This is a genomic window from Streptomyces sp. NPDC051214, from assembly GCF_040682375.1.
GTDB lineage: Bacteria > Actinomycetota > Actinomycetes > Streptomycetales > Streptomycetaceae > Streptomyces.
In genome coordinates this window covers 1-230686 of sequence record NZ_JBFBAT010000013.1, presented here as the reverse complement: position 1 = coordinate 230686, position 230686 = coordinate 1, and the positions used below count along the sequence as shown (strand labels likewise).

Sequence of the window (230686 nt, the reverse complement as noted above, 5' to 3'; positions counted from 1 at the left end):
CCGAGCGTGACCGGCACGATGATCGCCGAAGCGGAGCTCCAGACGTCACCGAGGATGAGCTCGCCGAGCCGGTCCGGCATCAGGAGCAGCACCGAGCCCCACAGCAGCGCGCCGATGGCCTGGCCGACGCCGAGGTAGAGGCAGAACCTGCCGAGCCGGTCCGGGGCCTGGCGCAGCATCCGCGCCGCCTCCGCGACGGTGACCAGCGTCAGCCCCATCAGTACGGCGAGGAACGGGCCGAGGAGCAGCTCGGCGCCCCGGATCACCCCCACCGCGCTGACCGCGACGATCACGCCGAGCCCGTACGCCCGCAGTTGGCTGGCGCCGCTGACGCCGACGTTCTCGATCAGGTACCGGTAGCTGAGGTCGCGGTGCTCGTGGAGCCACTCGCGTCCTTGGGTGAGCCGGGGCCGGATGCCGGACTGGAGACAGCCGTACACCGCGGCCACCGTCGCGGACGCGCCCCAGGCGAGCACGAAGGCGGTCACGGTGCCCACGCGGGCCGCCACCACCATGGCCGGCACGAGCGCGATGCCCCACACGACGTCGTTGACGAACGCCTTGCGGCCGTTGCCGGCGGCGAAGAACGAGTACCGCCAGGCGTCCTGCAACAGCAGCCCCGGCAGCATGATGCCGAGGCCCGCGAACGCCGGCCCCACATCGCCGCCGAGAGCGAGGCCCACCGCCAGGCACACCGCGCCGATGACGGCACCGACACCGACCGCGGTACCCGAGGACCGGGCCACCGCCCCGCGCCAGGACGCGTCCGACACACCGCTGAAGCGGACCACGAGCGGGTCGGTGGCCAGTCCGCGGGAGACGCTGAGGACCACTCCGTAGGTCACCCAGGCCAGGCTGAACACGCCGAACGCGTTCAGCCCGAGCGAGCGGGCCACGTAGATCCCCACCGCGAAGTTGGACAGGCTGGAGGCCGCCTGGTCGGCCAGGCCCCAGGACAGCCGGCCGAGGATGGCCCGCCTGGCGGTGGGCCGGGCCGTCTTCTCCTCCCCGGTGGTCATCGGCGTCACGCTTTGATCAGCCCGGCGGCGTGCAGGGCGTCGGCCGCGACGGCGACGGCGTCGAAGGCCAGCCCGGACCGCTCGGCGACATCGAGCAGACTGTGCTCGCCGTCGGAGAGGTTGAGCACCCAGAGCATGGCCATCTGGGCCTGCTTGGTGTCGCTGCGGCCGCCGAGCGCGTCGTAGAGCCCGCGCCGGCCCAACTGTGGTTCGCCGTACGGGCTGAGATTCAGATAGCGCCGGTTGCGGTCGAGCACCGCGAACGCCTCGCGGCAGACGGCGAGCGTGTCGGCCATCGCCTCCGGGAGCACGAAGTCCGGGTTGTCCGCCGACGTGTGGTACTCCGGGTACTGCGAGTACGGGGTCCTGCTGAGCGAGCCCACGCCGAGGTTGAACCCGGGGGAGCAGTACTGCCGCTCGTCGTAGCCGTAGGGAGTGAACTCGGTGACGCTGTGCGGGCGTTCGGATGCGGTCAGGACGTGCTGCAGCACCCGGTCGATCTCGGCGTCGCCGCGCCTGCTCTGCTTGTAGGTGAGCTGGCCCGAGTCACCGGCGCAGGCCAGCACCAGGCCGTGCTTGATCTGCTCCACCCGCTCCTGGTTGCGGGCCAGCCAGGTGATGGCCCCCACGGTCCCAGGCGCGAAGATGAACCGGTAGGTGTAATACGGGTTCGTATCGGCGAGCGCCCTGGCCAGGAACGTCGCCACCGCGATGCCGGCCAGGTTGTCGTTGGCCAGCGACGGATGGCAGACATGGCAGGAGACGATCACCTCGTCGGGCACCTGTCCGGGGACCACGTGCTCGGCGTAGGTGAGGTGCCCGTCCGCGAGCGTGGAGTCGACACACACCTCGTACTCGCCGTCCGGCAGCGCGTCCAGGGTCTCCTGGGCCAGGCAGAAACCCCATTCCGGCTTGTAGTAACTGGTGCGGTACGGCACCCAGCTCGGCTGCTCCGGCAGGGTGTGCAGGTGCCCGCGCAGCTCCTCCAGCGGCATGGTCGTCGGGGGCACCGGCACGCTGTAGCCGAGCACGTGCAGGCTGGACGCGGCGAAGTCGACGACCCGGTTGCCCGCGCTGTCGGCGACGTACGCGTCCCGGATGTTCCACTCCTGGGGCACCGTCCAGTCGAGCACCTGCGTCCCGGTCGGCACCTCGTGCACCTGCAGCGGGATGTACTCGCCGACGATGTCCAGGGTGGCGCGCACACCGTCGCCGGTGATGCTCCGGCAGAGCGGGTACAACCGCTCCACCAGAGCGTGCATCTCCTCGCCGGCCTGGGTCATCGGCGCCACCGCAGGGTGTCGTCGACGGTGCCGGCCTCGGACGCCGCGCTCAGCACGGCGAGGCGGGTGAAGCGACGCTCGAAGTCCTCCCGCGTCAGCCCGAACTTCCGGTAGGCGTCGGCGAGTTCGAGCGCGCCCTGCTTCACCGTCCACTCGCAGTCGAAGCCGGGAATCGCGGCGCGGAACCGGGAGAAGTCCACCCGGTAGGACCGCGGGTCGGCGCCGTTCTCGCCGGTGATCCGCACCTTGGCGCCGGACACCGCCTCGGCGACCTGCTCGGCGATCTCGGCGACCGTGACGTTGTTGACCTCGCTGCCGATGTTGAACGCCCGGTCGTGCACCGCTTCCCGGGGCGCGTCAAGGGCGGCCGTGAAGGCCCGCGCGATGTCGGCGGCGTGCACCAACGGGCGCCAGGGAGTGCCGTCGGAGAGGACGAGCACCTCGCCCGACAGGAGGGCGTGGCCCACCAGGTTGTTCAGCACGATGTCGGCGCGCAGCCTGGGGGAGTAGCCGAAGGCGGTGGCGTTGCGCATGAAGACCGGGCTGAAGTCGCCGTCGGCCAGCGCGTGCAGGTCGTCCTCCACCCGCACCTTGGACTCCGCGTACGGCGTCACCGGCCGCAGCGGGGCGTCCTCGCCCACCAGGTCCCCGCCGCCCGCGGCGCCGTACACCGAGCACGTGGACGCGTACAGGAAGCGCCGCACCCCGGCCTCGCGGGCCAGCCGCGCCAGGTGCACGGACGCGTGGTGGTTGATGTCGTAGGTGAGCTGTGGCGCGAGGGATCCCAGCGGGTCGTTGGAGAGCGCGGCCAGGTGGATCACGGCGTCCACCCCGGCCACGTGTTCGGCCGTGACGTCACGCAGGTCCGCCCGGTGGCCCCGCGGGTCCGCGGGCGGCGGGCCGAGCACACAGTCGGCGAACAGACCGGCGTCGAGGCCGACGACTTCGTGTCCGGCGGCCGTGAGGACCGGGGCCATCACGGTGCCCAAGTAGCCCTGGTGTCCGGTGAGCAGTACGCGCAAGGTTCATTCCCCCTGGTCGAAAGTGCCGAGATCGAGCGTGAGTTTGGTGACGGCGAACGCCTCGGCGTACCGCGCGTGGCATTCGATGCCCCGGATGCGTGCGAGACCGAGGAAGGCCTCCCGGTCGTACCAGGGCCGGTGCCGCTGCGAGGGGTAGTGCTCCTGCAGCAGCCGCACCTTCTGTTCGGCGATCTCCGGCGACAGCGGCTGGTATGCCGTCATGCGGCCGAGATCGCCGTCCCACTTGACGATTTCGTAGGACAGCACGAGATGGTCGCGGAACGCGGTGGTCATGAGCTGGGCCAGACCGCGGTGGTCCTGGTGCGCGTCGTCGGTGCGCGGGGCGAGGACGAGATCCGGCTCGGTCCGCTCACGCAGGTCCTCGACGGCCGCCTTGGCCTCGTCCCACTGCGCGGGCAGCCGGCCGTCGGCCAGCTTGAGCACGGTCAGGCGCAGATCGGCGCCGGGACAGAACGCGGCGAGCGCGGCCTGTTCCTCCTGCTCCCGCTCGCCGCCACCGCCGGTGAGCACCAGCGCGTCGACGCGGGCACCCGGCCGTGCCCGGCACAGCGCGAGCAGCGTGCCGCCCGCGCCGATGGCGATGTCGTCGCAGTGCGCGCCCACCGCGACGATCCGGTCCAGGTGCCCGGACCCGAGCCGGATCACGCGCCCACTCCGGCGCTGTCCCGCTCCCACACGGCCCACGGCCGGTCGCCCCGTGCGTAGGCGTCGTCGAGGGCGGCCCGCTCCTTGACGGTGTCGGTCGGCTTCCAGAAGCCGCGGTGCTGGTGCGCGGCAAGGCGTCCCTGCTTGGCCAGTTGGGCGCATCCGTCGGCGACCAGGTCGCCGTTCTCCGGTATGTGGTCGAAGACCTCCTGGCGGAGCACGAAGTAGCCGCCGTTCTCCCACATCGGCAGTTCGCTCACCGGGGTGATGCCCCCCACCAGGCCGTCCGCGCCCAGCTCCACGCAGTGGAAGGAGGACTGCGGCGGCACCACCATCATCGACGCGCCCGCGTCACGCTGCGCGAACCGGTCGATCATCTCGGGCAGCGGGGCGTCGGTGAGCACGTCGGCGTAGTTGGCGAGGAACATCTCGTCGCCGTTCAGGTGGTGGCGCACCCGGCGCAGCCGCTCTCCGATCGGGGACTCGATGCCGGTCTGCGCGAACGTGATCGTCCAGTCCGAGATGTCGGTGGAGAGCAGTTCGGTCCGGCCGCCTCGCAGCACGAAGTCGTTGGACGTCGTCTCCTCGTAGTTGAGGAAGAAGTTCTTGATGTGGTGGGCGCCGTATCCCAGGCACAGGATGAACTCGGTGTGCCCGAAGTGCGCGTAGTAGCGCATGACATGCCAGATCAGCGGCCGTGGGCCGACCATCGCCATCGGCTTGGGCACGTCGTCGTCGGCGCCGCTGCGCATGCGCATCCCATAACCGCCGCAGAAGAGTACGACCTTCATGCTGTGCCCCCCGAGGCGCCCTCGACAATGCTCAGTTCCGGAATGGGAAAGACAAGGCGGCCGCCCCACTCGTGCACGTAGGACAGCTGCTCGACCAGCTCGGCCCGCAGGTTCCACGGGAGGATGAGGACGTAGTCGGGCTTGTCGGCGGCTATCTGCTCGGGCGGCAGGATCGGGATACGGGTGCCCGGGGTGTACCTGCCGTGCTTGTACGGGTTGCGGTCGACCGTGTAGGCGAGCAGGTCGGGCCGGATGCCGCAGTGGTTGAGCAGGGTGTTGCCCTTGCCCGGGGCGCCGTAGCCGACGACCGTCTTGCCCTCCTCGGCCGCCGTGATGAGGAACTTCAGGAGGTCGCGGCGCACCTTGGCCACCCGGGCGGAGAACTCCGTGTACCCGGAGAGATCCTGCAGCCCGGCGGCCTTCTCCCGGTCGAGCACCTCGGCCACCCGCTGGGACGGCTCGCCGGCCGCCTCGGTGGGGCGGGCCCACAGCCGGATGGACCCGCCGTGCGTGGGCAGCAGCTCGACGTCCACCAGGGCGAGTCCGCCGCTGGCCAGCGCGCGGATCGCGGAGGCGACCGTGTAGTACTGGAAGTGCTCGTGGTAGATCGTGTCGTACTGGTTCTCCTCGATCAGGGTCAGCAGGTGCTGCACCTCGATGGAGACCCAGCCGTCGTCGGCGACCAGGGCGCGCAGCCCCTCGGTGAACCCGACCACGTCGGGGATGTGCGCGTACACGTTGTTGGCCACGACCAGGTCCGCCGGGCCGTGTTCGGCGCGGACGGCCGCGCCGGTGGCCGGGCTCAGGAACTCCGTGAGCGTGGGCACACCCGCGTCGCGCGCCGCGGCGCCGACGTTCACCGACGGCTCGATGCCCAGGCAGCGGATCCCCCGGTCCACCACGTGCTTCAGCAGGTATCCGTCGTTGCTCGCGACCTCGACCACGAAGGCGTCGGAGCTGTCGGCGCCGAGTCCCACACGCTGGACGGCGTCGGCGACGAACGTACGCGCGTGCTCCACCCAGGAGGTCGAGAAGGACGAGAAGTACGCGTACTCGCTGAACGTGTCCTCCGGCGTGATCAGCGGAGGGATCTGCGCGAGCCAGCAGTCGGTGCAGACCCGCAGATGCAGCGGATACGCCGGTTCAGCTTGTTCCAACTGGTCCGCGGCGAGGAAACTCTCGCACGGCGGAGTCGCCCCCAGATCGACGACGCTTGCCGTCGCGTCCGAGCCGCAGAGTCGGCATCGAGACATCTACTTCCCCCCATTTCTGCTCGCGGCGGTGCCCCCGCCGCGAGTCAGTGCTGACCGCCCCGCGATCGCGGCGCGGTACCCCTCCACCAGGCGTTCGAGACCGACGGCCGGGCTGAAACCCTGCTCGTATCGGTGTCGGCCCGCCTGGCCCATCTCCTGGTTCCGCGCCGGATCGGCCGTGATCCGGCGCAGACAGGACGCGAGTGAGCCGGCCTCACCGGGTCGGTGAAGCAGCCCCGTCACCCCGTCCTCGACGAGTTCGACGAAAGCGCCGTGACCGGCGGCGACCATCGGGACCCCCGCCGCCATCGCCTCCACGACCACCAGGCCGAACGCCTCCAGCCACGTCGAGGGAGCCACCACGGCCACCGACCGTGCGATGGCCTGCCGGCACTGGGCAGGGTCGTACAGGCCGACGTAGCGCACGTCGTCCCGGCCAGCGGCCCAGGTGGTCACCTCGTCCTGAAGCGGTCCCGTGCCGGCGATGACGAGCGGCACGCCCACCCCACCGGCCGCGGCGATCGCGTCCCACGCGGCCATGAGCAGCCGCACGCCCTTGGTCTCCGCGAGGCGGCCGAGATAGAGCACGTGCTCGCCGGCGCCCGAGCGGCGGGCGTCCGGGTCGGGCACGAAGTTGTGCTTCACCACCAGACGCTCGGCCGGCATGCCGGCCCGCACCAGGACGTCGCGCTGCGCCGCGGAGATGCAGAAGAACCGGTCCACGCCGGACCACCAGCGCCGCCGGTTGACGACCAGGCTGACCGCGAGCGGCACCGTCGCAAGCCGGGAGTCGCGGTAGCAGCCGTGCCGGACGGCGGGCAGCGGCGTTCCCCCGACGCACTCGGTGCACGGCCGGCCGTCGCGCTGCAGTGTGCCCGGCGGGCAGATCTGGGTGTAGTTGTGCAGCGTGGCCACGACGGGCACGTCCACGTCGGCGCAGGCGGCGATGACCGCGGGCGACAGGAGCGGGAAGACGTTGTGCACGTGCACCACGTCGGGGCGTGTGGCGCGCAGCCGGGCGGCGAGCTCCGTGCGGACCGCCGGGTTCCACGGCACGGTCAGCGGCACTGCGGCCTTGGCGGGCAGGGACTTGGCGCCGATGGAGTCGCTGCGCCGCTCGAACACCTCGACCCGGTGGCCTGCCGCGCGCAGCACTTCCGTCTCCTGGTCGACGACGTTGTTCTCGCCGCTCGGCTGCGCCGAGGAATAGCGGTTGTGCACCACGAGGACGTGCATGCTCACAGTCGCCTCCGATCCTGGGCCCAGCGCGGGATACGGCGTCGGGGAACTGCGGGCTTGGCGAGGGGCGCGGCTGCCGGCGGAGCCGCCAAGAGCGAGGCGGCCAGGGCCAGATGCAGCAGATACGGCGAGGCGTCTCCGAGACCGGCCTCGGTGTACGACGCGATCGCGCAGTAGCTGATGAGGAAGATCGCGCAGGCCCTCGCCAGCGACGGCGGCCGCAGCAACGCGACGCCGCCGAGGATGACGATGAGCGCCGCCACGAGGGTGATGCCGGTCCAGCCCTGCTCGTGGTAGACGGCCAGCCAGCTGTTGTCGATCGGCAGTCCGCCGAACGACTTGTCGCCCAGGCCCATGCCGAACAACTTCTCTCCCGTCGTGCGGGGTGCGGCAAGGAGGGCGTCCCAGACCTTGGCCCGCCCGGTCAGGCTGGTGAGGTACTCCTGGCTCTGGCCGCGCAGGAACCACGCCCGCAGCAGGGGAGCGAAGCCCACCGCGGCCACCGTGGTGACGACCACCGCCCAGGTGAAGAACCGGCGGGCGGCGGCGCTGGTCAGGACGAGCGAACCGATGGCGAGGGCGAGCCCGATGAGCATGCCGAGCGTGGCCGTGCGGGTGTGGGTCAACGCGAGCAGGACGAGCGAGGGCACGATGATGACCGCCGCGCTGACCCGGTCGGTCCGGCGCCCCAGGAGGAGCAGCACGGTGAGCCCGATGATCACCGCGGCGTACTGGCCGATCTGGGGCGGCGTGAGCGGCCACAGCGCTCCGACGAGCCGCCCGCCGTAGACGTCGGGCATGGCCGCGCCCGGGGAGATGACCGCGCCGGCGATGACCGACCCGAGCACCGCGAAGTAGATGCGGATGTGGTGCCGGACGAACGTCTCGCTGCCGTCCCACCAGCGGCTGAGCAGCCACAGCGTGCCGATGAAGAGAGCGAAGCGGGTGCAGCGGAACAGGGCGCCGAATCCGGACACCAGTTGCAGGCTGGAGATCACGCTCGGCACGAGCAGCAGGGTGAGCAGCAGCAGGAAGGCGCTGGCGTGGATGCGCAACCGCCAGTTGAGCGCGAGTGCCAGCGTGAACGCGAGGACCAGCGCGCCCATGGTGACCAGCTGGATGAGGGAACGGGGCAGCGGGATGACGGTCTCCGCCCCGGCGGAGCCGAGCGTGTTGAGGATCAGCAGCCCCCACACGGTCCCGACGAGCTTCGGCGTGCCGGTGCGCGGTTCGACGCCGGGCCGCGCGCCCGTCGTGTCCGTCTCGCCCGGCAGCCCGTTCTGCCGCAGGTCCTGGCTCATCTCAATCACCGTCCGGTACGCGTACACGCAGGGTGCTGCTCACGTCCTGCTCGTACGGCGTGTTCTGCCACTGCCCGAAGTCGAGCACCTGGCTGGGGTCGTGGGCGACGAACTTCCACGGCCCGATGTAGACGTTGTCGCGCCAGCGGTTGCCCTGCTTGTGGGTGATCGCGTCGGCCACCCGGTCGCCCTTGTACGGCGACCACTTCGGGTAGGTGCCGTAGTTGGCCAGGACCGCCATGCGGTCGCACATCGCCGCGCACTTGACGACGGACTTGTTCAGCACGAAGCGGTTGTCGTGGATGTCCACCCGCTGGGTCTTCCAGCGGCAGTCGGCGTAGAGCGGCTTGGTGGCGATCTTCGGCTGTGCGCAGCGGTCGGTGTTCTTCTCCAGCAACGTGCAGTCACCGGAGGAGGTGTTGGCGGGGCTGTTGCAGAACCGGTCGGCGTTCTCCCACAGGGTGATGCCGGACCAGTTGTCCTCCATCAGGTTCCGGTAGACCTCGATCTTGTCCGTGCGGGCCCGGACCCGTGGTTCGCCGCCGGACTCCGACAGGTAGAGGGTGGCGAAGGGAAACTTGTCGCCGCCGGAGGCTCCTCTGCGGCCCTCGACCCAGTTGTTGCGCCGCATGGTGTTCTTCCGGATGACCGCGTTGTAGCTGGTCTCGTAGATGAGCGCGGCACCGTCGTTGGCCTCCAGGACGTTGTCCTCGATGCGGAAGTCGTTGTTGTTGGTGTCCGCCCACAGCCCGGTCCCGCGGTTGTCGTGCACCCAGTTGCCACGGATGTCGGCGCCGTCGACGGCCCAGAACTTGACGCCTCCGGTGCAGCCGCAGCCTTCCCGGCGCTTCTCCCAGTCGCCGGTGTTGTTGCCCACGATCTCGTTGCCCTCCACCACCAGATCGCGCAGAGGGCCGGTGCCCTTGTAGGCGTTCATGCCGTACTGCCCGTTCTCGCGCAGGCAGTTGCCGCGGACCTGCTGGCGGGCGCCGGCCATGAGACCTGCGCCGGAGTTGTGCTGGATGGTCGAGTGCTCGATCACCCACCCGTCGGCTGAGTCATGGTTGACCACGCCCTGGTCGTGCGGCGCGACGAAACCCTGCACGGTCAGATGGCGGATGGTGACGTCGCGGGCGTCGCCGCCGAACGCGTACTGATTCTTCTTCCGGCCGTCGAGCACCGCGCCCGGCGCGCCGAGGTAACGGTTCCCCTTCTTGGGGATGATCTGGGCGTGGCGGTCCGGTTCGAGCCGGTGCTTGCCCGGCCGAAGCCAGAACGTGGTGCCCGCGGGGCTGCTCTTGGTCTTCGCGGCCAGGTCGTTGAGCACCTTGGGGTCGACGGTCACCGCGCCCGCCGGTGCTTTCGCCGGCCCGGCCTGGGGCTTGGCGCACACCTTGGCCACGGCTCGCGCCCCGGACTTGGCCGGCGCGGAGGTCTGCTCCGTCCGGTCGCCCGGCGAGCCGTCGCAGCCGGTCGCCACCAGGACGGCCAGCGCCGCCGCCGGTAACGCCCAGTTCCGCCACTTCATCCCCACAGTCCTCTCTCCCCCTAGCCCCGGAACCTGAGCACGGTCGTGAACCCCTGTGTGCCATCGGCGAAACCGGTGCCGATCAGTGTCGTGGCGGGTTCCTTGCGCCCGAATCCGGCGGAGTACCAGCCAAGGGGCGGTTCGCTCTCGCCGTGATGCGCGCGCCATGACAGTTGCTCGGGCAGGTCGAGCACCGCGAAGCGGTCCTCGCCCTCGCGGGTCCAGGTCAGCACCGCCCAGTTCCCCACCAGGTCCGCGGCGATCGCCGGCCCGAGGTGGAAGGCCAGCCGTACCGCCGCCCGGCGCGGGCCGCGTACCTCGTCGACCACCCGCAGCTCGTGGCTGGCGGCATTGAGTTCCACGCGGCGGCGATGTGTGGAGCGCCCGTATCCGTCGTGCTCGGCACTCCAGCGGGTCACCCCCTCGTCGGAGGTGTCTGTGACGTCCGCGGTCAGGACGCGGGTGCGGGCGTGCCGGGTCCAGAGGAACGGGCCGCCGGAGACGGACTGGTCGGCGCCGTCCAACTGCAGCGTGTTGTGGCCGAGGGTCGAGCGGAAGTACTGCCGCCACTCGGGCTGCCCGTGGTAACAGAACGTCCCCGGGTCGGCGAGCACGTCGACCCCGTCGTGACGGACCTCCACGGACAGCGCGTCCGCGTGGGCGTGCGCGGCGATCGACAGGAAGCCGTGCGGGCCGCCGTCGCAGCGGCACCAGATCTCCTCCGGGCCACGCAGGATGGTCATGCCCGCGTCGGCGAAATGGCCGGGCCTGCTCGCGGGCCGGGACACGGCCGGTGAGCTTCCCTCCTTCGCGCTTCCCTTTTTCGCGTACGGCCGGATCAGCGCGGCGAGCAGCGGGGTGCGCACATCGCTGCCGCTCACCGCGGGCCACCAGGGGAGCCGTCCGAACACGGCGTCCCCGGTGGCGAGCAGCGAGGCCCAGCGGTCGGTGCCCGCGCCGTCCACGACCAGACCGTGCCCGTCGTCCGCATCCCCCTGGCGCGGCGGGCGCAGGCGGTTGTCCACGATCGCCGCGAGCGCGTCGGTCATCCGCAGCAGCACCAGGCGCACCGTTGTGGGGACCGGCACGCAGGCGGCATCCGCCTCGGCCACGGCGGCCAGGCCGAGCTCGAGGACCAGGCCGTGATATTCGGTGGCCAGCTCGCGGTTGAGGCCGGAGTGGTAGGTGTTGGCGCGCAGGTGTCGTTCCAGGGACCGCAGCGCCTCGTCCCGCCACCGCGCCGAGGAGGGGAACCAGCCGAAGGCGCAGGCCGCGGCGAACTGCCCTGCGGCCTCGGCGATGATGTGGTTGTTCGCCGAGGAACCCCGGCTGGGGAAGGCGGCCAGCCAGCGCTGATGGTGCCAGATCTGGTGCAGCGCCACCGGGTTGGCCTCGAAGAGACCGGCCGCCCCCGACCACCCGTCGAGCAGCCTGCGGACCCACACCCAGGAGAGCAGCCGGATGCCCAGTTCGATGCCGCTGATCCAGTGCACGCCGCGAAGCGGTGGGTTGGCCGCCCACCACGAGCGCAAGTGCTCGGCCACACGCTCGGCGTACCGCTCGTCCCCGGTGACCGCGTAGGCGGCGGCCAGCACGGTGAGGTACTGATGCCGGGACAGCTCCCAGATCTGCTTGATGTCCCCGACCGCGTCTTCGTTGCGGTAGGGCACGTCGAAGGCGTAGCCCCACGGAGCCCGGCGCCCGGTCTTCGGGTCGTGCCACCAGTCGGGGTCGGCCAGGTCGTCGCGGACCACGCCGAAGAACTCGACGTGCCCGGCCATCAGCCGGTCCGCCTCGGCGACGAGACGTTTCGCGGCCTCCGGCGGCACGGCGCCGATCGTCCCCGCGGGCAGCACCGCGGTGAACCGGGCGCCGGTCACGGTCGGGCAGGTGGGCCGCGCCGCACGCCACCGCCGCCTGCGCACCGTGTCGCCCACCCGGCCGCCGACCTCCCGCGGCCCCATCCGGGAGAGCCGCCGCAGGTACCAGCCCGCGCTCGAGGTCATCACGCCCTCGCCAACATCACCGGCGCACCGCCGGCCAGGCCGGCCGGCACGGCCAGGGTGGCGGCCGTGGTGGCGACGAGGGACTCCAGTGGCACCGGCATCGGCCCGCCGGACCGCACGGCCTTGACGAACGAGGCCAGCTGGGCTTCCTGGCCCTTGTCCCGGGCCTTGGGCAGCCGCGAACTGACCCACCGCTTGCGCCCGGCCGTGCCGTCGAAGTACACCGAGGCACGCACGAAGTCGTCGAGCCGCAGCGCCCGCCCGTCGGCGACCAGGTCCAGCGTCTCCTTGGGGAAGCCGGACGGGCCGGTGGTCACGTAGCTGATGGTGGCGGTGGACCCGTCCGGGTAGCGCAGCACGACCTGAAGGTCGTCGTTGCCGGACGAGGCGACCGTGTACACCGACTCCGGGTCGGCCCCGAGCAGCCAGCTCGTCGTGTCGATGAAGTGGCCGCCCTCGCCGATGAACCGCGAGCCCTCGGTGCCCTGTTGGAGGTACCAGCTGCCGTGCCCAAGGCGGCCTGCGTTGACCAGATAGCGCAGGTTCGCCGGGCCGGTGCGGGCGCCGAACTGCTTCTTGGCCTCCTGCAGCAGCGGCGCGAAGCGCCGGTTGAAGCCCACCTGCAGCCGGTCGTTGCCGGACTCCTCCACCGCCGCGAGTACGCCGGCGAGCTCGTCCTCGGTCAGTGCCAGCGGCTTCTCCACGAACACGGCCTTGCCGGCAAGGAGGGCCTTGCGGGTCAGTTCGGCGTGCGAGCTGTGCCGGGTGACCACGAACACCGCGTCGATGGACGCGTCCCCGAGCACCGCGTCGAGATCGGTGGTCGCCTCGGCGAAGCCGAACTTGCGCTGCGCGTTGGCTCCGGACAGCGCCGTCGTGGTGACGACGGTCGACAGCCGTACGCCGTCGCGCTGTGCCAGGTGCGGCAGCAGCATCGACGTCGCGTAGTTGCCCGCGCCGACGAACGCCAGGCGCACCGGCGTGGCGGCCCGGCCCGGCGTGGACACGCGGCCGCCGGTCCGCTTCACCGCGGGCACGGCCACCGACGGGGCCACTGCTTCCGGCGCGGCTTCCGTGTCGCCGGGGTAGCGGAACAGCACGGCCACGGCCTTCAGGTCGCCGTCCTTCAGGCTCTGGTACGTCTCGACGGCGTCGTCGAAGTCGGCTATGTGGGAGATCAGGGGCTCCACGTCGACGCGGCCGCGGGCGACGAGATCCAGGAAGCACGCCAGGTTGCGGCGCTCAGTCCAGCGCACGTAGCCGATCGGGTAGTCGCGCCCCTCCAGCTCGTACTCCGGGTCATAGCGCCCGGGGCCGTAGGAGCGGGAGAACCGGACGTCGAGTTCCTTCTCGTAGTAGGCGTTCCACGGCAGGTCGAGGCGGCACTTGCCGATGTCGACGACCCGGCCTCGGTCCCGGCAGAGCCGGGCGGCCAGCTCGACGGGCTGATTGCTGGCGCCGCCGGCCGCCAGGTACACCTGGTCCACGCCGTGCCCGCCGGTCAGCTCGGCGACCGCGCTCTCCACGGCCGCGGAGGACGGATCGCCGCAGGCCGCGGCCCCCACGCGCTCGGCGAGCTCACAGCGCACCGGGTCGGGGTCGACGCCGACGACGCGGACTCCCGACGCGGTGAGCAGCTGCACCACCAGCTGTCCGATGAGACCCAGGCCGATGACCAGGGCCACTTCGCCGAGCTGCGGCTCACCCTGGCGGACGCCCTGCATCGCGATGGACCCGACGGTGCCGAAGGCCGCGTGCCGCGGCGCGAGGCCGTCGGGCACCGGGGTGTAGAGGTTCCTGGGCACCCAGTTCAGCTCGGCGTGCAGCGCGTGCTCGTTGCCGGCGCAGGCGACGAGGTCACCGACCTTCACGTCATCGATCCCGGCGCCGACCTGCTCGACCACCCCGCACAGCGAGTAGCCCAGAGGCGTGTAGGAGTCCAGCTTGCCCATCACCTTGCGGTAGGTGGCGGGCACCCCGTTGGTGGCCACGCTCTGCATGACCTTGGCCACCTGGTCCGGCCGGGAGCGGGCCTTGCCCACCATCGACATGCCGGCCTCGGACACCTTCATGAGCTCGGTTCCGGTGGAGATGAGCGAGTAGGCGCTCCGCACCAGCACGCCGCCCGGCTTGCACCCCGGCACCGGCACGTCGAGCAGCGCCAGTTCGCCACTCTTGTAGTTCTGAACGACCTGTTTCACCCGAGCTCCTCTTATTTCTGCGTTCAACGTCGTCAGGCCGCTTGGCTCTGGCCGGAACCAGAGGTCGCGCCGCGATACCAGTACTCGAGGGTCAGCACATGCCACAGATGCTTGGAGAAGTCCCGCTGCCCCGCGGCGTCCTCGGCCACCATCCGCGCCAGCGCGTCGCGGCGCAGGAGACCGGAGTTGACGAGCACACCGTCGTTCACCACCTCGCGCACCAGCGGGGCCAGATCCCGGCTCATCCAGGCGCGCAGCGGCGCGCTGAACAGACCCTTGGGCCGGTACACGATCTCCCGGGGGAGTACGGAGGTGGCCGCCTCCTTGAGGACGGCCTTGCCCTGCCGGCCGACGATCTTGCGGTCGCCGGGCACGGCGAACGCCGCCTTGACCACCTCCACGTCCACGTACGGCACCCGTACCTCGGTCGAGGCGGCCATGCTCGACCGGTCGGTGTAGGCGAGGTTCAGGCCCGGCAGGAACATCCGGGCGTCACCCAGGCACATGCGGTTGACGAAGTCGTCCAGGTCGTTGTCCTGGTAGATGTCCGCGTGCTCGGTCACCACGTCCTCGACCGTCCCGGCCAGGTCCGGGTCGACCAGGGCGAGCAACTCGTCCTGGTCGTACATGGTGTAGCTGCGCCGGAAGGCGGTCTCCTCCGGCAGGTCGGCGAAGGACAGGAACCGCTTGGCGAAGCGCACCGACCGGTAGCCACGGCGGGCCGTGGCTACCGGCATCCGGTCCACGGCCGCGGACAGGCCGCGCCGCAGGGGCCGCGGGACGCGCTGGTAGCGCAGCGCGAGCAGGTTGGCCAGGTGCTTGCGGTAACCGGCGAACAGCTCGTCGGCCCCCATCCCCGACAGCATCACCTTGACCCCAGCCTCCCGGGCGGCCGAGCAGATCAGGTAGGTGTTGATCGCCGCGGGGTCGCCGATCGGCTCGTCCAGGTGGTAGGTCATCTGCGGCAGCAGCTCGAGGACGTTCGGGGCGATCTCGATCTCGTGCAGGTCGACGCCGAACTGCTCGGCCACCTGCCGGGCATAGCGCAGGTCGTCGGGCATCGCCTCGAACTTGGCGTCCTCGGCGCGGAACCCGATGGTGTACGCGGAGATCCCGGGCCGGTCGCGGGCGGCGAGCGCGGTCAGGTAGCTGGAGTCGAGGCCGCCGGAGAGGAAGGTCGCCACGGGCACGTCGGAGAGCAGGTGGCGCCGGGTCGACTCCTCGACGATGGCGGCCAGATCGGGCTGCTCACCGCTGAGGGCGCGCTCCCGGCCCTCGGCGGCGACGTCCTTCAGGTGCCAGTACCGGCCGCGCTCCACCCGGCCGTCGGGCCGCACCCGCAGCCAGCTCCCCGGGGGCAGCTTCTCCGCCTCGCGGAACGCGCAGCGCGAGTCCGGCACCCAGTAGTACAGCAGGGATGCCACCATCGCCGCAGGGTCCACCTCGAGGGAACCGCCGGTCACGGCGGCGAGCGCCTTGAGTTCGGAGGCGAACACCAGACCCTGGCCGCGCCGGAGCAGGAACAGCGGTTTGATGCCGAGCTGGTCGCGGGCGAGCACCAGTTCACCGGTGCGCTCGTCGAAGATCCCGAACGCGAACATGCCGCGTAACCGGGGAAGGCAGTCGGTGCCCCAGCGCCGCCATGCCTCAAGCAGCACCTCGGTGTCGGAGGTGCCGCGAAAGCGCACTCCGGCGGCCGTCAACTCGGCCCGCAGCTCGGGCGCGTTGTACAGCTCGCCGTTGTACGTGAGCGACAGGCCGTTCGAGACCATCGGCTGGGCGCCGGTCTCGGACAGGTCGATGATGGCCAACCGGCGGTGCCCGAGATGTACTTCGCCGTCACCGACGGAGTGGCTGTAGCGGCCGGCCCCGTCCGGACCGCGGTGGGCGAGGGTGTCGGTGAGCCGGTCGGCCACGACCTTCCCGCCCGGCCACCGGTATGTGCCTGCGATGCCACACATGTATTACCGCGCCTCCTGGTCGCTGTCGGGGACTCGTACTGCCCATGACGGCCGCTCCGTCAGCTGCCGGCCTGCCGCGTTCTGCCGGGCAAGACGTTCGTTGTGGCCCCGCAGCGCGGTGTGCTGGCCATCCCACAGGGTGCCGTCGGTGCGGTCCCGCGGATCGGGGTCGATCAGCACCACGCCGATCACCGGGATGAGAAGGTCCGCGAGCTGCCGCGCCACGGTGTGCAGCCATGCGGTGCTGCCGTGCCCGGCACGCACGACGAGCACGGTCTGGGAACCGAGGTCCTGCAGGCCGGTCCACGCGGTACCGGGCGCGACCGAGCCGACGCCGAGCCTGCGCATCTGCGGCGGCACGTCCGCGGCACGATCGCCGCTGACGATGGCCGGGCCGCCCGGCTCCTGATGGCGGGCGGCGCGCTGCAGGGCCGGCAGATCGTCGATGATCACCACCGGGCTGTCCGCCGCCAGGGCCCCCGCGAGGTCCAGGGCGAGCACGCTCGTGGTGTGCGCGCAGCCCAGTTCGAGAAGGGACACCGATTCCCCGGAGTCCCGCACGGTGCGGGCCAGGGTCGCGATGAGCCGCTCGCGCTGTGCGCGGGTGCGTCGGCGCTGCCACAGTGTGACCGGCCGCCGGGGCACGCGGCGCAGCTCGGCGATGACCGAGGCTCCCAGGTTCGCCGCGATCTCCCGGCGCAGGACCGGACGGTCCGCCACCACCGAACCGACCGCGGCCACCGCGAGCCCGAGGACGAGCCCCAGAGCGAAGCCGATGCCGCCGTTGGTGACGGCGGCCATGGGCACCGAGTGCCGCACCGCGCGCGGGTCGTCCACGATCTGCGTGCCGGAGATGATCCGGGGGGTGCCCACGCGCGCGTCCTCGGCGCGCTGGTCGAAGTCGGCGATCCGAGAGGTGAGCTCGGCCCGGCGGGCGAAGAGCGACTCCATGCTCGCCGAGGACTCCGGGTCGGTCTCCGGCGTCCTGCCCCCGATCGACTCGTTGACCCGGGCGAGTTCCTTGCGCATCCGGTCGCGCTGGTCGCGCAGGGCCTTGGCCTCGGCCTTCGCGGTTTCCTGCATCCGCCGCACATGATCCGCGATGAACGCGTCCGCCAACGCCTTGGCGCGGGCCACCGCTTCCGCGTCGCTGTCGCCCGTCACGTCGATCTGCAGCAGGTTGTTGGTCAGGCCGGTGCCCCGGTAGTCCTGCAAGAAGTCTTCCGGCTTCACCGAGGACTTGAGGGACTTCAGGGCCTTGTCGGCGATCCGCGTGGTCTGCAGCACCTCGACGTCGGTGCGGATCAGCGTCCCGGTGTCGTTCGGCTGATCGTCCTGGTGCGCGACGAGCACCTTGGCCATGGCGGCCGGCGGCGGCGGTCGCAGGACGGCCACGGCGGCGCCGATGAGCAGCCCGATCAGGGCCAGGGAGCACCAGAGGCGACGGCGCCTGCGCACCGACACCACCAACGCCTGCAGGTTCAGCAGCGGAGCGGCTGTCGACGACTCCGAGGTCGTGTTCGTCGTCATGCCGAACCTCCCGTCGCCTGGCCGCGAGCGGCGAGCGCCGGAGCGGCCTGCTCCGCAGGGTGTTCGACCGACCGCGTGGGACGGGTCCGGACCGTGCCGGCGACGACGACGCCGACGACCTCGTGCCTGCCGTCCGCGCACGCCTCGGCGATGCCGGTGAGCTCACTCGCGGTCCAACTGCCCGCGCTGAGGACGACCAGGGCGCCGGACTCGGTGTCCCGGTCCGGCACCGTCGGCCGGGCCACCGAGACGTCCACCATCCGCAGCTGCGGATCGCTCTTGGCCTCGGCGACGAGCTGCCCGGCGGCCTGACGGCCGATCTCGTCGCCGTCCGGGACGACCAGCAACAGCCTGCGCGAGCCGGGCACTTGGATACGGATGCGGGCGCACACCCGCCGGTAACGGAGCTGTCTGCCGGCCTCGTCGCCGGTCGCCACCGGGGTCGGCATGTCCCAGCGGGAGTCGACGCCGAGGAAACGGCGGACCCAGGCCCACGGGCCCTGGCCCTGCGACCGGTAAGCGGTCCGTCCACCGGGCACATCGACGGTGCCGATCACCGTCGAGCGCAGCGCCGCGGCGATCTCCGCCTCGGTGCGCAGCCGCCGATTCGACCGTGCCGCGGTGAGGTGGGCGATGACCGAGACCAGAAGGAACAGCAATGCCCCGCCGGCCATGAGCTGCGTCCTTGTCGGCGGTGCCTCGCCGGTCGGCAGGGCCGCCGGGCCCATGACGACCATGCCGGCCTTGCCGGTCGCCGGATCGGCCTCCTCGAGCTTTTGCATGGCCTCCTCCAGAGAACTGCGCAGCTTCTCCAGCGAGGTGCGGGCCTGCACGCTCTCCACGGTCTGTCCGGGGTCCGCCGCCTTGGCCAGTTCGGTGATGCGTCGGTTGGTCTCCTCGACCTTCTTGCGCAGCGCCTCGGGCCGTGAGGCCCTTGCCGGGTCGGTGCTGCCGCCCGCGACGCGCGTGGCGAAGGTGACGAACTCCTTGGCGACCTGGTCGGCCAACTCCTGTGCGTGCTCCGGGGTTTCGGCCGTACCCGAGATCTTGACGATGTTGCCCTCGGCGGCCTTGGCGCTCACCTGGTCGATGAGCTCGCTGCCGTCGCCGCCGGTCCAGTCGAGCGTGTCGGCCACCCGGTCGACCACCGACGAGCTGGTCGCGACGTTCACCTGGGTCACCAGCTCGCGTTCTTCCCAGGCCCCCGGCAGCAGTACCGATGCCGACGCCGTGTAGCGCGGCGGGAAGACCGCCACCGAGGCGCCGTAGCCGACGAGCGCGCCCAGCAGGGCGACGGCGGCGAGCAACCGCCAACGCGCACGGAAGATCCGCCCGATCGTGACCAGACGTATCGTGTCTTCGCTCAACGTCGCCGCCTCCTCCCCATCCGGCTCGGGGCGCCACCGACACGGGTGCGTCCGTGGCAGGCGGCGGCGTAGGCGGCGAGCAGCGATCTCTGGGAGTTCTGCCAGGAAAGTTCTCCGCCGACCCGCTCCTGGCCGAGCTTGCCCATCCGGGCGCGCTTCTCGGGATCGTCGAGCAGCACCGCGATGTGCTCGGCGAACTGGGCCTCGTCGTTGGCGGGCGCGTAGACGGCGGCGTCGCCGGCGGAGACGCGCGCCTCCTTGAGGTCGAAGGAGACGATCGGCTTGCCCATCGCCATGTACTCCATGACCTTGTTCATGGTCGACACGTCGTTGAGCGGATTACGCGGGTCGGGGGAGAGGCACACGTCCGCGGTGGACAGATAGCGCACCAGCTCGGCGTCCGGGATGCGCCCGGTGAACTGCACCTGCTCGGAGAGTCCCAGTCGCCGGGACAGCTCCACCATCGCGTCGAAGGCGTCGCCGGCGCCGACGAACACCGCGTGCCAGTCGGTACGCCCGAGGTTGTCGCGCAGCTTCGCCAAGGACCGCAAAGCGTAGTCGACGCCGTCCTGCGGGCCCATGACGCCCAGGTAGCACAGCAGATGCTGCTTGCCGTGCTTCAACTCCGGTTCGGGCGGCACCGGTTGGAACCGCTCGATCACGGGCGCGCTGCGCACCACGAAGACGTCCTCGGGCCGCTTGCCGCCGCGGCGTACCGCGACCTCGCGGTAGCTCTCGTTCGTGGCGAGGACGATGTCCGCGGCCCGGTAGGTCATCCGCTCCAGGGCGCACACGGCGCGGTAGAGCAGGTCCTCGCCGCGGTCGAACCGGGAGAGGTACAGCTCGGGCACCAGGTCGTGCTGGTCGAAGACGAATCGCGCGCCGAGCCGCTTGAGCCGCAGCGCGGGCAGGAACAGCAGGTCGGGCGGGTTGCAGGCGTGGACCACGTGGACCGGGCCGACCTTGCGGGCAAGGCGGGCCGTGTGCCACAACGCCGATCCGTACTCCCGCAGATAGCCGGCGGGGCCACCGGTGGCCGCGCGCAACGGGTAGCGGTGGATCCGCACCCCGTCGATCTCCGCTTCCGGCTCGGTGTCCCGCTTCTCCCCCCGCGGGCAGATGACGTGCACCTTCCAGCCCGCGTCGCGCAGCGTCGTGCACTCCTGCCACACCCGCCGGTCGAACGGCACCGACAGGTTCTCCACCAGGATCAGCGCCCGACGGCCCGTCCCGTCGCCGCCGGTCGTGTCGCCAAAAGCTGTGTCACCAAAAGCTGTGTTACCAAGCAAGGCCTATGTACCCCGGTTCTGTCCGGCGCGCGTCGGCGTCGGGAAGGCGGATGAGATCGACGATCACCGGTCCGTCGCCATGGGGCAGCGCCGAGAGAACGTCCGGGTCCTTGGTTCCGACCAGGCACACTTCCGCGTGCTCGAGCACCTCGTCGACGGAGTCGGCCATCAGTTGGGCGAGGTGCGGCAGCCGGGTCTCGATGTATTCGCGGTTCGCGCCGATCAGCCGGGAGAGGCTCACGTTGGCGTCGTAGATCCGCAAGGAGTAGCCCTTGCCGTGGAGTCTCTCCGCCAGTTCGACGAGCGGGCTCTCGCGCAGATCGTCGGTGCCGGGCTTGAAGGAGAGACCGAACAGACCCACCTGGCGCTTGCCGGTGCGCTCGACCAGCTCCACCGCGCGCTGCAGGTGATCGGAGTTGGAGGGCAGCACATGGGAGAGGATCGGCACCGAGACATCGGCCCGCTGCGCCGCGTGGACCAGGCTGCGCAGGTCCTTGGGCAGGCAGGAGCCGCCGAAGGCGAAACCGGGCCGCAGATAGGCCGGGCTGATGTTCAGCTTCCGGTCGGCCAGGAACACGTCCATCACCTGGTGCGAGTCGACCCCGAGCGCCTGGCACACCGCTCCGAGCTCGTTCGCGAAGCCGATCTTGAGGCCGTGGAAGGCGTTGTCCGCGTACTTGATGGCCTCGGCCGTCGGGACCGGTACCCGGAACACCTCGCCGGGCAGCCCCTCGTACAGCGATGCCACCACGTCGCCGCTGGCCGCGTCGAGTTCGCCGATGACGGTCTTGGGCGGATCGAAGAAGTCCCGCACGCTGGTGCCCTCGCGCAGGAACTCCGGGTTGACCGCGACCCCGACGTCCACGCCGGCCGTGCCGCCGACGGACTTCTCCAGGATCGGCACCAGCAGATTCAGGCAGGTGCCGGGGAGCATGGTGCTGCGGAACACGACGGTGTGCCGCCCGCCCCGCTCGGCCAGGGCGGCGCCGATCTGCTCGGTGACCCGCTCCAAGTACGTGGTGCACAGGCTGCCGTTGGGCTCCGACGGCGTACCCACGCAGACCAGCGACACATCGCTGCCCATGATCGCTTCGCGGACGTCGGTGGTGGCGCGCAACGCTCCGCTTCGCACGGCGTCGGCGACGAGGTCGCCGATCCGCTCCTCGACCACCGGGGCCTTGCCGTCGTTGACCAGGTCGACCTTCACCTGGTTGACGTCCACCCCGATGACCTCGTGACCCATGCCTGCCAGGCACGCGGCCGACACACAGCCCACATAACCGAGCCCTAAGACGCTGACCCTCATATTCCGTTCCTCCCCCCAGGCGCGGCCTTCCGGCCCGCCTTCCGTACGCCGGCCGGACCACGGTCCCCGCGCGTCAGTTGCATGCGTCGCATCAGTAGGCCCCTTGTCCCCGCAGCACCGCCCGCAGGGTCTTCCACAAGATCACTGTGTCCAGGGCGAGCGACCAGTCCTCCACATACCGCAGGTCGAGGCGGACCGCCTCCTCCCATGGCAGGTCGCTGCGCCCGCTGATCTGCCACAGGCCGGTGAGACCCGGCTTGACGAGCAGCCGGCGCCGGATGTCCGGGCCGTACGCGGCGGACTCCTCCGGCAGCGGAGGCCGCGGTCCGACGAGCGACATCGAGCCGGTGAGCACGTTGAAGAGCTGTGGGAGCTCGTCGAGCGAGTACCGGCGCAGCACCGTTCCCACACGGGTCACGCGCGGATCCCGGCGGAGCTTGAACAACAGCCCCGCGCCCTCGTTGCGGTCGGCCAGTTCGGCGCGTGCCCGGTCGGCCCCCACCACCATGGTGCGGAACTTGAAGATGGTGAACTCGCGGCCGTCCTTGCCGACTCTGCGCTGGCGATACACCGCCCCGCCCCGGCTGTCGATCATCACGAGCAGCGCGACGAGCACCATCAGCGGCGCGAACAGCAGCAGCAGAACCGTCGCGCCCAGCCGGTCCACGATCCCCTTGACCACCCGGCGCCCGCCGGTGAAGGTCGGCATGCTGACCCGGAGCAGCGGTATCCCGAGCACCGCGTCGACATGCAGCCGAGGACCTGCCACTTCCATCAGTACGGGGGCCACGACCATCTCGGCGTCGCTGCCCTCCAGGTTCCAGGCCAGTCGTTGCAGCCCGTCCGGTGACCAGTGCGGGTCCGGTGTGACCGCGACGACGCGGTAGCCGTCGCGACGGACATGGCTGGCGACGTCCGAGAGCCGGCCGACGACCGGCACGCCGTCCAGATGGTCGCCGTCGAGTCCATAACCGTCCGACGTGCACACCGCCTCGACCCGCCAGCCCAGATGCGGGAACTTCCGGGTCCGGGCGATCAGGTCGCTTACGGTGGCCAGGCTCCCGGCGGCGAGCACCGGGCGCAGGCACCGCCCTTCTTTGCGGTGTGCGTGCAGCCAGAGGCGCAGCAGATATCGCTCGGTCATGATGACGAGCGCGATCGCCGGGATGGCGACGAATATCCAGAGCTTGATGTTGCGCGAGGTGAGCGCGATCCCACCGAGCGCCAGTACGACGGCTGCCGTGAACAGCGAGCGTCCGAGCCGGCGGAACTCCTCCGCGCCCTGGCCGAGTACGGCCGGAGCCCAAGATCTGCTCGCCGCGAGCGCTCCCAGCACAAGGAGCTCGGTGCCGAAGGCGAGGATGCGCCACTTCTCGTGCCAGTTGGCGGCGTCCCGGACTCCGAAGAATCCGCCGATCGCCGCCACCACGAAGGCGGTGACCACGGCGTCGCTGGTGATCACGGCACGGCGGTAGCGCTGTTCCCAGTCAATCGGTGGTCGGCTGATGGCCCCGTTCCCCGGACGCCCGTGCGCCGGTGGAAACGGGCTGACTAATTCCCCCTGCTGCACAGACCCCCCCAGGTCGCCAGTGGGCTCGACGTGTTCGCTCCACACGGTTCCTCCCCCCGGGAGGCCCCCGCCCCCCGCACTGTGTCCTCCCCTCGGGAGGCCCCCGCCCCCCGTGCCACGCCACGCTGTTCCTCCCCCCGGGAGGCCTTCGCCCCCAGCAACCGACATCCCGGCTCATGCAGCGTTACTTGAGCACCCCACCCAAGCGGCAGCGGACTTGCATGCGCTGCCAGACTCCCAACGCGCGCAAAAGCCCGTCGAAACCCCGGGTGTTCCCCACACCCCGGGCTTCTTCCGGGCACCACGAATTGATCACCCCCAAGCCTGGCGCCGGGGTACACAAACTACTGGTCGTCCGTGGCGCCGGACTTATAGATCATCTTTTGTCGCCTCGTGTCCGCATGTGAAGCACGGTCAATCTAGACCATTGGCGCCGGTCTGAAGAGGGGATGTGTGTAATTTGTGGTCAACCTTTGAAGCTTGTTCAACTCTCCGGTGATCACTTGGGTTGCTTTGGTAGGGCACGTACATCCTGTGACCTGTGAGAATGGCACTTTTGAGGGGCCGTTGGAACCACCAACTCCACCGCCTGCGGGGCCTGTTGGCTCAAGACCGTCGCCGCCGGAGCCCCCTCTTCCGCGGAGATCGCCTGGCGCCGAGGGGATCTTGCGTGGCGGAACGACCGCGAGGGGTGCCCCTGAGGCTGCGGCGATCGCCGAAGGGGTGGGCGGCGCCGGGCGCACGTTACGGCGCGTCGGCTGAATTCGTGGGGTGAGTGCCGCATGTGGGTGAAGCCGCAACCACTCATCGAATTGAGCCTCGACCTCAGGTTTAGAGTGAGGCCGGAATGTCGAGCCTGCGCGGTGCGACCTATCAGGGGAACCGACACATGGCCGAATCCGGCCGGGGCAATTGGAAGATTGGTCCCGCGCCGACGGTGAATGGGCGGTACGGGCTTCGCCGCTCCAAGGAGGCCGCGTGTTCGAAGGATTCGAGACAGCGCAGATCGATGTCGGCGAGGCTTCCGTCTTCGTCCGCTACGGGGGACACGGCCCGCCGGTGGTGCTGCTGCACGGGCACCCCCGTACATCGGCGACATGGCACCGGGTCGCTCCGCTGCTCGTTCGAGCCGGACACACGGTGGTGTGTCCGGACCTGAGGGGGTACGGGCGCTCCAGGGGGCCACGCTTCACCGAGGATCACGCCGGCTACTCCAAGCGCGCGGTGGCCGAGGACGTGGTCGCCGTGATGCGCCGCCTCGGGCATCAAAGCTTCTCCCTCGTCGGGCACGACCGCGGGGGCGCCGTGGCGCTGCGCCTCGCGCTCGACCACCCCAAGAGTGTCTCCCGGGTGGTGTTCGCGGACTGCCTGCCGCTGACGGAGCATCTGTCGCGGATCACCGCCGAGTTCGCCACGCAGTGGTGGCACTGGTTCTTCTTCGCGCAACCGGGCATCCCCGAGCGTGTCATCACCGCTGATCCCGACAGCTGGTACCACGGGGACCCGCAGACGATGGGGGAGGGAAACCACGAGGAGTGGCGGCAGGCCGTACGTGATCCCGATGTGGTGCGAGCGATGCTCGAGGACTACCGCGCCGGACTCACCGTCGACCGGCGGCACGAGGAAATCGATCGCGCGGCCGGCAGGCGCATCGCCTGCCCGACGCTGGTCCTGTGGTCTCTGCGAGACGACCTGGAGGACCTGTACGGGGACCCTCGCGCGATCTGGCGCCGATGGGCCACCGACGTCCAAGGTCACGGCATCGACGCAGGCCACCACGTCGCGGAACAGGCCCCCGAAGACTTGGCCGCCGCACTGACGGACTTCCTGCGGCCGATCCCGGATGCCGGGTAGCGGCTGCGCACGGAGCGTCCCCCGCGCGGTCCGGCCCGCGATGGTGTCGCCGGCAGCTCAGGGGCGCCAGGGCTGGCGGTAGCCCTCGAGCAGTGGCCCGCCGAGCAGATCGAGGGCCTGCTTCACCGCGGCGGCCAATGGCAGGGGATCGGCGTGCTCGGCCACGGCCAGATGGCCGTCCAGCAGCGCTGTGCCGAGCGCGGGGTCGGCGCTGAGCAGCCGGCGAGGAAGCCATGTGCCGATTCCTGTCCAGGCCCCGTGGTGCGCGGTGACCAGGTCCGCTGCCAGGCGCAGCACCTGATCGGCGAGGGAAAGCTGTTCGTGCCGATTGCGCGCAGCGGTGTCGAGCAGGTCGTCCAGGAAGCAGGTGAGCGCGTAGCGGCCGTGTTCCCACTCCGCCGTGGTGAGCGCAGGAGGGCCGGAGGCCAGCATCTCCTGGGCCCGTTGGCGCGTGCGGGCCACGTGCCCGTGCGGATCCGTCAGCGGCAGGCCTTGGTCGTAGACGAACAGGACGGTGGCGCGACGCCGGGCCCGGTCCCAGGCGAAGAACTCCGGTATGTCGGCGAGGGTGTTGAGGAACAACTCGACTGTCCGGCCCTCGTGGCGCCGCACCTCCCGCCGGCTGATGTCCGAGTCCGGAAGGAGTACGGCCACATCGAGGTCGCTGGCCGCCGTCGCGTGTCCTTGAGCGGCGGAGCCTCCGAGCAAGGCGCCCAGGGCGTCGGGAAAGAGTTCGGTGACCACGCGGAGGGCGTGGGCTTTCGCGGCTTCTTGACCATCCATGGGCGCTCATCGTGCCAGGTGCCGGGGGAGCGGTACTGATGACCCCAAACCGGGGAACGATCCCCGCTTCGTGTTACGGTCACCGCTGTCAGATAAGCGGGGAGTAATCCCCACTTCCTTTCGGGAGCCGTCGATGCGCACGCAACACCCCACCCTCCAACTCGCCGACCTCACCCAGGACTTCACGGCCGACCCCTACTCCGCCTTCGCCGCACTGCGCTCCCGCGGGCCCGTCCACCACGTGCGCTTCCCCACCGGCGACGAGTCGTGGCTGGTGGTCGGGCACGAGGAAGTGCGCGCCGCGTTCGCGGACCCCCGGTTCCGCAACGACGTACGGCACTCTGCCGACTTCGAGGACGACGGGCTGTACGCCGTGGGCCGCAACATGCTGCAGGTCGACCCGCCCGACCACACCCGCCTGCGGACGCTGGTGGCCCGCGAGTTCACCGCCCGACGCGTCCAGGCGCTGCGGCCCCGCGTCCAGGAGGCCGCCGACGCGCTCCTGGACGCCGTGGAGGCCGACGGCCGCGCCGACCTCGTGGCCGCCTACGCCTATCCGCTGCCGCTCACCATCATCTGCGAGCTGCTCGGCGTGCCGGAAGCGGACCGGGCCGCCTTCCGTGCGTGGTCCACCAAAGTCGTCGCCCTCGACGAACCGGAGCAGTCCGCCCTCGCCTCGCAGGAGATGGCGGTCTACCTCGCGGGCCTTGCGGAGGAGAAGCGCCGCCTGCCGGACGCGGCGGAGAGCGATCTGCTGCACGCGCTGATCCGCACCCACGACGGAGACGGAGCCGACCGGCTCACGCCGGAGGAACTGCTCGGCATGGCCTTCCTGCTGCTGGTCGCAGGACACGAGACCACCGTCAACCTCATCGCCAACTCCGTCCACCTGCTGCTCCGGCATCCCGAGCAGCTCGCAGCACTCCGCGCCGACCCCGAGTTGCTCGCCGGCGCGGTGGAGGAAACCCTCCGCTTCGAGTCGCCCGCGCCCGCGGGTACCTATCGCTACACCGCGGAACCCGTCACCCTCGGCGGTGCCGACATACCGGCGGGCGCGCGGGTCGTGCTCTCCATCGCCGCCGCGAACCGTGACCCCGCGCGCTTCCCGGCCCCCGAGCGGTTCGACATCCACCGCGACCCGGCCGCGACCCGCGCCCACCTCGCCTTCGGACACGGCCTGCACCACTGCCTGGGCGCTCCGCTGGCCCGCCTGGAGGCGACCCTGGCCCTGCGCACCCTCCTCGACCGCTTCCCCCGCCTGGCCTTCGACGGCGACGGCGCCCCGCAGTGGAGGCCCAGCCTCATGCGGAGCCTGCGAGAGGTGCCGGTGCGCTGGTAGACAACAGAGCCTTGTCGACAGCAGAGCCGCCGTTTTCCTCCGAGTTGCCCGGATGTGCGCATCCTGGTGGCCCTCGTGATCGTTCAAGTGGGCATGAAGAACACGAAGCGCGTTGTCGTCGCCCTGTCCGCTGCCGCTGCTGCATTCGCCGTGGCCGCACCCGCTCACGCCGACGAGAGCCCCCGCGAGGGCAGCATCAACCTTCCCGACGACCCCCGTCAGGTCATCGACGGAGTGCGTACGGGTCTTGAGGTGACGTCCATGGGCCTGGAGGCGGCGCAGGCCCGATGAGTGCCTGAGCTTTGCGAGTCGAGTGGGGGGCGCGCCCGTTGCCGGGCGGGCCCCCTGCTTTTGGGCGAGGGGGAGCGGTGAAGCGGCTGGCGGAGGGGCCGGTAAGGTAGCGCTCTTCGGGCGGCTCGGCCCCTGGAGTCCCAGAGGCGATCGCCCATGAATTTGCGCCGCATATCTGCTCGTTCCAGTGCCGCGACACGTTACGTGTGGCGGCTTCCCCTTGCTGACGCCGCCCGGGGGTTCCGGGCCCTGTGGTGGAGCGTGGGGCCTGCCGGGGAGCTCGCGGTCCTGCTGGTCCACCGACGCCACCTGGAGCGGGGCAGCTACTCGCCCAAGGGATGGATAGGGCTGAGGCCGTCGCTCCCGTTCAGCGGTGTGCTGCTCACTCTCACGGGATCGGGGGAGCGGCGCACCCCGGTGAAGGACATCGCGATGTGGCCCTGCCACCTCGCCCTCCTCCCCGACTCCCGATTCCTGCTGGTGAACGGTCGTACGCTCCTGAACAAGGCCGAAGGCTTCTGGAAGCCCAACGCCGTGGTGTTCTCCGCCTCCGGCACACCTGAAGCCGAGTTCTGCGTCGGAGATGACATTCCCGCTCTGGTCACCGACGCCCACGGAGGCATCTGGACGGCTTACGGAGACGAGGGCATCTACGGCGGCCACCCCGAGTCCGGGGCGGGCCTGGCAGGTTGGGACACCCAGGGGCAGCCGACCTGGACTCCGAGAGGACGACTGCCCGACCACCCGCTGGAAGGCTGCACCGCAGCGACCGAGAACGAACGGGTATGGCTCGTCTGGTACGCGGGCGGCAGAAGCGGCACCTTCCTGACGCGCATCACCCCGTCCACCGGCGACGTCGTCAGCTACCCCAGCCCCGTCCGCGACCCGGACGGATTCGCGGTCCGGGGCGACCGGGCTATCCTCACCCGCCGGGTTCACAACAAGCGGTCCGTGGAACTGACCCGCGCCGAACTCAGCGGCGGGGCCTGGACAGTCACCGGCCGGGAACACATCCGGGTGCCGGGCCGCGTCGTGCTGCGCTGCGGTCAGGGCCGCGACGGCTTCCTCTGGCTCCGCGCGGGCGACACCTGGCTGCGCATAGAGGCGTAAGACGTCAGTCGCCCCGCGCTTCCACGGGTTGCCGCAGGATCGTCTTGAGTCTGGCGGGGTCGGTCTTGCGTGGGTCGCTGAGGTAGATCTCGTGATGCAGCCCTGTCTCGCGCAGGTTGTTGGCGGGCAGGTACTCCTGGTGCAGCCGGGTCAGGATCGGTGTCTCGTCGTCGTACGAGCCGATGTGCAGGACCTGGGCGCAGGTGCCCTCGCGCAAGGTCTCCGACCGGACGTCCGCGATGGACGGAAGGTTCTTCTTGGAGAGGGCCGTGCGCTTGGCGTCATCGATCACGTCGTCGCTGATCCAGTCGGGGACGTTGATCAGCAGCCGCCATCGCCAGTTGTCCTTGCGCCTGGCGAGGAAGTCGTCCATGTCGTCCGCCCACCACAGGCCTTCGAGCGGGCCCACGACGAAGTCCTTTCCGAGGTCGCCCTTGCTCGCGAATTTGACGGTGTAGGCGACCGGGTAGAGCGCCTCGACCGCGCGGCGGTACGCGTCGCTGGTGTTCGGATTCCCGTGTCCGTCGATGGCGAGGAAGCGCAGCTCGGGGATGTCGAGGAGCTCCCAGTCGGTGTTCTTGGGCGCGTAGCACCTCTTGAGCTCGCGTTTGACGTCGTACTTGGCGGTCATGCCGGGGCGCCTTCCTGGTGAGGGAAAGCCCAGACAAGCACAAGCCCGCAATGACGAGGCAGAGCTTCGCAAATCGCCGGTTCAGACTCCCGGGTCCGCTTCGACGGGGCCCGGCTGCAGGGCACGGGCCGCCTCGAGCTGCGCGGCGAAGGCCAGGCCCAGGAAGAGGGCGATCGAGGTCAGGTAGGCCCAGAGCAGCAAGGACATGAAGGCGCTGAGCGGACCGTAGACGGTGTCGAAGGAACCGCTGAGGGAGAGGTACAGGCTCAGCAGACCGGTCAGAGCGGTCCACAGGAGGAGGTAGACCGCCGCGCCGAACGCCAGCCAGGTGTAACCAGGTTGGCGCCGCCGCGGCGAGAGCCTGAAGATGATGCTCGCCGCCACCAGCGCCAGCACGAAGCCCACCGGCCAGCGCGCCACCCCGAACACGGAGGTCACCCAGGACCCAGTACCGAAGACCGACACCGCCGCGGCCGCCAGGTCACGCCCCGCCACCATGACGACGAAGCCGAGCCCCAGGGGCAGGCCCGCGGTCAGGGCCATGACCAGGCCGCGCAGATACTTGCGGTGGAAGGGCCGGTCGCGCTCGTTGCCGTAGATCCGGTTGGCGCCGCGTTCTATCTGACACATCGCCGTGGTGACGTTGCTCAGGGAGAACACGAGCCCGAACCAGAGAGCGACCTGCGTTCCACCGTCCGCGGTGCGACGGCTCCGGGCCAGCGCCTCGTCGACGACATCGGCGCTCGGTCCCTGTGCCAGACGATGGATGACCACTTCGGCGAACCGGCCGATGCCCTGCGTGTGCAGCACGCTCGACAGGCCGACGAAGACGATCGCGAGCGGGACGACCGCGAGGACCGTCTGCAGCGCCAGCGCCCGGGAGTGACTGAACCCGTCGGCGTAGCGGAACCGCACGAAGGCGTCGTGCAGCAGCCGCCAGCCCCCGTAGTGACGCAGCGCCACGAAAGCCTCGTCGCCGGAGAGCTCATCACCCTCCATGTCCCGCGTCTGTGGAACCGTCGTCGCCGTGCCCATGCCCTGCCCCGTTCGTCCGGTGTACGTCGTCTGTACGTCGTCGGCAGGACGTTCCTGCGCGCCAGTGCCCGGTGCCCAGGTGCTGACGCCGTAATCCGGCATCGTCGCGATCCGCGGGCATGGCCGCGTATGCACCGGGACCAGCGCCTGAGGGTACGCGCCGCGACGATCGGCTGTGGCGCCGAGAACTCGCGTGACAGCGCTGAGGGCCCTTGGCACGATGGCCCTTCGCCCTGACCGACTGAGCCTCGGAGGAACGCCACGGCCATCAACGACGACCTCGCCCCGGCCGGATTGCCGTGGTCGGCCGCCGACCCTGACCTGAACGCTTTCGCGTGGAGCGACGAAGAGCATTCCCGGCTCGCCGACACGATCGCCTCGATGGTGCCTCCCACCGACGCCGGGTGGGAGGCAAGGCACCGGTTCGTCCAGGAGGTCACGGAGCTCGTGGCTGCCCGGTACGGCCGGTGGGCCTGTGGATGGCACTGGGCGCTGGGTGAGGGCGGTGGAGGCGGAGTGGTCGCCAGTTGGTGCTGTGACTCTCATTCCGTGGGTGAGCCTGCTGCCACGGCTGCCAAGGTGGTGGCCTCGCTGCTGGAGTGGCGCGACTGGCTCGAGGAACTGGCGGACAGATTCGAGCAGTTGGCACCACCCGTCGCCGAGGACCGAAGCTGGCATCTGGACCGGGCTGCCACCCGCCTGGTGTCGGTGGTCGTCGACCGCACGGGCGCCGAATGCGGCTGGTACGGACTCTGCCACACGGTCCTGACATGGTTCCTTTCGTCCACCGGCATGGGGCCGGAGGCTGCGAGAGCGGCCGTGAAGAGGGCGATCGGCGGACGCTTCGAGAGCTGGACGCAACCGTCGTCCGTCCTGGTCGATTCCGTGGGAGAGGATCTTGCCGTGGGCGTGACCGGAGAGCGGCCGTATCGTGACTGCTGACGCCTTGGCCGCCTGGGACAGGGTCAGAGCCCAGGTCGACTGGACCTCGGCGGCCGCCGCGACGCCTGCGCCAGTCGACGCGAGCGTGGACGGTCTGGCCACGTGGTGCGCTGCGCAGGCTCGTCCCAACGACCCCACTCGCGGCGACCGGCTGCTTGCGGCGCTGATCCGATCACGCACGGACGCATCGCACGGACGCGCTCTCAGCAGCGCGCTTCTGGCCCGCTGGCAGCGCACTGTCCTCGGCGTGCCACACGTTGCCTTCCGGCAAGGCGATGCCTACGCCAAAGGCGGCCGGGAACGCTACGCACTGACCCCAGACACCCGGGCGGACTTCGAGCGTTGCCTGCGCGAGAGCGCCGACGCGAACGTGCCTCTGGCTTCCCGTGCGGCCCGCGCCTACCTGGACGTGGCGTTCTTCCACCCCTTCCCCGACGGCAATGCCCGCCTCGCCATGCTCACCCTTGGCCACGTACTGGAACGGGAAGAAGTCCGCCTGGATCAGACCGGCCCCTTGCAGACCACCCGCTACGCGGATGACGCGGCCGGCGCAGCGGACCTGGCGGCTCTGGTGGGTGTCCTCATCCGATCGACCCATCGCCGCGCCATGACGTCGGTCGGGGCGCGTGAAGCGCGTCCTCATGCAGCTCACCTGCCCCCGGCGTCTACCCTGTTCTCATGAGCCGTTGGGAAGAATTGACTGGTGGGACGTCCGGAGAGGACTATGCCGCCCGGTTCGCGGCCCTGGCCGGCAGCGGCAAGGACATGCACGGCGAGGCAGGGCTGTGTGCCGCGCTGGTGCCCGCCGGGGCGCGGGTGCTGGACGCGGGGTGCGGTACCGGCCGGGTCGCGATCCGGTTGGCGGAGCTCGGGTACGACTGTGTCGGAGTCGATCTCGACGCCTCCATGCTCGCCGTGGCGCGCAGGCAGGCGCCCGAACTTCCCTGGGTCCAGGCTGATTTGGCCACATTCGACCCGGCCGAGCTTCAGGTGGGGGCGGGCTTCGACCTCGTGGTCGCTGCCGGCAACATCTTCCCGCTCCTTGCCGCCGGGACCGAGGCCAAGGTGGTCGCCCGCCTGGCCGCAGCCCTGCGCCCCGGGGGCCTCCTGGTCGCGGGATTCGGCCTGGACGAGGCCCACCTGCCGGTATCGCCCACCATCACCCTGCCCGAGTACGACGCCTACTGCGCCGCGGCACACCTCACCCTCGTCAACCGCTTCGCGACATGGGACGCCCACCCCTACGAGGGCGGCGGCTATGCCGTCAGTGTCCACCGGGTGCAGCGTGACTGAAGGAACCGGGGATCGTACGTGAGCGCCGCCAACTTCCTCACGGCGACGCGTAACGCGTGACATCGGTGACCCGACATGTCACTGTCCCCGTTGCCTCCCGCGTACCGGTGGCCGTCTCGTTCGCCACGCGGTCCGGGGCCAAGTTGTTGGTCGCGGCGAAGCCCTCGGAGATCCGCTCGCCTTTCGCGTCGAGGAACTCGACGTCGACCCCGTAGTTCGACGTCTTCGAACTGTGATTGGTGATCCGAATCTCGGCCGTCGGCCAACGCACCGCGTCCAGGACCGAACACTTCGTGATCTCGACATCAGCACGAGGTCCGGTCAGGGTCGGCGAGGTCTGCTCCTGTTTCGGGGACTGCCCGGGACCAGGGTCCTGGTCGCTTGTGCCGCCCGCCATGAGGGCGATCGCGGTCACCACGACGACGAGCGCGACGGCCCCGAGCACCCCGTACATCACAGCGCGCCCGCACCCGCGCCTCTGCGGCGGCGGCCGCTGCCCCCACGAGGATCGGCCGGGTGATGAACCCCAGCCCCGGGGAGGTGGCGGCGGGTTCTGCGTGGGCATTCGGACCCCAGGTGGCGCGTGGAGCTGATGCCTCAATCATCGCGCCGTGATCCCGTCGTCGCATGTCGGTGTCCGTGCGTTGCGATGAGTCTGAAGGCGCCCGGCGGTCATAGTGTCGAAGCGTGAGCCGACCCATGAGGCGGGCCTCCAGGCGTCGACTCGCGAGTCGACTCGTCAACGAGGAGGACGCGTGATGCGCAGCGTTACCTATTCCATGAATGTCTCGCTCGACGGGTACATCGTCGGGCCTGACGGCGACTTCGCCTGGACGGACGCCGACGAGGAGCTTCTCCGCTTCGTCACCGACGAGATCCGAGCGACCGGCGTCTATCTGATGGGGCGGCGGTTGTACGAGACGATGCTGTACTGGGAGACCGCCGACCAGATTTCCCCGCTCGACGACGCCCAGCGTGAGTGGGCCGCGCAGTGGAACCCGCTCCCCAAGGTCGTGTTCACCACCACCCTGTCGCAACTGCAGGGCAACGCCCGCCTGGCCTCGGGCAGCGTGGCGGAGGAGATCGGGCGGTTGCGGGCCGAGCCGGGGGAGGGCGACATCGCGATCGGCGGCGCGACTCTGGCAGCCCAGGCGGCCGCGTCGGGTCTGATCGACGAGTATCGGGTCAGGCTCTGCCCGGTGCTGGTCGGCGGTGGCATCCCGTTCTTCGACCGGCACGAGCGCCGGGTGAACCTTGATCTCGTCGAGACCCACACCTTCAAGTCGAAGGTCGTCTTCCTCCACTATCGCGTGCTGCGCTAGGCGAATCACTCCCAGCAGGGAATTGTCGGTCCTGTCCCCAGTAGCGGCAGCGAGCCGACTCCTAAGATCACTCCATGAATGAACCGCCTCTCTCCGAGGCCGAGATAATCGAGGCCGAGCGCGAGCTGGGTGTGCTCCTCCCCGAGGAGTACCGCACCTACCTGCGCGAAGTCAGCGCGGGCGGAGCACTGGCCCGGCTGATGCGGTCCGACCGCGGCTGGTGGTGGGCCGGGAACGACGAAGAGCGGCGTGCACTCCTGGCCGTGCCGTTTCCGCATCCCGACTCCTACGAGCAGGCCGACGACGAGTTGATGGATCGCGAGCCGCGGGCCGAGTCCTTCGAGACCGAGAGCGCGTACCGGAGCGCCTGGCGCCACTGGGACGACGAGGTAGGAAGGTTCGAGGACTGGAAGACGGCGGGCGCCGTCGTCCTACAGGAACACGGCTGTGGATTCGCCACGCTGCTGGTGCTGACGGGCCCGCTGGCAGGCACGGTGTGGTGGGACGGGCGGGCGACGTGCGAAAGGATCGTCCCGCTCTCCCTTGATCACGTCGGCGGTGCCGGGCCGATCCGTTTCGGGCAGTGGCTGCGGCATGGCTCGTGGGCCCTGTTGCCCTCGGACTGGGGGCCGCCGCTTCCGTCGGCCCCGGTGATCGTCCGCTGAAGTGACCGGTTGCGTCAGGCAGTTGAGCCTTCCGGTGCGTGCAGTGTGCGGCGTACGGCGTCGCGGAGCCATCGGTGGGCTCCGTCGGCGTCCTGGCGGGGGTGCCAGGCCATGCCGAGGGTCAGGGGCGGCAGGGGCAGGGGGATGTCGAGGAGGTGCAGGCCGAGAGCGGTGGCGTCGGCGGTGAGGGGTGAACCGGCCGCGCCGGGGAGTGCCGCGGGGACCAGGCAGACGACGTCGCTGCGGGCGGCCAGGGCCATCGCGGCCAGGTGACTGGGGAGGACGACGGTGACCCGCCGGCGCAGGTCGTGTGCGGCCAGGGCGGTGTCGAGGGGGCCCGTGAACCTGCCGCGGCGGCTGACCGCGACATGGTCGGCGGCGGCGAGCAGGGCCGGCGTCAGGGGTTGTTCGGTCAGGGGGTGGCCGGTCCGGACGGCCGCCACCATCCGCAGCGTGAGCAGGTTTTCGACCCGGGTCTCGGGATCGACGTGGTCGATGGAGCCCACCTCCAGGTCAATTCGACCGTCGCGCAGGGCAGGCCCGGCCTCCAACTCCTCGGCCCTGAACCGCAAGGAGATCCCGGGCGCCTCTTGCCGGGTCAGTCGCAGCAGGCCGAAGGCCAGTGCCGCGCCGACCAGATCGGCGGCCTGGAGGGTGAAGGTGCTGCGCAGGGTGGCGGGGTCGACGGCGGTGCCGGGGGAGAGCAGCGCGCCCAGGCCGCGTACGACGGCGGCGGCTTCCTCGCGCAGGGCCTGGGCGCGCGGGGTGGGGACCATGCGCTGCCCTGCCCGGACAAGGAGCGGGTCCTGGAGAGTGCGGCGCAGGCGGGCCAGGGTGCGGCTCATGGCTGCCGGGGAGGTGTGCAGGCGGGCGGCGGCACGCGTGACGCTCTGCTCGCTCAGCAAGGCGTCGAGCGCGACGGCGAGTTGGGCGTCGATGACCGGATCAGAGCTGTTCACCAGGGTAATTCCATTTCAGGCAATGATTGCGTGCCGAGATTCCCATTGTGGCATCACCGTGCTCCTCCGCAGGATGAGGGACGTACCGATCCGGCACGACCCACGAGGTTTTCATGATCGTCATCACTGCTCCCACGGGAAACATCGGCCGCCACCTGCTGCCCCTGCTCGTCCGGGCCGCCCCCGCCCACGGCGAGGAACTGCGCGTGATCGCACGCGATCCGGCCCGGCTGCCCGACGAAGTACGCGACCACGTCGAGGTGGTCGTCGGCTCGCACGGTGACACCGAGGTCGTCGACCGGGCCTTCGAGGGTGCGGACGCCGTCTTCTGGCTCGTCCCCCCGGACGCCTCCCTATCCCCGGCCGATGCCTACTGCGGCTTCACCCGCCCCGCGGCGAAGGCGCTCACCGCCCACGGCGTCGGACACGTCGTCGGCGTCTCGGCGCTCGGCCGCGGCACTCCGCTCGCCGACCGCGCCGGGCTCGTCACCGCATCCCTCGCCATGGACGACCTCATCGCGACCTCCGGCGCCGCCTACCGGGCCCTGGCCAACCCCTCCTTCTTCGAGAACCTCCTGGAGGAGGCCGACTCGATCCGCGAGAAGGGTGTCTTCACGGACGCCGCCGACGCCGACCGCAAGGCCCCCCTCGTCGCCGTCGCCGACATCGCCGCCGTCGCGGCACGCCTGCTGCTCGACCGCTCCTGGACCGGCACCGACGACGTCCCGGTTCTGGGGCCCCAGGACCTTTCCCCCAACGACCTGGCCCGCATCATGACCGAGCAGCTGGGCCACCCCGTGCGCTACGAGCGCCAGTCGCTGGAAGATCTGCGCACCACCCTCCTCGGCTACGGCCTCCACGAAGCGTTCGTACAAGGCATCGCCGACATGAAGCAGGCCAAGGACGACGGCCTCGACGCGGGCGTCACCCGCACCGCGGACACCGCATCCCCCACCACCTTCGAGCAGTGGTGCGCCCAGACCCTCAAGCCGGCCGTCCTGGCCTGACCCAGGCCCGTTCCACCGCACCACCGAGTCGAGTCGGTGGTGCCCACCACACCGCATCCCTGCACCAGTTGGAAGGACCCCCTCATGCCCACCAAGGAAGCCGAAGCAACGGTGACCGCCTTCATCCTCGTCAAGACCAGCCCCGAGTGGCTCGCGATGACCGTCCAGGAACGGGTGGACGCCTTCGCCACCGAGGTCGTCCCCGTCATCGAGGCCAGGACCACCGGGGTCCGCTCACGCTTCTACGACACCGAGTTCTACTCGTCCCGCGTCACCGACGTCTGGGTCTGGGAAGCGGACAGTCATCACTCCTACCAGCTCCTCATCGACGCACTGCGGGAAACTCCCTTCTGGGACCGCTACTTCGAGGTCGTGGACCTGCTCGTCGGCGCCGAGAACGGCTACGCCCGCACCTACGGTCTCGATCCCGTGGCCACCATCACCACCTGAGGCATCCTCGGCCTACGCCGCCTCCACCGCCGGCCTCCGCCCGTTCAGGTGTCGTTGTGCGCACAACCATCCGCGGTTTCCGTGAGTCTCGAAGGTGAATCACATCTGCGCGCACGTGTCTCGACGTCGCTCGCGCTCAAGGAGGAACCGTGGGCATTCGCCGACCTGCCATATCGACCGCCGTGGCCGCCGCCCTGATCGGATCGCTCGGCGTGCCGATCGTCGCGGGCGGCGCCTTCGCGGCGGACGGCGCCGCGACCGTGCGCGAGGACTTCGACGGCGACGGCTACCAGGACGTAGCCGTCGCCGCCCCCGGCGCGAAGGTCGGCGGCCACGAGCGGGCCGGCCACATCACGGTCAGCTACGGTTCGGCGCGGGGTCTCGACCCCGCCCGCACCACCGTCATCACCCAGGACACCACCGGTGTGCCCGGCGCCTCCGGCGACAATCAGGTCTTCGGCTACGCGATGATCTCCCGGGACCTCGACGGCGACGGCCTGACCGACCTGGCGGTGGTCGCCCGCGACTACCGGCCCGACGACAACGTCAACGGCTCGGTGACCGTGCTGTGGGGCCGGGAGACCGGAATCTCCGGCCAGGGCGCCGTCCGCATCGGCGCACCGGCCAACGCCGAGGTCGGCGACGACCTCACCGCGGGCGATTTCGACGCCGACGGGCACACGGATCTGTTCCTGCGCAACGGCACGGACTACGACTACCACGACGTGCTCTACGGCCCCTTCAACCGGAGCGGCGCCCCCGCCCGTGAGCAGCAGGTCAAGGTCTACAGCACCGACAACTCCATCAACTCGACGGCCACGGGCGACTTCAACGGCGACGGCATCGAGGACCTCGCGACTTTCTACGTCTACGAGAACCACGCCGAGGGCGGCAAGTTGTGGCTCGGCACCAAGACCGGCCTGTCCACCGTCCCGCAGCGCCTGAACTCTTCCGCCTCCACGGCTGTCGCCGACTTCGACCACGACGGCTACGCCGACCTCGCCACCCGGATCTTCCCGAACGGCGACACGGAGGGCACCGAGGAGGACCCCGGCACCGTCAAGATCTACTACGGCTCGCCGACCGGCCCCAGCCAGACCCGCACGCAGACGATCACCCAGAGCACGGCGGGCGTCCCCGGGGCGAGCGAGAAGGGTGACCAGTTCGGCGGACGGCTGGCCACCGGCGACGCGAACGCCGACGGCTACCCCGACCTGGCCGTCGGGGTACCCGGCGAGGCGATCGGCTCGAAGGCCAAGGCGGGCGCCGTCGTGCTGCTCAAGGGCGGCAAGAACGGGCTGACCGGCACGGGAGCGCAGGCGTTCCACCAGGACACGGAGGGTGTGCCGGGAGTCGCGGAGTCCGGTGACCTGTTCGGCGGGTCGCTGCGCGTGCTCGACATGACGGGCGACGGCAAGGCGGACCTGATCACGGGAGCCCCGGGCGAGAACCTGGGCAGCGTCGTGAACGGCGGCGCGGTGTGGCTGCTGCGTGGCTCCGCCTCAGGGGCCACGGCCTCGCAGTCGGTCGCGTACAACCCGGTGGACATCGGCGCACCGGCGGCGCAGGCGCTGTTCGGCGCGAACCTGAGCAACGACAACGGCTCGGGAACGGTGATCCCCTAAAGCGTGCGCCGGTGGCTTCCGTGTCACTCATTGAGGTGCAGTACGGCCGCGTCACGCAGGTCTTCGGGCAGCCGTTTGTTTCTGTACATCCTGTTATGGGATGAACGGAAGGTGCCCTGGTGCAGAGCACGTCGGTGCTGCACCACCTGTGGGCCCAGAAGATCAGCTGCCCTGTCGGCAGCTGATCGCTCTGACGTCCCGCCGCGCTCACGCCTCAGGAGTCTTTCCGTGCCAGCTCCCAGCTTTCCGCAGGTCCGCCTCCCCCTGGTCGCTCTCCTGGCCGCGGCCTGCACGGCGGGCCTGGTGCAGGCCCCGGCCCACGCCGCGGACGTGCCCGCGGGCGACGACCGCACGCTGCAACGGCAGTTGCGGGAACTGACCACCGCACCCGGCGGGCCGCCCGGAGCCATCGCCGTCCTCAAGCGCGGACACCGCACCGAGGTCTACCGGGCCGGGGTTGCCAAGACCGGCACCGACCGCCCGATCAGGGCCACCGACCACATGCGCATCGCCAGTACGGCCAAGGCGTACAGCGGCGCCGTCGCCCTGCACCTCGTCGACTGCGGGAAGCTGCGCCTGAACGACACCATCGGCAAGGTGCTTCCCCGGCTGCCGCGCGCATGGCACCGGGTCACGCTGCGCCAGCTCCTGAACCACACCAGCGGGCTGCCGGACTTCAGCGCGAACCCGAGGTTCCTGGAGCTGGTGACCGAGAACCCGCGCCGTCATTTCGACTCCCGCCGGCTGCTGGACTTCGTCGCCCAAGAGCCGTTGGTGTTCCGCCCCGGGGCCCGGTACACCTACTCCAACTCCGACAACATCGCCGTGGCGCTGATGGCCGAGGCGGTGACGGACCGCCCCTACGAGGAACTGCTCGCCGAGTTCGTCTACCGCCCGCTGGGCCTGCGCAGCACCAGCCTGCCGCAGGGTTACCGGATGCCGAGGCCGTACATGCACGGCTACGACGTCACCCCGTCGAACCCGCCCGAGGACCTCAGCGAGGTGCTGAGTGCGTCAGGCGTGTGGGCATCGGGCGGGATCATCTCCACGCCGAAGGACATGACGGCGTTCATCCGCGGTTACGCGGGCGGAAAGCTGATCTCCGACCGGACACGCCGGCAGCAGCTGAAATGGGTGAATGGCGCATCCGAACCCGCGGGCCCCGGCAAGAACAAAGCCGGCCTGGCCCTCTTCCGGTACACCACCCGCTGCGGCGTCGTGTACGGCCACACGGGCAACTTCCCCGGTTACACGCAACTGATCGCGGCCTCCCCGAACGGCAAGCGGTCCCTGACCCTCTCCCTCACCACGCAGATCAACAAGACGAACAAGCCGGATCTCCTGAAGCGGCTGCGGACCGTGGAGGAGAACCTCGTCTGCGCGCTGTTGCGCAAGCGGTAGGCAGGAGACGGACTCAGCTCTCTGCCGCTCCCTCGGGATCGGTCCGCTCGCTGGGGTCGATGTCGCTGTGCAGGCGGAAGCGGTCGACCGTGTCGTCCTGTGTGGGGTGCACGTGCACCGAGACCGGGCCGGGGAAGGTGTAGCCCTGTTCAGCCGCGTGCCGACAGACCTGCGCGCCGAGCTGACGCTGCACCTGCGCCTTGCTCGCGGCCAGCTTCCTGTGCGCGTCCGCGGGCAGCTCGAGCGTGTAGGTGTTGGGTGCCACGATGCGTTGCCGGTCGATGATGATCGTGTTCTCGTCGCACTCCTGACGGAGTTCGGCCAGGACTTCCGGCTGGTCGTGCTGTCCGGGCAGCAGACGTGTCCACAGCGGGTCGACCCACTTCTCCAGAGTGTTCTCCACATTGCTGATGATTCCCATGACGTCACGGGTTCCCGATCGGAGGGCGTGCACGCACGGGCGGTCAATTCGATGCTGACGTCCCGCTGCCTGCCCTGACCGTGATGTCATTGTCCGTACGCATCCATACGGTGCGCTGGGCGTAGGGGATGTCGATGCCCGCTTCGTCCAGGGCTTCCTTGACGCGACGGCGCAGTTCGCGCGTGACGGCCCACTGCTGCATGGGGAGAGTCTTGACGGCCACACGCACCACGACGCCATCGGTGTCCAGGGACTGAACCCCCCAGACGGCGAGGTCCTCCAGCATGACCGAGGCGAACTGCGCCTCTTGGCGCATAACGTGACCGGTGCGTTCCAGGGCGCTGTAGACGGTGTCGAGATTCGAGTCGTACGCCACCGAGACGTCCAGGACGGCGCGGGCCCACTCCTGACTGTCGTTGCGCACGCGAAGGATCTCGCCGTTGCGGATGTGCCACAGGCCGCCGTTGAGATCGCGGACCTGCGTGAGCCGCAGGCCCACGTGCTCCACCTCGCCGACGGCTTCGCCGAGGTCCACGGAGTCGCCGACGCCGTACTGGTCCTCGAGCATGATGAGCATGCCGGAGAGGTAGTCCGCGACGAGGCTCTGGGCGCCGAAGCCGATGGCCAGGCCCACCACGCCGGCGCTGGCGAGCAGCGGTCCGAGGGCGATGCCGATCTGGTCGAGGAGCATGGCCAGGGCCATGACGCCGACCACGACGGTGACGATGCTGCTGAGCACCGAGCCGATGGTGCGGGCGCGCTGTTCCCGGCGCTCCTTGGCCCGGCTGCGGTCGCGGTGCAGCACGGCCGGGCCGCGGCCGGTGCGGCGAGGCTGGTTCTGTTCCTCCGACGGCTGCAGGATGCGCTGCACGACGCGGGTGATGGCCTTCTTGGCCAGACCTCGTACGATCATCGCTCCCACGACGATGAGCGCGATGCGCAGCGGGACGCCTATCAGCGTCACCGCGTGGTCCCGCAGCCAGCCCGGGGCTGACATCGCTTGGTGTGACACGGGATTCTGCTCCACTCGGTCGACTTGCAAGATCGCAGCGGGGACCGTAGCGACCGTTGCTGATGCCGGTCAAAGAGTGTGCAGGACGTGTGTGAGGAGCGTGACTCGGGCATGGAAAGGCGCGCCCCGGCGTTTGGCCGGGGCCGGCCGGAGCACGCTCTCCAGCGGTCTGGCGTCGGCGCGGATGCCCGGTTCAGAGGGCTTGTACGTCGCCGTGCGTCGAGGAGGCGACCGTGTCCCGGTGGGCGAAGTCGCCCGGGGGGATGCCGGGGTGGTGGCTGGGCGTCTGCTCCGCTGCGGTGGCGGCCGGGCCGAGGGTGAGCCGGGAGACGATGCGGTAGCGGTCGCCCCGATAGAGCGAGTGGACGTACTCGACCGGGCAGCCGGAATGGTCCGAGGTGAGCCGCTCGACCAGCAGGGCGGGGGAGAGCTCGGGCACTTCGAGCACCTCGGCCTCGGCCCGGGTCACCACCGTCGGCTCGATGGTCTGGGTCGCTTCGCGGACATGAACGTCGTGGTGTTCGCTCAGATGCTCGTACAGATCGCCGCTCTCCAGTTCCTGCGCGGAGAGGCCGGGCACCAGATCGGCGCGGATGTGCAGGTGCTCGATGGCCATCGGGGCGCCGTCGACGAGCCGCAGCCTGGCCACGTACACGATCCGGGCGGCGGGGGAGAGGCGCAGCTTGCGGCCGACGCGGGCGCCGGCCTGGATGGTGGTGAACTCCAGGAGGCGGCTGGACCAGGCGCCCCCCGCGCGCGGCACCTTAAGCCCGTGCGCGGGTGAGATCAGTTCCTGGGTGATCTTCTCCGGTGCGACGAACATGCCGCGGCCGTGTTCGCGGACCAGAACGCCCGCAGCGACCAGTTCGTCGACGGCCGCGCGCAGGGTGGGGCGCGAGACACCCAGGTCCGCGCAGAGCGCGCGTTCGGAGGGGATGGGGTCGCCGGGGCGCTGTGACTCGATGAGTTGCAGGAGGTGGTCACGGACTCGCTCCCGCTTGAGCACCGCTCCCGAGGGGCGCCGTCCGACCCCTGCTTTCGCCGTCCCGCCCGCGTCGTTCGCGTCGGTGGTCACCGTCCGCCCCCTCTTGCCGTACAACCAGCTGTCTGACCAGTTGACCACGAAAGCCAGGAGATCGACAACCAAATCATTAACTCCCGTGCGTGCGACGGGGGTTGACGCAGCCATTGGTCTATGCCAGCTTTCTCCCTCACCAGAGGTCACCTGACCAGTTAGATGCTGGTTAGGTCCGGCACCCCAGAGGTGAACCGTGAAGTTCCGTTTCCTTGCCGGTGTGTCCGCGCTCGTCGCGGTCGCCGGGCTCAGCGCCTGCTCGTCCGGCTCCGGTGACGGGGATTCGGCCGGCGGCGGGAAGACAGCGATCGATGTGTGGCTGATGCGCGACAGCGTCTCGGCCGCCTTCCAGAAGGACTTCGAGAAGGGCTTCGAGGCCGCGCACCCGGACATCGACGCACGCATTCAGATCCAGGAGTGGGACGGCATCGGCGAGAAGGTCACCGCCGCGCTGGCCAGCAACGACGCCCCCGATGTCATCGAGACGGGCAACACCCAGGTCGCCCAGTTCGCCCAGAGCGGCGGCCTGAAGGACCTGAGCGACAAGGTCGACGACCTCGGCGGCGACGCCTGGCTCAAGGGGCTCGCCGAGCCGGGCGCCTGGGAGGGCAAGCAGTACGGCATCCCGTACTACGCGGCGAACCGCGTCGTCATCTACCGCAAGGACCTCTTCGAGAAGGCCGGCATCGACGCCGCCGCCATCAAGACCCGTGACCAGTGGGTGGCCGCGACGAAGAAGCTCAACAAGGGCTCCCAACAGGGCATTTACCTGCCCGGGCAGAACTGGTACACCTACGCCGGCTTCGTCTGGGACGAGGGCGGCGACCTCGCCGTCGAGTCGGGCGACACCTGGAAGGGCACCCTGGACAGCCCCGAGGCGCTGCGCGCGATGGCCTTCTACGAGAAGCTGCAGGCCCTCGGCAAGGGACCCAAGGACTCCGACGAGGCACAGCCGCCGCAGGCCGAGGTGATGGCCAAGGGCCAGGTCGCGCAGGTCATCAGCACGCCGGGCGGCGCCAACGTCGTCGCCCAGAACAATCCGAAGCTCAAGGACAAGCTGGGCTTCTTCCCGATCCCGGGCAAGACGGCCGACACCCCGGGCGCGGTCTTCACCGGCGGCTCCGACCTGGTGATCCCCACGGTGTCGCAGCATCACGACGCCGCGTACACCTTCGTCAAGGAGCTGACCGGCGACAAGTGGCAGAAGAAGCTCGCCGTCGCCATGAGCTACGTCCCCAACAAGACCACGCTCGCCGGCGCGGTCGCCGACGATCCGGGCGCCTCCGCCATGGCGGTCGGAGCGGCCGTCGGGCACGCGACGCCCAACACGCCGGGCTGGGCGGCCGTCGAGGCCAAGAACCCCATCAAGGACTATCTGACCGCCGTCCTGACCGGCGGCGACCCGAAGAAGAAGGCCGCCGAGGCCTCCGACGCCATCACCACCGCCATGAAGTCCGGCTCCTGACCCGCCCCTTGGCCACCCGCGTCACGACCCCGCACCGAAACCCCGCACCGCGAACCCACACCGAAAGGAGTGCGCCGTGACGATCGTCCGCGACCCGGTGGTGTCCCGACCGCCTCGGCGTCCACCCCTGACCACCACCCGCCGCTCCACGATGTCCGGGATCTGGCCCTACCTGCTCGTGGCGCCCACGCTCCTCGGGATGCTCTACCTGCTCGCCTACCCGCTGGCGCGGGCCGTCCTGATCTCCTTCCAGGACTTCGGCCTGCGCCAACTCATCATGGGAGAGGCGCACTTCACCGGCCTCGACAACTACACGGAACTGCTGTCCGACCCGCGGTTCTGGGAAGTGGTGCGCCGCACGTTCCTCTTCATGGCCGTCAACGTCGCACTCATCATGGTCCTGTCGACACTCGTGGCGCTGATGGTGGAACGGCTCGGGCGCTTCGGCCGCACGGCCGTGCTCAGCGCACTCGTCCTCACCTGGGCGATGCCCGTGGTCGCGGCGACCACCGTGTTCCAGTGGCTCTTCCACTCCGAGTTCGGGATCGTCAACCACGCCCTCACCGGCCTCGGCTTCAGCTCCTTCGAGGGCTATCCCTGGCTGGCCCACGGGCCGGCGGCGTTCGCCATCCTGGTCACCCTGGTCGTGTGGCAGTCGGTGCCGTTCGCGGCGATCACCCTGTACTCGGCGCTGACCACCGTGCCCGCCGAGCTTTATGAGGCCGCGCGCATCGACGGCGCATCGGGATTCCGGATCTTCCACTCCGTCACCCTGCCGATCGTCCGGCCGATCTTCATGCTCGTGCTCTCCCTCGAAGTCATCTGGACGTTCAAGGCGTTCGTGCAGATCTGGGTGATGACCCGCGGCGGACCGGGCGACGCCACGACGATCCTGCCGGTCTACGCCGTGCAGACCGCACTGGCCCAGCAGCGCTACGACCTCGGATCGGCCGCGTCGATGCTGACCGTGCTGCTCATGTCCGGCGTGCTCGTCGCCTACTTCCGCCAGATGTTCCGACAGGAGACCGAGCTGTGACGACCTCGCGCACACTGCGCCGCCTGCCGCTCAACATCGCCGCCACCGTGACGGTCGTCGTCTGCCTCTTCCCCGTCTACTGGATGGTCACCACCGCCTTCAAGCCGTCCCGCGACATCCAGTCCGACAGCCCTCAACTGCTGCCGCAGAGCTGGACGCTCGACCACTTCCGGCGAGCCGTCGACGCCGACGGATTCGCCCTGTTCTGGCGCAACAGCGTGCTCGTCACCCTGGCCGCCGTCGCCCTGGCCCTGATCGTCGCGCTCGGCGCCTCGTTCGCGGTGGCCCGGATGCGCTGGCACGGGCGACGCCAGTTCATGCTCATGGTGTTCATCGCGCAGATGGCGCCGTGGGAGTCCCTGATCATCCCCGTCTACATCATCTCCCGGGACACCGGGATGCTCGACCGGCTGCCGACGCTGACCCTCATCTACTTCATGATGACGCTGCCCTTCACCGTCGTCGTGCTGCGCGGCTTCATCGCCACGATCCCGGCGGAGCTCGAGGAATCGGCCCAGGTCGACGGCTGCACCCGCTTCGGCGCGTTCCGCCATGTGGCGTTCCCGCTGCTCGCGCCGGGACTGATGGCGACCTCGCTGTTCGGCTACATCACGGCGTGGAACGAGTTCGCCTACGCCAACTTCCTGATCATCAAACAGCAGGACCACCGGACCCTGCCGGTATGGCTGTCCTCGTTCCACAACACCTTCGGCACCGACTGGGGCGCCACCATGGCCGCCTCGACCCTGTTCGCATTGCCCGCCCTTGCGATCTTCCTGCTGCTGCAGCGACACGTGACATCCGGGTTCGCCTCCGGCGCCGTCAAGGGCTGACCCGCACCGCACCTGTCCCGCATCTCCCCACGCCCGCACCGGAGGTCCGCCGTGCCCGCGTCCCGCCCCACACTCGTGCCCGCACCCACCCAACTGACCCTGAGACCCGGCCACTTCACCCTCGATGCGGCAACCACACTCCGCGTCACACCGGGCGCGGAACCCGCCGCCGCCCTGCTGCGCACCCTCATCGCGCCCGCCACCGGACTCCCGCTCCCCGCAGCCCCCGACGCGCCCTTCGTCCTCGCCCACGACCCAGGACTGAGCGGACTCGGCACGGAAGGCTACGGCCTGACCGTCTCACCCGACGCCGTGCTGCTGCGGGCCGCCCACCCCACCGGCCTGCTGCGCGGCATCCAGACCATCCGGCAACTGCTCCCCGTCGAAGCCCTGTCCGGCCGCGCACGGCCGGGAGTGCCCTGGCGCCTTCCCTGCGCCGAGATCACCGACGTACCGCGGCGCGCCTGGCGCGGGTTCATGCTCGACGTGGCACGCCACTTCCAGCCCGTGTCGTTCCTGCGCCGCTACGTCGATCTGCTGGCCCTGCACAAACTGAACGTGCTGCACCTGCACCTCACCGACGACCAGGGCTGGCGCCTGCCGGTCGCCGACTACCCGCTGCTGACCGAGGTGGGCGCACGGCGCGCACAGTCCATGGTGGGTCCCGACGGATCCGATATCTTCGATGGAACCCCGCACGAAGGCGCCTACACGGAACGGGAACTGCGCGACCTGGTCGCCTACGCCGCCGACCGCGGCGTCACCCTCGTGCCCGAGGTGGAGATGCCCGGCCACACCCGCGCCGCCCTGGCCGCCTACCCCGAACTGGGCAACGTCCCGGGCCGCCGGCTCGACGTGTGGACCCGCTGGGGCGTGTGCGACACGGTCCTGGGCGTCCACGACCCCGCCCTCGACTTCTGCCGCACCGTCCTCGACACCGCCCTGGACATCTTCCCCTCCCCGCACGTGCACGTCGGCGGTGACGAATGCCCCACGACCGAGTGGGCCACCAGCCCCGCCGCACGCGAACGCATCAAAGCCGAAGGGCTGTCGGGGCCGGGCGAGTTGCGCGGCTGGTTCCTCGGCCGGATCGGCGACCACCTCCTCGAGCGCGGCCGCATCCCCACCGCGTGGGTCGAGACAGGGGAGGGGCTGCCACCCGAGTTCACCGTCATGACCTGGCGCGATCCCGAGCACACCCGCGTCGCCCTCAAACGCGGACACGCCGTGGTCAGCAGCCACTACAGCGCCACCTACCTCGACTACGCCCAGTCCGCGTCCCCGGACGAACCACCCGCCCAGCCCGGCGCCGTGGTCGACTTGCGCACCGTCCACGACCACGACCCACCCGACGACCACACCGCGGACGGCGAACTGCTCGGCGTCCAGGCCCAGTTGTGGACCGAACTCGCCCCCACCGCCGGCCACGTCGACTACCTGGTCTTCCCCCGGCTCGCCGCGCTCGCCGACCGAGCCTGGCACGGCGCCTCGCCCTGGCCCCTGGCCCGCGCCCGCCTGGTCGCACACGGCGCCAGGCTCGCCGCACTCGGCGTGCGGCACGGACCGTTCGACCCGTACGTCCCCGTCCCCCACCGTTTCGGAGAGGAATCGAGATGAGTCCTGCACGAAGGCCCTCCCGCACCGCGCTCACGAGATCGGCACGCTGCGCTCTCGTCGCCCTGATGGGCTGCACCACTCTCGCCGCGCTGCCCGCCACCGAGGCCGGTGCCGCCGCGGGCGCCGTGTCGGTGCAGTACCACACCGGCTCCACCGGCAGTGACCAGGCCGAACCCTGGCTGAAGGTGAAGAACACCGGCTCCTCCCCGGTGGCCCTCAGCGGCGTGAAGCTGCGCTACTACTTCAAGGCCGACTCCGCGAGCGCCACCTACCGCTTCGCCTGCTCGTGGGCCGTGAAGGGCTGCGGCAACATCACCGGCACCTTCGGTACGCTCGCCCACCCGACCGCCACCGCCGACCGCTATCTGGAGATCGGCTTCACCCCGGGCGCCGGTTCCCTGGCCGCCGGAGCCGACAGCGGCGACCTTCAGCTGCGCTTCCACCGCTCCGACTGGCAGTCGCTGAACCAGCGCGACGACTACTCCTTCGGCGCCACGCAGAGCTCCTACGCGAACTGGACGAAGGTCACCGCACAAGTGGACGGGGCGACGGTCTGGGGCACCGCCCCCGAGGGCAACGACCCGACCGACCCCACGGATCCGACCGACCCCACCGACCCGCCCGGCTCCGGAGCGAGCCTCTTCGACGACTTCAACTACACGAAGCACGACGACCCGGCCATCTCGGCGCACGGCTGGAACGTGCGCTCCAACTCGGGCGGCCCCGGGGTGCCGGGAGCGACCTGGGCACCGCAGAACGTCACGTTCTCCGCCTCCGGCGGCAACTCGGTGATGAACCTGGAGACGTCGACGGCCGGCACGGGCGAGAGCACCAAGCAGACCGAAGTGCTCACCAAGGCGACGAAGTTCAAGAACGGGACCTACGCGGCGCGCGTGAAGTTCAGCGACGCGCCCAAGAGCGGTCCGGACGGCGACCACCTGGTGCAGACGTTCTTCACCATCAACGACCTCAAGGCACCGATGGCGGACGACTACGCCGAGTACGACTTCGAGTACCTGCCCAACGGCGGCTGGGGCGAGCCGTCGAACATCCTCTACACGACGTCCTGGGAGACCTACAACCCCGACCCCTGGCAGGCCGTCAACCAGCACACCGAGAGCCGGCAGAGCTACGCCGGCTGGCACGACCTCGTCGTCACCATCGACAACAGCTCCATCAAGTACTACGTCGACGGGCAGCCGTTCGGCACGCACGACGCCGCGTATCTGCCGGAGCGGCCCATGTCCATCAACTTCAACCAGTGGCTGATCGACCTCGCCGGGCAGACCAGCACCAGCCCGCGCGCGTACGACCAGCAGGTCGACTACGTACTGCACGTCAAGGACCAGGTCCTGAGCCCCGCACAGGTGGCCGCCAAGGTGGCCGCTTACCGCACTGCGGGGACCGCCTTCGAGGACACGGTGCCCTCCGCGTGACATGAGAGAGGACCACACACTGCTGCAGAAAGGCGTCGGGGTGGAGAGAGCTCGGCTCTCTCCACCCCGACGCCCGAAGTGGTTGGTTGTATGAGACAGCAGTCAGAGACGGCCATGCGTCAGTCGCGTCAACGGTCCGCCCTGGATCTTCGCTGTCTTGCGCCCGGCGGTGAAGGAAAGGCCGACCACGCTGACCAGACCTGCGGCAGCACCCGCGGCTATGGCCTTGCGGTTCTTCACCAGGGTCCAGCCCGCGACCGCCGTCGAAGTGACCTTGCCGGTGGCTGCCGCCACCGTCTTGCCGCCGCTCTCGAGTCCGGCGGCTGCCGCCTGCTTCGCGCGCTGCGTCGCGAGACCGAACGACTGCGCACCGGAACCGGCGGCGTCGGCCGCCTCCCCGGCGGAACCCTTCGCCTTCTCGGCGGCCTCAGCCGATTCCTGCTTCGCCTTCTGTGCCGTGGTGTTCACCTTGCGCGCCCCTGTACTCGCGGTGGACCGCCCCTTGGCGGCTGCTGTCTTCGCGCTCTGCCGAGTGTTTCCGGCGTTGTCATCAGAGTTTCTTCTCTCGTCAGCCATGCGGACCGTGTTGCCACTCAACGGCTCATGAAACGTCTGTCGTTCGCGGTTCCGCGGCGGCGCGTCGATGGGCTGCGACGCGTTCGCGGGTCGCGCATCGGCGGGAGCAGTAGCGGCGCTCCGGGCCGCTGCCCTGGGTGATGAAGACGTTGTGGCAGCTGGGGGAGGCGCAGATTCCGCCGGGCGGGCGCTGGCGGTCCCAGACGAGGACGGCCAGGGCCATGCAGGAGGAGGCGAGAAGCCACTGGTCCCAGGGCGCGTCGTCGTCGTGGTCGAGGTGCGGATGCCAGGGGGTGCCGCCGTCGTGCGAGGTCAGGCGGAGCGCTCCGGTGTGGTCCCGCAGAAGACGGTTGAGGGTGGCTGCGGCGCCGTCGACGTGCTCGGCGGCGAAGACCTGCCGCAGCAGAGCGGCGGCTGCCCGCATCCCGGCGACCTCGCGGGGAGTGAGATCGACGGGGTCGGGCTCACCGTATGCACGGAGCACATCGGCGACCTCGTTCGGATCAGGGTGCTCGTCGGCAAGGGCGTTGAGCAGGGCGGCGGTTCGCCGAGCCGTGGTCAGCACGGAGTGCCGGGTGGACCAGTCGTCGCTACGTGGGGACACTCGGGGAATGTAACGCATCTTGCCGAGTTTTGAGTTACCTCCGTACCGTCTGGCCGATGAGAAAGCGTGGCTCACTCCACCTCCACCTCCACCTCTATCTCGCCGGAGCGGTGGCGGCTCGTGCGGGGGACGAGATGACAGGACCGGCGTTGATGCTGGCGGGATACGCCGTGGCCGGCTCGACCGTCGAGGCGTCGTCGCTGCTCGCGGGCATCACGATCTCCGCAGTGGTGGGCGGGCCGGTGCTCGGGGCCCTCCTGGACAGAGCGCAACGACCGGGGCGCCTGCTGGCCGGGGCCCTGCTCATGTACGCGACGGGGCTGGCCGTGCTGCTCGTGAGCCTCGGCCGCATACCGTTCACCGTCACCCTCCTGATCGCCGTGGTGACAGGACTCCTTGGACCGGCACTGTCGGGCGGATGGACGGCCCAACTGCCGCGCGTGGCGCTCGGCGACCATCTGCCCCGGGCGAACGCACTCGACGCCATGACCTTCAACGTGGCGAGTCTGGCCGGCCCGGCTCTCGCCGGCGGCGTCGCGGAAGCATGGGGAGCTCCGTCGGCCGTGGTGGCCTCGGTGGCACTGATCGGCTTGGCGTTACCGGCTGCATGGGTGCTGCCTGCTCGCCCTGCGGGTCCTGCCCGTGTGGTTCGGGCGCGGGGCGGGCACGCGACGTCGGCGACCTCGGTGATCACCGACCTGGCCGCCGGCATGCGGACCATCGTCAGCAAGCCGGCCCTGGCCCGAGCGACCCTTGGCTCCGTCGTCTCCTGTGTCGCCACGGGGATGCTCATGGCGTGCATCCCGCTCCTGGGGGAGCGCGTCCTGGGCGGAGCAGGCCGCGGCGCGATGCTGCTTGCCTGCGCGGCCGTCTCCGCCTTGGCGGCCAATGCCGCACTCGTACGGTTTCCGCGTTCCGTCACCCCCGACACGAGCATGTGGGCCGGCATCCTGCTCCAGGCCGGCGGGTTGGCTCTGGCGGCCACGGGGTCATCGGGGTCACCCACGGTGCTCATCGCGGGCGTCCTCATGACGGGGATGGGTGAAGGCCCGCAACTGACCGCGTTGTTCGCCATCCGCCACCGGGAATCCCCAGAGCACCTGCGCGGCCAGATCTTCACCACCGGCGCCAGCCTGAAGATCACCGGCTTCGCGCTGGGGACGGCGGCCGCAGGCCCCCTCGTGACGTGGTCCCTCCCGGGCACCCTGGCACTCGCCGCGAGCGTGGCCGCCTGCGCGGCACTGGCCTGTTTGGCGATGAAGAGCGGGGAGCTCCCTCGGCCCTGCGGGCAGCATAGAGGGCAGCAGCCGCCTACTTGACGTTCACGTAGAAGCGGTCATTGCTTTGAGGCGGGTTGATGCCGGGCCTTGCCTTCTGAGCTCTTCAGGCCTTGGTGTGCTGCTGTCGTCGATGCCTTCGGTTGGCAATCAGGAGGCTGGCGAACGCCACGCATATGAGGGCGGTGATGGCGATCTCTCCCGCTGTGTCGCCGTCCACGATTCGCCACACCAGGACGGTGGTGCTCAGGCAGAGCATCGGCCAGTAGAACCAGGGCACCCAGCGTGCTCCCGGCCGGGCCCAGGCCGGAGCTTCGGATCGTCTCGTCACCGTGCACCTCCCGCCGACCCGTATGCCCGTAGGACCTCGCCACAACCGCTACCGGTGGCTGGTATCGAGGGAGTCCGTCTGCTCGCTCTTTCGTGACCAGATGGGCGGTCCTGGCGTTGGCAGCGCAAAGCTTTTTCCATCGCCCAGGTCAGGACAGCTTGTGAACGCGCAGATCATTTACCTTGCCGACGACATTGAGAGCGAAAGTGGCGGCGTGATGGCCCTCGACCAGAGGACCGGTGCCGTCGCCTGGGGGCCCACCCGTGCCGAAGCGGAATCCCGGGTCCGTGAGAGTCAGCACGCGGAGCGCCCCGGCAGCTGAGGACGGGCTGCCCGAGGGCGCAGACCGCTGATCGGCGGCTCTCTGCCGGTCGCAGCATGACGCGATGTCAGAGCGGCGCGCCACACTGGTCACCAGTCGATCAGTAAGGGGGCCGGTGTGGCGTTCAGGGCGGTGCACGCGCAGTGGGGGACCGTGTTCGCTCATCTGCCCGATCTCGGATGTGGGCAGAGCTGGGAGGCAGTGTGGAAGGTACGCCCGCCCGCACCGATCACCTGTGACGAGTGCCGGCACCCGATGTACGCGAAGACCTCCCGCAGCGGCCTGCGCTTCTTCGCGCATGCTCCGGGCGCCCCCACCTGCGCGCTCGGACTGGAGTCCGTCGCCCATCACCTGCTCAAGCTCGAACTTGCCACCGCTGCCCGCGATGCGGGCGCGCACGCTGAGCTCGAGTTCCCCGGCCCCGGAGGTGCCTGGCGGGCCGACGTGCTGGCCAGTGATCCCGTGGGCGGCTGGAGGATCGCGCTCGAGGCCCAGCTGTCCCCGATCACCGGCGGCGAGATAGTGACCCGGACCGAACGCATGGGCGCCGACGGTGTCTCCTCGATCTGGTTCAGCGACCGGCGCCGGCCTCCCTGGCTGGGCACCGTGCCGTCTATACGCCTGGAGAGGATGGATGGCGAAAGTGACCTGACCGTCGCCGAGGGCCTGGTGAAGTTCTCCGACGGAGGCTGGTCGGCGGTCTCCGCCTCTCTGCCCGACTTTCTGGACTGGGCGTTCACGCGTCGCATCGTCGCGCACGCCCCGCGCCTTCCCTTGCGGCCCCCGCAGCGTGCCATCGCCACGGTGTGGACGGCACCGAAGTATGTCGGAGCTGAGACCGCCCAACTCCCGCCCGTTTTCGACGTCCCCGTCTGCACCTGCGCTGCCCCGCAGTTGGTCGCGCGTTTTCAGAACGCCCTGTACGCCGCGCAACCCAGCGACCGGATGGGTCCCGGCGCCGCACATCTCCGCGCGTACTGCCAGATATGTGAGGGGAGGTATGAGAAGCCATGGTGCCGCACCGGCAGCGAACCCATGCCGCTGGTGTGACTCGGAAGCGCGAGCGCTGGGTCGTCTCCGCAAATTCACTGCCGCGGTTCCGACTTTGAAGGTCGTTGGCCCACCGGAAAGGACGTCATGTCAGCCGTAGTTGTTGTCGGTGCGGGAATCGTCGGCTCCTCAGTGGCCTACCACCTCGCACGTCGCGGCGTCCCGGTCACCCTGCTCGAGCAAGGACCTGCACCGGCAGCCGGGGTCACCGGAAACTCCTTCGCCTGGATCAGAGGCGCGGGAGGCCATTGGCCCGGTGGTGCCCGGGATCTTCGTGAGTACGTCCTGGCGGACTACCGACGCCTGGAGGAGGAACTGACCCAACTACCCGACCTGCCCCATGTTGCTGTCCGCCGGACCGGTTCGCTGTCCTGGGGCGACCCACCGGATGAGGAATCGCGGCTGGGGCCAGGCCAGTTCCGCATAGGGCGGGACGACATTGAGGTGCTGGAGCCCAACCTCCTGCACCCACCTGACCGAGCCATCCACACTCCGAGCGATGCGGGCGTCGACCCGGCAGCCTTGACCCATGCCCTCGTGGCAGCCGCCATCACACGCGGGGCGACCGTGCTCCACGACACCGCGGTCACGTCCTTGCAGGTGACCAACGGACGCGTCGAGGGCGTGCTGTCGGCGACAGGTCTCCACACCGCCGAGACCGTGATCCTCACGGCCGGAATCAATGTCCCCAAGCTCTGCAAGCCGCTGCCAGCCGACTTGCCCATCGCGGCCTCCCCGGCCACCCTCGCGCGGGTCACCGCACCACCCGGGATGGTCAAAACCATCGTAGCCAGAACTGACTTCGAGGTCCGAGAGGTTCGGGACGGGGAGCTCTTGATGGTCCTGCCGCACGGTGAAGGGGCGGCTACGGTCTCGGAGCAGGCTGCGCACCACACGCTCCAGCGACTCAAGGAAACCTTTCGGGGGAGCGACCGGTGCCGCCTGCTGGGCTACCGCACCGGCATGCGCCCCATGCCTGCGCACGGGCCCGTCATCGGATACGCGACACGCGATCGATCCGTGTACGTCGCTGTCATGCATTCCGCCATCAGCCTGGCGCCCACCGCCGGACGGCTCATCGCGGACGAAATCGTGACGGGCAGTCCGCCTCCTGACCTACGGCACTGTCGCCCGCCGACCGGCCCCGCCTCGTAAGGGCAGAGGGCAGACACGCACCATGCCGAACCGACGCCCGCCCGGCGTCCTCGCACCGGTTCACCGCACTGGTTCACCGTGCCAGTGCGTCCTCCAACTGACTCCGTTCCGCTGCGGTCAGGTCAAGCTCGGTCGCCTCGGCGGAGTCTCGAATCGATGCCGGACGGCTGGCGCCCGGTACGGGGATCACCGCCGGGGAACGGGACAACAGCCAGGCCAGGGCGATCTGTTGGGGGCTGACACCGCGCTCGGCTGCGATGCGGTGGAAGGCGGTTTCGGCCCCGGTCGGCCCGGAGGGGCCGTCCAGAGAGCTTCGCGAGATGCCGCCCAGGGGGCTCCAGGGCAGGAAGGCCAGGCCCAGTTGGGTGCTCAGCTGCAGCTCGGGCTCGCTGTCGCGGACAGCGGGTGAGTACTGGTTCTGTACGGAGACCAGGCCCGAGCCCAGGATGGTGTGCGCCTCGCGGATCTGATCGGTGGTGACGTTGGAGATCCCGGCGGATCGGACGGTGCCGGCGTCGAGCAGTTCGCGCAGTGCGCCCACGGAGTCCGCCCAGGGGACGGCAGGGTCGGGCTTGTGCAGCTGGTACAGGCCGATGGCTTCCCCGCCCAAGCGTCGGAGGGAGGCTTCGGCGGCGTGCTTGAGGTGGGAGGGGGTGGCGTTGATGGTCCAGCTGCCGTCGCCGGGGCGGCCCCGGCCGCCCTTGGTGGCGATCAGCAGGTGGGAGGTGTCGCCGCCGTAGAGGGCCAGGGCGCGGGCGATGAGCAGCTCGTTGTGGCCGGCTTCGTCGGCGTGCCAGTGGTAGCTGTCGGCGGTGTCGATGAGCGTGACCCCGGAGTCCAGGGCCGCGTGGATGGTGGCGATGGCCCGCTGCTCGTCCGGGCGGTGCTCGATGGACAGCGGCATGGCGCCCAGGCCGACGGCGCTCACGGCGGTATCCCCGATGGTGCGGTAGCGCATGGTGTCTGCTCCTCAGGTTGCGGTGGTGGCAGCGTTGGCGGCGGCGGTACGGGCGGAGGCGGGCGGTGCGTTGAGGGTTTCGACGACGGCTTCAGCGACGGCCGCAGGGGTGGCTTCGGCGACGGCTTCGGGGAGCCAACGTGCGGTGTGGGAGAAGTGGAAGCCCAGTTCCTTCGCGCGGGCGTTGCTCATGGCGTAGTGGCGGTCGAAGGAGAACGGCGAGGCCGGCTCGCCCGCCCCGACGCTGCGGAAAACGGCTTCCGTGCCGGTCTGTGCGGCGATCACAGCACTCAGGGCGCGGACATCGAGCGGGCCGTCGGAGCATGCGTTGAGGGGGCCCGTGAAGTCGGTGGCCGTGGCCGCCCACAGCAGCAGGTCGGCCAGCTCCCGGTAATGGATGAAGACCGTGGGCAGCGCCTGGGCGTGCACGGTGATCTGCGTGCCCTGGGTGATGTGCTCAATGTAGTGCGCCAGCCGGCCCGTGAACTCCTGCGGGCCGCCGCCCAGGACGTGGGCGCTGCGCACGGAGGCGAAGTCGAACCCGCGATGCTGTGCGAAGACAGCCTCCGCCTGACGCTTCCCCTCGGCGTAGTGAGCCTCCAAGTACGCCGTGTCGTGCCAGGGCAGGTCCAACTGCACCCGCCACGCGCCCGGATCGACCGTCTGCTCAGGGATCGGAGTCCGGGCCGCGACGACGGGCAGTGCAGCGGTCGCCGGATCGTAGACCTCGATCGTGGAGGTCATGACGTAACGCTGGGCGCGGCCGTTGAAGACGCGGGCGGCGATTGCGGCCTGTATCGGTGTGTAGCAGACCTGGTCCACGACGACGTCGAAGCTGCGCTCGCCCAGTGCGGCGGTCAGGGCAGCTTCGTCATCGCGGTCGGCAACAAGGTGCTCGACCCCTGCCGGTGGCGGGATGGAACCGCGGTTGACCACGCTGACCTGATGGCCTGCCGCGTGCAGGAGCTGGACCAAGAGCTTGCCGAAGTAGCGGCTTCCGCCGATGACGCAGATTCTTTGCATGCCCCTCATCCTGAACACCTAAGGTCGTCAGTAGAAGTGCCTGCTTACTGGCTACGTATTAAGGAATACTGTTGATCGATGTGCAGCGGCTCCGAGTCCTGCGGACGGTGGCCGAACACGGCAGCTTCAACCAGGCGGCGGCAGCCCTCCACCTCACCCCTTCCGCCGTCTCCCAGCACATCGCCGCACTCGAACGCAGCCTCGGCGCCCAGGTTGTGGCGCGCAGCACCCGCGGAGTCACCCTCACCCCGGCCGGGCGGATCATGGTGGGGGCCGCCGAGTCGGTCGCGGCGGAACTCGTCCACGCCAAGCAGCAGGTCGACCAACTCGGCGGCGGTCGCTCCCAGATCACCATCGCCACCTTCACCAGCGGAGGCAGACTCCTGCTGCCCGGCGCGCTCGCCGGCCTGGCCACCGCCCACCCCGACACCGTGGTCCACGTCAGGGAAGCCGAGCCCGAAGACAGCCTTCCGCTGGTGCGCCAGGGCGCCGTTGACGTCGCCCTCGCCTACCACTTCGACGGCCCGCTGCCCGGCCGGCTCGGCCCAAGCTCTAGCCTGGCGTGGACGGCGCTCATGGAAGATCCGCTGCATGTCGTCCTGCCCGAGGCCCATCGGCTGGCCGACCGCGCCTCACTCGACATCGCCGAACTGGCCGCCGAACCCTGGGTACTCGGTTGCCTCAAGACCGAGGCGTACTTGCGCCGCTACGCCGAACGCGCAGGCTTCGACCCGGACGTGCGCAGCACGACGACCGACTACTTCTTCGCCCGCTCGCTGGTCGCCGCGGGCGTGGGAGTCTCACTGATCCCCTCCATCGCTCTGACCCCCCAGACGGCAGGAGTACGCACCATCCCCATCGCACCGCCGACTCCGACCCGCCACATCGGAGTTGCCACGATCGTCCGCCGCCGCCATCCGCGGGTCATGACCCTGATACAGGCACTCCAGGAACAGGTAGAGACGGTGGATGAGGCCTGACCCACAGAGTGTGGGCGATGGCTTCCTCGGGTGGGCGCTCGGGCAGGCGCTGCCGCCACCCCTGCCAACGTAAGGCGCGCTCGCTCTGGTCTACCGGAGCACAGGCAAGCGCTCATGTCGTCATGCCCTGGCGACCAGGTGACGTACGGCAGTCAGCGCGGCTTCCCACGGGTAGCCTTTCGGTGCACCGGATCCGGGCGGATTCGGCGTGAACCCCCCTTCGCCGTACAGCACCGTGACGCCCTGTTCGCGCAGTTCGGTGATGCTGCGGTCGAGCTGCCGGTGTTTGGCATACGCGGCGTTCACGCACGGCATCGTGACGGTGGGAACGCCCTTTCCAATCCCCTCGGCTACCACGCCCACCACAAAGGTGGAGGTGATGCCGAGCGCCCACGAGTTGAGGGAGTTGAACGTGGCTGGGGCAAAGAGCATCACATCGGCCTGTGGCCATACGTCAGGTTCGCCGGGAAGTTTGTACTCGCTGCGGACCGGGTGCCCGGTGAGTGTGGCCAGGTGGTCGAGGCTCTCGTCCAGCCAGCGGGCAGCTGTCGGCGTAAGCCCCAGGCACACCTCCCACCCCTCAGCCTGCGCCCTCTCGATGACGTGCTCTAGTTCAAATGCAGGGGGTGCGGCCGAAGCGAACAGGTACAACATTCTTGAGGTCATGCCGCTCATCCCATCCCGCGCCGAGGGGCATCTGCAACTGCCTCTGACCCAGGTGGGTCAGGGCTACGCACCCGCTCAACATCGCCCAGCGCGAGTACTGTTCAGATGGCGAGTCAGGAACGGAGTTCCGATATGCCCAGAGACGACCATCCAGGCGCGCGGATCGCGACCCAGCGGAAGCTTGCCGGGCTTACGCAGCGTGGCCTGGCCTTGAAGATCGGTTACTCGTATAGCCTGTTGCATCAGGTTGAAGGCGGATACAAGGCGGCGAGTCCGGACTTCACCGCGGCATGTGCTCGGGCGCTGCACGTTGGTGTCACGGTCCTGACAGGGCAGCCGTACATGACCGAGCTGCAACAGGATCGACTCGCCGAGTTGATACGTCCGATTCGTGAAGCGCTCGATCTGTATGACCTCGGCGCGGATCCAGATTTGGTGCCCCGGGAATCCTCCGCACTCGTCGAGGCCGCTGATGCCCTGTGCCGGCAGGTGAGAGCAACGCAGCTCAACAAAGCAGCGCAGACGCTGCCCCGGTTGATCACCGAACTGACGACGGCCGCATACCGCACGCCGTCCACCGATCTGTGGGCAGCTCTCGGCTCCATCTACCGCACCGCCCACGACGTCACCGTGAAGCTTGGGTTCTACGACCTGTCCACGATCGCCCTGGACCGGATGGAGTGGGCAGCGCAACGCGGTTCCGATCCTGTGCTCTCCGCCGTACGTCAGTACATGCGTGGACTCGTCTACCACCGGGAGGGCGAGCACACGATCGGCCTGCGTCTGGTTGGCGCCGGCCATCGTCTGCTTCTCCAGGGGGAGAAATGCGCTGGGACCCTCGCCGTGACGGGACAGCTCCACCTCGGCGCCACCGTCATCGCGGCGCGGGCCCGTGACGGCGGCACCGTTCAAACGCACCTGACCCAGGCGAGAGAGATCGCTGACCGGATCGGCGAGATGGGGCACGTTCACTGGCTGTCGTTCGGACCCACGAACCTCGCCGCACACGAGCTCTCTGCGCTCACCGAGATGGGGGAGTACGGCAAGGCCGTCGAGATGGCGAAGGTACTCAAGATGCCCCCCTCGTGGCCTGCATCACGGCGCGCCCATGTATGGATCGATCGCGGGCGGTCGGAGATGGAGACGGGCCGCAACGAAGCCGCCCTGCGCTCCATCGCTGAGGCCCGCAAGCTGGCCCCGCAACAGACCCGCTATCACCCTGCAGTTCGGGCGACCGTCGAAGGATTGCTACATCAGCAGCGCCGAACTCCTGACGCGCTGGGCCATATCTCGTCATGGCTTGGCCTGTGACTCCTGCTGTCACTGACGAGTGACACTTGATGCCCCCGCATGTCGTCACCCTTGTTCAGCAGCTGATCGGCAATGACGGCAGGGGAAGACCGTGGATCCGCAACAGGGAGAGAGCGAGATCGCCGAGTGGCTTGCTCGCGCTCAGCAGAATCCCGCGCAGGCTTGGCGTGAGTGGTCTGAGGGTGGGGTGGCTCTCCTGCCGCTTGGCAGCCGCTTCGTCGCATCCCGCCTGTCTGAGGAGTTGGTGCATGCCGCCGCGGGAAGGTCCGAGCCGCAGCCCGTCGCTGCATGCCTTGAGCAACTCCTCGACGGGCCGGTCATCTACGACAATCGGACCATGGGCGGCACCTACTACCCGCTCATGCGTTGTCAGAGCAGGACATCGTGGAAGTACCAGCACATCGCGCCGCTTCTGGCGGTGGGTACCTATCTGGGCGTGCCCCGCCTGGGTCGGCTGAGGCCGCCGGGCACGTTCTGGGTGGTGCCGCCGCGCGAGGTCGGCGATGTATGCGAGCCTGCCGCCGTGGGGGACCTGATCACGCTTGCCTGCACCACGGTCAGGGACGCAGAGCGGTGAGGTCCATTCCCGCGAATGCTGACCGCGTCGTACAGGCGGCCTATCAGCTGTACCTGGCACACGTGGAATCATGCCCGCGCTGTCGCACGCAGGCGTCGTGTGAACAGGGCCGTCGGTTCCGGAGGGCTTTGCGGGCGGCCCGTCTCGCAGCCACGAACGCCTGACCTCCCGTCGCGGCAAGGCCAGGCCGTGGGGCAATGCCCGTCCGGTGAGTTAAGCTGCGCGGCGATGACTACCGGGACGGCCTCGCGCCATACACAGACTGGTTACCCGGTGCTCTCCTGAGCGCCGAACGGGCCGGAGTGGGCCCGTTGTTCGACCCACGGTCTCGCCCTGCCGCGCGGGCCCCGCCTCCGTCGTGTTGATCTCAGGTTCTACACATCAACCACGACAGGAGAACTCATGCCTACCAAGACGTTGCAGATTCCCACCGCGGACGGCCAGGCCGACGCTTTCGCTGCCTTCCCCGATGACGGCGAGCGGCACCCGGGGGTGCTGCTGTACGCGGATGCCTTCGGCATGCGGCCCGTGCTGGCGGAGATGGCCCGGGAATTGGCCGAGCGCGGGTACTACGTGCTGGTGCCCAACTATTTCTACCGGCACGGCCCGGCACCGCTGGTCGAACTTCCCGCATACATCGGAGCAGAGGCACGGCCCGCGATCCTTGCTCAGCTGATGCCTTTGATCGAGGAGCACATCGCCGGCGAACGTGTCGCGCGCGACGCGGACGCCTACCTCAGGTTCCTCACCGCGCAACCCGAGGTGGCCGCCGGACCGGTGGCCGTGACCGGCTACTGCATCGGCGGTCTCCTCGCGCTGCGCACCGCTTCGGCCCACCCCGACCGGGTGGCCGCCGTAGCCGGATTCCACTGCCCTGTGGTCGCTGATGGGCCCGACGGCCTGCACGGCCTCCTCTCCAAGATCACCGCACAGGTGCACCTCGGACACGCCGAGACCGACCTGACGCCCGAGGCCCTCGGCGAGCTCAACCGGGCTCTGGACACCGCAGGTGTCCACTACACCTCCGAGATCTACCCCGGCACCGTCCACGGCTTCACCATGGCCGACACCGACGCCTTCAACGCCGCTGGACTGAAGCGCCATTGGGAGCGCCTGCTCGATCTCCTGGACCAGGCCCTGGCCAACGGCTGAGACCTCCACCTCCACTCGCCAAGCGGCTTGGTCCTCACTCGTCGTCTGGTGGGCGGCATCCCTCCTGTGGTCCGGCGGGCCACAGGAGGGATGCTGGGTCGGTTGTTCACGTGGCCGTGATGGCACCGAGTCAGGTCTCGAAGTCGGCTCTCGCGCGGGTCGGCTGCGCCCGTTCTCGAGGCGTTACCGCCCTTTGGGCATCGGCAGGACCGCCAGTGCGGTGTCTGCAACCTTCCGCACCGTCTCCGGGTCCAGGCCGGCCTTGCCCACGGCCTCGATGCCGCGGACCACCGTCAGCAGCAGTGCCGCCAACCGCTCAGGATCCGCAGCGTCATCGATGTCGCCGTGGCGCTGGGCGGCGCTGATCTCCGTCCGCAGCAGGGTCAGCAGCGCCGTCATGGTCTCGGCCGACCGCTTGGCGATCGTCGGATCGTGCTGGGCCAGCTCCGCCACGCCTTTGGCCATCAGGCACCCGCGGCGCTCGGTGTCGGAGGCGGTGTTCTCCGCCATCAGGTGCACGTATGCCGACAGCCGGGCCAAGGCCTCTGCGTCCGGTCCACCCGTCAGACGCCCGTCGGCCACCTCCACGACTGCGGTGCACCAGTCGCCGAACACACGGTGGAACAGCTTGCCCTTGTCGCCGAACGCGCCGTACAGGCTGCCCTTGCCCAGGCCGGTCGCCTGGGCGATGTCGTCCATCCGGGTTCCCGCATAGCCGGTCGCCCAGAACTGTTCCCGGGCCCGCTCCAGGACTTGGCGTTCGTCGAATGCGCGTGGTCTCGGCATGACTCCAGCGTAGCCATTCTTGACTCGATCGTCCATTACTGCCTACGTTATGGACGATCGATTCCATAACTGAAGGGGTTCGACATGCCAGGCGTACTGCAGGAGAAGGTGGCCGTGATCACCGGAGGGACGAGCGGGATCGGGTTGGCCATCGCTCACCGCTTCATCCGGGAGGGCGCGCGGGTCTTCGTGACCGGCCGGGACGTCGACCGCCTCGAGGCGGCAGTCAAGGAGTTGGGTCCAGCGGCCACCGGCGTACGATCCGACGTCTCGGTCCTGGCCGACCTGGACGCGCTCTACGCGCGAGTCCGCGAGGACGCCGGTCGCATCGACGTGCTGGTCGCCAACGCGGGAATCGTCGCGGACGCCGCGCTCGGTGCCCACACCGAGGCGAACGTCGACCTGACGCTCGCCGTCAACGTCAAGGGCCCACTGTTCACCGTTCAGAAGGCGCTTCCGCTGCTTGCGGAGAACGCCTCCATCGTGGTCGTCGGCTCGAGCAACAGCGTGCGGCCCAATGAGCAACTCGAGGTCTACAGTGCCTCCAAGGCGGCGCTGAGCAACCTCGTGCACAACTGGTCCCGGCAGTCGCGGGAGCGCCGCTTCCGGGTCAACGTGCTCAGCCCGGGACCGACGCGGACCCCTGGCCTGCTGGGCGCCGCGGGGCCGGGCGTCGACCAGTTCGCCGAGGCCGTCGTACCCCTGGGTCGGCTGGCCGACGCCGAGGAAATCGCCGAGGCCGCCCTTTTCCTGGCTTCGGACGCCTCGTCGTTCGTCACCGGCGCGGAACTCTTCGCGGACGGCGGCTACACCCGGGCGTGAAACGGCGGCCGGTGGTGCGCGTCCGGTTCCCATCGAGGTGAGGGGGCGCACTCCGGTCGCGTACGGCGTCGTACGGGGACCGGAGGGGCGGGGCCGGAACGGCGCAGTTCGCTGAGTACCAACGGGCACCCTTACCAGGCGACCCTTTCCAATTGAGCCATGTGCAGGGGTCGATCCGGCCCCCATTGGCTCCTTCGTGGTAAGCCGCTTTCCGTCAACACCCCCCACCCCTATGGTGATAAGGAGACGAAAGCGTGCCTGGGGGGTGAGACCGATGGCCTTGACCGAGATCGCCGTAGCTGTGATTACGACCGGACCTGCCTATATCGCGGTCTGGCTGACCGTACGCAAGGCCCAAGCCGGGACGGCGCAGCCGCAGACGTGCGCGCGTGCCGCCCTCTGTCAGCAGTGCGAGGGTCGAACCCCGCCGGACAGCATGCAGGGCATCCGTGAGGTTTGGGCTCTCGCGGTCTGACCTGTCTTCGTCGCCGTATTCCGGCGGGCCCACTGCTCCGCAACAACAGAGCGAATGAGTACATCAGGGCTGGGCGGGGTAGCTCCAATTCGGCGCCCAGACATCGCTCTTGGGGCGGCCGGGATACGCGGCGGTGAGATGACGGCGCAGCGCGTCCAGGGAGGGGTGTGGATTGTGCGTGCGCCAGATCAGCGAGTGGGGATAGACCGGAGTCGGATCTTTGAGGGGAATGCGGCGCAGGGTGTGGCCGACGGGCCACACCAGAGGGGTCTGTTCGCTGACGAAGGTGGCCAGTTTGGTGGAGCCGGCGATGGTGTCGAGCAGAGCCTCGATGCCGAAGTCCGGCCCCACTGAGTCGATGATGATGCCGAAGTCGGCGGCGAGTTCGGCGTAGTAGGCGTCCCATTCGGTGCCGGGCAGATTGCCGGGCATCCAGATGTGCCGCCCGGCGAGTTGGGCTGGCGTGAGCGTGGCGGCGTCGGCGAACTCATGCCCTGCTCCGGTGAACAGGTGCAGGGGTTCATCGAAGACGGGAGTGGCTTCCACGCCTTGGGGCAGTTGCCGGCCCGGCATGCTCACGGCGCGGAACGTCGCGTCGATGGTCCCGTCCCGCACCGCCGTGATGGCCGCATCGGAGTCGAACAGCGTCACGACGTCCAACTCGACCTCGGGGTGGGCGTGATGGAAGCCGCGCAACAGCCCTGCCAGAGAGAGCTGGCGGCCGATCACGTCGACGCGCAGGGCCCGATGCCCCGGCCGCACGGACGCGACAGCGCGCTCCGCTGAGTCGAGAAAGGAGCGGGCGTGAGGGAGGAACGCCTGCCCGTCGATGGTGAGCCGTGCCCCGCGGGCGTCGCGGGTGAAGAGCTGGACACCGAGTTCCTTCTCCAGTGCGGCAACGCGCTTGGACACGGCTTGCGGCGTGATCCGCAGATCGGCGGCAGCCTCCTGGAATTGTCCCGCGTCCGCTACGGCGACGAAGGTGCGCATGGCCATGACGTCCATGCGCCGCAGTCTAGTCAGACAACCAATGGTTGTTGATGCCGGTAGTGATCGTTGTTTGATTCCAACGTGGGCCGGTCGCTTTGATGATTCGGGTCGACCTCCGGTCAACGTCTGGTTGCTCAACTGGCGTGACCGGCAGGTGTCATTCAACGGCTGTGCGCCCGCGGGCGCCCCATCGCGAGGACCTTTCATGCCTGATCTGAACCGTCTCTACGTCCGCACTCCCGAGTGGGCGCGGGTAGCCGAGCGGATCGAGCACGTGACCACGCTCACCTCTCGGCTCAACGTCCTGCCCTTCGACGACAAGGTCACCCGCGCGGCCCTGCTCTCCGAGATCATCGGCAAGCCGGTCCCCGAGTCCGTCACCGTCTATCCGCCCTTCTACACCGATCACGGGCTCCGCATCGAGTTCGGGGAGCACGTCTTCGTCAACCAGAGCTGCACCTTCCTGGACCAGGGCGGCATCTACCTGGGCGACGGCGTCCTGATCGGCCCGAAGACCAACCTCATCTCCTCCGACCACCCCCTCACGATGCCGGAACGCAGCGATTTCATCACGCGTGCGCCCATCACGATCGGGGCCAACGCATGGCTCGGCGCGGACGTGACGGTCCTCCCCGGCGTCACGATCGGACACGGTGCCGTGGTCGGCGCCGGATCCGTCGTCACGAAGGATGTCCCCCCGAACACCTTGGTGACCGGCCCGGCCGCGCGCACGCGCAAGCATTGGAACGATTGAGCGCGCGGGGACGAGAAGTCGGGGCGGAAAGCGTCGGAACAGCCCTGACGGTCACAGCCCCGACGGATGCCTGGAAAGCCAGTCGGCATGGCGATCGCGCATGCGGTCTCGTTCCTCGGAGGTAGGGAGGAAGACGTCGGCGCCACCGTCGTAGGGATGGTGGATGCGCTGCATGCGAGTGTCGGCGATGAGGACTCCCGCCACTTCTTCGTCGGCGACGTCCCGCAGCAACGCGTCGATGCAGCCATGCCGCCAGGGGCGGCGGACGGTGAACAGGTGGGAGTACGTGCGGAACTCAGGATCGGGATCGTCCCTCACCAGCAGGCTCTGCCAGTAGTCCGCGCCGGGTGGGCACGGCGGAACCTCGGCTTCGGTCGTCCAAAGCGGAGTGATCACGTATACGTCCGCACCAGCGAACAACTCATCAAGGACGGTGTTGTAACGCTCCAGAACAATCGTGTACTCGCTCTCATCCGCCGCGTACCGCTTCGACTCCGGCAAGCTGTGAAAGCGAACCCAGACATCCCGATACGGATCACGCAGCTGGTACCCCACCGGAGGGCAACTGGGCCACCGCTGCTGCCACAGCTTCGTCAGCCCTTCCTGCCCGCCTTCAAGCATCTGCCGCTCACTTCCTGTGAACGCCGACGACGGCGATATCGCCGAAGGACGCGGCGAGTGCCTGCGTAATCAGGTCGGGCAGTCTTGTCTGGCCGTTGTCCTGCGCCCAGCGGGTGAGTGCCGTGTGCATCGCGGCCAGGCAGGCGCTGGTGGCCGCGTGGGCGCTGAACGCGGCGTCGGCGTCGGTCGTGTCGTCCGTGTCGTGCCCTAGGGCTTCGACGATGGCCTGCTGAAGCGCGTACTGGCTGTCGAGGTGCCTGGCCCGCAGTGCGGGCGTCGCGACCATGAGCCGCAGGCTGTCCAGCAGAAACCGTTCATCCGCGTCCGGCGAGTCCGGTGGGGCGCCGTCGTCGGAGGTCAGCGCCGTGGCGGCCTCGATGAGGGCGCCGCCGACGCGGCGCACCAAGGGGTGCGTGGCCTGCGACGCGGCGACCCGCTCGGCGATGAGCCGGCCCGGCTGCTCGATGAGGACGAGGTCTTCCTTGGTGGGGAAGTGCCGGTAGACGGTCATGGCCGAGACGCCGGAGGCCGCGGCGACGTCGGCCACGGTCACGGCGTCGTACCCGCGGTCGGTGAAGAGCCCTACCGCGTGCGTCTGAATGACGCGCCGTGTCTCGGATCGTTGTCGCTCCCGCAGGGTCGGTTCTCGCTCACTCATGTGGTAGACACTACCGCAATGTTAGTGACTAACATGAGGGTGGGGTGGGCGACATGAGTGATCTTGTCGGCAGGACGGCATTGGTGACGGGCGCGTCGCGTGGCATCGGGCAGGCGATCGCGTCCCGGCTGGCAGCCGAAGGAGCCATGGTCATCGTGCACTTCGGCACGGACGAGAGCGGGGCTGCGGCGACGGTCGAGGCGATAGAAAGCGCCGGTGGGAGCGCCTGCGCCGTTCGGGCCGAGTTGGGCGTGGACGACGACGTCGAGACGCTTTTCGCCGGCGTGCAGGCCGCGTTGGCCGACCGTCCGCTCGACATTCTCGTCAACAATGCCGCGGCCCCGCCGGCCGGCCCGCTGGGCGTGACGACCCGGGCGCAGTTCGACCACCTGTTCGCGGTGAACGTGAGAGCTCCGTACTTCATCATCGAGCGCGCGCTGCCCCTGCTGCGCGATGGCGGCCGTATCCTCACGATCTCGTCGGTGGCGACCCGTATGGCCAACCCGACGCAGACCTCCTTCGCGATGACGAAGGGCGCGGTCGAGACCATGAGCAAGACCTTGGCCAACCAGCTCGGGGCCCGGGGGATCACGGTGAACGCGGTCGCCCCCGGAGCGACCAGGACGCCGACCAACGGAGACGTCTTCGACCTGCCCGGCCTCACCGAACAGATCACCGGCATGACAGCGCTCGACCGGCTGGGCGGGCCCGGCGACGTCGCCGACGTGGTCGCCTTCCTCGCCTCGGACGCCGCCCGCTGGATCACCGGCCAGGTCATCGACGCAAGCGGCGGCCTGTTCCTGGGGCCACGGGTCTGAGCGGCAAGCGGTGAGAAGACGCGGCGGTCTCGACCTGGCGGCGCTCAATGGATGGCGAAGGACTTGCCTCTACGTCCGCATCCGCAAGGCCAATTGCGTGCGTGAGGTCAGGGAGAGCTTGCGGTAGATGCGGCTCAGGTGGGCCTCGACCGTCTTGACGGAGATGAAGAGTGTGTTGGCCACCTCCCGGTTGGATGCCCCGGAGGCGACCTGTCGGGCTATGTCCGCCTCGACCTGCGTCAGGTCCTGCCCCGGGCCGGTCGGCGTGGTGCGGTCGAGTCGGTGGAGGAGGTGGTGGGTGCGCTCGGCGCGGTAGGTCGCCTGGGCCTGCGTGTAGAGGTCGTGGGCGTGTTCCCGGTGGCGCCGTGCGGCCGCTGCCCGGCGCCGTTTCTGCTCTGCCTGCCCCAGCAGGACCAGGGTGTGTGCGTGCTCAAGAGGCAGGTGTGACGCGTCGAAGGCGAGGGCCGCTTCGGTCAGACGGTCGGCGGCCTGGTCGGTCCGGTGGTGGTGGAGGTCGATCCGCGCCCGGCTGCGGAGCAGGGCCGCGGTGACAACCGGGGCCGGTTGTGGGTGCTCCGCGGCGAGCTCGGTAAGGAAGTGCTCGGCCTGGTCCGGGCGGTCGGCCAGGGTGAGTGCGTCGGCGTACAGATGGTGCCATTTGAAGGCTGCGAGATCGGCCGTGTGTTGTTGTTGCTCAAGGTCGGCCACCTCGCTCAAAGCGGCCGCTGCCGCCTCGAATTGGTGGAGACACAGCAGTGCGTGGGCCAGGGCGTACAGGTTGCGCGCCGTGAAGATGCTGTCCTCTTCCTCCTTGGACTGCTGCAGCCCCCATCGGGCCGTGGCGGCGGCGGGGCCGGCACCGTCCCTCTCGACCTGTACGAGGGCATGCGTGGCGCAGGCGGGACCGGGGGAGAGGTGCAGCGTACGGGCGAGATGCAGGGCGCGTCGGCTCCAGCCTTCGGCGGCGGCGACGTGGCCCCGGCGCAGGTCGCTCTCGGCGAGACTGCGCCAGATCTCCTGGAGGTCCTCGGCGCTGCCCGTGGCCTCGGCGTGCCCGAGCAGATGGTGCAGGCCGCTCTGCGCTGTCGGGTGGTCGTCGTCGTAGAGCGCGTGGCGGAGCCGCAAGTAGTGCGGGCTGTAGCGGAGTTGGCCGGACGGAAGGCCGGGGCTGACCGTGAGTGCCCGGGTGAGGGTGGCCTTGGCGTCACCGCACCGGATGAGGCGTTCGATGCGGGCCTGCATGGTCAGGGCGGCTGCCTCGATGTCCGGCCGTGCGCAGGACCGCGCGTCCCGCGCTGCCTGCTCGGCCGCGGCCAGGGACTCCTGGGGGCGGCCCGCGATGTTGTGCCGGATGGCCGCGCAGAGCCCGAGCCGGGCGCGCAGCGAGGGATGGGAACGGGTCAGGGCCGCCAGGCGGGCCAGGGTCGCGCTCTGGTTCTCCAGCCCTTGGCCGTGCGCCTCAAGGAGCGCCAGCAGTGCTTCGGCCTCGGCGTCGGGGGCGCGCAGCCGGGTCAGTGCGGCGACGACACGTGAGGCGAGGTCCCCGTCTCCGGCGTCGGCCGCGTCCCGACACGCCTGGAGCCAGCGTTCCAAGAGGAGAGGCCGGTCGCCGGCGGCGGTGCGGCGCGCTGCCAGGTGCATGAGCTCGGCGGCCAGGCCCGGCTCGGCGCAGCTTCGGGCCGTGCGGGCCGCGGCCACACCGTCCTGGGCGGTTTGTTCGTCGGGACCGGCCGTGGCCAGCAGGCGATGCCGGGCTGCCGCGAGTGGGTCCGGCGTGGCGGCGGCCAGAGCGTGGTGGAGGGTTGCCCGCTCGGTGGGGCTGATCGCGAACTCGGCCTGCTGGCGGAGTAGTTCGGAGGCGAAGGTGACTGTCCCTGACGGGCCGCGGGTGATGAGACCCGCCCTGTCCGCTCGATCCACGTCGCGTTCGGCGTCGGCGTACCCGCAGGCACAGAACAGTGCGGCATCGGCCGACCGGGTCAGTGACAGCGCGGTGAGGGTGCCCCGCCAAGAGGAGGGGACCGACTGCCACCATGCCTGCGCAAGGCGGGCGGGCTCGGTGGTGGGCCCGCGCTCCGTGCTCAGGGAACTCGCCGCAGCGCGGGCCAGCAGCGGATGGCCGCCGCTGTCACGGTGTACGGACGCGGCGTGCCCGGCGGAGATGCCCTGGGTCACCAACGCCGCGGCGACTTCGGCCTCAGTCAGCATCCGGAGCTCGACCCAGGGGGCATGGCCCCCGCCGAGCGCGGCATTCTGCTCACCCGAGACGCAGTGGGCGGACGGAAGGGTGAAAGCCACCCGCAGGCGGGAGGCGGGAAGCGTACGGCAGCAGAAGTCCATTACGCCCAGGCTCAGGTGGTCGGCCAGGTGTGCGTCGTCGATCAGGATCGTCCAGCCTTCGGCGCCGTCGTCGAGACACAACTGCCGTAGAGCCCTGGCCGCGTGGGCGACCGCCGGTGGGTTCGCCTCGCGCAGCTCCGGGCGCAGGTCAACCAGCGGCGCGGCTTCCAGCGACGCCGGCAACATCCCGACCAACTGCGCCAGGAGTCCGTATGGTTCGCGTTCCAGCTGCCTGCTCCCCGCCAGCGGCAGACACCGGATGCCCTCCGCGGCGCCGGTGCGCCGGGCCAACGCGCGCACCACGTACGACTTTCCCGTGCCCCAGGGCCCACTCACCACGACGCGGCCCAGCGCACGCAGGGCGGCCTCCGCGTCCCGCACCACCCGGTCCTGTTCCGGCCACCACACGGCGTCCGCGTCGCCCGGCTCCCGCACCTCGGTCACGTCCGTGAGCCTAGGTTCTGCGGCGCAGCCGATCCAGCACGGATCTCGTGTGCAAGGGAAAACCCTGAGGCCCCTGTCGGAGTCGGCGACCCGGCGATCGGGGGTCGGTACCCCGCCATCCTAAGGTCACCGAACGAACACCCCGCCACATGGCAGGTGGGGCCCGCCCGAGGCCGGCTGATCCGCGGCGGTGAATGCGGTCGGCTCGCCTGTCCTGGCTCAGGGCGTGACGCCAGGGACTTCTCTGATGGTGGCTGATGGCTGGCGCCGCGAGGCTGCACGGCTATCGGTCCACGTCGCACCGCGACCGCCACGGCCGAGTCGCACTGCGGCAGCCACAGCGCCGTCGCACCGCGACAGTCACAGCGCAGTCGGACCGCGGCAGCCACAGCGCTGTCGCACCACGACAGTCACAGCAGAAAGGCCCCCACCGTGCCCAAGCCCAACGCCCCTCGCAGCAGCCCTCGCAGCACCCCCCGCAGCACCCCTCCCAGCGCCACGCTACGTGCTGCCCTCGCCGGCACCCTCGCGTGCCTCACCCTCGCCGCGCTTCCCCAACTCGCCTCTGCACAAGAGGATTCCGCTCCCCGGCCCCCGGCTCCTGGCCTCCTGTCCGCCCTCCAGCGCGACTTGAACCTGACGCCGGAGCAGGCCCGTACCCGCATCGCCGACGAGAGAGCGGCCAGTGGGGTGGCCACCCGACTCGCCTCCACCCTCGGCGACCGGGTCGTCGGCCTGTGGTTCGACGGAGCGTCGGGACGGTTGCACGCCAGTCTCAACAGCTCCGCCGACGCGGCCACCGCCGAACGACTCGGAGCCATCGCCCACCGCACCACCCACACGCCACGCCAGCTGACCGAGACCCTCGCCGTGGTCCGCGGACAGGTCCGCGGCGTCCCTGGAGTCGTCTCCTGGGGCGTCGACCCGCGCGCAGGCCGCATCGCCGTCGTCACCGCCGCCGACCGGCACACCAAGGAAACCGGGCGGCTCATCGAGCGGCTGCGCAGCCTGGGAGACATCGTCAGCCACTCCACGATCACCGACGCGCCGCGTCAGCAGCAGGGCAGCGTCGTCGGCGGCGAGAAGTGGATACCCGGCAGCGAGAGCCCCTGCTCCGTCGGCTTCTCGGTGACCGCCTCCGGGGTCACGAAGGGCTTCCTTACCGCCGGACACTGCACCAACGACGCCAACCAACCCGCCTACGGCAAGGACGGCAGCCGCCTGGGCACCTCCAACCAAGGCGGAAGCCACAGCATCAACGCACGCGAAGGCGACTTCGGCCTGGTGGCCGTCGACCAGGCCGGATGGGACCTGTCACCGAAGGTGGCCGGCCACGGGCAGGGCGGCGTCACTGTCACCGGCTCCGCCGAGGGCGTCGTCGGACAGAGCGTGTGCCGCTCCGGCCAGACCAGTGGCTGGCGCTGCGGAGAGATCACCAAGGTCAACCAGAGCGTCGACTACGGCAACGTCGTCATCGACGGCCTCTCCTGGACGGACGCCTGCTCCTCCGGCGGAGATTCCGGGGGTTCCTACGTCACGGCCGCCGGTGGCAAGGCCGTAGGGCTGCACTCGGGTGGCGGCAGCGCCACCTGCGGAAGCTCCGGCGCGACCAACACCATCTTCCAGCCGGTCAACGAAGCCCTGCAGAAGTGGAACCTGACCCTGGCCACCGGCAACCCGGAGCCCGGTGAGGTCACCGTCGGCGCCGTGAGCGACCAGAGCGGCACGGTCGGGCAGAGCGCCACGCTGAACAACACCGCTCAGGGCGGCACGGCCCCGTACAAGTGGAGCGCCTCGGGGCTGCCCGCGGGCCTGCGGATCGACGCGGGTACCGGAACCGTCACCGGGACACCCACCACGGCAGGGACCAGCACAGTGACCCTCACGGCCACCGATGCCGCCGGGAAGACCGGCAGCACCACGTTCGCCTGGACCATCAGCGCGCCCGGCGGCGGCACCCTCACCCTGGCGCATCCCGGCAACCAGACCGTCTACACCGGGCGCCCCTTCTCCCTGCCCCTGACCGCAGGCGGCGGAACCGGAGCCCGCACCTTCACCGCCACCGGCCTGCCCGCGGGTCTGGCCATCAACGCCACCACGGGCACGATCTCGGGGACCCCCACGGCCTGGGGCATCCACACCAGCCGGATCACCGTCAAGGACGGCGCGGGGAAGACCGCGGCCATCACTCTCAGCTGGTACGTCTTCAACTAGGCAACGCACAGCCCGCGTCCACCCGCAGCCCGCGTCCACCCGCAGACTGGAGGCTCCTCACATGGGTGCCTCCAGCCTGCGCGCGGCGTCCGCCCGCGCCGAGCCCGTACGCCGCGGCGCTGACGCCGATGTCGGCCTCGATGCCCCGCACGCTGTTCACCGGCCTCGGCTCGCTCGGCGTCCTCGGCAACTCCGTACCGCAGGGCCGGGGTTGTGGCGAGTCATGGGTGGGAGTCGTGAAGAATTCGCGCACCATTCTGGGGATTCGGTCACGGGAGCGAAAAGATCGGGGAGCTCACTCGGCGCTTTCGAACAAGTCGGAAGCGCCGACCGTGCGATGGGAGACCGATCAACGATGTTCACTCAGGTACGGAGCAGAGCGCGCACCGCCGCGCTCGCTCTCTCGGCCGTCGCGGCCCTCGCCTTCGGCGCGACCGCCACAACCGGTGCGGCAGCGGCCCCCGCGCCCGCCCCGGCTCCTGCTCCCGCATCAGCGAAACAGGGACCGACCTCGGTGGCGTACGTCGAGGTGAACAACAACAGCATGCTCAACGTCGGCAAGTACAAGCTCGCCGACGGCGGAGACAACGTCTTCGACGTCGCCGTGATCTTCGCGGCGAACATCAACTACGACACGAGCAAGAAGGCCGCCTACCTGCACTTCAACGAGAACGTGCAGCGTGTCCTCGACAACGCCGACACGCAGATACGGCCGCTGCAGGCGAAGGGCATCAAGGTCGTCCTCTCCGTCCTCGGCAACCACCAGGGCGCAGGGTTCGCCAACTTCCCGTCCCAGCAGGCCGCTTCGTCCTTCGCCAAGCAGATGTCGGACACCGTGACCAAGTACGGTCTCGACGGCATCGACTTCGACGACGAGTACGCCGAGTACGGCAACAACGGCACCGGCCAGCCCAACGCCAGCTCGTTCGTCCACCTGGTGTCGGCACTGCGCGCGAACATGCCCGACAAGATCATCAGCCTCTACAACATCGGCCCGGCCGCATCCCGCCTGTCCTACGGCGGCGTCGACATCTCCTCCAAGTTCGACTACGCCTGGAACCCGTACTACGGCACCTGGCAGGTCCCCGCCATCGCCCTGCCCAAGTCGAAGCTGTCCCCGGCGGCCGTCGAGATCGGCCGTACCTCGCAGAGCGCGGCCGCCGACCTGGCCCGCCGCACCGTCAGCGGGGGATACGGCGTCTATCTGACGTACAACCTCGACGGCACCGATCGCAGCGCCGACGTCTCGGCGTTCACCAGGGAGCTGTACGGCAGTGATGCCGTCTACACGCCGTAGGGCGAGCGCCCGCTGCGGCGCGCGGTGCAACCCAGGGGCCTGCCTCGTCCCCTGAAGCTGCAACGATCCGCTCAGGCCGCGCCCTCGACAACGATGTCGAGGGCGCGGTCGCTCTGCCCGCCCGTGAACACCTCAGTGTCGCGATTCGGTTCCGCACGACCGCAATTGAGCCCCGGTGAGGGATGATCGACCGCAGTCGGCACATCAAGGTGCCGACCACTGGGGATTCTTCGGCTGCCGTTAGGGACAGCGGTCGACTTTGGGGGAGTCATGACGAGCTATTCGATCTCGGTGCGCTTGCAGCGCACGACGCTGGAGGAGGCTTACGTCTCCGTCCCGGTCACCGAGGCTCTGATGCGGGAGGAGCCCGGCGAAGACGGATCGTACGGCCTCGACACGGATAAGTTCGTCGCCGCGGCGATCGAGCTTCAGGGCGGAGCTGATTGGGTGCCGGAGGAGCAGCGGGTCACACTGCACCCCATCCAGCAGGCTCCCGACACCGCATAGCCGGAAAGGCCGACGCCATCCGACACCATCCGACACCGCCGGCCCGCCCCGTCAGCAGTCACTGCCTTCGCGACAGCCGTCGCGCACTCAGTGGCTGCTCAGCGGCTTGCCGTACTTGTGCGCCGTCGTGAGGTACGGGAGGGCGAGCGTGCGGGGCGAGAAGGCTGCCGAGCCGTTGGCCGCGCCCTTGGGGAAGAGCCATGCGGCGCCCAGCGATGAGTTCTCGCCCGGGGATCCGACCGTGACGTCCGGTGCACCGTCGGCGTTGTAGTCGCCCGCGGCGACCGCCGCGCCGAAGGCGTCACCCGCTTCGGCGACGCCCGGGACACCGGAGGTGTCCTGGTTCCAGGTAAGGGAACTGGCAGCGCCCTTGGCGTCGAGGAGGCCCTGCGCACCGCCGCGCAGCAGCCACGCGGCGCCCGCTCCCGCTTCGTTCCCGATGGCTTCACCGGGAGCGCCCGCGATCAAATCCTCCCGGCCGTCACGGTTGACGTCGGAGACGGCGAGGGCGGCACCGAAGCGGTCACCGTCCTCGGCCGCCCCCGGCACGCCTTCGGTGTCCTGGTTGAGGGTCTGGTCACGGGTGCCGAACGAGCCGCTCGCGGGGCTTCCGTAGTGCACGTGGATGGCGCCGCCCTTGGCGAGACCCTCGGGGCCGCACGGGTCGTCGATGTTCTCGTCGGCGATCTCACGGCACTCACCGAGCGCCAGGTCCTCGTGGCCAGGTCCGCCGTGCCGTCGCTGTCGAAGTCGCCGGTGGCCAGGACAGGCGCGCGGCCGCCCATGGGGGCGGCGACGACGGTGGTGACCATGCTGTCCTCGCCGACGATGACACGAGCGACGACCTTGTCCGTGCCGCCGACCACGATCGCCTTGTTGTCGCCGCCGGTCAGGTTGGCCGCAGCGATCGACTTGCCGTAGGCGGCCGACGGTGACGGCCCGGTCAGGACCGTCGACCCCGGCCCAGGCCCGGTCTTCGAGCCGCCCACGGCGATGACCATGCCCGCGTCCGTACCGCGCTCGGTGACGTCCTCGCCGGGGGCACCGGCGAGCAGTTCGGCGATGCCGTCGCCGTTGAGGTCGGTCAGCGTCACGGACGCCCCGAAGCGGTCGCCTGCCTCCGGGGAGCCGGGAACCTCGGGCGTGGCCTGGGTGACACGGATGCTTCCATGGGCGCCGACGCCCTTCGGGCCGCCCCAGACGACGTTCACATACCCGGCCTTGGCCTGATCGGCCACGGTTCCGTCCGGGACGCCGACGGCCAGGTCCGCGTAACCGTCGCCGTTGAAGTCACTCGTGACGGTGCCGGGTGCGGCAGCGGTGGCACCGGGCGGGAACACGAACCCGGCGGTGGCCGCAGTGGCGGCCGCGATGGCGTACGTCAGAAGGCGGCGGCGGTGTGGCACGGTGGCTCCCACTCGGTCGACGGGGCTTGGGTCTGTATTGGTGTGACCGTCGAAGGGCGGGGCTGGTTGTACGGAGTTCACCGGTGGTTGGCGCCAGGTTCAGGGCGCCACTGTCCACGTGAACGGCGCCGCCACCGGACTGGACACGTGACGGTACGAACGGTGCCTTCCGCACCACGCCCGACGGGAGGGGAAGGCCTCAGCCCGGGTGTCGTGTCACGAACGTACCGACGATTGCGGTCACGAGTTTGCTGACGGCCGCGGTGGACGGCGGGCCGGCGTCTCGGTCTGCGAACAGGAGATGTCCGCCACCGACCAGGGAGAGGGTGAGCGAGTCGATGTCCGCGTCGGCCGCGATGCGGCCCCGTTCACGCTCGTCGCCCAGGTAGTCGGAGACCGCCGTCGTGGCTTGGGCGAGGATCGCGATGCCGCCGCCGGGCCTGGCTTGTCGCAGCCGGGCGCGCAGCTCGTCGCGGAAGGTGATGAGCGGGATGATCGCCACCGGAATCGGCCCGAACAGGGTGGTCAGTGCGGCAGTGAGGTTGTCGGCCACCGTGCCGCTGCCGGCGGACTCGCGCAGCGCGGTCGCCCGCGCCTCGAGCTGCGCGGCCCGGTCGAGCACCAGGTCGGCGAGGAAGGCATCGAAATCGGTGAAGTGCCGGTGCAGGACGCCTTTGGCGTAGCCCGCCTCGTCGGTGACGGCCCGGCTGGTCAGCCCGTTCGGCCCGTCTCGCAGGAGCACGCGTTCGGCAGCCTCGAACAGCTGCTGCCGGGCGTCGCGAAGGTGCACCCCAGTCGGCACTCAACGATCCTCTCGTTTCGTCTGCCCGTCGGGCGACCATTGCCTAGTGGGCAAGCGCCCACTAGAGTGGGCACATGCCCACTTTACCTCGAGAGCAGCCGGGGTCGTCTCCGGTGGAACCCCATGAAGCCCGGCGGATGGCCCAGTCGTTCGGCGCCGACGCGCAGCGCTACGACCAGGTGCGGCCCCGCTACCCCGATGCGCTGGTGGAGCGCATCCTCGCCGGGAGCACCCGTTCCGACACGCTCAACGAACTCGACGTGCTCGATGTCGGCTGCGGCACCGGCATCGCAGCCCGCCAGTTCCAGGCCGCCGGCTGCACTGTGCTCGGCGTCGAGCCCGATGCGCGGATGGCCGACTTCGCGCGAGCACAGGGCCTTCGGGTCGAGGTGGCCACCTTCGAAGCCTGGCAGCCGGCCGGCCGGACGTTCGATGCGGTCATCGCCGCCCAGTCATGGCACTGGATGGATCCGGTCGCCGGGGCGGAGAAGGCCGCGCGGGTGCTGCGTCCAGGGGGCCGTCTGGCGATCTTCGGCCACGTGTACGAGCCGCCGATCGAGGTGGCGGAAGCGTTTGCCGCTGCCTACCGCCGGGTGGCACCCGACTCCCCGCTCAACGGCCGGCCGGCCCAGTCGGCCCGTCGTCCGCTCGACGTCTATCAGGCGGGATACGCGCGGTTCGCCGACAAGATTCGTGAGACCGAGCAGTTCACCGAGCCCGAACAGTGGCGCTTCGACTGGGAGCAGTCCTACACGCGCGACCAGTGGCTGGACCTGCTGCCCACCACCGGCGGCCTCACCCAACTCCCTCCCGCTCAGCTGACCGAGGTACTGGACGCGGTCGGGGACGCAATCGACGTACTGGGTGGACGTTTCCTGATGACCTACACCACCCTGGCGACCACGGCGGTACGCACCGGCACGTGAGTGGTGGACGCTCCGCAGTGCGACGAAGCGTTCTGCAGTGAGCGGTCGGATTCGCGTCGCGGCCGGTGAACCATGGGGAGAATGCTGCGAGTTGACCGGCAGGCGCACCCCCGTAGGCCGGGTGCGCCCACCGGGGGGTTCAGATGCCGCAGCTCGACGCCGACCAGAAGCGGCTGGGGCGGTGATCGAGGTGAGTGTGGTCGCCGTGGCCCGGATAGCCGGGGCCGAGAATCCCGTTGAAGCCATGGTTGCGGGCCTGCTGGGCGAGTCGGCACAACGTGTGCGGGCCCGAGCCGAGGTCGGCCGCATCACCGTACAGATGGCGGCTGCCGGCTGCTCCGCCGACCGCGTCGTTGCAGGCATGTGAGCGGAAGCCGCTGGTCACGCGAATGGGCTGGTCGCCCAGCGCGTGCCGCAGTGCCTCGAGTTTCCACATGGTGCGCAGCGCGTTCGACTTCGCGGTGCTCGCGCTCACCGCTCCGCCCGCCCAGGTGGAGTTGCAGGTGTTGAGTTCGGCGTAAGTGAAGTGGATCGGCGTGCAGTCGTTGTCCTGGAGGGCGTAGATCTTGCTGAATGTCGCCGGACCGGCGACCCCGTCCGCGGCCAGTCCGTAAGCCGACTGGAAGCGTTTGACCGCGGCGGTCGTCGCCGGTCCGTAGGCGCCGTCGATGGCGAGCACGCCGCCGTTGCCGGCATGACCCGCCACCCGGATCTGCAACTGCGTCACGTCGGCACCCGAGGCCCCTTGGGACAAGGAGCGCGACCACGTGTAGCAGCCGTCGGCCTGAGCAGTTCCGGTGGCAGCGACAACACCGCCCAAAGTTGCGGCAATGAGCATGACAAGCGAGAGAATGAGTCGTGTGGTGCGTCTGGTCATCAGGCCACTCCATGGGGGGGCGGAGGAGGGAAGGTACGCACGTGCCTTCCGAGCGTGGCGGGATGGACGGCGCACGTCAACGGGACGTCAACGTCCGTCATTTGTCGGCCCATTGGCGGTGCCGACGCTTCTGCCGCGCCGCGGGTGGGGGAGAGGGGACGGGGCGCAACCCACGCCGAACTCACGCGTGGCGCATGGGCGATTCACGCGGGTTTTCGGGGGCATCCGGCAACGTATGACGACTCATGATGAGCATCGTGGATCGCCTGACATGGGCGAAATGGAACGAGGTACGTCGCAGCGTCTCGCGGCGCGCAACCAGATGTGGACGCTCGCCTGGACCGCCTTGTGTGTCCTCCTCTCGATCTGGTCGATCGCCTGGGCCGTCGGCGCGGCCCGGGGCAGCACCAACGCATGGGCCTACTGTTTCGCCGGCCTGGTGCTGCTGGCCTGCGCACTGTGGGCTCGCCGCTCGGCCATCCGCAATAGTCCGCCACGCCGTCTGTGAATCGGGGGGTGGAATCAGGAGGCCGAATCGGGAGGACTCTTCGCGAATCGGAAGGCTCGTCGGAGCCCGGCGAATGACAGGGGCGAGGGCCTTTGGCGGGCAACGGCGCGCCGTCACCCGGCTGCGTTCACCGACCTGCGGCCAGCACTGCTGCGAGTCCCTCTTGCAGATCCTTGACGAAGAACTCGGGGACCTCCAGCGACGGGAAATGCCCGCCGGTTTCGGGCGACCTCCACCGGACGATCCGCCGGAACCGCTCCTGTGCCCAGGGGCGCGGGCACTTCTCGATGTCGCGGGGATACACGCTGATTGCTGACGGAACGTCGACCCGAAGTTCGGGGTCGAGCGAGTCATGGCTTTCGTAGTAGATACGGGCCGCCGACGCTCCTGTCCGCGTCAGCCAGTACAAGGTGACGTCATCGAGAAGGCGATCCATGGAGATCGTCTCGAACGGGCTGTCCTCGGTATCCGTCCACTCGGCGAACTTGTCGAGGATCCAGGCGAGAAGCCCGACCGGTGAGTCGACGAGCGAGTAGCCGATGGTCTGCGGCCGGGCCGCCTGCTGCTTCGCGTACGCCGCGCGGGGGCCGCCCCAGAAAGCGCGGGTTTCCTCGGTCCATGTGCGTTCGGCCGCCGTCAGCATGTCCGTCGACAACCCGGGCGGTGCCTGCGGGGTCGTGGTGTGGATGCCGAGAACATGCGCCGGGAACCTGCCGCCGAGAACCGTGGTGATCACACCTCCCCAGTCGCCGCCATGGGCCAGAAACTTGCTGTAGCCGAGCCTTCCCATCAGTTCCACCCACGCGGCCGCGATCTCCTCGATGCCCCACCCGGAGGTGGCCGGCTTGTCGCTGTAGCCGAAGCCCGGCAACGACGGGGCCACGACGTGGAATGCCGGCGCCTCCGCGTCCTTCGGATCTGCCAGCTCGTCCACCACGTCGATGAACTCGGCAATGCTGCCCGGCCACCCGTGGGTCATGACCAGAGGAGTGGCGTCCGGGCGCGCGGATCGGCGGTGCAGGAAGTGAATTCCCACGTCGTCAATGGTCGTGCGGAACTGTCCGATCTGGTGGAGGCGCGCTTCGAACGACCGCCAGTCGTACCCGGTGCGCCAGTAGTTCACGACGTCGACGAGGTCGGCGAGAGGAACGCCCTGCGCCCATCGGCGAGGGCCGGGCGCGGCGTGATGGACCGTCTCGGTCTCCGGCAGTCGTGCCGCGCCTAGTCGCGCGCGCAGATCGTCGAGGTCGGCGTCCGCCGCGTGGGCCTCAAACGCCTGCACTTCGCTGGTCGGACGGTTCATGAGACCTCCTGGACGTGGCGGATCCGGTGACATCTGGAGTGAACCGGCGTATGAACCGGCTTAGACGGTTCTAGCAGTCCGTAAGGTTTGCGCGCAACCTGCTAAGGTGGTTCCATGCGCGCCGAGTTCCCTGATTTCCGCCTCGGTAGGGTCCTGGCGACGAGCTTCACCGCGACTCTGACCGAGCGTCGTGGCGACGCCGTGGAGCGGATTCCCACACCACACCGACTCGTCGACTGGCTGGCAGTGAGCGGCCTTGCGGTGAACTCCTGCACCACAGCCCAGCTCGAACTCGCCAAGAAACTGAGGGAGTCGATTCACGCCGTCGCGACAGCCGCCGCGCTCCAGGACCCTCTGCCCGCATCCGCCGTCCAGGTCATCAACGACTGCAGCGCTCAGGGGCGGGCCGCGGCCATCTTGACGTCCGAGGGCAAGCGGCGATGGCAGCTCAGCTCGGCTTCACGCGTGGAGGACGCCCTCAGCGTGATCGCCGCCGACGCGATCAGCATCATCGCGGGCGAACGAGACGGGAAACTGGCCCTGTGTGCATCACCGACCTGCCAGGCCGCCTTCTTCGACACCAGTCAGAGCCGCACCCGCAGATGGTGTGACATGAACACGTGCGGGAATCGCCAGAAGAAGGCGCGCTTCAATGCGAAGGAGCGCAAGAGCGCCAAGCCGACGGAGTGATTGATGGCTCCCCACTTCCACGTGGGCTGCTGCCTGAGCCCTGATCGCGGCCGCCACTGACCGCTGGAATGCTCAGGACGCGTCGTCGATCAACCCGAAGCCCTCCGGGAACCGGCCGCAGGTGCTCGCAGAAGGCCCGGCCGACGCTGGGCGGCGCAAAAAATTGGTGTGCGGGGCCGCCGGAACCGGGTAACGTCTAGGTCATGTTCTTCCAGACGCCGATTTACGAGTGAGAGCGTGATGGGCCCCTGCTGACGTCCCTCGACGTCGCCGCGCCCGTCCCCCACCGATGAATCTCCGTAGATCACTTCACATCACCCGGGAGAACCCGTGAGCAAGAACATCAATAACCCCGTGGGCATGGGCGGCGGCAAGCGCAAGAAGCTGTCCCGCGCCGAACGGCAGAACAACGGTCCGCACCGCAACCTCGACCGCAAGGGTGCCGCCGACCAGAAGGCGGAGCTGGTGCGCAAGATGCGTGAGAAGACCCAGGCTGCCGAGGGCGCCGGTCAGACGGACGACGAGACCGCACAGAGCTGACGCACCGCCGCCGCAGGGCGGCACAGCACGGGGGCAGGGCCCGGACCGCGACGCGCGGTCCGGGCCCTGCCGCTTCTGCTTCCGCGCAGCGCGGTGCTACGGGAAAGGCTTATGCGCCTGCATCTGTGGCGCTCTCGGCTGTCGCCCGTTCCAGGATGCCGGCGACCACCTCGGACTTGGCGTCCGCGTAGTTCTGCACGTACTCCCACTTCTGCTGGGACAGGGAGCGCTTGGTGTCGGCGTACAGCGTGCGGTCGCCGCTGTGCTTGCGCAGGTGATCACGAAAGAGCAGCATGCGGTCGGCCTCAGGGCAGCCCGCCGACAGGACGTGCAGGTTGGCCGTGGCAGCACTCGGATCGAGGTCGTACTTGCGCAAGACCCGGTGCTCGTACCAATCGGGCTCGCGGATGACGAGCTCGAAACCGAGAGCCTCCAGGGCAGGCACATACGAGGCGTCAGCGGAGGAATCCGGGACGATCAAGAGCATGTCGATGACCGGCTTGGCGGGCAGGCCCGGCACGGAAGTGGAGCCGACGTGCTCGATCCGGTGCTCGGGCTGGCTGAGACGTTCACGTATCCGCGCGGCCTCTCGTTCGAAGACCAGAGGCCAGCGGGGGTCGTAGTCGCGCAGGGTGACCTGGCCGTTGAGCTTGGGCGGGGAGTCGAGGTGGACTGCTTCGATCTCCTCGGCGGACATGGAGGCGCGCGGGGTCTGCTCGGACATGGGGGCTCCCGTCCTAGAGGCCAAGGGGTACGTGGCGCTGGTGTGCTGAATGGATCCGGGCCTGAGCTGATGCATCGTAAACGCCCCGGAAGACGCCTGAGGGGGCTCGAGGGCGCTCGCAAGCCTCTGCAAGCAGTGGTGGGCCATCGAAACGGTAACGGGACGCGACCTTAAGGTGGTTGGGCTCGATGCGGTCTCCGGCACCCCGGTCATTGATCTGAAGCCGACGATGGCGGAGTTTCGCCCGGTGGACGTCAAGCAGCCGGAATGGGTCAGCCAGTTGATGTCGGAGTACTTCCAGCCGTGAACGGTGGACGGTAAACGGTGAACGGGGGCCCCAGCCTCAGGCGGGCGGCGAGCAAGTCCTCGTGGCCAGCCCGCAGCGCGGCTTCGACGTGTGCGATGAGGAGGGAGGCGAGGCCGTAAGAAAGCGATTGACGCTGCGGTGTCGTTCGTGAAGCATTCCGGACCGTGACGACGAACATCGATCATGACCACCCTGGCTACGGACAGGACGCTGCGGCGGACCGCCCGCTCGCTCTGATCACCGGGGTGGGCCGCACCGTCGGTATCGGTGCGGGTATCGCCCGTCGGCTGGCCGCGTCGGGCTGGGACATCGCCTTTACCTACTGGACTCCGTATGACGCCCGCATGAGTTGGGGCAGCGAGCCAGGAGCGACCGAGGAGATCAGGCAAACCCTGGCCGAGCATGGCGCGTCCACCACCGCGATCGAGGCGGATCTCGCCGACCCGGACACCCCGGCACGCGTCTTCGACGAGGTCGAGCAGCGGATGGGCAAGGTCACCGCGCTGGTGATGAGTCACTGCGAGTCCGTCGACTCCGGGTTGCTCGACACCAGCGTCGAGAGTTTCGACCGGCACTTCGCCGTCAACGCGCGTGCCCCCTGGCTGCTCATCCGCGAGTTCGGGCGCCGCTTCGCCGCAGAACGGGGAACCGGCCGGATCATCAGCCTCACCAGCGATCACACCGTCGGCAACCTTCCCTACGGGGCGAGCAAGGGCGCCCTGGACCGCATCACGCTGGCCGCCGCCCACGAACTCGCCCACCTCGGTGTGACGGCCAACGCGGTCAATCCAGGGCCGATCGACACCGGGTGGATGCCCGAGGAAGTGCGGGAGCACTGCGTGCGCAGCGCCCCGCTCGGCCGCCTGGGCACCCCGCAGGACACCGCACACCTGGTGGACTTCCTGTGCTCACGGGAAGGCGAATGGATCAACGGCCAGCTGCTGATGAGCAACGGCGGCCTCGCGTAGTGGCTCCTATGAACCAGAGCGCAACCCAAGAACACTGTGCTGCACCACACCCGAGGAAATATCGGCCTTGCCTGAAGCCCGGGCAGCCAACTCCACCAGAGCGGACCGGAGATCGGCAGCCGGCTCGCCAAGGATGATCGCGCTGATGATCAGCTCCAGCATCAGACAGTCGTACGCGTCGCTCTTGCTCCGGTAGCGCTCCCGGTCGGCCTCCACGACAGCGGAGGCGATGCGCCTTCCCCCGGTCGTGGGGGCAAAGGTCGCTTCATAGACCCTGTGACCGGTCCAACTCCGGTGCATGAAAAGGACGTTGTCCTCAGCGAAGATGTTCCACTTCTGATCCATGTCCTGGGCTCGGTATCCGCGCCGGATCCGGTCCCATTCCTCGTCAGTCCAGACCCGATCCGGCAACTGGGTCACCGGCCGGGGCATGCTGATCGGATGGACGCGCCGGAACGACTCGCGGGTGAGCGGGGCATCTGCAGTCATGACGTGATCTTACGGAGGCACCACTCCGACAGGGCAGTGCATTTTCTTCGAGGACAGAGCCGGCGGTTCCTGGCAGAGCTGGTGGAACCCTCCAAGCTCGGCCGGGCATCGTTGTGCCGGTCAAGATCACCGTGCTCCGCAGCACGGCCCCAGACTTGCAGGACGCGGCGGCCAGGTGGCAGCCGCGACCTTGTCCGTGACGAGACCTGGGGGACCACACCGTGAGCGAACGCGTCATCGCGCCCAAGAGCCGGGGCTTCCTGTTCCTCGATTCCCACCCTGGCGGCTGCCGGCAACTGGTGGACGAGATGTGGCAGGCCGTCCCCGCCCCGGCCCCCGCCGGGGACGAAGGGCCGGTGGCCCTGGTCATCGGCTCGTCCGCCGGGTACGGCCTGGCGGCCACGGTCGCGGGCCTGGCCCACGTCGGAATCCGTGGCATCGGCGTATGCCTGGAGAAGGCACCCGGGCGGCGCACCGGCACCGCGGGCTGGTATCGCACCGCCGCGACCGCCCGGCTGGCCCAAGAGCACGGGCGGGACATGGTCTTCGTCAACGGCGACGCGTTCAGCGACGCGGTGAAGGAGCAGGTGGCTGACCTCCTCGCGGAGCGGTTCGGGGGACGGCTCGACTTCCTGATCTACTCGGTGGCCGCGCCTCGCCGCACCGACCCCGACACCGGCGACACCTACGCCTCTGTCCTCAAGCCGATCGGTTCGCCGCACACCACCAAGACCCTCGTCTTCGACGAAAACGGCGTCCCGGAGGTGAATGAGGTCAGCACCGCACCGGCCGAGGGCGACGACGTCGAACAGACCGTGGCGGTGATGGGCGGCGCCGACTGGGAACGGTGGATCACCTTCCTGGCCGGCCGGTCCCTGCTCGCCGACGGCTTCACCACCGCCGCCCTGTCCTACATCGGCTCGCCCCTCACCGCGGCGATCTACCGGCAGGGCACCATCGGCGCCGCGAAGTCCCATCTGGAGGCCACCGCACGTACGTTGGACGAGCGCCTCGGCAAGACGCTTGGCGGCCGGGCCGTGACCTCGGTCAATGCCGCTGCGGTCACTCAGTCCTCGACCGCCATCCCCGGCATTGCCCTGTACGTCGGCCTGCTGCGGGGGGTCCTGGGGGAGGCCATGGTGGCGCCGATCGGTCAACTGGTGGAGCTGTGGGACCAGTTGACCGGGACCCGCCCCCTCGACCTGGATGACGAGGGCCGGGTCCGCCTGGACACCTGGGAGCTCGACCCCGCCGTGCAGCGTGAAGTCGCAGCACGCTGGAGCGCCGCCACCAGCGACACCATCACCGCGCTAGCCGACCTCGACTGGTTCAGCGACGAGGTCCGCCGCCTCTACGGCTTCTCCGTCCCTGGCATCGACTACACCGCCGCCGTCGAAACCGACGCACCCTGGCCCACGGTCATCCACTGACCGTGGAACCGTGGAGTGGCCGGGGTGGTGGTAGCTGCTACCACTGCCCACCGACCGTGGTCGGCCCTGGCGGGGGAGTGGTAGATGTCGACCACGGTGTCGGTGGTCGACATCTACCACCGCCAAGAGGCTGGACGCGTGGGACATCGGGGCCTGGCGGCCAGGCGGGTCAGCGCAGGCCGGCGAAGAGATCGTTCTCGGGAACGGCGGCGCCGGTGGTGTCCTTGACGCGGACGAAGGTCTCCATGCCCATCAGCTCGCCGAACTTCTCCTTGCCCATCTTGAGGAAGAAGATGTTCTCGCCCTGACTGGCGTGCGCCGCCAGCGCATCGAACTTCTGACCGCTGAACGCGGTGGTGTCCACCCACGTGGTGATCTCATCGTCGGGGAGGCCGATCTCGGCCATCGCGGCGGCCTCGGCGGGGTCGGGCTCGGGCATGTCCTCGCCGAGCTCGCGCAGGGTCTCCCCGAACCGCTGCATCGCCGAGCGGGGCATCGTCGTCCAGTACACCTTCGGCGTCAGCGTGATCATCTCCAGCGCCGCCATCGTGATGCGGTGCGCCTGGATGTGGTCGGGGTGGCCGTAGAAGCCGTTCTCGTCATAGGTGACGACCACGTCGGGACGGTAGTGCCGCATGAGTTCCGCGAGCCGGGCCGCCCCTTCCTCCACGGCGGTCTGCCAGAAGGATCCGGGGGCGTCGTTGCTCGGCCAGCCCACCATCCCGGAGTCGGCGTAGTCCAGCATCTCCAGATCGCTGATCTTCAGGACGTCACAGCTCTCCTCGAGCTCCTTGCGGCGCATCCGGGCGACGGCCGCCGGGTCGTGCCCGGGATCGCCCGGCTTGACACCTCCCGGTCCATCACCGCAACCGCCGTCGGTACAGGTCACGAGGACCGTCCTGATGCCCTCTGCCGCGTACCGGGCGAGGATTCCTCCGGTTCCGGTGGCCTCGTCGTCGGGGTGGGCGTGTACTGCCATGAGCGTCAGGGGCCGGTCAGTCATGAAGGAGTCCTTCGGTAGAAATACGTACTGATTTATAGGAATGCGTAGTCGATGCAACCGTGCCGACCGGACTGGATGTTCCCGGCGCGGCTAATCACCTCGACCTCCACCTCAGGCGGAACGTGTGGCCATGGGACGTGTGGCCATGACGACTACGCCCGGCCCGGTCTCCTCGTCCGCGGGAAGGCGAAGTTCGGCGACGGGCCGCAGCCCGGCCTGGACGATCAGGTCGATGAGCTGTTCCGGACGCCACTGGTGTGTGGTCCAGCGAACGGGCACCCCTCCGTAGGCCTCCGTGCGCACCGCATCCTGGTCGCCGACGTGGGTGGCGGTGATGAAGTGTCCGCCCGGCTTCAGGGCGCGTGCGAACAGGGCCAGGACCTGCGGGAGGACCGCACGGGGGAGATTGAACAGAGACCACCATCCGAGTACACCGCCCAGGGATGCCTCGTCGAGGTCGAGCTCGGTGGCGGAGGCGACGCTGAAGCGGCAGTGCGGATACAGCCGGCGCGCGTTTTCGATCATGCGAGGGGAGAGGTCCACCCCGGAGACGTCGAGTCCGCGCTCGGCGAGGTAACCGGTCACCGTGCCGGGACCGCAGCCGACGTCCAGGACGGGCCTGAGATCGCCGACGGTGTCGGCGAAGGCGTCGATCGATGCCTTGAGCCAGGGGTGGCGGCGGATGTCGCCCATGCCTGTCGTTGCCACCATGTGCGCGTAGTTGTCGGCCACCTGGTCATAGGACTCCCGGACGACGTCGAGATCGGCGGGGCGGTCGATATGGCGTGCGTGCATCAGCCAAGAGTAGGGCGGCCGTCCTGAAGCCTGCCCCGCCGCATGACTCGGGCGCGCCTTGCGGTGGAACTCGCCCTGCAGCACGGCGTGTTCACCGCGTCGCAACCTTCGCACAACCCTTCGTACGCCTCGTGAGTCACACTCCCGCAAGCCCTTCCCCCGCATTTCCCCTTTGACCAACGGAGTTCCACCGTGCGTGTACGTACCCTGGCCGCCACCGCCGTCGTGGCGGCGCTCACCGCCACCGGTCTGACCCTGCCGCTCGCCGGGAGCGCCGTGGCGGACACGACGACGCCGCGGTTCGACTTCAACGGTGACGGATACGCGGACATCGCGGTCGGCATGCCCGACGCCACGGTGGACGGCAAGGCCAAGGCCGGCTACGTCAGCGTGATCTACGGCGGGCCGCAGAGCCCGAGCCAGTCCACCGGCGTCATCAGCCAGGCCGAGGCCGGCATACCCGGCACGCCCGAGGCGGGCGACCGCTTCGGCTCCTCCGTGGCACCCGTCGACGTGAACGGCGACGGCGTGTTCGAGCTCGTCGTCGGCGCGAGCGGCGAGTCCCTCACCTCCGAGCAGTTCCAGGACGAGGGCACCATCACCGTGCTCGACAACTCGGAGTTCAACATCAAGGGCACCACCGTGGCCAGGGGCACGTCCGAGTGGAGCAGTATCGGCGACACCATCGCCACGGGCGACTACGACGGCGACGGTGACACCGACCTCGCGTACAACAGCGGTGGCGAGGAGCGCGGTTCGCTCCGGTTCAGGCCGGGCCCGCTCACCGCCGACCCGGTGACCCACACCACCTTGCGCACCTACAGCATGGGCGGCCGCACCCTCGACCTGGCCACCGGTGACTTCGACGGTGACGGCCGGGACGACCTCGCCACCACCTGGAAGGCCATGGAGGACTCCGGCACCTTCATCACGCGCTGGAACGAGCAGGCCGAGCCGGCCCAGTGGTGGGCCGACGCCGACCGGGGCAGCGCGCTGGCGGCCGCCGACTTCGACCGGGACGGCACGGACGACCTGGCGGTCGGCCTCGTACAGCCCAACCCCGAGACGGAGACCACGCATTGCGAGAACCGGCTCGGCGGTGCGGTGCTCCTGCTCAAGGGCTCCAAGACCGCGGAGTTCGGCACCGAGAACGAGTGCATCACGCAGGACAACCCCGAGGTCGGCGGCACCGCCGAGGAGGGCGACGACTTCGGCGCCGCGCTGTCCGCAGGCGACCTCAACGGCGACAGCCGTCCGGAGCTGGTGGTCGGCGTGCCCGGCGAGGACGTGGGCACCGTGAAGGACGCGGGCGGATACGTCACCATGAACGGCACGGAGCACGGCCTCCACGGGGGTCTGGCCCGCAGCCAGAGCACCGTGAACATGCCTGGCACGGCCGAGGCCGGCGACCGCTTCGGCGCCCAGGTGGCCGTCGGTGACTACAACCGTGACGGACTGTGGGACACCGCGGTCAGCGCGCCCGGGGAGAACGCCGGTGAGCCCAGGTCGGGTGGTGTCTGGTTCGCGCCGAGCAGCACCGAGGAGACGTACCCGGTGGGCAAGTCGCTGACCCCGTTCGGCTTCGCGCTGCCCCACGGCGCGATCAAGTACGGCGAGGTGCTTGGGCAGTAGGTCCGCTTGCCGTCGTAGCACGTGAACTGACCTTCTCACCTCGCGATGTGGAGTACCTGTGCGCAGTAAGAGACTCTCGGCTGCCCTGCTCGGCGCCGCCACCGTCCTCGTGTCGGCGGGGCTCGCCCCCACGGCGGGCGCGGCGCCCGCGGCGGCCGTCCAGGGGCCCGACTTCAACGGTGACGGGTACGCGGACTCCGTGGTCGGCGTCTCTCGAGGGGACATCGACGGTCAGAAGTCCGCCGGCTACCTGCACGTGCTCTTCGGCGGAACGAGCGGGGCCGGCACGTCCACCGCCTCCGTCAGCCAGGACAGCCCGGGCGTCCCCGGGACCAGCGAGAAGAACGACCGCTTCGGCAGTGCCGTCGAGACGGCCGACGTGGACGGCGACGGCCTCACCGACGTCGTCGTCGGGGTGTCGGGTGAGGACGTCGGCAGCGACCCGGCGGTGACGGGCCACGGCTCGGTGGTCGTCCTGTACGGCTCCTCCGGCGGGGCCTTCGAGCGCGGCCGGACGATCGCGCAGGGTTCGGCGGGCGGCGGCGCCGGGGCCTCGCTCGCCGTGGGTGACTTCACCCAGGACGGTGCCGTGGACGTCGCGGTGGGTCTGCCCCACGGGGAATTCGGCGAGGTCGCGCTGCGGCCGGGTCCGCTCACCGAGGACAAGCCGCTGACGTCCTTGCTCCGCACCGGCTTCGGGGGCACATCCGGCACGCTGGCGGCCGGGGACTTCGACGGGAACGGCAAGACCGACCTGGCGATCTCCGCGTACTCCAACGACTACTCGCGCACCGCGCTGTGGCGCTGGAACGGCTCGGCGCTCCAGGAGTACTGGAAGTCGCCGGCCACCGGCTACGGCATCGCCGCGGGCGACTTCGACGGCGACGGTGTGGACGACCTGGCGCTCGGGCACTGCCTGATCACCGCCGAGGCCGACCGGCCCACCGGAGCCTGCGGCCCCGACGAGCTCGCCAAGGGCGGCAAGGTGCGGGTGTTCTACGGAGGCGGGGGCGCCGAGGGCTTCGGCGCCCGCAACCACACCGTGAGCCAGGACACTCCGGGCGTCGCGGGCACGGCGGAGGACGCGGACAACTTCGGCATCGATCTGGCCGCGGGCGATCTCAACGGGGACGGCCGGGACGACCTGGTGGCGGGCACGCCCGCCGAGGCCATCGGGACGGCGGACCGGGCCGGTTCGGCGACCGTGCTGACCTCGGGTCCGGACGGTCTGCTCGACGCCTCGGGCACCGCGAAGTCGACGGCCTGGCACCAGGATTCCGCCGGCGTCCCGGGGGCGGCGGAGGTCAACGACGAGTTCGGCTCGGCGCTCGCGGTCGGGGACTACGACGGCGACGGGGACGGCGATGTCACGGTCGGCGTCTACAACGAGAACAGCGCGCAGTACGACGAGAACCTCAGCACGGGCGGCGTCTGGACCCTGCCCAACGGCGCGGGGGCCGGCTCCAAGGCACTGACACCACGGCTGTTCGGGCTGCGGGGGGCGCTGTACTACGGGCACCTACTCGGGCGTTGAGACCGTGGTGAGACGGGCGGCGCGCTGCTGATACGGGCGGCGCTCCGCCCCGTTGCGTGCGAGGCCACCTCTGCGGGTGGCGCTGCGGGAGGCCGACTGCGATTGCTCTACGCCGCGGGCACCGAGAAGCGGAAGAGTTTCCCGGACCACGTGGCGTACAGGTTGTCGCCGATGGCTTGGGCGGACCAGGAGCCGGAGCTGCCGGTTGCCCGGTGGTGCCAGATGCGCTCGCCGGTGTCGGCGTGGAAGGCGTACAGACCCTTGGTGCCCGCGGCGACGAAGAGGCCGCGCAAGGCACCCAGCAGGTCGAGGTCGCCCAGGCCCGCTCCCGCGGTCCAGCGTTCGGCGCCGGTCTTGGCGTCGAGGCCGTGCAGGACCTTCTTGTCCAGGTAGCAGACGGTCGCCCCGGCGCGCGCGTAGCCGCGGTTGCCGCGGGCGGCGGTCTGTACCGACCACAGGGTCTTGCCCGACGTCGGGTCGAAGGCGGTGAGCAGGCCACGGGTCGAGCCGCTGAAGCCGGTGCTCGGGTAGCAGAACAGGGTGCCTCCGAGCAGACTCAGGGATCCGGAGAAGCCGAGGATCTCGCTGTTGGTCGGCGGGAGTTCGGTGGCTTTGCTCCAGAGCGTCCGGCCGTCGTCGGGGTCCAGGGCCAGCAGCTTCATGTCGGCGTCGATCCCGTAGAGCACCTTGCTCTTGTCCGGCGGGTAGAGCGTGACGAGGTCCTTCGTCCACACCCGCTCACCCGTCGTGCGGTCGAGGGCGGTGTAGCCCCGGAGCATCGCGGCCGGATTGATTTTCGACGCGCCGCCCCAGGCCAGCAGCGCGCCCGCCGGAGTGGCGCCGATGATCATGCTGATGTCCTTCACGTCACGTGAGGTCCACCGCACCTCACCGCTGGACGCCTCCAGGGCCCGGAAGCGCCCGCCGCTGGTGGTCATCAGCAACTCGCCGTCGCAGAAGTCCAGCTTGGCCGTGTCGTCCCCGGCCGGGGGTGCGTCCCACAGCTTCTTGCCGGAGCGGCCGTCGAACGCGTGCACCTTGCCGTCCGTACGCACGGTGTAGACGCGCTTGTCGTCCGGGAGGGCGTCGGTGTTCTGGCCGCCGAGATCCTTCCACAGGGGCTTGCCGGTGCTCCGGTCGAAACAGGCACCGGTGGCCTTCTCGGTGCACAGCAGCGTGGAGCGGGTCACCGCGCGCAGCGACATGCCGGGCTGAGGGAGCTCCTTGGTCCACTCGAGTGCGGGGGCCCTGACCGCGCCCTCGCCGTTCTCGTCGCCGGCGCGAAGGAACCAGGCGGTGCCGCCCGCCGCCGCGGTCACGGCGAGTACGGCGCCCCCGGTCAGCAGCCGGCGGCGGCCGAGCAGCGGGGCGCGCAGTGCGCCCTGCAGCATGCGCTGGTCCTCGGTCACCTGCGCCTCGACCGCGCCGAGCCAGCCGGCGGTGGTTTCCGGGCGCAGCCAGGCCTGGAGTTGCTCGACGGTGGGGCGGCGGGCGGGGGCTTTGTCGAGGCACGCGGTGACGATGCCGAGCAGGGTGCGGGGCACGCCGTTCAGCTGCGGTTCTTCGTAGGCGGCCCGGTAGAGCAGCGCGTGGGCCGCGCCGGTACCGAAGGGCGGAATGCCGGTGGCGGCGTAGGCGAGCACGGAGCCGAAGGCGAACACATCGCTCGCGGGCGTGAGTTGGCCCCCTCGCGATTGTTCGGGCGACATGAAGCCGGGCGAGCCGGCGACCTGCCCCTCGGCGGTGAGCACCGTTCCGTCGACGGCCCGGCTGATGCCGAAGTCGATGACCCGGGGGCCGTCCCGGGTGAGCAGGATGTTGGACGGCTTGAGATCGCGGTGGATGAGCCCGGCGCGGTGGATGGCGGCCAGCGCCTCGGCCAGGCCGCCGCCGAGGACCCGCAGGGTGGGCTCCGGCATGGGGCCATGGGCGTCCAGGGCGTCGGTGAGCGAGGGGCCGGGGATGTACGCGGTGGCCAGCCACGGTTGCGGCCCCTCGGGGTCGGCGTCGATGACCGGTGCGGTGAAGGCGCCGGACACCGCGCGGGCGGCGTCGACCTCGGTCTTGAAGCGGCGGCGGAAATCGGGGTCGGCGGCCAGTTCGGGACGTACGACCTTGACGGCCACCGCACGGCCGCTGCGCGACGCGGCGAGGTGGACGCGTCCCATGCCGCCCGCGCCGAGCTCTCGGATCACCCGGTAGGGGCCGATGTACGTGGCGGGGGCGGGGGAGGCTGCTTGCGGGGGTGGCGTCGGCCGCGACGGCACCGGTGCGGAGGGCGGTATGGGAGGTGTGGGCGGCATGGTCATGGCGCGTCGCTCCGGAAGGCGTGGAGGGTGGTCTCGGATGCGGCGAAGAGCGTGCTGCCGGAGATCTGCAGCAGCCAGTTGCTCTTGCCTTCGGTCTTGCCCCCGGCCTCTTCGCCGGCTTTGTCACCGGGTTTTTCACCGGTCTTGCCGCCTGAGGGCTGGTGCGCCCACAGCGGTTTGCCGTCGGAGGCGCCAAGGACGATGAACCCCGGGACGTCGCCGGTGGCCCAGGTGGCGATGGCCAGCACGGATGAGGAGACGGCGGGCCCCTGGTCCTGTGCGCCGCCGGTGGTCGTCAGGTGCACCGGGCTCGCGGTGTGCCACACCTGCTCACCGCTGCGCATGTCCAGGGCGAACACGGTGCCTTGGCCGTCGTAGAGGTAGGCCCGCTTGCCACGGACCTTGGCTGCGCTGATGGTGGTGGTCTCGTTGACGGCCGTCCACAGCTTCTCGCCGTCGGCGGCGCCAAAGGCCTGCACCTTGGTGCTGGTGACGAGCAGGGTCTTGCCGTCGGTGGACAGGTGGGGATAGGCGCCGGGTTTGATGACGTCGCGCACCTTCCACCGCTCGGTGCCCGAGCGCAGGTCAAGGCCACGGAGCGTGCCGTTGTCCTGGAGGAAGCAGCGGCTGCCTTCTGCGTACGCCTGGAAATCGCTGCCCTTGACCTTGCGCGACCACAGCACCTCGCCCGAGCCGACATCGACCGCGCACACCCCGTACCCCTCGTGACCACTGGTGCCCACGACCGCCACCGAACCGGCGACGGACAGGACGCTCTCGACGAAGTCGGCGGACTGGGCGCCGTCGCCCTGCTCGGTGACGGTGTGGGTGAACTTCTGCTTGCCTGTGGCGTCGACGCCGAAGAGGTAGCCGCGCTCGCCGCTCCAGGCCGAGGCGAACAGCGTCGGCCCGCGCACGCCCATCCACTTCGGGTCCCCCGAGACGCCGGCGGGCTGGCGCAGCGACCCCGCCCAGCGCTCCTTGCCCGTGGTGATGTCATACGCGGTCGCGCGTCTCTGCTCCCAGTGCACCACCATATCGCCGTGCAGGTGGAGTTGTCCGCTCGACAGCTTCTTCAGCGGGACCGACCACCTTGGCTTCGGGCCGGCCGGGACCTTGGGCCGGGGTCGGCCGGTGGTGCCCGCGTCGGCGCGGGCCGGGGTGGTGCCGGGCTGGGAGCGCCACCCGGCCAGCGCAGCGGCCCCTCCGCCCGCCGCGACGGTGGTGCCGGCCGCGGCGATCCACAGGAACCTGCGGCGACTGGGCCTTCGGGAGTTGGTGGCGAAGGGGGCGTCGGGCGGCGTGAGGGACGTCAGGGGTACGGGCGGCGCGGACACCAGCACGGCTGCGTGTGCTTCCCGCCGCGCCAGGTCCTGCCGCAGGCCCTGCGTCAGGAGCGCGGCAGGATCGGCGCTCCCCAGCTCGGCCAGCACCGAAGCGGCGCTCGGCCTGCGGGCGGGGTCCTTGTCCAGGCAGGCACCGACCAGCGGCCTCAAGGCCGTGGGCAGGCCGTCCAGTTGGGGCTGGTGATGGACGACCCGGTAGAGGACCTCGGTCGCCCCTCCGGGACCGAAGGGGCCCTGCCCGGTGGCCGCGAAGACCAGCACGCAGCCCAGGGAGAAGATGTCGGCCGCCGGCCCGGCCTCGCGGCTCGACATGATCTGCTCGGGTGCCATGAACCCCGGCGTCCCCATCACGGCGCCGGTCCGTGTCACCTGGGTGGCGTCCACCGCTCTGCTGATGCCGAAGTCGATGACCCGGGGCCCGTCCTCGGCGATCAGTACGTTGCCGGGCTTGAGGTCACGGTGGACGATGCCGGCGGCATGAATGGCAAGCAGCGCCTCCGCTAGGCCGGTGCCCAGGGCTCGCAGACCGGCCTCGGAGAGCACGCCGAAGCCGCGCACGGCGTCGTGCAGCGACGGCGCGGGCACGTAGGCCGTGGCCAGCCAGGGCTGCGGTGCGTCGGCGTCCGCGTCGAGCACCGGCGGGGTGAAGAAGCCGCTCACGCGGCGAGCGGATTCGGCCTCGCGCCGGAAACGACCGCGGAAGTCGGGCGCCTCGGCGTACTCGGGCCTGATGACCTTCAGGGCGACCAGCCGCGAGCCCGGCGATCGGGCCAGGAACACCCGGCCCATGCCGCCCTCGCCGAGGAGTTGGAAGACCTCGTAGGGGCCGATCCGGGCGGGGTGCAGCTGGCGAGGGACCTGGGCGGCCGGATGCGGGAGGCCGGTGACCGGCCGGGTCGGCGTGGCCGGAGGCCGGGGCACGGTGGTGTGCGCGGGCTGTTCGACCTGTGCGGACTGTTCAGCCTGTGCGGGCTGTGCGGGCTGTGCGGGCTGTGCGACTCTCGGGTCGCTGCCCTGGTGGGGGTGTGTGGGCACGTCGTCGCCGCGGCGGTCAGCTCAGCGAGCCGAGCACATCACGGGCGGCGGTGATGGCGGCATCCTCGGCCTGCTTCTGCGTGGTGTCGGTGGAGTCCCGGCTGTAGACGAAGTCCACGCTGAGCGCGGCATTACCTTCCAGGACGAGCACCTCTGCCTGGGCCAGCGTCCCGTCGTGGGCATCGACGGTGTTGACGACGACAGCCTCTTCGCCGAGCCCGCTCACCGACCGCGAACCCTCCACCTTGCGCACGCCCTTGAGGTCGCTGAGCGCGGTCTTCTTCTTCATGTCGTACTGGCCCTTGACGCTCGCGCCGACGGTAAGGCTGACACCCAGGCTCTGGTAGACGCCGTAGTCGTCCGGCTGCCACTCCGGCATCCTGGTGATCATCGAGGGCAAATCCTTCTCGTCCATCAGGCCCGGCGTGCACTTGCCCCCGGGCGCGATCTTCTCGATGGTCGACGCCTTGATCAGCTCGCACCCCTTGGGCACCTTGGTGAACGCCTTGCCCCCCGACGGCTCCTTCGGCTTGGCGACACCTCCCGGCACGCCCGAGGGCTTGCCCGACGCCGTGTCCTTCTTGTCGTCCCCAGATGTGGCGACGACCACCCCGATGACCACGGCCACGGCGAGCGCCGCGGCGCCACCGATCAGCCAGACGCGAGAGAGGCCGCCGCGCGGGCCCGAGCCTCCGGGACCTCCAGGGCCGCCCGGCGGAACCGGCTGCGACCAGGCCGAGGGCGCGCCCGGCGCCTGCGGCGGGACGGGCGGCGGCGCCTGGTGGGGCATCGGGGGCGGCGTCTGCCCGGGCCCCTGGGGGCTTTCGCCGAAGCCCTGCCGGGGGTCCACCTGCGGGTTCTCACTCACTGAACGGCTCGCTTTCCTACGGTTCATGCCCCTGGGGCAGGCAGGAACCCGTCCCAGGGGAGAGGCCGGAACGGATCGACCGGGACCGGACACGACGCGCCGAACCCTCTCGCGAGACACTGCAATGCCGATGAAATTCTGCTGAAGCAGAGGATTGGGCTGCCGCAGGGGAAAACGGGGAGCTGCGGTGAAGGGCGCCATGCACGGGGGAGTGCGAAGTGGACAGGAACACAACAGGCACAGCGGACACGGCAGGCGGGGACGGGACGGCAGGCGCCGGCACGAACGGCGCGGAGGCCACGGCCGACCGGCTGCGCCTCGCCCTGCTCGGCCCGGTCGGCGCCCACCGCGGCGAGGTGCCGCTCGACCTGGGACCCGTACGACGGCAGGCGGTGCTGGCCGCACTCATCCTGCGCGAGAAGACGCTCGTCACCCACCAACAACTCCTGGACGACGTATGGGGACTTGAACCACCGGGCACAGGCCGCCGGGTCCTGCCCAGTTACGTCTACCCCCTGCGCAAGGCCCTGGACGCGCCCGGCACCGGCCCCACCGCATCCGTGATCCGCGGTGAGCGCGGCGGATACCGCTTCGTACCCGGCGAGGCCCGCACGGACATCGGTGAGTTGAACCGACAAGCCGCAGCCGTACGCGGGGCGAGAGCCGAGGGCGACCTCACCGCCGCCCTCGACGGCTGTACCCGGGCGCTGCACCTGTTCCGCGGGGAGCCGTTGGCCGGCCTGCCCGGCCCGCTCGCCGACGCCGAGCGGCAGCGTCTTGCCCGGCAGCGGCGCGCCCTGCACCAGGAGCGAGTGGAGTGCCTGGTGCTCCTGGGCCGTAATGCGGAGGCCCTGGACGAGTTGCTGGCCGCGCCGATGGCGCAGCCGTACGACGAACCGCTCGCCGCGCTGCGCATGCGCGCGTTGTACGGCAGCGGCCGACAGGCCGAAGCACTCGCCGTCTACCGGGAAACCCGCACCCGGCTGCGCGACGAACTCGGCGTGGAGCCGGGCGAGGAACTGCGCCGCGTACACCAGGGCGTGCTGCGCCGGGATGATCCGCTGCTGCTCGGCCGGGTCTCGTCGCCCCGCGCCACATCCTCCCCGCAATCGCCGCCCTCGGCAGCCGCAACTCCACCGGTACCCGAGCGTTCCCCGTCCTCGCCCTTGCCTGCGCCCACGCCCCGACCCCGCCGCAACGAACTTCCTGGTGACACCGCCTGTCTCGTCGGGCGGGAGCCGGAACTCGCCCTGCTCACCGCGCCGGTGCCGGCTGGCTCGGTGTCCGTGGCCGTCGTGGACGGCACGGCAGGCGTCGGCAAGACCGCACTGCTGGTCCGCGCCGCCTGGACGCTGCAGGACCAGTACCCCGACGGCTGCCTATTCGTGGACCTGCACACGCACGGCGCCCCCCACGAGAGCCTGCGTCCGCAGCGCGCACTGCACCAGCTGCTCCGCGCCGTCAACGGCGCCGACGACGAACTCCCCGACGGGCTGAGCGAGTTGGTCACCGCCTGGCGGGCGGCCACCAGCTCCTTGCGGCTGCTCGTGGTCGTGGACGACGCCGGCAGCGCGGAACAGGTGCGCCCGTTGCTGCCCGCGGGGCCGGGCAGCCGGGTCCTTGTGGCCGGCCGCCGGCGCCTGCCCGGCCTCGATGCCGAACAGCGCCTCACCGTGGAGCCGCTGGACACGGGCGAAGCGGTCACCCTGCTGACGCGCCTGCTCGGCGAGGGGCGCGCCGGACAGGAACCGCAGGCCGCGCAGGAACTCGCCCACCGCTGCGGCGGACTCCCGCTGGCGCTGCGGATCGCCGGTGCCCGGCTGCAGAACCGCCCGACCTGGACCCTGGCCCACCTGGTCGGCCGCATGTCCGACGACCAACGCCGCCTGGGCGAGCTCAAGGCGGAGGACCGCAGCGTCGAAACCGCCTTCCGGATGTCCTACGACCTGCTCGCCCCCGAACTGCGCCGCGCCTTCCGCGCGTTGAGCCAGGCCCCCACAGCCGAGTTCGACGGATTCACCCCCGCCGTCATGCTGGGCCGCTCGCTCCAGGACACCGAGGACCTCCTGGAGCGCCTGGTCGACGCGAGCCTGTTGCACCAGCCGCGGCCCAGCCGCTACCGGCTGCACGATCTCGTACGCGACCACACGCGCCGTCTCGCAGCCGCCGCACCCGAAGAGGCTGCCGCGGACCGCACCGCCGTGCTGCACCTCTATACGGCCGCCGGACGCATCGCCAGCGACTGGGGACCGGAGGGCTACCCGACCGGCCCCGATGTCTCCCACGCGCCCTTCTCGGACTGGCGGGAAGCCGACGCATGGCTGGAGGCCGCGGGCGGCCAACTGCTCGACGTGGTCGCCTTCGCGGCGGCCACCGGGCAGCTCGACCACGCCTGCTGGATCGCCGAGTCCCTGGTGGATCCGCTGGTCCGCCAGGGCCGCTTCCACGAGTGCCGCTCCGCCCTGGAGCTCGCGCTGCCCGGCGCCGACCTGGCCGACGACCGGCGGATGCCCTCATCCCTGCGAAACTGCCTGGCCATCGCGGACATCTACCAGGGGCGCTTCGAGCAGGCGCACGCCTGGTGCACCGATGCGCTGCGCCTCGCCAGCCACCGGGGTGACCTGCGCGAACAGGCTCGGGCGACCGCCGTCATGGGCGCCGCGGAGCGCGCGCTGGGCCGCTTCCCGGAGGCGGCCGCCCACCTGAGCGAGGTCATGGGGCAGGCGGCCCGGCTCGACGACGACTGGCTGGCAGGGATGTCGAGCTGCAACCTCGGTGCACTCCACGACCAGCAGGGACGCCATGAGGAAGCGCTCACGTACTACGCCACCTCCCTCACCTTCGCCGAGAAGATCGGCCGCCCCAGAATGATCAGCAAGACCCTGTGCTTCACCGCCGAGGCCCACCTGGCACTCGGCCGGCACACCGAGGTCAAGGACCTTGCGCGGCGTGCGGCGGACCTGGCCCAGGAGGTCGGCGACCTGCAACTGCGCGCGACAAGCCTGTCCCTGCTCGGCGCCGCCGAACACGGCCACGGAGACCTGCCGTTGGGCATCGCGCTCCAGCAAGAAGCACTGGCCACGCTCACCGAACACACCAGCAGACCCCTGGAGATGGAGGTCCGCCGCCGCCTCGGACACACCTACGCGGCAGCGGGCCACCCGGCCGAGGCCGAGCGGCAGTTCCACCTCGCGCGGTCCCTGGCCGGCGCGATGTAGCGCCAATGGCCCTGTGGGGCGGCCATGGGGCCTTTCCCCGGGTGTTGTGCGGCGGGAGCGTGTACTTTTCGGGCGGCGTCCCGGAGTCTGTTGTGGTGGACTCACCGTTGACCACTTATCTGCTTCCCGTCGTCCTCGCCGTGATCATGTTTGGTCTCGGACTCGGCCTGGCCGTCGCTGACTTCCGTAGGATCGCGGCGTTTCCACGGCCGGTGGCCTGCGCGCTGTTCTGCCAGCTCGTGCTGCTGCCCGCCACTTGCCTGGGTTTGGTGTTGGCCTTCGATCTGGGCCCGGCGCTGGCGGTCGGCATGATGCTGCTCGCGGCCTCGCCCGGCGGCACGATGGCCAACATCTTCAGCCACCTCTTCGGCGGTGACGTCGCCCTGAACGTGACGCTGACCGCCATCAACTCGGTGATCGCGGTCGTGACGCTGCCGATCGTGGTGAATCTGTCCCTGAACCACTTCATGAGCGGCACGGACGAGGCGCTGGGTCTGCGTTTCGACAAAACGCTGCAGGTGTTCCTGGTCGTCCTGGTGCCGGTGGCGGCCGGGATGCTGGTGCGACACCGCCGACCGGATTTCGCCGAGCGCTCCACCAAGGTGGTGAAGGTGACGGCGGTGGCCGCGCTCGTCGGGATCATCATCGCGGCGCTAGCCGCCGAGCGGAAGAACGTGCTGGGCTACCTCGCCGACGTCGGCCTGGTGACCTTCCTCTTCGGCGTCATCTCCCTGAGCGTCGGCTACGGTGCGACCCGGCTGGTCCGCGGCGATCACCGGCAGTCCGTTGCCACCTGCTTCGAGATCGGCATGCACAACACCACGCTGTCGATGGCGATCGCCCTGAGCCCCTCGCTCCTGGACAGCACCCGCATGGCGATCCCCTCGGCGGTGTACGCGGTGCTGATGTTCGCCATGGCCCTGGCCACCGGTTTCCTCCTGCGCCGCATGGCTCCGAAAGGCGCCCCCCACGCCTCCGCCGCGCCCCCGACGCCGCAAAAACCGGTCGGCCCGTAGTAACGACAACTCCGTCTCGCCTGCCCGGCTGCCAACTTCCGCAACACGCCTTAGTCTGCCCGAATGACCTCAGACGCGATATCAACTGCGGCTACGGACGCGGCTGCGAACGCGAGCAAGGCTGCGAGAAAGGCTGCGAGCGCGGCGGGGAAGGCCACCTCTCCGGTGATCCTGCCCGGACGCCGCCGCGGTTCTGTGACCCGGCTGCATCAGGGCGTTCTGATCGTGCAGTCACGTGCTTCCGAGAGGCGCATACCGGTCGCGGCGATCGAGCGGGTGGAGGTCAAGGGGCCCAAGGGGCGCAGACTTGTGGTCGTACTCACCGCGCCGGAGGCGGGTGACCGGGAGTCCTTGACGGTCTACAGCCGCAGTGCTCCTGGCGTGCTCGCCTTGGCCCATACGCTGAGGCAGTCCCTGCCAATTCGCGACGAGACCCAACCCCGGGCCGACGGAGCCCTGTTGGTGACGCGGGTACCGGTGGCGAAGCCGGCCACCGACTGGCGCCGCGTGGCCTTGCGTTGCTCGGTGTCGCTCTACCTGCTGGCAGCCGCGGCGATGCTGATCAGGGGTGTTTCTGGTGCGGCTGAGTGGTACGTGGCCCTGGCGTGCTGGTTGATCGGCATTGTCGCGGTCCCGCTCCGCCACGGCGTGCGCGCGGGCTGGGAGATGGCCCGAGAGACGTGGCGGCTCCGCACCTGCGGGGTCCTCGTCGAGGGGCGCAAGCTGTACTCCGGTACCTACGAGTTCACGGACATCGAGGGGCGGGCCCGTCAACTCACGGACGCCTACGAGTCCGCGGAGCAGGTGCAGATCCTCTACGATCCGACGGCTGCCGAACAAGTGGCCCAGGTGGGCCCCCGAACTGCCGGCACGCTGGCCTTCGCCGCCCTCGTCTGCCTCCTTTCCCTCGCCGCGACCGTGACGCTGGCAGCCATCGGGGTGGCGGGACCGCTGGCCGTACTCGACGTCCTCCCGGTCGGCTTGTAGGGAGTGGAGTCCGGGCAGGGGAAGCAGAGGGTGGGACCACCAGCGTCCTGCCCCTGCTGGAGCGCAAGTCCGGGGTGACGTGGTGGACAGTGCGTCGGGTGTTGGACGTGACTACCGCCATCGACCAGGCATGCCGCATGCTGCATGATCGAGCGATGCTGGTCGAACTGGTGAAGGTCGCAAAGTTTCCCTCGAGTCCCTGGCTGGCACATGTCCGGACGCCGTTCGGCGAAACAGCGGTGCGCTGGTGCGGTGACCAGGCCGCGAAGCCGGGCAAGTACCACGTTGAGTGGACGGTCCATGAGTGCATCGTCTGGGGGTGGAACGCGAAGCCGGCTGTCGGCGTCGGGCCGGGAGTCCGACCTGGCGGGCACTGCGTTGTCCTGCGCGGACGGCTGGACCTCACCGTGGACGGCGCGGCCGTGCTGGACTTCGACGGCTCGCAGATTCTGCTGGACCTTGCCGAGGAGCTGCCCGAAGGTGTTGCCGGCACGTGGGTCGAGCTCTTCATAGAGCGCAGGAAGATCGCTCTCCATCCGTACGAACTTTGACCAGAGGTCACTCCCTGACCGTCGTACTCTCACAGCCACCGGGAGGCTGGTCAGCAGGTCGACCTGGCGCCATGCTCTGGGCAGTCTCCCCACCAGGAGGGCCCATGAAGGCCATCGCCCAAGACTCCTACGGCACCGTCGACCGCCTGGAGCTGCGCGACGTCGAGCGCCCCGTTCCCAAGGACAACGAAGTGCTGGTCCAGGTGCATGCCGCCGGGGTGGACCCGAGCATCCTGCACCTCATGACCGGCAAGCCCTACATCGCCCGCCTCGCTCTGGGCCCGCGCAAGCCCAAGAACCCGGTCCGCGGCTGGGACCTTTCCGGAGTGATCGAGACGGTCGGTGCGAAGGTGACGCGCTTCGAGCCGGGGCAGGAGGTCTTCGGCAGCGGCGACGGCTCGTTGGCCCAGTACGCCTGCGCCAAGGCCGACAAGCTGGCGCCCAAGCCCGACAACCTCACCTTCGAACAGGCCGCGGCTCTCCCCGTCTCCGGCGTCACCGCCTACCAGGCCCTCAGCGGCAAGGCCCGCCCCGAACCAGGCCAGAAGATTCTGGTCATCGGCGCCTCCGGCGGCGTCGGCTCCTATGCCGTACAGCTTGCCGTCGCGCAGAAAGCTGAGGTCACCGCCGTCTGCGGCCCAGCCGGTGCGGACTTCGTGCGGGCCCTGGGCGCCACCCACGTCATCGACTACACCACCGGGGAGATCACCGACTCCAAGCAGCTGTTCGACATCATCCTGGACACCGCAGGCAACCGCCCGCTGTCTCTGCTGCGCCGCGCTCTGGCCCCCAAAGGCGTCCTGGTGATGGTCGGGGGCGAAGGCGGCGGTGACTGGGTGGGCGGAATGGGGCGCCAGCTCGGCGGCTACGTACTTTCGCCCTGCCTCGGCCAGACGCTGAGCAGCGTGATCGCGAGGGTGCGCCACGAGGACCTGCTGGCCCTCAAGGAGCTCGCCGAGAACGGCACGATCACACCGGCCATCGACCGCACCTACCCGCTCGATGAAGCCGTCACGGCGATCAAGCACCTGGAGACGGGCCACCCCCGGGGCAAGATCGTCGTGACCGTATGAGCTGAGGGAGATCGCGGCACCAGCCGCACCCGCTACGACCGACAGCAGAAGGGAGGGCGACAGCCCCGGCCGGTGTCACCCGCCTTCCGCTTCCACTTCCTCTTACTTCCCGTCACTTCCCGCGGCCTCGCAAGAGGCTCACTGCGAAGAACACGGCTACGACGACCGCCACGACGGCGAAAGTGATGCCAAGCCACGGGGGACCGTCGGGCCCGCCGCCGGGGGCTGCCAAGACTCCTGCGTACATCTCTCTCGTCCTCTCCGCTACCAGCTCTCTTCTGTCCTGTTCGATGGGGGGTGAACGTTTTTGCGGTGAACTTTTTCTGCACTTGGCCGACGCTTCGGCGCGTGCCCGCAGACCGCGTCCGGAAGCGGTGAAGGCTGCCTGGGTGATCAAAAACGTTGCCCGCGGCTTGACCGCGCTCACGCTGTCCCTCGTCCCGCTCCTCGCCCCGTCCGTCACGCCGACTCCGGCGCGGGCGCAGCCCGTTGACGCCCAGACCACGACCCTGGCCGACGCCGTGCACCGCCTCCCGGTCTCCGACGAGCGCCGGCATGGCTATGCCCGCGCCGCGTTCAAGCACTGGAACGCCGGGGCGGAGAAGGGCGACGGCTGCGACACCCGTGCCGAGGTGCTGATCGCCGAGGCCGCCGAGGCGCCGTCCGTCGGTGCGGGCTGCGAACTCTCCGGCGGTGAGTGGCTGTCTTACTACGATTCCCAGGAAGTCGAGGATGTCGACAAGATCGCCGTCGATCACCTGGTCCCCCTTGCCGAGGCATGGGATTCCGGTGCGTCCCAGTGGAGTGAGGGCCACCGCGAGGCCTACGCCAACGACCTGGGAGCCCCGGCCTCCCTAGTCGCGGTCACCACCCGTACGCACCACGCCAAGGCCGGCCAGGACCCTGCCCAGTGGCTGCCGCCGTCGCCGTCCGCGCACTGCCGCTATGTCGCGGAGTGGGTGGGCACCAAGCTGCGCTGGGACCTGGCCGCGGATCCGGCCGAGCTTGACGCCATCGCCGTCTTCGCGTCCGGCCAGTGCAAGGACACCGCGGTCACCTACACCGCGGCGTCCTAGCCCGGCAGCGGGGAGGGGCTGAAACGGTCAGTCAGCCACGCCGCGCCTTCGGTTGGCCCCGCTCCGCCCAGGCTTGGGCGAACCGTTCGTGAACGGGGATCGGGACGGCGAGGGCTGCGGGGCCGTCCGTCGGGGTGGGGGGTGCCGGGCGGGGGGCCTTGGCGGCGGTGAGTTCCTTGCGGACGGCGCGGTGGTGGTCCAGGGTCCAGGTGTTCCAGCGGCGGACGGTGCGGTCGGCCGGCCGGTCGAGGGCGTGCAGTTGGAGGTGGAGGGCCGCCGCGTCGCGGCCCACGCCGAGGGCTGCCGCTGCCTCGTCCACCAGGGCCGGGACGCTGAACAGCGGGTTGGTCTCGTACTGGCCCGGGGGGACCGGGGTGTCGGCGGACCGGTCCGCCAGTCGGCGCAGGGCGGCACGGAGGTCGGCGGGGGCGTCCGTGAGGTGGTCGATGAGGGCGCGGGCGCCCGCCGCGGCCGGGTCGCCGATCGGGCGTTCGGTGAGCGCCCAGGTGATGGCGGTTACCGCGGCCCGCACCCCTTCGGTGTCCAGGAACTCCGGGGCGTGGCCGGTGAGCAGGGCGGTAGCCCAGGTTTCGGGAAGGCCACGGTCTGCGGCGAGGGCGGCGGCATGGCTGCCGTCGTCGGTGTACGGGGCGGCATCGAGGAGTCCGTTCCAAGCGGCGGCCATCCGGTCCGCGGCGGCGGTCATACCGCCGATTGCCCACAGTTGGGCCGGATCCGCGGGCAGGGCCGCCGCGAGCACGATGCGCCGGCCGGCCGGACCGAGCTGTCCCCGCAATGCGTCGTACGCCCAGACGGTCTTCTGGTCGGCCTTGTACGGCTTGGTACGCAGCAGCTTGCGGTGCTCGTCGTAGTTGTCTCTGCTGGCGAACCCGTCGAGGACCAGGGCGGCGATCTGGCGCGGGACGCCGGTGCGCCAGCGGAACAGGTCCACCGCCTCCTCGGGCATCGGCAACGGCCCGTGCCCGGCGAGCAGGGCCAGCAGGCGCGGCAGCCGCGTGGTGTCGTCGCCGGTGATGGCGTGGGTCTCGCACTCCTCGGCGTCGGCGGGCGCGGGGTCGGCGGCGCGTTGGAGGAAGGCGGCGAGGCCGCTGCGGACGGGGCCGGAGGCGATCAGGGCACCGGCGGCGCGGAGTTCGGCGATCCGCTGCTCGGGGGCGCGGCCCACCCGCCAGGCGCTGTCGGCCTCGGCGAACGGCTGCCGACTCCACACGCCGAGCAGCGCGGTGAGGGCCTGCCGTTCCTCGTCGGGGGTGGCGGCGGTGGCGGCGCGCCAGGCAACCGCGTCGATCCGGCCGGTCAGCACTGCCCACTCGGGCGGGGTGGCAGGCAGGGCGAGCACCCGGACCTCGTCCTCGATCTCACCACGCAGGTACCTGCCGTCGGCGGCGACCGACGTGAGGAGCGCGGGCTGCGGCTGCGGCGGATGCTCCTCGAAGCCCCGCAGTTGGGGCAGCAGGTCGCGCAGGGCGGGGACGAGACGGGTGTCGAGTGCCGGGTCGGGCAGGACGACGACCGGCCCCGACCGCATGACGGCGACCCGGTGGGACAGTTCCCGGCGGCGGCGCAGAACATCGGCGGCGAGTCGGGCGGCGCGGTCGACGCCGGCCCTCATCCGCGGGTCGGTCACGCCGGGCAGGGGGTGAGGTGCATGGTCGCCGCTCCCGGGTTGCAGTAGCCGGCGTATGTCGGTGTCGGTGACGGTCCGCAGGGCTGTGGAGGATGCCTCGTCACGGGGGACGAGGAAGTGCCAGTAGGCGGGTGGCGGCATCGGTCCGGCCTGCTCGCCGAGGGTGGCGCGTACGGGGGAGCGGTCACGGCTGCCGGGGAAGCCCCGGACCTGCCAGAGAAGGGAGTTGTCCTCGGCGGCGTGGCTGCGGATGGTGATGCTGCCGGTCACGACGGCGTCCTCCCCGCCGAGCGGCAGGGCGAGAATGCCCCAGGGGCGGCGCCCCCAGGTGCGGCTGCGGTAGGAGGCGGTGCGGCCGTCGATGCTTTCCAGCACGAATTCGCGGGGCGAGGGCCCGGCGTACGGCGTGCGGTAGCGGACCCGGCAGCCGGTGAGCCGCCCGTCCTGGCCCAGCGGAGAGGGCGGCGCGCCTGGCGGCAGCGCGGCGAGGATCCGGTGGTCGGGGAAGGGCTCGGTGCCGGGCGGGGTTTCGGCGGGGCGGTGGAATGCGGGCAGGGTGTGGTCGTCGGTGCGGGTACCTGTGTCCACGTCGCAGCGGGCCCAGCCGTTCCGGCGTTCGCCGAACACCTCGGAACTCCACAAGGCGTGGCCGTCGTACATCTGGTAGTCGCGGTGGCCGATGCCCTCGTGGCCGCCGGGGCGCAGGACGCGTTCGCCGTCGAAGCGCCCGTCGCCGTCAGGGGTTTCGAAGTGATAGCCGAGGCCGCCCTGGATGCTGCCGCCGTAGGGGGCAAGACCGTATGTCTCCTCCGGTTCGAAGGTCTCGTCGGGACGGTCGGACCAGTAGGCGTTGCCGGGCCGCCAGTCGCCCTCGTTCTCATTCCACGCGACGAGGAACTGTCCGCCCACCCAGTGCACGGTGTGGCTACGGGAGGCGTCGGTCAGCTTCAGGGTGTGCTCGCCGCGACGACCGGCGTGGTCGACGGCGACGGCGCGCGTTTCCCCATACACGGTGAGCACCGGCCAGGTGCAGGTGACGTGCACGGTCTCGTCCGGCCGGAACTCGGACAGGGCCTGTTCCAGCGCGGGCCAGCCCAGCTCCTCGGGCAGTCCGGCGCGCAGGCTGCGGGCCAGCGGGCCGGTGAGGTCGAGGGCGTCGAGGGCTTCCTCGATGCCGTCCAGGGCGATGGCGGTGGGCCGGTCGAGGAGTTCGCGCAGTTCGTCGACGGCTTCGTCGGCTGCGGCGAGGCCGCCGCCGCGCAGGGCGTCGAGCAGCTTCTCGACCCGGGTGTGCACCTCGGCGGCAACGCCTGGGTTGTGCGGGAGTCTGCTGATGGCGGTGCCGGTGCGGGGCCCGACGCTGCCACCGCTGCTGGTACGGGGCCCGGCGTGCACGGTGCCCTCCAGGCGGGGCCCGAACACCGGGTCGGCGGCGAGTGCCTTGAGGTCCCGCTGCGAGCGCTCGCCCCAGAACTCCAAGCGGGTGGCGGCGCCGGGGTCCTCGACGGGCACGCCCTCGGCGAGGCACTGGTCGAGCAGGTCCGCGTCCAGGTGCGGCCACCGGTAGCGGTCCTCGTGCAGCGTTACCGGGGTGCCGGCCGCCCGGAGCAGCGGTGCGAATCGGCTTACCAGGTCGAGGAGTTCGGCCGGCATGGGCTGGCTGGTCACGCCGCCGCCGGCGACACGGCGGTGCGAGTAGCCGGCCGAGTAGCGGCGCAGCCAGTCGCCGAGGCCGCCCTCGGGGGTGATGCGTCCGGTGGCCGCGGCGTCGGCGGCACCGCAGCGGATGAGCAGCCGCAGCCAGGCAGCCGCGTCGTTCTTCGACTCGGGGAACAGGTCGAGCAGCGCGGTGGCTTGGTCGTCGGTCGGCGGGTGGGCGCTGAGCGGTCCGGCGGCGGCGTCGAGCAGCCGGTCGGGTACGGCCTTGCCCCGAGCTCCCGCCAGCAGTTCGCCCAGCACCTGTGCCTCCTCCTCGGTGCCGAGACCGGCGGCGCGGGCCGAGTCGCGGACCCGGCGGGCCAGGTCGGCGGGGAGCTCGCCGGGCGACGCCGCCCAGGTCGTCAGGAGGCGGACGAACTCGCTGTGTGCGTCGCCCGGTTCGAGGATTTCGGCCAGCCAGGTGTGGTGACCACTGAGTTCGACGGTGGGCAGGGCGCCGAACCGGGCGAACAGCAGCACATTCGCCCGTCGCCATGCGGGGTCGACCGGCAGCCGGTGCGCGCGTTCGGCGGCCCGCGCCTGGCCGTAGGCGCGGGCCGCCGAACGTCGGTGCGTCTCCAACAGCCAATGGCCGATGGTGTCCCAGAACCAGGGCAGATGGGCCTCCGGCAGACCCCGGGCCAACCTCTCCATGTCGTCCACGAACCGGCCGGGCTTCTCCCAGGCCCGCCCCCGCTTCCGGTCGGCCTGGTCGAGTACGGCGCGCGCGGTGGGCTCGGTGCCCGGCTCTTGTGTGCGCGCCCAGTCGGCGTAGGTCTCGGAGACGCGGTGGTTGGCCGGGAGTGGGACGGGAGTGTCGGTGTGGCTGGTCATGGCTCTGATCGTGCCAGTTGGCACTGACAAGGCGGACATGGCCCCGGCTTTGCATGCCCGGCCTTCCGGCCGGTTTTGCCGGGCCCATGCGCCAAGTTGGTCTGAGCCCGCCGAGGCTCAGCGTCGGCCTCCGCGTCTCCGTGTGGACCAGCCCGACCCCACGCCACCCACGTGCAACGCGAGAAGGGTCAGCCCGACGAGCATGAGACTGGTCGGGCTGAAGATTGCCTCCGTCGACGTCTCGGTCGCCTGGATGAGGAAGGCGATGAAGAACAGTACGGCCGCCCCGAGTGCCAGCATGTGTTTTCTCCTGTCGATGAACGGCGAACCACAGGCGATTCCGGTGGCCCCGCCGCTCCTCGCCGAGTGCCCCGCGCATTGCTGATCACGCTTGCTGCGTGACTCGTCCTCGACACGTGCCGAGGACGAGTCACGAACCCCCGTGGCGTACGCCCACTGCCGGGCGACGCACCAGATAGGTGCCGGCGGCAGCGGCGAGCAGCACCATGACACCGATGAAGACCAGCCCGGCCTCCTCAAGGCCGAGTGGCTCGGAGAGCACGCCGATGCCGATGACGGGGATCGAGATGCCCGTGTACGCGACCACGAAGAGCGATGAGATGACGCCTGCCCGATGTGCCTCAGGGGCGGCGGCCGCGACGCCTGCCACCGCGGCCCGCAGGGCAAGTCCCTGACCCGCACCGCCCACCAGCGCGCTGAGTACCACCAACGGGAGTTTCTCCCAGGCCAACGCGCCCGCCAACAGACCCAGGCCGGCGATCAGCAGGAGGCAGCCGAGGGGCAGCGCCCGTGCCACGCCGAGCCTGCTGACCAGGAGTTGGCCGATGGTGGATGCGAAGAACGCCAAAAAGACGATGAGCCCGACGAGGGCGAGGTTCGTGACGTCGAGCGTGTGCGTCAGGAAGGCGGGGGACACCGAGGTGAACACCCCTAGCAGGGAGAAGCCGACGAAGGCCGCGAGTGCGGCGGGTACGAAGACTTTGCGGACCTCGGGCGGCAGGCTGGGCCCCTGCGGTCGTGCCGTGTGCAGGGCCTTCGGCGCGCGCACGGTCTCGGCCAGCGACCAGATCATGGCGAACGCGAGCCCCACCAGGACAAGATGCACCACGAACGGCAGGGACAGCGGCATCGGCGCGTACTGGGCCAGCAGCCCCGCGAGCAGCGGGCCGCAGCCGAGGCCTCCCATGTTGGCCGCGGTCGAGGCGAAGGCGGCCCGACCCTCCTTGCCGGGCGGGGCGCACTCCATCACGTACGCGGTCGCCGCGCCGGTGAACAGACCGGCGGACAGTCCCGACAGGAGCCGCCCGAGGTAGAGGAGCGGCAGACCGCCCTCCAGCAGGAAGCACACCGCACTGAGCGCGGCGAGCCCCAACCCGCAGAGCAGGACCGGTCTGCGGCCGACAGTGTCCGAGACGTTGCCCGCGAGCAGCAGGACACCGATCACGCCGAATGCGTAGACGGCGAAGACGACCGTCACGATCAGCTCGGAGAAGCCGAGCTCGTCCTGGTACAGGCCGTAGAGCGGGGTGGGGAGAGTGGTGCCGGCCATACACACGGCGAAGGCGCCGGCGGCCCGGAGATAGCCACCCCGTTGACGGTCCGGCACGGCGTTCTGACGATCAGTCACAACCGGAACCGTAGTCGCCGCCTGGAGGCGGCGGGCGTTTTGCGGTGCTGGCGTGGTGTCGTGCGCGCATGGCGGACGCGCGATCAACGAGACGTGACGCGAGGCGAGGCGAGGCGACGGAACATCGAGGTCAGGGCGTGCGCCGACTCAGGTCCGTGGTGTCTGGCTCGCCTGGCTCGCGGTGAAGTCCGCGAGGAGCACCTCGAGCCGCCGCGTCCTGAAGGCGCGGTACTCGACCGGACCAGCCGCGCCACTGACCCCAGGGGAGCGCCACCTGTGTACCGCCCGGCGCGGACGCTGCCCTGCCCGCACGGCCCCGACGCGCCCCGCTGCCGCCCGCCCATCCCTGCCAGGCCCGGCCGTTACCGCCAGGCACCTGCGCCGACGATGGCCGAAGCATGCACGCTTCCGCAGCGAATCGCAGCCGCAACGGAGCTTTCGCCTGCCGTGACGTGTCCTTCAACAGCCGGTGCGAGGCCCCGTCTCCCTTCGCAGCCACGTCCCCGCAGGCAGCTACCTGCTGTCGCCATCTCGGAACCAACCGGCGATAAAAGTGATCAACACCCATACAACCTGAATGGTCCAATGCTGTTCTCGAACGGGAGATCTGAGTTGCAGTTCACGGTTCGCCACCCGCTGTCCGGTAGACCCGCCATAGCTCTGCTGGCGCTCGCCGGAATCACTGCAGGCGTACTGATCGGCCGGCCAGGACTTCGCGCCGTGGGGGGCTGCGGCGCCGCCGACGACCCCTACCCCTCGCAGAGCGCAGCGGACTGGAAGGCCGGCGCGGACCACGTGGTCGTGGCGCTGCCGACTGCCGAGCGCGACAGCAAGCGGCACGACCTCGCCAAGGGGCCGGTGCGGTACACGATCGAGCGCGCACTGACGCTCCGCAAGGAGAAAGTGCTCTGGTCTGCCGCCACCCCTCGGCATGAGCTGGGAAGCACGTTCGACATGACCGCGCCAGGCTGGTCGGTGTACCGGAGCGGCAAACGAATCAAGCGCACGGCTCCGGAGGCACCCCGGCTCGAGACCGGTCACACATATGTCCTTGCCCTGCGCTGGGACGCAGGCCACTGGGTGGTTCTCGGAGAGGGCGCCGCCGTGCCGTTCGACGACCGTGTGGCGGGGCGAGGGGAGTGGTGCGGCCAGGTGCTGAGCGAGGACGACTTCGCCAAGGGCGAGCGGTTCTCCCAGCGCGGCGGCCACGGCCTGGAAGAGACCGTACGGGGACGAGACGAAACGGCCATCCTGCGGGAACTCGAAAAGGCGAGCGCCAAGCGGCCGTAACGCGGTGCAATGCCCGGCCTTCGTCCGCCCCGCGTGGCGGCACGTCAGCTCCCGTATCTGTTCAACGAACGTGCGATGCGAGCACGCGGCGTTCTCGCATCTGTACCGACGTGCTCGCAGCGCAGCCGGATTTGCATGCCTCGTCTAAAGGCTGTCCCGTACTTACGGCCAGTAGGTGGCCACGAGCAACACCCGGTCTTCCAGCGGCAATCGCCACGGCCGGCCCCGCTGCACATCGCTGCCACGACGTCGCACCAGCGCGACCAGCCGGTTGAACCGTGCCGGCCTCAGCCCGGTGAACGGCTCGATGCTACGAGGGGGCTGGGGCGCCCGGGTGTGTGGGGTCGGTTTCGGGGTCCTGGGGTGGGTCGCTGAGTTGTTCGCGCACGTAGTTCCAGATCACCGCGATCAGGGCGGTCGCTGGTACGGCCAGGAGGCTTCCCACGACCCCGGCGAGGTTGGAGCCCAGGGTGACGGCAAGCAGGATCACGCCTGCGTGCAGGCCGAGCCCGCGGCTTTGGATGATCGGTTGGAAGACGTTGCCCTCGAGTTGCTGGACCACGACGATGATGGCGAGCACGATCAGCGCGTCGGTCAGGCCGTTGAAGACCAGGGCGATGAGCACGGCTACCGCGCCGGCGAACAGGGCGCCCACGATGGGCACGAAGGCCGTGATGAAGGTCAGTACGGCCAGCGGGAGGACGAGGGGCACGCCCAGGATCCACAGACCCAGGCCGATGAAGACCGCGTCGAGCAGGCCGACGAGTGCCTGGGAGCGTACGAAGGAGCCCAGGGTGTCCCAGCTGCGGGCGGCCACGGTGGGGATGTCGGTGGCGAGCCGGCCGGGGAGCTGACGGGTGAGCCAGGGAAGGAAGCGGGGGCCGTCCTTCAGGAAGAAGAACATCAAGAAGAGCGCCAGGATCGCGGTGACCAGGCCGTTCAGCACGGTGCTCACTCCGGTGAACAGCGTGCTGACCATGCTGCCGACGCTGTCCTTGATCCGGTCGGTCACCGAGTCGACTCCTCCCGAGATCTGGGCGTCGTCGATGTTGAGGGGCGGCCCGGCGGCCCACTGGCGCAACTTCTCGATGCCTTCGACCACGCCGTCGCTCAGTTCGCCGGCCTCGGAGGCCACCGGCACCGCGATCAGCGCCACGACGCCCGCGGCGGCCACGAGGAACAGCACGGTCACCACTGAGGCGGCCAAGGCCGGGGGCCACCCGCGCCGGCGGAGGAAGTGAGCCAGGGGCCAGGTCAGCGTGGTGAGCAACAGGCCCACTATGAGCGGCCAGATCACCGACCACATCCGGCCCACGACCCACAGGGCCGCCGTCGCGGCCAGAACGACCAGCAGCAACTCGGCGGAGACCCGCGCCGAGCGGCGGAGCGCGGCAGCGGTTTTCGTGGAACTCAGCGTGGCAGGCATGGGGGACACCCTATGGAAACTTCCGTCCCACGGGTGCACTGCAGCCCCGTGGATGCACTGCTTTCAGGGATCCGCCGTGTGCCGCATACCAGTAGACCCGTTCAGGCGCCGGGAGTTGTGGATGTGGAGAGGATGCCTTCGACGCCGTCCAGGAACGTTTCACAGATCAGCGTCGGGTCGTAGAGACAGCCGGCCGCCATGGCTCCGTCGCGCAGCATGACGAAGTGGCGCCCCGCCGCGTCGGCGGGCGTGCAGCCGGCCTGGGCCAGAACGCGCGTGACGGTTTCCAGAAACCATTGCCGGTGTGCCAGAACGGCTTGGTGCACGGGGTGTTCCGCGTCGGGGTATTCGGCTGCCGCGTTCAAGAAGGCACACCCGCGAAAGCCGGAGTACTGGATGCCCTCGGCGATGCTCCGGGCGATAGCCCGAGCGTTGTCGGCCGCCGGCCCGTCCTGCGCCTGGGCGGCCGCGACCTGCGCGCGAATGCCGTGGTCGGCCTGTTGGAGGTAGGCAAGGATCAGTTCGTCCTTGCCCTTGAAGTGCCGGTACAGGGTGGCGCGAGTGACCTGAGCTTCTGCGGTGATGCGGTCCACGCCCACGGAGTGGATGCCCTCCGCGTAGAAGATCCGGGTCGCGGTGTCGAGCAGGCGCGAGCGCGCCGGGGATGTGCTCTCGCCGTCGGTACCGCCTTGTGTGCGCACGCTCATGGCGGCAACCGTATCAGCCGGTGAGGGAGAACGTTCGGTCTTGACAGCGGGACGGCGACGCCCTTGAATCGAGAAAGAGACCGAACGTTCTCCCTCATTGGTCGTCGGGGGCGGCACGGTCAGTCATGAGCAGGCCGCCATGAGCACGCCACATGGCTCCGGTATGTCGATCCGTCGATCCGGCCTCATCTCCTGCTGTCTTCCACCGGAAGGAACCCCAATGGACACGACCCTCGTCACGCCGGCCCCTGTTGCTGCGCGTGGCTCCACGGCGCTGCGCCAGCTGTATCTCGCGCGCTTCACGTTCGCCGCCGTGTGGGCCGTCCTGCTCTTCACCTCCGCGCGCACCCTGAGTCCTCTCAGCGTGACGCTGCTGGTGGTCTATCCCCTGTTCGACGTGGGGTGCGCCCTCATCGACGCCAGGGCCACCAAACCGCAGGGCGGACCGGCGCGCGCTCTGTACGCGAACATCGCGCTGAGCGCTCTGGCCACTGCGGGCCTGGCCGCCGCGGCAGCTTCCGGAATCCCGGCCGTCCTGCGCGTCTGGGGGCTCTGGGCAATCACCGCGGGACTCGTCCAACTGATCGTCGGCGTCCTGCGACGCGGCATGACGGGCCAGTGGCCGATGATCGTCAGCGGCGCTCTGTCCACCCTCGCCGGAGGTTCCTTCATCGCGCAGGCCGGCAAGGACAACGCCTCGCTGAGCGCGCTGGCCGGCTATGCATTGCTCGGCGGGATCTTCTTCCTCCTCTCCGCCTTCCGCCTGCGTCGGACCACCACGCAGTGACCGGATGTCCCGGTCGCGGGCGGGTCAGCGGGTGACGAACGGCTCGGTCAGGTGCGGCGTCGCGAGGTGCAGGGTGACGGCCGGGCTGTGGAGCACCTGTTCCCTCGAGGACCTTGCCTGTTGCGGGTCCATCTCGTGGGCGTAGGCGAGTTCGGGGTGCAGCAGCTGGATCGCGTGCACGAGGAGGTCACCGGTGACGGCGACCTGCTCCCGTCCCGCTGTGACGAGGACGCTCTGGTGGCCGGGTGTGTGGCCGGGTGTGGCGACGATGCGTTCGCCGCTGGGCAGCGGAACGTCGCCGTCCAGGAGGCGTAGCTGGTCGGTTTTCTGAAGTGGGTCGATCACGTGGGACTGCAGTTGAGGGTTGATCTCTTCGAGCGCGTCGAGTTCGGCCTGCTGCAGGAGGTATTGGGCGTTGGGGAAGAACGGCTGCCTGCCGCCGAGGACGGCCCAGCCCACGTGGTCGGTGTGCAGGTGGGTGAGGACCACGGTGTCGACGTCGGATGGTTCGATGCCCGCGGCGGCCAGCGAAGCCGGAAGCGCCCCGGGCACGGGCGCCCAGGAGGCCGCCGGGCTGTCGGCCGGGCCGATCCCCGCATCGACCAACGTCACACCCTGGTCGCTGCGGATCGCGAACGCGCGGAACTGCAGCCGCCAGCGCCCCTCGACATCCACTGCGCCGGGATCGAACTGGTCGGCAGCCGCCCACTGCTGGGTGGTGGCGGCAGGGAACGCCTGCGACCTGGGGGAGAAGAAGGGGCCCTCGCCGTCGACCAGCGCGATGACGGTATAGGGGCCGACCTGCAGGGAAGGGGGCATGTGGCCGATGGTGCCACTGGCGGGGTTCCCAAGGCCAGGCGTATTCCCCCGAGTTGAGCTCGACTCGGGGCCCGAGATGGGGCGCCGACGCAGGGGCGATGCAGCCCGCGCGACCCTCTGCTATTCGTCTCGGCGTTGGTCTCCGGCCGGCAGGTTGAGGCCGGTGAGTTTGTACCGGGCGCTCACCGCGGTGTCGGTGCTCCATCTCTATCAGGCGCCTACTGCTGATGAGGGCCGGGCGAGGCCCCGGGGAGGGGGCCTTGCCCGGCCCGGTGTGCGCGGAGTTGCCGTCGGCGGGGCGTTACTCGAGCAGCTCCGCGTACGAACCCATGGCGAGCGCGATGTCCGCCTGGGCCCAGAATCGGTGGTACGTGAACGTCGGCGCCGCTCCGCCCGCCAAGTAGGCCTCGACCTTGGACCAGTTGGGGTCGTCCTTGTAGAAGGAGCGCAGGGAGGTGAAGGTCGACGAGGAGTCGATCTTGTCGCCGTTGGGCATCGTGCCCGTCCAGCCGCTCGGCACGTAGACCGGGTCGTCGAACCGGCTGTAGTCGGCCCGGGTCTCGGGCACGGCGATGCCGAGCGTGTCCTGGTTGTGTTCCCACATGCCGTCGAGCAGCGCCTTCGCCGTGGTCTTCGCCCGTGTGTCACCGGACTTGGCGGCGTAGTACGTCAGGGTCTTCGCGTACGCCGCCGCGACACCGACGTCGTTGGTGTAGTCGGCGACCGTGACGTGAAGTCCCGTATTGGCACCGGGGCTTGAGGCGTTCCAGGTGTCGGGCTTGCCCGACCACTGGAGCGTGGAGGGGATGCGGAACGTGCCGTCGGGGTTGATGGTCGTCTTGGACAGGGCCCAGTCGACCCACTTGTCCAGGACCGCCTTGGCGTCGGCGTCGCCAGATTGCTGGTAGTACTCGGCGACGCGCTCCATCGACCACGCCTGGAAGCCGAACCACTGGTTCGACGGCGGGTCGTGGTAGACCGGCGCCTCGTCGTAGTACATGCCGTAGAACGTCGGCGTGCCCGACGGCGGGGTGCCGTAGCTGCCGCCCCAGCTGTTCGTCGCGCCGCCCGCGATGGCGCCTTCGTCCGACTGCAGCCAGCGGTAGAACTCCAGCTGCCGGTCCAGCGACTTGGCCCAGTCCGCCTGTCCTGTGGCCGACTTGGGTTTCAGGTCGGCGGCCGAGGAGAGCGCGTAGGCGGCGAGCGGGTTCTGGTAGCCGCCGTGCGTGTGGCTGGAGCCGATGCGCCAGGACCAGCCCGCCGAGGTGTCGGTCGCGCCGCCCCAGGCGTAGTACCAGGACATCAGGTAGTGCGAGGCGTCCTTGCCGGTGCCGGCCGGGCAGGTCGTCGGCCCGGTGCAGCTCCCGACCTTCTTGAAGTACTTGTCGTACATCGAGTACCGCAGGTAGTCACCCATCTTGGCGGCCTTGCCGACGGTCGCCGAGACGTCGGAGGCCTTGCCCTGCTGCTTGGCCCACAGGTTCGCCCAGTAGGCGGCCTGCACGGCCCGCGCGTCGGCGTCCGGGGCGTTGGTGAACTTCCACTGCTTGGCGTAGGACGAGTCGCCGGTGAACAGGTCCAAGTACCCGTTCTTGCCGCCGTACTTGAAGGCGTCGCAGGTGGGCTGCGGCACCGTCTCCCACACCGACTCCTGCGCACCGCGCTGGAAGGTGTTGATGTAGGAGGGTCCGGTGGCGCTCGGCCCTGCCTCGCACTTGCCGGGTTCGTTGCCGTAGCCGTAGACGTTGTCGACGTCCTGCAGCCAGTGCATGCCGTAGATGTCGTCCGTGCCGTAGGCGCTCTTGAGCTCTGCGGCGATCGGGTCGCTGCCGACAGAGACCGACGGGTCGAGCTTCGCCGGGTACTGGGACGGCAGGGCGTGTTCCGGCGCGTACGTCGCGGGCTTGGAGGCGTTGTAGGAGGAGTTCGTCGGCTGGTCCGCGTGGGTGGGGATCATGTACTTCTCCATGAGGCCCCACGCCCCGTTGAACTTCGACCAGTCGCCGCTGACCTTGCCGTACATCGCCTGCAGCCACAGGAGGTAGCTGTAGGCCTCCGACGTCGTCTCGTGGCCGTGGTCAGGCGCCTCGACGATCAGCGTCTCGACCGAGTGGTAGGGGACGCCCTCCGGCGAGAAGTAGCCGTTCGCCGGGTTGGTGATCTTCCCGTAGAGGTCGAGGAAGCGGGCATCGTACGTCTTGGACGCGGCGAGCTGCGTGACCGTGACCGTGGCCTTGGTGTGGCCCGGGGCCGTTACGCCGAAGGTGGCCGCGCCCGTGCCGGAGGCGTCGGCCGCGATGGTCACCTTCTGCGCCGTGTTCCAGTTCGACGGCGTGAAGGTCAGGCTCGCTCCGGAGGAGACGGACAGGCCGGAGTTGCCGCCCGTGCGGGCCGTCGTGACCTTGATGTCGGACGCCGGCTGCGTCGACAGCTTCACGTCGAAGGTGCCCGACTTGCCCTGCTGGACGCCGAGTTGGGCGGGCGTGGCGACCAGGGCGGGGCCCGTCGCGACGGTGATGCCGACCGGTGTCGATTCGCCGGAGGCGCCCTGACTGTCGTGGGCCTTCGCGTACAGGGAGTGGGTTCCGGCCGCCAGGGTGTCGGTGCTGAGCTCGTAGGGCGCGGTGGTGTCCGTGCCGAGCAGGGTCGTGTCGTCGTAGAACTCGACCTTGTCGACGCTTGCTCCGTCGGCTGCCGCGGCGGTGGCGGCGAGCGGGACGGCGTCGCCGGCCGAGTAGACCGCGCCGGCCTTCGGACTGGTGAGCACCGTGATCGGCGGTTGATGGGCGCCCGCACACGTGGTGCCGTTGACCGCGAAATCGGTGGGCGCCGCATTCGAGCCGCTGTAGGTGAATTGCGCGCCTGCCGAGGCGGCGGCACCGGGCGCGATCTTCGCGTTGTACGAAAGGCTTTTCGCGGTGATCGCTTTACCGGACTGCGACCAGGTCGCATTCCAGCCGTTGGCCAATTTCTGGTTGCCGCTGTAGGTGTAGGTGAGGTTCCAGCCGTCGATCGCCGTCGAGCCGCGATTAGTGATCGTCAGATCGGCGGTGAAACCGGATCCCCAGTCGTTGGTCTTGTAGTCGACGCTGCATGCGACTGCCGCAGCGTCGGCGGTGGTGGGGAGAGCGGTGAGCGTGGCGAGCGGTAGTGCCAGGGTGGCCGCGACAGCGGTCCACAGCCGCCGGGCCCGTCTTTGTGGCATGCCTTGGTGCCTCCTTGCGGTTCGAGGAGCGAGGGGTGGCGTTGTGATGTGGGTGTCACAACCTGTGAACCAGTGGGAGCGCTCCCAAGAATGGGGACCGGGGAAATAAGGGTCAAGAGGCTTGAAGAGTCGAATTAATTCGACAGCAGGGAATTCCCAACGCCTCTGTTGCTTGACGGCAGTTCATTCTCTACAGTCCACCAGCAACCAGTGGGAGCGGTTCCATCAGTCGACGCGACGGCCCTGAGCCGGTCGCGCCCGAGCTGCAAGGAGTCGCTCATGCGCCACCCCCCGCGTCACGCGTTCCACGCAATCCTGCTCACGTGCGTCGTCTCGGCGGCCACGCTCGTCCCCCTGACCGACGCCGCGACCGCGGCCGCCCCCGCCTGCACGGTGGAGTACTCCGTCACCGGCCAGTGGGACAGCGGCTTCCAGGCCGCCGTGAAGGTCACCAACCACGGTGCGGCCAAGGACGGGTGGAACCTGTCCTTCGCCTTCGCCGACGGACAGAAGGTCACCCAGGGCTGGGCCGCGAAGTGGTCCCAGGCAGGGACGGCCGTGACCGCCACCAACGAGTCCTGGAACGGCGCGCTTCCCTCCGGCGGCAGCGTCTCGGCCGGGTTCATCGGATCGCGGTCAGGCGCCAACACCGTACCGAAGGCCTTCAAGCTGAACGGCACGACCTGCAACACCGACATCACCGATCCGACCGACCCGACCGATCCCACCGACCCGACCGATCCGGGCGGCGAGGGCGAGGCCCCGGCCCTGAAGGTCTCCGGGAACAAACTCGTCGACGCCTCCGGTGCCACCCGCCGGATCCTCGGCGTGAACCGCTCCGGCGCCGAGTTCATGTGCGTACAGGGCCACGGAATCTTCGACGGACCCGTCGACGACGCATCCGTGGCGGCCATCGCCGACTGGAAGGCCAACGCCGTCCGGATCCCGCTCAACGAGGAGTGCTGGCTCGGCCTCGACAACATCAAACCCGAATACGCGGGCGCCCACTACCAGTCCGCCATCAAGGAGTTGGTCACCAAGGTCAAGGCCCACGGCATGACGCCGATCCTGGAGATGCACTGGTCCTACGGCCAGTACACCGGGAACTCGGCCGGCTGCGCCGACGTCCACGCCACCTGCCAGAAGCCGATGCCGGACGCCCGCTACGCACCCGGCTTCTGGACGTCGGTCGCGAACACCTACAAGGACGATCCGACGGTCGTCTTCGACCTCTTCAACGAGCCGTACCCGGACCGCGCCACCTCCAGCATCAACGATGCGTGGGCCTGCTGGAAGGACGGCGGCACCTGCCCCGGCATCGGCTACGAAGTCGCCGGCATGCAGGACCTCGTCGACTCCGTCCGCGCCACGGGCGCCAAGAACGTGATCCTCGCGGGCGGCCTGGCCTACTCCAACGACCTCAGCCAGTGGCTCGCCCACCGGCCCTCCGACCCGGCCGGCAATCTCGCCGCGGCCTGGCACGTCTACAACTTCAACACCTGCTCCACCGAGAGCTGCTGGGACTCCACGCTGGGGCCCGTCGCCGCCCAAGTGCCGCTGGTGGCAGGGGAGATCGGCGAGAACACCTGCTCCCACGCGTTCATCGACCGCGTCATGAAGTGGTTCGACGATCGCAAGCAGTCCTACCTCGGCTGGACCTGGAACACCTGGAACTGCTCCTCCGGGCCGTCCCTCATCAGCTCCTACGACGGCACACCCACCGCATTCGGGGTCGGCCTGCGCGATCACCTGCGCACCGTCAACGGATGACCACCCCACACCGTACGAGCGCCACCCCGCCCCGCCCCGCACCCGTACCCGTACCGATCTCCTCATCTCTGAAGGGACACCGCACACCATGAGCCGTATCAGATCGAGAGCCGGCACCGCCGTGCTCACCGCCCTCGCCCTCACAGGCGCCGCCTGCGCGGGCACCGCCGTCGCACAGCCCGACGTCGGGGCGGCGGCTCCGGCCTGCACCGTCGACTACAAGGTGCAGAACCAGTGGGACAGCGGCTTCACCACCGCCGTCACCGTCACCAACAACGGCGCCGCGGTCAACGCCTGGAACCTCACCTGGTCCTACGCGGGCAACCAGAAGGTCACCAACAGCTGGAACTCCGACATCACCCAGGCCGGAGCCGCCGTCACCGCCAAGAACGCCTCCTACAACGGCAACCTGGCCACCGGCGCCTCAGCCTCCTTCGGCTTCAACGCCTCCTACAGCGGCAGCAACGCCCTGCCCGCCACCTTCAAGCTGAACGGCGTCACCTGTAACGGGGACACCGACCCCACGGACCCGACCGACCCCACCGATCCGACCGAGCCCGGAGACCGCGTCGACAACCCGTACGCCGGAGCCAAGGTGTACGTGAACCCGGAGTGGTCCGCGAAGGCCAAGGCCGAAGCCGGCGGTTCCCGCATCGCCAACCAGCCCACCGGCGTCTGGCTCGACCGCATCGCCGCCATCAACGGCGTGGGCGACGGCATGGGCCTGCGCGACCACCTCGACGCGGCGCTCGCCCAGAAGGGCAGCGGCGAACAAGTCGTCCAGCTCGTCGTGTACGACCTGCCGGGCCGAGACTGCGCCGCCCTGGCCTCCAACGGCGAGCTCGGCCCCACGGAGATCGACAAGTACAAGACGGACTTCATCGACCCCATCGCCGCGATCCTCGGCGACGCCAAGTACAAGGATCTGCGCATCGTCACCACGATCGAGATCGACTCCCTGCCCAACCTCGTCACCAACGTCTCCGGCCGGCCCACGGCCACGCCCAACTGTGACGTGATGAAGGCCAACGGCAATTACCAGAAGGGCGTCGGCTACGCCCTCGACAAGCTCGGTGACATCAAGAACGTCTACAACTACATCGACGCGGGCCACCACGGCTGGCTCGGCTGGGACGACAACTTCGGCCCCTCCGCCGAACTGTTCAAGACGACCGCCTCCAGCAACGGCGCGAAGCTGTCCGACGTCCACGGCTTCATCGTGAACACGGCCAACTACAGCGCACTCAAGGAGGACAACTTCGCCATCGGCGACAACGTCGCGGGCAAGTCGGTGCGCGAGTCCAAGTGGGTCGACTGGAACCGCTACACCGATGAGCTGTCGTACGCCCAGGCCATGCGCACCAAGCTGGTCTCGCTCGGCTTCGACCAGAACCTCGGCATGCTGATCGACACTTCACGCAACGGCTGGGGCGGCACCGCCCGACCCACCGGCCCCGGCGCCACCACGAGCGTCGACACGTACGTGGACGGCGGGCGCTACGACCGCCGCATCCACCTCGGCAACTGGTGCAACCAGTCCGGCGCCGGTCTCGGCGAGCGGCCGCAGGCCAACCCGGCCACCGGGATCGACGCCTACGTGTGGATGAAGCCGCCGGGCGAGTCCGACGGCTCGAGCAAGGCCATCGACAACGACGAGGGCAAGGGCTTCGACCGCATGTGCGACCCCACGTACACCGGTAACCCGCGCAACAACAACCACATGTCCGGGGCGCTGCCGAACGCACCGGTGTCCGGCCACTGGTTCTCCGCCCAGTTCCAGGAGCTCATGAAGAACGCCTACCCCGCGCTGTAGGCACACGGCACAAGGCACTCCGCATATCGCATTCCGCCGGGGCCCGGGAGCATACGGCCCCGAGCTCCGGCGGACACGGTTGCTCGTCAGCGTCTGCTCGCTCTGCCGATGGGATCAGTCCGTGGTCGTACGCCCGCGGGCTCATGCGATCGGCGTGGAAGTGATCGACGGGCCGATGCCGCGGGGGAGGGGCACGTGACAGCGTCGTCCTGTGTCCGCGGGTTGGCCGCGGGGCACGGTTGACGCCTCGTCACCAGGGGAGGGCCCATGACCACCACGCCGTTCATCACCGGGAGAGGTTTGACGCGCCGCCACATGATGGGGGTTGCTCTGGCCGCCGGAGCGGCCGTGCCGCTCGCCGGCGTTTCCGGCACCGCGTGGGCCGCCCCGGGCGCGCGGCGGTTGGTGCTGCCGGAGCCGAGGGGGCCGTACTCGGTGGGCGCGATCCCACTGCACCTCATCGACCGCTCGCGTCCGGACGCCATCGCGGGCCCCGGCCACTTCCGCGAGCTGATGGCCACGGTCTGGTATCCGGCGCGCGATGCCACGCGCTACCCGGTGGCGCCCTGGATGCCGGCAGGCGCCCTGCAGGCGTTCCTCGCCGACGCCGGGTTCAGCGATCTGGCCCCGCTGGGGCCGATGACGTCCGGCCGGGTGGGGGCTCCGGTGCGCCGCACGGGCGGGCGGCTGCCCGTTGTCGTGTTTTCCCACGGCGCGCACAGCCACCAGGGCGACCACACCGTCATGGTCCAGGAGCTCGCCAGCCACGGGTACGCGGTGGTGACGGTGGCCCACCAGTACGACACCTACACCGAATTCCCCGACGGCCGCGTCGCCGTCCCGCTCGATGACAGGGACGCGCCGACGATGCCCGGGGATTTCGCCGCTGACCTGCGCTTCGTCCTGGACTGTGTCGAGCAGCTCGCCGCCGGGGGCAATCCCGACGCCGGCCGCAGAAAGCTGCCGGCGGGACTGCGAGGCTCCCTCGACGTGCGACGCATGGGCGTGTTCGGCTGGTCCAAGGGCGGGACGGCCACCGCCTGCGCCATGCTCGCGGACCAGCGGATCCGGGCTGGGCTGGGCCTGGACGGCCCGATGCAGATGAAGCCGCCGCTGGCCGGTGACCTGCACCGACCGTTCATGATGATGTCTGCCGATTTCACCCGGGCCACGGCCCCCGAAGCCGCGGCGTTCTGGTCGCTCCTGCGGGGCTGGCGGCTGGACATTCAGGCGCGGGGCGCCAACCACATCTCCTACGGCGACAACGAAGCGCTCTTCCCCCAGGTGGCGAAGCTGTACGGATGGAGCAGGCAACAGCTCCAGGACATGATCGGCACCCTCGATCCCGAGCAGGCGGTGAAGATCCAGCAGGCGTATCCGCTCGCGTTCTTCGACAAGCACCTGCGCCGACGCCCGGCGCACTTGCTCGACGGGCCGTCGCCGGCCTTTCCGGCCGTGACGTTCCTTCCGTGAGGCACGTTCGGACACCTTGGTGAGGTGGCGCACCCCTAGAAGTTCATGTGGGCTCGGGGTGCTCCGGCCAATCGCCCAAGGCGGCGGCCAAGGAGTCACGCAGGGCCGGATCGCCGACTGCGGCCGCCAGCCGGTAGGCGATCGGCCCCACCTGCCAGCCGGCGTGATGGTCGAAGGGCGGCGGTGGTCCAGCCGCGTTGTGGGCGAGCTTGGCCACCACTTCCGCGAGCCGGAAGTACAGGATCTCTGCGGTAGGGGAGGGCTGGTCCGGTGCGAGTCCGCAGCGGCGGATCCTGTCGAACACGGCACGGCCCGTCGCCCATTGCGTGCGGTCCGCCGCGAGCGCCACCGCGGCCTCGATCTCCGGGGTCCTGCCCAGGTGCACCGCGGCAGACTCCAGAACCGTGCCCGCCCACTCGACGGGTGCCCGCTGCCGCTCGAAGAGCGAGCGCCCCCACCGGGCCAACCAGTCCACGCCTCCGCTCATCTCGCGATCATGCCAACACCCGGAGCAGCCGACAACCAAGAGGGCGCGGTCGTGTCCGGAATCAGGCGTCCAACCGTTCCTCCAGGCGAATGGTCACGGAGTCGCCTTCTTCCTTGCCGATCGCCTTTCGTACGTCCGCCTTCACGGGCAGTTTGTGCGTGCCGTTCCCCAGAGCCATGAACGAACTCTGGAACGGATGACCGTCGACCGTGCCCCGGACCTTCACCAGGCCGCGAGTGCCGAAGTACTCGGCCGACTGGGGCCACACGACATAGGTCCAGCCACCCTTGTTCGGACTCTTCTGCAGGGTCGCGGTGAATTGCTTGTCCATCTCGGATACCACCTGTTCGGAAGTACGCCGGCCTTGGCGTTCACCAGATAGGACAGAGGCAGGAGGCGAAACTCATCGCTGGCGCACGAAGAGGCCGCTGGGTTACATACTTCGAGACGCGCCGAGCGCCGATGCGCCGCGTGGGGCAGGAGCAGCGGTCCGTCACGCACCGGGCCGACGGGTGGAACCGGTGCGCTGTGTCTCCTTCCGGGACCCGCCCCCGGTCATGTCACCGATCAGCTCGGGCAGACCTGGACGCTGGGCGGGGCCCCCTTCAAGGTCGAGCCGGTTGCAGGCTTCGGCGAACCGCAGGTAGGTGTCGACGCTGGCGATGACGATCCTCACGTCGATCTTGATGAGCTCGATGCCGATGACCGAGATGCGAATCTCGGCATCGATGACGAGTCCTCGCTCGAGGATGAGCTCCAGGACGTCGTACAGTCCGCTGGTTCCCCTGGTTCCCCGTGAGGAGCCACCCTGCTGTGCCGGGAACATCGCAGCTACCTCCGTATGCCGTCCGAACCGAGGGATTCGGGTTCTCGCGCGTGGTTCCGGGCCTCGCTCCCCGGCGTGTGTGACCGTGTCGACGGGGGCTTCGCCACCGTGGTCACGTCATCGCCTTGGGCATGTCCGCGTCTCCCCACTGCTCTTCTGCCGAGCAAAGTCTTCGCACCTCGCCGGGTGCTGCCTTTGCCGGTTGCCCTGCGGGTAGAGCGGGAAACAAGTTCAGGCCTTCGCGCGCTGAGAGGGGACGCCGTCCGCGCGGAGCGGGAGAGCGGGATGCGTGGCCTTCGCGGACGGTGTCGTCGACGTTGACCACGCGGGCTGCCCCTGCCGGAATCCGGATGGTCATGAGGTCGGCAGGGGCTCGTGCCGGATCGTTCGCGGTCAGGCGCTCTTCTTGAAGACAAGCACCTCGGTGGAGGCGACGCCCATGGGGGCCAGGAATCCGGCCTCCAGGCTGCAGCCGAGGGTCGCGAAGAGGTCCACGCATGTCTGGCGGGGCATGGTGGCTGGGTAGGAGCCGTGCCCCGCGCCGCCCTTCGTCGCCCAGGTGCGCATCGTTGCCGGGTCCAGGCAGTTCTCCGTCATCACGTCGAAGATGATGCGGCCGCCGGGGCGCGTGACGCGTGCCATCTCGAAGTAGTAGCGGGAGGCACAGAGGAAGGTCACCGTGTTGAAGACCTTGTGGGCCTGAACGAGGTCGATGCTGGCGTCGGGTGTCGGGGCGAGACTGCTCCCTTCGGTCGGTCGGGCGACCACCTTGTACGTGTCCACGAGGTGGTCGGCCCAGGGGCGGGCCGTCTCGTAGATCTCGTACCGGTCGGGTGAGCACTCCTTCAGTGTTTTCTCCAGGTATCGCCCGGAGCCGGGGCCGATCTCCAACACCGTGCCGGGGTTGGCAGCGAAGACGCCAAGGGCGCGTAATTCATCGATGGTGGACTGGGTGGCGCCGGGCGTGCCGTTCATGACCTCATCGACGTAGTCGCCGACCGACAGACCGGCCGCCCGTGCGGCCCGCATCGTGGCCTCGAACGGAATGAAGTCGTCCACTCCGCCACGGCTGTTGGTGCTCCGAACGATGTCGAAGCCGGCACGTCCCAGGAGTCGCTTGACCCCTGTCTTTAACACTGACTTTGCAGACCCTGCTGTGCTCATCGAGCATGACCCCCCAGGTCGTAAGATCGCGAACGCAGACGCGCAGCTATGACAGCGACAAACGCCACGCGCGGCTACCTACCCGTGCGATCCGTGCCCGTACACCTAAAAGCACCTCAGCTGCCGAACCTCCCTCTACCGGCATCGCGCCGCCCACTTCGTGGAACGGGAGGGTGATCTGATCGCCTCGGCGACGTCAACGGCGAGTGCGGAGACGGGCTTGAACTGGCAACGGGAAGGCACAATCGTGGTTTGTATGAGGGGAGGCCGCCCTGCTCTCTCCGCGGACTGCCATATCGCCGCTGCCGTGAGCGACGGGGATAGCTCACTCAAGACGAGTGCAACCACCTTGACGAATTATGCAACCCGGCCTCGCACCTGCGACGAGAAGGAATCCAGGATGGTCATACACACCCCGCGGACCACGAAGGAGATCAGAGCGAAGAACTGGGCGTGGAGTAGCTTCTCCATCGCGATTCTTTTAAATCTGCTCGGGACCTTCTTCGATCTTGGTGGTCTGTTGTGGTTCGCGCTCCGGACCTTCGTTCTGATCATGTTCACCGCCGCCCTACTGACTTACCTGGTCCTACGGGCGCAGCGCGCACGAATCAGTCGACCGGGCGGGGGTGGCTGAGATGAAGAACAACAGGTGCACACCGAATCAAGGGCTGTCCCGCAATTGATCTTTCGGAGCAGGGGCGGGAGAGGCTGCCCGGGCTGGCGACTGCATGTTTCGGTTGCTGGCTGATGCCCCCTCTCATGTCAACGAGAGTTGACGCGCCGGTTCTGTCAACATAGGTTGACGGGATGGGTGACCAATCGCTGCTTGCCTGCGGGATGGCCGCTGGCCCTCTCTTCACCGTCGCGTACCTACTGGAGGGCGCTCGCCGTGTGGACTACAAGCCGTTCCGTCATCCCGTCAGTTCGCTGGCCCTCGGGCGCGCCGGGTGGTCACAGACCGTCAACTTCCTTTTCACGGGCTTGTTGTCACTGAGCTTCGCCGTGGGCTTGTGGCGCGCTGGGCCGTCGCACTCGGGCGCTTTACTGATCGGCGTCTGGGCGGTCGGTCTGCTGGGCGCAGGTGCTTGCCGCACGGATCCGGTGAGTGGTTACCCTGTTGGAACCCCTGATCAGCTCCAGCGCCCCACCCGCGCAGGGGCTCTGCATGATCTGTGCTCCCTCATCGGATTCCTTGCCCTTGCTGCGGCCTGTTTCGTCTTCGCCCTGTCCAACTCGCCGGGATGGGCTCTCTACTCGATCGCCAGCGGTGTGCTCTTCGCGGCCACGATGGCATTGGCCAGCGCCGCGTTCAGCCAGCATCAACGCTGGGTGGGGCACGGCGGACTGATCCAGCGCGTCTCACTCACGATCGGCTGGACCTGGCAGACGCTGCTCGCCGTGCGCCTTCTGCACAGCTGACGGTTGCCCTCTGACGGGTGCCGCCCCGTACTCGCTGGTCACGGCTGCCGATCCGTCGGGCCGGCCGTACCGGGGACCGGGAATTGGCGCCTGAACTTCGGTGCAGGGCCTCGAAGCGGGGCGAGACGCGGTCTGCCGGCAGTGGCACGGGATAAATCCTGTGACGTCGACGCGCATCTCCGGATACTGGTGGCCATGGATGAGGTCAACGTCATCGTCGCCCATCACGAACGCGCGACGCTGCGGGTCGGCGACGTGTTCCTGAAGATCGACGCCGATGCGGCGCGTACCGATGTCGAGGTCGAAGCGATGGCGCTGGCGCCCATTCCGACCCCGGAGGTGTTGTGGCGCAAGCCGCCCGTGCTCGCGATCGCCGCGGTCCCGGGGACGGCGCTCGGTCGCCTGGGTGAGCCGTCGACCTCGTCCCCGGCGGCGTGGGCGGCGGCGGGCGCCGCCCTACGGACCCTGCACGATGCGCCGCTGCCTCCCCGGCCAGGCAGGGCCGGCCGCGACCTCGAAGAGCTGACGGCGGAACTCGACTCCGAGTGCGAGTGGCTCGTAGCAAACGATGTCCTGCCCACCGACCTGATCACCCGCAACCGTGAGGTCGCCGATGCCGCGCTCCGTCCGTGGACCGCGGCGTTCACACACGGCGACCTGCAGATCGCTCACGTCTTCGTCGACGGCGACGAGATCACGGGCATCATCGACTGGTCCGAGGCGGGCCAGGGTGATGCTCTGTACGACATCGCCACCTTGACGCTCGGACACCAAGAACACCTCGACGACCTCCTCGCCGGCTACGGCAGTGACGTCGACCTCGAAGTGATCCGCGCGTGGGGGTCGTTGCGAAGCCTGCTGGGGGTTCGCTGGCTGGTCGAGCACGGCTTCGACCCGTCCGCGCCGGGCTGCGAGGTCGACGTGCTGAAATCCCGGATGTGAGGATCAAGGGCCTGACTATTGCAGGGTGATGGGCGACCCCGCGGCGCCCGCTGAGCGTAGAAGGGCGGTGACGTGCGCGCGGTCACCGCCCTTCGTGCGGGTGAGTGGCCTGTCAGGCGGCGCTTCCGTCGCCCACCACGCCCGTGAAGCCGAGCTTGTCGACGGCCTGGTAGTACGTCCAGGCCGTCCCGTTGCAGGTGCTCTTCGTCGCGCCGCTGTACCTGGCACACACTCTTTTCAGGTCCTCGTAGAAGGCGCTGTCGACGCGGGCCTTGTTCGCGTTGAAGGTGCCCGCTTCCTTGTAGTTGCGGTATCCGAAGTCGTGGCGCGCGCAGGCCGTCTTGAAGGGGAAGCCGAGGGGGTTGTCGGGGGAGCTGGAGCAGTAGTCGGTGGACCAGTTGAACTGGTACGCGCTCCAGGCTCCTTGGTTGCCGTTGGCCGAGACCCAGGCGTTGTAGCTGCCCGCGTCGGTCTGGGTCCACTGGCTGAGGATCTGCGCCTTGTCGGCCGGCACGGCCGATGCGGGGGGAGGCGGCTACGCCTACGGCCAGGGTAAGGGAAGCGGTGCTTACGGCGAGAGCGGTGAGTCGACGGGGCATGGGGCCTCCTGTGGGGGATGACACTTCCGTCTCAACAAGCCGTGTCATTCCCACAGTTGGTACTTCAACAAACAAGGCGCACGCGTGAACTCTGGGAGGCGGGCGGGGTCGGAGACCCGGAAAGGCCGGGAGGTGCCCCGCTGAGAGAACCTTCAGCGGGGCACCTCCCGGCCGGGGTGGCCGTGTCAACGGCTGCTTGCGGATACTCCATTGGTGGCGGAGGCCCTGTCGGGATCGGTGGGGTGTTGTGGCGTGGCGATGTCGTTCGCGGGCGTGGACCTTGTCAGCCACAGGCCGGTGAAGACGGCGGTGGCCAGGGTGATGGCGCCGGCTGCGAGGAAGGCGCTGTTGAGGCCGGTTTCGAAGGAGGCGCCGCCGGTTTGCCGGGTGCGGACGATGGCTCCGAGGACCGCTACGCCGAGCACCGCGCCGATCTGCCGCGTGGTGCTGATGATGCCCGAGGCAAGGCCGCCTTCGTGCGCACTGACTGCTTGGATGGCGGCGCCCGTCAGCGGGGACAGAGTCAGGGCGAAACCGATGCCGATGACTCCCAGCCGCCACCACACACTCCCGTACCCGGTGTCGGCGTGCACCGTGCCCAGTGCCAGCAGCCCTCCTCCGGCCAAGGCCAGGCCGGTGGTGACCACGACGCGGAAGCCGTACCGGGCGGCGAGCCGGCCCGCGTAGGGGCTGACGATCACCATGGCGAGGGAGAGGGGGAGGGTCTGTAGGCCGGCGCGCATGATCGAGCTGCCCTGGACGTACACGAAGAACTGGGAGAAGAAGAACGACGAACCCATGAGGGCGAACCCCGCCACGACCATGGCGGTGTTGGACACGGTGAACAGCCGCTGCCGGAAGAGCCGCAGCGGCAGCATCGGAGCAGTGCGACGCGCTTCGAGGGCGACGAACGCGGCGAGGAGGATCACGGCGGCTGCGAAGCTGCCCAGGATCACCGGAGCCGTCCAGCCGCGGGCACCACCCTCGATCAGCCCGTACGTCAGCGCTCCCACCGCCAGAATGGACAGCACCGTCCCGGGAACGTCGATCGCGGGGGCGCTCGGATTGCGGGACTCGCCGAGGTGGCGCAGGCCGAGCAGCAGCAGGATTGCGCCGATGGGCAGATTGACCAGGAAAATGGCGGGCCAGCCGAAGGCTTCCGTCAGTACACCGCCGGCCACGGGGCCCGCGGCCAGACCGATTCCGCTGAATCCGGCCCACAGTCCGATCGCCTTGACCCTTTCTTGCGGCTGGGGATAGGCGGAGGCGAGCAGGGCCAGTGAGGCGGGGGACAGCGCCGCGGCCCCGATGCCCTGCAGCACCCGGCCGGCGACCAGCCAGCCGACCGAGGGCGCGAGGCTGCACAGCACCGACGCGACGGTGAACACCACCACGCCGCTCAAGTACACCCGCTTGCGGCCGAACCGGTCGGCGAAGATGCCGCCGGACAGCAGCAGCATGGCGACCAGCAGTACGTACGCGTCGACGATCCACTGCAGACCGGTCAGCTGGGTGTGCAGCCGGTGCTGCATGTCGGGCAGCGCCGCTCCCACAATCGTGTTGTCGAGCAGGACCATGAACTGGCCGAGGCAGGTCACCGTGAGCAGCACGGCCCTGTTCGAACGACTGCCTACGGCCGCAAGCGATGCAGTGATGAGGAGTCCTCTCCATCGTTGGTGCACCCGCCCCGCCCGCCCCGCGCACGGTCGACGCGGGTGGGGCAGGTGCACTTGAACGCCTTAACGCAGTCCGCGACTGCGTTAGGGGACTGTAGAGGGGTCGCCTCGCAAACGCAAGTCCTGACTGCGTTAAGGTGGGTGCATGAACGAGCGACAGCGAGCCCGACGGCCCGGCGGGCGCAGCGCCCGCGTGGGCGCGGAGGTGCACCAGGCCGTCACCGACCTGATCAGCGAGCGCGGTTACGGCAACTTCACCGTCGGCGAGGTCGCAGCCCGCGCGGGCGTAGCCGACAGCAGCATCTACCGCCGGTGGGGCAACCTGGAAAGCCTGCTCACCGATGTGGCGCTCACCCGCCTCAACGCGCAGTCACCGATGCCCGATACCGGGAGCCTGGACGGTGACCTGCGCACGTACGCGGCCCAAGTGGCCCGCGAGATCACCGGACCTGACGGTCTTGCGGTGGTGCGCCTGGCGGTCGCCCTGTCCAGCAGCGGTCAGCAGGGCGTGCAGGCGCGGGATGACCTCCGCGCCGAACGCACCCGGCAATTGGAGTCCATGCTCGATCGCGCCCGCGAACGGGGCGAGGACGCGCCCGACGCGCTCGATGTGCTGGACCATATTCTGGCCCCGATGTACATCCGCATCTTGTTCGGCATGGGCCCGCTCACGCCGGACTACATCGACGGCTTGGTCGACCGATTGCTGTGACGGCAACCGGGTCCCGCATCCCGGGTCGCGCGGGAGAGAGCGTGATGCTCAGCCGAAGGGGCCCTCGCTGGTGAAGGCGTGGGCGGCGAAGCGTTTGCCCATGCGCCGGTAGGCGGGTGCGGTGGGGTGCAGTCCGTCGGCGAGATCGTCGGTTTCGTCCGGGCCGAGCAGGTCTCGGCCATCGAGGTAGTGCAGGTGGGGGTCGCGTTTCCGGCGTAGCGTCACGATCCGTTCGAGCTCGGCCCGGACCACCGCCAGCGACAGGGCGCCCGCGGCCACCTCGGCCGGGTCAGCGGTGGCAGTGATCTTCCCGTCCGGGTCCATCGTGGTGGGCCCTGGAGTGTCCTCGAGTGCCGGACAGCTGATGGGGGAGACCAGCAGCAGCGGGGTGTCGGGGTGGCCGTCCCTGATGGTGTCCAGGAATCCGTGGACGGCCGGGCCGAATGTCCGTAGCCGGAAGGCGGCGAGGCTGACGATGTTGATGCCCACCTTGAGGCTGATCAGGTCGGCGGGCATGTCGCGGATGGTCCGGGCGACATAGGGGTCCAGCAGCGCATTGCCCGCCTGGCTGAGGTTGATCACCTCAACCCCGCCGAGTGCGGCCGCCACCACCGGCCAGGTGCCGGTCGGACCATCAGCCTCGAGGCAGTGGCTGATGGAACTGCCGTGGTGCACCCAACGGCGCCGGCCGTCAGCTCGCGGCGCCAGCACCTCGCCGTCGGCGCGCAAAGCCACCAGTTCCGTGGGGGTCTGCTGAGGCAGCCACAGTTCGATGTCCTTCATGCCGGCCGAGAGGCCGGAAAACCGCACCGTCCGCGGCTCGCCCGGTATCAGGCGCTGTTCGCCGCCGGGGCCCGCCATGCGCACCACGTGGCCCACCGGCGCTTGCCGGCGCTCCACTACCGTGCCGTCCACCAGCAGTTCCAGCATCCCGGTCGGGCGCGGCTCGGGGTCGCTGTCGAGCTGTCCTGTATAGGTGAGCACCTCAAACTCCAGCACGCGGGCGTCGGTGCGGAACACCAGCCGCACGCCCGACGGCATCACGCTCACCCCATGGACCGACGGATCTTGATACTGCTCCTTGGCCCACGCGGGCAACCGGCTCGGCATCACTCCCGCCGACGTGGTCTCCACATCCAGCGCACCGCGGAACTCCACCGGCCCGCCCGTCAGCGCAACCGCCCGCATCGCCACCGTCACCGCTCCTACCCACGATCAATTTACGGCGGAACAACGCGAACGCGCCCACCGGTGCCCGCTGTCCCGTGACCTGCAAGCGCTTGGCGCCATGGGGGCCAACGTAGCCCAGAGCGACGGACGGGAGCGCCGCAACCCATGCGGAATCCCGGTACGAGCGATCATGCGCGGGCCATCGTAAAGTACGTCGGAATGCACAAGATCAAGCGTCCCCTTCGGGCCCGACGTGGCGAAGGACTGTTGCGTGCTCGCCCGCGGCGACGAGCCCGTCGATGACCTTGACCATGGCCGGCACACCCGCGTCGCGGACGATGAGGCCGTCCCAGCACCACCAGTAGTCGCCTTCTGGTTCGCCTGCCTGCCGCTGTCGGTCCATGCTGCGGTGCACCTCATCGAGCGTGACCACGGTTGCGGACCAGCGATCGCCGTCTTCGCGGATGACCCACACGTCCACATTGCAGACCTCATCAAGGTCCTCTTCCGCACCGGGTACGAAGCAGATCTCGTATCCATCACGCCTGACGCGGTAAAAAGGGCCGTCCCACATGCCTTGCTCCATAGCGCTCTGTCGCATACCGGCCTCAGCAAGGCTATGGCGTGTGGGGTGATCCGGTGGTCGGCCGGCCCTCGGTGCTCCGGGAAAACGACAGGTCCAGAGCACACTCCTTCGGGATCTCAGCGGCGGAAGTGGCGCACTCGGGGCGGTTGTCCGGGCTTGGTCCGTCGGTCGTTGTGGGCGCCGCCGCCCGGCGCTTGCCCGTCGTGATGCTGCCCTCGACGTCGTCCGCGGACGCAGGGTTGGTGGTGCGACCGGTGGGCGCTTTCGTGTTTCCTGCATCCGTCGTGGACGAGCAGGCTGTTGTGCCGGTCGTGGCGCACAGGATGAGAACGGCGGTGGCGGTGACAGCACGAAGACGCATGGAGATCCCCCTACACGGACGCTTGGCATCCGAATCATCAGTTGATCCACAATGCCACGATGCGTGGCGGCATGGGGCCCGAGCACGCCCCTCGACGCGTCGACAGTGGCGTCGCTCAGTGCAACTTCCCGTGTGTTCGGGAGTCTTACTCCCCGGGGTGCACATGACGAGCGAACATCAGGTTGCCTTCTTCTTGAGGGAGCTGAAGACGGGCGACACCTGGCGACGGGCAGCAGCGGCGAAGGGACTTGGCAAACTCGGCGAGCCCGAGCACGCCGCGGTGCTCGTACGGGCAGCGACCGACCCCGCGCCCGAGGTGCGGGAAGGCGCTGCGGTGGGCCTGGGCTGGCTGGGGGTAGCCGCGGCCGGGTCGCAGGCTCTGCCCGCGCTGATGGACGACGACGATCCGTGGGTGCGCAGGAAGGCCTCTCTGGCCTCCATCCGGCTCGGGTTGCGCGATCGAGAGGTCGTGGAGGCCTACGGGCGACTGCTCGGGGATCCGGACTATCACCTGCGGATCAATGCCTTGGAGGCGTTGTGGGAGCTGGGCGTTCCCGGTGATGTCCCCGCGCTCGTCCGGCTGATGGGTGATCCGTTGCACGCGGTGTGGGGTCGGGCGCGGGCCATGGTCTACATGTTCGAGAAGGACCCGGACGTCGAGGCGGAGATCGTCCGTACGGCCCAGTGGGGTGAGGACGCCGCCCGCGTGTGCGCCGTGTTGATGCTGTCGGACCTGCACACCGACCGGCTGCTGCCATCGCTGCTGAGAGAACTGGCTGACGGCACTTCCAGCGAGGTGCGCTGCGCCGTGGTTTTTCGACTGGCGCGCGTGAAACGCCCAGAGGTACGGGACGCGCTGTTCGCTGCCCTGGCAGCGGAGCGAGACCCGGAGGTGGCGGTACAACTGCTGTTCCTGTTGGGGCGATCGGGTGAGGAACGGTTGCTGGGTCCGGCCTCGCACTGGCTGAGGCACGAGCGGGTGGCGCCCTCGGCCGCGTCTGCCCTGGGGGCTGTCGGCGGCAAAACCGCCACAAGGCTGCTGCGAGCCCTGCTCACCGACCCGACAACGCCCGCCCCCACACTCGCGGCAGCAGCAATGGCCTACGGCGACATGGGCAGATGGGACGCCGTGTGGCTGCTGCTTCCCCTGCTGGACCATGCCGCGCCCGGGGTGTACGAAGGCGCGTTGCGGGGCTTGGACGCGATGGCGGACACCGGGTTCCGGCCGTGGGAACGCGCGGCGGTCGCCCGGGCGCTGGTGACCCGTCTCGGCATCGACGCCACCCTGGTGGGGGTGGCAGAGCGGGTCCTCACGGGCCTGGCGGAAGCCCTGCCCGGTTTGCGGGAACTGGTGGACCGGACCACTTCCCCCTATGTCCGAGCCGCCGCGCTGTCACTCCTGGACCCCCATAAAGCGACGGACGCCGGCACACCGCATGATCTGCCGCTCTTCGTGCGGCACTTGGACGACGCGCACATGTGGGTGCGCCAGGCCGCCGCGGAGGGGATCGCCCACTGGGTGGAGGTGGCAGGCACGCTTCCCCCAGGAGAGGAGCGGCTGCGCGACCAGCTCAGCGCCCTGGACTCCGACCCGTGCCAATTCGTACGCGCGGCGGCGGCCGACGCGCTGCGCGCCCTGGACGACTGCCGGAACAACTGACGAGCCAGGGGCGACAACGAAAACGGGTGACGCTCACCGATCGCCGGCGATGTGGTCGCGGAACTCGTCGCTACAGTCCTCCTCGTCGCTGACGCGGATTCCCGCGACAGCCACCACCCTGTCCTCGTCATCGCCCTCCTGCTTGGCCTTGGCCAACTGCTTCTCGATGGAGGCGATGTACCGACGGCACTCGGCACTGACGGGCTTCGTGGGCTGTGCGTCCCGGGTCGAGGAGGTATTCAGTGCGGTCGTGGCCGCAAGGCCGCCCACGCACAGCACGGCCCACACGGAAATCCACATGCGGCGGTTCATCGGTATCGGCTTGGGCATCCCGGCATTCTAGGAGCGATGCGCAGCGATACCGACGCCGTCGATCCGGCTCCACCTCTTTTCTTGCCAAGCCGTCATAGAAGGCCACTTGAGGCCGCCTGGCCGGGGAGCGACCCGTGAGGCGTAGGGGGCCGGGGTGAACGCCGGGTCGTAGAAACAGCCGGTCCCGTAGGCGCGGTCGAAGGCCGGGCAGGATGCTGCGATGCTTCCCGCACTGGGCTTCTTGCCGGTGCGGACCCACCTGTCGAGGGCCGCCACGGAGTTGGCGTACTCGGAGTTGCTCAGCCCACTGTGCTCGCTCTCCTTGGTGAACGTCTGCACCAGGTACCGGCTTCGGTGCGCGCCGGCGAGGGACGCGCGGTAGGCCGCCTCGTGTTCCACGAAGACGGTCGGGTCGTCGATGGCGTGCATCGTCAGGACGGGAATCGACACCTTCCCGGTGAGGTCGCTGTCGTAGGTCAGGTCGCGTACGGCGGTCGGGTCCGCACTGAACCGTGCCACGCCGGCGTTGAGGGCCTTGTCGTCGTGGGAGCCGGAGTACCGCACCCCCGTGTTGCTGAACGGATTGCGGCCGCCGAGGCGGTTGTGCACGATGTCGCGGAACGTGAACGTCGCAAAGCGCAGGTGTGACTCCAGGGTGCGCTCCGGGACACCGGTCACGGCCAGGATGTCGTGCAGGTTGCGCTGCTGCAGCGCGGTTCGCTCGTCGGGAGGCGAGGCGAACCCGGTGCACTCCTGCAGCCGGGCGCGCAGGCCGGCGTTCGTCATCGACGACCCCGCGCGCAGGCCCTCCCACAGGGGGTACTGCGGCTCACTGGGGCGGGGATGGTTGCGGCAGTAATACTGGTAGACCGCGCGCAGGTCGACGCGGTAGTCGTAGCCACGCGATCCTCCTGCCAGGAGGCCGTTGGTCAGCAGGGCTCCGTCGTAGGGGCCGCGCTTCGAGGCGTAGGTCTCGACCACCTTGGCGGCGACGCCCCCGCCCCAGGACTGGCCGTGCACATAGGTGCGCTTCGGCTTCCCGAACCTCTGCACGAACAGGCGCCGTACCTTCTCCGTGTCCGCGGCCGCCATCCGGGTGCCATAGCCACCGCGGCGATACGACGAGCCGGCCCAGGCGTAGCCCTCCTTGACCATCACCGACCAACGCTCCAGATCGCCGGCGCTGCGCTCGGGGTCGGAGCCGTCACCGAGGTCAGGACCGCCGTGGGCATGGACGACGAGGGAGCCGTTCCAGTTCCGGGGGACGGCGATGGAGTAGTAGGCGTTGTTCGTGTCCTGGCCGGTGTAACACGTCGCCGTGTCCTGCAAGTCCGTCGGGCAGGTGGCCTGGTGGGGGCGGCCTGCTTCGGCGTGGGCACTGGGCGTACCGGTGAGCGCGCCGGCGACGACGACACCGGCGAGGCCGGCGACAAGTGCCGCGCGTTGCTGCCTGCCGGCTCGCGGCCGTCGGGGGTGGGACAGCAACGATCTCAAGCTCTTCAAGACGCGGCTCCTTGTCCTTTCGCGACGCGTGGTGCGCCGCGGGGAGGATGCTAAGGACGAGGTGGATCCGATAGCTATGCCCTGGTCGTTTCGGTCATACTGTTCGGCTTGCGGCGCGCCGGGATCCTTGGGTCCTGCGCCTGCGGTCGGACGTCTACCGGGGATCTTCGAGCGATAGGCTCCCGCGGTGCACCTCATACCCGATGACCCGTTCCCCGAGATCGGCCACCCGTACACGACCGACGTGAGCGCGGACGGCCGTTGGATCGCCGTGAACTGCTCCGGCGGCCGCGACGGGCTGGGACGGGGACGGGTTGTCGTCTACCGGGCCGGCGACCTCGTCCTGTGGGACGAGATCGTGCTGGAGCACAGCATCGAGCACCTCACCTTCCATCCCGTCCTGCCCCTGCTCGCCGTGGGCACGGAGGGCGGCGACGAGTTCGAGCTCAGGGGCGGACTGCACCTGTACGAGGTGGAGACCCGGCGCCGTAGCGACGTGGTCGTCGCCGGCCGCGGTGTCACCTATCTGCGCTGGCGGGACGCACGCCACCTGGAGGTGACGTTCGCTCGGTCGGTCACCGACTTCGACGACCCGGTCCTGACGTACACGCGCTCGGTGGTCGGGCGCGACGACTGGCGCGGCCTGACCGCTGACGTGCTGGCGACACAGGTCTCCTGGCCGCAGGTGCCGGCGGAAGTCGACTGGGGCAGCATCGAGGGGCCGGACCTCGATCAGCCTCGGCGCTGTCTTGCCGGCTTCGCCGCCGAGAAGGGCCGCGCCTGGGCCCGGCGGGCCGGAACGTCCCTGGTGGAGGTGCTGGGGGACGGCCGGATGCTGGTCTCGGCGGAGGGCGGCGCCCTGGTGGAGTGCTGGTCGCCGGACGGCGTCCTGCAGTGGGCCGTGCCGGTGCCTGACGACAGCCCGTTTCTCCGCAATGGCTGTCGTTGGTATGTCACCCCGGATGAGGAGAGCGTCTGGGCCACCGTCCTGGAGGGCGACAGCGCCAACCGGCGCACTTTGGTGCGCCGCTTCGCCCTTGCCGACGGCGCCCAACTCGCCGAACTGCGTTACGACTTCCCGGTCGCCATCGCTTCGCGTACGGATGGTGCCTGGGTGGCCCGGGACTCCCGGGAGCTGTTCCCCGGACCACGCTGGCCGCCGTACGAGAGCGTGGTGCTCACGCCGTCCGGGCGGCGGCTGGCCACCCTGGCGCTGGGGGAGTGCGGCAGTTCCTTCGACTTTCCGGTGCGACGCTCGCCCCATCTGTTCTTCCTCTATGGCGTGGGTGGCGCGGACGTACGGGTGGAACTGCTGGAGAAGTGGGTTGTACGGGCGGACCCCGGCGGGACCGAGCGGCTGTTTCCGCTGGCCTGGGACGACTCCCTCGGTCCCTTCCTGCGCGGTGGTCCCGCCGTCTACGTCGATGACGAGGCCGGGCCAGGGATCGTCCACACGTGCACGGTGCGCGACGCCACCCACCTGGTACGTCGCGCCTACCCGGGTGGCGCTGTGGTCTGGGCGCACCGCTTCGACGCGCAGGTCACCGGAGTGGATGTCGATGCGCACGGCGGGTTCGTTCACGCCGTGCTCGGAGCCGGCGCCTGCGAGCTGCTCACGCTGCGTGCGGCGGACGGCACGGTGGTGCGGCGCGGGACGCTCACCCATGACGGGCACGTCTATACCCCGACGTGCCTGAGTGCCGGTCCGGAGGGTGTTCTGGTGATCGGCACGGTGGAGGGACGGCTGATCAGAACCTCGTACCCGGCTGGGCGCTCTGATGCGTCGGGCGGCGCGGATTCGTCTTCCTGAGAGTCAGCCGGTGAGCGGATGAGGCCCCGGCCGGTGAGCCGTGGCGCTGCGACGGGAGCGCAACTCCAGGGCGCGCAGGACCAGTTCGGTGGCGAACCGGTCGTCCGGTGAGGCCAGCAGGGCGCCGAAGGCCTTCTCCAGGTTGCGCAGCCGGTAACGGACCGTCTGCGGGTGCAGATGGAGCGCATCGGCCATCTGCAGGACGTTTCCGCGGGTGTCGAGCCACGCGCGCAGGGTGTTGATGAGCCGGTCGCGCTGATTGGCCGTCAGGCCCGCCAGCGGGGCGAGCTGCTGTCTGGCGAGCGCCGAGACCAGGCCGGGGTCGGCGAAGAGGGTGAGGGCCACCAGGTGGTCCTCGCAGTGGATGTAGGGGGCGCCGCCCTCCAGGACGCCCGCCTCGGACAGGCTCAGGGCTCTTCGGGCCCAGCGTAAGGACTCCGCCGCGTCCGCCAGCGGTACGGTCAGTCCCACGGCCGCGCGGATGGTGTGCGGGGCCGCGTCCATGAAGGCGCGGCGGTGTTCGTCGACGGACCCGGGGATCAGGGCGTGCGGCAGCGAGGAGCTCAGGTCGACCAGGACGTCCTCGGCGATGGCGCCCCGGTCGGGTCGGCCCTCCGTGCTGAACGCGATCGGTGTGACCTCGTCGGGCAGCTGCCACTTGGCGCGCTCGGCGAGTTCGACGAGGGTTGCCCGGGGGACGGACACATCCGACAGGAGGTGCTTCAGGAGCCGCTGGCGCTGGATGTCCTGGCCTTGCTCCATCTCCGCCCGAGCCTCCTGGTAGCCCTCGCGGGAGACCTCCATGAGGTTGTCCACGTAGGCCAGCAGGGCGTCGGCGAAGGAGAGCATGAGGCCCGCCGGCAGGTTGAGCCGCCGCAGCACCCCCTTGGCCCGGTTGAGGGCGAGCCGGGCGCCGAGCCGGAAGATCGCCTGCATGGTGTCCAGGCTGCGCCCCTCGTAGGCCTCGAAGCGGCCGAACATGCGGCACACCTTGTCGCGTTGCACGGTGGAGGTGTCCGGGGCGGCCACCTGATCCACGAAGCTCGTCAGGTTGTGCTCGACAATGAGGTGTACGGCCCGGGAATAGGGACCGTCGAGGACTTCCGCGTATTCGGGGTAGGAGCGGTGGATCTCCTCGATGACTTCCTGGATGAGTCCGGGCAGTTCTGGGCGCATGATCGCGGCGAACTCGCGAGGGAGGGTGGACGCGGGGTGTCCCGCGTCCCCCGCCTTTAATGCAGTAGTCATGGAACTCCCCTTACTCCGCCCGTGATCGAAACCGCTGACCGGCAGTGTCCGGGGCCGGCATCGGTCTCTGTCGACCCCGGTGGACTCCGGCTGGCGGCGGGTCATAAGTGATCTTGGCGCTGTGGAACCCCTGGCACGGTAGACCATGGACAGCCCGTGTGCACCCTGCTCATCACTCTCTTTCGGACAACCCCGTTCCGCTGGTGCCGTGTTCAGGGCGCCTTGCCTGAGCGGGGCCCGTCAAGAGGTCGGCAGCGAAATGCTCACCGCAGGATGAACCTCTTCCGCATGTTGTTGGCAGGGTGACAAAAGCGGGTGCCCGTCACCGGGCTGAGTTCGCGTTGTGGTCGCGCGAGGAGAGGCGGGCTCGCATGCGTTCGCCTGCGTCAAGAGCTCGGGAGCGGAGTACTCATCTCTGGACGAAGCCACTCTTGGATTTGCTGTGCCAGAGACAAGGAAATGCCTGGTGCTTTCGGTCCATGGGCCTTTTCCAATTCGGCCGTTGCGCCGTTGAGTTACCCGTGCGTAAGGTCCGTTTCGAAAAGTCGAACAGGAAGCGGATCGGGCCTTATTGGACGGTATTGCCCGGTGCCTGCTTCGGTCCTCCCCGTGCGGATGCCCCTTCGCACACGTGGCCCCGGCTCCCCGCGGACCGCGTGAGGACCACTCCATCGGACCCCGCGGCGGCCCCCCTGTCGCGGGGTCCGCCCTCTGATCGGAGAGCAGCGATGACTGATGCCCTGAGCGGTCGGCGCACCGCACGGGTGGCCGCGGTCGCTGTGGCGGCGTGTGTGCTCGGCCTGCTGCCCGGTTCGGGCTCGGCCGCGCGGGATCAGCGGGAGGCCCGGCTCACGGCCGCATACGACTGCACCCTGCCCTCGGGCACCCGGCAGGTCGAGGTCACCGTGGCTGCCGCGTTTCCCGAGCGCGGCGCGGTCGGCAAGCCGATCAGGCCCGGGGAAGTGAGCGTACGAGCGACCTTGCCGCGGCCGGTCCTGGCCGAGCTGCTGCCCGACGGCACGGCATCCCTCGCGGGCACGGCCGTCCTGGCCACGACGATCGCCCAGGGGCGCGAGCGGGCACAGGCCGAGTGGGCGGACCTGGCTTCCGCCGAGGTGCGGCTGCCCGCACAGGGCGCCGTGGAGATCGGCCTCGGCGGTGACGTGCCCTATGTGACGGTCGGCTCTGCCGGCGATGTCACCTTCACGGCCGGGAAGTTGCACCTCTCCCTTACTGCCACCGCCGGTGCGGGCACCGGCGATGCGGGCGTGCGGCCGGTTCGGGCCAAGCTGGCCTGCACTCCGGCCAGGGGCGCGGACACCCTGCTCGCGGCCGTGCCCGTCGAGGCGCCCGCCTCCGAGACACCCGCAAAGCCACCCAGTGGCTCCGCCGCCCCGGACGGTGACACCCCGCGCGATGCCCCGCAGGGCATCGATGCCGGGCCGCAGTCGCGCGCCGCCACGGACACCTGCCCCGCACAGCCGCCCAAGGGCACGCTCGACCCCGAGCGGCTGCCGCCGGTGCCTGCGGGCGGGGAGGTCAGCGAGCTGGAGCCGACCTCGATGTGCGCGGTGCCGGCGGGCTTCGCCACCCTGCGCAAACTCAAGAGCTCGGCCCTGGTCAACGACCCGCGCGCGCAACGGGTCGGACTGATGCATCTGGCCATGCGGATGCGCGAGGTCAGGGCTCCCGATTACGTCGAGTACGACCACCTGGGGCTCATGCAACTGCCCGACACCCAGGGCACGTTCCTCACCTTCGGCTTCCAGCCGACCACCGCCAAGGTCCGCTTCGAGCCCGAGCCGGCGACCATCGTCAACATCATCCGACCGGGCAAGGCGCCGGTGACCCGGGTCGGCTATCGCCAGCATCTGCGCCTGTACGACGTACGGATCAACGGGGTGCCCCTGGATGTCGGGACCCGCTGCCGCACCTCGCGGCCCGTGGAGACGGAACTGACCGGCAGCTATCCGGTCAGCGAGGGCGGGCTGTTGCAGGGCGAGCTGAACATTCCGGCGCTCAGCGGGTGCGGCGCGCACGGCGAGGACCTGGACGTGCTGCTCTCCGGCGCCGTCTCCGGACCCGGCAACGCCCTGAAGATCCGCCAGGGGCGCGTCTGCGGCGCCGGATCCACCTGCAAGATCCCTGAGCTTCCCGACCTCTGATCGCCGGGCGAGCCGCGGGCCGCAAGCCCCGAGCCGAGACCTGAACCGTGCACAGCCCCGAACCGTGCACACCCCGAACTCTGAGCAAGGAGGTGCGATGGGAGTCGAAGTGGTCGTCGAAGGACTGACCAAGTCGTTCGGCAAGCAGAACATCTGGCAGAACGTGACCCTGACCCTGCCGCGCGGCGAGGTCAGCGTGATGCTCGGCCCGTCCGGCACCGGCAAGACGGTCTTCCTGAAGTCGATCGTCGGCCTGGTCCGCCCCGAGCAGGGGCACGTCCTCATCGACGGCGTCGACATGGTCAACAGCCGCGAACGGGACGTGTACGAGGCCCGCAAGCTCTTCGGCCTGATGTTCCAGGACGGCGCGCTCTTCGGCTCGCTCAGCCTCTTCGACAACGTCGCTTTCCCCCTGCGCGAGCACACCCGCAAGAAGGAAGCGCAGATCCGTCGCATCGTCATGGAGCGGCTCGACCTGGTCGGCCTGGCGGGAGCCGAGAAGAAGCTGCCCGGCGAGATATCGGGCGGCATGCGCAAACGCGTGGGCCTGGCCAGGGCGCTGGTGCTCGACCCGCAGATCATCCTGTGCGACGAGCCGGACTCGGGGCTCGACCCGGTGCGCACGTCCTACCTCTCGCAGTTGCTCATCGACATCAACGCCGAGATCGACGCGACGATGCTCATCGTCACCCACAACCTCGACATCGCGGCGACCGTCCCGGACAACATGGGGATGCTCTTCCGCCGCAACCTGGTGACCTTCGGGCCCCGCGAAGTGCTCCTGACCAGTGAGGAGCCGGTGGTCGAACAGTTCCTCAGCGCCCGCAGGGCAGGGCCCATCGGCATGTCCGAGGAGAAGGACCAGGCCACCTTGGACCTGGAGGCCGCGCACGGCATCATCGCCGGGCCCCCGGGTGAGCGGACCATCGTGCCGCAACTGGCGCCCACCCCCGGACTGCCCGAGCGCCAGGCGGTGCGCCGGCGCCGGGAGCGCGTCCAGGGCATGCTGCACGAACTGCCGCCCGCGGCCCGCCGCGCCATCGAGGCCAGCCTGCGCGAGGGCGATGCCCCCAGGCCCGCCGCGCCCCGGGTGGTCAGGGGAGCGGCCACATGAGCGCACCCCCCGCCCCGCGTCAGCCCCTGCCGGGCCTGGGCGTGCTGCGCGAGATCGGCCACCTGTTCGCGCTCGCCCTGAGCGTGCTCCGCCTGATGTTCAAACGGCCCTTTCAGTGGCGCGAGTTCGTCGAGCAGTTCTGGTTCATCGCCAGCGTCACGATCCTGCCCGCGATGCTGGTGACCATCCCCTTCGGGGCGGTCATCGCCCTCCAAGTGGGCTCCCTGATCGAGCAGTTCGGCGCCCAGGCCTTCACCGGCGGCGCCAGCGTCCTGGTCATCATCCAGCAGGCCAGCCCGCTGATCGTCTCCCTGCTCATCTCGGGTGTCGCCGGGTCCGCGATCTGCGCCGACCTCGCCTCGCGCACCATCCGCGAGGAACTGGACGCCATGCGGGTCATGGGCGTCTCGCCCGTCCAGCGCCTGGTCGTGCCCCGGGTGCTCGCCGTGATGCTGGTCGGTCTTCTCCTCAACGGCCTGGTCTCCGTGGTGGGCACCCTGGGCGGCTACTTCTTCAACGTCGTGATGCAGAACGGCACCCCGGGCGCGTACGTGGCCAGCTTCTCCGCGCTCGCCCAGCTGCCCGACCTCTACATCAGCGAGTTCAAGGCGCTGATCTTCGGCTTCATCGCCGGTGTGGTGGCCGCCTACCGCGGACTGAACCCCAAGGGCGGCCCCAAGGGCGTGGGGGACGTGGTCAACCAGTCGGTCGTCTTCACCTTCCTCATCCTCTTCTTCGTCAACATGGTCCTGACGGGCCTCTATCTGCAGCTCGTCCCCCCGAAGGGGCTGTGACCCATGGCCCTGACGCAACGCGGCAGCGATCGTGGCGGCAAGAGCCGCGCCTTCGCCTGGCTGGACCGCCCCGGCGACGAACTCCTCTTCTACCTGCGGGCGCTGATCTGGATTCCGCGCGCCATGCGCCGCTACCCCAAGGAGATCCAGCGCCTCCTCGCCGAGGTCGCCTTCGGCAGCGGCGGCCTGGGGGTGATCGGCGGCACCGTGGGCGTGATGATCGGCATCACCGTCTTCACCGGCACGGTCGTGGGCCTGCAGGGGTACGCGGCGCTCAGCCAGATCGGCACCGACGCGTTCACCGGCTTCGTCTCCGCCTACTTCAACACCCGCGAGATCGGCCCGCTGGTCGCCGCCCTGGCCCTGTCCACCACGGTCGGCGCCGGGTTCACCGCCCAGCTGGGCGCGATGCGCATCAACGAAGAGGTCGACGCCCTGGAGAGCATGGGCGTGCGCTCCACGCCCTTCCTGGTCAGCACCCGCATCGTGGCCGGCGCGATCGCGGTCATCCCGCTGTACGGCATCGGCCTGCTCGGCTCCTACCTGGCCTCACGGGCGACCACCGTGCTGTTCAACGCGCAGTCGACGGGCACCTACGACCACTACTTCAACCTGTTCCTGGTCCCCACGGACGTGCTCCTGTCCTTCCTCAAGGTGCTGATCTTCAGCGTGCTCGTGATCCTCGCGCACTGCTACTACGGCTTCCGCGCCTCGGGCGGCCCTGCCGGGGTGGGGGTGGCCGTCGGCCGCTCCGTGCGCACCGCGATCGTGCTGATCAGCGTCACCGACTTCTTCCTCAGCCTGGCGCTGTGGGGCGCCACCACCACGGTGAAGGTGGCCGGATGAGCGCCCCGCCCAAGACGCCACAGACCCCCTCCCGCCCGGCCACGGGGCCTGCGGCACGCACGCGCCCCACGGAGGGCGCCCTGGCCCGACGCAGACGGCTCGCCGGAGTGGTGTACCTCGTGGTGCCCGCCCTGCTGGTGTGGCTCTCGATCGCCGTGTACGACAAGGAGTTCACCGACTCCGCGACCGTCACCGTCGAGACGGGCCGCGCCGGCAGCGAGATGCACCCGCGCGCCGAGGTCAAGCTGCGCGGCGTCGTCGTCGGCGAAGTCGAGAGGATCGACACGGGCGGCCGCACCGCACGGCTCACCCTCGCCCTGCACCCCGACCAGATCGGCCGGGTTCCCTCCGACGTGCGGGCCCAGCTGCTGCCGACCACGTTGTTCGGGCAGCGGTACGTGGCTCTCGTACCGCCCGAAACTCCCTCGGCGCGCCCGCTGGCCGCGGGCAGTGTCATCCCGCAGGACCGCAGCCGCAGCGCCGTCGAGCTGGAGCAGGTGCTCGACAATCTGCTGCCCCTGCTGACCGCCGTGCAGCCGCAGAAACTGTCGGCCACCCTGTCGGCGCTCGCCCAGGCCCTCGAAGGACGGGGGCACAAGCTCGGCGAGTCGCTGGTGGAGCTCAACGGCTATCTGAAGGACTTCAACCCCCACCTGCCCTCCCTGAACCGCGACATCAAGCAACTCGTCGAACTGAGCGACACCTACGCCGATGCCGCACCCGACCTGGTCGACGCGCTGCACGACGCCACGACCACCAGCGCCACCATCGCCGCACAGCGAGCCGATCTGTCCACGCTGTACGCGTCGGTCACCAGCACATCCCAGGAGACCGGCAGCTGGCTGCGCGGCAACCGCGCCAACCTCATCCGGCTGACCGCCACCAGCCGCCCCACCCTGGAGATCCTCGCCCAGTACGCGCCCGCCTTCCCCTGCACCCTGAGCACGGTCGCCGACTTCGTGCCGGCGATGGACGCCGCCTTGGGCAAGGGCACCGACCGGCCGGGCCTGCACGTCGATGTGCGGGTCGTCCCCTCGCGCGGCGCCTACACACCGGGCCGGGACGCGCCCCGCTACGAGGCAGGGGGCGGGCCGCGCTGCTACCCCGTCCCCTACACGGGCGCCTCCTATGCCGCGCAGCAGAGCACGCCCACCACCCTGAGCGGGGTGTCCGGCGGACTCGGCGTGGCCAACTCGCCCCAGGAGAACAGCCTTGTCACCGAACTTCTCGCCGCACCGGACAAGGACCGGCGCGGCTCCCTGCCCGACTGGTCGAGCGTGCTGGCAGGACCGGCCTTCCGCGGGGCGGAGGTGCAGTTGAAGTGAGCGGACAGCGCAGCCTGACCGGCCCCGCCGTCAAATCGCTGATCTTCATCGTGGTGACCGCCCTGGCCACCACCGTGCTCGCCCTGAGCGTCTCGGGCAGCGACGTCGGCGGCAGTCGCAGCTACAAGGCCTGGTTCACCGATGCCACCGGGCTCAACGAAGGCGACTCGGTGCGCATCGCCGGGGTGAAGGTCGGCCAGGTGTCCTCGATCGAGATCGTCCAACGCCGGTATGCGCAAGTCGAGTTCACGCTGGAGGGGGAGCGGCGGATGCCCGCTTCGGCCACGGCGTCCATCAAGTACCTGAACATGCTCGGGCAGCGCTTCGTCGATGTGCGCCGCGGCGCCGGACCGGTCGGCCGCACCCTGCAGCCGGGGCAGACCATCCCGCTCAGCCGCACCACCCCCGCGCTCGACCTGACCCAGCTCTTCAACGGGTTCCAGCCGCTGATGCAAGGACTCTCCCCGCAGGACACCAACGCGCTCGCCGGATCGATCGTGCAGGTCCTGCAGGGCGAGGGCGGCACGGTCGAGAGCCTCCTTGCGACCGTCGGCTCGCTGACCACCACGGTGGCCGCCAAGGACCGGGTGATCGGGCAGGTCATCAGCAACCTCAACCGCGTACTGAAGGCGGTCAACACCCGGCAGAAGGGCTTCACCGAACTCATCGGCACGGTCGAGAAACTGGTCTCCGGTTTCTCCGACGACCGTAAGAGCGTGGGCCGGTCCGTCGAATCGCTGGCCAAGCTCAGCGTGAGCACCGCGGACCTGTTCGGCAAGAGCCGGGCACCCCTGAAGGAGGGCATCCGCGACCTGGGGCGGGTGTCCGAGACCCTCGCCGACAACGCGCCCCTGGTGGAGAACGTCCTACAGAAGACCCCACAGAAGATGGCCGCCATCTCCCGGACGGCCTCCTACGGCTCCTGGCTGAACCTCTACCTCTGCGAGGCGAAGGTCAGCGGTGTCTCGACCTACGACGACAGCCCACCGCCGACCGGACTCGCGATCAAGGACGCGAGGTGCCGCGCATGAAGCTGCCCCGACTGCGACGCCCCCGACTCAAACCGCTCAATGAGCGCAACCCGGTGGCCGTCGCCCTGGCCGGGCTCCTGGCCATGACCCTGATCGGGCTGCTCGCCTATAACGCCGAATCGCTGCCCGTGATCGGCGGCGGCACCCGCTACACCGCCGATTTCCGCGATTCGGTGGGGCTCAAGGCGGGCGACGAGGTACGCATCGCCGGCGTGCGGGTCGGCAAGGTGGAGGAGGTCGCCCTGGACGGCCCCAAGGTGAAGGTCACCTTCGAGGTGAAGGATGCCTGGATCGGTGACCGCAGCACCATCGGCATCGCCATCAAGACCCTCCTGGGCGCCAAATACCTGGCGGTCGATCCGCTCGGCAGCCGCAAACAGGACCCCGGCAAGCGCATCCCCGTCCGCCGCACCACCTCCCCGTACGACGTCATGGAGGCGTTCAACGGGCTGAGCCGCACCGCTGGTGCGCTGGACGAGGACCAGCTCGCCAAGAGCTTCAAGGCCGTCTCGGGGGCCTTCAAGAACACTCCGCCGCACGTCCGCAAAGCGATGAAGGGCCTCTCCGCGCTCTCCCGGACGATCTCCACGCGCAACGACGAGCTGTCCGAACTCCTCGATGGGTCAGCCCAGTTCACCACGTCCGTGAACAGCAAGAAGAAGCAGTTCGAGCGGCTGCTCGACAACGGCAACCTGCTCCTTGAAGAGGTACGCCACCGTCGTCATTCCATCCATGCGCTGCTGGTCGGCGCCCGCGACCTCGGCACCGAGATCAGCGGTCTCGTCGGCGACAACGAACGCCGGCTGGGCCCCGCGCTGGCCGCGCTCGACCGCGTGACCGGCGTCCTGAGCAAGAACCAGAAGAACCTCGACAAGGCCCTGGCCGCCGCCGGGCCCTACTACCGGCTCGTGGGCAACACCCTGGGCAACGGGCGCTGGATGGACGGCTATCTGTGCGGCCTGGTCCCCAAGGACTACCTACCCGCGGGCACGGGACCGGCCAGCGGATGCATGCCGCCGAAACAGGGAGGCGGACGCTGATGGCCCGCACACGACCACCCGCCCGCACGCAGTCATCCGAGCGCGCACGACGACGCGCGCGTCGTGGGCTGGGGGAGCGGGTCGCCGATGCCACCGGCTCCCTGTGGGGCGGACGGCTCGTGGTCATCCTCATCGTCCTCGCGCTCCTCGCCGCGGGCGGGATCGCCGGGGTGACGGCGCTCGCCCGCGGCGGGGACGGCAAGCACCTCACCGCCTACTTCGACCGTGCCGTCGCCGTCCACGAGGGCTCCGACCTCAGGGTGCTGGGGGTGCGCGTCGGCAGCGTCGACGAGATCCGGCCCCAGGGCCGACAGGTGCGGGTGCGGCTCACCCTGGACGAAGGCGTCAAGGTGCCCGCCCAGGTGCAGGCGGTCGTGGTCGCCCCCAGCGTGGTGTCAGGACGGTTCGTGCAGCTCAGCCCCGCCTACAGCGGCGGCCCGCAGATCCGCGACGGGGACGTCATCAGCGCCGAGCACACGGCGACCCCCGTCGAGGTCGACGACCTCCTCAAGAGCGTCACCGAGTTGAGCGACGCGCTGGGCCCCGACGGGGCGAACAAGGACGGTGCTCTGGCCGGGCTCGTCGAGGCCGGGGCGAAGAACCTGAACGGCAACGGCAAGGACATCGGCGACACCATCCACCAGCTCGGCGGCGCCTCCGCCGTCCTCAACGGCAACAGCGGCGACCTCGTCACCACCGTCGAGCAGCTGGCGGAGTTCATCGGCATGCTCAAGCGCAAGGACGGTCAAGTGGCCCGTGCCGAGCAGCAGGTGTCGGAGGTGGCGGGCTTCCTCGCCGCGGACAAGACCGACCTCGCCGGCGCCCTCAAGGAACTTGGGACGGCCCTTGGCCAGGTCAAGAAGTTCATCAAGGACAACCGGGGCCGCCTGAAGTCGAACGTCGACAAGCTGGCGGGCCTGACCCGGTCCGTCGTCGAGCAGCGGGCCTCGGTGGCCGAGGCCCTGGATGTCCTGCCGCTGGCCGCCGCCAACCTCGACCAGGCCTACAACCCGCGCACCCGCACCATCGACGGCCGCGCCAACATCACCGAACTGGCCTCGGTGAGCGGCACCGCGAACGGCGGCGCTGCACGCGGCGGCGCCGAGGATCTCGTGGCCGTCCCCCAGAAGCGGGTCAAGAGTCTGCCCGTGCTGCCGCTGCCGCCGGTCGGCTCCGTCTACGGCACGGCGGACCAGGCCGGGGGAGGCCGCCCATGAAGCGCCGCACCGCCCGCATCGCCATGGGCCTGTCCCTGAGCGTGACCCTGCTCGGCCTGGCCCTGGGCGCCGGCGGCCTGCCGGACTTCGACGGCCTGCAGGATCTGCCGCTGCCCGGCGGAGCCGACCTCGGCGACCATCCCTATGAGGTCACCGCCGAGTTCCGCGACGTCGTCAGCCTCTTCCCGCACTCCGCGGTCAAGGTCAACGACGTCGAGGTCGGCCGCGTGACCCGCATATCCCTCGCCGACAACGGCTGGGCCGCCCGCGTCACCCTCAAGGTCAACGGCGGCGTACGGCTGCCCGCCAACGCCTACGCCAACCTCGAGCAATCCAGCGTCCTGGGCGAGAAGTACGTGCAACTCGTCGCCCCCAAGGACATGCGTGCCCGCCCCGACCTCCAGGACACCGCGAGGGGCACCACGGCCGCCTACGCCGCCGACCAGGGCCGGCTGCGTGACGGCGATGTGATCCCGCCGGCCCGCACCAACCGCAACCCCGAGATCGAGGAGGTCTTCGGCGCCCTGTCGATGGTCCTCAGCGGCGGCGGCGTACAGCAGATCCAGACCATCTCCCGCGAATTGAACAAGGCGCTCGGCGGCAAGGAGGGGGACATCCGCTCCGTGCTGCGGCAGATCAACACCACCGCGAAGAGCCTGGACAAAAACAAGAAACACATCACCGACGCCCTCGACGGCATGAACCGGCTCTCCACCACCCTGGCCACCCGCGACCGCAAGATCGGCGACATCCTGCGGGACCTGCCGCCCGGCCTGAAGGTCCTCAGCGACCAGCGCTCCTCCCTCGTGAGCATGCTGCGCGCCCTGGACTCGCTCTCCACGGTCGCCGTCGACACCGTCGACCGCACCAAGGACGACCTGGTCGCCGACCTCAAGGCCCTGGCCCCGGTCCTGAAGAACCTCGCCGACTCGGGCGCCGACCTGCCCGCGTCCCTGCAGGTGATGTTCACCTATCCCTTCACGGACGAGGTGCTCACCGGGGTGAAGGGCGACTACCTCAACGTCTACCTGAAGATCGCCGCGGCCCCCGGCACGGAGATCGTGCCACCCGTCCGCGGCGGCGGCACCGCCACGCGCTCATCCCTGCCGCTGCCCGCGGTCACCGCAACCTCAGGAGGCGACTCCTAGTGCTCACCCGCGCCACCCACCTGAAGAACATCGCCTTCCTTGTACTCGGCGTCCTCGTCCTTGCCTACATCGCCACCACGTACGCCGATCTGGGGCGATACGTGGGCGCGCGCGACCACTACACGGTCAAGGTGCAACTCGCCCAGACCGGCGGCCTGTTCAGCCACGGCAACGTCACCTACCGGGGCGTCGACGTCGGCCGGGTGGAAGCCGTGGAGCTGACGCCCGACGGAGTCGAGGCCCGCATCCGCATCAAGGAATCGGCGCCGAAGATTCCCAGCGACCTGGACGCGAAAGTCGCCAACCTCTCGGCGGTGGGCGAGCAGTACCTCGACCTGAGCCCGCGCACCGACGAGCCGCCCTACCTCGCCGACGGCTCGGTCGTCCCGCGCGCGGCCACGCACACCCCCGCGCCGGTCACCGACGTACTCACCAGCGTCGACCGGCTGGCCTCCTCGGTGGACACCGCCGCACTGCGCACGGTCGTCGACGAACTCGGCAAGAGCTTCGAGGGACGCGGACAGGACCTGCAGATCCTCCTCGACACCAGCAGCGAATTCATCCGCGCGGCCAAGAAGTCCCTGCCGGCCACGACCCGGCTCCTCATCGACGGCGAGACGGTCCTGCGCACCCAGAACGAACAGTCCAAAGCCCTGAAGTCCTTCGCGAGCGGCACCGCCGAACTGGCCGCCCAGCTCAAGCAGTCCGACCCCGACCTGCGCCGCCTCATCGCCCAGACCCCCGACGCGGCCACCCAGTTCACCGCCCTCCTGCAGGACACCGACCCCGGCCTGAGCGTCGTGCTTGCCAACCTCACCACCACCTCCGAGCTCCTGGTGACCCGCCAGCGCGGCACCCGCGAACTGATGGTGCGCATCCCGCAGGTCGCCTCCACCGGAGCGAGCGCCATCGGCCCCGACGGCGTGCGCTTCGGCATGACCACCACGTTCTTCAAGCCGCTGCCCTGCACCGCCGGATACGGCGGCACCACCTACCGCAACGGCCTGGACACCTCACCGGCCCCCACCAACACCGAGGCGGCCTGCACCGCACGTCCCGGCAGCGGTCAGAACGTCCGCGGCTCGGGCAACGCACCGCGCGGCGGCGTGCCCGAGCCCGCCCGGCCCGGATCCGGCGGGACGAGGCAAGGCCAGGCACCCGCCAACAGCCCCACCGACCTGAGCGGGCTGCTCGGGATGGGCACGTCATGAGGGAGAGGGGAACCATGGGGCAACGCGGCGCATGGACGGCCGCACTGCTGGCGGGAGCGCTGTTCTGCGGCTTCTCGGGATGGACGTACGCCCACACGCGGGCCGACGACGACCTGGCCTACGCCCGCGACCGTGACAGCGCACTGGACGCCGCCCGCAAGCACATCGCGGTGCTCAACACCATGGACGGCAAGGACGTGCGGGCCTCGCTGCGCGCCTGGACCCAGGCGGCGGACGGGCCCCTCGCGGACGAGCTGCGGCGCACCGGCGACGACAGCGCCAAGGCCCTCGAGCAGGAGGGCACCACCACCCGCGGCACGGTCACCGACGCGGCGGTCATCGCCCTGGACAGCCGGGCGGGCACGGCGAAGGTCATCGCCACGGTCCGCGTCGAGGTGACCGCACGCACCGGCACATCCACCACCGACCGCAAACGCTTCGAGGCGGGCCTCGACGACAGCGGGGCGGGCTGGAAACTCAGCTCCCTGAGCGCGGTCCCGGTCGCAGCGGAATGAGAGGGCGCAGGGACATGAGGGGCCGCAACCAGATGAGGGGATGCACATGAGCGCCGGACTGAAGCCTCGGCGCGGGGTGGATGCCGCCACGGCCGGGGAGGGGAGCGGCTCCGACGCCGGGACGCAGCCCGCGCCCCGCCGTGGGCGCCGCGGAGGCCGCACGGTGCTCGCCCTCCTGCTGGCCGTGCTGCTCCTGAGCGGCGCCACCCTCCTGGTCCTCACCGACCGGACCGCGCACACGCCGGGCGCCACCAACCAGGCGCTGACCGACAGCGAGCGGACCCGTCGGGTCATCGCAGACATCAGCGACGCACTCACCACGGTGTTCACCTACACACCCCAGGACCTGGCCACCACCGAGCGGCGCGCGCAGGACGTGCTGCGGGGCGAAGCGGCCAAGGACTACCGGTCCCTGGTCGCGAAACTCCGCCGACAAGTGGGCGCACAGGAGCTGTGGCTGACCACGCAGGTCGTACGGGCCGGAGCCGTGGAGCTCACCGGCGACACGGCCCGTCTCCTGGTCTTCCTCGACCAGCGGGCCAAGCGCAAAGGCGCCAAGGCGACCACGGCGGCCGCCCAGCTCTCGATCACCGCGCGCCTGGACCACGGCCGCTGGAGGATCACCGACATCAAGGCCCGCTAGGGCATCACCTCTAGGGCATCACCGGAGAGGGACATGGCACGTACGACACCCCGACACCGTACGAGACTCGCGCTCGCCTCCGCGGCGGCCGCCCTCGCCCTGGGCTTCGCCGCCTGGACGGGCTCGTCCTGGTACGCGGCGGCCCACGACGACTCAGCGCGGTTCGCACAGGTCCGTGACGAGGTGCTCGCGGCGGGCGAACAGGCCGCCTTGAACATGAACACCCTCGACCACCGTGACCTCGAGCGCGGCCTGGACGCCTGGGAGCAGTCCGCCACCGGCAGTCTCCTGGACGAACTGCGCAAGGGCAGGCCCGAGTTCGAGAAGCAGGTGCGCACCGCCCGCACGGTCACCACGGCCGAGGTGCTGTCCGGAGCCGTGACCGAACTGGACGAGCGCGAGGGCCGGGCCGGTGTTCTGATCGCGATGCGGATCACCGTCGACCCGCCCAAGAAGAAGCCGAGCACCAAGGAGAGCCGACTCCTTGGCGAGCTCACCCGCACCGGCGACGGCTGGAAGCTGAGCGGTCTCGGCCAGGCCCCCGCAGGCGAGACCCCCACCGACACTCCGTCCGACTGAGGGGCCGATCCATGTCGACGACACGCCATATGGTCAACCGGCAGCGGCGCCTGGCCGCGGTCAAGGCCCGCGAAACACCCGCCCTCGCACGACGGGCCCCGCGTCCGCGACCTCAACCCCGGGACAAGTCCGCCCGGAGAAACCGCAGATCGCTCAGATCCGTCCCCTGGCCCCTGCTGCTCGCCCTGCTTGCCGTACTGGCCGCGGCCTTCTCGATCTTCGCCCACACCCGGGCCGGGGCCGAGCGCGACCTGCCCGCCCTGCGCAACACGGCGCTGACCGACGCGGCCCGCACCAGCGAGGTCAAAGGCACCGTCGGCCAGGCCGTCGACGCGGTCTTCTCCTACGACCACACCCACCCGGGCCGGACCGAGAAGGCCGCGGACAAATACCTCACCGGCAAGGCGGTCGCCCAGCACCGGGACATGCTCGCGCAGGTCCGTGCCCGGGGCGAGCGGCAAAAGCTCGTCCTGAGCACCACCGTCACGCACAGCGGAGTCGAGGTCATCGACGGCGACCGCGCCCGTGCGCTGGTGTTCGCCGACCAGAGCAACACCAGTACCGCCAAGGGCGGTTCGGCCAGCCACGCGGCCGCCATGTTCGCCGTGGACGTGATCCACCGGGGCGGTACCTGGCAGATCGCGAACATCGACACGTTCAGCAGGTAAGGGGAGTCAACCATGAGGAACACCAGACGCGGGCGGCGGCACAGCGCCGCGCTCTTGTCCGCCGCCCTCGGGGTCGCGGTCGCGGCGACCGTGTCCGGGTGCAGTTCACGTGTCGACGACGGCCCGCAGGTGGACTGGGCCTCGGACGTGTGCGACAGCGTGCAGGACGTCGGGTCGCAGCTGAAGCTTCCCGCCGCGGACCAGAAGGACGCCAAGAAGTACCACGCGGAGGTCGTCACCTTCATGGAGGCGCTCGAGCGGCAACTGGGGGCGCTGGACAAGAAGATGCGGCAGGACGGCGCACCGCCCGTCGACGGCGGCGACGCCGCGTACAAGAAGGCGCTCAAGAACCTCCGCGGCGCCCGCAGCAGCCTCGCCGGCACCACTTCAGAACTCAAGAAGGCCAAGGTCACCGATGGGAAGTCGCTGAAGGTGGCGCTGAAGAAGGCAGGCGAGGACATGGGCAAGGCGGGTGGGTATCAGGGCCCCGCCCATGACTTCCGTACCGACCCCGCGCTCAAGCATGCCTTCGACAAGGCGCCGGAGTGCGAGAACCTGCCCGGTGTCGGACCCTCGGCACCATCGGCCGGGTAAGGGCGTGACGCCGTGGATGACGGCTCAGGCCCCACCGAACGCACCGACCGCCCGGATCACAAGAACCGCCTGGTCGCGGACCGCCTTGTCGCGGACCGCCTCGTCGCGCCGCCCGACCCGCTCGCGCCTCGCGGCATCCCGCTCGGCGGCCCGCTGCGGGCGGCGGGCAGGGCCGCGACCCTGCTGATCATGGCTACGGCACTCGTGCACATGACGCTCCTGGTCCTGTACGTCAGCCCCGCCCTCTCCTCGGCCGACACCCGCCCGGCACAGGCCGAAGCGTGGCTGCAGCCGCTGTTCCCGCAGGACTGGGACATCTTCGCGCCCGACCCGCCCCACACCAACACCCATCTGGAGGCGCGCAGTTGGCGCGCGGACCGCCCCGGCCGGTGGATCGACCTCACCGCCCGCGACATCGCCGCACACCGGCACAACCCGCTGCCCAGCCGGGAGGACCAGGCCGTCCTGCGCAAGGCGGTCGGCGCCCACCTCGCGGGCTCGCCGCACACCCAGCTGAGGGCGCCGCTGACCCCCGCGGCAAAGTATCTGCGCAACGTTGTCGTCGTCCGCCTGCACGACCTCGGCGAGCCGCGCCCGGACGCCGTCGAGCTGCGCCTGCGTACCGTGCCCATCGCCCCGCCCGGCGGCCTTGCACCGGCCGCGAGCCGCCGACCGCTGGGCACCTGGGAGGTGGTCCCGTGACGTTACGTCAGGCCTCGGCTGCGGTGCCCGCCGTCACCGAGGACGGCGGCCGGGGCATGCGGGAGCGCCTGCACACCGCGATCCGCACGCCGTTCGGGCTGTACGGAGCCGCGGTCCTGCGCATCGGCGTCTCGGGGCTCTTCCTGCTCAACCTGCTGCGCGAGGCGGGCCACGCTGACCGCCTCTGGGGCCCCGGATCCCCCTACACCCCCGAACTCCTCCGTGCCTCGATCGAGGCACGCGGCGCCGACGGCCGGCTGTCTTGGTGGTACACCTGGCTGGGCACACCGAGCCCCGACTACTTCTGGGCCGCCTATGTGCTGGCGGTCGCGGTCAGTGCGCTGTACCTGCTGGGCTGGCACACCCGCCTCATGGCGGTCCTCTTCGCCTTCGTCGTCGCGGGCTTCTACATGCGCTCGACGGTCGCGAGCAGCGGCTTCGAGCTGCTGAGCCTGCTGTTCGCCAACTACCTGGTGCTGTGCGCGTCAGGCCGCCGCTGGTCCCTGGACGCCCGCCGCGCCGCCCGTGCGACTCCCGCACCCGTGACCCCGTACGAAGAACTGCGCCGCCGCGTCGTCACCGTCCTGCACAACGCGGGCATGGCACTGATCGCCTTCCAGGTGATGGTGGTCTACGCCACCGCGGGCCTCTACAAGCTCCGTGGCGCGACGTGGCGGGACGGCAGCGCGCTGCACTACGCCCTGCGTCTCGACGACTTCGCGACGTTCCCCGAGCTCTCCGGCCGGCTGGCGGGGCAGGGGAGTGTGCTGACGCTGCTTGCGTATGTCACCCTCGCCTCCCAGCTGCTGTTCCCCGTGCTGGTGTTCGTGCCGCGGCTCAAGTACGCCGTCCTGGGCGTCATGCTGGGCACGCATGCGGGCATCGGGCTGCTGCTGGCGCTGCCGATGTTCTCGGCGATCACCGTCGTGGGGGATCTGGTGTTCCTGCCGACCATGTTCTGGCTGCGGGCGGCCCGCGCGGCGCGGCTGCTGCGCTCGTCCCACGCGACGATCCCGTAATTCGGTGGAGCCGGCACGCCGGGGTGCTTACACTCAGCCGCTCAAGATCCATGCGTGCGAACGAGGTGTGTTTGATGACGGTCCGAGCCACGGCTGCCGACTCCGGTCGGCTGTCTGCCGCCCCCGTAATGACCTCATCGAACCGAAGGAACACCACAAGTGGATCTTCCACGCATCTTCACCCTTCGCGAGAGTAGCCACCGCGTCCACAACCCGATCACCCCTGGCAAGCTCGCCGTCCTGGGCCAGGCGCTGCACCTGGCGCCCGGCACGCGCGCACTCGACCTCGCCAGCGGATCGGGCGAGATGCTGTGCACCTGGGCCCGCGACCACGACGTCACCGGGACAGGAGTGGACATCAGCACGGTGTTCACCGAGAAGGCCCGCGCCCGTGCCGCCGAACTGGGCGTCGCCGACCGGGTCACCTTCGCGCACGACGACGCAGCCGGCTTCGTCGCGGACGAGCCGGTCGATCTGGCCGCGTGCGTCGGCGCCACCTGGATCGGCGGCGGCGTGGCGGGCACCGTCGAGCTGCTGGCCCAGAGTCTGCGCCCGGGCGGCCTGATGCTGATCGGTGAGCCGTACTGGCGTCGGGAGGTGCCGGACCGGGAAACCGCCCGAGCCTGCCACGCCACCAGCAAGGACGACTTCCTGGGACTGCCGGAGCTGATCGAGCAATTCGGCGATCTCGGCTACGACGTCGTGGAAATGGTCCATGCCGATCAGGACAGCTGGGACCGGTATCAGGCGGCACAGTGGCTCAACCTCCGCCGCTGGCTGGACGGGAACCCCGATGACGAGCTGGCCGACGAGGTACGGGCCGAGCTCACCACCGATCCCGCCCGCTACACGCGGTACCAGCGGGAGTACCTCGGCTGGGGGGTCTTCGCACTGATGGGCCGCTGACGGCCCCGTGAGCGCGGGTCCGGGCAGCGTTGCTGTCCGGACCCGCGTGCCTGCTACGTGTCGTAGGTGAGGTTCAGTTCGATCGTGTTGCCGGGGCCCGCGACGAACGCGCTGATCATGTCGTTGAAGGCGCCGCAGTCCTTCAGCGCGGGCAGGGTGTAGGTGCCCTTGAGCTTGCCGCCGGTGTGCGGTTCGAAGCGGCCCTCGCTGGCGAGGTCGACGCCGGCGGGCTCGTTTGTCCTGCAGTTTGGTCCGCCCCCGATGGGCAGGCCGAGCGCGTTCACTCCGGTGAGTTTGACGTGCGTCTCGGAGTGCGTCTTGAGGCTGCCTGCCGTGTCGAGGGTGCCTGTCGTCCGTCCGATCGGCTCGAAGGAGATGTCCGCGGTGGCGGGCAGGAAGCCGAGGAGGGTGAACTTGCCCTTGGTCGGGGCGAGTTCCAGGTCTGCGTCGAAGGTCCCCTTGGCTGGGTCGTAGCGGGCGTCGATGCCGCCGGTCAGTGGGGCGCTGCCCTTGCCCGCCTTGATGAACGTGCTGCCCGTGATGCCGTAGCTCAGCTGCAAGGGCTCGCCACCCGGGTCCGGTGGGTCGGTCGGGTCGGTCGGGCCCGCTTCGACCTGGACGGTGTGCAGCGTCTTGTTCTGGTCGGCGGGATCGAGGGTGCATTCGGTCTCGAAGGTGTCGAGGGCCGTCTTGGCGCCGGTCGCGTCCCGCGGGGTCATCGTCAGGAGCAGGCTGTTGACGTCGATCTTCACGCTGCCGGGCTGTCGGAAAGTCAGCGCCGGGGCCTGGCCGGTGGCGGTCACGTCGAAGTCGGCGGGCGGCTGCGGCAGGGGAGTCTTCGAGATGGTGTTGTCGAGGGCGATGTTCAGCGGGCCCTCGGGCATGTGCACGGTGACGTCCGCTGTGGCGATGCCTTCGAGGGTGGTGCCGCCGACCGTGCGCAGGGCGGTGGCCGCCGCCTTGCTCACCTTGGACACCGAGGTGATCCGGAAGGCCGGGATCTGCTGGCCGACCTGCACCTTTTCCGGCAGATCCGCCGTGATGACGACCGTCAGCGGATCCTCCTCCATGAGCGGGAACACGCACGTGTAGGTCTGCGTCAAGGACACCGAGCCCGCGGTGGCCGGTGGGCCGGACGTGAAGCCGATCAGCCCGGCGAGCAGCACGATGGCGGGGGCGGCCCGCCACCCTGGGGCGCGCAATCTCAGCACTGCCTCTCCAAGTTGTGCGGAACGGGTCCGGCCCCCCGCCTTCAGGGGGCGGGGGGCCGGATCGGGATGCGGACTCACAGCTGTGGTGTGGTCTCAGCTCTTGTAGGTGAGGTCCATGTCGATGGTGTTGCCGGGTCCTGCCATGAACGTGCTGATGATGTCGTTGAGGACGCCGCAGCCCTTGATGCCGGGCAGGGTGTAGGTGCCCTTGAGCTTGCCGCCCTTGTACGGCTGGAAGCGGCCCTCACTGGCGAGGTCGATCTTGGCGGGCGAGGAGGTCTTGCAGTCGGCGCCGCCGCCGATGGGAAGGCCGAAGGCGTTGACGCTGGAGAGCTTGACGAACATCTCGGACTTCGACTTCAGGGCGCCGGCGGTGTCAAGGGTGCCGGTGGTCTTGCCGGTCTGCTCGAAGGCGATGTCCGCGGTGGTGGGCAGGAAGCCCATGATGGTGAACTTGCCCTTGGTCGCATCGAGCGTCAGGTCGGCGTCGAAGGTGCCCTTGTTCAGGTCGTAGCGGGTGTCGATGCCGCCCGTGAGCGGGGCGTTGCCGTTGGCCGCCTTGATGAACGAGTTGCCCTTGATGCCGAAGTTGAGCTTCACCGGGTCATCGCCGGGCGGGTCGGTGGGCGGGTCCGTCGGCGGGTCCGTGGGCGGGTCGGTCGGGGGATCGGTGGGCGGATCGGTCGGCGGGTCCGTGGGATCCGTGCTGCCGCCGGTGATGGTCATGGTGTGCAGCGCGGTGGACTGGCCCGCGTCCAGGGTGCAGTCCGCGGGGAACTCGTCGCCGTTCGGGGGAAGTTGGACGGGGGCGCCCGAAGCGTCGCGGGCGATCATGTTGTGCAGCTTGAGGCCGGTCACGTCGAACTTGGCGGTCCCCTCCTTCTCCCAGGTCAGGAGACCGCCGGGCGACTTGCCGTTGGCGGTGAGGGTGAACCCCGCGGCCGGGTTGGGGATGTTGCCCTTGGCGACGGTGTTGACGACCTTGATGGGGAGGTTGCCGGTGCCGCCGGGCAGCGTCACGTTGACGTCGGCGGTGGCCTTGCCCTCCAGCGTGACCGCGCCCATGACGCCCAGTCCTTGTGCGGCGCGGGCGCTGACCTTGGTGACGGCCTTGATGTCGTACTCGGGCACCGACTCGCCCACCTGCATGGTGGAGGGCATGTCGGCGGAGATCTCGACTTCGATCGGGTCGTTGTTGATGATCGGGAACTTGCAGGTGTACTTCTGCGTGAGCTTGACCGGGTCGGCGGAGGCGGAACCGCCGCTGAGGGTGACCAGGCCGGTGACGAGGCCGGCGGCCGCCACCGCGCTCAGGGCGCTGCGTGCCCTGGCGTGTCTCTTGTGCACTCCCATGAGCTACCTCTCGGGCTACGTGAATGGGCACAAACGAAGGTCGGGTGCGCCATCTCTGCGATTCGGGACTCGCCGGCCCAGCTGTCCGGGGAAATCGGGAGATGCGAAATGCGCCGCTTCGAGGAAATCTGCCGACTGAATTGCCGCAGACGCTACGGCGGTGTTTCGAATACGCAAACTACTGATGAGTAGTTGGGCGGTCAAGGCTTGCTCCTGCCTTCTGGCGCAGGGAAGTTGACGGCCCGGAAGTTTTGTGGCCACGGTGAGTACGGCACGGTGCACGGATGACAAATTGTGGGGCCCTCTTCGCCGCACGTCGCCGAACTGTGCCGATCGGGTTGACGGGCCCCTTACCTGCCAGTAGTCATTTCTGGATTGTGCCAATTCTCAGAAGTGGGGCCGTACATGGGAGAGCGCATGGGAGACCGAGGGGAAGACGGCGGGGGAGGGCAACAGGGAAAAGTGATGGCGAGGCTGGCACGCGGCTCGGCCCTCACCGGGGTCGCCGGGTTGGTGATCGCACTGACTGCCGGGGGTGGCAGCGCATCGGCCGAGCCGGTGTCGCTCACGCAGAAGTACACCTGCAAGTTCCCGATCATCGGCAATGACGGCATCGAAGCCGCGATCACCACGGACATGCCCGCCACGATGAAAGTCGGCGAGACGGTCCCGGAGTACGACATCAAGGCCGTCACGAAGGTCAGCGCGCGCGCCGCGCAGGGCCTTGGGGTGCTCGGCGCGGTCACGCTGGAGGGCAAGGCCACCGCCGACGTGGTCGTCACCCAGCCCGGCAGTGACGGCACGCTGCCCATCAAGGTCGTCAACACGGTCGCCAAGGCCGACATCCCCGACCCCGCCGCGCCCTTCGACGTGACGGCGACGGGCAAGTCACCCGGAGGACTGCTCACCTGGGGCTCGGCAGGCAATGCCGCCTTCGACGTGAAGGGCCTGAAGCTGCACAACATGATCGCCAGGGACGCGACGGGCAAGCCCGTGCCGCTCCCGCCCAACGGCGACGAGTTCACGGCGGAGTGCACGCTCGACGCCGGTCAGAAGACGCTCCTGCACACCATGACGATCACCGGCGACGGCGGTACGGACCCCACCGATCCGCCCACAGACCCACCGACGGACCCGCCCACCGATCCTCCGACGGACCCGCCCACCGATCCCGCTGATCCCACGGACCCGACCGACCCCGGCACCACGACCGGCGGCACCGCGAACGGCGACTCCGGCACCTCGGGCGGCACCGGATCGAGCGGCGGCTCCGGATCTTCCGGCACCCAGCTGGGCACTCAGGTGACCGGAGGCTCGGGCGAACTCGCGGGGACCGGCATGTCCGGCGTCGGCCTGATGCTCGCGGCGGCAGGAGGTCTCAGCGCCGCCGGCATCGCGGCCTTCCACTACCTGCCCCGGCGCATCAGGAGGGACGAGCAGACCACCTGAGACTGCTGCCGTACGGCACTCTTGGGCACCCTGCGATCCAGGAGGCTCCCGGCGTACGGCAGCGCACAGAGCGGGCCCGGAGCAGCGACGGCGCTCCGGGCCCGCGATCATGCCGTACGAGGGAGGGCGCACGGTGGAAGGTCCCGTACGGGTCACGGCTGTGCGGTGGAGCGGGTCCTGCGGCGTCGCACCACCACCCCGACCACCAGGAAGAGCACCACCAGAGCCAGCGTCACGAGGACGCCCCAGTTCACCGTGCGGTAGGCGGTGCTGCCGCTTTCCACCAGCTCACCGCCCTCGTCGCTGGCGGTCAGCTCGACGTTGCCCCAGTCCAGCGGAGGCGGCGCGGCCCACTTCTGGGTGATCCGCACCCGCTGGCCCGGCATCAGCTCCGCCGGCAGCTTGTTGCCCGCGCTGTCGAAGGACGTCCGGCCGAACAGTCCCTTCGCCTTGAGGTCGACCCTCGGCTCGAGCTGCACATTGCCGCTGTTGACGAGCGTGTACGTGACGGTGGCGTCCTTGCCGAGGCCAGGCACCAGCGGAACCTCGTAGTCGAAGCGGACGTCCTGGACCGTCAGGCCGGGCGACCGCTCGCCGTTGACCTGCAGGTAGATGCGGGCGCCGACCGCCTGCCGGATGCCGACGCCGGTGCCCTTGGCGCGGGCGACGCGCTTGTCCAGGGCGACGACGGCTCCGGGATGGTCGCCGGGCGACGCGGAACGGGGAATGGCGACGCTGAAGGGGACGGTGGTCCTGCCACCCGCCGGAACCGTGACCTCGGAGCGCTTCAGGCGCGTCCACACCCCGACGGAGCGTTGCTTCTCGGTGGGCTCGCGCACCGCGAAGCCGCCGTCGCGCGGGGTGTTGTACGCGTCGGCGGCGTAGAGCAGGAAGGTCACCGGTTCCTTGGCGAGATTGGACACGGTGACCTTGTCGCGCACGGTGCGCCCCGGGTCCGCCTTCATCCGGAAGTACGCCCGGTGGGCCTGGTCCTTGCCCCCCTTCTTGCCGGCCTCGCCGTTCGTGCCTTCCTTGCCTTCCCGGCCCTCTTTGTCGGTCTTGTCGGCGGGGTAGACGGACCAGCGGCCGTTGTCGGCGGCGAACGCGTCCGGCGGCGGGCTCGCGGTGAGCAGGCCCAGCGCCAGGGCCAGGGCGGCGATGAGCACGGCGGCGTATCTGCGATGCATGAGCTGCGTACGAACGAGGTGCATGCGGCCCCCAGAGCGATGAGATGCGAAAAGTTGAGCGGGCGGTGGAACGCCGAAGAGGTGGACCGGCCGTCGCACGACGGCCGGTCCACCAGGCGGAGCGCTGGATCAGGTCAGCGTCAGCGTGAGCACGGCCGCGTAGTCACCGGCGGCCGCGGTCGCCGGAACGTCGAGCGCGAGGCCCGCGCCAACCGTGAACTCGCCGCCGGTCTGCGCCGCGTCGGGCGCGCTCGCGAGCGTGGCGCCCGTCCCGCCGACCGTGCCCTGAGTGCCCGGCACACAGGTGCTTGCCGATCCGGCCGCCGTCTCACAGGACGGCGTCCAGCCGAGCTTGTCCGCGCCGATGGTTCCGGCGCCGCCCGTGAAGTCGGTGACCTTCCCGGTGAGCGACCAGCCGGTGGCGCCGTTACGGGCGTCCTTGACGGTCACCTTCTGCAGGTCGCCGGTCGAGCTGCCGCCCGCGCCCTCCTGGACCGGGGACAGCGCGACGGTGTCGCCCGCCTGGGCCATGGTGAGCTGACCGCCGCCCTGCTTGGGGGTCACCTTGGTGTTCACGTTCTGCTTGCCCGTCGAGGGGTCCGTGCCCGGGTCCGGGTCAGGTCCGGGATCCGGGTCAGGGCCTGGGTCCGGGTCAGGGCCGGGGTCGGTGCTGCCGCCCTTGATCTCCATCGTGTGCAGGAGCGTCGGCTGCCCCGCGTCGAGCGTGCAGGCCGTCTCGAACTCATCGCCGAACGGCGGGAGTTGGACGGCATTGCCCGCCGCGTCGCGGGCGATCATGTTGTGCAGCTTGAGACCCGTGACGTCGAACTTGGCGGTACCGGGGTCGGCCCAGGTCAGCAGGGAGCCGGGCGACTTACCGGTGGCGTCGACGGTGAATGCCGCCGCGGGGTTGGGGATGTTGGTCTTGGCGACGGTGTTGACGACCTTGATGGGGAGGTTGCCGGTGCCGCCGGGCAGGGCCACGTTGACGTCGGCGGTGGCCTTGCCCTCCAGGGTCACCGCGCCCATGACGCCCAGGCCTTGCGCGGCGCGGGCGCTGACCTTGGTGACGGCCTTGATGTCGTACTCGGGGACTGTCTCGCCGACATTCATGGTGGTGGGCATGTCGGCGGTGATCTCAACTTCGATCGGATCGTTGTTGATGATCGGGAACTTACAGGTGTACTTCTGATTCAGCTTCAGCGGAACGGCTGAGGCGGTACCTCCGGTGACGGTGATCAGGCCGGTGACCAGCCCTGCGGTCGCGACCGCTGCCAGGGCGCCGCGCACCCCGGCTCTTTTTCGATGAGCTCTCATGAGCTGCCTCTCGTACTGCGTGAACGAGCAGAACGGATGAAGGAAGAATGGCCGTACATGTCGTTATCTTCGCCAGATACGGTCCTGTTTCGGATCGGTAAACTACTGACGGGTAGTTGGGCGGTCAAGGTGTCAATTACCAGGAGAATGGGGCTGCTTGTTTTTGACGGTTCCTTCATCCTTGGATGAGCAGTGAGCAATCCGAAGTCGTACGCCGATGCCAACTTCCCTGCGTGAGCCTGAATGAGCCCGGGTGACAACTCATCCCCTCTCTTTACTCACCCCGCAACAGATGTTGCGCACGCGGCGAAATGGCTCTTGACCAGCTTCTCGACGCGCGACTAGCTTCCGCTTTCGGCTCGATTGTCAATTCAACGTAATGGCCCGTGCCCGCACCTGTGCCCGCACTTGTGCTGGTGTCCGTGTCGCCGAGCGGTCGGAGTTCTGATGCTCTCTTGTGAGGCAATCCCGGACACGGTTCCGGGGCAGCCGGCCCCCGCCGTCACCGACGCGCACGAACACCGGAGCGCCGGGTTCATCGACACCCGCAATGCCCAACCGGCCCTGGGCATTGCGGGGTACGCCCCCACCGGCCTGCGCACCCGCGCCGGAACACGGCCGTTGCGCGGCGGCGATGCCCGATGAGCCGTTTCCTCTTCGTGGTGCCGCCGCTCGCCGACCACATCGACCCGGCATCGGCGGTCGCCGCCGAACTCGCCCTTCGGGGGCACGAGGTGGCCTGGGCCGGCCGACCCGCCGCCCTGACAGGCAGGGTGGCCGCCGGTGACCCCGTCTTCCCCTGCGCGGGCACGCCCGGTCCCGACCGACCCCGCGACCTGCGCGGCGAGGCTGCCCTGAAGCTCCTGTGGGAGGACTTCTTCGCCCCGCTCGCGTACGCCATGGCGCCCGGAGTAACCGCCGCCGTCCTGGAGTTCGGGCCCGACCTGCTCGTCGTCGACCAGCAGACCATCGCGGGCGCCCTGGTCGCCGAACGACTCGGCGTCCCCTACGTCACCTCCTCGACCTCCCCCGCCGAACTGTCGCGCGGCCCCGGCGCCACCCCGCCCTTCGATCAGTGGCTCACCGACCTCCTCGACGGCCTCCGGCTGCGCCTGGGCGATCCCTCGGCCCGCTACGACCCGCGGTTCTCACCCACGCTCACGCTCGTCTTCTCCACCAGCGAACTCACCGGCCCGCACGCGCCGAACCGCGGCCCGGTGCGCTGCGTCGGCCCCGCTCTCGGCCAGATGCCCGACCCGCACCCCGCTGGTGCCGACTTCCCCTGGGGGTGGATCGAGGGCAACGACGACCGGGCGCTGGTCCTGGTCTGCCTCGACACCGCCGACACCACGGTGGGCGCCCACTTCCTCGCCCAGTGCGTCGACGGCATACGCGCCAGATCACGCACCCTGCGGGCCGTGGTCGTCGACCCCGACGGGGTCCTGGGCCCACCGCGCGACGACGGCAATCTCCTGATCTGCCCCTCGGTACCCCAACGCGCCCTGCTGGCCCGCACGGACGCCCTCGTCTGTCACGCAGGGCACCGCACCGTCACCGAGGCGCTGTGGCACGGCGTCCCCCTGGTGGTGGCGCCGGTCCGCTACGACCAGCCCGTCATCGCCGCCCAGGTCACCGCCGTGGGCGCGGGCGTGCGGGTGCGATATGGCCGGACCGACGCCAAGGCCGTGGGATCCGCCCTGGACGCCGTGCTCGGTCAACCCCACTACACCGCCGCCGCTCGCCGCGTCAGCCGCTCCTTCCGCGAGGCGGGCGGGGCCTCCACCGCGGCGGCACATCTCGAAGAACTCGCCATCGCGGAACAAGAGAACCCACGGCAGGGACTGCAGATCTAGCCGAGCGCACCCCCGGGACCAACCCGTGCAACCGGCCGCCAGAACGACCCCATTCCACCAGCCACCAGCCACCAGCCGCCACCACACGCCACCGGCTCCAGAGGAACTGACATGCCGACACGGATATCCCGCCGGGCAGGACGGCTCGCCGCCGTCCTCGCCCTGATCCTCGCGGCCTGCACGCTCTTTCCAGGCGCGGCGGGCAGCCGGCCCCGCCACGCTCCCGCGAGCGAGGCCGCGCCGCTGCCGCCCGACGACTTCTACGTACCGCCCGCTTCCCTGCCCGAGGGCAAGCCCGGCGACGTCATCCGCTCCCGCAAGGTCGAGCCCGGCACCCCGACGCCGCGCGCCCTGGCCGACACCTGGCAGGTGATGTACCGCTCCACCGACGCGCTCGGCAAGCCGCACGCGGTGACCGCCACCGTCATGGTGCCCAAGGGCGGCACGCCCGCCTCGCGGCCCATCGTCGGCTGGGGGCCCGGCACCCAGGGGCCCGCCTTCCGCTGCACCCCGTCCCGGATGATCGCCAAGGGCGCCCTGTACGAGCAGTGGGTCATCAACGCCATGCTCAAGGCGGGTTACGCGGTCGCCGTCCCCGACTACGAGGGCTACCGGCCCGGACCGAAGACGACCTACATGGTCGGCAAGTCCCTGGGCCCCGCCCTCATCGACGCGGTCCGCGCAGCCCAGCGACTGCCCGCGAGCGGACTCTCCGCCGACGCGTCGGTCGCCTTCCGCGGCTACTCCCAGGGCGGCGGCGCCGCCCTGTGGGCGGGCGAGTTCCAGCCCGACTACGCGCCCGAGCTCAAGCTCAAGGGCATCGTCGCGGGCGGCGTCCCCGCCAGCCTGATGGAGGTGGCCCTGCCCCTCAACGGCCGCCCCGGCTCCGGGTTCCTCTTCTACGCCCTGATCGGCCTCAATAACGCCTATCCCGAGCTCAAGTTCACCGACGTGCTCAACGACGCGGGCCGCGCCATGATCGCCGACCTCGAAACGGGCGGCTGCGCCCTGGAGATGATCAACAAGTACGGCAACAAGCCGCTGTCCGCGTACGTCACCCGCAGCCCGCTCGTCGACGCGCCCTGGGTCGCCCGCTACACGGAGAACACCCTCGGCAGTAGCCCGAAGATCAAGGTGCCGGTGCTCCAGTACCACGCGACCCAGGACGCCCTCGTCGAACCGAACCAGGCCGACGCCCTGCACCAGCAGTACTGCGCGCAGGGCGTGCCGCTGACCTGGAAGACGTACGACACCACGGGCCATCCGCCCGTGGCCGACCACCTCTGGCCGATCCAGGCGGCGAACGCCGAGGCCATGACGTATCTCGCCGACCGCTTCGCGAACCGGCCCGCCACCCCCAACTGCTGAACGCCGCAACGTCGAGAGGTGAGTCATGGCAACGAGCAACAGGCACCGCAAAAAAGGCAGCGGCCGCATGCGCCGGGGCATGGCCGGCACCGTCGTCGCGGCTGTTGCCGTGGCCGGACTCACCGCGTCGGGCGCGCCGGGCGGCGCACCGGCCACGCCCCGCCGCGGCGCTGCCCCGGACGGCGCCACCGGCGAAAACGGCGGGTGGCTCCCGCCCGCGGGCCCCTCGGCCGACGCCTACCACACCGAACTTCCGCCCCTGCGCGGCAGCAAAGGCACACCGGGCGGCGCAGGCGAGAACGAGACGCCCGAGGTGCGCACCCAGTCCGGCATCCCGGCCACGGTCCTCACCGCCTATCGCCGCGCCGAGGACGCTCTCGCAGACACCGACCCCGGCTGCCGCCTGCCCTGGCAACTGCTCGCGGCCATCGGCAAGGTGGAGTCCGGGCAGGCTCGCGGCGGGCGGGTCGACGCGGACGGCACGACACTCACCCCGATCCTCGGCCCCGTCCTCAACGGCAGCGGATTCGCCCGGATCTCCGACACGGACGGCGGCAGGTACGACGGCGACAGCACCTACGACCGTGCGGTGGGCCCGATGCAGTTCATCCCCTCCACCTGGGCCCGCTGGGGCGCCGACGGCAACGACGACGGCCGCGCCGACCCCAACAACATCCACGACGCGGCGCTCGCCGCCGGCCGCTACCTGTGCGCCGGCGACCGCGATCTCACCCTCCAGGCGGACCTGCACCGAGCGATCCTCAGCTACAACCACTCATCCGCCTACCTGCGCACGGTTCTGTCCTGGCTGGAGTTCTACCGCCGTGGCACCCACGAGATCCCCGACGGCCGGGGCCCACTGCCGACCAGCCCCGGCCCGGGCGGCAAGACCCCCGCCACCCGGCCGGCCGGCGGAGGCGGCTTGGTCATCGGCCCCCAGCCCACAAATCCAAGGAACCCCCGCCCCGGCGACTCCGCCTCACCGGGCCCCACCCGCCCCGGCCCACGCCCCACCGCCCCGGGCCCACGCCCCAGACCAACCACTCCCACCCCCACAAACCCGGGCCCCACCACCCCGGAGTGCCCCTCCCCGACCCCCTCCGAAGACCCGACCCCGACGCGCGAACCGTCCCCCTCCACCACCCCGACGCCCTCGAACCCCTCTACGCCTTCGCCGTCCCCCTCACCGACAGCATCGCCCTCGCCGACCGACTCAAGGCCCCCGGACGCCTGCACCCTGTAGTTCCTGCGTCGAAAGCGGCCGGAGGCACGGAACCTGCGGGCTGCTCAATCCGTCGGTTCGGACGCCACGATGTCGAGGAGTCCGGGGAATCGCTGCTCGATGTCGGCACGGCGCAGGCTGGCCATGCGGCTGTTGCCCCGCGAGACCTGCTGGATCAACCCGGCTTCGCGCAGGGCGCGGAAGTGATGTGTGAGGGTCGCTTTGGAGACCGGTAGTTCGAAGGAGCTGCAGGTGCGTGCCGTGCCGTCCGGTGCGGACGCCAACTCGCGCACCACACGGCGGCGCAACGGGTCCGCCAGTGCGGCGAGCACCGGGCCGAGCTTCATCTCCTCGATGGCCGGGTGGCCCTCGTCGTCGGGCATGCGGACACCTCGCTCCTCTAGGTACGGCTTGCATCGTACCTCTCGACTCGCTAGCGTCTGGCGGGCCCGGGAGGTATGAGATTCACCTTACCTCCCGGCCTGCCGAGGTATCTGCTGCGCCAGACGCCTCCGAGACATCTACCGAGGAGAGACCTTTGATGGACCAGCCGTTCACCCTTGTCGGCATCGCCCGCCCCAAGCCCGAACGCGCCGCCGAGCTGAAAGAGCGCCTGCTCTCGTTCGTCGAGCCGACGCGACAGGAGCCCGGCTGCCTCGAGTACCACTTCCACGAGGATCGCGACGAGCCCGGCGTCTTCGTCTTCTACGAGGCCTGGCGCTCGCAGGGCGACCTCGACGCACACCTGGCCCTCCCGCACATGCGGGCCTTCTGGGAGAAGCGCATGGACTACTTGGCGTCCGACCTCGAGATCCGGTTTCTCACCATGCACAGCCCCTACCGGTCCGCTGAGGTCGGAGTCGGGACGGTCCAGAAGGCATAAGTCGAGGAGCACGGGCGCACTCGGCGTCAGGACGGCGCCTGCGATCACGACTGTTCGGTGAGGAAGGCGATCACGGTGTCCAGGAACTGTTCCTGGCCCTCGATGTTGGCCAGGTGCACGGTGGGCAGGACGGTGAGCCGGGCGCCGGGGATGATCGAGGCGAGTTCCTTGCCGTGGTCGGCGGAGGTGACGGTGTCGTGCTCACCCGCGATGACCAGTGTCGGGTTGGGGATGAGCGCGGCGGTGCGGCGCAGGTCGTAGTCGCGCACCGCGGCCCAGCTCCCGGCCACGCCCTCGCGCCGCGTCGCGAGCAGGGTGCGGCGGAAGCCCTCGACGACCTCGTTGTCGCCGTGCAGCATGTGCGCCGGGAACCAGTTGTGCAGGAACCCTTCCGCGGTGGCCTGCATGTCGGGGGCCTGGAGCAGTTGGGCGATGGGCTCGTCCCACTGACTGGGCGGGCCGAGGTGGGCGGCGGTGTTGGAGAGCACCAGGCGCTCCACGCGCTGGGGAACGTGGATCCCCAGCCACTGCGCGACGATGCCGCCCAGAGACAGGCCCAGCACGTGCACCCGCTGCAGGCCCAGGGCATCGAGCAGTTCCACCACGTCGCGCCCCAGCCGGTCCAGGGAGTACGGACCGTCGGGGACTCCGGAGGTGCCGTGACCGCGCGCGTCGTAGCGCAGCAGCCGGAAGTGCTCGCTGAGTGCCGCCACCTGCCCGTCCCACATGTGCAGGTCGGTGCCGATGGAGTTGGAGAGCAGCAGCACCGGCTTGTCCTCGGCGCCGTCGAAGCGGTAGGCGATGCGGACACCGTCGCCGGTGGTGATGGCAGTACCCACGAGAGTCATGTCAGCTCCAGTAATCAGGGATCAGGGATCCGGTGTCAGTGGCTATGTGCTGAGCCTATGAACGCCTGTTGCAGAGTTCCATTACAAAGATCGGACGGACCTTGTAGGTTGTCTGGACAATGACGGACTTCACGCTCCACGAGCTGCAGTGCTTCAACGCCGTAGTGCTCGACGGCGGCTTCCAGGCCGCCGCCGAGCGGCTGCACCGCTCGCACCCTTCGGTGTTCGCGGCAGTGGCCAAGTTGGAGCGCCGGCTGGGCCTGGCCCTGCTGGATCGCTCGGGCTACCGGGTGCAGCTCACCGATGCGGGGCACGCCTTCCACCGCAAGGTGCGCTACTTGCTGCACGAGGCCGAGGAACTGCGGACCTACGCCGCGCAACTCGCGATGGGGGAGGAGGCCGAACTGCGCGTGGTGCTGGGGGATTTGTGCCCACCGCCGCCGGTGCTGGGGATGCTCAGCACTTTCTTCGCGCAATGCCCGCAAACACGACTGCACCTGCAGTACGAGACGGTCACCGGCCCCTGGGAGCGGCTGCTGGAGGACGAAGCCGACCTCATCGTGCACCGCGTTCCCAAGAGCGATGTGCGGATGGAGTGGATCGACCTCGGCCGCGTCGCGCTGGTTCCCGTCGTGGCACCCGGCTTCCTGCCCTTCCCCCCGGACAGTGACATCACGCCGCAGCGCATGCAGGCCTTCACCCAGTGCGTGGTGCGGGATTCTGCGCGGCAACCGCTCGACCAGGGCCATTTCCTGGTCGACGGCGCACCCCAGAGCTCCGTGCCCGATCACCGCATGAAGAAGGAGCTGATTTTGCACGGCATGGCGTGGGGCCACGTGCCGCTGTTCATGATCGAGCAGGAGTTGCGCGACGGACGGCTGCTTTCCATCGCCGGACAACACTTCCCCGGTGTGGTCGAGGACCTCTCGGCAGCGCGCCGCCGCGACCGGCCGCACGGGCCGGTCGCCGACCGGCTGTGGGACTTCCTGGCCCACCATGCGCCGGTCCTGCAGCCGGAGCTGGGCCGCATACCCGCGCCGCAGAAGGAACCGGATTCCGACGGGTGACTTCGCTGGCGGCTCACCAGGGGGCTCCTGCGCCGTGACGTCCGGATCAGCGCAGGAGGAGAACGACGGCCAGGGCGAGCAGGAGTGAGTCGATGCGGTCGAGCAGGCCGCCGGAGCCGGCCAGCCAGTGCGCGGAGTCCTTCGCCTGCGCTCCTCGCTTGACCATGGATTCGATGAGGTCCCCCGCCGGGGCGCCGACCGCCACCGCGACCGCCATCGGCAGGCTCAACGCGGACAGCGCGGCAAGGACACCGAGGGCGGCAGTCGCACCAGCGAGAGTTCCGCTCCACCGCTTGGCCGGGGAGAGCGGCGACAGCCGTGGCCCGCCCAGCCGTTGACCGGCGAAGTACGCCACGATGTCGCCCACCGAGACTGCGATGAACAGGACGAGCGCGCTCACGCCGAGCGGCGCCAGGCCGGCCAGCACACCCAGCCAGACCAGCCCGAGCAGGCCGGCCCCGAGCCTGCGCAGCCCGTGGGCGGAGTCACCGGCCAGCAGCGGGACCGCGGCGAGGGCCAGCGCGCCGACCGCCACCGCCCGCACCTCGTGTCCGGGGGCCAGCCAAGAGGTCAGCACCACCCCGGAGACAGCTGCGGCCAGTACCGCTCTGTCCGGACGGGGCAGACCCATCAAAGCGCCGAACTCCAGCGTCGCGACCACCCCGACCACGAGCGCGAGAGCCGTCACTCCCGGGTCGCCCCACCAGAACGCTCCGACGACCAGGGGCACTCCGACCGCCCAGCAGCACCAACGGACCAGCAGCTCGCGGCGCCCGGAAAGTGCCGCGCCGATCCCCCCAAGTGCCAGGGCCCCGCCGAGGAAGGGCGCGAGGGAGGCGACGCCGGTCACCGGGCGTGGCCGGCGGTGACGTCAGCCGGAGGCCTGGGGGAGTGCCGCGTGAGCGAGCCGGGACGCAGCGTTTCCAGCGCGGCTGCGTACGCCGCAACGATGCGCGCGTTCTCCGTCGCGTCCCTGACCGCGACGCGTACGGTGCGCCCTTCGTACTGGGGTGAGAGGGGTGACAGGTCGCGCAGATAGACGTCGTGCCGGCGGCACTCGCGCACCAGGCGGGCAGCGCTCGGTCCGTCGTGCGGCAGGGTGATGTTGAGGAAGTTCGCCACGCCCTCTTCGACCGTGGCGGTCTCGGCCACCGCGGCGAGGTCGGCGGCCAGTTGTCGGCGCAGGGTGTGGGTGCGGAGCCAGCAGGAGCGGTAGTGCCCGGGGTCGCGCAGGGCGGCCACGGCGGCGAGTTGTGCGGGAAGGCTCACCGCCCAGGGCGGCGTCCACCGGCGCAGCAGGGCCGCGGTGGCGGGTTCGGCCACCAGGAAGGCGGCACGCATCCCCGACAGCGCGTACATCTTGGACAGGGAGGTGCAGACCACGACCCGGGGGTCCACCGCGGCCAGGGGGGCGAGCGACTCCGCCAGGTCCACGTAGCCGAGGTAGGCCTCGTCGATCCACCAACGGGTCGCGGCCGGGGCGGCCGCGATCAGGGTGCGCAGTTCGGCGGCGGATGCGTGGCGTCCGGTCGGGTTGTTCGGGTTGACCACGACCACCAGGTCATAGCGACCCGCTCCGACGACGGAGGCCAGGCGGGCGAAGTCGATGTGCCACGTGTCCTTCCGGTACAGCCGGAAGCGGTCCACGTGGCACCCGATCACGCGCTCGGTGACATGGGCGTATTCGCCGTACCCCGGGTCCAGCAGCAGCACCCTGCTCTCCGGAGTCAGCCACCGGCCGAACGCCCGGAAGATCAGGTCTGACGACCCGGCCCCGGCCACCAGCGTCTCCAGCGGTAGCCCCCGGGCCTTCGCGAGTTCCGACAGCAGGCCATCGGCGCCGGTGGGAGGCGAGGTTCTGGCGGACCAGGCCGGGTCTTCCGTGAGCGCCGCACGTGCCCCGGGAGCAGGCGAGAACCAGGCGTCCAACACGTCGGCAGCGACGACCTCATGGCGCCGGTGCAAGGTGCGAAAGTCGGTTCCGATCGCGGTGAAGGATGCGCCGCCGTGCTCGCAGCCGTCCGGTCCGGGCGCCCAATCCATGTCCAACTGCCAGTCCACCATGGAACCGAGCCGCTCCAGGACGGTGCCATACCGGGCGGTGGCCACCCGCGTCAGCTCGGTCACCTCGCCCGTCAGCACTTCGAAGGTCGCCGCACCGCTGCGGACGGTGTGTCCGACGGGCCGCAGGCCGACCGCCAGGTACATGGCGAGCAGTTCGGTGCGGCCCATCGCCACCACCGTGCGGCCTCCCCGGGAGGCGATCCAGCGCAGGGCCGCATACATCAGAAGCGGTGCCACCACGGTGCTGCGCCAGCGCGGCTCCACGGTGAGGATGCGTATCTCGAAGAGTCCCCCCTCGGACAACAGCGGCAGTTCGTCGCGGGTGAGGTACTTGTCGAGGCCGTAGCGGCCCAGCCACGGTGGGGTCAGGCTGACGAAGCCGATGCGGACCGGCCCCCGGGCCGCGACGAGGTAGACGTTGTCACCGTCCAGTGCGTCGTACAACCGGTGGTCCGGTCGTGACGTGTGCTGACCGAGCTCCTGGGCGTACACGCGGTGCCTCAACTCGTGGATCCAGTCCAGGTCCTCGGGAGTGGCAGCTCGTATGTGCAGGTCGCGACTCATGCATGTCTCTTTCGGCAAAGGGGGAGCCCTCTTGGGGAACGAGGGCCAACAAACAGGCAGGACGACGACGGGATGCCAGGCCTGCCGGCGTACGCGCCATGAGCACATCTTCGGGGGCGCCATGCGGCCTCACATGAGTACGCGTACTTGAGTACGTGAGTAGTTGCCGAGGTGGTGCGGCAACTACGGGGAAGTTGCCTTCCGCCGAGAGAGCTGTCTCGCTGTGGGCGGCGGCGCCGCACGCCCCGGTCGAGCCGGCAGGCGCCTGCGGTGCCCACGGGCACGGCGGATAGCGTGCGGCCATGGTGATGACGGAGAAGCGGCGCGTCCTGTACCGGCAGGGCACCGGGTTCTGGCGGATGACGGCGAAATGGGTTGTGGTCTTCGGGGCCCTGTACCTGCTGGACGGCGGGCTGCTCCGGTCGTGGGGCGACGCACTGGTGTGGCCGATGATCGGCATCCTGCTGTGGGTGCCGTTCGGGATCGGCGTCGTCTGGCACCCGAAGAAGGACCAGCGGGTCGAACTGACGACCCGTGAACTGCGGGTGCGGCGCAAGCGGTTGCCGATGGAGGAAGTGAACCTGCTGCACGTGGCGCGACTGTGGCTGGAGGGGCGATCGACCGCGGACGAGCAGCCGGTGCTGGAATGGGCACGGTGGGACCGGGTGGTCTGGGTGCCGCTGCGGGACGGCCGGGCGTTTGGTGTGGAGTTTCGCGACCCGGTCGCCTTCGCCAAGATTTTCGGTGCCTTCGCGGTCGCAGCGTGCGGCGGGCCGGACATCGTCCGTGCGAGGGCAGCTGCCGAGACCTACCCGGACCCGGTGCCGATGCGTGCCCGCCCCGCCGCCGACGGCTCCTGGCCGGACGTCCTGGACATCTTCGGCTGAGGGCCGTCCGGAAGCCTGCACCGTGGCTCTCAACTCCCCAGCACGCCTCAGGGCCAGCCGCCTCCTGACAGGGCTGGTGAGTGTTCAGGTCGACACAGAACCTGAGCCGAGCGCAGCCAGGACAGGATGCGTAGTCTTTTTCACGACGTGCGTGCCTTCGCCGCGAGAAGAAGGAAAAGAGCTCCGCATGACGCAGAAGCAGCCCAAGACCGAGCTTGACGCCCGATACAGCTCCGCGCTCAACCCGCGCCCGGGCGCGGGGCACGTCACGGCCACCGATTGGGCCGAGGTCCAGCGCAGGCTGGAGGCGGCCGAGATCTTCTGGATCACCACGATCCGGCCGGACGGCCGGTTGCACGTCACGCCCCTGATCGCCGCCTGGTACGACGGGGCGCTGCACTTCAGTACCGGGCGCGGCGAACAGAAGGCGAAGAACCTGGCCGGCGACGCCCACTGCGCACTGACCACAGGGCACAACTCACTCTCCGAAGGACTCGACATCGTGATCGAGGGAACGGCGGAGCGGGTGACGGATCCTTCGCGACAGGACGAGGTCATCGGCGCTTTCGAGTCGCAGTACGGAAGCCACATCACATCGCCGGACGGGGTCTTCTTCGGCTTCGGCGACGGCATCCGCAAGGGCGAGGACCTGCTGTATGCGGTGGCGCCGGGCACGGCGTTCGGCTTCGGGCACGACGGCCAGGTGTTCAGCCACACCCGCTACAGCTTTTAGCGGATCTGCGTAAAAGGGAGCCGCCGCTTGACCCAGCGGCGCACGCGCAAGAGGCTGCGAACTGGCCGGTCAAGCAGGACGTCTGTCTAAGATCCGCGGATGACCATATGCAGCTACCTCCTGCAAGGGCCTCGGGTGGCCATTCGGCACATCGTGCGCAACGACTACGAAGAGGTCGCCGCGCTGACGAGGGCCAGCGCCGACATGCAGCAACCTTGGCTGGGAACGCGCGAACAGTCCCCAGAGGCATTCGACAGCCATCTTGCACGGTTTGAGCAGCCCACTCACGAAGGGTTCGTGATCTGCCGACGCAACACGGGCGCAATCGTCGGCGGAGTCAACATCAACAACATCGTCAGGGGCGCACTCCAGAGCGGCACTCTTGGCTACACCGCATACGCCTCCACGACCGGCCGGGGCTACATGACCGAGGGCCTCAAACTTGTCCTCCAACACGCCTTCGACCAACTGCAACTGCACCGACTGGAAGCGAACATCCAGCCCGACAACGTCTCCTCCCTCAACCTGGTCAAGCGCCTCGGGTTCCAGGCCGAGGGCTACTCGCCCGCTTTCCAGCTGATCAACGGGGAATGGCGAGATCACGAGCGCTGGGCCATCACCGCAGAAGCCCTCGCAGCCACCCCACCACCCGCCACCAGAGTCCCGCCGAAGTGAGATGAGCTTCCCCGCAGACAGGCATCTACTACCCGGGTACGCAGGGACGATGTGAGTACTTGCACGGATTCGAATCGACGCGGGGCTGCCTACGGTGAGGTCCATGACTGCACCCGCTTCCACGCCCACGCCCACGTCCGCGTCCAGCCGCAGACGGCACCGGATGATTGCCCTTCTGCTTACACCCGTGGCCCTGCTCGGCGCCGGCGCCTGGTGGGTGATGTATGGCTGGCCGGAGTGGTACGACAAAGAACCGCCGCCGGAAATGTTGCGGCGTATCGCGGCCCAGAACCAAGATGCCTACCGTGTACTGAATCTCGGCCCCGTGCTGAAGCCTCGGTCCGGGCCGAACGATCCCGCTGACCACCACTCCAGCAACTCCGCTTCAACGGGCGAGTGTTACCCCGACGGCCTGGAAGCGATGAACGACGATCCTCTCGACGGGGTCTACAACATCCAGCATGGCTGGACCGCGGTCATAAAGGACGACTCCGGGGTGCGGGGCGCCTTCGGTCGTCTGCAGCGCCATCTGACGGCAGAGGGCTGGGACGTCGACTGGAGCGAATCCATCAACAAGCAGAACTTCGGCGTGATCGCCGACAAGGACGACTACCGGCTGTCGATTCACTGGCATGCGGATTTCAAGGAGGTCACCGGCCTGGGCAGCAGTCCTTGCGCCCGCTTCCCCGACGGAGCACAGGAGCGCGCCTACCGCCCCGCGGACCACTACACGGACCCCGACAAGGAACTGATACCGCCTGCCCTCGTGCCCGGACGGCGCTGACCCGGCACGGCACCAGGGTCCAGACCGGGACTCACCGCAAGGCACCGTGCGCGAGTCCATCGACTTTCTGAGGGCTGCGCCATGTCTCGGAGAGCGTTGCAGTAGCGCTGTCACGCGGCTGCAACGACACTGTGAGTATCGGGTAAGCGGCACGGTCCCATGGCGTTGGACGCCAGTGACCGCAGCTCAGGAGGCCGATGGCAATGTCGGATGCAAGCGCAGGACGGCTACAGGGTTCGCCGGGAGAACAAGCCCATGCTGTGGTGACCGGGCTGCCCATGTTCGCAGGGTTGGCCTTGGAACTGAGCGGCTCACTGAGCGTTCTCATGGGGATCGCGGGTATCGCTGGGGACAACATCTTCAGCGCGTCGCAGTACGTGTACCGATTCGACCTGACCGTCTGGGGCTGGGGTCATCTGGTGATCGGTCTCGCCCTGATCGTCGCGGGCCTGGCCGTGCTGGTCGGAAAGAGCTGGAGCCGCGGCGCCGGCCTGGTGTTCGGAGCGGTCAGCCTGATCACCCAGTTCCTGTTCATTCCGTACTATCCCGTGTGGTCGATCAGCGTCATGGTGCTGGACCTCCTGGCGGTCTGGGCACTCAGCAGGTCGGGCGCGCTGCGGGCGCACTGAGCCGCCTCGGATGTCGGTATCCGCGCCCGCGCGGCAAACCGCGTGAAGCGCCAGCACCGTGGCTGCGGGGCTGTGCACCTCGATGGGGCGTCCTCGGCTACTCGCCCCCGGTGCAGTCGCCGCCCCCTACGCTTCGAAACGCTCCGCCGGTCCGCCGGGAGTGTGACCGGTAGGGGGCACCGAGCGGCCGCTGTGCCCCTGACCTCAGCCTTGAGCTTCACGCGGCGTTACGTGGCTGCACCTGAGCAGTTCAATCGGGGAGCCCGGGGATCGGGGCCAGCACAAGACCCGGGATCTGGGGCAGCTTGATCTCGGGCAGCTGAACGCCGGGGATCTCGGGCAGTTTGATCTCGGGCAACTTGATCTCGGGGATCTTGATCGGGGGCAGGGGGTCTGTGGGAGCAGCTGTGGATGCAGCAGGTGCTGCGGGGGCATGGGCTGCGTGGGCGGGAACAGCGAGGATGCCGACGATTGCGGCGGCTCCCAACAGGGCGGTGCTGAGACGGCGCATGGCGTCTCCCTTTCTTGACGGGGGTCCCGGCGGGATACGCCGGATGCTGCTAATCGTCCGGGCCGTGCATACGGTGCCGCCCGAACTGGTGGGCCATACCGGTGACAGAGGGCCTGATGGTGGACGCGGCAGATGGACGCGACGCTGATCTGGTTTCTCGGCTCTGATAGGAGCCGCCTCCCGCGTCCGGCTGTTGATCGGGGTGTGGTCGGCCCAGATGGGCGGGGCGTGAGAGCGCCGAGGCGACTGCTGCCAGCTCACGCAGTATCCGTATCCGCACGCCCCCTGGCGGACAGGTCCGGCTGTCGCTGACGCGTTCCTGCATTGTGGTGATGAGACGCGTGTCGGGCGAGGGGTCGCTTCGTATTCCTGGTGTCAGTTCTATGTTTCCCGCACAGCGCAGAAGTTCGGGTTCCTTCAAGGAGCCCGGCGCGTCACCAAGGAGAAGCGAAGTCATGGTTCGTAGTGCTATGAGCGGGTGTGCGGTGGTGGCTCTTGCCTCCGTGGCGTTCACTGGTGTCGCGCCGGCGTCGGCGTCTGATGCTTCGCGAGCGGAGCCGAGGGTCACGGTCACTCCGGCCTCGGTCCAGCAGAGGGCTGCGGTCACGGTGAAGGTCGTGGGCGTTCCTAAGACGTGTCGTTCGGTGCAGGCGAGGTCCGACGCGTTCGCCAAGCCGGTGGTGCTGGCGAAGAAGACCAAGCCGCTGATGTACACGGGCCGCGCCGCGGTGAAGGCGAATGCTGTGCCTGGTGCTCACCAGGTCGTGGTGGCGGGCGTCGGCTGCGGCAAGTGGGTGGCGAGAGGCAAGTTCACGGTTCCTGCGGCGCCCAACTCAAAGGTCGTCAAGGGAATCGTCACCTCGAAGGCCGGAGTGTTCGTGCGTCGGCAGCCCACCTCCAACTCCACTGCGGTCGGGGCCTACCGCTACCGGCAGACCATCAACTTGATCTGCAAGAAGGCCGGTCAGCCGGTCGGCGGAAACCGAGCCTGGTACCGGGTCAACATGCCCAAGGGATGGGTCACCGCTCGCTACGTCAAGGCGCAGGGCGCCGTACCCAACTGTAAGTAGGCTCAAGGCTCTTGGGCCTCGGTACAGGCTTGCAGTGTCCGGCCGCCGCACGGGTGCGGCGGCCGGTGCTGTGAAGGGTTGGCGCCCGAGGCGCTGATCCCATGGCTGCTTACACGACATGTTGCGCATCAGCCCGTGACCCCCGGCACCACCGGACCGGACTCGTACGCGATCACCACCGCGTGGGTGCGGTTCTGCGCACTGAGCCGGGTCAGCACGTTCCCCACGTGTGTCTTGACCGTCTCCAGGCTCACCGAGAACGATGCGGCGATCTCCGGGTTGGACAGGCCGGTGGCCATCGCGCGCGGCACTGCCTCCTCCCGCACCGTCAGTGCCGCCTTCGGCAATGCCTCGATGGAGCCCAGCGGGCGGGCCGTGACCATCCGGCGCAGTGCCGAGGGGAAGAGGATCGTCTCTCCGGCCGCCACCATCCGTACCGCCTCCGCGATCTGCCAGACGGGAAGCCGCTTGAGCACGAAACCGCTGGTTCCCGCGCTGAGCGCGGCGGTGACGTAGTCGTCGTTCTCGCAGGTGGTGATCACCACGACCTTGGACGGTTGGCCCGCAGTACCCGGGCCTACCGCATGGGCGGGGTCCGCCGAACTCGCCGCGTCCGCCGTTCCGCTGAGGAGTTGCCGGGTCGCCTTGATCCCGTTGCGACGCTCGAAACCGTCCGGCACAGCACCGACGCCCCTGGCCACCGCCCGGGGCATGCACCGGGCCCTGCGCGGCTCTCGGATGGTCACCGTCGCCGGGGGAGGGGCACATCGTCCACGGCAGCAACTCCTGCGCGGACAGGGGCGTCACGGTCTACCTGCCCACGGGCAGGCTCCCGGTCAAGGACCTGACTGGCCGAGCCGCTGCCGGGCAGTAGGCGGAATCCCGCATGCCCTCTGGCCCGGTTCCCCGTACGCGAAAGGTGGGGCCTTCCGCCGAAGGAAGTCCCCACCTCGCGCGATCCGTGGTCACTGAACGTCTGATGCGGATCTTGCCTCGGCGGTCTTGGGCGGTACGCGTTCCGCCAATGCGTGAGTCCGCAACCGGATGTACGCACCTTGTCCAAGCCCCACAGTGACCGTCGGCTTCCTCCTGCCGACGGTCGGCTGAGGCGGCGGATCTACGGCTTGGTGGCGGAGCCGTAGGCGTGCTCGGACACGAGGTTGCCGTCCGTATCGCGCAGCTTGGCGGCGTCTCCCCGGTCGTTCCAGATGGGCCGCCCGCTTCCGTAGGTGTAGCCGCCCCACTGGGGGTGTATTTCGTTGGTGTAGATGCGCACGCGTTGACCGGGCAGAAGGACGGTGCCGGGCGGGAAGGTGAAGTTCTGTCCCGCGTCGTCGGCGCCGAGGACCCAGCCGGAGACGTCGGCGGGCGCGGTGCCCCGGTTGACGACCTCCACGTACTCGTCGGCCTGGGTGCGCTTGACCTGTCCCTTGAAGGACACGGTGGTGATGTGGACGTCCGGCTTTCCGGTGCGCGCGAGCACGGCGACGAGGTCGGCGCTGTTGGAACCGTTCTCCGGGCTGATGAACCGGTTGACGATCTGGCCGCCCTGTTTGAACCCCGTGATCACCACGGCGTATTCGGTGTTGTCGATGGTCACCGTCTCCGGGGACACCCTGGTGGGCAGGTCGACGAGGTCTTCCGGGCTGGGCCCGACGTTGGGCGTCTCGTTGTGCTGGAAACGGAAGCTGAAGTTGTGCGGTACTTGGTCTTCGAACAGGACCCGCGCCGCAAGGTCGACCTCGAACTGGTTCTGCGGCATGCCCTGGATGGGGAAGTTCTGGTGGGTGAACGTCCCCAGCGTGAACTCCGTGCCATCGAGCAGCACCTCGACGCTGCCGCCCGCGAAGAGATATCCGCTCTTGCCCCCGCCTGCCGGGATGCCCCACTTGATGTTGTCGGTGTTCAGCCCCTCAAGGTTGGGCGGGTTGATGGTGATGGCGGTCCAGGTGCCTGACGTGTCGACTTTGGACATGCGTCGGTCTCCTCTTCTGCCGATCGAGAGTCGGCCCGGCCGGACGGCCGAGCGAGGTGAACGTAACTGCGCGCACTGTCCACTCGGAAGGCAAATAACGCCACTATGCCGGTACTTACCATGATTGGCCGGTTTCTCGCGGATGCGCACCGGCTGTCGCGCGCGCCGGGGGACGACCCTTCGACATCCCCAGCGTTCGACCCCCAGCGCCTCCCGTCAGTGCAACACGTCGAACGCTGCACAACCGCCTCAAACAACGGCGCGGCATCTCCCTGTGCACCGACAAACTCGCCATGCACTACCGGGCCGTACTCCACCTCGCCGCAATCAGCCGTACTCCAGCCTCGGCGCCATCAATGGATGACCTTGTGATCCATCAGGGCTTTCCCTTCAGGAGCTCGGTCAGGGACGCGATGCTCTCCTCGCCCCGACCGGACTCCACCGCTTGGTTCAGCAAGTCGTGGAAAGGCTTGTGGCACGTCACGTCCAGGTTCGCCTCCCTCCCCAGCTCCACATCATGGGCCGCGCCCGCCGCGAAGATGTTCACCGTGGACAGCGGCTTGCTGTAGTCGCCGCTGTCGATTTCCTGGGCCATGACGGGAAGCACCGAGCTGATCATCTCGAACCACTTCACCGCGAAGCGGACCATCGACGCCGCCTCCAGCCCGCGTGACTGCAGGGCCGCCGCTCCCTGGAAGAAGCCGACGAGAGCCGGCAGCAGCGTGCCGCCCACCGCCATCTCGTACAGCGCGGCCAGGTCCGGGTCAGCGCCCAGGTACACCGTGTCGCCGCCCAGGACGCGGAGGGTCTGCTCGTACTCCGCGAAGACCGATTCCTCGCCGCCGTAATACAGCAGAGTGTCCGCCGCGCCCACCGCCGGCGGGACGTTCTTGATCGCCCCGCCCAGGTAGCGGGCCCCGTGGCTCTGCGCCCATGCGGACAGCTGGCGGGCGCCTGCGGGGGAGCCGCTGTTCAAGGTGACCAGGGCGCGACCGTTGAGCTCGTCCGCGGCCGGAGCCAACGCCTGCTCCGTGGCCTCGTGCGTTGTCAGCGCCGTGACGATCAGTGGGCTCGCCGCTAATGCCGCCGCCAACGAGTCCGCCTGAGCCGCGCCCTTCTCGACCAGGGGCACCGCGCGAAAGGCGGTTCTGTTCCACACTGTTGTGGGGTGTCCGGCTTCGATGAAGGCCGTCGCGAGGGCGCTGCCCATGGCGCCGAGGCCGATGACCGTTACGGGAGTGTGTGCAGGCAACCTGCCCGCCTTCTTGGGGAGTTGGTGGAGTTGGTGATCGCCATGCTCGGTCGGCACGATACGTTCTACAAGTACCGACATTTTTGTTCGTGCTCGCAGCCAGGGGAGATGTCGTGGCGAAGTACACCTGCGGGTTCGATGCCGCCATCGCCGTCATGGGCGGGAAGTGGAAGGGGTTGATTCTCTTCTGGCTCGGAGAGGAAGAGTCGCTGCGCTTCGGGCAGTTGCGGCGGGCCGTGGCGGGGATCAGCGAGCGCATGCTCACCCTGCAGTTGCGCGAACTGGAGGCGGCCGGGCTGGTGCACCGCGAGGTGTATGAGCAGGTGCCGCCCAAGGTCGAGTACTCGCTGACCGACTTCGGTCGATCCCTTGTCACCGCTCTCATGCCCCTCGGGGAGTGGGGTGAGGAGCACCAGGAGCGGATCGAAGCGCTGTCATGAACCGGCTCGCAGCATGACGATCGGTTGTCGACTCGTCGTGAGGTGTCTCGTGTGAAGCTGTCCTACCCGGCGCTGTGTGGTGGGCCGCTGGTCGCACGCTTTTCGAGGCGGTGCGGGATGACTATGTCCAGCGGTGGGACGGTCGTTGCGGGGCTGTAGATGCGATCGGCCAGGCACTGCAGGGCTCGTTCCGCGATTTGGCGCTTGTCAGGGACCACGGTGGTCAGGGGCGGGTTGGCGTACTGTCCGTCCTCGATGCCGTCGAATCCCACCACGGCGATGTCCTGGGGGATACGGATGCCCTGCTGGTGGGCGACGTGGAGGGCGCCAAGGGCGAGTTCGTCACTGAACGCGAAAATGGCGTCGGGGCGCGTGCGCTCCTGGAGAAGAGCCGTCATGGCCGCGGCACCGTCTGCGCGGTGCAGGGTGGTCACCGCTTTCTCCAGGCGGGAATTCTGTGGCAGGCCGGCACGCCGCAATGCCTGGTGATAGCCGGCCAGGCGCTGCCGTGCCGTCTCGTTGTGCAGGTGGGGCTGCAGGCCGATCGCGGCGATGCGTCCGCGTCCGGACTCGATCAGATGGCTCGTGGCTTCGTCGGCGGCCAGGACGTTGTCGACGGCGACGCGGTCGGCCAGCCCGTGGGGCGGCTGCTCGCCCAGGAGGACGACTGGTACGTCGCGGGAGCGGGCTTTCAGCTCGCCGGGGCCCAGCGACCACGGACTGATGATGAGTCCGTCGACCAGGCGGTCACCGGCGCCTGCCAGGAGGCGTTTTTCTGCCTCGGGGTCGCCGAAGGTCTGGTCGATGGCAACGGTCCACGAGCGCTGTTGGGCGGCATCGACGATGAGGCTGGCGAGTTCGCCGAAGTAGGGCGAGTGGAGCTCGGGAATGGCCAGGCCGATGAGCCCGGTGCGGCCGGCTCGCAGATTTCGCGCGGCGATGTTCGGGCGGTAGCCCAACTCGTCCAGAGCGGCCTGGACCCGGGCCCGCGTCTCTTCGGCGACGGGGACAGCCCCGCTGACCACATTGGAAACGGTGCGGGGTGACACGCCGGCGAGGGCGGCGACGTCCTTCAGGCGACTGCTCACGGCTCACATCCTCGCATGCGGCGACGACCGGAACCAAGATCCCAATTTGGCTATTGCCACGTTGCAATCAACGCTGCAAGATGAGCGGCGTCATCCAGCGCAAGGAGGCGCAGCATGAGCGTGCACACTTTCCCCGGCGTCACCGCCGCCGACCTGGACCTCGACGTGTCGGCGGACGTGGAGAGCCTGTACGCGGAGGGCATCACGGCACGGAAGGGGGCGTTCACGAAGGAGTGGGCGGACCAGCTCAACGACGACGTGAACAGGGCATTCGCCGAGGCTCTGCAGCGCCCGAACGGCGCCGTGGGCCGTGGACCGAACCGCTTCTACGTCGAAATCCACCCCGAGCAGATCAGCGGCTTCGTCGACCTGGTGGACCACCCGTGGGTGCGCTCGCTGTGCACCGCGACGCTGGGCCCCGACTACCGCATCGTGGAGCTCGGCTTCGACGTGCCCCTGGAAGGCGCCGTGAACCAGCCCTGGCACCGCGACTTCCCCATCCCGCCAGAGACACAGCGCGAGCGGCGCCTGACCTCCCTGGCCATCAACGTGACCACGGTCGACACGGCCGAGGACATGGGCCCCTTCGAGATCGCACCAGGCACCCAGTGGGACGACGGCCCGGACTTCGAGCACGGCATGTTCCCGCCCAAGTCGCTCTACAGCCGCTACGAGGAACGGGCCGTGCGCAAGTATCCGCAGCGCGGCGACATCTCGGCCCGTACCGCGCTGACGATCCACCGCGGCACGACCAACCACTCGGCAAAGCCGCGCCCCGTGCTCATCCTGGGCGTGGACGGCCCCGAGGCGAACAACGGTGACCGTCACGACACCGCCGTGACCTCCGCCTACTGGAAGACGCTGCCCGAGCGGGTGCGCCGGCACCTGCACTGCCCCATCGTGGACGAGCTGACGCCGATGACGCAGAAGCACACCATCGAGGGCTTGGTCATGGGCGATGCCTGAGGTCACCACGCTGACGCCGAAAACCCCGCACACCACCACCCGTCAGCCGGCTCTGGTCTACGCGGTGGCTGCCGTGTCGGCCGTCGGCGGCCTGCTCTTCGGCTACGACACGGGCATCATCTCCGGCGCCCTGCTGTATCTGCGCCAGGACCTCGATCTGTCCTCACGCGGGCAGGAGATCGTGGTCAGCGTCATCCTGGTCGGAGCCATGGTCGGCGCCCTGGGTTCGGGACGTCTCGCGGGACGTTTCGGACGGCGCCGGGTGGTCATGTGGGTGGCCGCCGTGTTCGCGCTGGGCGCTGTGGGGGCCGCCCTGGCCCCAGGCGCAGAAGCGCTCGTCGCAGCGCGCTTCGTCCTGGGCCTGGCCGTGGGCGGAGCATCGAACATGGTGCCCGTCTACATCGCGGAGGTGGCGCCGACCGCCATCCGAGGCCGGCTCATGGTCCTGTTTCAACTCATGGTCGCCATCGGACAGTTGCTCGCCTACCTCTGCGGCTGGCTCTTCGCCGGCAGCGGCGGATGGCGGATCATGTTCGGACTGGCCGTCATCCCCGCGGTCGTACTCGCCGTCGGCATGCTCAAGCTGCCGGAGAGCCCGCGCTGGCTCGTGGACAACAAGCGCGAAGGCGAAGCGCACACGGTCCTGCGACGCTTGCGACCGCAGGGCGCAGACATCGCAGCAGAGATCGCCGGCATCCGAGACATCGCCACCGCGGCACCACCGGTGCACCGACGCGCCATGACGCAGCCCTGGGTACGCCCCGCCCTGGTCGTCGCTCTGGGCGTTGCAGCCTTCTCCCAGCTCACCGGCATCAACGCGATCGTCTACTACGCACCGACCATGCTGTCGGATGCCGGGTTCGGCGACTCCATCGCTCTGCTGACCGGAATCGGAATCGGCGTGATGCTCGTCGTGGCGGGCATCAGCGGCGCGATCGCCGTGGACGCGATCGGGCGGCGCCGCACCATGCTGGTGTTCATCCCGCTGTCCGGGCTCTCCATGACCGTCCTGGGCGTGGCCTTCCTCGTGGGCGACTCCACCGCCCAGCACTGGGTGGTCATCGTCTCGCTGTTCGCCTACATCCTCTTCAACGGGATCGGAATGCAGTCGGTCGTGTGGCTGATCGCCCCGGAAATCCTCCCTCTGAGCGTGCGCGGACCCGCGACAAGCCTGGCCACGCTCACGGTCTGGGGATTCGACCTGCTGATCGCGGTCACCGCGCTCAGCGCAATCAACGCCATCGGCCGGTCGGGCACCTTCTTCGTCTACGCGGCCATGAACGTCCTGTGCGTCGTGTTCGTCCTGCTCAAGGTCCCAGAAACACGCAACAAGTCGCTGGAAGACATCGAAAAGGCCCTCAGGGCCCCGGGCCCCCTCCGCCAGAACCTACGCTGACGAAGCCTGACGCTGAGTCCCCTCGCGACATCGCAGGCGCGCGGGTGTCCCTCAGGCCAGGCGCTGGCGGCCCCCCAGGCACAGAGCCCGGTCAGGACCACGGCCAGGCCGAAGTGAAGGCCGGTTTCCGCCCATGGAAGGGTCCAGAGGTGGTCGGCGGGCTGGTAGGACGCCCAATCCACGACGAGCACCAGTTCTGATGCCGCCGGCAGAAACCCATGCCGCCTTACGAAAGTGGCTCTAGGTCGCGCGGACGGGGCGATACTGATCGTGACAGTCGCCCCGCCGCCGGGTCGGTTTCGGACGCGGACCCGTTGATGGGGAGACTCTTTGCCGATGTCTTTGAGGGGAGCCGTCGATGACCACGGCGAAAGACCTGTTCATCATCTCTGTGGATCTGAAGCATTCCGTGGGACAGGGCGACTTGTCCCTCGCACTCGCGGGAGCCGAACTGATCGACCTCATCGGTGCGGAGGCGGTCGCAGTCGACGGCGAGTGCATCGTGCCGGGTGGACAGCCGACCTTGGACGATCGGTTGCTGAACGAGGCCGCGGCAGGTCTCACACGGCGGGCGCCCTATGAGCGGATCGAGGACTGGCTGTGGCGCCGGGGCCGCGACCTTGCGGCTGCGTACCAGGCCGACTTGGAGAAGAACGATGAGCTGAAGCCGCAGCGGAGCGGCCGGCTGCCGTTCGGCTCAAAACGCTTGGAACCGGTCGATACGCCCGCGCGCCGCCGTGCAGCGGAGCGCTGGAAAGAGAAGGAGCCCGTCCTGGCCGCCCTCGCCGCAGTCGTGGGCATCGGCGACGAACGATCCGACGATGATCCCGGCCTCGAGGACGAGGCGGTGACAACCGTGCTGGCCGCCGTCCACGACGCGGTGATGGAGCTGGAGGCCGTACGCCAGAGGCGGACCATCGAGAACGCCGCCTACGCCAACCTCTGGCGCGGACCGTAATCCAAACCCGCCTTCGTGGGGCGGTCGAGTGCGACGGCGACGCGGTTGCACGGTTGGTGGGCGGCGGGTGGCGGGTGGCGCCTCCAGCGTGTCCGTGGAGCAGTGGGCCATGAGTGTGAGCGGGGGTTTCTGCCCGCGCTGCAGTCATGCGCGGCTCAACGGGCCCGTGGCTATGCCCGCAACCTCAGTTCTACCCCCGCATGCGGGGAGGGCGTCAGGGCGGCCTTGTGCACCGCTGTCGGGTGGCGGTCGACAGTGCTGTACACGTCCGTGTGCGGGCGGCGTTCGGTGCCTGTTTCCAAGAACAGGGTCAGGGCCTCTGCAACACCCGTGGCGCTACGTGATGTTGAGCAGGGGCACAGGATCTTCCGCAGAGCAAGCTGATGGCCGGAGGGCCGTGAGCGTTCTCCCCGCAGGGCGAATCAAAGGCGGTCATGCTGCACGAAGTCCCGGTGCCGGCTGGCACAGCCGGCAGACCCGCGGTGGAAGCAGACCTCGACGCGATACGTGATCTACTCACCCGGCGATGGCGGGACGTCCTTCCGGACGTCGACAACGAGGTCATGCGCCACCTTGTCGACCGACGCGAAGCTCGCCGGCGTGGGGCAGACATCGTTCGCTTCATCGGTGCCCGCACCGAGGAAGGCGACGTCGCTTCATGGGCCGACCTCTATGTGGACCCGGCAACTGGCACAGCCCAGATCAAGGACCTGATCACCTCCAAGGCCCATCTCAGGGGCGGTTACGCCGACGCCGTCCTGACCACCGTCCTGCGTATGGCCGCCGATGAGGACTGCAGTATCCGTTTCCTGACCGCCGATGCGTCAGACTGGCCGCGCCAGTGGTATGAGCGTCGCGGCTTCTCCATCATCGGCCACTCGACTGCTTCGAACGCGGTTGAGGGGAAAGCAGCGGTGTCATGCCGGTGATCCCCTCGGCCAGCACCGACAACGACCGCGGGAGGATGGTCAGCCGCATTGGATGAGGGCTCGGGTCAGGACCCGGTTGGCCTCCCTCGCGGCATTGAGATCGGTCCGAGCCTTCTCCAACGCGGAGGCTACCGAATTCCACGGATGCCGGGCATGCCGCCCGCTTCGCGGCGAGCTTCGTTCCCACCCGCCCGTTCACCACGCGTCGAGTCCGCCCGGGACCGGGGCGATGTCGGTGAGAGATGCCGCCAGGGTCGTTAGTGCCAAGCAGAATTCGCTCTGCGTCAGGGCGGCCTTGTGCACCGCCGTCGGGTGTCGGTCGACAGTGCTGTACACGTCCGTGTGCGGGCGGCGTTTGGTGCCCGTTTCCAGGAACAGTGTCAGGGCCGTGCTGCCCGGATCGCACCAGGCGCGGTGCAGTGCGAGGGGTCCGAGCGCATACGACGCGCCCGCGACGTAGCGAACCGTGTGCACGAGCCGGAGGCAAGCCGGGCCCCGGCGCACGAGCAGCCAGTCGGCGCCGTTCGCGGACAGCTGCTCCCGATACGCGGTGACCATGACGCCTCCGTCGGCGGAGCCGTCCCCTGGCCCCTCGGACACGTACAGATCGGACCGTAGCTCACCGCGCACCACCGCGGAAGCCAGCGCAGATCGGTGGTTGTGGATGTCCAGCTTCTCGTCCGGCCCGGCCGTCCGCCACGCGTGCAGTCGAAGGGTATAGGGGTAACCGCCGTCGATGAGCAGCAGTCGCCATCGGCATCCCAGAGTGTCACGGTACGAGCGCCGCGCGCAGGCGGCAGTGGTCTCCGTGCCGGTCGCGAGTTCGGTGAGTATCCCCAGCAGGGTTGTTTCGTCGGCCAGTTCGGTCACCGTGGCTCGCGCCACGTCGAGCCGCCGCACTTCTGGGACATAGCCACCCAGCGTCGCCTCCAGGCGTTCGCGCGCTCGCATCAGATATTCTCCCACCCTTTCCACCCGCTTTCGCTCAGGGACCACCACCGCGGGCCGAACACGTGTCCTGGTACGGGAGTTGGAAGACGGCCACACAGGCCCGGTGATCCGAGAAGTTGTCGACGGTCACCGACTCGGTGAGGACCAGGTCGGGAGAGTGCAGGACATCGTCCACGCTGCGATTTCGCTGAGTGGGCCGTCCGTCGAAGGTGCTGGCCAGGGGGACGCCCAGCGTGTCGAGGAGCAGACCCGAAGCGTTCGCGTTGAAGTCGCCGCACACCAGGAGCCGTCCCGGCCCGCCGGGCCGGTCCAGCTCGTCGGCGAGCGCGCGCCAGATGTCCTTGAACTCCGGCTCTGCCGCATCCCGCCGGAACAGGTAGAACGGGAACGAGTGCAGCGACACGACATCGACCTGGGCCTCGCCCAGGTCGACCGTGACGCGTACGTGGCCCTTGTCGTGGCTGTGGATCTCCTGACCGTCCAGGACGACGCGAAGCCCCGGGTTGGGCAGCAGGTACCGTCCCGTATTCCGCAGCGGGAAGCGGCTGGCCACTGCTACGCCGCTGCGGCGGCCCGGCGTGAATGAGGAGGCGTGCAGCGGATGCGCCGCCAGGTGTCGCAGCGGTGTCCGCCGCTGCACTTCCTCCAGCAGTTCCGCGTGTCCGTGCCGGTCGAAGCCCACCTCCTGGAACGCGGCCACGTCCACGCCCCGTTCGGTGATCATGGCGAGCACCTCCGCGGTCGCACGCGGGTCCGCGGGGCCCGCCTCGTTCGCGAAGGCGCCGCTCGAACCGTCGACCCCCTCGTGCAGATTCCAGCTGACGACCGTGAGGGTGTGGCGCTGTGTGTTCACAGGGCCCCTGGCCCCTGGGGAAGTGCAGTGCCCCGCAGCGCGTACTCCCGCATCGTCACCACCCCTTGGTAAGCCAGCCAGATCGGTTGTCTGCCGTCGTGCCATCGCCAGGTGCCATCCTTGAAGCAGTCGAGGGTTGATTGTGCGGTTGTGGCCAGCAGTTCGGGCGCCTCGGGTGCGCCGGGCAGCAGCAGGGCCCTCGTCACCCATGCCGGGGTGAAGTGGCCGATCAATAAGGCGTCCACGGTTCCGTCCGCCATGGGGCGGCGCACTTGTTCGTCCATGAGCCGCAGTTCGAGGTCTGTCCCGCACAGCCATCTGCGGCCGGCACCGGCCACGCGGGCGAAGGGCCCTCCGTCCGGCAGCGCTCCGGCCGCGCGGTGCAGGGCCAGGGTGGCACGTGCAGTGTGCGCGGCGGACGGCTCGGTCGCGTGCAGGCTCTCTCCCCAGCAGGCCGTACCGCCACCCATCGTTGCCGTGCCGGGGCGGGCTGCGTCGGCCAGCCGGTGGACGAGACGGCGCAGCCCGGGGGACTCCGGCGCGATCTCGGCCATCGCAGCAACGACGATCGTGAGCACTGTGGTGCACTCCATGCCGAGCGGGTCTTCGGCGGGATCGAGCATGCCCTCCAGTACACCGGTCAGTTGCGCGCGCGTCGCGTCGTCGAGGCCGCTGCGCACCATCGCGGCCAGCACCCACGCGGTGACCTCGGGTCGGCCGCGGTCCCGCTGGGTACTGGCCGCCCAGCCGCCGCCGGCCTTCTGGAGCGCGAGCAGCGAGTCGAGCACCCGGCGCCTACACACGCGCGGCTCGCGCAGGTCGCACGCCGAGAGCATGCGCAGCCCGTACGAGGTGCCGATCGCGGTGGGTGGGACATGGTGATCGTCCAGGTACTGCGACCACCCGGCCAGATCCTCGCCACGGTGGGACAGCACGCGGAACTCGGCCAGTACGCTGTGCGCCGAGTCGTCGACCAGTCGTTGTACGGAGACCTCCGCCGGGGGCAGTAGTGATGCGGACGGTTCCTGTTCGGCGGACCGGCCCGTCCGCCACTGCGCTGCCATCCGCAAGGCGAACCCCAGGCACAAGGCGCAGAGTCCGGCGAACAGGTACCGGAGCACGGACAGGCTGAACCAGTCCTCCGGCAACGCGTAGTCGAGCAGCGCCTTGTAGGCGACGAGCGCCGCGGCAAATGGCCCCAGGGCAACGAGTGCGTCGGTGAGCCGTCGGACAGCCCCCGGTGGGGCGTGGGGCGACGGGTCGGGGGCGCCTGTATGGGTGCGGTGCGTCATCACGTCGCCTCCCCGACCGGCCGCGCGCGAGCCGGTAGGCGGCAGGATAGCCGGGCTGCCCCGAAACGTGGCCCCGTGCTGCCTGGTCCGCGTCAGGATCCCGGCCCCTTCGGGAGTGAAAGCCATGGGAAGTGCTCATCCGTCTGGGCCTGGCCAGAGGGCCGGGGCGGAGGTGCCCACCGCCCCGGTGCAAGGGGATTGCCACCGGCTGGTGGGGGCGGGCTTGCCGGTCAGGGTCGGCAGTGCCGTGGCGCGGGCTCGGGAAACCCGGCAAAGGGCCTAACAGGCGCGCCAGTAGCGCCAGAAGGGCGCCCCAGTCGCGGCTGCGCCAGGCGGTCGCGGTGGTGTCCAAGAGCGACGGGCGACGAGCACTCACGCCTCATCCAACGACCGCACCCGACCCCAGTCACCAAGACACCCCAGACCACCGATACCCGGTTCCTGTCCGCGCTGCATACCCACATTCAGTGGGAGTTCTGCCACGGCGAGACGTGAAGCCAAGCTATTCCTCATCAGACGAAGACCCTGACGAAGCATCACCAGGCCATTCCGCTCGGATCTAGCGACGCTTGCCATACTTGTCTAATGGAGATGGACGCCATGGGGGCGGCGCGGCGTTGGCTGGCTGATCAGGGCGTCCGCCGGGTGCGCGATGGGTGGGTGAGCGCCGAGGATCCGGAGGTGCTGCTCACATCCAACGAGGTGGCGCTTTCCCGGGCCGGCGATGTGTTCGCCGAAGATCTGGATGCGGCCGACCAGGTCCGGTTGGCCTTCGGGCTGCTGGACCTCCTCGACGAGTACTGGGTCACGTGCGAGATCCGGTTCGCGAACGAGGGTGCGCAGGGCCCACTGCCGGCTGACGTGCTGTGGGGCGGCTACCGTCGGCGCCTGGAGGCGGACCGGAACATCGAGGCCGTCACCTACTCGCTGTGGGTGGACTGGTTCGAGGACCACACCACGTCCGCGAGGGCCTTCGCCGAGGTCCTCGGTAACGACATCGACCGGGTGGTGGCCCAGCGGTCGGAAATCCTGCTCCGCCGAGCCCGGCGCGTTCTTGAGTGTTCGGGCCCGGTCTGCTGGACGGTGAAGGAGCCGACCTACCGCACCGCCGCGCAGCTTCCCGCCCTGCACCCAGCCGTCTTCCGCGGGCTCCGGGCGAGCTTCCATGACATCTACGGCGACCTGGAACCGGCTGCCGCCTTGTCCCTCCTCGACCGGCTGGATCTCCCCACGGACACCCAGCACCTTGCCGAACTGCGCCACGTACTTACCGCAGGGCACAGGAACCATTACCGCAGTCCCCGCGCGTGGGAGGATGCGGTTCGCTCGTGCTCTTGAGCTGATGCCTTGGCAGATCCAGGAAAGATGCCAGCGATGTGGAGTCCGGCCAGGTAGCTGGTCGCCGCCTTTTCCTGGCGTGTGGCGACTTCACGCCTCTACTTCAAGCAGTTGACGCACCGCTCGACGGTGGCGCGGTGCGCGTACGCCTCGCGGTCGGAGGCGGGCGACCGGCGTCCCAGGCTCCCGGGCGGCCCTGATACGGAATCAGGGCCGCCCGGCCGTCGCGCACGGAGAGGGAAGGTCAGCAGCTCAGGTTGGAGCCCGGCGTGGTGCCGAGGATCTGGGTGAACTGCTTGTAGCGGTCGACCCGGCTCTGGACCTGGCCGGGGTTGCCGCCGTTGCACTCCAGGCTGCCGTTGATGGCGCGGATGGTCTCACCGAAACCGCGGCTGTTGACCATGGCGTTGTGCGGCGTCATGGTGCCCGGACCCGACTGCGTGTTCCAGTACCAAAGACCGGTCTTCCAGGCGACCGCCGGGTCGCGCTCCACCAGGTAGGGGTTGCGCAGGAGATCGATGCCGAGCGCGTCGCCCGCCGCCTTGTAGTTGAAGTTCCAGCTGAGCTGGATCGGACCGCGGCCGTAGTACGCGGCTTGTCCTGCGGGGCAGCCGTAGGGCTGGTTGGCGTCGCAGTAGTGCGGGTAATTGGCCTGGTTCTGCTCGACGATGTGCACCAGACCGCCGGTCTCGTGGTGGACGTTGGCGAGGAACGCCGCTGCTTCCTGGCGCTTGATGGTGTCGCTGCCGGTGTTGGCGAAGGCCGGGTACGCCTTGAGCGCGTCGGTCAGGCCCTTGTACGTGTAGAACGAGTTCCGGCTCGGGAACATCTGGTTGAACTGCGTCTCGCTGACCACGAAGCCTGACGGGTTGGGGTTGCCCGGGTCGGTGCCACCGCCGCAGGCGCCCGCGTCCGCCCAGACGTCGCTGCGGCCCGGTGTTTCGTTCTGGGTCCACCACTTGGCGTTCCAGTTGTGCCCGTTGTACGAGGCGGTATTGCCGCCGGTGTAGACGGAGGAGGAGTTCCAGGGGGTTGCACACGCGGCGGCGGATGCCGTGGCGGCGGCCGGGCCAAGGACGATCATCGCGCAGAGCGCACTGAGCGCTGCTGCGAAACTGATGAGACGTTTGATCACGCGTCATCTCCTATCGGGCGGGCTCGAGGCGGGCTTCACGCGCCGCCGGGGGAGTGTCGGTGACTCAAGCGGAATGGTCTGTACCTGTCAAGGTCTGGACCAATTCTGGTGTACGGCTGACCTGAATTCGCCGCACACCGATGCCTGCGCTGCTCGCGCTGCCTGTTCAGAACAGATCACGGCAAATGAGGAGACCGCTCTCGCGTCCTGGACCGGCACGTGGCGCTGGGGTGTTGCAGCGGCCGGTGCGCATCCGTGATCGACTCCCGGGCACGCAACCCATCGGGCCGGCCGCGGTTCAAGTGGGATCCGTCGTCCCTGCCGGCGGCGATCCCGCCATCGCCCATGAGGGAAGGGGTACGTGCGGCCACGTCGAGGAACGCGCGGGACCCCGAGAGCAGCCGTGCCGCCGGTATGGTCGATCAGGCCGGTCGTCGCCCACCGGCGAGGCGGCACGTGCTGCCAAAGGGGGCGGTGCAACAGGCCAACAGCAGACGCCTCCACTTCACCGGTTGTTGATGCCCCGTCAATCCGGGCCTTCTAGGTTCCGCAAGCACCCCTCGCGACCCCGCCGCCCGACCGGTGCGGCAGGGACGGTCACGAACCCCTGGAGTGATCAAGTGGAACGTCGTGGTTTCCTGCGCGGAGCAGTCGTCGGCGGCACAGCAGCGGCATTCGGGTACACGCTCATGCAGGGCGCGGCCTACGCGGCGCCGGCCCAAAAGGGCCCCGGCCCGTACGGCGCGCTCGGTGCGGCAGACTCCAACGGCATCCAGCTGCCCGGCGGCTTCACCAGCCGGGTGATCGCCCGGTCCGGCCAGAAGGTCGCCTCCACCCCCTACACCTGGCACGACGCCCCCGACGGCGGGGCCTGTTTCGCCGACGGCACAGGCTGGATCTACGTATCAAACTCGGAGATTTCCACCACCGGCGGCGCGGGCGCGATCAAGTTCAACTCGACAGGCTCCATCACCGGCGCCTACCGGATCCTGTCCAACACCAACCGCAACTGCGCCGGCGGGGCGACCCCCTGGAACACCTGGCTGTCCTGCGAGGAGGTCAGCACCGGCTACGTCTACGAGACCGACCCGTGGGGCGTGAACGCCGCCGTGCGCCGCCATGCCATGGGCCGCTTCAACCACGAGGCGGCGGCCGCCGACCCGGTCCGCAAGGTGATCTACCTGACGGAGGACGTGTCGGACGGCTGCTTCTACCGGTTCGTTCCCTCCACCTGGGGCAACCTGTCGGCGGGCACGCTCCAAGTCCTCAAGGCCGGAACGGCCACCTCCGGCAGCTTCACCTGGGCAACCGTGCCCGACCCGGACGGCTCACCCACCCCCACCCGCGACCAGGTCTCCGGCGCCAAGCTGTTCAACGGCGGAGAGGGCTGCCACTACGCCAACGACACCGTCTGGTTCACCACCAAGGGCGATGGCCGCGTCTGGCAGCTCGACGTGGCCGCCGGCACCTATGAGCTGGCCTACGACGACTCCCTGGTCGTCGGTGGCGCAGCCCCGCTGACCGGCGTCGACAACGTCACCGGCTCATCCTCCGGCGACCTGTACGTCGCGGAGGACGGCGGGAACATGGAGATCTGCATCATCACGCCGGACGACGTGGTCGCGCCGTTCCTGCGGATCACCGGCCAGTCCTCCTCCGAGATCTGCGGCCCGGCCTTCTCGCCGGACGGCAAGCGCCTGTACTTCTCCAGCCAGCGGGGCACGAGCGGCAGCTCATCCGGCGGCATCACCTACGAAGTCACGGGCCCCTTCCGCAGCTGACCGACCCGCCATCGACCGGGATGACGACAGGCGCCTGACCCGCTCGGAGGGGTCGGCGCATGTCGTCGGGACGCTGCGGGATGATTCCTCTCCACTCCACACCGCTCTGTCCCGCCTGTACCGGCAGATGTGGGCGCGGAGGCCGCCGACCCCAGACGGGTGCCGCCTGGGGCCGAGGCGGAGGCAGCCAATAGCCCCGCTCGACGCAGCGGGCGGTGCGGATGTGCCGGTCGGTTCGGTGAGGGCGGAAGAACTGACAGAGCACGGTGTAGCGTCCTGTACGCGTTGCTACGATGGATGGTATGGCGAAGAAGCAGATCAACGTGAGAGTCGACGAAGCCGTGTACGCCGGCATCGAGAAACGCGCCGCGGCCGCCGGAATGGAAGTCAACGAGTACGCCCGCCAGCTGGTCGCCGACGAGGCCAACGATCTGCGCCACCGTTTCCTCGTCGCGGGCGATCACTTCGCCGGCGAGTGGGCCGACCACTTCGAGGAGCGTTTCGGCGCCGACAGCCAAGGCGCTGCCCCCGCCCGCAAGTCGGGCCGCGCCGCGTGATCGTGCACATCGACCGGGCCTGGCTCCTGGACCTGGCCCACCGCAGCCTGCCCGCAGACCCGCAAGTGACCGACTTCGGCAGCCTGCAGGCCGCCGTCGCCCGCCACACCGACAAGGTGATGGACGTCTACGTCTACGCCGAACCGCACCACCGGGCCGCGGCCCTCATGCACCAACTGGTGCGCGTCCCCGCGCTAGAGGCACACAACAAGCTGTTCGCCGCCGTCGTTGCCGCCTCCTACCTGAGCGCGTCGGGATTGTTTGTCACCGTCGGCGCCAAAACGGCCGCCGACCTGGCAGAACGCATCGACCGCGATGCCCTGGACGTACGCAGCGCAGCCGCCGAGATCCGCTCCTGGACGCAGAACTGAGCGGCAGTGCTCCTCAAGCGCGCCGTCCGGGCATGCGGTGCACACTGCCTGCCTGGACGAGCGTCCGCTCTACAGCTTTGGGCACCCGTTGCCGAACACAGCGAGTCCTGCGCCCGGGGCGTGGTGCCGGAGCCCGGCCTATGGGGCTCCGGTGGGGTGGGTGGCGAGGACCACCTTGACGCCACAATTCCAAAACCTGCTGGTCAGGCAGGACATCGCAGGCGCCGAGGTCAGCAGGCGGGCGGCCTCCGTCCTTCGACGCGCGGACTACAAAGCCTGCCACGCTGTCGAGTGCGGGATCAACCGGCTCAAGCGCAACAGGGCCCGTGGCCCCGCGGTTCGACAAGCTGGCCGTGCGCTACCTGGCGGTAGTCCAGGTGGCAGCGATCAAGCGAGTGGCGGTAGTCGACCCCATACGATGCTGACCTGATCGGTTGCCGACCCTGCAAGGGGCCTGCGCGGCCGTCCTAGCCCCCTCCGCACTGTCACTGCTGACGACGACGTTCACCGACCCCGCCGAGCGCGGTAGGGCGTTTGGGATCTACGGGGCGCTCGCCGGTGGCGGCAGCACCATCGGGCTGCTGGGGGGGCGGGCTGCTCACCGAGTACGCGACCTGGCGCTGGCGCCTGTACGTCAACGTCCCTGTCGCGCTGGCCGCCCTCGGCGGCGCGCTGGCCATCCTCAAGGACCGCCCCGGCCAGCGCGGGGTGCGCCTCGATGTCCCCGGCGCGCTGCTCGCCTCCGGCGGGCTCGTAGCGATCGTGTACGCCTCCAGCGACGCCGAATCCGCAGGCTGGGCCGACCCGTTGGTCCTGACCCTGTTCGCGGCCGGTGTGGTCCTGCTCGCCGTCTTCGTGTGGTGGCAGTCCCACGCCAAGCATCCGATGCTGCCGCTGCACATCGTCAGGGACCGCACCCGAGCGGCGGCGTTCACGACGATGGGCCTGGCCACCGTCGCCATGTTCGGCGCCTTCCTGTTCCTGACCTACTACCTCCAGGCCATCCTGGACTACTCACCCCTACGGACCGGACTGGCATTCTTACCGATGTCCGTCACGATCGTCATCGGCGCGACGCAGATCGCCGCCCGGCTCCTGCCCCACACCGCCCCCCGCAACCTGATGGCCCCCGGCATGCTCCTCGCGGCCGGCGGCATGCTGCTCCTGACCCGCCTGAGTGTGAACTCCGATTACGCCACCGGGGTGTTGCCCGCGCTGGTGCTGCTCGGCCTGGGCATGGGACTGACGTTCATGCCGGTCTATGCAACGGCGACCGCCGGGGTCGCCCCGAAGGATGCCGGGGTGACGTCCGCGACGGTCTCCACCTTCCAGCAGATCGGCGGCTCCCTGGACACCGTCTGGTTGAACACGCTCGCCACCTCCGCCGCCACCCGCTACATCCACACCCACCCCTCTGGGGGCCGGGGCCTGGGGGAGGGCATGGTGCACGGCTTCACCGTCGCCGCCTGGTGGTCGGCGGGTGTCCTGCTCCTTGCGGCGTTGGTCGCGGCCATGGCCACGACGCCTGAGAGCTCCTAACGAAATGATCTGCGAGGTGGTGAGACCACTGCGGGCCGGATGGTGTTCCAGGGCACCGTGTTCGCACTCCACACCCAGACCGCCGGGGAGTACCTGCCGCAGGAACTCGGTTGCGGCTCCGGCATGACCTGCTGACGCCGCTTGGCCAAGTGGACCTTGTGGGCCGACGCGGGAGTGTGGCCCCGGCTGCACTAGGTCCTCCTCGCCGAGCTCCGCAGCGCGAACGCGCCGGACATGGCGGGCCGGGGCATGTGGCCCCCTGCCCCTTAACCGGCTGCCGCCCGGCGGCGCCCGGTGGTGATGCTTTGGAACGGAACACGGGGGGTCTCCCGGAGAGGTTCGAAAGGGCTGATGCCTGCCCACCGGCCTCGACCGGCTTGCCGACCACACCGGCCCGACCACGGTGAACAACAGGTCACGAAGAAGTGGTCGGGGTGCGGTAGCCGCTACCGCACCCCGACCACAGAGATCCGGCCGCCATGGGCGGCGCCGATGGTGAGGGATGCGCATCGTTCACAGGGCGGGCGATCAGGGGGCCATCGACCGTGGGCGGTGCGCAATCGCGTCGTAAGAGCTCGGCGCCGGCAGGGCGATGGCCGTTTGCGGGTGGTCGTCGTAGGGCTGACCGGCGAGTGCGCAGCCTGCCGGCCATCGCAGTCCACGCCCGGCAGCCGGGCCACCGTTGTCGGCTGCGCAATGCTGTGACCTGCGGCGGTTGGCCTGCCGGAGAGTGGTCGGGGCGATGACGGCACTCTGTGGTCGCCCTCTACCACCGCTCCTTCACAGGGCGAGCCCCCGCGGGCGGCCACTGCGCATGATTGCTCCAACTGCCCCCAGCATGCGGTCAGTCCGGCGGTGATGCCTGTGCACTGCGCAGCGCATCGCGGTGCGCATCGGAGCCCTTCATGAGGCTTGCCGCAGGGTGCGCAGCCAGGCGATGACACCGAGGTCGATGGCTGCGCGATGGGACGGCGCTGCGCAATCACCCCTCCGGCCGCTGCCGTTCGTCTTTAGCGATGCGGGCGGCGAGCATCGCTTGGTAGGCGGCCGGCCCTGGAGCGGATGGTCGGGACGACCACCCGCTCCAGGTGCGGTTGTGACTCTGTTGTGATGGTGGTCGGGGTGGGGTGGTCGAGGGCCCGGTCGGGGAGGCCGGGTTTCTTTCCGCCTATGCACCACACCAACTGCTCTCGTGAGCCGTCGTGGCCGGGCAGCGCGGCCAGACCGTGCCGCCGACGGCTCGACGCCCTCACGCCCGAAGCCGTGGCGGAGCCGCGACGATGACCGGCTGCGGAGCCAGGGTCCGGCGCGGAGAGATGGCCGGGGACCGTTTCACACAGATCGCCAACGCCTTCTTCAGGGACCCGCGGATCTCCTTCAAGGCGAAGGGAATCTTCGGGCTGATCTCGACGCACCGCGACGGCTGGCGCGTGAGCGTGGCCGAACTCGCCCGCTGCGGACCCGAGGGCCCCAGCGCGGTGCGCACGGGTCTGCAGGAGCTGGAGAGCTTCGGCTACCTCACGCGGACACGGCAGCGGCACCCGGACGGCACCCTGGGCGATGTCACGTACTGGATCACCGATGTTCCCGCCCATCTGTACGACCTGTTGGGCGACACCGCGTCCAGCGCCGACCTTATGCAACACAGCAGGTCGCAACCTGAATCAGGTTTTCCCACGCTGGATCACCCACCGCTGGGTGATCACCCTACTAAGAACACCAAGAACAAGAAGACCAGAGACCAGAACCCCAACTCCGTCCATCCGTCCGTCCCTAACGCGTGCGCGCGCGAGAGCGACGCGCCGCACGCGGAGCAGGCCGGACAGAGCCCACAACACCACAAGGCCCCCGCCCGCAGAGACAGCGTGCCTCCCTCGCCCGGCGAGCGCCTGCTCCTGACGATTGGCGCCGAGCACCCCGAGCTGCTGCTGACCGGGCAGGTACTCACCGACCAGGGCGTGGAAGCCCAGATCACGGCCTTGCTGGAAAAATACCCTCTTTCCCAGGTCCTGATCTCGACGCCGGGGATCGCGGTCAGGTCCGCCGCAGTTCTGCTGGTCACCGTCGGCGACGGCACTAGCTTCCCCACCGCCGCCCATCTGGCCTCCTACGCCGGCCTCGCCCCCACGCCCCAGTCGTCGGGAACCTCGACCCTTGGCGAGCACGCGCCCAGAAGCGGCATCCGGCAGCTCAAGGGAGCCATGTTCCTCTCCGCGTTCGCCGCTCTGCACGACCCGTCTCCCGCGCCTACTACGACCGCTGCCGCGCCAGAGGAAAGACCCACACGCAGGCCCTCCTCCGCCTGGCCCGACAGCGCACCAGCGTGCTTTTCGCGATGCTCCGCGACGGCGTCCTCTACGAACACCGACCTCTACGCCCCGCTTGACGGAGGAGATGGAGGCGCCCCCCGGGGCAGCACGCTGGCTACCGCCGCGCCAGTCAAGGGCGTTGGTCCACGCGAAGAACCTGCCCTTCCGACCCGCTCCAGGCCGAAGCATGCTGCGTGTTCCACGCGTTACGAAATTCCGCAACCCGTGTACTTCCTGCTTCGACTTTTGGAGGCAGATGGCAGCGAGCCTATCGCGCCGGCATCTGCCGAGCAGCGGGGCCCGCCTCCCGCCTGGATCGGCTATTCGTGGACGAAGTTGCTAGCGCCCAGCTCGTGCTGGGCCTTGCAGCATCCGATTGTGATGTCGCGATGTCCTGCTGGCCCCGTCCTGGGATGCCGCCGGTGTTGAGGGAGTATTGTGCCTAGGGTTTGGCACTGACCATTTGACCGGAGTATGAACGGCTGAGCTGGTCGGTCGGGACCGGCTTGCAGACCAGGTCGCCCCAACAATACGGAGGGTCTCAGGCGCCTAGTAGGACTCCGTCTGCTAGATGGTGCCGCCGCCGTCGACGGTGAGCACGGCTCCGGTGATGAAGTCTGCGTCGGGGCTCGCGAGGAAGGCGACGGCCGCGGCCACGTCTGCGGGGTTGCCGATCCTGCCCAGCGGCCGGTCGGCCGCCTCCGCGAGGAACTCCGTCTCCTGCTGGCCGAGCTGGCGGGCCTCTTGGGAGAGCATGGGGGTGCGGGTATCCCCAGGGGCGACGCAGTTGATACGGACCCCGGCGGGTCCATGGTCCAGCGCTATGGCCTGGGTCAGCATGACGACGCCGGCCTTGGCCGTGCAGTAGGCAGCGGCTTTCTCACCCGCGCGCAAGCCCCAGCCGGAGGCTACGGTGACGATGCGGCCCTGCCCGGCCCGTTCCATGTAAGGAATGACAGCCCTACAGACGAGGAACACCGAATCCACGTTGTCCGCGAGCGTGTTGTGCCAGGAGTCGAAAGACAGATCGGTGACGGTGCCGCGCTGAATACTGCCGGCGACACAGCACACGTCGGTGATGTTCCCTAGCGTATGCGTGACGTCCTCCACCATGTCTGCCACGTCGTACTCGTCCGCGAGGTCGCACTTGAAGGAGGTGGCGTGCCCGCCCGTCGCCCGGATGCGTGCGGCTACCGTCTCGGCCGCGGCGTCGCGGTCGACGACGGCGACGGCCGCGCCCTCGTCTGCCAGGCGTAGGGCGACCGCAGTGCCGATCCCGCCACCGCCTCCGGTGACCAGAGCCACCCGGCCGGGCCCGGCGCTCATCGCGGCTCTCCGCGGAGCGTGCCGTCGAACAGCTGGGTGAGCAGGGCTTTTTGGGTGTGCAGCCTGTTCTCGGCCTGCTGAAAGATCCTCGAGCGCGGGCCGTCCTTGACCTCCGCGTCGACTTCTTCGCCGCGGGTAGTGGGCATGCAGTCGAGGAACACAGCCTCCTCGCCATCGCTGGCCTGCCTCATCAGCGGTGCGGTCACCCGCCACCGGCCGGCGAGGCGGGTCCTGGCCTGGATCTCTTCCTGTCCGGTGAGCACTGCCGATTTCCAGCTCAGCGTGTACACCGCCGCACAGCCCTTCACGGCCTCCTCGAGGTTCTCGGTGAGGGTGATATCGCCTCCGGAGCGGGCCGCGATGGCCCGCGCAGAGCGGGTCACCTTCTCCCTCGGAGCGAAGCCGGGCGGGTGCGCGATGGTCGCGCGGTGCCCGAGCAGCGCCGCGGCCATCATCGAGGAGTGCAGCACTCCCGGGGTCTTCTGCCGGGGCGAGTACGACCAGACGTAGGCGATCCGACGACTCGCCGCGTCCGCTCCGAACAGCTCGCGCAGAGTCAGCAGGTCGGCGAGGACCTGGCAGGGGTGTTCCTCGTCGTCCAAGGCGTTGATGACGGGGATACGCGCCAGGTCGGCCATTTGGCGCAGCCGCTCGTGACCGGCGCCGGGCTCGTTCATGTCGTACCAGCGCACCACGAGTGCGTCGAGGTAGCGGTTGAGTACGCCGATGGTGTCCTCGATGGACTCCCGGTTCGCCAGGCGCAGCTCCTGTGTTCCGTAGGGGAGACTAACGGCGCCGAGCTGGGCGGCGGCGACCTGGAAGGAGACCCGCGTCCGGGTCGAGGGAACGTTGAAGAGCAGGCCGATGCAGCGCCCGGCCAGTGAGGTGCTGCTGCCTTCGCCCCGTTTGAGGGCTTCGGCGAGATCGAGCAGCGAGCGGATCTCCTCCGCGGACAGATCCTGGATGCGAAGGAGGTGTCTGGGGGTGATCACGGGAGAAGCCTCCTGCCGGAGTGTGGTGCCGACCTGCGTCACGCGGTCTGTTGGGCGCCGTCGGCGTCCCAGAGGGTGTCCATGGTCTCGTGGCTAATGCTCCTGGCCAGGTCGGCCCGGGACGCGTACCCCATGTTGATGATCAATCGTCGGCCTTGGGTCAGTGGGTAGACGCGGTGCAGCGTGGTGTCGGTGCGCATCAGGTACACGTCTCCGGCACTCAGCTCGTAGGAGTGGATGGGCCGGTCGATGAACTGCCGGTGGAGCTGGGGGTCTGCCTTGTTCCAGTGTGTCCGGGGCACGCTCTGGACGAAGCCGCCGTGTTCGACGGGCGGGCAGGCCACCACCCACACGACGGCGAAAGCGTAATCGTCCCAGTGCCATCCATGGGTGTCGCCGGACTGCCGCAGCTCTGTGATGACGTACTGCTCGGGCTCATAGGGGCACTCAAGAACCGGTTCGTCCGCGATGCGGCTCAATGCCGCCCGCAAGTGCGCGTGTTGGTATACGGCCGGGATGACGGAGCCGTGGGCACGGATGTCCTGATGGCGGACGTTGCGCATCCGCCGGGGGCTTCCTCCGGTCTCCTCGAAACTCATGTCACGCCGCACACCGCGAGTGTCGATGAGCGCCTCAATCTCGTCGGCGACGGCGTTCTTCGTGTCCTCCGGTGCCAGGAAGGAAACCTTGGCGAATCCGCCGGAGAGGAGGTCCAGCCGAGCCCGCTCCACCTGCTCTTCCTCGACATCGTGAACAAGGTGTCTCGACAAGGCCTGCACGGCGCGCTGCGCACGCCCGTCCGGGCGGCCCTCCGATTCTGGCCGGTCCATCTCACTCCCGAGTCGTACGTCGTTTCTACTCGTGGTCGTCGTGCAACTTGTCTGTTTCGGCGAGCGAAGACACATCTGACTGCGACTTCCTTTTGATGCCGCCTTCGTCGCCGACCTCGTTAAGCGAAACCTGCCTGGATGCCTTGGGGCGGATTCCTGCCGTCCACGCTCGATGCCCAAGGCCGGGTCCTCCGCTGCTGTCTGAGTGGACGCTCCCAGCCTGATACGGCCAGCGGACACACGCACGGGCACATGACGGTCATTACCCCATAGGGAACTCGTAGATAAGGGGTGCGGACCAGTGCGCTGTATTGACTGCCCCCGCCAGGCGGCGCACCGCAGGCGCTGAAGAGGACCCTCACCAGGACTACGCCGAACGGGCTGCGGTCCGTACCCGCCGTGCGGTGATCCAGGTGTTCTCGGGGGCCGCTCGGCTTCGCGCTTTGGTCGTTGCTCGGGGTGGTGCGCGCGGGCCCGCGTCGCCTCGTCGTCGGCTACAGCACCTGGCGCAGCCGCTCGCGCATAGCGTGCTGCTCGAAAGGGACGAGAATCATGTCCGACTTCCTGACCGACGGTTCCTCCGGACTCTCCGGCAACACTCTTGGCGGAGTGGTCTCCCCCCTCAAATCTCTCCTTGACGACGTGACTTCCGCTGGTGCAGGCGCAACCATTACCCAAGAGATGGTTGACAACGCGAACAAGGTCAAGCCCGCTGTAGACAAAGCCAACGGCTGACCTCACAGCCAGCGCGAGGCCACGACGGGCCTTGAGGGCGCGGGCGTAGTGCTGTTCGGCGTGGGCGCCTTGAAGGGCGGCAACGGTCGGTGTGGGCCATCGGTCCTCAGCGTGGCCGGCGCGGAAGCGGAGTGATGGATCGTGCCTCGTGCAGAGCGCTGCGCAGGCGGTCGTTGTCCACGCTGAAGCGCTGGATGGCCGCGAGGGCGAGTTCGAGCTGTTCGGTGAGGTCGCGTGTGTCGCGGCGCAGGCGCGCATTGTCGGTCTTCAGGCTGGTGGGGGCGGCGGCGCCGGTTGTCCTGCCCGTGGCCGTCGGGCGCGTCATGCCTGTCCGGAGGAGCCTGCTACTGAGTGCGCGCTTACGGATACAGGTTGGGTGTCAATTGCTCATGCCGCCATCGAGTACGTCGCGGCACTCCTCGGTAAAGGCAGCAATCAGCAGGCTGGTGTAGGGCTCTTGATCCTCGTAACTCTGAGGGAAGTCGGGCAAATCGTCCGAGGTTGACTCCGGTGCAGCCTTGTTCATCACGCGCCACAGCAGCTCTATGCCGCCCGGATGCGAGTGCTCAAATGCTCCGCGTAGTGACAACGCCAGGGCAATTGAAACACGCCTGGAACTCTCAGCTACCTGGGGAGGACCCTCCAGATCGACAATGCCCTGGTGCCGGATCGTCTCCTTCACTGCCTCGGTGACGGCTCTGAACAACTCGCCCTTCTTTGTGGGGGCATCTTCACCGAGGGTTGTGCCGATCGCCTCGAGAAGCGCCTCCTGAAGCTCCGCAGCCTCCGTAGCAGTTGCCAGATCCGAGAGTCTTTCCTGCGCCTCGCGCGCACAGTGAAGGAAACCTGCATAGGCCGTTCTCCGTACCTCCCGCCGCCAGTGCGCGTGCTGGCCTTGGTTCTGCTGCCGACCCGCTACGACGGAAGCTGTGACTGCCCCCGCCGCCCCCACCGCTGCGCCTAAAACGCCCGCTACCGCGCCGACGATCACAGTTCCGTCCATGCAGGTCATTGTGAGCGTTTCACGCTGCTATGACTCCTCCCTCGGTCCAGATCCGTCCGCATCCCGAATCGCTGAACGGGTGCGCAGGCCACATCGGGCAGCATTCACTGACAGCAGGTGAAGTGGCGTGGGCCCGACGGCCCGGCGGCTATCGCGCGATGCGTACCTTGACCGGCGTGTTCGGGCAGCGGGACGCGTTCTCGGCCAGGGCGGCCGCCTCACTGGGTCGATGGCAAGCTTCATGCGGGTCTTGATGGCGATCCACTGGCTCACGTATTCGCACCGGTTGTCCTCGGCCGGGGGCATCCAGGTGGAGGGGTCCTGGGCGGCCTTGCTGCGGTTGGACCGTGCCGTGACGGCGATCAACGCCCGCTCTTCTCCGAGGTCGTTGGCGTACGCCTGCCGCTCGGCCGCCCTCCAGTCCCGGGCGCCGCTGTCCCAGGCCTCCGCGAGCGGGATGCGGTGGTCGATGTCGAGGCCGGAGGGGCCTCGACGTACTGATCGTCGTACTCGGAAACCACCGGCCTCCGGTCAGCCTGCTCTTGGAGCTCGTGCGCTGGTAGCCGGTGCGGTCCTCGTCCTTGATGGTCAGGGCTTTGAGGGCGGCCTGGAGCGGCTGAGTGACGGTCTCTCCGGCCCTCGGTGCGGCATGGGGGCTGCTTGTGGCGTGGCTTGGGCGGTGGCGGCCGGGATGAGGAGGGCTGCGGTGGCGGTGAGCAGGATGACGGTGCGGGTGATGTCGGGCACGGGACTCCTCGAAGATCACAGAGAGTGTTCGTGATCTTCGTATCGAGTCGGTGCTCGCCGACGTGCCGTGAAGAGGACTCGTGTCAACCGCAACGGGCGGTAAGTCAGATCGGCCCGGGATATGGCGCAGTTGAACAACAGAGGTGTGGCCGCCACCGTCGGCCCCGCTGCCCACCGGGAGACAGTAGGCGCCGTTAGCCAGTTGTCCCTGCGCAGCGGCAGACCAGTCGTTGAACGATGCCTCGCGCTGCCGGACAGAGCTGGTCTGCCAGAGCGCACTGGCAAACTTTATGATCTTGGTGTGTCTCGAGTGACACGGCGTCGGAGCCTTCCTGGATAGCCCCGTTCACCGGGCTGAGCTGCGCTGCTTCGGCAAGTTGATGACCGTGGTGCGCCGTGAAGTCGCAGACGAGCCGCGACGTGGACGGTCGCGGAGCCTGCCGTTGGGAGACCGGGTGTTGCTGGTCGCGGCGTACTGGCGCACGAACTTGACCCTGCGCCAGCTCGCTCCGCTCTTCGGCGTCTCCAAGTCGGCGGCCAACCGGATCATCGACCATCTCGGGCCCAAGATCGCGCTCCGGCCGCGCAGGCGCTTCGCGAAGGACACCGTGCTCATCGTGGACGGCACTCTCGTTCCCACCCGTGACCACGCGGTGGCCGAGCAGTCGAAGAACTACCGCTATTCCACGAACCACCAGGTCATCATCGATGCCGACACCCAGCTTGTCGTGGTCGTCGGCCGGCCCCTGCCCGGCAACCGCAACGACTGCAAGGCATGGAAGGAGTCCGGAGCGAAGGACGCCGTCGGCAAGACGATGACCAGCGCCGACGGCGGCTACCCGGGAACCGGCCTGGTGATGCTCCCACCGCCGCCGAGCAGGTAAAGAACTAACCGACTGGCAACAGGCGCACAACACCTCCCACAAGCAGGTCCGGGCTCGCGTCGAGCACGCCTTCGCCCGAATGAAATGCTGGAAGATCCTGCGTGACTGCCGTCTCAAGGGCGACGGCGTCCATCACGCCCTACTCGGCATCGCCCGCCTGCACAACCTCAACCTCGCTGGATAAGCGGCAGGACCCCGCGACGATCGGCTGCACCCCGACCACAGCGAAGATCATTTACGGGAGAACCCTGAGGCATGGAGTACGGCCCTGATGACGTGATCGAGCGAGCCGCCCCCGAGCCCCCGTTCGAGCAGCTCGCGGGCATCCTGCGCGTGCGTATTGCTCGGTGAGACTGGAAGCCCCGGCGGCCTATCTCGTCGGGAACCCGGCTGTGTGATGAGTTGGGGTTGTCCCGCCCGGACCGTGCGCCGTGCGATTGCTGCCGTGGTCGCCGGAGATCTGCTCTTCGTTGTCCCGCAGCGCGGCACGTACGTTCAGGTGCAGGGCGAGGCCGAGGGCGACGGCAGCGAATAGCGCCCCGCGGTCACGACCGGTAGCGCGCCACGGTGTACGCGGTCGGTCCGGTGAGCGTCCCTGGCCCGGACTCGTCCACCATGTCGACCACCTCGAAGCCTCCTCCTGCCGCGTAGTGCTCCAGCTCGCGGGGGAACAGGACCCGGCGCCTGATCACGTCCCGCGCTTCGTGGCCAGACTCGAATGTCCACAGCCGGTGCATGGTGTTGATCTGCGTCCGTAGATCCCACTCGTAGTGAACGGTGACCGTGGCTCGTGTGTCTGAGGTCTCGACGGTGGCGGTTGCGGGCTCTGTCTGGGTGATCGGCGATACGGGGGAGCAGAGCACGAGGACCGCGCCGGGGCGCGCGTGCGCCGCGAATGTCGCGAACACGTCCTGCACCGCGTTGTTGTCGTGCACATAGGCCAGCGAGTTGCCCAGGCACGTCACAGCGTCCACGCGGCGGCCGAGCCGGTACGCGCGCATGTCGCCGGTCCGGATATCGAGGCCGGGGCGGGCGCGGCGTGCGTGCGCGACCATGCGTTCCTGTAGATCCACGCCGACGCACTCGAACCGCTTCGCAAGGATCTCCAGGTCTCGCCCGGTGCCGCATCCGAAGTCGACCAACGTGGCAGCGTCCGGACGGTGCTGGTCGATCAGCGCTTGGCACGTCCCCGCGGCATCGCTGTCCGCCTGCACGGCGTCGTAAAGGGCTGGGTCCCGGTAGAAGAGGTTGGTAGCTTTCATGGCGCTCGGCCTCCGCGTCGGTGCTGCTCATGCGAGGGCCCGCAGCCCGATCTCCAGGGCGAGTGTGTCGCAGAGCAGGTCGGGCACTGTGGGCACGCGTTCGGCGCGCTCGCGGGCCACAGCGAGCGCCTTGGGGTCAACGTAGCCGAGATCGACGAGCAGGGATTCCCGCAACATTCCATCCAGGAGGGGGAGTCCGTACGTGCGCAACCCCGCTTCCATGACCGCCAGGAAGTTCTCAGGCTCCGCAGGCGAGGTGACGGACTCGGGCAGACCTGCGCGTCGTAGCCGTTGGCGGAACAGGGCCTTACCCCGCTTGTGCTCTGTGGGGAGCTGTTCCATGAAGCGCACGATGCGGGGATGCACCAGCGGGTTCACGGGCCAGACTCCGACCCGCAGATATCCGGGATTGTGAAGCCCGCTCGCCATGAGGGCCGGCAGGGGCAGAACCGGGATGGGGGCTAGGTTGTCGTCCACGTCGGCGACCGCTTCCCTTCCCCGGCTCGCGAGCCAGGGAACCGGCTCGGGTGTGGGGAGTTCGGCCGTTGTTCGGGAGTGACAGGCGTTGATCTCGTCCCCGCCGGCCCCGGTGAAGATGACCTCGCAGCCCCGCGCCGCCACCTGTTGACGCACCACATCGAACGCCTCTTGGTAGAACGCCCCCGCGGGGTCATGGGGTGTGCCGAGGGCGCGCACCCCACCGGGCACGAACGGCGGATGCTGCATGGCGGGAACAGCCGTGTCTCGGAAGCCGAGATGGTCGACCAGCGCCCGCCGCCGCTCGCGCTGCTGGGCGCCGATGGCTCCGCCCATGAGCAGCCCGAAGCTGTAGGTATGGCCGTACCCGGCGGCACCTACGGACAGGGCGACGTTGCCCGAGTCCGCTCCGCCTGAGAGTTCGACGCCTACGCATCCGGTCGCCACCGGGGCTTCCTCTACGGCCTCGTTCAGCAGCGCGTCGAACACGACCAACGGGTCTACTCCGCGGCGCAGGGGCCGGGGCTCCAAGACATGCTCGGCGGGCTGCGGGTAGATCATGGCGAGCCCCGACGAGGTGAACACGGCCGAGGCGCGTTCAGTGAGTCGGTGCACCCCTTCAAACAGCGTGTCGGCGGTGTACCGGTGCTGCCTGGTCAGAGCTCGGGCTACCGCGCGCGGTACGAGTCGGTCGGGCCGCAGGTGCTGGTGCAAGTCGGCGAGGTCCCACGACGCGTGCAACACGTCGCCGACCGCCACGAAATACAGCGGAGCAGTGCCGAACACACCCGCGGAGAGTCGCACCTCGCCAGGCGTGATCACGACCGCCGCGAATTCTGGTTCGTCGCCCTTGAGCTCCCTCACCGTAAGGGTCACTCGCTGCGGATCGTCATTGTTGAGCACAGCGACGAGAGCCGACACGTTCGCGGGCGCGATCCAGCTTTCCTCGCTACTCCATCGGCCGTTTTCCCAACGCCAGCTCGACGACTCAAGGTCCGCCAGGCGGAGACGTAACGAAAGCACGCGGTTGCCTCTCTCACGGGCACGGCGGGGCGAGGCCCGGGCAGCCTCGCCCCGCCGCACATCAGGGACGGCTCACTTGGTGGAGCAGTGATCGCCGTTGTTGTCGCCGCCGCCGGGCATCTTGTCCATCAGCGCAGCGTCCATCGCGGGAACCCCGGTGATCAGGTCTCCGGTGAACAGGTCGTCAACGTTCATGGCGTTGCTCTCCTAAGGTTGAAGCAGACCCCGCGGCAGTTGCCGCGGAGGTGGCCCGTCCGGCTGTCGACCGTCACAGCAGGCAGCCGGACGGGGGCCTATCGGTGGCCGTGCTGCCGCGGTGGCAGCACTGCCCCTTGGCGAGGCACGCCCCACGGCTCCAGGACGGGGGCGGGCTTGGACGCGTCCGACTCGCGCGGGGTGTCCTCGTGGTGGTCAACGCACATGGCTTGTCCTCCGTCGGCCTGACACGGGCGTGATCAGCGATGATGTGCCCAGTCGTCTGCGCGGGGCCCATCCACAAGACTCGGGCCTCGCTCCTTCCGCACCAGCCCCAGCAGGACCCGGTGATCCAGTGGTTGCCGTCGTCGGTCCTGGCCGGGGCAGGCGTGCCGGTCACGTCGGGGTGCAAGACGCCTGAGAGGGGAGTGATCACGCTGCGCCCCCTCGCCACATCACCCACGGCCGTTGGAGGACCTCCGCGTACCTGATGTGGTGGGGGCGTTCTCGCATGTGGTCGAACGTCCAGTCGCATGCAACAGTGAAATTCTCGGACTCCTCCGATTCCGCCCCGCAAGGCTTGCCGTCCTCGTCCCGTGTGAGACACCGGAAGGCGTACGTCGTGGGCGGTGCATCAGCGTCACGGTGCGGCCTGATGGTCCAGCGCCCCGAGGTTCGGCGCGTCATGACAGCACTCCGCAGCTTCGCGTGTTGGCCGACTCGACCTTCGCCCACAGGTCCGGGTGAGCCTCGCTCATCGGCTGATCTGCCTTGGCCGGCTCTCGCTCCACATCCGGGGATCTCTCGTCGCCGACCCCGGATTCGAGCCGCGTCGCTTCGTCGTCCGTGACCATGCGGATTCCCTGTACCTCGGCGGTGATCTCTCCTGGTTCTAAGCAACCGCACGACTACGCGCGGCGGTACCGTTGGCGCAGAACGGCGGCTTTAGAGCGTTTAAAGCGCCTACGGGCGCGGGGAGTTGAGCAGCTATGCCGAATGAGCCCCTGCAACGCCTGTTCGCAGAAAGCGGCTGGACCCTGAGCCAGTGCGCCCGCGCAGTGAACCGGGTCGGGGCGGAGGATGCGACGCCGCTCAAGTACAACGGTTCTGCGGTCCACCACTGGTTAGGCGGGACGACGCCCCGCAGCGCGGCCGTGCGCCGATTCGTCGTCGAGGCGTTCGCGCGCCGCCTGCGCCGACCCGTGACCCATGCAGAGGCCGGTTTCCCAGCTCCAGCCGATCAAGAGCAACGACCGCCGCTTACGGTGGAAGGGCTGATCGAGCTTGGGAGGCAAGACATGGACCCGTCCCGACGGAGCGTTCTCGGGGCCAGTCTCTTCTCTGTCGCGCTCACCATCCCCGGATGGCCGGACGTGATCGGACGTGCCGAAGCGGTCACGATGGGCCGGACCCAACGCATCGGCATGAGCGACGTCGACATGGTCATCGCCATGACCGAGCGAGTTTCCGACTTGGACGACGAGTTCGGCGGTCGCTACGCGCGCCCCATGGCCGCCGCATTCCTCGTCAACACGGTCGCGCCCGCGCTCCTGGCCGACGGGCCCGAGCACGTGCGGGACGCGATGAAATCCGCCGCTTCCGATCTCTGCTACCTCACGGGCTACATGGCCGTGGATGAGGGCTTGCACGGCCTCGCACAGGGCTACTACCTCAAGGCGTTGGAACTGGCCGGAGCCGCAAAGGACCACCTCACCTACTGCACCACGTTGCGGGGCATGAGCGTTCAGGCGGTCGACCTCGGCCACGGACAGACAGCCATGCGCCTCGCCGACTCCGCCGCAGCAGCATCACCACAAGCGGGCCCCCGGATGCGCGCCTTCCTCGCCGGGCAACAGGCCCACGCGTCCGCGCAGATCGGCGACCGAAACAACGCGCTGGTGTACCTGCAGGAAGCCGAGACAGCCATGGAGAAAGCCGAGTCCCGCGCCACGACATTCGCCTCGTACAACCCGTCGTCGCTCCTGTACCACGTCGGACAGATCCGGTATGAACTCGGCGACGTGAAGGGGTCGATCGAGTCCCTACAGGAGTCGGACAACCTTCGTAATCACACCTTCCGCCGCAACCGCGTCCGCTTCCTGTCCATCCAGGCTGAGCGGCAACTCGAACTCGGCCACCTGGAAGCGGCGTGCGACACGTGGGGCAAGGTCGTGGAGATCTACCCGCACGTGGAATCCGGGCAGTGCGACACCCGCATGAACACGATGTACCGACGCATCCGCCCGTACCTCAAGAACCATCACGCTCGCGCCCTGTACGAGCGGGCAAGGCTCGTGACGCCAGCACGGCTGCTCGCCTGACTGGAGGGCCCTCGATGGCGGGCGGGGTCGGCGCGACCCTGGTCACCGGCGGGCTCGCCGGGTTCTACCGGTGTGGCCGGCGCTCGGGAAGTCGTGTGATCGCGGCGCTCACTGCCAGCCCGAGCGTGACACCGGCAGCCCAGGCGATGCTCTGCGCCCAAGCCTCGTCGAGGGAGCCGGGCAGGACGGTGCTGGTGAGCCGGCTGGTAGCCCACAGGACTGTTACCGCGGTCAGTGCGGCCGGCCAGCGGTGGCGTACCCCGTCGATGATGTCGCCGTAGAAGAGGAGCAGCAGCGCCATGGCGAACATTGCGTCCCAGCCGAGCGCGGTGAGCCCGGCCCCGACGGCCAGCGCGCACAGCCAGAGCCCCGTCAGTTGCCGGGCGAAGGCGGGCGGCTGGTGTCTTGCGGCACGCGGGGGCCCAAAAAACCGCGTGAGGTGCTGGATGATCGCGTACTTGTGCATGGCTGGGTCCCGATCCCCCGGGGTGGCCGGCTTGTGCCGGCGCTCAGTAGTGGGACGCACGGGAGCGGGACGCGGTTGTGAAGTGATGCAGCAGGTAATCGTCGCGGCACGCTGGTGGATGCGATCACTTCGTTGGTGACGCGGGCACGACTATGTCAGACACCCTGAATCTGGTCGACGCCCCGTCAAAGCCGACCCAGGTGGGTTACGCCTACGCCTTGGCCGTCTGTCGGCGGCCGATCTGTCTCCGCAGGAATCGGCGCTCCTGGTACCGGCGCAGCAGCTGCCACCGTTTCGTGGCGTACGCGAGGTCCTCGCGGCAGGCCTCGAGGTAGGCGAGCTGGGCGGCGACCACCGCCTTGGCCTGCCGCTGCAAGCGCGCACCGTCCCTCTCGTCCAGCTCCAGGCCGCGGCGACCAGGCCCTTGGCAGCAGCGATAACGGGCACGGTGTCGCACCGTCGCACGCCGTGGAGATGACCCAGTGTTCGCTGCTGAGTTCCCACCACTGAGGAAGCGGGCCCAGCAGCACCTTGTCCGCTGCCCTTCCGGCCTCCCGTCGCAGGCTGGCGATCTGGTAGAGGTAGCCGAACGAGCGGGTCGCAGCATTCAGCCGCCGCCGTCGGGCCCCGGAATCACTGGGTTCATTAAACGCCCGCCGCCCCTGTCGTCATCCGATCGTTTGACGTCGGGAGGGCGTGAAACGGCTAGTCCGTCGACCTTCCTGTCTGATTCCCGCCAGAGCCGCAGGGCGTCGCCGGATACATTCGTGATGAATGTCCACTGAGTAGCGGTTTGGAGATAAATGTGACTACACGTGACTTGCTCGCTGCGGCCGCAGCACACGCCGCCGACTTCCTGGAGGGTCTTGACCAGCGTCCTGTACACGCGACGGCTACGCTGGCTGACCTGCGCACAGCACTACACCGCCCGCTGCCGGACAGGCCGGAGGCGGCAACAACGGTCCTTGATGAGCTGGTATCCGATACGGCCGGGGGACTGCTCGGCAGCGCCGGGGGACGATTCTTCGGATGGGTGATCGGCGGCGTTGTTCCGGCTGCCCTGGCCGCAGACTGGCTGACAGCGACGTGGGATCAAAACGCTGCGCTGTACACGTGCGGCCCCGCCGAGGCAGTGATCGAGGAGATCACCGGGGAGTGGCTCAAGGAACTTCTCGGGCTGCCCAGTTCTGCCTCCTTTGCCTTCACCACCGGAACGCAGATGGGCCACCTGACCGCGTTGGCCGCCGCACGCCATCACCTGCTGGCGTCTCGCGGGTGGGACGTTGAACGGCAGGGCTTGTCCGGCGCGTCGGCAGTACGCGTATTGACCTCGGGTCTGGAGCACGCCTCCATCCAGCGTTCCGTGCGGCTACTGGGTATGGGGACCGACGCGCTGGTGGCAGTAGGACACGATGAGAACGACCGCATCGACCTGGCTGAACTGGAAAGAACGCTCGATGAGCATGCCGACGCCGCGACCGTCGTGTGCTTGGGGGCCGGGGAGATCAACACCGGAAGCTTTGACGACTACACCCGGGCATGCCAGCTTGCGCACGCCTACGACAGTTGGGTTCACGTCGACGGCGCGTTCGGACTCTGGGCCGCGGTCAGTCCACTCCACCGTCATCTGGTGACCGGTCTGGAGCTCGCGGACTCGTGGACCACCGACGCCCATAAATGGCTCAATGTGCCTTTCGATTCCGGGCTGGTGTTCGTCGCGCACCCGAAGGCACACCGCGCGGCCATTTCCACTCGAGCGAGCTATCTCGTGCACGCGGACGACGCCAACCCCTCTAAGAGCTCCGGCCCGCCGGCACGTGATCAGATCGATTGGAACCCCGAATGGTCGCGCCGCGGCCGTGGCGTGGCTGTCTACGCTGCCCTGCGTGCTCTGGGGCGACAGGGCATTGCCGAAACAGTGGAGCGCTGCTCTCGCCTGGCCCACCGCCTCGTCACGGAGATCGGCGCTCTGCCCGGTGCCGAGGTCATCGTGGTCCCCCAGATCAATCAGGGCCTGGTACGTTTCCTTGCCCCTGACGGCAGCCACGACCAGCACACCGACACCATGATTGACCGCATCCAGGCCACTGGCCAGGCCTGGTTCGGCGGCGCCACTTACCGGGGAATGCGCGTCATGCGTGTCTCGGTCGTCAACTGGGGAACTACTGACAGCGATGTCGACCGCGCCGTGACGGCCGTTCGTGACGTCCTCACACGGGCACTTCACGAGCCCGAAGAAGGCCGCGCCTGAATTGCCCAGGGTCGACGCGCCGGGGCTGATCTAAAGGTTGTCCGTAAGTGATCTTGCCGTGGGATGATCTTGGCCGTGGCTGGTGTGATCACGGCGTCGGAGCCGTCCTGGATAGCCCCGTTCGCCGGACTGAGCCCGCGCGCCTTCGGCAAGTTGATGAGGCAGCTGCGCCGCGAGGGCGGCGACCCGCCGGGCCGTGGCAGGCCGTGGAAGCTCTCCCTGGAAAACCGGGTGCTACTGGTGGCCGTGTATTGGCACACCAACTTGACTCTGCGCCAACTCGCGCCGCTCTTCGGAGTGTCGAAGTCCACCGCCGATCGCGTCATCGACCATCTCGGCCCCAGGCTCGCGCTTGCCCCGCGTAGGCGATTCGCCAAGGACGCGGTGCTGATCGTGGACGGGACACTGGTACCCACCCGCGACCACCAAGTTGCCGAGCAGTCGAAGAACTATCGCTACTCGACGAACCACCAGGTGGTTATCGACGCCGACACCCGCCTGGTTGTGGTAGTCGGCCGGGCCCTGCCCGGCAACCGCAACGACTGCCGGGCATGGGAAGAATCCGGGGCCAAGGCCGCCGTCGGCCGGACAACCACGATCGCCGACGGCGGCTACCCCGGAACAGGTCTCGTCATCCCGCACCGTCGGCCCCGAGGCGGCGAACTGACCGACTGCAGGCCGAACACAACCACGACCACAAACGGGTTCGCGCCCGCGTCGAGCACGCCTTCGCCCGGATGAAGACCTGGAAGATCCTGCGCGACTGCCGCCTGAGAGGCGACGGTGTGCGCCACGCGATGCACGGCGCTGCCCGCCTACACAACCTCGCCCTCACGGGATGACTCCCGCCGCATGCGGGACCTGAGAGGTCCCCGAAGACGGCTCCCCACCTCGTAGTCTCAGAGGAGAATCAGCCCAGGCAGAACTCGTTGCCCTCGATGTCCTGCATCGTGATGCACGACTCGTTGACGCCATCGGCGCGCTGCGTCAGCACGTGCTTCGCTCCGAGCGCCATCAGCCGTGCGCATTCGGCCTCAAGTGTGGCCAGGCGCTCGTCACCCACGAGCCCGGCGCCGGCCCGCACACAGAGATGCACCCGGTTCTTGACGACTTTGCCTTCGGGAACTCGCTGGAAGAGCAGGCGCGGGGCCACACCCGAGGGATCAGTACACGCGAAGTAGATCTCGTCCTCAGGCGGCAGCGAGTGGTGGTATTCCTCCCACGTGGCAAAGCCCTCTGGGACCGTCGGTACGACGTACCCCAGCACCTCGCACCAGAAGGCGGCGAGGCGCGCAGGTTCCGCGCAGTCGAAGGTCACTTGGAACTGCTTGATCGCTGACATCGGCGCACGATAACAGGGGCCCTGCTCCTCTCCCTGGGCGGGTGGATCCACACGTTGCCGGGAGGACGGCCCCTGCCATCCGCTGCTGGGATGAACGTGTGTGGGTGGAGACGTTCACGGGGCTGTCGATGGAGCAGTTCGGGCGGCTGCTCAGGACCGTCGCGGCCCGCTACTACGACCCCAACATCGGCCGCTTCAACAGCCCCGACCCCTCCGGCCAAGAGAAGAATCCCTACCTCTATGCCGAAGGCGACCCCGTCAACCGCATCGATCCCAACGGATTGCTCTCGATTGGCGATGCGCTTGGTTATGGGGCTAGCAGCTGCCGTTACGGCACCTACCCTGGGCGTGGGGCTCGGCCTCGCAGCACTAAGCACTGGATTGGAAGTAGCCGGTGGATCGCGAACGGCGATAGTGCCTCGAAGATCGCAGGCGGGGCCATGGTGAATCTCGTGGGCGCGAAGGTAGGAGTCGGCGCGGACCTGCTGAAAGCCAGTAAGACAATGTCCCGTGGCTCTATACCGCCTACTGGGGGCTCGGAGTCGTAGCGGGAAGGGTCATGTGAGAGAAGGGCGAGAGGTATGACTGAGCTCGGTGCATTCATCTCGAATAGCACACCAATGATGATCACTGCGCTGGTAATCGGCGCGGTAGTCTTCATCTTGGTAACTGTACGTTCAAAGAGGGAAAAGTAGTCCGAGGTGTTGGCAACCGGCCTGCAGAGCGTCGGTTGCCAACATTTTCATCCAGCTCGCATTACGACTCATCGGTTTGCGTCATCGATTGCCAGTTCAGCTCTCTTGTGCGGGCGGCGGGCGGCGGGCAGCGTCCTGCGCCGGGCCGGGCCCATCTACTGGTGTCGTCACGTCCAGCTCTCTCACCACCCGGGTGAGGCTCCTTCTGGAGGGCCTGATGGGGGAGGAGTGGGGCGGGGTGTATTTGATACGCGAGCCAGGTGGTTGCAGGCCGGCATGTCAGAGATGGGGTACCTCGGCGCCACCTACAGGAGAAGGCGGGAGGCTCCCGCCGCGAAGGCGGGGTACATCGTGTGGGACAGCTCTACCGTCGCGCCCGTCGTGGGTGCGTTGACGTGCGTGGCCGGATACACCATCAGGCTGCTGTTGGCCCAGATACATATTCGGGGCCGACTGCAAGGAGCCCGGATCGAGGAGGAAGGGCGCATCGGCCGTATCGAAGCGCTGGGCGATGGCGGCTTCCTGCTCGAGCGGGATGAGCCGGGACAGCGCGTGGTGGTCGTATACAGGCAGGGACCGACGGGAGGGGCGCAGCGTGGACAGTAGCGACCAGATCGCCGAAGCACAGAAGCGGATGTCGAAGTGGGCCGCAGTCGGTAGCTCGTACGAACAGGACAAGCCCCACATCATTCGCTTCCTGCTCCGCCAGGGCGCCACCTTCGACGAGGCCCAGGATGCCGTCCACAGTGTGCCTTCATCGATTTCTTCCGTGCGACGAAACCAGTGGAGCGTCCCAGGGCGTGGCTGCGGACTGTCGCACTGCGTGCGTTCTTGCGCCAGGCTGTCAATCACCGGGAAAGACCCCAGCAGGACCTGGTAGATGAACAGAGTGCGGCACTGGTCGACTGGCACACGCCACTCGAGGCCGCGGAACTGACGGAACAGCAGCGCGAGGTGTTTTCCGCGCTCGTCCAGCTACCGTTCAAGCAACGCTGCGCGTTGGCCTGGCAGCTGGACGGCTTTACTACAGAAGAGATCGCGGATGCCATGGGCACTACGCAGGCGGCCGTCCTGCAAAACCTGTCCCGCGGGCGCCGCGCGTTGAAGGATCAACTCGGGATTACCCGTCGAGAGGAGGCAGTATGAGCCAGGATCGCCGCCTGCCGGGAGATGACGAACTCGACCTCCTCCTCGCTGGGTTGGACGAGGCACTCCTGACCTCAGTGGAGCGCCGCTGTGCGTCCGAGACACCCCCCGACACCGCAACACCCTCGACCGTAGATCCGGCAGAAGACGAACTGGACAGCCTGCTGAATGCGACGGACGACGCCGTCCTCAACGCGGTTCACCACCGCCTGTCGTACCAGGAGCAAGGCGACGGAGGAATGGGCAGTGCCGATGCGTCCAAGGACCAGCCTGTCTCGGACGGAGCTGGTGCCACCGGCACGGTGAAATGGTTCAACGCGCAGAAGGGATACGGCTTCATCGCTGTTGACGGGGGCCCTGACGTTTTTGTCCACTACAGCGCGATCGAGACGGAGGGTTCTGCTGTTCTCGAAGAGGGCCAGCGAGTCCAGTTCTCGATCTCGCAGGGACAGAAGGGCCCGCAGGCCACCGAAGTTCGGCATGTGGCTTCGTGATCGGACTGCGTTGAGCGGGGTGGGGGGGTGCGCACCCGTTCGTCGTCAGGGACGAGCGGCGTGCGGGCAAGCGTGGCGGTGATCGGCCGACGGGTTTCCGCGAGCAGTTCGCGGGTCTGAGCGGCGGGCAGAGATTTCGATGCGGGCCGCAGCCAGGCAGGCACGCTGCTCGCGCTCGTTGCCTTCACTGGCGCGCAGACGCTGCACCCCGCACTCGCGCCCCGGCCTGGTCATCAGCCTTTGGGGCTGTATTGGCGTCGACCTGGTCGACCTGGCAGCGGCCGATCATGGCGTTGCGTCGAAGGTTTCGTGTATGCGGGAGCGCCGCAGGTGCGTCGGCTGCACGAGAGGTTCCTCCGTAGCCTTCCTCGCGGACCGCGGTGTGGGGCCTGATCGACCGCCAGGTCGGGCCCAAGCTCGCCCTTCGTGTCGCCTGTGAAGCGGCCTCGAGGGAGTTTCCCTCTGCACCGCTCCACGTGATCCTGGAGGGCCTTGGCGAGCATGGCCCGGCGGTCTGCGAGCTGCGCGAGGCGATGCCGGGTGGCGTCCTCGGTCATTGTGACGTCGTATTCGAGGCCCTTCTTCGGCACAGAACAGGGACAGGGCCCGCGATGACCGGCGCGTGAGGCGGGCGATCTCGTTGCGGCCCTTGCCTTGGCCGTGCAGCCGGATGATCTCGGCGCGCTCGTCGTCGGTGATGAGGCCGCCCTTTCTGAACTTGGGGCGCGTCACGGGCCACCTCCTGCGGGCGTGCGAAGGCCCGGCCTCTCACGGGAGAGACCGGGCCGCTTGGCCGCTCAGCACTCCTCGCTGAGCTTCACGGTAGAGAAGTCGACGGTTGTGTCCGTCGGGTGCTCGCCCGCGGCGGGGGTCTGTGAGCAGACCTTCCAACTCCGGTCGAACATCTGCATGCGTTCGGCGCCGGTGGCGTCGGAAGACGTCAGGGAGTAGAACCCGGCGGCCTGCGCAAGGTCTTGAGCGGATTGGAGTCCCTTGCCGGTCATGTCCGGGAGCGTGGCCGTCTCCGCGCCTGCGTCCTCGGCGGTGTCCGCGTCTGAGGCGGGCGCGTCGTCGGTCTTGGGCTTCTCGGCCCGTGTCGTCTGCGCCGGCTCGGCGTCGGGGCTGGTGTCCTGGGCGGCGCAGCCGGTGAGTGCGAGTAGGCCGGCGGCGGCAATGGCGAGGATGGTGGTGCGTGTGCGCATGGTCCCCCCTGGGATGTTGTGCGTGAGGGGCATCCTGCGGCATGTGGAGGGGGTGTGAACGAGGAGTCGCGATCCTGTGACATAAGGAAGGCCCGCGTGTCGGCGGGCCTGTTGGTTCCGGGCATGCCGGATCTGCGGCTCAGTGTGGGACATGATCGGCGGGTAAGCGGCTACGGGCCTGGCGGAACTCGACGAGGAAGGACCCGCCTCATCGTGCAACGGGTGGGCCCTTCGGGGTGTGCGAGATCAGGCGGTGGGAGCCCGCTTGAATGGCCTGCTTCTTGCGTATCTGCGCTGCCTGCTCGTTGGTGGCGGGCGTGTTGCGGGCCCGAATCGGTGCGGGCATATCCCTCGGGCAGAGGGAACCTCAGGTTTCACCCAAGTACCTAGCGTGTCCGGCTGACTTCATGTTGTGATCTTGGTGACCACGTCCCCGTTCGAAGGGGGCGTCGAACTTCATAGGGGGACTTCATGCGGAGTGTCGCGAGCAGAGCCATAGCGGTGTCTACCGGACTATTGATCATGGGGAGTTCGGCATCAGCGTTCGCGAGTGACTCCCGTAGCGCCCACGGTTGTCGCAGACGGAGCGGCCGTTGAGCCCGGCACGGTACGCGATCAGCCTGCATCAGGTGAAAGCGTGGAAGCCGATGCAGGTGCAGACGCGGCACTGGACGAGGACCTGCCGATCCCCGGGGAGGCGGACGGTCCCGACCTTGGTGATGAGAAGAACCCAACGAGCGAGCAGTGCCCGACCGGCCCCTTCGTGCACGTCACTCAGAACCTGAAGAACACCACGTCCGTCAAGTACTCGACCTACGCCAAGAACAACAGCGGATCCTCGATTGGCTACAAGTTCACGTCCAAGCGATCGGGTACGACGACCTGGGGCGCTTCCATCTCGGTGACCGGCGAAATCAAGCTCAAGTGGCTCGGCAAGATCGAGACCACACTGCAAGGTTCAGTCGAGAAGAGCTGGACATCCGAGCTCGGAGTCGAAACCTCCGGCAAGGTCAAGCCGCACAAGACGGTCCGCGGTGACTACGGCATCAAGAAGGAAAAGGTCTACGGCTACAGCGCCACCCGGTACACCAACTGCTCCGCCGGCAACAAGAAGTACATGGAATTCTGGGCGCCGTACCGCGAGGGATGGACCATCCGCTAGGTTCCCTCTCCCTGCCCGCCCGATGGGACAGTCATCGGGCGGGCGCAACTCTTGTAGGAGAAGCTCATGGGCCGAAGTGCGGCCGTGTCCGTCGTCTTGCTCCCCCTCCTGCTCGCCACTGCCTGCTCCTCCAGCGGTGGCTCTCAGGCCGACGACACCCCTTCCCAAGCAAGCGGCTCGCCCTTGGCCTCGTCTGCCCCGAGCCTCAACGGGCAGAGCGTGGAGAAGAGGATGCGGCTACCTGATCACGCCACATACCTGGTGAAGGTGCGCAACGGAGAGGGAACCGAGGATGTCCCTGACTTCACTCCGGGCAAGAATGTGTACACCGTACACGTCAAGTGCTCTGGCGCCAGGACCGTGACGGTAGTGGAAAGGGCGAACCCAAAGGACGACCCCACCACCATCAAGTGCAGCAGCCCGGTGACCATCGGAAGGGTCTACGGTGACCCGGTGAAGCAGCAGTTGGCCATCCAGGCAGCCGACGATGCCCGGTGGACCCTTGCGGTCGTCGATGGAAAGCGCCCCTTCTGAATGCCGGACGTCGGCTACGTGGGAAACCGTCTACCCACCCACCGCATGACCAAGGCCCCGCCCGGACACACCCCGGACGGGGCCCCGCCGCGCTACGGCTGCTAGGGCCTGTCCGATGGCTCGTGTGGGCTGACGAGGGACGTGGCCTACTGTTCGCTGAACGGGAGGGGGCCGTATGGCGCGCGAGATATCCGAAGCAGGGGCGGGCATGAAGGGGGTCACCTTTCCTGCTGGCACGGAAAGCACTACGTGACCCTGGCTGAACTACTGGTTCGCCTCGGCAGCTTCGGCCTGGACCTGAAGTGGCGCGTCGAGTTCGACGAGATCGTCGACCCTCGCTGCGTCGAAATGAAGGCGAGGTCCGCTGACGCAGGGATGGACACGTTGACCCTACTGTCGTTGACGACCCCTTTCCTGCAGTTGATCGACGCCGAAGCACGTGGGTTCGCCGGGAACGAACTGATGGTGGTTCTCACAGAGTTCGACAGCTCCTCGTGGGATGTCAGGGCTGTGGACGAGCGCGTACTCAGCGATCTGCGCCACCACTACCCGGACGCCGAGGCGCTCTGAACGGGACGTCTCACTGCGGACGGAGCCATAGCCGGATGGCAGCCACGGTGACCGTCCCGTGGGAAGACATACGCCCGCTTGTCGAATCGTGTGGCGACGGCTCGGAAGTTCTTGAGCCGGTTGATCGTCCGCTCGACTTCGTTGCGGCGACGGTAGATCGTCTTGTCGAACCCTGCGGGCCGGCCGCCTTGGCTGCCGCGGCACCTACGGTTGGCCCGCTGGTCTCTCGGTTCGGGGATGGTGTGCTTGATCTGTCGTCGGCGCAAGCGACGCCGGTTGCGGCGTGACGAGTACGCCTTATCTCCTCGTCCACCATCCCGCCGGGGCACACGGATCTCTTCCCCTCGGAGGCCACCGTGGTAACTTCGCGCTCCGCCAGCCGACGCGCAACCACAGGGGTGGGGGCCGTGGATGTACTCGTGCTCCGTGTGAAGGAGCTGCTGCTGCCGTCCGTCCGCTGGGTTACAAGGGCAGCTACCAGCGCGTTCGTTCCTACATGCGCAAGAAACGCACCTCACCCCAACCCGTGACGGCCCGCCCACCTTCGCCCCGGACCGTCACTGGGTGGATCCTGCGGCGACCAGAATCTCTCACCGAATCCGATCAGCTCCAGCTCAAGAATGTACGGGCCAATTGCCCCGAACTCGACGCGCTCACCCGACATGTCCGTTCCTTCGCGACCATACTCACCGACCGCCAGGGCCAGCGGCTGCAGGACTGGCTCGCCTCGGTCAGACAAGACGACCTTCCCAGCCTCCACACCCTCGCCGACGGCATCGACAGAGATCGCGATGCCGTCATCGCTGGCCTCACACTGCCCTGGAGCTCGGGCGTCATCGAAGGCCACGTCAACCGGATGAAGATGCTCAAGCGACAGATGTACGGCCGTGCTGGTTTCGACCTGCTGAGGAAGCGAGTCCTGCTCGCCTCATGACGAGCACGTGGTTCCAGCCCCAGCTTGACCATGACCCGTGCCCTGCCGATTGAATACTCATGTGATCGACTGGACGCAGGTGCTCGACCCCCTAGGAACCGCCGGCCGGGTGCCCGCGCTCCTGGACCAGGTGGAGACCGAAAGTGGTGCCGAAGCATGGGACGACCTTTGGGATGCGCTATGTCTCCAAGGTGAGACCGTGGTTCCGGCGAGCTTCGCCGCACTTCCACGGCTGGTGGCGATCGGTGCAAAAAGCCCTGAGGCGCTCAGCCTGGCCGGATCAATCATGCGGAGAGCCCTCCAGGACCATGGCGCTGACGACCTACTGAGAAGCTGCACCAACGTGGTGCCCCGACTTCAGGCACTACTGGACCAACGCCTGAAATTGCGGCCAGTCGGCTATCTGCATTCCTTCCGTGACCTGCTGGCAGCCACTGGGCAGTACCACTGGAGTGCCGTACTCGGAGACTTCTCGGACGACTTCTACCACCTGCGCTGCCCTCACTGCGACGTGGAAGTGACTGTCGCCATCGGCGGCCACGGGCGGTACTCAGCAATCCGGGACTGGCATGCCGGAGACATTGAACGACGCGATCTGAAGCCCGTGCCGCCGGAAAACCTCGTAGGCACCGGACGCTGGATGTACGACACGGCAGTCCGTGATGACCAGAGCTGGCTCGCGAACGGTCTCACCTACCTCTTCGGAAAAGCTGAATGCCCGCGGTGTGCCAGCAGATTCGGCGTCGCGGAGGAGTACACAGCCGCGAACCTCCCCTCTTCGGGGGAGTGAGCGCAGGTAAGGCACGTGCAGTGGGGTTTCAGCAGCACGCAGCGTTACCGCTCACAGAAGTTGAGCCAGAGCCTGAGTTCGGAAGGCACCCAGGCAACGGCCGGGTGGCGCTCACGAGTTCGAAGTCGCCGGGGTGCTTGCCAGGGGCGCATCGAGATGCTCCCGGTGAATGAGAGCTCGGATTACACCCGCAGGATCGCCTAGGCCCGCCGCCGGGAGCGCCCGTCCGCAGCATCGCGCCGTACCGAGCTCGACATGGCGCGTCACGGGTGAGGCGCGCTGGTATCTCCACTGCTACACCGGTGGTTGCCAAGAGGGCGTAGGCGTGCCGTCCGGGCCCATCCCATATGGGTGCGGTTCCCTTGAAGGGATGATCGGTTCGATCTCGTGGGCTGCCGAGTTCAGTGGCGGTTATGAGGCGTCGGTGTAGGCCAGGTGGGTGCGGCAGGCAGTGCAGCGGAAGAGCATGGCGGTGGCGCCTTCGCCAAGGTGGGTGAGGAACTGCTCGAGTTGGGCAGCATCGTGCCAGCCGCCCATGCGCAGGTCCTGCCTCAGCTGGTCGAGGGCCTCGGGGTGGGCTGCCAGCTCGTTGTAGCCGACCTCGCCGATGAAGGCGGCCGCGTCGTGGCAGTGGACGAGCCAGTGTGGATCTTGCCAGGCGTGGAAGCCGGGGGTGCGGCGGGTGACCTCGTGCAGGATCTCCTCGCTGACACCGTCGAGTCCGTAGGAGTCCATGAACTCGCCGTCGAACCGTTCAGCCGCGCTGCCGTCCGCGATGCACCAGGGGCAGAAACGTCCGCCGACCTCTTGAGCGGTGTAGAAGGTCGCAGTGTAGATCCATCCCGTGGCGCGGTTGCAGCTTGCACAGGTTTCGGCGCTTTCACGGATGGACCCGGTGGCGAGCGGATCCGGGTGATAGCGGAAGGCGGGAAGTTCGGAGTTCACCGGTGCAGTCTGTTCGTAAGACAGCCCCGCGATCAAGCAGTTAGGGCAAATCCCCGCTGGTCGGGCACCGGATAGACGCGCTGGTGCTCATGCGCTGCGTGGTGGCGCCAGTAGGACGTGCTCATCCTGGTGTGGGTACCGGGGAAGCCCGTGGCCGCCGGTACGGCCGGCGCGATCGCCACGTCGGGTATCACCGCGGCCGCGGAAATCTTCCACCGCCGTTGAAGGGGCCACGGTTCGGGGTGCTGTCGCCGGTGGGCGGTGGCACCCCGGGCCGTGGCCGTCCGGCTGCACGGGCGGGGCGCCCCGCCGCTCCCGCCCCCTTTTCTGCGCCACCGGGTGGGTTTGTCTGGTGGGTGGCCGGGGTTATCGGGGCGTGGTGTAAGAGGTCCTAACAAAGACGTTGGACGTGTCGGTGAGTGATCAGGCAGGTAGCGAGGCTGAGGAATGCTTCGTGGATGTCGTCGCGCCGTTCCCAGCGGATGCGGAGACGGCGGAAGCCGTGCAGCCAGGCGATCGTGCGCTCGACGACGTAGCGGAAGATGCCCAGGCCAGAGCCGTGTGGCTGGCCTCGTTCGGCGATGATGGGGCGGATACCGCGGTGCCAGAGCAGACGGCGGTACAGGTCGAAGTCGTAGGCGCGATCAGCCAGCAGGGCGTCCGGCCTTCGCCGGGGCCGGCCGACGCGCCCGGCGATGGCCGGGATCTTGTCCACCAGGGGCAGCAGCTGCGTGACGTCGTGGCGGTTTCCGCCGGTCAGCGAGACTGCGAGCGGGATGCCCTGGCCATCGGTGATGACGTGGTGCTTGCTGCCCGGCCGTGCCCGGTCGACCGGACTGGGCCCGCTTTTGGGCCCCGCCGGGCCGCCCGCACGTGCGAGGAGTCGATCACCGCCCGGGACCAGTCCAGCTGGTTCTTCGAGCGCAGCTTCTCCAGCAGGACGACGTGCAGTTGGTCCCAGACGCCGGCCTCGTTCCAGGCCGCCAGCCGCCGCCAGCACGTCATGCCCGACCCGAAGCCCAACTCCTGGGGCAGGTACTCCCACTGGATACCGGTGTGCAGCACGAACAAGATCCCGCACAAGGCCTGCCGGTCCGGCACCCGAGGTCTGCCCTGCACCAGCTTCGGACCCGGCTCCGGCAGCAATGGCTCGATGAGCGACCACAGTTCATCCGACACCATCCACGGCCGCGACTGACGTTTCGCCACAACCAGACCAACGAGCAGAGCCGCCAACAGTCACATGATCAACCGCTTTTGTTAGAAACAGTAAGTGCCACGCTCCGCGGCCGATCCCGAGGACGTGGTGCACACCGCGCTCCTGGCCGTGCTCGCCCATCGCGAGCCGATCAGCCACCTGCGGGCCTACCTCTACCAGGTCATGGACCACGAGATGGACAAGGCGGCCAAGCGGCACGCGCGGGTCCGGGGCTACGCCTCGCTCGATGCAGATGTACGCCTGGAAGAGGAACCGGTCACCGATGTCCTTGCGCAGGTTTTGGTGCGCCATGCCGTGAAGGAGGCCTTGGAAGGCCTGCCGCTGCAGCAGCGCAGAGTGGTGCTGCTGCAGCGGGAGCTGGGGATGAGCCACCAAGAGGCGGCCCGGGTCCTGGGCAGCGCGCCGGCCACGGTGGGTGTCCATGCGCACCGGGCCGTTTTGAGGTTGCGCCAGACGCTGGTGGGTGTGAGCGCGGTGCTGGCCGGTTGGCCCTTGCGTGCGCGGTGCTCGCAGCGCGGCAGGCCATCCCCGGCGCCGGCGGCAGCGGGGCGCTGGCGGGCGGGGCGGGGGGAGTGCGGGCCATGATCCTCACGCTGGCCTGGGCCCTGGGCATGGTGTCGCTGGCTGCCGCATGGTCGGGGCGGGGCAGTCGCCTGGCTCGCCGTTGGGCGTGCTGTGCCAATTTGTGCTGGCGCGTATCCGGCGAGAGCCGGCCCAGGGCGATGATCCCTCCCGCTTCGCCGACCGGCAGGGCCCAACGCCCACCGCACGACAAGCAGGGGAGGCCAGGGGCCTGTACCTGGTGTGGCATGTGTATCGCGCACGCTTGGCACACCTCGCAGGCAGAGGGAGAAACACACCGCGCCGCCCGCCGACATGGAGATCTTGAGGAAGGCCACGATCGGCTGCCCCGCCCGGAGCGGCTCCTGGCACCGCCGGCGCAACCGCGTGTCCTCAACGCCCAGGGGTGCCTCGTGCCGCCGTGCGAGTTGCACGCAGTGCAGGACTCTCCGGCGCCGGCGTCGTGCTCCGGCAGGGACAATCCCCGACCGCCCCCATTACCGGCCGTGTCCCCTCAAGGGCGGTGACGGTGGCCAGCTCGCACAAACGCGGCCCCCTCGAGGCGTTCTCACCAGAGCACTTGGAGGCACGGCGGGCCCGGGAGGACCACCGTGCGCCACCCCGGCAGGGGGCCGCCCGAGTTGGTCTCCACCATGCCCTCTTCAAAGGACTTGCCGACGCAGGAACCACGCGAGCTCGACTGAATACACCACGCGGCGGGACGTCACATCAGGTGGGTGCAGGTGGCAGCGAGATTTCTCCGAGGGGCGTTGGGGCACCTCGTGCGCCATTGGGCCAGGACCGCGGTGGCGAGCCGGTCCAGGGCGGTCGGCAGTCCGCTGATGAACCCTATCTCGAGGACTGGTTGGGGGCGTGTCCGCGAGGTTGAGCATGGCCGGATGAACAACGCCCGAACTGGTGCAGTTTGTTGCGTTTATTGACGTGTTCATTGTCACTTCATGCATGTGGAACCATGTGTATGACTTGTGCGGGTTATTTGAAGATGCCTATAACTACCTCCGCTTTTGATCTTTGAGCTGGGGAGATTCCGTGCGTCCGGCACGTCCGTTTGTTTTTGCTGTTGCCTTCCTGATGGCTGTGCTGACTGGGACGGAGCAGGCTGCGCTGGCGGTCGACCGGTTGGCGGCTGGCCGCAACGGGGCTGCCCCCGACCAGCGGTGGGGTTCTGCGGCCGGCCGCAGCCACGCCGCGTCTGCCAAGTCGACGGACGCCGTGGCCAAGGGCGGACACGACGGCCCCCGGAGAGGGGCGCGGTGAGCTGCCCGCTGACGCGGGATCAGGAATGGTCCGGCTGGGCGGTGCTCCGAAGTTGCCCAAGCCCGGCCCGGTGAACAAGACACACGCGCCCGCTGTCCCTGCGGCCCAGGGCTTCACGGCCAAGCACAGCAAGGAGCTCAAGGCCAAGCGCAAGGAACGGCAGCGGACGTTCCAGAACCCGGATGGCACCTACACGACCCGCTACTACACCGAACCGGTCAACTTCCGCGCCAAGGGCGGCAGCTGGAAGACGATCGACACCACGCTGGTTCAGGACGACTCCGGACCGCGGACGATGAGCGAGATCGAGCCGGGCTGGGAGACGGAGTCGACCGAGTCGCCGGTTTCCTTCGCCGGCGCCGCCGACGCGGATCCGCTGGTGCGGATGGGGCTCGGCAGTGGGCGGTCGGTCGGCTACGCCGTGGACGACGCGAGCGCTGTCGCGGGTCGCGTCGAGGGCAGCATTGTCACCTACCCCGAGGTGCGGGACGGCTCGGATCTGGAACTGGTCGCGGGTGGCTCCTCGGTGAAGGAGACCGTCGTCCTCAAGGACAAGGACGCGCCCGCGGAATGGCGCTTTCCGCTGGAGCTTCAAGGCCTGACCGCCAAGGACGACGGGGACGGCGGCATCGCATTCACCGATGCGGACGGCACCCAGCACGCGTGGATGCCGCCCGGTTGGATGCAGGACTCCGCTTCTGCGAACGGTTCGAGGGAGGGGGCCGTCTCGTCGGGTGTCACCTACAGCCTGGCCGAGGAGAACGGTCGCCAGGTCGTGGTGATGAAACTGGACGAGGACTGGCTGGCCGCGCCGGAACGGGTGTTCCCCGTGCGTGTCGATCCTTCGGTCAAGTCCTTCGGTGCCACATCGGGCACGTATGTCGAGTACCCGTACAACCAGAACTTCGCCTCGGACACCGTGCTGAAGGCGGGCACGTACGACGGAGGCAGCCACAAGGCCGCGGCGTTCCTGCGCTTCACCGGGATGGAAAGCACGCTCAAGAACGCCTGGGTGCTCAACGCCAACCTGGCCCTGTACAACACCTGGTCGCAGTCGTGCACCGCGCGCCCGGTCACCGTGCACCCGATCACGTCGAACTGGTCGGAGTCCACGACCGACAAGTACCCCGGCCCCTCGACCGGTTCGTCGCTGGCGTCGAAGAGCTTCGCGCACGGCTGGCGGCCGGCGGGCACGGAGACCTGGGCGTGCGGCGCGGCATGGGAGAGCATCAAACTCGGTTCAGCCGGCCGCAAGCTGGTCGACGACTGGACGCACGGCCGCAAGAAAAACTACGGCCTGGCCGTGAAGGCGTCCACCAGCGACTCCAAGGGCTGGAAGCAGTTCGGGTCGGACGACTACCCCAACGGCAAGCCCAGTTTGGACGTGACCTGGACGAAGTACGGTGCCTCCTACAAGCTCGGGGACTTCACGGCGCCGGTGACCGCCACGAGCCACGGCGTGGAGAAGGTCACCGTCACGAACAGAGGCCAGGAGACCTGGCCCAAGGGCGGCGACTACAAGCTGCGGTACAACCTGTTCAGCTCCGGGGGCAAGGAGATCACCGACAGTTCGAAGATCGCGTATACGGAGATGCCGGAGGCGGTCTCGCCCGGTGAGAGCGTGACGCTGGACGCGAAGATCGCCCCGCTGGTGCCCGGCACGTACACCGTGCAGTGGACGATGACGGAGTACGGGGTGAGCCGGTTCACCAGTGCCGGCGTTCCCGGACCCGCGGTGAAGATCGCTTCGGTGAACATTCCGCCGCAACTGACCGCCGAATCTCCGGGCAGTGGCGTCACGGTCGACTCGCTCACCCCCACCCTGTGGGCCAAGGGCACGGACGAGGACGGCTACCCCAAGACCGAACTGCAGTACACGTTCGAGGTGTGCGAGGTAGAGGGCAGCAGCCTCCGCAAGAATTGCCGCAAGGGCGCCCGCAGTGCGGAGCAGCAGTGGGCGGTCCCCGACGGCTGGTTGTCGTGGGGCAAGACCTACGCCTGGTACGCATACGTGTATGACGGGGATGCCACCTCGGCGCGCCCCGGTGCGGCGCTGCTGACCACGCAGGTGCCGCAGCCGACGGTGACCGGTCATCTCGGTGGTGCGGACGGCGGCAAGGAGATCGGCACGCGGGCGGGCAACTACGTCACCGCGGCCACGGACGCGGCTGTCACCACGGTGGGCCCGGAGCTGTCCGTGGCCCGCACCTACAACTCGCTCGACCCACGCTCCGGCGGCGCGTTCGGCACCGGGTGGTCGACCCGTTGGGACATGAAGGTGCGAGAGGAGCCGGACACCTCAACCGTGCTGGTGACACTGGCCGACGGGTCCCAGGTTCGGTTCGGGCGCAATGCCGGCGGCACCTACGCCGGCCCATCGGCTGGAGCGTTCTCCCTCGCGCGCGAGGTCGAGGGCTGGGTGCTTCGGGAACGCTCCGGCGCCACCTACCACTTCATGCCCAGTGGTGTCCTGGCGCAGGTCAAGGACGCGGCGGGACGCATCCAGTCGGTGACCCGGCAGGCCGAGGACGGCGGCCCGGTCAAGAAGGTGACGGACCGGACGTCGGGCCGCTCGCTGAGCTTCACCTGGTCCGGCGGCCATGTCGACTCGGTCACCACGAGTCCCGTCGACGCCAACACGCCAGGCCTGACCTGGAGATACACCTACGACGGCGATCGGCTGACGAAGGCGTGCCCGCCCGCCTCGGACACCAAGTGCACGGTGTACGAATACGGGGACGGCTCCGTCTATCGCAGCGGAGTTCTGGATGCCGCCCCCTCGTCGTACTGGCGGCTCGGTGAGCGCGAAGGTGCCGCTGCGGCCAGTGAGGCAGCGTCGCACACCGGCCTGAATGAGGCGCTCTACCGGGACGTCCAGCTCGGCGGAGGATCGGCGATCGCCGGGACGACGGATGGGTCAGCCGGATTCGACGGCACCGACTCGACCGTCGAACTGCCCGCAGAGACCCTCAAGGCCGCCGCCTACCCGACGATCGAGCTCTGGTTCAAGACGAACACTTCCTCCGGGGTGCTCGTCGGCTTCCAGGACGCCGAGCTGGGCGACAAGCCCACCTCGTATCGTCCGGTCCTGAACATCGACCCCAGCGGCAAGCTGCGCGGTGAGTTCCGCCGGATCGGGGGCACCGGAGCGAGCGGCCCCATCACCTCTGCCAGTGCTGTCACCGACAACGCCTGGCACCACGCGGTGCTGACCGCCTCGGCAGCCGGGCAGACGCTCTACCTGGACGGCAAGAAGGTCGGCTCGATCGATGGCGCGGTGTCTGAACAGTCCCGCGACTTCGCCTACCTGGGCGCTGGCTACGCCAGTGCGAGCTGGATGGGCGCAGACACGGGGGAGTACCGCTTCACGGGCCAGATGGACGAGGTCGCCGTTTACGGCCACTCGGTCGACGCCGCCACCGTTGCCGAGCACTACGCGGCGCGCGTCGCGACCGGCCAGGTCAAGAAGGTGACCCTGCCGTCAGGCCGTGTGCACGCCACTGCCACGTATGACCCTGCCAGTGGGCGCCTGACTCAGCACACCGACGACAACGGCGGCACGTGGAAGGTCTCGGCACCCTCATACTCGACTTCCTCGTCCTCCTACGCGAACACGATCGAGCGCAGTGGCCCCACGGGCTACTGGCGGCTGGGGGAACGCAGCGGGGCCCAGGCGTCCAGTCCACTGGGCGAAAGCCTGGACGGGAGCTACCTGGACGGCGTCCGGCTGGGCAGCGCAGGCATCTTCAGCGACGGAGACGACACCGCTGCAGGCTTCACCGGTGACGGTGCCGCGGAGGTGCCCGCGGAGTCACTGGGCACCGGCACCGCGATGTCCGTGGAGCTGTGGTTCAAGACCACCGATCCGGGTGTGCTGATCACCCATCAGAACACGGAGTTCGGTGATACGCCGACCGGCTGGCGGCCCATGCTGCTGATCGACTCTGACGGCAAGCTGCGGGGCAAGTTCTCATCGGACGCGACCAGCATTTTGTCCAACGAATCCGTCACCGACAACAAGTGGCATCACGTCTTGCTGACGGGCAATGAGGGTGTCCAGGCGCTGTTCTTGGACGGCGACTATCAGGGCAGGTCGAACAGCGGCGTTGAGACGTTGCGCCACCCGCACGTGTTCATCGGCGGCGGCTACTCCTCCACCGGCTGGGACAGCCAGGAATCGGGCTACCGCAATTTCACCGGTGAGATCGACGAGGTGGCCTTCTACGACAAGCCACTGGTAGGACTCCGTTAAGTTGGTGCTGATCTGCGGTTTCTGGGCAGCGGCTGCTGGCAGGTGGTGCAGATACCGGTCCAGCACCTCAAGGTGTCCTG

205 protein-coding genes and 12 pseudogenes (1 of these 217 cut by a window edge) are annotated in these 230686 nt (G+C 69.1%); 116 read left to right on the top strand and 101 right to left on the bottom strand.

Annotated features, from left to right (window positions below; translation table 11 throughout):
* The 17 genes from AB0M70_RS31435 to AB0M70_RS31355 all read right to left on the bottom strand — a co-directional run.
* Positions 1-1019, bottom strand: partial view of a hypothetical protein gene (locus tag AB0M70_RS31435; RefSeq protein ID WP_365825213.1) — the 5' portion only. Its footprint begins 265 nt before the window's first position; only the first 1019 of its 1284 coding nucleotides appear in the window; it begins with the start codon at positions 1017-1019; its stop codon lies beyond the left edge, outside the window.
* Between the two features lie 5 nt (positions 1020-1024).
* Positions 1025-2302, bottom strand: a complete 1278-nt coding sequence (locus AB0M70_RS31430; RefSeq protein ID WP_365825211.1) for a DUF4910 domain-containing protein — start codon at positions 2300-2302, stop codon at positions 1025-1027.
* Positions 2299-3324, bottom strand: coding sequence for an SDR family oxidoreductase (locus AB0M70_RS31425; protein WP_365825209.1), 1026 nt, complete (start codon positions 3322-3324; stop codon positions 2299-2301). Before AB0M70_RS31425 ends, AB0M70_RS31430 begins: the two co-directional genes overlap by 4 nt.
* 3 nt (positions 3325-3327) lie before the next feature.
* Positions 3328-3990 (bottom strand): PIG-L deacetylase family protein, encoded by a 663-nt coding sequence (locus AB0M70_RS31420; protein WP_365825207.1) that lies wholly within the window; start codon positions 3988-3990, stop codon positions 3328-3330.
* The gene (locus tag AB0M70_RS31415; RefSeq protein WP_365825205.1) at positions 3987-4781 is read right to left on the bottom strand and encodes a glucose-1-phosphate cytidylyltransferase; all 795 of its coding nucleotides are present in this window, start codon (positions 4779-4781) and stop codon (positions 3987-3989) included. Before AB0M70_RS31415 ends, AB0M70_RS31420 begins: the two co-directional genes overlap by 4 nt.
* The gene (locus AB0M70_RS31410; protein WP_365825203.1) at positions 4778-6034 is read right to left on the bottom strand and encodes a class I SAM-dependent methyltransferase; all 1257 of its coding nucleotides are present in this window, start codon (positions 6032-6034) and stop codon (positions 4778-4780) included. Before AB0M70_RS31410 ends, AB0M70_RS31415 begins: the two co-directional genes overlap by 4 nt.
* Positions 6035-7270, bottom strand: a complete 1236-nt coding sequence (locus AB0M70_RS31405; protein WP_365825323.1) for a glycosyltransferase family 4 protein — start codon at positions 7268-7270, stop codon at positions 6035-6037.
* A gap of 2 nt (positions 7271-7272) precedes the next feature.
* Positions 7273-8574: an O-antigen ligase domain-containing protein gene (locus AB0M70_RS31400; protein ID WP_365825201.1), complete on the bottom strand. Its 1302-nt coding sequence runs from the start codon at positions 8572-8574 to the stop codon at positions 7273-7275.
* 1 nt (position 8575) lies between these two features.
* On the bottom strand, positions 8576-10108 hold the full coding sequence (locus tag AB0M70_RS31395; protein WP_365825199.1) for a right-handed parallel beta-helix repeat-containing protein: 1533 nt from the start codon (positions 10106-10108) through the stop codon (positions 8576-8578).
* A 14-nt stretch (positions 10109-10122) separates the two neighbouring features.
* Positions 10123-12108, bottom strand: a complete 1986-nt coding sequence (locus AB0M70_RS31390) for an alginate lyase family protein (RefSeq protein ID WP_365825197.1) — start codon at positions 12106-12108, stop codon at positions 10123-10125.
* On the bottom strand, positions 12108-14309 hold the full coding sequence (locus AB0M70_RS31385) for a bi-domain-containing oxidoreductase (protein WP_365825195.1): 2202 nt from the start codon (positions 14307-14309) through the stop codon (positions 12108-12110). The genes AB0M70_RS31390 and AB0M70_RS31385 overlap by 1 nt, the downstream gene beginning before the upstream one ends.
* 32 nt (positions 14310-14341) lie before the next feature.
* On the bottom strand, positions 14342-16270 hold the full coding sequence (gene asnB / locus AB0M70_RS31380) for an asparagine synthase (glutamine-hydrolyzing) (RefSeq protein ID WP_365825193.1): 1929 nt from the start codon (positions 16268-16270) through the stop codon (positions 14342-14344).
* 3 nt (positions 16271-16273) lie between these two features.
* Entirely contained in the window at positions 16274-17800 is a 1527-nt protein-coding gene (locus AB0M70_RS31375; RefSeq protein ID WP_365825191.1) for a Wzz/FepE/Etk N-terminal domain-containing protein, read from the bottom strand.
* Positions 17797-19167 carry a Wzz/FepE/Etk N-terminal domain-containing protein gene (locus tag AB0M70_RS31370; RefSeq protein ID WP_365825189.1) on the bottom strand — a complete coding sequence of 457 codons (1371 nt, stop codon included), beginning with the start codon at positions 19165-19167 and terminating at the stop codon, positions 17797-17799. Before AB0M70_RS31370 ends, AB0M70_RS31375 begins: the two co-directional genes overlap by 4 nt.
* The gene (locus AB0M70_RS31365; protein WP_365825187.1) at positions 19164-20456 is read right to left on the bottom strand and encodes a glycosyltransferase family 4 protein; all 1293 of its coding nucleotides are present in this window, start codon (positions 20454-20456) and stop codon (positions 19164-19166) included. Before AB0M70_RS31365 ends, AB0M70_RS31370 begins: the two co-directional genes overlap by 4 nt.
* The gene (locus tag AB0M70_RS31360; RefSeq protein ID WP_365825185.1) at positions 20446-21762 is read right to left on the bottom strand and encodes a nucleotide sugar dehydrogenase; all 1317 of its coding nucleotides are present in this window, start codon (positions 21760-21762) and stop codon (positions 20446-20448) included. The genes AB0M70_RS31365 and AB0M70_RS31360 overlap by 11 nt, the downstream gene beginning before the upstream one ends.
* Positions 21763-21853: 91 nt before the next feature.
* A complete protein-coding gene (locus AB0M70_RS31355; RefSeq protein ID WP_365825321.1) occupies positions 21854-23332 on the bottom strand; it encodes a sugar transferase in 1479 nt (492 codons plus the stop codon).
* A 978-nt stretch (positions 23333-24310) separates the two neighbouring features.
* Here AB0M70_RS31355 and AB0M70_RS31350 point away from each other — a divergent pair.
* Complete coding sequence (locus AB0M70_RS31350) at positions 24311-25186, top strand: alpha/beta hydrolase (protein WP_365825183.1); 876 nt, start codon at positions 24311-24313, stop codon at positions 25184-25186.
* Between the two features lie 57 nt (positions 25187-25243).
* Here AB0M70_RS31350 and AB0M70_RS31345 read toward each other — a convergent pair whose 3' ends face one another.
* Positions 25244-25969: a nucleotidyltransferase domain-containing protein gene (locus AB0M70_RS31345; protein WP_365825181.1), complete on the bottom strand. Its 726-nt coding sequence runs from the start codon at positions 25967-25969 to the stop codon at positions 25244-25246.
* Positions 25970-26102: 133 nt separating this feature from the next.
* On the opposite strand from AB0M70_RS31345, the gene AB0M70_RS31340 reads away from it, so the two are divergent.
* From AB0M70_RS31340 to AB0M70_RS31330, 3 genes are all read left to right on the top strand, one after another.
* Positions 26103-27308, top strand: coding sequence for a cytochrome P450 (locus tag AB0M70_RS31340; protein ID WP_365825179.1), 1206 nt, complete (start codon positions 26103-26105; stop codon positions 27306-27308).
* Positions 27309-27383: 75 nt separating this feature from the next.
* A complete protein-coding gene (locus tag AB0M70_RS31335; RefSeq protein WP_365825177.1) occupies positions 27384-27599 on the top strand; it encodes a hypothetical protein in 216 nt (71 codons plus the stop codon).
* A gap of 261 nt (positions 27600-27860) precedes the next feature.
* Entirely contained in the window at positions 27861-28709 is an 849-nt protein-coding gene (locus tag AB0M70_RS31330; protein ID WP_365825175.1) for a hypothetical protein, read from the top strand.
* A 4-nt stretch (positions 28710-28713) separates the two neighbouring features.
* On the opposite strand, the gene AB0M70_RS31325 is transcribed toward AB0M70_RS31330, so the two are convergent.
* Together AB0M70_RS31325 and AB0M70_RS31320 are read right to left on the bottom strand one after the other, a co-directional pair.
* Positions 28714-29340, bottom strand: a complete 627-nt coding sequence (locus AB0M70_RS31325) for a GyrI-like domain-containing protein (RefSeq protein ID WP_365825173.1) — start codon at positions 29338-29340, stop codon at positions 28714-28716.
* Between the two features lie 81 nt (positions 29341-29421).
* Positions 29422-30375 carry a YihY/virulence factor BrkB family protein gene (locus AB0M70_RS31320; RefSeq protein ID WP_365825319.1) on the bottom strand — a complete coding sequence of 318 codons (954 nt, stop codon included), beginning with the start codon at positions 30373-30375 and terminating at the stop codon, positions 29422-29424.
* Between the two features lie 549 nt (positions 30376-30924).
* Between AB0M70_RS31320 and AB0M70_RS31315 the strand changes: the two genes are divergently transcribed.
* Genes AB0M70_RS31315 through AB0M70_RS31305 form a run of 3 tightly spaced genes read left to right on the top strand, consistent with a single transcriptional unit; the run spans position 30925 to position 32610 of the window.
* Positions 30925-31317: a hypothetical protein gene (locus AB0M70_RS31315; RefSeq protein WP_365825171.1), complete on the top strand. Its 393-nt coding sequence runs from the start codon at positions 30925-30927 to the stop codon at positions 31315-31317.
* A complete protein-coding gene (locus AB0M70_RS31310; RefSeq protein ID WP_365825169.1) occupies positions 31307-31999 on the top strand; it encodes a Fic family protein in 693 nt (230 codons plus the stop codon). The genes AB0M70_RS31315 and AB0M70_RS31310 overlap by 11 nt, the downstream gene beginning before the upstream one ends.
* Positions 31996-32610, top strand: a complete 615-nt coding sequence (locus AB0M70_RS31305; RefSeq protein WP_365825168.1) for a class I SAM-dependent methyltransferase — start codon at positions 31996-31998, stop codon at positions 32608-32610. The genes AB0M70_RS31310 and AB0M70_RS31305 overlap by 4 nt, the downstream gene beginning before the upstream one ends.
* Positions 32611-32647: 37 nt before the next feature.
* On the opposite strand, the gene AB0M70_RS31300 is transcribed toward AB0M70_RS31305, so the two are convergent.
* Positions 32648-33055, bottom strand: coding sequence for an FxLYD domain-containing protein (locus AB0M70_RS31300; RefSeq protein WP_365825166.1), 408 nt, complete (start codon positions 33053-33055; stop codon positions 32648-32650).
* Positions 33056-33368: 313 nt separating this feature from the next.
* On the opposite strand from AB0M70_RS31300, the gene AB0M70_RS31295 reads away from it, so the two are divergent.
* The gene (locus AB0M70_RS31295; RefSeq protein WP_365825164.1) at positions 33369-33932 is read left to right on the top strand and encodes a dihydrofolate reductase family protein; all 564 of its coding nucleotides are present in this window, start codon (positions 33369-33371) and stop codon (positions 33930-33932) included.
* Positions 33933-34006: 74 nt separating this feature from the next.
* Positions 34007-34597, top strand: coding sequence for an SMI1/KNR4 family protein (locus AB0M70_RS31290; RefSeq protein WP_365825162.1), 591 nt, complete (start codon positions 34007-34009; stop codon positions 34595-34597).
* A gap of 14 nt (positions 34598-34611) precedes the next feature.
* Here AB0M70_RS31290 and AB0M70_RS31285 read toward each other — a convergent pair whose 3' ends face one another.
* A complete protein-coding gene (locus AB0M70_RS31285; RefSeq protein ID WP_365825160.1) occupies positions 34612-35556 on the bottom strand; it encodes a LysR family transcriptional regulator in 945 nt (314 codons plus the stop codon).
* Positions 35557-35669: 113 nt separating this feature from the next.
* Between AB0M70_RS31285 and AB0M70_RS31280 the strand changes: the two genes are divergently transcribed.
* The 4 genes from AB0M70_RS31280 (at position 35670) to AB0M70_RS31265 (ending at position 40039) form a co-directional block, all read left to right on the top strand.
* On the top strand, positions 35670-36563 hold the full coding sequence (locus AB0M70_RS31280; protein ID WP_365825158.1) for an NAD(P)H-binding protein: 894 nt from the start codon (positions 35670-35672) through the stop codon (positions 36561-36563).
* An 84-nt stretch (positions 36564-36647) separates the two neighbouring features.
* Positions 36648-37013, top strand: a complete 366-nt coding sequence (locus tag AB0M70_RS31275; RefSeq protein WP_365825156.1) for a darcynin family protein — start codon at positions 36648-36650, stop codon at positions 37011-37013.
* Positions 37014-37162: 149 nt separating this feature from the next.
* Positions 37163-38638 carry an FG-GAP and VCBS repeat-containing protein gene (locus tag AB0M70_RS31270; protein WP_365825154.1) on the top strand — a complete coding sequence of 492 codons (1476 nt, stop codon included), beginning with the start codon at positions 37163-37165 and terminating at the stop codon, positions 38636-38638.
* Positions 38639-38866: 228 nt separating this feature from the next.
* Complete coding sequence (locus AB0M70_RS31265; protein ID WP_365825152.1) at positions 38867-40039, top strand: serine hydrolase domain-containing protein; 1173 nt, start codon at positions 38867-38869, stop codon at positions 40037-40039.
* A gap of 13 nt (positions 40040-40052) precedes the next feature.
* On the opposite strand, the gene AB0M70_RS31260 is transcribed toward AB0M70_RS31265, so the two are convergent.
* The 3 genes from AB0M70_RS31260 to AB0M70_RS31250 form a co-directional block, all read right to left on the bottom strand.
* Positions 40053-40442, bottom strand: a complete 390-nt coding sequence (locus tag AB0M70_RS31260; protein WP_365825150.1) for an FhaA domain-containing protein — start codon at positions 40440-40442, stop codon at positions 40053-40055.
* Between the two features lie 61 nt (positions 40443-40503).
* Positions 40504-41472 carry a mechanosensitive ion channel family protein gene (locus AB0M70_RS31255; RefSeq protein WP_365825148.1) on the bottom strand — a complete coding sequence of 323 codons (969 nt, stop codon included), beginning with the start codon at positions 41470-41472 and terminating at the stop codon, positions 40504-40506.
* Between the two features lie 193 nt (positions 41473-41665).
* The gene (locus tag AB0M70_RS31250) at positions 41666-42478 is read right to left on the bottom strand and encodes a GntR family transcriptional regulator (RefSeq protein ID WP_365825317.1); all 813 of its coding nucleotides are present in this window, start codon (positions 42476-42478) and stop codon (positions 41666-41668) included.
* A 265-nt stretch (positions 42479-42743) separates the two neighbouring features.
* On the opposite strand from AB0M70_RS31250, the gene AB0M70_RS31245 reads away from it, so the two are divergent.
* The 5 genes from AB0M70_RS31245 to AB0M70_RS31225 all read left to right on the top strand — a co-directional run bounded on the left by AB0M70_RS31245 (position 42744) and on the right by AB0M70_RS31225 (position 48934).
* The gene (locus tag AB0M70_RS31245) at positions 42744-44012 is read left to right on the top strand and encodes an extracellular solute-binding protein (RefSeq protein ID WP_365825146.1); all 1269 of its coding nucleotides are present in this window, start codon (positions 42744-42746) and stop codon (positions 44010-44012) included.
* Between the two features lie 151 nt (positions 44013-44163).
* The gene (locus AB0M70_RS31240) at positions 44164-45048 is read left to right on the top strand and encodes a sugar ABC transporter permease (protein WP_365825315.1); all 885 of its coding nucleotides are present in this window, start codon (positions 44164-44166) and stop codon (positions 45046-45048) included.
* A complete protein-coding gene (locus AB0M70_RS31235; RefSeq protein ID WP_365825144.1) occupies positions 45045-45881 on the top strand; it encodes a carbohydrate ABC transporter permease in 837 nt (278 codons plus the stop codon). The genes AB0M70_RS31240 and AB0M70_RS31235 overlap by 4 nt, the downstream gene beginning before the upstream one ends.
* Positions 45882-45932: 51 nt before the next feature.
* Positions 45933-47498 carry a beta-N-acetylhexosaminidase gene (locus AB0M70_RS31230; protein WP_365825142.1) on the top strand — a complete coding sequence of 522 codons (1566 nt, stop codon included), beginning with the start codon at positions 45933-45935 and terminating at the stop codon, positions 47496-47498.
* 65 nt (positions 47499-47563) lie between these two features.
* A complete protein-coding gene (locus AB0M70_RS31225) occupies positions 47564-48934 on the top strand; it encodes a cellulose binding domain-containing protein (RefSeq protein ID WP_365825313.1) in 1371 nt (456 codons plus the stop codon).
* Between the two features lie 102 nt (positions 48935-49036).
* On the opposite strand, the gene AB0M70_RS31220 is transcribed toward AB0M70_RS31225, so the two are convergent.
* Both AB0M70_RS31220 and AB0M70_RS31215 read right to left on the bottom strand, forming a co-directional pair.
* On the bottom strand, positions 49037-49402 hold the full coding sequence (locus AB0M70_RS31220; RefSeq protein WP_365825140.1) for a hypothetical protein: 366 nt from the start codon (positions 49400-49402) through the stop codon (positions 49037-49039).
* Between the two features lie 133 nt (positions 49403-49535).
* Positions 49536-50132, bottom strand: a complete 597-nt coding sequence (locus AB0M70_RS31215) for a CGNR zinc finger domain-containing protein (RefSeq protein ID WP_365825138.1) — start codon at positions 50130-50132, stop codon at positions 49536-49538.
* 38 nt (positions 50133-50170) lie between these two features.
* Here AB0M70_RS31215 and AB0M70_RS31210 point away from each other — a divergent pair, with 38 nt between their 5' ends.
* Complete coding sequence (locus tag AB0M70_RS31210; RefSeq protein WP_365825136.1) at positions 50171-51433, top strand: MFS transporter; 1263 nt, start codon at positions 50171-50173, stop codon at positions 51431-51433.
* A 64-nt stretch (positions 51434-51497) separates the two neighbouring features.
* Here the strand turns inward: AB0M70_RS31210 and AB0M70_RS31205 are convergent, their stop codons facing one another.
* Positions 51498-51722, bottom strand: coding sequence for a hypothetical protein (locus tag AB0M70_RS31205; RefSeq protein WP_365825134.1), 225 nt, complete (start codon positions 51720-51722; stop codon positions 51498-51500).
* 160 nt (positions 51723-51882) lie between these two features.
* Between AB0M70_RS31205 and AB0M70_RS31200 the strand changes: the two genes are divergently transcribed.
* The 3 genes from AB0M70_RS31200 (at position 51883) to AB0M70_RS31190 (ending at position 54249) form a co-directional block, all read left to right on the top strand.
* Positions 51883-52044 (top strand): hypothetical protein, encoded by a 162-nt coding sequence (locus AB0M70_RS31200; RefSeq protein WP_365825132.1) that lies wholly within the window; start codon positions 51883-51885, stop codon positions 52042-52044.
* Between the two features lie 117 nt (positions 52045-52161).
* On the top strand, positions 52162-53094 hold the full coding sequence (locus tag AB0M70_RS31195) for a hypothetical protein (protein WP_365825130.1): 933 nt from the start codon (positions 52162-52164) through the stop codon (positions 53092-53094).
* An 87-nt stretch (positions 53095-53181) separates the two neighbouring features.
* Positions 53182-54249: an FAD-dependent oxidoreductase gene (locus AB0M70_RS31190; protein WP_365825128.1), complete on the top strand. Its 1068-nt coding sequence runs from the start codon at positions 53182-53184 to the stop codon at positions 54247-54249.
* 73 nt (positions 54250-54322) lie between these two features.
* Here the strand turns inward: AB0M70_RS31190 and AB0M70_RS31185 are convergent, their stop codons facing one another.
* Positions 54323-55207: an aldo/keto reductase gene (locus AB0M70_RS31185; RefSeq protein WP_365825126.1), complete on the bottom strand. Its 885-nt coding sequence runs from the start codon at positions 55205-55207 to the stop codon at positions 54323-54325.
* A gap of 12 nt (positions 55208-55219) precedes the next feature.
* A complete protein-coding gene (locus tag AB0M70_RS31180; protein WP_365825124.1) occupies positions 55220-56230 on the bottom strand; it encodes an NAD-dependent epimerase/dehydratase family protein in 1011 nt (336 codons plus the stop codon).
* Between the two features lie 71 nt (positions 56231-56301).
* Between AB0M70_RS31180 and AB0M70_RS31175 the strand changes: the two genes are divergently transcribed.
* Entirely contained in the window at positions 56302-57210 is a 909-nt protein-coding gene (locus tag AB0M70_RS31175) for a LysR family transcriptional regulator (RefSeq protein WP_365825122.1), read from the top strand.
* 120 nt (positions 57211-57330) lie between these two features.
* Here AB0M70_RS31175 and AB0M70_RS31170 read toward each other — a convergent pair whose 3' ends face one another.
* On the bottom strand, positions 57331-57876 hold the full coding sequence (locus tag AB0M70_RS31170; RefSeq protein ID WP_365825120.1) for a flavoprotein: 546 nt from the start codon (positions 57874-57876) through the stop codon (positions 57331-57333).
* Between the two features lie 132 nt (positions 57877-58008).
* On the opposite strand from AB0M70_RS31170, the gene AB0M70_RS31165 reads away from it, so the two are divergent.
* From AB0M70_RS31165 to AB0M70_RS31155, 3 genes are all read left to right on the top strand, one after another.
* A complete protein-coding gene (locus AB0M70_RS31165; RefSeq protein WP_365825117.1) occupies positions 58009-59187 on the top strand; it encodes a helix-turn-helix transcriptional regulator in 1179 nt (392 codons plus the stop codon).
* Between the two features lie 91 nt (positions 59188-59278).
* Positions 59279-59764 (top strand): hypothetical protein, encoded by a 486-nt coding sequence (locus AB0M70_RS31160; protein WP_365825115.1) that lies wholly within the window; start codon positions 59279-59281, stop codon positions 59762-59764.
* A gap of 402 nt (positions 59765-60166) precedes the next feature.
* Positions 60167-60916, top strand: a complete 750-nt coding sequence (locus AB0M70_RS31155; RefSeq protein WP_365825113.1) for a dienelactone hydrolase family protein — start codon at positions 60167-60169, stop codon at positions 60914-60916.
* A gap of 183 nt (positions 60917-61099) precedes the next feature.
* Here the strand turns inward: AB0M70_RS31155 and AB0M70_RS31150 are convergent, their stop codons facing one another.
* Entirely contained in the window at positions 61100-61702 is a 603-nt protein-coding gene (locus AB0M70_RS31150; RefSeq protein ID WP_365825111.1) for a TetR/AcrR family transcriptional regulator, read from the bottom strand.
* A gap of 84 nt (positions 61703-61786) precedes the next feature.
* On the opposite strand from AB0M70_RS31150, the gene AB0M70_RS31145 reads away from it, so the two are divergent.
* Complete coding sequence (locus AB0M70_RS31145) at positions 61787-62524, top strand: SDR family oxidoreductase (RefSeq protein ID WP_365825109.1); 738 nt, start codon at positions 61787-61789, stop codon at positions 62522-62524.
* A gap of 538 nt (positions 62525-63062) precedes the next feature.
* Here AB0M70_RS31145 and AB0M70_RS31140 read toward each other — a convergent pair.
* Positions 63063-64004 (bottom strand): LysR family transcriptional regulator, encoded by a 942-nt coding sequence (locus AB0M70_RS31140; protein WP_365825107.1) that lies wholly within the window; start codon positions 64002-64004, stop codon positions 63063-63065.
* 190 nt (positions 64005-64194) lie between these two features.
* Here AB0M70_RS31140 and AB0M70_RS31135 point away from each other — a divergent pair, with 190 nt between their 5' ends.
* Positions 64195-64743, top strand: a complete 549-nt coding sequence (locus tag AB0M70_RS31135) for a sugar O-acetyltransferase (RefSeq protein ID WP_365825105.1) — start codon at positions 64195-64197, stop codon at positions 64741-64743.
* 51 nt (positions 64744-64794) lie between these two features.
* Here AB0M70_RS31135 and AB0M70_RS31130 read toward each other — a convergent pair whose 3' ends face one another.
* Together AB0M70_RS31130 and AB0M70_RS31125 are read right to left on the bottom strand one after the other, a co-directional pair.
* Positions 64795-65364 carry a hypothetical protein gene (locus tag AB0M70_RS31130; protein WP_365825103.1) on the bottom strand — a complete coding sequence of 190 codons (570 nt, stop codon included), beginning with the start codon at positions 65362-65364 and terminating at the stop codon, positions 64795-64797.
* A gap of 7 nt (positions 65365-65371) precedes the next feature.
* A complete protein-coding gene (locus AB0M70_RS31125) occupies positions 65372-66022 on the bottom strand; it encodes a TetR family transcriptional regulator (RefSeq protein ID WP_365825101.1) in 651 nt (216 codons plus the stop codon).
* 53 nt (positions 66023-66075) lie between these two features.
* Between AB0M70_RS31125 and AB0M70_RS31120 the strand changes: the two genes are divergently transcribed.
* On the top strand, positions 66076-66840 hold the full coding sequence (locus AB0M70_RS31120) for an SDR family oxidoreductase (RefSeq protein ID WP_365825099.1): 765 nt from the start codon (positions 66076-66078) through the stop codon (positions 66838-66840).
* A gap of 69 nt (positions 66841-66909) precedes the next feature.
* Here the strand turns inward: AB0M70_RS31120 and AB0M70_RS31115 are convergent, their stop codons facing one another.
* Entirely contained in the window at positions 66910-69624 is a 2715-nt protein-coding gene (locus AB0M70_RS31115) for a LuxR C-terminal-related transcriptional regulator (protein ID WP_365825097.1), read from the bottom strand.
* A 630-nt stretch (positions 69625-70254) separates the two neighbouring features.
* Here AB0M70_RS31115 and AB0M70_RS31110 point away from each other — a divergent pair.
* The 3 genes from AB0M70_RS31110 (at position 70255) to AB0M70_RS31100 (ending at position 73642) form a co-directional block, all read left to right on the top strand.
* Positions 70255-71838, top strand: coding sequence for a putative Ig domain-containing protein (locus tag AB0M70_RS31110; protein WP_365825095.1), 1584 nt, complete (start codon positions 70255-70257; stop codon positions 71836-71838).
* Between the two features lie 355 nt (positions 71839-72193).
* The gene (locus AB0M70_RS31105; protein ID WP_365825093.1) at positions 72194-73135 is read left to right on the top strand and encodes an endo-beta-N-acetylglucosaminidase H; all 942 of its coding nucleotides are present in this window, start codon (positions 72194-72196) and stop codon (positions 73133-73135) included.
* Between the two features lie 270 nt (positions 73136-73405).
* The gene (locus AB0M70_RS31100) at positions 73406-73642 is read left to right on the top strand and encodes a hypothetical protein (RefSeq protein ID WP_365825091.1); all 237 of its coding nucleotides are present in this window, start codon (positions 73406-73408) and stop codon (positions 73640-73642) included.
* An 87-nt stretch (positions 73643-73729) separates the two neighbouring features.
* Here the strand turns inward: AB0M70_RS31100 and AB0M70_RS31095 are convergent, their stop codons facing one another.
* The 3 genes from AB0M70_RS31095 to AB0M70_RS31085 all read right to left on the bottom strand — a co-directional run bounded on the left by AB0M70_RS31095 (position 73730) and on the right by AB0M70_RS31085 (position 75850).
* The gene (locus AB0M70_RS31095) at positions 73730-74191 is read right to left on the bottom strand and encodes a hypothetical protein (RefSeq protein ID WP_365825089.1); all 462 of its coding nucleotides are present in this window, start codon (positions 74189-74191) and stop codon (positions 73730-73732) included.
* Positions 74107-75048 (bottom strand): FG-GAP repeat protein, encoded by a 942-nt coding sequence (locus tag AB0M70_RS31090; protein ID WP_365825087.1) that lies wholly within the window; start codon positions 75046-75048, stop codon positions 74107-74109. The genes AB0M70_RS31095 and AB0M70_RS31090 overlap by 85 nt, the downstream gene beginning before the upstream one ends.
* Positions 75049-75247: 199 nt before the next feature.
* A complete protein-coding gene (locus tag AB0M70_RS31085; RefSeq protein ID WP_365825085.1) occupies positions 75248-75850 on the bottom strand; it encodes a TetR/AcrR family transcriptional regulator in 603 nt (200 codons plus the stop codon).
* A 74-nt stretch (positions 75851-75924) separates the two neighbouring features.
* Here AB0M70_RS31085 and AB0M70_RS31080 point away from each other — a divergent pair, with 74 nt between their 5' ends.
* Complete coding sequence (locus AB0M70_RS31080; protein WP_365825083.1) at positions 75925-76776, top strand: class I SAM-dependent methyltransferase; 852 nt, start codon at positions 75925-75927, stop codon at positions 76774-76776.
* Positions 76777-76915: 139 nt separating this feature from the next.
* Here the strand turns inward: AB0M70_RS31080 and AB0M70_RS31075 are convergent, their stop codons facing one another.
* The gene (locus AB0M70_RS31075) at positions 76916-77653 is read right to left on the bottom strand and encodes a D-Ala-D-Ala carboxypeptidase family metallohydrolase (RefSeq protein ID WP_365825081.1); all 738 of its coding nucleotides are present in this window, start codon (positions 77651-77653) and stop codon (positions 76916-76918) included.
* 280 nt (positions 77654-77933) lie between these two features.
* On the opposite strand from AB0M70_RS31075, the gene AB0M70_RS31070 reads away from it, so the two are divergent.
* The gene (locus AB0M70_RS31070; protein ID WP_365825079.1) at positions 77934-78161 is read left to right on the top strand and encodes a hypothetical protein; all 228 of its coding nucleotides are present in this window, start codon (positions 77934-77936) and stop codon (positions 78159-78161) included.
* Positions 78162-78288: 127 nt separating this feature from the next.
* Here the strand turns inward: AB0M70_RS31070 and AB0M70_RS31065 are convergent, their stop codons facing one another.
* Positions 78289-79464: an epoxide hydrolase family protein gene (locus tag AB0M70_RS31065; protein WP_365825077.1), complete on the bottom strand. Its 1176-nt coding sequence runs from the start codon at positions 79462-79464 to the stop codon at positions 78289-78291.
* Between the two features lie 114 nt (positions 79465-79578).
* Between AB0M70_RS31065 and AB0M70_RS31060 the strand changes: the two genes are divergently transcribed.
* Together AB0M70_RS31060 and AB0M70_RS31055 are read left to right on the top strand one after the other, a co-directional pair.
* On the top strand, positions 79579-80154 hold the full coding sequence (locus tag AB0M70_RS31060; RefSeq protein WP_365825075.1) for a CGNR zinc finger domain-containing protein: 576 nt from the start codon (positions 79579-79581) through the stop codon (positions 80152-80154).
* Between the two features lie 330 nt (positions 80155-80484).
* Positions 80485-80694 carry a DUF6243 family protein gene (locus AB0M70_RS31055; protein WP_365825073.1) on the top strand — a complete coding sequence of 70 codons (210 nt, stop codon included), beginning with the start codon at positions 80485-80487 and terminating at the stop codon, positions 80692-80694.
* A gap of 109 nt (positions 80695-80803) precedes the next feature.
* Here the strand turns inward: AB0M70_RS31055 and AB0M70_RS31050 are convergent, their stop codons facing one another.
* Positions 80804-81418, bottom strand: coding sequence for a GrpB family protein (locus tag AB0M70_RS31050; RefSeq protein WP_365825071.1), 615 nt, complete (start codon positions 81416-81418; stop codon positions 80804-80806).
* 175 nt (positions 81419-81593) lie between these two features.
* On the opposite strand from AB0M70_RS31050, the gene AB0M70_RS31045 reads away from it, so the two are divergent.
* Together AB0M70_RS31045 and AB0M70_RS31040 are read left to right on the top strand one after the other, a co-directional pair.
* Complete coding sequence (locus tag AB0M70_RS31045) at positions 81594-81725, top strand: hypothetical protein (protein ID WP_365825069.1); 132 nt, start codon at positions 81594-81596, stop codon at positions 81723-81725.
* A 164-nt stretch (positions 81726-81889) separates the two neighbouring features.
* A complete protein-coding gene (locus tag AB0M70_RS31040) occupies positions 81890-82693 on the top strand; it encodes an SDR family oxidoreductase (RefSeq protein ID WP_365825067.1) in 804 nt (267 codons plus the stop codon).
* A gap of 6 nt (positions 82694-82699) precedes the next feature.
* Here the strand turns inward: AB0M70_RS31040 and AB0M70_RS31035 are convergent, their stop codons facing one another.
* Positions 82700-83182 (bottom strand): hypothetical protein, encoded by a 483-nt coding sequence (locus AB0M70_RS31035; protein ID WP_365825065.1) that lies wholly within the window; start codon positions 83180-83182, stop codon positions 82700-82702.
* A 221-nt stretch (positions 83183-83403) separates the two neighbouring features.
* On the opposite strand from AB0M70_RS31035, the gene fabV reads away from it, so the two are divergent.
* The gene (fabV, locus tag AB0M70_RS31030) at positions 83404-84612 is read left to right on the top strand and encodes an enoyl-[acyl-carrier-protein] reductase FabV (RefSeq protein ID WP_365825063.1); all 1209 of its coding nucleotides are present in this window, start codon (positions 83404-83406) and stop codon (positions 84610-84612) included.
* Between the two features lie 169 nt (positions 84613-84781).
* Here fabV and AB0M70_RS31025 read toward each other — a convergent pair whose 3' ends face one another.
* Both AB0M70_RS31025 and AB0M70_RS31020 read right to left on the bottom strand, forming a co-directional pair.
* Positions 84782-85615 (bottom strand): PIG-L family deacetylase, encoded by an 834-nt coding sequence (locus tag AB0M70_RS31025; RefSeq protein ID WP_365825061.1) that lies wholly within the window; start codon positions 85613-85615, stop codon positions 84782-84784.
* Between the two features lie 111 nt (positions 85616-85726).
* Positions 85727-86410, bottom strand: coding sequence for a class I SAM-dependent methyltransferase (locus AB0M70_RS31020; protein ID WP_365825059.1), 684 nt, complete (start codon positions 86408-86410; stop codon positions 85727-85729).
* Positions 86411-86602: 192 nt separating this feature from the next.
* On the opposite strand from AB0M70_RS31020, the gene AB0M70_RS31015 reads away from it, so the two are divergent.
* A complete protein-coding gene (locus AB0M70_RS31015) occupies positions 86603-88042 on the top strand; it encodes an FG-GAP and VCBS repeat-containing protein (RefSeq protein WP_365825057.1) in 1440 nt (479 codons plus the stop codon).
* Positions 88043-88100: 58 nt separating this feature from the next.
* Complete coding sequence (locus AB0M70_RS31010) at positions 88101-89576, top strand: FG-GAP and VCBS repeat-containing protein (protein ID WP_365825055.1); 1476 nt, start codon at positions 88101-88103, stop codon at positions 89574-89576.
* A 107-nt stretch (positions 89577-89683) separates the two neighbouring features.
* On the opposite strand, the gene AB0M70_RS31005 is transcribed toward AB0M70_RS31010, so the two are convergent.
* From AB0M70_RS31005 to AB0M70_RS30995, 3 genes are read right to left on the bottom strand one after another with little or no spacing between them, the layout of a single operon-like run.
* Complete coding sequence (locus tag AB0M70_RS31005; RefSeq protein WP_365825053.1) at positions 89684-91885, bottom strand: PQQ-binding-like beta-propeller repeat protein; 2202 nt, start codon at positions 91883-91885, stop codon at positions 89684-89686.
* On the bottom strand, positions 91882-94266 hold the full coding sequence (locus AB0M70_RS31000) for a PQQ-binding-like beta-propeller repeat protein (RefSeq protein ID WP_365825051.1): 2385 nt from the start codon (positions 94264-94266) through the stop codon (positions 91882-91884). The genes AB0M70_RS31005 and AB0M70_RS31000 overlap by 4 nt, the downstream gene beginning before the upstream one ends.
* 16 nt (positions 94267-94282) lie before the next feature.
* Positions 94283-95134, bottom strand: a complete 852-nt coding sequence (locus AB0M70_RS30995) for a hypothetical protein (protein WP_365825049.1) — start codon at positions 95132-95134, stop codon at positions 94283-94285.
* Between the two features lie 218 nt (positions 95135-95352).
* Between AB0M70_RS30995 and AB0M70_RS30990 the strand changes: the two genes are divergently transcribed.
* The 6 genes from AB0M70_RS30990 to AB0M70_RS30965 all read left to right on the top strand — a co-directional run bounded on the left by AB0M70_RS30990 (position 95353) and on the right by AB0M70_RS30965 (position 103055).
* Positions 95353-98352 (top strand): BTAD domain-containing putative transcriptional regulator, encoded by a 3000-nt coding sequence (locus AB0M70_RS30990; RefSeq protein ID WP_365825047.1) that lies wholly within the window; start codon positions 95353-95355, stop codon positions 98350-98352.
* A 5-nt stretch (positions 98353-98357) separates the two neighbouring features.
* Complete coding sequence (locus AB0M70_RS30985) at positions 98358-99368, top strand: bile acid:sodium symporter family protein (RefSeq protein WP_365825045.1); 1011 nt, start codon at positions 98358-98360, stop codon at positions 99366-99368.
* Positions 99369-99593: 225 nt separating this feature from the next.
* Positions 99594-100355 carry a hypothetical protein gene (locus tag AB0M70_RS30980; RefSeq protein ID WP_365825043.1) on the top strand — a complete coding sequence of 254 codons (762 nt, stop codon included), beginning with the start codon at positions 99594-99596 and terminating at the stop codon, positions 100353-100355.
* 107 nt (positions 100356-100462) lie between these two features.
* Positions 100463-100906: a hypothetical protein gene (locus AB0M70_RS30975; RefSeq protein ID WP_365825041.1), complete on the top strand. Its 444-nt coding sequence runs from the start codon at positions 100463-100465 to the stop codon at positions 100904-100906.
* Between the two features lie 104 nt (positions 100907-101010).
* Entirely contained in the window at positions 101011-101979 is a 969-nt protein-coding gene (locus AB0M70_RS30970; protein ID WP_365825039.1) for an NAD(P)-dependent alcohol dehydrogenase, read from the top strand.
* A gap of 389 nt (positions 101980-102368) precedes the next feature.
* On the top strand, positions 102369-103055 hold the full coding sequence (locus tag AB0M70_RS30965) for an HNH endonuclease family protein (RefSeq protein WP_365825037.1): 687 nt from the start codon (positions 102369-102371) through the stop codon (positions 103053-103055).
* A 31-nt stretch (positions 103056-103086) separates the two neighbouring features.
* Here AB0M70_RS30965 and AB0M70_RS30960 read toward each other — a convergent pair whose 3' ends face one another.
* The 3 genes from AB0M70_RS30960 to AB0M70_RS30950 all read right to left on the bottom strand — a co-directional run bounded on the left by AB0M70_RS30960 (position 103087) and on the right by AB0M70_RS30950 (position 108862).
* Positions 103087-107235, bottom strand: coding sequence for a hypothetical protein (locus AB0M70_RS30960; RefSeq protein WP_365825035.1), 4149 nt, complete (start codon positions 107233-107235; stop codon positions 103087-103089).
* A 117-nt stretch (positions 107236-107352) separates the two neighbouring features.
* Complete coding sequence (locus AB0M70_RS30955; RefSeq protein ID WP_365825033.1) at positions 107353-107535, bottom strand: hypothetical protein; 183 nt, start codon at positions 107533-107535, stop codon at positions 107353-107355.
* A gap of 130 nt (positions 107536-107665) precedes the next feature.
* Positions 107666-108862, bottom strand: a complete 1197-nt coding sequence (locus tag AB0M70_RS30950; protein WP_365825311.1) for an MFS transporter — start codon at positions 108860-108862, stop codon at positions 107666-107668.
* Positions 108863-109495: 633 nt separating this feature from the next.
* Here AB0M70_RS30950 and AB0M70_RS30945 point away from each other — a divergent pair.
* Entirely contained in the window at positions 109496-110173 is a 678-nt protein-coding gene (locus tag AB0M70_RS30945; protein ID WP_365825031.1) for a hypothetical protein, read from the top strand.
* A 168-nt stretch (positions 110174-110341) separates the two neighbouring features.
* On the opposite strand, the pseudogene AB0M70_RS30940 reads toward AB0M70_RS30945, so the two are convergent.
* The 3 genes and pseudogenes from AB0M70_RS30940 to AB0M70_RS30930 form a co-directional block, all read right to left on the bottom strand.
* Positions 110342-110482: pseudogene (locus AB0M70_RS30940) on the bottom strand (IS5/IS1182 family transposase); the annotation flags it as partial.
* A gap of 1 nt (position 110483) precedes the next feature.
* Positions 110484-111599 (bottom strand): AI-2E family transporter, encoded by a 1116-nt coding sequence (locus tag AB0M70_RS30935; protein WP_365825029.1) that lies wholly within the window; start codon positions 111597-111599, stop codon positions 110484-110486.
* A 101-nt stretch (positions 111600-111700) separates the two neighbouring features.
* Entirely contained in the window at positions 111701-112306 is a 606-nt protein-coding gene (locus AB0M70_RS30930) for a TetR/AcrR family transcriptional regulator (protein WP_365825027.1), read from the bottom strand.
* Positions 112307-112526: 220 nt separating this feature from the next.
* Between AB0M70_RS30930 and AB0M70_RS30925 the strand changes: the two genes are divergently transcribed.
* Positions 112527-113093, top strand: coding sequence for a hypothetical protein (locus tag AB0M70_RS30925; RefSeq protein WP_365825025.1), 567 nt, complete (start codon positions 112527-112529; stop codon positions 113091-113093).
* Between the two features lie 24 nt (positions 113094-113117).
* Here the strand turns inward: AB0M70_RS30925 and AB0M70_RS30920 are convergent, their stop codons facing one another.
* Together AB0M70_RS30920 and AB0M70_RS30915 are read right to left on the bottom strand one after the other, a co-directional pair.
* Positions 113118-113912, bottom strand: coding sequence for an MBL fold metallo-hydrolase (locus AB0M70_RS30920; RefSeq protein ID WP_365825023.1), 795 nt, complete (start codon positions 113910-113912; stop codon positions 113118-113120).
* Positions 113913-114213: 301 nt separating this feature from the next.
* Complete coding sequence (locus AB0M70_RS30915; protein WP_365825021.1) at positions 114214-117117, bottom strand: glycoside hydrolase family 48 protein; 2904 nt, start codon at positions 117115-117117, stop codon at positions 114214-114216.
* Positions 117118-117396: 279 nt separating this feature from the next.
* Between AB0M70_RS30915 and AB0M70_RS30910 the strand changes: the two genes are divergently transcribed.
* The 3 genes from AB0M70_RS30910 (at position 117397) to AB0M70_RS30900 (ending at position 122173) form a co-directional block, all read left to right on the top strand.
* Positions 117397-118887 carry a cellulose binding domain-containing protein gene (locus tag AB0M70_RS30910; RefSeq protein WP_365825019.1) on the top strand — a complete coding sequence of 497 codons (1491 nt, stop codon included), beginning with the start codon at positions 117397-117399 and terminating at the stop codon, positions 118885-118887.
* 88 nt (positions 118888-118975) lie between these two features.
* Positions 118976-120700: a glycoside hydrolase family 6 protein gene (locus tag AB0M70_RS30905; RefSeq protein WP_365825017.1), complete on the top strand. Its 1725-nt coding sequence runs from the start codon at positions 118976-118978 to the stop codon at positions 120698-120700.
* 267 nt (positions 120701-120967) lie between these two features.
* Positions 120968-122173 carry an acetylhydrolase gene (locus tag AB0M70_RS30900; protein WP_365825015.1) on the top strand — a complete coding sequence of 402 codons (1206 nt, stop codon included), beginning with the start codon at positions 120968-120970 and terminating at the stop codon, positions 122171-122173.
* Positions 122174-122216: 43 nt separating this feature from the next.
* Here AB0M70_RS30900 and AB0M70_RS30895 read toward each other — a convergent pair whose 3' ends face one another.
* The 4 genes and pseudogenes from AB0M70_RS30895 to AB0M70_RS30880 form a co-directional block, all read right to left on the bottom strand.
* Complete coding sequence (locus AB0M70_RS30895; RefSeq protein WP_365825013.1) at positions 122217-122660, bottom strand: hypothetical protein; 444 nt, start codon at positions 122658-122660, stop codon at positions 122217-122219.
* A 61-nt stretch (positions 122661-122721) separates the two neighbouring features.
* A complete protein-coding gene (locus AB0M70_RS30890) occupies positions 122722-122991 on the bottom strand; it encodes a DUF1905 domain-containing protein (protein ID WP_365825011.1) in 270 nt (89 codons plus the stop codon).
* Positions 122992-123186: 195 nt separating this feature from the next.
* Positions 123187-123486 (bottom strand): annotated as a pseudogene (gvpJ, locus tag AB0M70_RS30885) (gas vesicle protein GvpJ); the annotation flags it as partial.
* 393 nt (positions 123487-123879) lie between these two features.
* The gene (locus tag AB0M70_RS30880) at positions 123880-124650 is read right to left on the bottom strand and encodes a methyltransferase domain-containing protein (protein ID WP_365825009.1); all 771 of its coding nucleotides are present in this window, start codon (positions 124648-124650) and stop codon (positions 123880-123882) included.
* An 807-nt stretch (positions 124651-125457) separates the two neighbouring features.
* Here AB0M70_RS30880 and AB0M70_RS30875 point away from each other — a divergent pair.
* The gene (locus tag AB0M70_RS30875) at positions 125458-126069 is read left to right on the top strand and encodes a DUF998 domain-containing protein (RefSeq protein ID WP_365825007.1); all 612 of its coding nucleotides are present in this window, start codon (positions 125458-125460) and stop codon (positions 126067-126069) included.
* A gap of 195 nt (positions 126070-126264) precedes the next feature.
* The gene (locus AB0M70_RS30870; protein WP_365825005.1) at positions 126265-127011 is read left to right on the top strand and encodes an aminoglycoside phosphotransferase family protein; all 747 of its coding nucleotides are present in this window, start codon (positions 126265-126267) and stop codon (positions 127009-127011) included.
* A 112-nt stretch (positions 127012-127123) separates the two neighbouring features.
* Here the strand turns inward: AB0M70_RS30870 and AB0M70_RS30865 are convergent.
* Together AB0M70_RS30865 and AB0M70_RS30860 are read right to left on the bottom strand one after the other, a co-directional pair.
* Positions 127124-127610: pseudogene (locus AB0M70_RS30865) on the bottom strand (phospholipase).
* 185 nt (positions 127611-127795) lie between these two features.
* Positions 127796-129220 (bottom strand): MFS transporter, encoded by a 1425-nt coding sequence (locus AB0M70_RS30860; protein ID WP_365825003.1) that lies wholly within the window; start codon positions 129218-129220, stop codon positions 127796-127798.
* 211 nt (positions 129221-129431) lie between these two features.
* Between AB0M70_RS30860 and AB0M70_RS30855 the strand changes: the two genes are divergently transcribed.
* Positions 129432-129998, top strand: a complete 567-nt coding sequence (locus AB0M70_RS30855; protein ID WP_365825001.1) for a TetR/AcrR family transcriptional regulator — start codon at positions 129432-129434, stop codon at positions 129996-129998.
* Between the two features lie 48 nt (positions 129999-130046).
* Here the strand turns inward: AB0M70_RS30855 and AB0M70_RS30850 are convergent, their stop codons facing one another.
* Positions 130047-131186, bottom strand: coding sequence for a lipase (locus tag AB0M70_RS30850; protein ID WP_365825309.1), 1140 nt, complete (start codon positions 131184-131186; stop codon positions 130047-130049).
* A gap of 211 nt (positions 131187-131397) precedes the next feature.
* Positions 131398-131742: a hypothetical protein gene (locus AB0M70_RS30845; RefSeq protein WP_365824999.1), complete on the bottom strand. Its 345-nt coding sequence runs from the start codon at positions 131740-131742 to the stop codon at positions 131398-131400.
* 536 nt (positions 131743-132278) lie between these two features.
* Between AB0M70_RS30845 and AB0M70_RS30840 the strand changes: the two genes are divergently transcribed.
* Positions 132279-133775, top strand: a complete 1497-nt coding sequence (locus AB0M70_RS30840) for a HEAT repeat domain-containing protein (protein WP_365824997.1) — start codon at positions 132279-132281, stop codon at positions 133773-133775.
* Between the two features lie 33 nt (positions 133776-133808).
* On the opposite strand, the gene AB0M70_RS30835 is transcribed toward AB0M70_RS30840, so the two are convergent.
* Both AB0M70_RS30835 and AB0M70_RS30830 read right to left on the bottom strand, forming a co-directional pair.
* Positions 133809-134105 (bottom strand): hypothetical protein, encoded by a 297-nt coding sequence (locus tag AB0M70_RS30835; protein ID WP_365824995.1) that lies wholly within the window; start codon positions 134103-134105, stop codon positions 133809-133811.
* 9 nt (positions 134106-134114) lie between these two features.
* Positions 134115-135590 carry a hypothetical protein gene (locus AB0M70_RS30830; RefSeq protein WP_365824993.1) on the bottom strand — a complete coding sequence of 492 codons (1476 nt, stop codon included), beginning with the start codon at positions 135588-135590 and terminating at the stop codon, positions 134115-134117.
* A gap of 187 nt (positions 135591-135777) precedes the next feature.
* Here AB0M70_RS30830 and AB0M70_RS30825 point away from each other — a divergent pair, with 187 nt between their 5' ends.
* Positions 135778-137400: a hypothetical protein gene (locus tag AB0M70_RS30825; protein ID WP_365824991.1), complete on the top strand. Its 1623-nt coding sequence runs from the start codon at positions 135778-135780 to the stop codon at positions 137398-137400.
* Between the two features lie 3 nt (positions 137401-137403).
* Here AB0M70_RS30825 and AB0M70_RS30820 read toward each other — a convergent pair whose 3' ends face one another.
* Positions 137404-138648, bottom strand: coding sequence for a helix-turn-helix domain-containing protein (locus tag AB0M70_RS30820; protein ID WP_365824989.1), 1245 nt, complete (start codon positions 138646-138648; stop codon positions 137404-137406).
* Positions 138649-139376: 728 nt separating this feature from the next.
* Here AB0M70_RS30820 and AB0M70_RS30815 point away from each other — a divergent pair.
* The 18 genes from AB0M70_RS30815 (at position 139377) to AB0M70_RS30730 (ending at position 156165) form a co-directional block, all read left to right on the top strand.
* Positions 139377-140813, top strand: a complete 1437-nt coding sequence (locus tag AB0M70_RS30815) for a DUF6801 domain-containing protein (protein WP_365824987.1) — start codon at positions 139377-139379, stop codon at positions 140811-140813.
* Positions 140814-140910: 97 nt separating this feature from the next.
* Positions 140911-141927 carry an ATP-binding cassette domain-containing protein gene (locus AB0M70_RS30810; RefSeq protein WP_365824985.1) on the top strand — a complete coding sequence of 339 codons (1017 nt, stop codon included), beginning with the start codon at positions 140911-140913 and terminating at the stop codon, positions 141925-141927.
* Positions 141924-142721, top strand: coding sequence for an ABC transporter permease (locus tag AB0M70_RS30805; RefSeq protein ID WP_365824983.1), 798 nt, complete (start codon positions 141924-141926; stop codon positions 142719-142721). The genes AB0M70_RS30810 and AB0M70_RS30805 overlap by 4 nt, the downstream gene beginning before the upstream one ends.
* A gap of 3 nt (positions 142722-142724) precedes the next feature.
* Positions 142725-143567, top strand: a complete 843-nt coding sequence (locus AB0M70_RS30800; protein WP_365824981.1) for an ABC transporter permease — start codon at positions 142725-142727, stop codon at positions 143565-143567.
* On the top strand, positions 143564-144892 hold the full coding sequence (locus tag AB0M70_RS30795; protein WP_365824979.1) for an MCE family protein: 1329 nt from the start codon (positions 143564-143566) through the stop codon (positions 144890-144892). The genes AB0M70_RS30800 and AB0M70_RS30795 overlap by 4 nt, the downstream gene beginning before the upstream one ends.
* A complete protein-coding gene (locus AB0M70_RS30790) occupies positions 144889-145923 on the top strand; it encodes an MCE family protein (protein WP_365824977.1) in 1035 nt (344 codons plus the stop codon). The genes AB0M70_RS30795 and AB0M70_RS30790 overlap by 4 nt, the downstream gene beginning before the upstream one ends.
* A complete protein-coding gene (locus AB0M70_RS30785) occupies positions 145920-146963 on the top strand; it encodes an MCE family protein (protein WP_365824975.1) in 1044 nt (347 codons plus the stop codon). The genes AB0M70_RS30790 and AB0M70_RS30785 overlap by 4 nt, the downstream gene beginning before the upstream one ends.
* Positions 146963-148180 carry an MCE family protein gene (locus tag AB0M70_RS30780; protein WP_365824973.1) on the top strand — a complete coding sequence of 406 codons (1218 nt, stop codon included), beginning with the start codon at positions 146963-146965 and terminating at the stop codon, positions 148178-148180. Before AB0M70_RS30785 ends, AB0M70_RS30780 begins: the two co-directional genes overlap by 1 nt.
* 23 nt (positions 148181-148203) lie before the next feature.
* Complete coding sequence (locus AB0M70_RS30775; protein ID WP_365825306.1) at positions 148204-149328, top strand: MlaD family protein; 1125 nt, start codon at positions 148204-148206, stop codon at positions 149326-149328.
* The gene (locus AB0M70_RS30770) at positions 149328-150539 is read left to right on the top strand and encodes an MlaD family protein (RefSeq protein ID WP_365824971.1); all 1212 of its coding nucleotides are present in this window, start codon (positions 149328-149330) and stop codon (positions 150537-150539) included. Before AB0M70_RS30775 ends, AB0M70_RS30770 begins: the two co-directional genes overlap by 1 nt.
* A gap of 14 nt (positions 150540-150553) precedes the next feature.
* Complete coding sequence (locus tag AB0M70_RS30765) at positions 150554-151054, top strand: hypothetical protein (RefSeq protein ID WP_365824969.1); 501 nt, start codon at positions 150554-150556, stop codon at positions 151052-151054.
* Between the two features lie 46 nt (positions 151055-151100).
* The gene (locus AB0M70_RS30760; RefSeq protein WP_365824967.1) at positions 151101-151697 is read left to right on the top strand and encodes a hypothetical protein; all 597 of its coding nucleotides are present in this window, start codon (positions 151101-151103) and stop codon (positions 151695-151697) included.
* A gap of 33 nt (positions 151698-151730) precedes the next feature.
* On the top strand, positions 151731-152276 hold the full coding sequence (locus AB0M70_RS30755; RefSeq protein ID WP_365824965.1) for a hypothetical protein: 546 nt from the start codon (positions 151731-151733) through the stop codon (positions 152274-152276).
* A gap of 11 nt (positions 152277-152287) precedes the next feature.
* Positions 152288-152944, top strand: a complete 657-nt coding sequence (locus AB0M70_RS30750; RefSeq protein WP_365824963.1) for a hypothetical protein — start codon at positions 152288-152290, stop codon at positions 152942-152944.
* Positions 152945-152956: 12 nt separating this feature from the next.
* Positions 152957-153538 (top strand): hypothetical protein, encoded by a 582-nt coding sequence (locus AB0M70_RS30745; protein ID WP_365824961.1) that lies wholly within the window; start codon positions 152957-152959, stop codon positions 153536-153538.
* Positions 153539-153550: 12 nt separating this feature from the next.
* Positions 153551-154240 (top strand): DUF5819 family protein, encoded by a 690-nt coding sequence (locus AB0M70_RS30740; RefSeq protein WP_365824959.1) that lies wholly within the window; start codon positions 153551-153553, stop codon positions 154238-154240.
* The gene (locus AB0M70_RS30735) at positions 154237-155259 is read left to right on the top strand and encodes an HTTM domain-containing protein (RefSeq protein WP_365824957.1); all 1023 of its coding nucleotides are present in this window, start codon (positions 154237-154239) and stop codon (positions 155257-155259) included. The genes AB0M70_RS30740 and AB0M70_RS30735 overlap by 4 nt, the downstream gene beginning before the upstream one ends.
* Before the next feature lie 159 nt (positions 155260-155418).
* Positions 155419-156165, top strand: coding sequence for a methyltransferase domain-containing protein (locus tag AB0M70_RS30730; protein ID WP_365824954.1), 747 nt, complete (start codon positions 155419-155421; stop codon positions 156163-156165).
* Between the two features lie 53 nt (positions 156166-156218).
* On the opposite strand, the gene AB0M70_RS30725 is transcribed toward AB0M70_RS30730, so the two are convergent.
* On the bottom strand, positions 156219-157376 hold the full coding sequence (locus tag AB0M70_RS30725) for a DUF6801 domain-containing protein (RefSeq protein WP_365824952.1): 1158 nt from the start codon (positions 157374-157376) through the stop codon (positions 156219-156221).
* A 93-nt stretch (positions 157377-157469) separates the two neighbouring features.
* Positions 157470-158729, bottom strand: coding sequence for a DUF6801 domain-containing protein (locus AB0M70_RS30720; RefSeq protein ID WP_365824949.1), 1260 nt, complete (start codon positions 158727-158729; stop codon positions 157470-157472).
* Between the two features lie 465 nt (positions 158730-159194).
* Between AB0M70_RS30720 and AB0M70_RS30715 the strand changes: the two genes are divergently transcribed.
* Positions 159195-160178 (top strand): DUF6801 domain-containing protein, encoded by a 984-nt coding sequence (locus AB0M70_RS30715; RefSeq protein WP_365824947.1) that lies wholly within the window; start codon positions 159195-159197, stop codon positions 160176-160178.
* A gap of 152 nt (positions 160179-160330) precedes the next feature.
* Here AB0M70_RS30715 and AB0M70_RS30710 read toward each other — a convergent pair whose 3' ends face one another.
* Both AB0M70_RS30710 and AB0M70_RS30705 read right to left on the bottom strand, forming a co-directional pair.
* The gene (locus tag AB0M70_RS30710) at positions 160331-161389 is read right to left on the bottom strand and encodes a DUF916 domain-containing protein (RefSeq protein WP_365824945.1); all 1059 of its coding nucleotides are present in this window, start codon (positions 161387-161389) and stop codon (positions 160331-160333) included.
* A gap of 105 nt (positions 161390-161494) precedes the next feature.
* The gene (locus AB0M70_RS30705; RefSeq protein WP_365824943.1) at positions 161495-162655 is read right to left on the bottom strand and encodes a DUF6801 domain-containing protein; all 1161 of its coding nucleotides are present in this window, start codon (positions 162653-162655) and stop codon (positions 161495-161497) included.
* Between the two features lie 668 nt (positions 162656-163323).
* Between AB0M70_RS30705 and AB0M70_RS30700 the strand changes: the two genes are divergently transcribed.
* The 3 genes from AB0M70_RS30700 (at position 163324) to AB0M70_RS30690 (ending at position 167146) form a co-directional block, all read left to right on the top strand.
* Positions 163324-164535 carry a glycosyltransferase gene (locus AB0M70_RS30700; RefSeq protein WP_365824941.1) on the top strand — a complete coding sequence of 404 codons (1212 nt, stop codon included), beginning with the start codon at positions 163324-163326 and terminating at the stop codon, positions 164533-164535.
* Positions 164536-164646: 111 nt separating this feature from the next.
* Complete coding sequence (locus tag AB0M70_RS30695) at positions 164647-165903, top strand: lipase family protein (protein WP_365824938.1); 1257 nt, start codon at positions 164647-164649, stop codon at positions 165901-165903.
* 25 nt (positions 165904-165928) lie between these two features.
* Positions 165929-167146, top strand: a complete 1218-nt coding sequence (locus AB0M70_RS30690) for a lytic transglycosylase domain-containing protein (protein WP_365824936.1) — start codon at positions 165929-165931, stop codon at positions 167144-167146.
* A 44-nt stretch (positions 167147-167190) separates the two neighbouring features.
* Here AB0M70_RS30690 and AB0M70_RS30685 read toward each other — a convergent pair whose 3' ends face one another.
* Positions 167191-167508 carry a helix-turn-helix domain-containing protein gene (locus AB0M70_RS30685; protein ID WP_365824934.1) on the bottom strand — a complete coding sequence of 106 codons (318 nt, stop codon included), beginning with the start codon at positions 167506-167508 and terminating at the stop codon, positions 167191-167193.
* Positions 167509-167666: 158 nt separating this feature from the next.
* Here AB0M70_RS30685 and AB0M70_RS30680 point away from each other — a divergent pair, with 158 nt between their 5' ends.
* Complete coding sequence (locus AB0M70_RS30680) at positions 167667-168008, top strand: putative quinol monooxygenase (protein ID WP_365824932.1); 342 nt, start codon at positions 167667-167669, stop codon at positions 168006-168008.
* Between the two features lie 44 nt (positions 168009-168052).
* On the opposite strand, the gene pcaD is transcribed toward AB0M70_RS30680, so the two are convergent.
* A complete protein-coding gene (gene pcaD, locus AB0M70_RS30675; RefSeq protein ID WP_365824930.1) occupies positions 168053-168856 on the bottom strand; it encodes a 3-oxoadipate enol-lactonase in 804 nt (267 codons plus the stop codon).
* Positions 168857-168975: 119 nt separating this feature from the next.
* Between pcaD and AB0M70_RS30670 the strand changes: the two genes are divergently transcribed.
* Positions 168976-169923, top strand: a complete 948-nt coding sequence (locus AB0M70_RS30670; protein WP_365824927.1) for a LysR family transcriptional regulator — start codon at positions 168976-168978, stop codon at positions 169921-169923.
* A gap of 46 nt (positions 169924-169969) precedes the next feature.
* On the opposite strand, the gene AB0M70_RS30665 is transcribed toward AB0M70_RS30670, so the two are convergent.
* Together AB0M70_RS30665 and AB0M70_RS30660 are read right to left on the bottom strand one after the other, a co-directional pair.
* Positions 169970-170773 carry a phosphatidate cytidylyltransferase gene (locus tag AB0M70_RS30665; protein WP_365824925.1) on the bottom strand — a complete coding sequence of 268 codons (804 nt, stop codon included), beginning with the start codon at positions 170771-170773 and terminating at the stop codon, positions 169970-169972.
* Complete coding sequence (locus AB0M70_RS30660) at positions 170770-172551, bottom strand: histidinol-phosphate transaminase (RefSeq protein WP_365824923.1); 1782 nt, start codon at positions 172549-172551, stop codon at positions 170770-170772. The genes AB0M70_RS30665 and AB0M70_RS30660 overlap by 4 nt, the downstream gene beginning before the upstream one ends.
* Positions 172552-172853: 302 nt before the next feature.
* Between AB0M70_RS30660 and AB0M70_RS30655 the strand changes: the two genes are divergently transcribed.
* From AB0M70_RS30655 to AB0M70_RS30635, 5 genes are all read left to right on the top strand, one after another.
* Positions 172854-173438, top strand: a complete 585-nt coding sequence (locus AB0M70_RS30655) for a hypothetical protein (RefSeq protein ID WP_365824921.1) — start codon at positions 172854-172856, stop codon at positions 173436-173438.
* Between the two features lie 187 nt (positions 173439-173625).
* Positions 173626-174171 carry a pyridoxamine 5'-phosphate oxidase family protein gene (locus AB0M70_RS30650; protein ID WP_365824919.1) on the top strand — a complete coding sequence of 182 codons (546 nt, stop codon included), beginning with the start codon at positions 173626-173628 and terminating at the stop codon, positions 174169-174171.
* Between the two features lie 99 nt (positions 174172-174270).
* Positions 174271-174846: a GNAT family protein gene (locus AB0M70_RS30645; RefSeq protein WP_365824916.1), complete on the top strand. Its 576-nt coding sequence runs from the start codon at positions 174271-174273 to the stop codon at positions 174844-174846.
* Between the two features lie 103 nt (positions 174847-174949).
* Positions 174950-175630, top strand: coding sequence for a hypothetical protein (locus AB0M70_RS30640; protein WP_365824914.1), 681 nt, complete (start codon positions 174950-174952; stop codon positions 175628-175630).
* Between the two features lie 203 nt (positions 175631-175833).
* The gene (locus AB0M70_RS30635) at positions 175834-176259 is read left to right on the top strand and encodes a hypothetical protein (RefSeq protein WP_365824912.1); all 426 of its coding nucleotides are present in this window, start codon (positions 175834-175836) and stop codon (positions 176257-176259) included.
* Between the two features lie 250 nt (positions 176260-176509).
* Here the strand turns inward: AB0M70_RS30635 and AB0M70_RS30630 are convergent, their stop codons facing one another.
* Positions 176510-176770: a hypothetical protein gene (locus AB0M70_RS30630; protein WP_365824910.1), complete on the bottom strand. Its 261-nt coding sequence runs from the start codon at positions 176768-176770 to the stop codon at positions 176510-176512.
* A gap of 644 nt (positions 176771-177414) precedes the next feature.
* Here AB0M70_RS30630 and AB0M70_RS30625 point away from each other — a divergent pair.
* Complete coding sequence (locus AB0M70_RS30625) at positions 177415-177840, top strand: SH3 domain-containing protein (protein WP_365824908.1); 426 nt, start codon at positions 177415-177417, stop codon at positions 177838-177840.
* Between the two features lie 128 nt (positions 177841-177968).
* Here the strand turns inward: AB0M70_RS30625 and AB0M70_RS30620 are convergent, their stop codons facing one another.
* Positions 177969-178553, bottom strand: a complete 585-nt coding sequence (locus AB0M70_RS30620; protein WP_365824906.1) for a response regulator transcription factor — start codon at positions 178551-178553, stop codon at positions 177969-177971.
* A gap of 404 nt (positions 178554-178957) precedes the next feature.
* Positions 178958-179815 carry a lamin tail domain-containing protein gene (locus AB0M70_RS30615; protein ID WP_365824904.1) on the bottom strand — a complete coding sequence of 286 codons (858 nt, stop codon included), beginning with the start codon at positions 179813-179815 and terminating at the stop codon, positions 178958-178960.
* A 228-nt stretch (positions 179816-180043) separates the two neighbouring features.
* Between AB0M70_RS30615 and AB0M70_RS30610 the strand changes: the two are divergent.
* Positions 180044-180144, top strand: a pseudogene (locus AB0M70_RS30610) (IS5/IS1182 family transposase); the annotation flags it as partial.
* Between the two features lie 47 nt (positions 180145-180191).
* Here the strand turns inward: AB0M70_RS30610 and AB0M70_RS30605 are convergent.
* Positions 180192-181067 (bottom strand): NAD(P)-binding domain-containing protein, encoded by an 876-nt coding sequence (locus AB0M70_RS30605; RefSeq protein WP_365825304.1) that lies wholly within the window; start codon positions 181065-181067, stop codon positions 180192-180194.
* Between the two features lie 113 nt (positions 181068-181180).
* On the opposite strand from AB0M70_RS30605, the gene AB0M70_RS30600 reads away from it, so the two are divergent.
* Positions 181181-181507 (top strand): helix-turn-helix domain-containing protein, encoded by a 327-nt coding sequence (locus AB0M70_RS30600; RefSeq protein ID WP_365824902.1) that lies wholly within the window; start codon positions 181181-181183, stop codon positions 181505-181507.
* 62 nt (positions 181508-181569) lie between these two features.
* Here the strand turns inward: AB0M70_RS30600 and AB0M70_RS30595 are convergent, their stop codons facing one another.
* Entirely contained in the window at positions 181570-182595 is a 1026-nt protein-coding gene (locus AB0M70_RS30595; protein ID WP_365824900.1) for a LacI family DNA-binding transcriptional regulator, read from the bottom strand.
* A 114-nt stretch (positions 182596-182709) separates the two neighbouring features.
* Here AB0M70_RS30595 and AB0M70_RS30590 point away from each other — a divergent pair, with 114 nt between their 5' ends.
* From AB0M70_RS30590 to AB0M70_RS30575, 4 genes are all read left to right on the top strand, one after another.
* A complete protein-coding gene (locus AB0M70_RS30590; RefSeq protein ID WP_365824898.1) occupies positions 182710-183561 on the top strand; it encodes a phytanoyl-CoA dioxygenase family protein in 852 nt (283 codons plus the stop codon).
* Positions 183554-184957 (top strand): sugar porter family MFS transporter, encoded by a 1404-nt coding sequence (locus AB0M70_RS30585; RefSeq protein ID WP_365824896.1) that lies wholly within the window; start codon positions 183554-183556, stop codon positions 184955-184957. The genes AB0M70_RS30590 and AB0M70_RS30585 overlap by 8 nt, the downstream gene beginning before the upstream one ends.
* Positions 184958-185315: 358 nt before the next feature.
* On the top strand, positions 185316-185915 hold the full coding sequence (locus AB0M70_RS30580) for a GPP34 family phosphoprotein (protein ID WP_365824894.1): 600 nt from the start codon (positions 185316-185318) through the stop codon (positions 185913-185915).
* A 434-nt stretch (positions 185916-186349) separates the two neighbouring features.
* Positions 186350-186844, top strand: a complete 495-nt coding sequence (locus AB0M70_RS30575) for a GNAT family N-acetyltransferase (protein ID WP_365824892.1) — start codon at positions 186350-186352, stop codon at positions 186842-186844.
* A 195-nt stretch (positions 186845-187039) separates the two neighbouring features.
* On the opposite strand, the gene AB0M70_RS30570 is transcribed toward AB0M70_RS30575, so the two are convergent.
* From AB0M70_RS30570 to AB0M70_RS30560, 3 genes are read right to left on the bottom strand one after another with little or no spacing between them, the layout of a single operon-like run.
* The gene (locus tag AB0M70_RS30570; protein ID WP_365824890.1) at positions 187040-187795 is read right to left on the bottom strand and encodes a hypothetical protein; all 756 of its coding nucleotides are present in this window, start codon (positions 187793-187795) and stop codon (positions 187040-187042) included.
* Between the two features lie 34 nt (positions 187796-187829).
* Positions 187830-188648 carry an endonuclease/exonuclease/phosphatase family protein gene (locus tag AB0M70_RS30565; RefSeq protein WP_365824888.1) on the bottom strand — a complete coding sequence of 273 codons (819 nt, stop codon included), beginning with the start codon at positions 188646-188648 and terminating at the stop codon, positions 187830-187832.
* The gene (locus AB0M70_RS30560) at positions 188645-189940 is read right to left on the bottom strand and encodes a hypothetical protein (protein ID WP_365824886.1); all 1296 of its coding nucleotides are present in this window, start codon (positions 189938-189940) and stop codon (positions 188645-188647) included. Before AB0M70_RS30560 ends, AB0M70_RS30565 begins: the two co-directional genes overlap by 4 nt.
* Positions 189941-190525: 585 nt before the next feature.
* On the opposite strand from AB0M70_RS30560, the gene AB0M70_RS30555 reads away from it, so the two are divergent.
* Complete coding sequence (locus AB0M70_RS30555) at positions 190526-191278, top strand: hypothetical protein (protein ID WP_365824884.1); 753 nt, start codon at positions 190526-190528, stop codon at positions 191276-191278.
* Positions 191279-191522: 244 nt separating this feature from the next.
* Here the strand turns inward: AB0M70_RS30555 and AB0M70_RS30550 are convergent, their stop codons facing one another.
* Entirely contained in the window at positions 191523-192413 is an 891-nt protein-coding gene (locus AB0M70_RS30550; protein ID WP_365824882.1) for a glycoside hydrolase family 19 protein, read from the bottom strand.
* A 620-nt stretch (positions 192414-193033) separates the two neighbouring features.
* Here AB0M70_RS30550 and AB0M70_RS30545 point away from each other — a divergent pair.
* From AB0M70_RS30545 to AB0M70_RS30520, 6 genes and pseudogenes are all read left to right on the top strand, one after another.
* On the top strand, positions 193034-194194 hold the full coding sequence (locus AB0M70_RS30545) for an alkaline phosphatase PhoX (protein WP_365824880.1): 1161 nt from the start codon (positions 193034-193036) through the stop codon (positions 194192-194194).
* 302 nt (positions 194195-194496) lie between these two features.
* Positions 194497-194751, top strand: a complete 255-nt coding sequence (locus AB0M70_RS30540; protein ID WP_365824878.1) for a hypothetical protein — start codon at positions 194497-194499, stop codon at positions 194749-194751.
* Positions 194748-195122 (top strand): fic family toxin-antitoxin system, toxin component, encoded by a 375-nt coding sequence (locus tag AB0M70_RS30535; RefSeq protein ID WP_365824876.1) that lies wholly within the window; start codon positions 194748-194750, stop codon positions 195120-195122. Before AB0M70_RS30540 ends, AB0M70_RS30535 begins: the two co-directional genes overlap by 4 nt.
* Before the next feature lie 443 nt (positions 195123-195565).
* Positions 195566-196661: pseudogene (locus AB0M70_RS30530) on the top strand (MFS transporter); the annotation flags it as partial.
* Between the two features lie 93 nt (positions 196662-196754).
* Positions 196755-196853 (top strand): annotated as a pseudogene (locus AB0M70_RS30525) (IS5/IS1182 family transposase); the annotation flags it as partial.
* A gap of 1766 nt (positions 196854-198619) precedes the next feature.
* A pseudogene (locus AB0M70_RS30520) lies at positions 198620-199047 on the top strand (transposase); the annotation flags it as partial.
* Between the two features lie 490 nt (positions 199048-199537).
* Here AB0M70_RS30520 and AB0M70_RS30515 read toward each other — a convergent pair.
* The 3 genes from AB0M70_RS30515 to AB0M70_RS30505 are packed head-to-tail and all read right to left on the bottom strand — an operon-like array spanning position 199538 to position 202019.
* Positions 199538-200296 carry an SDR family NAD(P)-dependent oxidoreductase gene (locus AB0M70_RS30515; protein WP_365824874.1) on the bottom strand — a complete coding sequence of 253 codons (759 nt, stop codon included), beginning with the start codon at positions 200294-200296 and terminating at the stop codon, positions 199538-199540.
* The gene (locus AB0M70_RS30510) at positions 200293-201288 is read right to left on the bottom strand and encodes an ornithine carbamoyltransferase (protein WP_365824872.1); all 996 of its coding nucleotides are present in this window, start codon (positions 201286-201288) and stop codon (positions 200293-200295) included. The genes AB0M70_RS30515 and AB0M70_RS30510 overlap by 4 nt, the downstream gene beginning before the upstream one ends.
* A 38-nt stretch (positions 201289-201326) precedes the next feature.
* Positions 201327-202019, bottom strand: a complete 693-nt coding sequence (locus AB0M70_RS30505) for an ArpA protein (RefSeq protein WP_365824870.1) — start codon at positions 202017-202019, stop codon at positions 201327-201329.
* A 651-nt stretch (positions 202020-202670) separates the two neighbouring features.
* Between AB0M70_RS30505 and AB0M70_RS30500 the strand changes: the two genes are divergently transcribed.
* The gene (locus AB0M70_RS30500; RefSeq protein WP_365824868.1) at positions 202671-202853 is read left to right on the top strand and encodes a hypothetical protein; all 183 of its coding nucleotides are present in this window, start codon (positions 202671-202673) and stop codon (positions 202851-202853) included.
* 106 nt (positions 202854-202959) lie between these two features.
* Here the strand turns inward: AB0M70_RS30500 and AB0M70_RS30495 are convergent, their stop codons facing one another.
* The 3 genes from AB0M70_RS30495 to AB0M70_RS30485 are packed head-to-tail and all read right to left on the bottom strand — an operon-like array spanning position 202960 to position 204315.
* Positions 202960-203178, bottom strand: coding sequence for a hypothetical protein (locus AB0M70_RS30495; protein WP_365824866.1), 219 nt, complete (start codon positions 203176-203178; stop codon positions 202960-202962).
* Between the two features lie 54 nt (positions 203179-203232).
* Entirely contained in the window at positions 203233-203856 is a 624-nt protein-coding gene (locus AB0M70_RS30490) for a hypothetical protein (RefSeq protein WP_365824864.1), read from the bottom strand.
* Between the two features lie 27 nt (positions 203857-203883).
* Positions 203884-204315: an HNH endonuclease family protein gene (locus AB0M70_RS30485; protein WP_365825302.1), complete on the bottom strand. Its 432-nt coding sequence runs from the start codon at positions 204313-204315 to the stop codon at positions 203884-203886.
* 624 nt (positions 204316-204939) lie between these two features.
* Here AB0M70_RS30485 and AB0M70_RS30480 point away from each other — a divergent pair.
* Positions 204940-205671: pseudogene (locus AB0M70_RS30480) on the top strand (transposase).
* Positions 205672-206032: 361 nt separating this feature from the next.
* On the opposite strand, the gene AB0M70_RS30475 reads toward AB0M70_RS30480, so the two are convergent.
* From AB0M70_RS30475 to AB0M70_RS30460, 4 genes are all read right to left on the bottom strand, one after another.
* Positions 206033-206749, bottom strand: coding sequence for a methyltransferase domain-containing protein (locus AB0M70_RS30475; RefSeq protein WP_365824862.1), 717 nt, complete (start codon positions 206747-206749; stop codon positions 206033-206035).
* 27 nt (positions 206750-206776) lie between these two features.
* Positions 206777-208102 (bottom strand): asparagine synthase-related protein, encoded by a 1326-nt coding sequence (locus tag AB0M70_RS30470; RefSeq protein ID WP_365824860.1) that lies wholly within the window; start codon positions 208100-208102, stop codon positions 206777-206779.
* 219 nt (positions 208103-208321) lie between these two features.
* The gene (locus tag AB0M70_RS30465) at positions 208322-208444 is read right to left on the bottom strand and encodes a hypothetical protein (protein ID WP_365824858.1); all 123 of its coding nucleotides are present in this window, start codon (positions 208442-208444) and stop codon (positions 208322-208324) included.
* Between the two features lie 683 nt (positions 208445-209127).
* On the bottom strand, positions 209128-209298 hold the full coding sequence (locus AB0M70_RS30460; protein WP_365824856.1) for a hypothetical protein: 171 nt from the start codon (positions 209296-209298) through the stop codon (positions 209128-209130).
* 135 nt (positions 209299-209433) lie between these two features.
* Between AB0M70_RS30460 and AB0M70_RS30455 the strand changes: the two genes are divergently transcribed.
* Positions 209434-210765: a tetratricopeptide repeat protein gene (locus AB0M70_RS30455; protein ID WP_365824854.1), complete on the top strand. Its 1332-nt coding sequence runs from the start codon at positions 209434-209436 to the stop codon at positions 210763-210765.
* A gap of 64 nt (positions 210766-210829) precedes the next feature.
* Here AB0M70_RS30455 and AB0M70_RS30450 read toward each other — a convergent pair whose 3' ends face one another.
* Both AB0M70_RS30450 and AB0M70_RS30445 read right to left on the bottom strand, forming a co-directional pair.
* Complete coding sequence (locus AB0M70_RS30450; protein WP_365824852.1) at positions 210830-211231, bottom strand: hypothetical protein; 402 nt, start codon at positions 211229-211231, stop codon at positions 210830-210832.
* Between the two features lie 211 nt (positions 211232-211442).
* On the bottom strand, positions 211443-211607 hold the full coding sequence (locus tag AB0M70_RS30445; RefSeq protein ID WP_365824850.1) for a hypothetical protein: 165 nt from the start codon (positions 211605-211607) through the stop codon (positions 211443-211445).
* A gap of 429 nt (positions 211608-212036) precedes the next feature.
* Between AB0M70_RS30445 and AB0M70_RS30440 the strand changes: the two genes are divergently transcribed.
* The gene (locus AB0M70_RS30440) at positions 212037-213482 is read left to right on the top strand and encodes a pyridoxal-dependent decarboxylase (RefSeq protein WP_365824848.1); all 1446 of its coding nucleotides are present in this window, start codon (positions 212037-212039) and stop codon (positions 213480-213482) included.
* A gap of 75 nt (positions 213483-213557) precedes the next feature.
* A pseudogene (locus AB0M70_RS30435) lies at positions 213558-214324 on the top strand (transposase).
* Between the two features lie 68 nt (positions 214325-214392).
* Here the strand turns inward: AB0M70_RS30435 and AB0M70_RS30430 are convergent.
* The gene (locus tag AB0M70_RS30430; protein ID WP_365824846.1) at positions 214393-214824 is read right to left on the bottom strand and encodes a VOC family protein; all 432 of its coding nucleotides are present in this window, start codon (positions 214822-214824) and stop codon (positions 214393-214395) included.
* A 41-nt stretch (positions 214825-214865) separates the two neighbouring features.
* On the opposite strand from AB0M70_RS30430, the pseudogene AB0M70_RS30425 reads away from it, so the two are divergent.
* The 4 genes and pseudogenes from AB0M70_RS30425 to AB0M70_RS30410 form a co-directional block, all read left to right on the top strand.
* Positions 214866-215123, top strand: a pseudogene (locus AB0M70_RS30425) (RHS repeat-associated core domain-containing protein); the annotation flags it as partial.
* Positions 215124-215795: 672 nt separating this feature from the next.
* Positions 215796-216125, top strand: a complete 330-nt coding sequence (locus AB0M70_RS30420; RefSeq protein WP_365824844.1) for a hypothetical protein — start codon at positions 215796-215798, stop codon at positions 216123-216125.
* Positions 216126-216275: 150 nt separating this feature from the next.
* Complete coding sequence (locus AB0M70_RS30415) at positions 216276-216665, top strand: sigma-70 family RNA polymerase sigma factor (RefSeq protein ID WP_365825300.1); 390 nt, start codon at positions 216276-216278, stop codon at positions 216663-216665.
* Between the two features lie 239 nt (positions 216666-216904).
* Complete coding sequence (locus tag AB0M70_RS30410) at positions 216905-217159, top strand: cold-shock protein (protein WP_365825298.1); 255 nt, start codon at positions 216905-216907, stop codon at positions 217157-217159.
* Positions 217160-217956: 797 nt separating this feature from the next.
* Here the strand turns inward: AB0M70_RS30410 and AB0M70_RS30405 are convergent.
* Positions 217957-218361, bottom strand: coding sequence for a hypothetical protein (locus tag AB0M70_RS30405; protein WP_365824842.1), 405 nt, complete (start codon positions 218359-218361; stop codon positions 217957-217959).
* Positions 218362-218998: 637 nt separating this feature from the next.
* On the opposite strand from AB0M70_RS30405, the gene AB0M70_RS30400 reads away from it, so the two are divergent.
* The 3 genes from AB0M70_RS30400 to AB0M70_RS30390 all read left to right on the top strand — a co-directional run bounded on the left by AB0M70_RS30400 (position 218999) and on the right by AB0M70_RS30390 (position 220627).
* The gene (locus AB0M70_RS30400; protein ID WP_365824840.1) at positions 218999-219523 is read left to right on the top strand and encodes a hypothetical protein; all 525 of its coding nucleotides are present in this window, start codon (positions 218999-219001) and stop codon (positions 219521-219523) included.
* 84 nt (positions 219524-219607) lie between these two features.
* The gene (locus tag AB0M70_RS30395; protein WP_365824838.1) at positions 219608-220057 is read left to right on the top strand and encodes a hypothetical protein; all 450 of its coding nucleotides are present in this window, start codon (positions 219608-219610) and stop codon (positions 220055-220057) included.
* A 249-nt stretch (positions 220058-220306) separates the two neighbouring features.
* On the top strand, positions 220307-220627 hold the full coding sequence (locus AB0M70_RS30390; protein WP_365824836.1) for a hypothetical protein: 321 nt from the start codon (positions 220307-220309) through the stop codon (positions 220625-220627).
* A gap of 10 nt (positions 220628-220637) precedes the next feature.
* Here the strand turns inward: AB0M70_RS30390 and AB0M70_RS30385 are convergent.
* A pseudogene (locus AB0M70_RS30385) lies at positions 220638-220932 on the bottom strand (transposase); the annotation flags it as partial.
* 149 nt (positions 220933-221081) lie between these two features.
* Here AB0M70_RS30385 and AB0M70_RS30380 point away from each other — a divergent pair.
* Both AB0M70_RS30380 and AB0M70_RS30375 read left to right on the top strand, forming a co-directional pair.
* Positions 221082-221561 (top strand): annotated as a pseudogene (locus tag AB0M70_RS30380) (transposase); the annotation flags it as partial.
* A gap of 61 nt (positions 221562-221622) precedes the next feature.
* Positions 221623-222351, top strand: coding sequence for a hypothetical protein (locus tag AB0M70_RS30375; protein WP_365824834.1), 729 nt, complete (start codon positions 221623-221625; stop codon positions 222349-222351).
* A gap of 411 nt (positions 222352-222762) precedes the next feature.
* On the opposite strand, the gene AB0M70_RS30370 is transcribed toward AB0M70_RS30375, so the two are convergent.
* Positions 222763-223296 carry a CbrC family protein gene (locus tag AB0M70_RS30370; protein ID WP_365824832.1) on the bottom strand — a complete coding sequence of 178 codons (534 nt, stop codon included), beginning with the start codon at positions 223294-223296 and terminating at the stop codon, positions 222763-222765.
* A gap of 391 nt (positions 223297-223687) precedes the next feature.
* Positions 223688-224478 (bottom strand): IS5 family transposase gene (locus tag AB0M70_RS30365; protein WP_365825296.1). Its coding sequence is split into 2 segments (ribosomal slippage): positions 223688-224154 and positions 224154-224478, totalling 792 coding nucleotides; the frame shifts between segments, so codons are not numbered across the junction.
* Between the two features lie 91 nt (positions 224479-224569).
* Between AB0M70_RS30365 and AB0M70_RS30360 the strand changes: the two genes are divergently transcribed.
* Both AB0M70_RS30360 and AB0M70_RS30355 read left to right on the top strand, forming a co-directional pair.
* The gene (locus AB0M70_RS30360) at positions 224570-225100 is read left to right on the top strand and encodes a sigma-70 family RNA polymerase sigma factor (protein ID WP_365824830.1); all 531 of its coding nucleotides are present in this window, start codon (positions 224570-224572) and stop codon (positions 225098-225100) included.
* 1324 nt (positions 225101-226424) lie between these two features.
* Positions 226425-230606: a LamG-like jellyroll fold domain-containing protein gene (locus AB0M70_RS30355; RefSeq protein ID WP_365824828.1), complete on the top strand. Its 4182-nt coding sequence runs from the start codon at positions 226425-226427 to the stop codon at positions 230604-230606.
* The last annotated feature ends 80 nt before the right edge of the window (positions 230607-230686 follow it).

Excerpts from the sequence above, each read along its gene's own strand:
- asnB (WP_365825193.1), bottom strand. The coding sequence starts at position 16,270 with ATGTGTGGCATCGCAGGCACATACCGGTGGCCGGGCGGGAAGGTCGTG.
- AB0M70_RS30720 (WP_365824949.1), bottom strand. The coding sequence starts at position 158,729 with ATGGGAGTGCACAAGAGACACGCCAGGGCACGCAGCGCCCTGAGCGCG.
- AB0M70_RS30755 (WP_365824965.1), top strand. The coding sequence starts at position 151,731 with ATGGCACGTACGACACCCCGACACCGTACGAGACTCGCGCTCGCCTCC.
- AB0M70_RS30655 (WP_365824921.1), top strand. The coding sequence starts at position 172,854 with ATGGTGATGACGGAGAAGCGGCGCGTCCTGTACCGGCAGGGCACCGGG.
- AB0M70_RS30785 (WP_365824975.1), top strand. The coding sequence starts at position 145,920 with ATGAAGCTGCCCCGACTGCGACGCCCCCGACTCAAACCGCTCAATGAG.
- AB0M70_RS30650 (WP_365824919.1), top strand. The coding sequence starts at position 173,626 with ATGACGCAGAAGCAGCCCAAGACCGAGCTTGACGCCCGATACAGCTCC.
- AB0M70_RS30815 (WP_365824987.1), top strand. The coding sequence starts at position 139,377 with ATGACTGATGCCCTGAGCGGTCGGCGCACCGCACGGGTGGCCGCGGTC.
- AB0M70_RS30805 (WP_365824983.1), top strand. The coding sequence starts at position 141,924 with ATGAGCGCACCCCCCGCCCCGCGTCAGCCCCTGCCGGGCCTGGGCGTG.
- AB0M70_RS30760 (WP_365824967.1), top strand. The coding sequence starts at position 151,101 with ATGAGCGCCGGACTGAAGCCTCGGCGCGGGGTGGATGCCGCCACGGCC.
- AB0M70_RS31180 (WP_365825124.1), bottom strand. The coding sequence starts at position 56,230 with ATGCAAAGAATCTGCGTCATCGGCGGAAGCCGCTACTTCGGCAAGCTC.
- AB0M70_RS30630 (WP_365824910.1), bottom strand. The coding sequence starts at position 176,770 with ATGCGCCGTCTCAGCACCGCCCTGTTGGGAGCCGCCGCAATCGTCGGC.
- AB0M70_RS30430 (WP_365824846.1), bottom strand. The coding sequence starts at position 214,824 with ATGTCAGCGATCAAGCAGTTCCAAGTGACCTTCGACTGCGCGGAACCT.
- AB0M70_RS30410 (WP_365825298.1), top strand. The coding sequence starts at position 216,905 with ATGGGCAGTGCCGATGCGTCCAAGGACCAGCCTGTCTCGGACGGAGCT.
- AB0M70_RS31145 (WP_365825109.1), top strand. The coding sequence starts at position 61,787 with ATGCCAGGCGTACTGCAGGAGAAGGTGGCCGTGATCACCGGAGGGACG.
- AB0M70_RS31080 (WP_365825083.1), top strand. The coding sequence starts at position 75,925 with ATGCCCACTTTACCTCGAGAGCAGCCGGGGTCGTCTCCGGTGGAACCC.
- pcaD (WP_365824930.1), bottom strand. The coding sequence starts at position 168,856 with ATGACTCTCGTGGGTACTGCCATCACCACCGGCGACGGTGTCCGCATC.
- AB0M70_RS31275 (WP_365825156.1), top strand. The coding sequence starts at position 36,648 with ATGCCCACCAAGGAAGCCGAAGCAACGGTGACCGCCTTCATCCTCGTC.
- AB0M70_RS30900 (WP_365825015.1), top strand. The coding sequence starts at position 120,968 with ATGACCACCACGCCGTTCATCACCGGGAGAGGTTTGACGCGCCGCCAC.
- AB0M70_RS30710 (WP_365824945.1), bottom strand. The coding sequence starts at position 161,389 with ATGCACCTCGTTCGTACGCAGCTCATGCATCGCAGATACGCCGCCGTG.
- AB0M70_RS31190 (WP_365825128.1), top strand. The coding sequence starts at position 53,182 with ATGTCAGCCGTAGTTGTTGTCGGTGCGGGAATCGTCGGCTCCTCAGTG.
- AB0M70_RS30465 (WP_365824858.1), bottom strand. The coding sequence starts at position 208,444 with ATGAACGTTGACGACCTGTTCACCGGAGACCTGATCACCGGGGTTCCC.
- AB0M70_RS30570 (WP_365824890.1), bottom strand. The coding sequence starts at position 187,795 with ATGCGAGCGCGCGAACGCCTGGAGGCGACGCTGGGTGGCTATGTCCCA.
- AB0M70_RS31135 (WP_365825105.1), top strand. The coding sequence starts at position 64,195 with ATGCCTGATCTGAACCGTCTCTACGTCCGCACTCCCGAGTGGGCGCGG.
- AB0M70_RS31400 (WP_365825201.1), bottom strand. The coding sequence starts at position 8,574 with ATGAGCCAGGACCTGCGGCAGAACGGGCTGCCGGGCGAGACGGACACG.
- AB0M70_RS30495 (WP_365824866.1), bottom strand. The coding sequence starts at position 203,178 with ATGACGCGCCCGACGGCCACGGGCAGGACAACCGGCGCCGCCGCCCCC.
- AB0M70_RS30555 (WP_365824884.1), top strand. The coding sequence starts at position 190,526 with ATGGAGATGGACGCCATGGGGGCGGCGCGGCGTTGGCTGGCTGATCAG.
- AB0M70_RS30490 (WP_365824864.1), bottom strand. The coding sequence starts at position 203,856 with ATGGACGGAACTGTGATCGTCGGCGCGGTAGCGGGCGTTTTAGGCGCA.
- AB0M70_RS31125 (WP_365825101.1), bottom strand. The coding sequence starts at position 66,022 with ATGAGTGAGCGAGAACCGACCCTGCGGGAGCGACAACGATCCGAGACA.
- AB0M70_RS30640 (WP_365824914.1), top strand. The coding sequence starts at position 174,950 with ATGACTGCACCCGCTTCCACGCCCACGCCCACGTCCGCGTCCAGCCGC.
- AB0M70_RS31140 (WP_365825107.1), bottom strand. The coding sequence starts at position 64,004 with ATGGACGTCATGGCCATGCGCACCTTCGTCGCCGTAGCGGACGCGGGA.
- AB0M70_RS30935 (WP_365825029.1), bottom strand. The coding sequence starts at position 111,599 with ATGCCTGCCACGCTGAGTTCCACGAAAACCGCTGCCGCGCTCCGCCGC.
- AB0M70_RS30615 (WP_365824904.1), bottom strand. The coding sequence starts at position 179,815 with ATGTCCAAAGTCGACACGTCAGGCACCTGGACCGCCATCACCATCAAC.
- AB0M70_RS30405 (WP_365824842.1), bottom strand. The coding sequence starts at position 218,361 with ATGCGCACACGCACCACCATCCTCGCCATTGCCGCCGCCGGCCTACTC.
- AB0M70_RS30515 (WP_365824874.1), bottom strand. The coding sequence starts at position 200,296 with ATGAGCGCCGGGCCCGGCCGGGTGGCTCTGGTCACCGGAGGCGGTGGC.
- AB0M70_RS31320 (WP_365825319.1), bottom strand. The coding sequence starts at position 30,375 with ATGGGCACGGCGACGACGGTTCCACAGACGCGGGACATGGAGGGTGAT.
- AB0M70_RS30670 (WP_365824927.1), top strand. The coding sequence starts at position 168,976 with ATGACGGACTTCACGCTCCACGAGCTGCAGTGCTTCAACGCCGTAGTG.
- AB0M70_RS31165 (WP_365825117.1), top strand. The coding sequence starts at position 58,009 with ATGCCCAGAGACGACCATCCAGGCGCGCGGATCGCGACCCAGCGGAAG.
- AB0M70_RS30750 (WP_365824963.1), top strand. The coding sequence starts at position 152,288 with ATGTCGACGACACGCCATATGGTCAACCGGCAGCGGCGCCTGGCCGCG.
- AB0M70_RS31215 (WP_365825138.1), bottom strand. The coding sequence starts at position 50,132 with ATGCGTTACATTCCCCGAGTGTCCCCACGTAGCGACGACTGGTCCACC.
- AB0M70_RS30685 (WP_365824934.1), bottom strand. The coding sequence starts at position 167,508 with ATGCCCGACGACGAGGGCCACCCGGCCATCGAGGAGATGAAGCTCGGC.
- AB0M70_RS30835 (WP_365824995.1), bottom strand. The coding sequence starts at position 134,105 with ATGCCCAAGCCGATACCGATGAACCGCCGCATGTGGATTTCCGTGTGG.
- AB0M70_RS30695 (WP_365824938.1), top strand. The coding sequence starts at position 164,647 with ATGCCGACACGGATATCCCGCCGGGCAGGACGGCTCGCCGCCGTCCTC.
- AB0M70_RS31415 (WP_365825205.1), bottom strand. The coding sequence starts at position 4,781 with ATGAAGGTCGTACTCTTCTGCGGCGGTTATGGGATGCGCATGCGCAGC.
- AB0M70_RS30765 (WP_365824969.1), top strand. The coding sequence starts at position 150,554 with ATGGGGCAACGCGGCGCATGGACGGCCGCACTGCTGGCGGGAGCGCTG.
- AB0M70_RS30930 (WP_365825027.1), bottom strand. The coding sequence starts at position 112,306 with ATGAGCGTGCGCACACAAGGCGGTACCGACGGCGAGAGCACATCCCCG.
- AB0M70_RS30500 (WP_365824868.1), top strand. The coding sequence starts at position 202,671 with ATGTCCGACTTCCTGACCGACGGTTCCTCCGGACTCTCCGGCAACACT.
- AB0M70_RS31100 (WP_365825091.1), top strand. The coding sequence starts at position 73,406 with ATGACGAGCTATTCGATCTCGGTGCGCTTGCAGCGCACGACGCTGGAG.
- AB0M70_RS31025 (WP_365825061.1), bottom strand. The coding sequence starts at position 85,615 with ATGACTGACCGGCCCCTGACGCTCATGGCAGTACACGCCCACCCCGAC.
- AB0M70_RS30890 (WP_365825011.1), bottom strand. The coding sequence starts at position 122,991 with ATGGACAAGCAATTCACCGCGACCCTGCAGAAGAGTCCGAACAAGGGT.
- AB0M70_RS31390 (WP_365825197.1), bottom strand. The coding sequence starts at position 12,108 with ATGACCTCGAGCGCGGGCTGGTACCTGCGGCGGCTCTCCCGGATGGGG.
- AB0M70_RS30840 (WP_365824997.1), top strand. The coding sequence starts at position 132,279 with ATGACGAGCGAACATCAGGTTGCCTTCTTCTTGAGGGAGCTGAAGACG.
- AB0M70_RS30915 (WP_365825021.1), bottom strand. The coding sequence starts at position 117,117 with ATGCCACAAAGACGGGCCCGGCGGCTGTGGACCGCTGTCGCGGCCACC.
- AB0M70_RS31070 (WP_365825079.1), top strand. The coding sequence starts at position 77,934 with ATGGAACGAGGTACGTCGCAGCGTCTCGCGGCGCGCAACCAGATGTGG.
- AB0M70_RS30715 (WP_365824947.1), top strand. The coding sequence starts at position 159,195 with ATGGCGAGGCTGGCACGCGGCTCGGCCCTCACCGGGGTCGCCGGGTTG.
- AB0M70_RS31340 (WP_365825179.1), top strand. The coding sequence starts at position 26,103 with ATGCGCACGCAACACCCCACCCTCCAACTCGCCGACCTCACCCAGGAC.
- AB0M70_RS30970 (WP_365825039.1), top strand. The coding sequence starts at position 101,011 with ATGAAGGCCATCGCCCAAGACTCCTACGGCACCGTCGACCGCCTGGAG.
- AB0M70_RS30875 (WP_365825007.1), top strand. The coding sequence starts at position 125,458 with ATGGGTGACCAATCGCTGCTTGCCTGCGGGATGGCCGCTGGCCCTCTC.
- AB0M70_RS30795 (WP_365824979.1), top strand. The coding sequence starts at position 143,564 with ATGAGCGCCCCGCCCAAGACGCCACAGACCCCCTCCCGCCCGGCCACG.
- AB0M70_RS30745 (WP_365824961.1), top strand. The coding sequence starts at position 152,957 with ATGAGGAACACCAGACGCGGGCGGCGGCACAGCGCCGCGCTCTTGTCC.
- AB0M70_RS31345 (WP_365825181.1), bottom strand. The coding sequence starts at position 25,969 with ATGGATGGTCAAGAAGCCGCGAAAGCCCACGCCCTCCGCGTGGTCACC.
- AB0M70_RS30590 (WP_365824898.1), top strand. The coding sequence starts at position 182,710 with ATGAGCGTGCACACTTTCCCCGGCGTCACCGCCGCCGACCTGGACCTC.
- AB0M70_RS31375 (WP_365825191.1), bottom strand. The coding sequence starts at position 17,800 with ATGACGACGAACACGACCTCGGAGTCGTCGACAGCCGCTCCGCTGCTG.
- AB0M70_RS30560 (WP_365824886.1), bottom strand. The coding sequence starts at position 189,940 with ATGACGCACCGCACCCATACAGGCGCCCCCGACCCGTCGCCCCACGCC.
- AB0M70_RS31130 (WP_365825103.1), bottom strand. The coding sequence starts at position 65,364 with ATGCTTGAAGGCGGGCAGGAAGGGCTGACGAAGCTGTGGCAGCAGCGG.
- AB0M70_RS30775 (WP_365825306.1), top strand. The coding sequence starts at position 148,204 with ATGGGCCTGTCCCTGAGCGTGACCCTGCTCGGCCTGGCCCTGGGCGCC.
- AB0M70_RS30855 (WP_365825001.1), top strand. The coding sequence starts at position 129,432 with ATGAACGAGCGACAGCGAGCCCGACGGCCCGGCGGGCGCAGCGCCCGC.
- AB0M70_RS30580 (WP_365824894.1), top strand. The coding sequence starts at position 185,316 with ATGACCACGGCGAAAGACCTGTTCATCATCTCTGTGGATCTGAAGCAT.
- AB0M70_RS30880 (WP_365825009.1), bottom strand. The coding sequence starts at position 124,650 with ATGAGCACAGCAGGGTCTGCAAAGTCAGTGTTAAAGACAGGGGTCAAG.
- AB0M70_RS31410 (WP_365825203.1), bottom strand. The coding sequence starts at position 6,034 with ATGTCTCGATGCCGACTCTGCGGCTCGGACGCGACGGCAAGCGTCGTC.
- AB0M70_RS31005 (WP_365825053.1), bottom strand. The coding sequence starts at position 91,885 with ATGACCATGCCGCCCACACCTCCCATACCGCCCTCCGCACCGGTGCCG.
- AB0M70_RS30960 (WP_365825035.1), bottom strand. The coding sequence starts at position 107,235 with ATGACCAGCCACACCGACACTCCCGTCCCACTCCCGGCCAACCACCGC.
- AB0M70_RS30895 (WP_365825013.1), bottom strand. The coding sequence starts at position 122,660 with ATGAGCGGAGGCGTGGACTGGTTGGCCCGGTGGGGGCGCTCGCTCTTC.
- AB0M70_RS30450 (WP_365824852.1), bottom strand. The coding sequence starts at position 211,231 with ATGCACAAGTACGCGATCATCCAGCACCTCACGCGGTTTTTTGGGCCC.
- AB0M70_RS31050 (WP_365825071.1), bottom strand. The coding sequence starts at position 81,418 with ATGTCCGAGCAGACCCCGCGCGCCTCCATGTCCGCCGAGGAGATCGAA.
- AB0M70_RS31225 (WP_365825313.1), top strand. The coding sequence starts at position 47,564 with ATGGGCTGCACCACTCTCGCCGCGCTGCCCGCCACCGAGGCCGGTGCC.
- AB0M70_RS31325 (WP_365825173.1), bottom strand. The coding sequence starts at position 29,340 with ATGACCGCCAAGTACGACGTCAAACGCGAGCTCAAGAGGTGCTACGCG.
- AB0M70_RS30870 (WP_365825005.1), top strand. The coding sequence starts at position 126,265 with ATGGATGAGGTCAACGTCATCGTCGCCCATCACGAACGCGCGACGCTG.
- AB0M70_RS31430 (WP_365825211.1), bottom strand. The coding sequence starts at position 2,302 with ATGACCCAGGCCGGCGAGGAGATGCACGCTCTGGTGGAGCGGTTGTAC.
- AB0M70_RS30690 (WP_365824936.1), top strand. The coding sequence starts at position 165,929 with ATGGCAACGAGCAACAGGCACCGCAAAAAAGGCAGCGGCCGCATGCGC.
- AB0M70_RS30910 (WP_365825019.1), top strand. The coding sequence starts at position 117,397 with ATGCGCCACCCCCCGCGTCACGCGTTCCACGCAATCCTGCTCACGTGC.
- AB0M70_RS30955 (WP_365825033.1), bottom strand. The coding sequence starts at position 107,535 with ATGCTGGCACTCGGGGCGGCCGTACTGTTCTTCATCGCCTTCCTCATC.
- AB0M70_RS31210 (WP_365825136.1), top strand. The coding sequence starts at position 50,171 with ATGAGAAAGCGTGGCTCACTCCACCTCCACCTCCACCTCTATCTCGCC.
- AB0M70_RS31060 (WP_365825075.1), top strand. The coding sequence starts at position 79,579 with ATGCGCGCCGAGTTCCCTGATTTCCGCCTCGGTAGGGTCCTGGCGACG.
- AB0M70_RS30680 (WP_365824932.1), top strand. The coding sequence starts at position 167,667 with ATGGACCAGCCGTTCACCCTTGTCGGCATCGCCCGCCCCAAGCCCGAA.
- AB0M70_RS31105 (WP_365825093.1), top strand. The coding sequence starts at position 72,194 with ATGTTCACTCAGGTACGGAGCAGAGCGCGCACCGCCGCGCTCGCTCTC.
- AB0M70_RS30420 (WP_365824844.1), top strand. The coding sequence starts at position 215,796 with ATGTCAGAGATGGGGTACCTCGGCGCCACCTACAGGAGAAGGCGGGAG.
- AB0M70_RS31035 (WP_365825065.1), bottom strand. The coding sequence starts at position 83,182 with ATGACTGCAGATGCCCCGCTCACCCGCGAGTCGTTCCGGCGCGTCCAT.
- AB0M70_RS30460 (WP_365824856.1), bottom strand. The coding sequence starts at position 209,298 with ATGGTCACGGACGACGAAGCGACGCGGCTCGAATCCGGGGTCGGCGAC.
- AB0M70_RS31305 (WP_365825168.1), top strand. The coding sequence starts at position 31,996 with ATGAGCCGTTGGGAAGAATTGACTGGTGGGACGTCCGGAGAGGACTAT.
- AB0M70_RS30700 (WP_365824941.1), top strand. The coding sequence starts at position 163,324 with ATGAGCCGTTTCCTCTTCGTGGTGCCGCCGCTCGCCGACCACATCGAC.
- AB0M70_RS30810 (WP_365824985.1), top strand. The coding sequence starts at position 140,911 with ATGGGAGTCGAAGTGGTCGTCGAAGGACTGACCAAGTCGTTCGGCAAG.
- AB0M70_RS31280 (WP_365825158.1), top strand. The coding sequence starts at position 35,670 with ATGATCGTCATCACTGCTCCCACGGGAAACATCGGCCGCCACCTGCTG.
- AB0M70_RS30620 (WP_365824906.1), bottom strand. The coding sequence starts at position 178,553 with ATGCCCCGGGCGGTGGCCAGGGGCGTCGGTGCTGTGCCGGACGGTTTC.
- AB0M70_RS31075 (WP_365825081.1), bottom strand. The coding sequence starts at position 77,653 with ATGACCAGACGCACCACACGACTCATTCTCTCGCTTGTCATGCTCATT.
- AB0M70_RS31155 (WP_365825113.1), top strand. The coding sequence starts at position 60,167 with ATGCCTACCAAGACGTTGCAGATTCCCACCGCGGACGGCCAGGCCGAC.
- AB0M70_RS31020 (WP_365825059.1), bottom strand. The coding sequence starts at position 86,410 with ATGCACGCACGCCATATCGACCGCCCCGCCGATCTCGACGTCGTCCGG.
- AB0M70_RS30905 (WP_365825017.1), top strand. The coding sequence starts at position 118,976 with ATGAGCCGTATCAGATCGAGAGCCGGCACCGCCGTGCTCACCGCCCTC.
- AB0M70_RS30845 (WP_365824999.1), bottom strand. The coding sequence starts at position 131,742 with ATGTGGGACGGCCCTTTTTACCGCGTCAGGCGTGATGGATACGAGATC.
- AB0M70_RS31120 (WP_365825099.1), top strand. The coding sequence starts at position 66,076 with ATGAGTGATCTTGTCGGCAGGACGGCATTGGTGACGGGCGCGTCGCGT.
- AB0M70_RS31295 (WP_365825164.1), top strand. The coding sequence starts at position 33,369 with ATGCGCAGCGTTACCTATTCCATGAATGTCTCGCTCGACGGGTACATC.
- AB0M70_RS30780 (WP_365824973.1), top strand. The coding sequence starts at position 146,963 with ATGGCCCGCACACGACCACCCGCCCGCACGCAGTCATCCGAGCGCGCA.
- AB0M70_RS31150 (WP_365825111.1), bottom strand. The coding sequence starts at position 61,702 with ATGCCGAGACCACGCGCATTCGACGAACGCCAAGTCCTGGAGCGGGCC.
- AB0M70_RS30660 (WP_365824923.1), bottom strand. The coding sequence starts at position 172,551 with ATGAGTCGCGACCTGCACATACGAGCTGCCACTCCCGAGGACCTGGAC.
- AB0M70_RS30585 (WP_365824896.1), top strand. The coding sequence starts at position 183,554 with ATGCCTGAGGTCACCACGCTGACGCCGAAAACCCCGCACACCACCACC.
- AB0M70_RS30575 (WP_365824892.1), top strand. The coding sequence starts at position 186,350 with ATGCTGCACGAAGTCCCGGTGCCGGCTGGCACAGCCGGCAGACCCGCG.
- AB0M70_RS30800 (WP_365824981.1), top strand. The coding sequence starts at position 142,725 with ATGGCCCTGACGCAACGCGGCAGCGATCGTGGCGGCAAGAGCCGCGCC.
- AB0M70_RS30985 (WP_365825045.1), top strand. The coding sequence starts at position 98,358 with ATGGCCCTGTGGGGCGGCCATGGGGCCTTTCCCCGGGTGTTGTGCGGC.
- AB0M70_RS31405 (WP_365825323.1), bottom strand. The coding sequence starts at position 7,270 with ATGCACGTCCTCGTGGTGCACAACCGCTATTCCTCGGCGCAGCCGAGC.
- AB0M70_RS31170 (WP_365825120.1), bottom strand. The coding sequence starts at position 57,876 with ATGACCTCAAGAATGTTGTACCTGTTCGCTTCGGCCGCACCCCCTGCA.
- AB0M70_RS30920 (WP_365825023.1), bottom strand. The coding sequence starts at position 113,912 with ATGCCCCCTTCCCTGCAGGTCGGCCCCTATACCGTCATCGCGCTGGTC.
- AB0M70_RS30820 (WP_365824989.1), bottom strand. The coding sequence starts at position 138,648 with ATGACTACTGCATTAAAGGCGGGGGACGCGGGACACCCCGCGTCCACC.
- AB0M70_RS30850 (WP_365825309.1), bottom strand. The coding sequence starts at position 131,186 with ATGCGGGCGGTTGCGCTGACGGGCGGGCCGGTGGAGTTCCGCGGTGCG.
- AB0M70_RS30540 (WP_365824878.1), top strand. The coding sequence starts at position 194,497 with ATGGCGAAGAAGCAGATCAACGTGAGAGTCGACGAAGCCGTGTACGCC.
- AB0M70_RS31360 (WP_365825185.1), bottom strand. The coding sequence starts at position 21,762 with ATGAGGGTCAGCGTCTTAGGGCTCGGTTATGTGGGCTGTGTGTCGGCC.
- AB0M70_RS31290 (WP_365825162.1), top strand. The coding sequence starts at position 34,007 with ATGAATGAACCGCCTCTCTCCGAGGCCGAGATAATCGAGGCCGAGCGC.
- AB0M70_RS30475 (WP_365824862.1), bottom strand. The coding sequence starts at position 206,749 with ATGAAAGCTACCAACCTCTTCTACCGGGACCCAGCCCTTTACGACGCC.
- AB0M70_RS30455 (WP_365824854.1), top strand. The coding sequence starts at position 209,434 with ATGCCGAATGAGCCCCTGCAACGCCTGTTCGCAGAAAGCGGCTGGACC.
- AB0M70_RS31240 (WP_365825315.1), top strand. The coding sequence starts at position 44,164 with ATGTCCGGGATCTGGCCCTACCTGCTCGTGGCGCCCACGCTCCTCGGG.
- AB0M70_RS30635 (WP_365824912.1), top strand. The coding sequence starts at position 175,834 with ATGTCGGATGCAAGCGCAGGACGGCTACAGGGTTCGCCGGGAGAACAA.
- AB0M70_RS30645 (WP_365824916.1), top strand. The coding sequence starts at position 174,271 with ATGACCATATGCAGCTACCTCCTGCAAGGGCCTCGGGTGGCCATTCGG.
- AB0M70_RS31065 (WP_365825077.1), bottom strand. The coding sequence starts at position 79,464 with ATGAACCGTCCGACCAGCGAAGTGCAGGCGTTTGAGGCCCACGCGGCG.
- AB0M70_RS31185 (WP_365825126.1), bottom strand. The coding sequence starts at position 55,207 with ATGCGCTACCGCACCATCGGGGATACCGCCGTGAGCGCCGTCGGCCTG.
- AB0M70_RS30925 (WP_365825025.1), top strand. The coding sequence starts at position 112,527 with ATGGACACGACCCTCGTCACGCCGGCCCCTGTTGCTGCGCGTGGCTCC.